Here is a 214,986-nt window from a genome sequence, read left to right on the forward strand (position 1 = left end):
CGCCAAGGCGGTGGACGCCGGTGTCCGCAATTTTGATGTCGCCATTACCGCGTTGCGGCACATCGCTGAATTGGTAGCGGCCGCTGACCATGCGACACGCGAGATCGAGCTGTCGACGCAGCAGCAGAGCACCGCGGTCGAGCAGGTCAACATCGCGGCCTCGGATACGGCCAGGGTCACCCGTGAGACGGAGTCCAGCGTTGTCCAGACGAGGCAATCGGCGAATCACCTGTCAGCGTTGTCGGACGATCTTCAGGAGCTGATCGGCTCCGGCAAACGGTGAGTGGGCTTGTTAAGCCGGCGCCGATGGCGTGGTGGTGGGGCGCAGAAGCTGCATCAGTACCTCGGCCAGCGTCTTGGCGGAGGCTTGCGGCGATGCGGAAGGAAGGACGATGTGGCTGACGGTCAGCCGCACGATCGACTCGGCTGCCAGCGCGGCAGAGACGTCGTTCAGCTCAGGCGCGACGGCCGCGATCCAATCGCTGACAACCTGCCCAGCCATGTCCAGGACGGCTGAGCGAGTCGTCAGGAAGGGCAGAAGTTCATCGGCTTCTTTGCCGGGGCTGCTGAGAATACTTCGTACCAGCGGGTTGGCGGAGGCGTCGGTCAGTACAGCCGTGATAGTGGCTTGGGCTGCTGCTCGAAGGTCGGCCCCATGAGCGTAGAGCTCTTTGCGGACGACATCGACGAAGCGCTCAATTTCCGAGATGGCGATCGACTCGGCGAGGCCGGCGCGGTTGCCGAATTCGTTGTAGACGGTCTGCCGGCTGACGCCGACAGCGTCTGCCACATCAACCACCCGGACTGCGCCCCACCCTTGAGTAACGGCCAGTTCGCGGGCGGCCGCGATTAAAGACGCACGCAGCCGACCATGGTTGGCCTCACGATAGTCCAGCGGGGTGTTTCCCATGATTTTCAGAGCTTAGCGGCACTGTGGTGGACGGCCGGCGCGCATTACCTTGGGCGGCATCTGGGGCGACGCGCCGACCGCCTGCCCGATCGCGACGATCGGGCAGCTCCTCGCCAGATCGGGGGCGGTGATCCGTCGAGCAGGTCCGCGCTCGATGCGTCAGCCGGTGCCACGGGAGCTTTACACCGAGCGCTTACCCGTCAAGCATGTTTACACATCTCCGCTCTATGTCAAGCTGCTCACCTAGTGCTCTGCTGCTGCCCACGGGCCAGCGGTTGCCCATCGAACCTGTTCGCGTAAGGCTTGGCGGCGTACATATGCAGGTCTGCCTCCCTCATCAGCATGTCCAGCCCGGCGTCCGGGCTGACAGTCCCGACCGCGTGACCGATGGTCGCACCAACCACCGCTACGTCGTCGCCGATGGTGATCGGCCTGCCAATCACCTCCTGAATGCGAGACATCGCAGAGGGAGCGGCGTCGGCGTCGGCGCCCGGCAGGAGAACCAAGAATTCGTCGCCTCCCAGCCGCATTGCCATGTCACCGTCGCGCATGCAGGCGTGCAGTCGCCGGCCTACTTCCTGCAGCACAGTGTCACCGGCGGCGTGTCCCAGCGTGTCGTTGACGTTCTTGAAGCCGTTGAGGTCGATCAGCAGGACCGCGAGGGCCTGGCCCACGTGCCGCTGGGCGAACTCGGCCAGCTGGGCACGGTTGGGCAGGCCGGTGAGACTGTCGTGTGTGAGCTGCTCGTACAACAGTCGCCGCGTCATGTGCAGCTCTGTCAGCTGACGAGCGAACGCACTGGACTGGGTACCGGTCACCAGCGCGACCATCAGGTGGACACTGAGCGCGAAGACCGTGTCAGCCGGCGTTGCCGCCGGGTCCGTCGCCAGAAGTATCCAGGCATAACCAGCTGAATTGATGACCCAGACGGCGAGCGCGCCGGCCAGACCGTGCCGAATGGCCGCAACAACCAGGGGAACGACAAGTGCGGGCCATGAACCCTGGTCTCCGTGCACAACGAGCAGCCCGACGACCGTCATGACCACCGCCGAGTCGAGCACTACCTGCGCGGCGCTCCACCACGGGTACCAGCGGCTCGACGGGCGCGACCAGTTGATCGCAGAAAGCGCACAAGCAACTATCATCACCGGGATAGCGGCAGCACATACCGGCCTGAGATGGGCGGGAAGAACCTCAGCGGCCGGAAAGGCCCACCCCAGCAGGTAACACGCGGTGCCGACAACACCGAGCCCACGCGCCAGGAGAGCACACAGCTCGATCGCCCGGCGCCGACGTCGCAGCGATGCATCTCCGAGCCCGACCCCCAGTACCGCCACGGTGTCCCGACGACGCATCGATCTGCTCACTCCTGCCACATCAGCGCACTAACGACCTGCCATGTTGCGCTTACCGACACGCCATTGATCGGTGTACCGTGCAGCCCCGTTCGCTGGTGCCGGCGCTGCCAGCACCGCCAAGTCGGGCATCCCGTCCCGCCGAACCCTGTCTCCACCCGGCGAGCGGTATGCCTTCTAAGTGGCGCTGCTGCCACATACTTTCTTCTCTTCGGGCGGTTGGCCGGCCTGCTGAACGTCAGGATATGTACAGGCGCGCGCCGGCGTGGTCAGCCCGCGCATCTTTGTGCAGCTCGCTGTACCGTTACGAAGCGAACTGCTTTCCTTCGGGCGTGCCGTTACGACTCAATACAGCTGTCGGTGCGAGGAGGAAATGATATGCCGGACGGGAATGCTCGCGCCGTCGACATCAGTTTCCTCGAATCGATCCTGTTGCACCTTCCGGTGGCGGTCAGTGTCTTCGATCGCGACCTACGCTACGTACTGGCCAACAGCCGGGCAGCGCTACTCGACGGGGTCGCCGTCGCTGCTCATCTGGGGCGGCACTTGGTGGATGTGCTACCCGACCTGCCCGCGTCACTGCCAGTTGCCCATCGCGAGGTGATCGCTACCTGCGTCCCGCTTCTCGACCTCGATGTCGTTACGGCGACACCTGGGCGAGCGCACCCACGCCGTTTCCTGGGTAACTACTATCCGGTCTTCGACGGCGCCGCGGCGTTGCCGACCGGCATCGTCACGATGTTTGATGAGGTCACTGATCCGGCAAGCCCTGCAGGTCTGGAGGAGCTGACCGCGGAACGTGCGGCCCCGTCTGCAGCTGCTCGAAATTTTGAGTCCGGTTTAAGGCTGCGGGACGTCGCCACATCAGCAGTGCACGGGTATCGGGGCGGGTCTCCTCCGCGTCAGACGCGCTGAGGGCCGCGGTTGTGCTCTCCGGGCGACCCTCAGCGCGGGCCTGAACAAGATCATAATCTAAGTTGTCTGTACGAGCGACGACTTCGCAAAAAAGCAGCAGGCTGATCTACTTCTCCTGATTGCGAATGTTGCATCGATCAGCAGCTCGCTTCTTCGTCGCTGTCGCCTTTGAGTTCGCCGTAGCCGATCGATCGATGCAGAAAGCATGTCCTGGGACCGTTCGCTAGCAATGGGTACGGACAGTACACCAATTCCGACGGCGTCAGGGCCGCCGCCGAGTGCGGTCCGTTGATCGACAACGATGAGCTCCCCGGCTGGTCGCACGCCGCCGTCTCGCCGCGCGACACGGCCGAGGGCCGGGTGCGGGGCAATCACCTGCACCACAACCGCCAGACCGGTCTCGACTACGGCATTGAGCTCGAGCGTGACACAAGCGCGGTCATCGAGGACAACCGATTCGAGCACGCCATCGCCGCCACGGGCATCAGGACCCAGCAGTACGACGCTCGCCTCAACACCGTGAGCAGCAACCCCGCCCGGCATAGCTTCGACATGCACGGTGAGCACGAGGCACTGGCGAACAATCAGCCGTACGCCGGCGCCGTTATCCACATCGACCACAACGCTTCCGGCGACACCACACAGAAAGCTGTCGTCATCCGTGGCCAGCCGGCCACGGTCGCGACGGTGACCGGCAAACTGCTTCGCCCGCGCCACCCCGGCTCTCTCGGTCGAGCAAAATCAGCCCTATCCGGACGCACCGCTGGGCAACTGGTCGTTTCGGCGAACACCTACAGCACCGCACCGGCCAACTGCTCCCCTGGCAGCCGTCACGTCAGCTGGTAATGTCGTCCGACGGCACCACAGCATGGACGGCGTTGGCGTCGTACACGTTCGACGTCTCCGAGGTCGGCTTCGGCGACCTCAACTGCGACGATCGCACCGACGTTTCTTGAACCACCGGGCATCGGTGGTACTCCTCACCCGGAGGCACGGGACCGCTCGTGCCCGGCGCACAATCCGGTGAACAGCTGGCGCAGCTGCGATTCAGTGACTTCGACGGCGACGGGCGGACCGACGTCTTCAGTTCCCCCAACGGCCGCTGGCGATACTCATCCGCCGGCGCGGCCGGCTGGGCGGACCTCGCCTCAGCTTCAGAGCAACTGACTGCCCTGCATTTCGGCGATTTCGACGGCCGGACCGATGTCTTCAGTGTCGCCGAACACCAGTGGCCTTACTCGTCCGGCAGACGGACCGCGTGGCAGAACTTGGCCAGCTCCGGTTGCCCCCGTCCGGTCTGTATGTGGCCGGCGACTTCACCGGTGACGGCAGGTCCAACGTATTAGACAGCCGATGCGGGACGTGGCGCCGACGATTCAGCCTACCTAGGACGACGCAGCGCGTCCTTGTCTTCGGGAAGCCGTTGTCCGTCGCAGGTGACCGCCTCTGGTGTCGGCGGCCCCGCCTGCCCCAGAGTGGAAGCACGAAGCCCACTAGCCGAGGAGCGCCCATGCCTTTGATCGTCCCTGGTCCGCGAACGGCCGCGGTCACCGGCCGCCCGGCGACGCGAGTCGCCCGGTGATCGCCCGGATCTGGCGCGGCGTGGTGCGCGCCGACACGCTCGCCGCGTACGCGCAGTATGTCGACGAGACCGGCGTCTCCCAGTACCGGCGCACCCGGGGCAACCGCAGCGCTGCACATCCTCACCCGTGAGCTGGACGACGGCACGGCCGAGATCTTGGCGTTGAGCACCTGGGACGGCTGGGCTGAGCTGCGCCGCTTCACCGGCGACGACGTGGACGCCATGGTGCTCTACCCGCAGGACGAGAAGTATCTGGTCGGCGAGCCGCAGCTGAACCACTACGACGTCACGCCGGGCCCCGGCTCGGTGCGTGCGGCGGCGGCGGCGGCGGCGGCATTCTCGGCCCATCGGTTCGCCGACGCGTACCCGGCGCTGGCTACAGACGTCACCTGGGTGGTCCAGGGTTCCGAGACCCGGCACGGCCGCGACGCGGTGCGGGCCTTGTGTGAGCAGACGCTGGCCGACCTCGCCGGCACCCGCACCGAGTTCCTGAGATTCGTCACGATCGCCGACGGCGACCGCGTCGCCGTGGACACCCTGGTCCGCTACACCGACCCCGACGGCGGCGTGACGGACGTGGCGTCGTGCGATGTGTACGAGTTCCGCGACGGCGCCCTGGCCACCATCACCTCCTATTTCGCCGAGCGCCCGCCGGCCTGATCTCTGCGCGCTCGTAGGGCAAACTGGACCGCGACACTTTCGCCGTCTTTCCGGACGTGGGCGTTCATGGTCGAGCCCCTCATCACCTCCGTGTCGCCTGCCGACGTCACCGCCACCGTCGCCGCCGTGGACATGGCGCTGCGCCGGCGCGCCATCACGGTGTTCGCCACCATCGATCACGCGGCCGGCGCCCGCGCGGCCGGACTGGCCCTGGCCGACGAGGTGGTGATCGTCTTCGGCAATGCGGCGGTAGGCACCCCTCTGATGCGCCGGGACCCCCGTATCGGCATCGAGCTGCCCCTGCGGCTGCTGGTCTGGGACGACGCCGGCGCCACCCGGATCGGCTACCTCGACCCGGTCCGGATGGCCGGTCCGTACGCGACCGACGGCGTGACCGAGACGCTGGAGCGCATGCGAGGCATCCTCGCCGCCGTGGTGACGGAGGCCGTTGCCGCTCTGACCGCCACGCCCTGAATCTTGGCCTCAGTTCCGGCGGCCGGGAACCGATAGCAGTGACGTGGCGACCTACGCTGTCCGCAAGGTGTGGATCGGTTACAGCGCTATCGGCATCGTGCTGACGGTTGTGCGGACCATCGTCCCCGAAGGGTCGCTCGGCGCGGGGTTGGTGACCTACTGCTATCCGGTGCTGACCGTCGCCGCCATCGGGCTCGGTGTCCGGTTCCACCGACCCGCGTGGACGCTGCCGTGGATCCTGCTGCTGGTCATGAGCGTCGCCGGCGGCGCCGGCAACATGGTCATGTGCGCTGTTTGCTCTCGCCTGCTCCAGGGCCACAGCTGAGATGTCCACCCCGACCAAGCGTGCACCAGTACGTTGAGCGACACCGATGCCGTACCCGCCACGCCCACAGGCGACGTCGAACAGCAGGCCGTCCGGTGCCAGACGCAGCCCTTCAGCCACTTCGGCCAGGCCTTGCCAGACCAGGGCGCCGGCATCTCCCAGCTCGGCCGGTATCCCATGGCGCGGGCCATGATCGCGTCACGAGTAGGCGAGGCAATCACGTCCGCGTACCACTGGTCGAAATACTCGCTGTCGAGCTCTACCGGCGCAGCTGGCTTCTCTGCTGGCATGGCGACACCGTATAGGTTGGATTCATGACTCCCCTCGGCGTGTTTCTGCGGGCTCGCCGTGAGCTGACCAGCCCCGAGGCGGCCGGGGTGAAGTCGGCGGGGCGGCGGCGGACGCCGGGGCTGCGTCGTGAGGAGGTCGCGCGGCTGGCCGGGGTCAGCACCGACTACTACACGCGGCTCGAGCAGGGGCGGGAAAGGCATCCCTCCCGCCAGGTCTTGGACGCGATTGCTCGTACGTTGGGACTAGATCCGGAGGAGGCGGCGCACCTGCATCGGTTGGCTCGCGACGATCGTGAGAGTGCCCGGCGGGCGATCCGCGAGACGGTGCGGCCGAGCCTGCTGCGGCTGATGGACGGCTGGCCGCACACTCCTGCCCTGATAGTCGACCGCCGCATGGACATGCTGGCCGGCAACCGGCCGGGGCGCGCCCTGTTCGCGCCCGTGTTCGAGCTGGACGAGCCCAATCTGGTGACGTTCGTGTTCCTCGAGCCGGACGCCCGTTCCTTCTATCCGGATTGGGACGAGGTCGCCCGCTCCAGTCTGGGGGCGTTGCGCGCGGCGGCGGGCGAGCTGCCCGGCGACGAGCGGCTGGAAGAGCTGATCGGCGAGCTCTCCGCCAGCGCGGAGTTCGGGCGTCTGTGGGGCCGTCACGACGTACGCGGGAAATCTCACGAGGCGAAGCGGCTGCACCACCCCGAGGCCGGCGAGCTGGCCCTCACCTACGACTCGTTCACCGTCGACGGCGCGGCGGGCCAGCAGCTCATCGTCTATCAGGCCGAGCCGGCCAGCGCCTCGGCCGAAGCGCTGGCCCGCCTGGGATCCGCTCAGGGCCGCAAAGCCAGCTTGCCGACGGAGGCGCGCGATTCCATCTCGGCCAGCACCTTGGGACCGTCGGCCAGCGAGTGAACGGCCGGCCGAGCCGGGGACAATACGCCGGCCGCGATGAGCCCAAACATCTCGCCCATGAGCTCGCCGAAGAGGTGCGGCGCGGCCTGGATCAGGACGCCGATGTTAAGGCCGATGACGTGGATCTGGTGCTGGTACACGAGTTCCTGGTTGGTGATCGCGGCCTCGCCGCCGGCCAGGCCGTAGACGACGACGCGGCCGGTGACCCGCTTGGCCGCGGCCAGACTCCCCGCCAGACCGGCGCCGCCGGCCGACTCCAGCACCAGGTCGGCGCCGGCGCCGCCGGTCAGCAGCAGCACTTCGGCAGCCAGACCGGGCGCCTGAGAGTCGAGGACGTGGTCCGCGCCCGCGTCCCGCACCACGTCGTGCTTCTCGGGCGACGCGGCAGCGATCATCGTGGCGCCGTAGTGCTTGGCCATCCGTACCGCCGGCTGGCCGGTCCCGCCCGCGGCCGCCTGGATCAGCACCGTCTGCCCGGCGCGGATCTCGCCCAGCGGTCTGAGCGCGGCCAGCGCGGTCGGCCAGTTCACGACCAGGCCCAGCGCCTGCTCGTCGGTCCAGCCGGGCGGCACGGGAACGGCGGCCGCCGCGGGCAGCAGCATGTAATCGGCGAACGCTCCCCCGGCGACCCGGGCGCCGATGACATGAGCGCCGGGACGCGGTTCGCTGACTCCGGCGCCGACGGCGACGACCTCGCCGGCGCCCTCGATGCCGGCCACGTACGGCGGTTGCGGGCCGCCGGCGAACAGGCCGCGCGACTGGGAGATGTCGACGAAGTTGACCCCGGCCGCGACGACCCGGGTCAGCACCTCCCCCCGGCCCGGGCTCGGCTCGGGGGCGTCGTTGACCAGGCGCAGGTCGCGCGGTCCGTTCAGGGATGTCTGTCGCAGGGCACGCATCGGCGCTCGCTTCCTCGGCTGGATGGTCGCGGGTCGACCACCTACAACCGGGCAGACCCTCCGATGCCGGCAAAGGGAGCGGTCAGCAGCGACGGATCTCCGAACGAGGTGATCCGGCTGATGCCGGCCTCGGTGACGGTCAGGACGCAAACGCCGTACGGCTGATAGGTCCCCTGCTCGTCCCGGAGGTACACCGCCGCCGCGGGCTGCCCGTTCGCGCTGGTGGCCGACAGGCGCCAGTCCCCCGGCGAACCCAGAAGATGATCGCGCAGGAACGGTACGCAGACCTCGCGGCCGCGGAACCAGGTGCGCAGCGGCGTCGCCTCCAACGTGACGTCGGTCAGCAGCAGGCGTTCCAGCGCAGCCGCGTCAGCGTTCTCGAACGCCGCGATGTACTGGTCGAGCAGCGCCCGGGCCTGCGGCGCGCTCGGTTCGGTGATCTCGCCGTCGGCCAGGGCCAGCTCGTCGAACCGGGCCCGGGCCCGCCGCAGCGCGCTCTTGACCGACGCCGTCGTCGTGCCGAGCATGTCCGCGACCTCGGCGGCCGGGAAGGCCAGCACCTCCCGCAGCAGCAACACCGCTCGCTGCCGCGGCGGGAGGTATTGCAAGCTGGCCACGAGAGCCAGTCGCACGCCCTCCCGCGCGGCCACGACGGCCGCGGGATCGGCCGGCACCAACGCGTCCGGCACGGGTTGCAGCCAGCGCACCTCGGGGCCGGCCGGTCTCAGCGGCGCGCCGGGATCCGGCTCGGGATCGCCGAGATCGGACGGCAGGACGCGACGGCTCCGCTTGCCGAGCTCGGTCAGGCACCGGTTGGTGGCGATCCGGTACAGCCACGTGCGCACCGACGAACGGCCTTCGAATCCGTCGTACGACTGCCAAGCCCGCAGATAGGTCTCTTGCACCACGTCCTCGGCGTCGTGGACCGAGCCGAGCATGCGATAGCAGTGCGCCAGCAGCTCACGCCGGAACGGCTCGGTGGCCGCCCCGAATCCCCCGTCGTCGGACACCCGTCCAGAGTGCCATCAATGCCAATTACTGATCTGTACGTCGTCAGGGGCGGGCGCGCCGCGGCCGGTCTCCACGAGTGACTTGAGGCTGAGCAGGTAGGAAGCCCACTTCGTGGAGCAGTGGTTCATGAATTCGACGGGCTCCTTCCAGCCCTGGTGCTCGAACAGGACGATCGTGTAGTCGCCGTCCTGGCGCAGCCTGAAGTCGATGGTGGTGCCGATCCACTCCTCGGGGCCCTCGGCCACGCGCCAGCGCACGTGTTCGCCCGGGCGCGTCTCCAGGACTTCCATGTCGAAGCCGCCGACGGGTGGGAAACGGAATTGGAGTACCCCGTCGGCCTCCTTCGTGTCTTTCGTCCACCAGGCAGCCAGGCCGTCCACAGTGGTCAAAGCGTCGTAGACCTGCTGCGGGGTCGCGTCCTTGACGCCGATGCGGTGCAGGATGTCAGGCATTGTTGTTCCTTTCGGTCTGGATGGTTTCGGCGATGCGCTTGATGCGGCGCAGGCGGGCGTCCCACTCGGCGCCGACCGCGGCCAGCTGGGTCACGGCGCGTTCGAGCTGGGTGTCGTCGACCTGGTAGCGCTTCTCGCGGCCGGTGGGGGCGGCGCGGATCAGGCCGACGCGGTCGAGCACGGTCAGGTGCTTGGCGATCGCCTGACGGGTCACGGGCAGGTGCCGGCTCAGCGTGGTGGCGGTGCCGGGGCCGCCGGACAGCAGCAGGTCGAGCATCCGGCGGCGGGTCGGGTCGCCGATGGCCGACCACAGGTCGTCGTCGACGGCGGTGGTCACGGCCGGACCCGCAGGGTGGCGACGTAGGGTGCGATGCGCGGCAGGAAGTAGTTCCAGCCGTTGACGTGGTCGCGGCGCGTCTCCTCCTCGCGGAATCCGGTCTCGGTGAGCTTGAGGACGGTGCCGGCGCCGGACGGGGTCAGCTCGAAGGTGACGAACAGCGAGTTGCCGGGGGTGGCGGCCTCGCCGGCGGGGTGCGTCCAGCGGAACGAGAACGTGCGTGGGGGCTGCGCCTCGACGACGGTGAAGGCCTCCACCTTCGTACCGCCGAAGGAAATTTCGCCGGTCGACCCGGGGACCGGTTCGTAGTGCGCCTCGTCGGGCCACCACCGGCTCACGTGCTTGGGGTCGCTGACGACCTCGAACACCACCTCGGGCGAGGCCTCGATGTACAGCTCACGCTCTATCGACCCGATCTCCATGCCCGCTCCTCCAAGTGCAACCTTTGGTTGCGTACGACACTAGCGGCCGCCGCGGATGCGCGCAACCAAAGGTTGCTTGACTGTGTTCCGGGAACACGGGTTGCACTGGGGGAAAGACGCGACAGGAGAACGACATGAGCGTGGAATTCCTGCACCCCGAAGGCATGCTGAAGCAGACCGACTACTCGCCGGTCGCCGTGGGAACCGGGACTCGGCTGATCCTGCTGGCCGGGCAGGCCGGCGTCACCCCCGACTTCCAGCCCGCCGCGCCCGATCTGGCCGGCCAGGTCGAGGCCGCGCTGCGCAACATCGTCGTCGGGGTGCGCGGCGCGGGCGGAAACGCCGGCGATCTGGCCCGGCTGACCTTCTACATCGTGGACTGGTCGGTCGAGATGTGGGACGACGTGCTGACCGGCATCGCCCGCGTTCAGCAGGAGGAGGGGCTGCCCAAGCCGGCCCCACCCATCACGATCATCGGCGTCCAGGCCCTGTTCACTCCGGACTTCGTGGTGGAGATCGAGGCTACCGCCGTCCTCAACTGAGTCCACACGGATGGAAGCGTCAGGCCGGGAGCCCGGGATCGTCGAGGACCGCGGGCAACGCCACGGTCAGCATCTTGGCCCGCACCGACCGCAGGAGCCGGCCCATGAAGAAGCCGCCGACGCCGGTGAATCCGGTGTGCTCCCAGGTGAAGCGGGTGCCGCCGGCAATGGTCCGGAGGCGGTAGGCGACGAAGCTCGGCGCGGCTCCCTCGTCGCCGACCCAGGAGTAGCGCAGCAGCGCCGGCGCGTCGACCTCGAGGACCTCGCAGTCGACGATTCCGCGCCAGCCCGCGACCGGCTTGGCGATGAAACGGAACTTCGTGCCCACGACCGGCGCGAAGCCCTCGGGGCGGCCGCCCTGGCCGGTCGTGGTCCAGCGCGGGACCAGCTCGGGGTCGGTCAGCACGCGCCAGACGCGCTCGATGGGATGCGGGTAGTCGCGGGTGATCCGGAACTCGCTCATCGCTGTCTCCTATTTACTGTCACTGTAAAAATACTGTAGCAGTAAGGTTGACCCGTGAGCCTGCGCGAGGACAAGAAGCGGCAGATGCGGCAGCACCTGTCCGACACGGCGACCCGGATGTTCCTGGAGCTCGGGTTCGACGGCGTACGGGTGGCCGAGGTGGCGCGGGCCTGCGGGGTGTCGGAGAAGACGGTGTTCAACTACTTCCCGACCAAAGAGGCGCTGCTGCTCGACCGGCTCGAAGGCACGGCCAAGGCCCTGCGAGAAGCGCTCGCGTCGACCGCGAACACGCCGATCGAGGCCGCGCTGCGTCTGCTCGACGCCGAGCTCGACGGGTTCGCCGGCGACCCGGAGGGCTACCGGCGCTTCGGCGAGCGGCTGCAGGCGGCGCCGTCGCTGCGGGCCTACCGCAACGACATGATGGACCGGTTCGTCGCCGTGGCGGCCGAGGCGCTGGCGACCCGCGACGGCGCCGACCCGGCCGATCCGGAACCGCAGATCATGGCGGCCGCCCTGCTCGGCCTGTGGCGCGTGCAGTACGAGAGCCTGCGCCGCCATCCCGGCGAACCGGCGACGGTGCGCGCGCAGGTGCGGCGGGCCGCGGACGTGCTGCGTAACGGGCTGGAGAAACCGGGCTAGGGGGCCGACACGAAGGTCACGCAGTGGCGGATCAGGCCGGCGCGCACGGTGAAGACCTGCAGCGAATGCGGCTTTCCGCCGACCGAGGCGGACAGCGCCGGGCTGCCATTGGCCGATGTGGGCGTCATGCGCCAGCCGGTTCCGCGCAGGGCGAAGACACGGCGCAGGAACTCGGCGTAGTGCTCGCGCCCGGCCAGCCACAGGTTCACCGGCGGCATCTCCAGCGCGACGTCCTCGGCCAGCAACCGGGCCAGCGCCGGCACGTCGGCCGCCTCGAACGCCTTCAGGTAGCGCTCGACGACCATTCGCTCATCCGGGTCGACAGGTTCGCGCAATTCGCTCAGTACGGGGCCGGCTTCGCTCAATGTCGCGCGGGCCCGTTGCAGGCTGCTGTTCACCGACGCCACGCTGCTGTCCAGAATCTGCGCGACCTCGGCCGCCGAGAACTGCAGCACCTCGCGCAGCACGAGCGCGGCCCGCTGCCGGGCCGGCAGCAACTGCAGCGCCGCCACGAACGCCAGCCTCAGCCCGGCCCGCTGTTGCGCGGCGTCGGCCGGATCACCCAGCCGCACATCGGGGAACGGCTGCAGCCAGGGCACCTCGCGGCTGGGTGTGAGCGGCGCGTACGGGTCGTCGCCGGCCGCCCCGAGCCCGCTCGGCAACGGCCGGCGCGCCCGCCCTTCCAGCGCGGTCAGGCACACATTCGTGGCGATGCGGTGCAACCACGTACGCAAGGACGCCTTCTCCGCGTCGTAGCGGTCAGCCGACCGCCAAGCACGCAGCAACGTCTCTTGCACCAGGTCTTCCGCCTCGTCGACGGAGCCGACCATCCGGTAGCAGTGCGCGAGCAACTCGCCGCGAAAACCGTCGAGCATCACGCCGATGAGTCTGCCGCCGCCCGCCGGTAAGTAACAGACGACAAGCCACCACGAGAAGGGACACCTCCCATGGGCGAGGTCATCGTCATCCAGTTCGCCACGCTCGACGGCGTCGTCTCCGACCCCGACGGACGCTGGGGCACCGGGCATGGCGGCTGGGCGTTCAAGCACGGCGCGGGGCCGGTCAGCGGCGACAAGTTCCGCCTCGGTGAGCGAATGGACAAGGGTGTGCAACTTTACGGCCGGCGCACCTGGGAACACTTCGCGCAACTATGGCCAACACGCGACACCGACTATGCGCGTTTGATGAACGGCGTGGAAAAGCGAATTGCGACGCGTACGAAGGTGGACACCACCGCCTGGGCCAACTCGGCCGCCATCGCGGGCGACCCGCTGGCCTGGGTGGCCGACGAGCGGACCCGGCGCGACATCGTCGTGATCGGCAGCCTGAGCCTGGTGCGGGCGCTGGCCGGCGCAGACCTGATCGACGAGTACCGCCTGGTCACGTTCCCAACCGTGGCCGGCGAAGGTGATCGGCTGCCGCTGACCGGCGATTTCCGGTTCACCGCCGCCGAAACAGCCGGCCCGACCACCTTCACTGTGCTGAGCCGCCATTGAGCCTTCGACCCGGCCTTCAGCGTGCTGGGCCGCCGTTGAGCTGCGGCAGGCGCTCGAGGACGGGGCGGCCGTCGGTCAGCACATCGCGAACGTGCAGCGCGTCGTCCAGGACGACCACGTCGGCGGCCTTGCCCGGGGTGAGGCTGCCGGTGCGGTCGGCCAGGCCGAGCAGGGCGGCCGGTGTGGTGGCGGCGGACCGCGCCACGCCGGCGACTGGCAGGCCGACGACCTGGATGGCGTGCCGCACCGCGGCGTCCATGGTGAGGGTGCTGCCGGCCAGGGTGCCGTCGGTCAGGCGGACGTCCCCGCCATCAGCGATGACCGGCACCGGGCCCAGGAAGTAGCGGCCGTCGGTCATCCCGGCGGCGGGCGTCGCGTCGGTGATGAAGGCGATGCGATCGGGACCGGCGGCGTCCACCGCGATGCGGACGGCGTCGTCGTGGACGTGCACCCCGTCGTTGATGATTTCGCAGGTCACCGCCGGGTTGGCCAGGGCCGCGCCGGCCGGCCCGGGATCGCGGTGGTGGAACTGGCGCATGGCGTTGAACAGGTGGGTGGCCAGCCGCGCGCCGCCGTCGAAGGCGTCCCGGGCTTGCACGTACGTCGCCTCGGTGTGCCCGACGGCGACGATGGCGCCGGCGCCGACCACTTGGTCGAGCAGTTCCATGCCGCCGGGCAGTTCGGGCGCGAGCGTTACGACGCGGATGTGCCCGCGACCGGCGTCGAGCAGGCGCCGCAGCGCGTCCGGATCCGGCGGGAGCAGGAACTCGCTGTGATGCGAGCCGCGCTTGGCCGGGTTGAGAAACGGCCCCTCCAAATGGATGCCGGCGATGCCCGGCTCCCCGGCGTCGATCAGGGTGGCGATGGTGCGTACGGCGGCGACCATCCGGTCCAGCCGGTCGGTGACGAGGCTGGCCAGCGTACGGGTGGTGCCGTGCCGCCGGTGGAAGGCCACCGCCCGCCGGATCTCGTCGGGGTCGTCGGTGGTGATCTGCGCTCCCCCGCCGCCGTGCATGTGCAGGTCGACGAAGCCGGGAAACAGCCAGCCGCCCGCCAGGTCGACCACCCGCCCACCGGCCGGCGGGCGCCCGCGACCGACCGCCCTGATCATCCCGTCGGCCATGCTCACCCACCCCGGTTCAAGGACGTCCGTGGGCGTGACGACGCGGCAGCCGGTCAGGGTGAGCACCGAGGCATTCATGATTGCCACCATACGTACTAGTAGGTATGGTCGCAATCATGACAACCGCCAACGACGCCCGTACCCGGCTGGTCGAAAGCATGGCCGACCTGCTGTGGGAACGCGGTTACGTGGGCACCAGCCCGTCCGCCGTGCTCAACCGCGCGGGCGTCGGGCAGGGCAGCCTCTACCACCACTTCACCGGCAAGGCGGATCTGGCCGTGGCCGGCATCCACCGCAACGCCGACACACTCACGCAGGCCGCACGCGAGGCGCTCGACGGCCCCGGCACCGCGTACGAACGACTCGAGCGGTTCCTGCTGCGCGACCGCGACGTGCTCCGCGGCTGCCGCATCGGCCGCATGACGCAGGATCCCGACGTGTTCACCGACGACCTTCTGCGCCAGCCGGTCGCCGAGGCGCTGGCCGGCGTCCGCAAGACGATCGCCGCCGTGATCGAGCAGGGGCAGGCCCGGGGCGAGTTCGTACGCGGTCTCGCCCCCGATGATCTGGCCGCGACCATTCTCTCCACCCTTCAGGGCGGGTATGTGCTCGCGCGGGCCGAACTCGACGAGCAGCAGTTCCACGCGGCCGTCCGCGGTCTGCTGGCCCTGCTGCGGGGATCGGTGACCGCTCCGTGATCGTCACCCGGCAGCACCCGTCGAAGCCGGCGCCGGCCTCGATCATCGACGGGCCCGCACACTACGAGGCCCTGGCCGCCCCGTCGGCGCCTTCCCGCGTCGAGGCGCTGCACGTGCACTTCGCGGCGGGCAGCCGGACCCGCTGGCACACCCATCCGTACGGGCAGCTGCTGATCGTCACGTCCGGCGCGGGCTGGGTGCAGAGCCGCGGCCACGCCGCCGAACCCATCGCGGTGGGCGACGTCGTCCGCATCGGGGCCGGCGAGGAGCACTGGCACGGCGCCGCCGCCGGATCCGAGTTGTCCCATCTGGCCATCCAGGAGCAGGAGAACTGAGGAGCTTTCATGCTCGCGATGCAGTACGAGATCACGCTTCCCGCCGACTACGACATGCGCATCATCCGCGATCGCGTCGCCGCGTCCGGTCATCGGCTCGACGACTACCCCGGGCTCGGTGTGAAGGCGTTCCTGATCCGGGAGCGTGGCGTCGACGGGGCCACCGCGAACCAGTACGCGCCGTTCTATCTCTGGGCTGACGCGGCTGGCGCGGCTTCCTTCCTCTGGTCGGGCGCCGGGTTCACCGCGATCCTGCGCGACTTCGGCCGGCCGGTCGTGCAGACCTGGATCGGAGGCACCGCCCATCAGGCGCCCGATGGGGCGGCGCCTGCTTATGCCGTACGACGGAAGACCTCGCTGCCCGGCGACGGTGACCCGGCCGAGATCGCCCGCACTGCTGACACCCGGCTCGCCCAGGCCGTGAGCACCGGCCAGGCTCAGCTGGGGGCGTACGGCATCGACCCGCGCACATGGGAACTCGTCACCTTTACCCTCCACCCGGAACATCCCGGCCCGGTTCCGGACGGGTCCGAGCTGTTCCAGGTGCTGCACGTCGCCGCGCCCGAACGCCGGCATCTGCCCGAACGTGTCGAGAAACGCCTGTCCAACAAGGAGCACGCTGATGTCTGACAGCTTGCTGATCCTGATCGCCGGCCCGTACGCGTCCGGAACCGGCGGCGACCCCGAGCTCATGCGGCAGAACCTCCGCCGGCTCGAGACCGCGGCCTGGCCCCTGTTCCGGGCCGGCCACCTGCCCATGATCGGCGAATGGGTCGCCCTGCCCGTGCTCGACAGCGCCGGCGCGACCGGCCCCACCGATCCGCTCGTCGAGCAGGTGCTCTATCCCACCGCCGCCCGCCTGCTGCAACGCTGCGACGCGGTCCTGCGCCTACCCGGCGAATCCCGCGGCGCCGACCAGGACGTGGCCATCGCCCGCGAGCGCGGCATCCCCGTCTACTACGCCCTTACCGACGTCCCCGGCGTTTCCGAAGTCTCTGGCGTTTCCGACGCCGCCCGCCACTCCGATCACTCCGGCTTTCTCAGCGCCGCCGGCCACTCTGACCGCCCCGGCGTTCCCGACGCCGCCAGCCACTCCGGCGTTCCCGGCGCCGCCAGCCACTCCGGCGTTCCCGGCGCCGCCAGCCACTCCGGCGTTCCCGGCGCCGCCAGCCACTCCGGCGATCCCGACGCCGCCAGCCACTCCGGCCGCCTCGGCGATCCCGACGCCGCCAGCCATTCCGGCCACGCCGAGGGTTATTCCGTCGGCGAAGGCTCGGCCGCGGGCTGACCATCGAGCAGCTTGAGTCGCGACTCGAGCGATGCCCGGATTCCGGCGACCGCGTCGGCGCCGACCGCCAGGCGAAGTGGCGGTTCCGGCATGGACACCACCTCGAGAACGGCGTCGGCCACCCGGTTCGCGTCGCCGAAGGCGGAGGCGGGCAGCTGCGAGAAGTCGCTCAGGAACTGGCCGACCGTCGGCTCGTACACCTCGTCGGGCGCCACCACGTGCAGCGAGGTGGCGAACTCGGTGGCGAACACGCCCGGCTCGACGATGGTGACGCGCGCTCCGGTGGGGGCGAGTTCCTGCGCGAGGGCCTCGCTGAACAGTTCGACGGCGGCCTTCGAGGCGGAGTAGAGGCCGGACGACGCCCACGCGAACTGACCGTTCAACGACGACATCTGCACGATTCGCCCTTTCGATGCGCGCAAGGCGGGCAGGGCCGCGCGCAAGACGCTCAAGTTCGCCAGCACATTGGTGTCGAACAACTTGCGAGCTTGCGCATCGCTGATCTGCTCGACCGCCCCGAACAGCCCATAGCCGGCGTTGTTGACCAGCACGTCCAGCCCGCCCGCGGCATTGATCACCTCGCTCAGAACCGCCTGCGCGTCCGGCGCCGTAACGTCCAGAACGACCGGAGTCAGGCGAGCGCCGCCGACGTAGTCCGCACCGCGCCGCTCCGCCTGAGCGTCGTTGTCCACCGCGCTCAACATGTTGGCGTTCTGCGCGATGTTGTCCGCCGCGCTCAACCCGTGCACGTTCCGCGCGATGCTGTCCGCCACGCTCAATGTGTGCGCGTTCTGCGCGATGTTGTCCACCGCGCTCAACACTTGCGCGTTCCGCGCGATGCTGTCCGCCACGCTCAATGTGTGCGCGTTCTGCGCGATGTTGTCCACCGCGCTCAACACTTGCGCGTTCTGCGCGATGTTGTCTGTCCCGCTCGACTCCTGCGCGTTCTGCGCGATGTTGTCTATCGCGCTCGACTCCTGCGCGTTCTGCGCGATGTTGTCTATCGCGCTCGACTCCTGCGCGTTCTGCGCGATGTTGTCCGCCGCGCTCAACTCGTGCACGTTCTGCGCGATGTTGTCCGCCGCGCTCAACTCGTGCACGTTCTGCGCGATGTTGTCCGCCGCGCTCAACCCGTGCGCGTTGTGCGCGATGTTGTCTGTCGCGCTCAACTCCTGCGCGTTCTGCGCGATGTTGTTCGGCTGGGCGGGGATCGTGCGGGCGAAGTCGGCCACGTCGGCCAGGCGGTCGGCGCGGCGGGCGACGGCGATGACGTGGGCGCCGCGGGCCAGGGCGCGCTCGGCGACCAGGCGGCCGAACCCTGAAGTGGCGCCGGTGATGAGCCAGGTCTCTGACATGGGTTTCTCCTTGCTTCGGATGTCGCTTCCATCCAGCCACGACGGGAAGCCGTCAGATGGCCTGGAAGTGGCCCTCTGAGGGCCACCCGATCCGTCGCCCCGGGCGGCGCGGGCGGGCACCATGAAGAGGTGGCGCACAACGACGAACTGAGCAAGTTCCTGCGGGTACGGCGGGCCGCCCTCACACCCGAGGCGGCCGGTCTGCCGGCGCCGGGTGGGCGTCGCGTGCCGGGGCTGCGCCGCGACGAGCTGGCGCTGCTGGCCGGGGTGAGCGTCGACTACTACACGCGGCTCGAGCAGGGACGGCCGATCACGCCGTCCGAGGAAGTGCTGGACGCTCTCGCGACCGCGTTGCAGCTCGACCCGGCCGAGCGCGCCTACCTGCACACCGTCGGCCGGGCCTCACCGGCCCGGCGCCGGGCCACGTCCAGGGCGCAGTCGGTGCGGCCCGGGCTGCTCGCCCTGATCGAGCAGCTGGGCGACACCCCGGCGTTCGTGCTGGGCCGGCGCACCGACGTGCTCGCGGCCAACGTGACCGCCCGGCGGCTGCTGGCCGACTTCGCCGCCATGCCGGCCCGGGAGCGCAACGCGGCCCGATGGCTGGTGCTCGACGAGGGCGCCCGGTCGCTGTTCGGCGACGACTGGGAACGGGTCGCGTCCGACATCACCGGAGTGCTGCGCATGGACGCCGCCCGGCACCCCGACGATCCCCGGACCGCCGATCTGGTCGGCGAGCTGTCGATCAAGAGCCCGCACTTCCGCCGCTGGTGGGCCGGCCGCAAGGTCGTCGAGTTCGGCCAAGGCCACAAGACACTGCATCACCCGCTGGTCGGCGACCTGTCCCTGCGTACGGAGGCGATGACCTTCCCGGGCGACCCCGACCAGATGCTGATCGTCTTCCTGGCCGAGCCCGCGTCCCCCTCACGGCACGCCCTCGACCTGCTCACGGCCTGGACCGCCACGGCCTCACCGCAGGCCGGCTCACGCGAGGCAGGCCGTCCGCACCGGAAGTGACGAATGGACCATGCATGCTGGCGCCGATCCGCGACCTCTGCGGCGGCACAAACGGTCGGGATTGCACAGCAGCGGACGCGGCCTCTATCGCGGTTCGGGTTTGGCCTTCTGCGGATAGAACGACTCGTGGCGGGCCAGCATGGCGACGAACTCGGTGATCTTGCGTTCGCGGGTCTCGGCGCGCTTGACGGCGTTGAGGCGGTAGATCAGCGCGAAGCGGTTGCCCTTGGTCAGGACGTCGAACATGGCCTGCGCGGCCGGTTCGGCGGCGATGGCGGCCAACAGGTCAGCGGGCACCTCGGCCTCGGAGGGCGGAGCGTAGGCGGCCGCCCATCGCCCGTCCGCCTTCGCGGCCTCGACTGCGGCCCGGCCCGCGGGCAGCATCCGGCCCTGCTCCTCCAGCCGGCCCACATGGGAGACGTTGCGCTGCGACCACGCGCCGCGGGGCCGGCGGGGCGTCAGGCGGATCCACGAGATCGACTCGTCGCCCTTGCGGGCCTGGCCGTCGATCCAGCCGACGCACAGCGCCTCTTCGACCGCCTGCTGCCAGGTCAGCGTGGTGACCGTGCCGCCCTTGCGGCCCAGCGCGAGCCACACCCCGGACGAACTGCCATGGTTTTCCAGCAGCCACACCCGCAGCGCCTCGGCGTCGGCCACGACCAGTTCTTCCAACTCGCGATCCGCCATGCCCGGCAGGCTAACGCCACCCTCCGACACTTTTGCGGTCCCGGCCGCCGCCCGGACCAGAATTGCGGTCGCTCGATATCGCGAGGAGCCGAGGGCCAGGCGATCGCCGGCCCGGCCAGGTCAACTCCCTCGCCGGGGTGGCGAGGCGGCGACGTGGCCGAGGTGGCGAGGCGGCGAGATGGCGACGTGGCCGAGGCCGAGGTGGCGACGTGGCGAGGCGGCGAGATGGCGACGTGACCAAGGCCGAGGTGGCGAGGCGGCGAAATCGCGACGTGGCCAAGGCCGAGGTGGCGACGTGGCCGAGGGCGTAGGACAGAGATGCGTACGGCGGAACCGACTTTCGCTTGTGGATTGTCAGGTATAGCCTGACAAACGTCAGGAGTGACCTGACGAAGCGCCAGCGCAAGGAGGCACCGTGACGACCACACTTTGTTGTTCGTTCTGCGCCAAGCCGAGTCAGGACGTCGAGAAGGTGATCGCCGGGCCCGGCGTCTACATCTGCAATGAGTGCGTCGGCCTGTGCAACGAAATCCTTCGCTCCCCCGAGGAAGATCCGCTTGAATCGGGTGCCCGCCTGTCGGTCTGGGAGCAGCGGATGACCGACGAGCAGATCCTCGATCAGCTGCCCCGCGTCGCGGCCGTTGCGGCTCAGACCGAGGCCAGCCTGCAACGGCTGGTGACCATCTTGCGGGAGCGCAAGGTGACGTGGGCGCGCATCGGCACCGCCCTCCGGATCACCCGGCAGTCCGCCTGGGAGCGGTTCTCCGGCGAGGAGTAGCCGTCAGGCCGCGCCGGACGTGGCGGTGCGGACGTCGACCAGGTCGCCCAGGTGGACGCCGGCCTCTTCGAGCAGGCGCTGGACGGTGGCGATGACCAGGCCGTCGATCACGTTGTCGCCGTGAATCAGGCGGTAGAAATCCTGGCGATTGCGGCGTACGGCTTCCACGCGCCAGCGGCCGTCGGGGGTTTGCATCGCGCCGATCACCGTGCCCTGTGACGGCGGCGGGATGGGCTCCGGCGCGCGGCGGATCGAGGACGGGGCGCGGTCGGTGCGCAGGCCGCGCCAGGACGGGTGGCGCAGGCGGCCGTCGGGGGTCCAGTTGCGGAAGGCGACCTCGCCGATCAGGCACGGCTCGACCCAGTGCGCGTGCCGGGCGTGTTCGCGCGGCACGCCTTCGACCGGCGGGGTCGCCCGCTTCAGCGCGGTCAGCTCCTTCTGCAGGTGGGTCAGGGCGGCGTCGCTGAAGCCGGTGCCCACGTGGCCGGCGAAGACCAGGCGGTCGCGCTCGTCGTGGACGGCCAGCAGCAGCGAGCCGATCGTGCCCGAGCGGCGGCCGGCGCCGGGCTTCCACCCGATGACCAGCACCTCTTGGGTCTTGATGAGCGGGACCTTGGTCCAGTCGGCCGAGCGTTTGCCGGGGCGGTATGGGGAGGCCAGCCGCTTGGCGACCACGCCTTCCATGCCGGCCAGCTCGGCCGCCTGCAGCACGGTGCGGCCGTCGACGTCGAGGAAGCGGACCGGCACCCGGACGTGTTCGCTGGCCAGGTCGAGGCCCGCCAGAATGTCGCGCCTGGTCGCGTACGGCTGGGAAGTCAGGTCTTGATCGTCGAGCTCGAGCAGGTCGAAGACGTAGAAGAGCACCGGCACGCTGGCCACCAGGGCCGGGCTGGGCAGCGACACGTGCATGCGTTGCTGCAGACGCGCGAACGACGGCCGATCGGTTTCGAGCGCGACCACCTCGCCGTCCAGCACCGCGCTGCGACCCGCCAGCAGCCCGGCCAGTTCGCCCAGCTCGGGATAGGTGCCGCTGATGTCGTTCAAATTGCGTGAGTACGCCTCCACGCGCCCGTCGCGGACGTCGGTGATCGCGCGAACCCCGTCGTACTTGAACTCGAACGCCCAGCCCGGACCGGCCGGCAGAGCACCGGCGGCCGCGAGCATCGGGCTGATCATGCTTCCAGTCATGCGCACAAATCGCGCCGCGGCAACCGGTACGCGGAAAGATCACCTAACTACATCACTGTAGTTTTCCCAGTTCAGGGGCCCAGCCTGGCCGTGGGATGAGGCAGAACGGGTGGCCGGCGGGGTCGGCGAACACGTAGTCGCCCGGCAACGAGGTGGCGCCGAGCGCGAGCACTTCCGAGGCCGCGGCGGCCTGATCGTCGACCATCACGTCGTAGTGCATCTGCTGCGGGACGGCCGGATCGGGCCAGGTCGGCCGCGGCTGGCCGGGCGACCGTTGAAAGGCCAGCCCCGAGGTCGTGTCGTTGTCGGCGACGACCACGAAGTCGTCGTCCTGGTAGGTGATCGGCTTACCGAGCAGAGCGCTCCAGAAACGCGCGGAAACCGCCGGCTCCGCACAGTCGAAGATCAGGTGGTGCAGCCGCCCGATGGACACCGTAGTCACCCCGTATCGGGTTGATTGACATCTCAGCTGCGGGAACCGCTCGACCAGCAGCGCGCCGGTCGAGCGGATCCCGCCTTGGTTGACGTGCAGGCATCGGTGATCAGGCTAAAGAATTTTGGTGATCGGCGACGCTCGCCCGGGACGTCGCACCGGGCCTGGGCCCCCGTTCGAGCGCTGTCCGGCGGGCTCCGGCTCGCCGAGGCTACCCGGACGAGAAGCGCCGCTGGTCAGAGGAGGCGCGGTCCGACCCGGTCAACAGAGCTTGACGTACCAGACCGCCGCGAAGTTGTAGACGGCGTTGTACTGGTCCGGCACGGAATCAAGCACGACCCGGCGGTTGCGGTCGAGGAACCTGGCATGCGCGCCACCGGTCTGGTTGTTCAGCCACGAGCCGACGCCGTTCCACTGGGTCAAGCTGTAGGTTCCGCAGCGGTACAGCTGGAACTGTTTGCCTGACCAGTAGGAGCCGGTCCAGAGGCAGACGTAGCCGTCGTTGCAGAAGTAGCCGGCGGGCACGCCGGCCACTCCGACGATGCCGGCGGCGTTGTTGTCGTTGGGGCCGGCCTGCGCGGCGGCCGGTGCGGCGACGGCGGCGATCGCGGCCGCGCACACCGCGGCCAAGGCGATGCGTAACTTCATGTGTTTCCTTCTTTCACGGCTTGCCTGATGGGGCTTGGCGGCGCGCGCGACCAGCAACACGACCCTGTCACCGGGGCCGGAAAGGTCACCAGGAAAAAGGCAGGCAATCCTTCGACGATGTCGGCCCGGGGAGGGGTAGCTTGCCCTTCTCCCCCGTCCGGGCCCGGACGCCATTGACCGACCTCAGTTAGTTTGGCGAGGTGACATCGACGGACATGGACGGCCTCGATGAAGATTTCCCATCATGGCTTCGACGCACCCGGGACACCCTGTTCATCACCCAGGAAGCCCTGGCCGACGCCGCTGGGCTGTCGGTACGGACAATCCGTTACCTCGAAGCCGGCCGGACCCGACCGCGCCCGCACACCCGCCACGCCATCAACACGGCATTCGCGCGGCTCACCGCACCGAACGCGGTCGCCGGGCCCGACGGCATCCCGGCGCCGGCCCAGCTACCACTCGGGCATGGTGGATTCGTCGGACGCGAGCCCGTCCTGCACACCCTCGACGAGATCGTTACCGCGGCGCAGCACAGGCCCGCCGTCGCGGTGGTCACCGGCGGTCCGGGCATCGGCAAGACGGCTCTGGCCGTGCACTGGGCGCACCAGGCACGGCCACGATTCCCCGACGGCCAGCTCTTCGCCGACCTGCAGGGGTTCAACGCGGCCGCGGCCCGAGCCGAACCGGACGAGCTGGTGCGGGGCTTCCTCGAAGCGCTCGGAACGTCGGTCGAACGCATCCCCCGTAACACGACCGACTGCTACAACCTGTACCGGACAATGCTGGCTGGTCGACGGGTGCTGATCCTGCTGGACAACGCGGCCGAGGCCGGCCAGGTGCGTCCGCTGCTGCCCACCACGGGCGGCTCGATGGCCGTGGTGACGAGCCGTCACCACCTCACCGAATTGGTCGCCGGTGACGGTGCGGCACCCGTGCCGATAGGCCCGTGCACACCGGCCGAGGCCCGAGCGCTGCTGACGGCCCGGCTCGGCGCCGCCCGCCTGGCCACCGATCCACAGGCCGCCGCCGAGATCGTCCGGCTGTGCGCCGGCATGCCGCTGGCTCTCAGTGTGGTCGCCGCGCGAGCCGCCACCTATCCCGACATCGCGTTGGCCGAGGTGGTGGCCGACCTCAAGGACAGTGCCGCGGTGAACGTCACCGCCGATGTCCAGGCGGCGATGTCCTGGTCGTACGCGGCGCTCAGCGAACCGGCAGCCCGGATGTTCCGGATCCTCGGCCTGCACCCGCATCCCGAGATCACGGCCGAGGTCATGGCGTCGGTCGACCGGTGCGGAATCCGCACCGCGCGGGCGGCCCTCGACGAGCTCGCCGACGCCAACCTGTTGATCGAGCGCCGACCGGCGCGCTTCGTCATGCACGACGTCATCCACGCCTACGCCGGTGACGTGGCCGGCGACAGCGTCGGCCCGGCCACCCGCAACGCGGTGCGACGGCGGCTGCATCAGTACTACGCCGCGGTCGCCGCGGCGGCCGTCGCGCTGATGTGCCCGCATCACCCGCTGGCCGGCCGAGATCACCTCGACGGTGCTGTGCTACCGGTGCTCGGTGATGCCCGCGACGCCGTCGCCGTTCTGTCCGCCGAACAGAATGTGCTGCACGACATCGTCCGCGACGCCGCCCACCGGGACGAGCCGGACATCCTGTGGCGCCTGGCCTCGTCGCTGTTCATCTTCAGCGATCGGCAGGGACGCTGGCGTACGCTACCTGCGCTCGCGCAGCACGCCGGCCGAGCCGCCCAGTTCGGCGACAGTCGCCGGCGTCTCGACGCCGAGCGGCTGTCCGCGCTGGCCCTCAGCCGCAACGGCGACCGGGAGGCAGCACGCCGGCGCCTCGAGACGGCCATCCAGCTCGCCGGCGACGCCGGCGAAGTTGCCGCCGTCGCCGCCTTCCACTTCGACCTGGGCATCCTTTACGACGCCGAGAATCGTCATGGCGAGTCGGCCCATCACTTCGATGAATCCCTCGACGCCTATCGCCGTGCGGGCGATCCGGCCGGCGAGGCAGCCGCGCTCAACTCCACCGGGTGGGCACGGCTGCACCTCGGAGAGCTGGGACTGGCACTCGACCACTGCCGCCGGGCGCTGGTCCTGCACGGCCTCACCGGCAACGTCCACGGAGAGGCCTCGACCCTGGACACGTACGCACTTGCCTTGCACCGCAAAGGTGACGCCGAGCAGGCGGTCGACGCCTACCGGACCGCGCTCGAACTCATGCCCGCGGTCGGCGACCGGCATCTCGAGTCGACAATCCTCGAACACCTCGGCGACGCCTGCGAATCAGCGGGCGATCTGGTCCACGCTCGTGCCGCCCGACACCAGGCATTGGCGATCCTCGACGACATCAACCCGGACGCAGCCCTTCGATTGCGCAGCCGGCTTCGCCAGTCGGCCTTGGAGGGCCGCTGACCGCCTCCGGCACGACCAGATTCGCCGACGCAGTCAACACTCGGCACGTCCGTGAACTGGACACCCGCACCGGCGGCGATGGCCAATCCGGAGAACGGAACTCGAGGAACCGCAAGCAGCAGACTGGGCCGGTCGCGGCGGTGGGGGCTCCATAGGCCCGGTCGCCCTCAACGAAGACGACTCAAAACCGGCGGCGAACGAGCGCACGGATCTGCCGATGAGCGCATGCCTTGAGCATGGTGATGCCCCGCTCCTCCACTAGCACCTCGCCGAGCTTGGCCGGGTACCTGCCGTCGCGGTCCAGGATGAGGTACTAGAGCCAGCGGCTGGCGTCGTCAGAAGAGGCTGTTTTGGCATGCGATTGACAGGGACTAGGAGCCGTTCAAAGATCTGAGGTGCTCTTTGAACGGGTCGAGCTCGACGGCGTAATCATGCCGCCAGCGCGTAAGGTCCTCCTGCGTCACGCGATTTCCCAGGACGTTTGACAAATGTTCGATCAGGAACTGATCCGTTCGTTCAGCTTGGAAGACGACACTTTGCTGCGAGATTTCGAATTTGCGCAGGAATTCCAGTCGGAGAGTCTGATACAGGAAAGAATCGGCTGAGAAGCGGAACGCGGGCGGGAACTCGGCCGCACCGGAGGCTGGGTTGTGCAGCCATGTCAGAAAAAGCGCGTCATCGGTAAATTCGTAGCGATACACCGACGAATAATCGTCGTATACCATCTCGATCGGACAAATGTGTCGGCAGTCGAACAGTGCTGTGATCGCCATCGCCAAATGTGTGCGCACAAGGTCCTGCATCGCGGCGGGACTCAGTCCACTCATATGGGGCTGCGTGGACTGGTCGACCGCTCGCTTCGCCACGGCTCGAGGGTTGGACGGATCCAAGATAATGACTTTGACTTGCTGGGGCTTATGAGCCACCGTCTGTAGCCGGGTGGCAAGGTACCAGGCGCTTGGTCCCCGAAAACCGTACGACATGGTCCTCGTCATGCTCGTGGTCAGGTCTAGGTTGAAGTCACTCTGGAATCGGTGTGCGGCATTCGGGTTCGAGTAGGTGGCCGCAGGAATGAACATCGGCCCCAGCGCCGACACTTGTTGAACTAATGCAGCAGTGGCCTCGTTCATGGACTCGCGAATGTTGTCGTCGATGGAGCGCTGCTGCACTCTTTCCAGAAGAACCGTGAAAACAGTCGCGAATATTACGCTCGCTATCAGATTCAGGCCGATGGACGACAATATCGTTCCAGTACTCAGCTTGTCGTCCGCCAAGACAAGTCCCACGCCGACCAGAATGGTTGTCAATACCGCTGTCGCTGATGCGTAGTTAATCAGCGCTTGCCGGAGCTTCTTCTGATCGGCGATAGTTTCAGTACCCCTTCTCCCCGCATGTCGAGAGATGACTCGACCTCCCTCCATGTGCGTCAGCGGCTCCAGCCTATGGAGCGCACGCTCATTTCTCTAGAGGGGGTGTTCACGCCCCGCCCGTCGACACACCCGGGCCTTGTCCCCGGGTGCTGTTCGAGTCATGCTTCGCGCGCCGGGTCGTGAGGCTCGCGGCCGATTATTGGCTACGCAGGTGTCGCGCGTATGGGACCCGCCCCGTCCGGGCACCGCGGGCATCGCCGAACCGGCGCAGGTCCTTAGCTTCATTCGCAAGCAGGCGAGGGCACCTTCAGATCCCACGATTAGGATCAGTGCGCGGATTTGCCGCCGACAAGGCGCGGTCGGGTGCCCGCCGACGCGATCAAGAGCACGAGGCCGGGAGTCCGGCGCGGACGAGTGCATCCTGATCTGGACGCGTCAATCGGCGCGTCTGCGGTGTCGGCCGCTCGTCACCGCTGTCGTTTCGTCCTGCCAGCCGTGCGACCTGCCGAAGTGCACGTTCACCGACCGGTACGTCGGGAGCCGGGTCGTCGACCGTTACGCGCAGGCCGGGAACTGCGGGGTCGGGTCGGTTGATCAGCCGGTCCGTCAACGGCACCAGGGCTGGAAAACGACACCGTAGGCGCTGCGGGACGCGACGACGTTAGTGGCGGCCAGTGCGACGCCGTGAACTGGGTCCCAGTGACCGGCAGGGCGGGCGTAATCTGGTCGAGCAGGCGTTGCGCTGTACTGGCGTCGATCTCGCGGCCGGCGCTGAGGCGAACGCCGGCCGCGGTCGCCAGGTCCCAGATATCGTCGCTGGTGAAAACATCAGCTGCGAGAGCATTCAGCCGCCGCGCGAACTCCTGGACACTGATCAATTTGCAGTCCCATCGTCGGATTGTTGATCCACCGTAGCCCGCCTCCGGTCGGTGGTCCCCGCGCCCACCGTCCGGGCCGCTGGTGAATTACCGGTGTGCCGTCCCCGGCCACCAATAGACGAAGGTCGTGATCTCCACCAGCCACGCAGCGGACTCGAACTCAACGCCCGGGACGGCCTTTCCGTAGTTCGGGTGCACCGGCCGCTCACGCTGACGCAGGCCGAGTGCCGCCCACGCAGACGCTCAGTCCTGGATCACAGACGGCAGTTCCTCAAAGGGAAGCGTCACGGCAGCGATGATCCTTCCCGCGGCGCCGAGCGCATCCCGATTAACCTGATCCTTGAGGCATGGCGGCCCGAGACGCCCGGACAGCACGCCTCGCGTGACCCGTGGTCTGCCACCGGGCCTATCCATAGCCCTCACCGGACGGACGCCTCCGTGCATCATCCGTCATGCCGGCGGACGGCGCCGACACGCGGACATGCCGATGAGAGCGCGTTCGATGCTGCCGGGTTGGCCTTACCCTCGCGTTCGTGGACAAGCGCATGTGGCAGCAGCGTTCCGACGTCTCTCTGGTCATCCGGATCGACTTCGCCCGCCCGTAGGAATGGACAGAGACCCAAGCCGCGATCGTTGAGCCACAGACGGAAGAAGGCTTCGCTACGATCGTTGAGTTCATCGATGATCGTGCCTACGAAGGGATCACGCCGTCGCAGCTCCTGAAGATGGTGTCCTCAGACTCAGACAATGCCGTAGCCTTCCTCGTCGACGCGAAGGCACTGGCCCACCCTGACCAGCCGATCCTGGTAGTCAACCTCTACGACTACGTTGAAGGCCTGACGGACCAGGGCAAGGGGCCGCAGTACGGCACCACTTTCCGAGTCGTCCCATCCGAAATGTGGCCCCTTTAGAACAACCTGACCATTTCGAACATGGATTGGAAGAATTTGCCGTCAACGCGTTTGGCGACGGCATCTTCCGCGGCTTCGAGTGAACCAAGGTCGTACGTGCCAGATCCCCGGGCAGGGCGGCTGATGTCCGGTCGCGCCGAAAAGGGTGCGTCGACAGGTCGGCGATGCCGCCGAGCGGAATGAGCATCCGGCCCCCGGTGCGGCAAGAGCAGAGCTTATTCGCCCCACCTGAGGGCGGGCTGGACATCGACGCGGCCCATTGCGCCCGTTTTGTGATATTTATATGCGCATGCCTATCGGTTCGATCTCCGATAATCCTTTTGCCTTCTGGTCAACCACGGCACCATCGATGAGTGTCCAGTCGCGAAGGTCGTGAGCAGCAGGCGCCTGTTACCCGCGTCGCCCCTGCGTCATCAGAACTGACTCCGTTGCCAACCAAACGGCTCGGGATACGCATCGGCCGACCCCGACAGAAGACTGCAACGAACAGGTCGCCCGGACACAGAATTCTTAAGATGTTGGTCAGTCCAGGATTCGTCCTTACTGTCTCATCTTTGTCGGTAGCGATCGTCGGCGGTTCGTCCATTTGGTCGATCGTGTCCGAGCGCAACGGCCCACAAAGCCCCATCTCCTATGACGCATCCAACCCCACCGTATTGGTAAGACTGTCACTGGAGGCAATGAAGCCGGATGGTTCGCCGCCGACGGCTGCAGCGGAAATTTCGCTCATCCTAAGCGGTTTCAAGCAGCCTCCCTTGGACTCGACTGAAGAGTCCTCGGCCACGCTATCCGGGATCGGAGACACGAAGACCTTCGATCTGTTATATGACGAAACTAATGACGAATACTATTCAACCGACAGTCAGAGCGATGAATTCAAGCTATCCTTGGGTGTACCCCCCAACTATCCGTTCGATTACTATAGATTCTGGCTGGAACCGGAGGTGCAGCTAGAAGGGCCGATCAGTGAAAATCTTCCGAAGCGGAGACTCTTTCTGCTTTGGGTTACCAATGAAGACATAGGGTCGACTTGGGAAATTGATCGCAGGTCTTTTAGCTTTGAAGAATCCGAAGAATCGATCGTGAGCGACGCTGAATCGACGTATGGGTTGCATGAGCAGATCAATTTGACGTTCGAGCGTCCAGTGCCACACCTCATCTTTATATTCTCCGTGGCCCTATTGCCGCTGCTCATTGCGTTAGTCCTGTTGAGCCGCCGACTCAACCCTTCGGTGGCAGCGAGCGACAATACCAGCCCTTTGGAGTTGGCGTCGGCAGCGTTGGCTTTGTTGGCGCTTCGCCAGGTGCTGGTGCCAAGTGACATCCGCGGCTTTACGCTATTGGACCGCGTTCTAGCCTTTGAGTTGACGCTTGTCATAGCAATTGCTGCTTCTAGCCATCTATGGAAAAAGCTCGACTCGTTGCCACGGACTGCTCACCCACCTGCCCGTAGCGCACCCGCAAGCGCTCGGAACGGCGACGCCGATGCAACAGGACGCTGCGCGTTTAGATACGACAGCAGATCCAACGGCTCGAATGCATCCGATCCTGATCCTAGTGCGGAATGGTGGACGACGACAGATGTCGCGACCTTTCTAAGTGTACGCCCAGCCACTGTGAGCAGATACCGCGGAGAGGGCCGAATGCCATCGCCAGAGAATACGAATGCCGACTCATGGGCATGGAGGCCGGCCACGATCATCGAATGGAACGACGCTCGGCGGCGCTCCCGCGCCAACTCACGCAAGCGCGATGACTGAATCGAGCCGCGCCTTTCGACAGAGACCGCACCTTGCCTTCAGCGCGTAAGATGCGACTCGCGTCAGTTCGGTTTGTTCACTCTTTGGCGGCGACAACAGCTGCAATATTTGCGCCCAGTGACGGCGTCAGAGTAAGCCTCTCATCTCACAAAGCACATATCCAGGATCGGCGTCTAATGACGCCAGATGACTTACTCATCTGCCGCGGTCCGGGCGCTCAGAACGCGGTTACCAGGTTCGACGCACGGTTGCCTTGCTGCCCGTCACCAGACTCGCTGGCGGGACGTCATCGGCGACGATCGAGCCGGCGGCTACAACGGCATCGCGGCCGATGCTGACGCCCGGAAGTATCATCGCGCCGGCGCCGATCCACACGTTGTCGGCCACGTCGATGGGTGCGCCGGTCAGCCATCCCCGTCGGTGTTCCGGATCCACTGGATGGCCGACGGTGATGAACGTGGCCTTGGGGCCGACCATCACCCGGTCGCCTAGCCGGATGCCGGCATAGTCGAGGAACGTGCAGTTCTGGTTGATGAACACGCGCTCACCGAGCTCCAACCGGAGGCCATGGTCGGTGTAGAACGGGGGATAAATCGTGGCCTTGGCCGGCAGCGGTCGGCCGAGGATTTGCTCAAACAACGCAGCTTTGCCGGCTTCGTCGTCGAAGGGCAGGACATTCAGCCGGGACGTAAGCTCGGTCGTTCGCACGACCCGCTCGATCATGGCCTGGTACTCCGTGCTGTGGATACGCATGAGACGGTCCCTGGACATCCCACGATCCTTGCAGGTGTGGCGATGGCCCCATCAGACGCCCTGAGCGTCGGAGGGTGCGGTCTTTCCTCGACCCTGGCGTCAGTCCGACGCACTCTCATGCCACGTCGAGGGCGCTGGCGCTCTTGGCGGCGGTAACGCACCGTGAGTTATGACCGCCTCTTCTGTTTCCGCGTTAGGGCCCGGCCGAGGTTTACCCGGGCGGCGCGTGAATCGCTCGGCGGGTTGCTAGTCCCCGACCGGGCGTTCTCCGGGCTCGGACATGTCAGCGCCCGCGTCGACGCAAGCCTGGCGCATCGTCTCGGCGTTCGGGGCGTTGCGGATGGCTTCGGTCTTGGCTTCGTCGGCCCGCTGCTTGGCGTCTTCAAACCGCCCCATGCCACCGGCCAGGAACGCGTCGAGGAAGCTGCACGCGGTCCCGCCGTAGTGGTCGGCCGCTTGCAGCGCCTTGTCCCGTTCGATAGCGGTGCTATTGCTGGCGCCAGCACCGAACGAGACGATGCCGCCGGCGATCAGGGCGACGATGACGGCAAACAGCACGGCCAGCGCGCCCACAATGGCCAGCACGACGGCGGACAGAGGTACGCGGCGACGGGTGTCAGTGGCGCCCATGTCCCGGACAACGAGCGAGCGCGGCCACCGGGGACGGTGACCGCGCTCTATCTGCCTGTTCGGTCAGTTACTCCCGGCCGCGGCGTCGTACCGATGACGGCCGCCGGGTGAGCTCGCCGCCTCGAGCCGCGGGGCGACGTACAGCAGCGTCGCCCTGACCTGACGGGCAAGACGTCGCCCGGCCCAGGCGGCAATCCGCCTGGACCGGGGCCCAGCTGTCGTCCCTCTCACCAGAGGTCACCTGTGCTCGTCCGTCGCGTCCTTGCCGCCGCTGTGCTCGTCGGCTCGCTCGCCACCTGCGGCTCATGAGACCATCGAAACCGCGATGGTGCTCTCACTCTCCGGCGCCTGTCTCGGCGACCGGGCAGTGGTCGCGAAGGGCGCGGCGATGGCCGACCGCTTGGAACGACCGCACCATGTGTACGCAGCCGGGACATGCGATCCGGCCTGCGAGTTCTCGCCGCTGGCCTCCGCTCTGGGCAACTGGATCAGTCGCACGGCCGATGTCCCGCGCACCTCCTGGCAGCAGGAAGGCCTCTGTCAGGGCTACTTGTGCGCCGGGCCCGGCTCCGACGACGCCGCGCTGCAGGAAATCTACGTCGCGCTCTCCTGCGACCGGCCGGGCTGTGGATCCGAGATTCCCTAGATTCTCTGACGATTTCCTCTCGCGCCGGACGTCAAGCTCATCTCGATCAAGGTCGGCACGGCCCGCTGACGGTCACCGCTCACCTCTGAATTGTGTTGATCCGCGGTTCTACGCTGAGTGGGCAGTTAACACGAAACGGGGATCAATGCGCGTTCAGCGTTACACGGCCGGCGTCATCGCCGGTGTCACCACTCTCACCGTGCTGGGCGGGTGCGCCGCGCAGCAGATCCAGGCCCTCGAGCCCAAGATCGAGCTGCGCAACGCCGCTCAGCAGCTGGCCGACGCCAAGCAGACCGGCGTCACCGTCAAACTCACCGGCAACCCGGCCGACCTGGTCGCCGCGGCCGGCAAGGAAGCCGACGCCGCCACCGTGGCCCAGCTGTTCAACTCGTCGATCACCATGACCACCGACAAGGGCGGCGACGGCGAAGCGGACGACAAGTCGAGCCTCGCGGTCACCGTGGACGGGGTCACCGGCACCGAGATCCGGTTCGTCGACGGCTCGCTGTTCCTGAAGGCGCCCGTAAACGAGCTGGCGGCCAAGTTCGGGGCCACCCCGGCCGACGTCAAGGAGCTCAGCGGCGGTGCGCCCGGCCTCGACGCGCTCACGGCCGGCCAGTGGATCTCGGTCGACACGAAGAAGCTGCCGGGTGCGGCCGCCGCCACGGCCAAGCCGGACGCCGAGCAGCAGAAGATGCTGGCCGAGCTGACCACCAGCGCCACCAACCTGCTCGAGGGGGCCGACGTGGTCCGCGACAGCGCCGACGACAAGCACCTGATCGTGACGTCGTCCACGGCCAAGGGCTACGCCGAGGCCAAGCGCCTGGCCACGGCGGTCGAGCCGTCGCTGGCGTCGGAGTTCCCGGCCGCTCCGAAGAAGGACCAGCCGGTGGTCATCGACCTGTGGCTGGACGGCGGCAAGTTCACCGCGGCCGAGGTCGACGTGCTGCAGTTCGTCGAGGGCGCCCAGGGCCGGGTAGCCGCCCGGCTCGAGTTCACCGACGGCGCTGCGATCGACGCGCCGGCCGGGGCCACGCCGGTGGACCTCTCGGGTCTGCTCAAGTCCGGGGCCGCCATGCCCTATCTGGGCAGCACGCGGCCGTCCAACTGAGTGATCGAGCAGGAGCGGGTAGGGGCGGACTGCCCCTACCCGCTCAAGGCCTGCTCCCGGCTGCACCACCAGCTCGTACGGCCGCCGACCGTGCTTTTGACCATGGGCGCGCCGTCACGGGGGCAGCGGCCGCCGGCCGTGCGGAACGGAATCACCTTCAGCGTGTGGACGCCGCCGTCGCGGATGGCCTCGCGCACGGCCGTACGGGTGGCGCGCAGCAGCCGATTGACGTCATCGGTGGTCAGTTTGTCGACGCGGCGGCCCGGGTTGATGCGCGCCGACCACAGGATCTGATCGGCCAGCAGGTTGCCGATGCCGGCCACCGCCTCCTGATCGAGCAGGCGCGCCTTGACCGGGGCGGTGCCGAAGCCGAGCGCCGCCCGGAACCCGGCCGGGGTGATCGTGGCGGCGTCGGGCCCCAGGGCCTCGACGGGCGGGTCCAGGCGTACGCGACCCAGGCGCCGGGGGTCGACCAGCATCAGCCGGCCCCCGTCGGCGAAGGTCAGGGCGAACCGCGTCCACCGATAGTCACCGGGCAGGCGGCGCCCCTCCCAGTAGTCACCCCCGTCGACCTCGGAACCGTCCGGGTCGCCGATCACGATCTTGCCGGACATGCCGAGGTGGATGCCCAGCTCGGGCCCGTCCTCGCTGGTGTCGCACCACATGCTCTTACCCCGTCGATGGGCCGCGACGAGCGTCCGCCCCATCAGCGCGTCCCTGATCTGCCCGGGAAGGTGCGGACGGCACACGTACGTGTCGGTGTCGTCCACCTCGACGATCTTCCGGCCGAGCCCGGACCGCTCGATCACCGCCCGCGCCGACTCGACTTCCGGCAGCTCCGGCATGGTTCCTCCGTTACCTCTCAGTGCGCTTTGGTGAGCACACGGTTGGTAGTCCTGCCTTGCGGCGGGACGGTCCCGGTCTGACCGGCGGGTGCCGTGCCGGGTTCACGCTTCACTGCCACCTGCCCGCGTACGCGGGTCTTCTGGTCGGCTCCACGTGCTGCCACCGGGCCACTCCCGGCGGTGTCGTACTCGGCCGCGAGCGCGGCCAGGTTCAGGGAGGCGTTGTGGTCGCGGTCGATGACCAGACCGCACGCCTGACACTGGTATTTACGCTCGTGCAGGGCCAGCTTGGCTCTCACCGTGCCGCAGCCCGAGCAGGTTTTTGAGGACGGATACCAGCGGTCGGCGATCAGTAGCCGTCCGCCGTTCCACGAGGTCTTGTACGCCAGTTGGCGGCGGATCTCGGCGAACCCGGCGTCGGCGATGTGCCAAGCCAGTCGCCGGTTGGCGAGCATGCCGGTGACGTTGAGGTCTTCCACCACGACCGTGCCTTGCTCGCGGGCGAGGCGGGTGGTGAGCTTGTGCAGGCTGTCGCGGCGCAGGTTCGCCACCCGCGCGTGCGCGCGGCCGAGGCGGGCCGCTGCTCGTTCCCACCGCTTCGAGGGTCGTCGTCCGGTACGCCGGTCGGGGCCGGTCTTACGAGACAGCGCCCGGCCCAACGCGCGCAGGCGTTGCTGCGCGGCGACCTGGTGGCGGGGATTGTCGACCAGCTCGCCGGTGGACAACACGGCCAGGTGTTTGATTCCGACGTCCACGCCGACTACCGACTGCGGCCGGGTCGGGGTGCGCTCGGCTCGCTCGACCTCGACGGTGAACGACACGTGCCAGCGTCCGCCAGCACGCCGCACAGTCACGGACATGATCCGCGCCGTGCCGTTGTCCAGGCGGCGGCCGAGCTTGCGGGCCGACTCGTGCAACTTCAACCGGCCCAGCCGGGGCAGCACCACGTGCATGCGGTCGGGCTCTACCCGGATCGCCCCGGTCGTGAACCGCACGGATGGTGTGGCGCGGCGGCGGGACTTGAACCGTGGAAAACCCAGCGGCCGCCCCGCCCGGGTGCCTTTGCGGGAGTCGGCCCAGTTCTTCAACCCGCGAGCCAGGGCGTCCAGGCCGGTGTTGAACGCCTCCTTGGACACATCGCTCCACCACGGCGCGACGTCGGGTTTCGCGGTGTTCCACGCCTTGCGCAGCCCGGCGAGGGACCAGGGCAGCGGCGGCGTCAACTGCTCGTCCGGCACACCGTAGGAGCGTTCGGCGGTGCGCTGGTCCATGACGGCCTTGACCTTCGCGAGTGCCCAGTTGTGGGCGACACGGGCTGCTCCGGCATGCGCGAGCACGACGCGTTCCTGGACACAGGTGAGATCGAGGGCGAACCGGTACGCCTGGATCGTCTTCACGCCGAGCCGCTCTCGGTGGCGGCTTCGACGGCGCGGCGGGCACGGTTCGCGGCAGCACTGCGGCCGTACAGGCGGGCACACATCGACGTCAGGATCTCGGTCACATCGCGGACCAGGTCGTCATCGACCTCGGTCGGGTAGACGACGAGTAGACGCCGGCCCTGCGCGGTCAGGGCGGCCTCGACGTACTCGGCACCGAACCGGGCGAACCGGTCCCGGTGCTCGACCACGATGGTCGTCACAGCGGGGTCGCGAAGCAGGGCGAGGAACTTCTTCAGGTTTCCGTCGAGCGCCGATCCGACCTCGGTCACCACCCGGTCCACGCCGAGCTTCTGCCCGGTGGCCCACACAGTCACCCGGGCCACTTGCCGGTCAAGGTCCGTTTTCTGATCGGCTGACGACACCCGGGCGTAGACCACGGTCTGCCCGGATTCCGCCGTCGCGCCAGTGACCGGTTCGCCGACCATGATTAAGCGGCCGATCCGGTAGGTAGGAATGGGCAGCGATCCGGACTCGTAACGCCGACGTGCTGTCGCGTATGAGATCCCGGTAGCCGCTGCCCATTCCTTCAAGTTCACAACGCCGATTATAGCTGACTATTGAGTACTACTGACGACTGGGGCGCCAATAGCTAGCCACCCCGGCGCACCCGCATACCTTGCTCATCGAACATGCCCTGAGCTCAGGCGGAGCAACCTCCGGTGCGCTGGACGGCGACGATCGCGATGTCGTCGGCCTTTTGCTCGTGACCAAACGTCGCCATGACGGTGGCGGCGCACATGTCTACCGATCCGGCCGGGCCGCGACAGCGCTGCCGCCACACAGAACGACGGCCAAGGCGCATGGTGGCCCCGGCGGCGTCACCCGCCCGTAGTCCGGCCGGCCGACGCGCGGGCGGTCGGCAGGGTGGCGACCAGCGTCGTCCCCTGACCGGGTGGGCTGTCGACGGTGAGGCTGCCGCCGAAGGCCTCGACCCGGTCGATGATGCCGACCAGGCCCGACCCGCGCGTACGGTCGGCTCCCCCGGCGCCGTCGTCGGTGATCGTCAAGGTCAGGGAGGTCTCGTGCACCGCCAGGGTGACGTCGGCGGCGGTGGCCCGGGCGTGTTTGGCCACGTTGGTCAGGGCCTCGGCCGCCACGTAGTAGCAGGCGACCTGGACGCTGTCGTCGACGCCCGGCCAGTGCGGCGGCAAGGTCAGCTCGACCGGCACCGGGCTGCGGGCGGAGAGGGCGCGCAGGGCCGCGGGCAGGTCACCCTCAGCGAGCACGGCCGGGTGCAGCCCGCGGGAGAGGTCGCGCAAATCGTCCAGGATCGAGTCGATCTCGTCGGCGGCGGCCGCGAAGTCCGGGGCGCCGAGGCGCAGTTCCAGGGCCAGGGAGACCAGACGCTGCTGGGCGCCGTCGTGCAGGTCGCGTTCGAAGCGGCGGCGGGCCTCGTCGGTGGCGGTCACGATGCGTTCGCGCGAGGCGCGCAGGTTATCCTCGGTCTCGACATTCCGGATGGATGTCGCGATCAAGTCGATGCAGTCGGTGACGGGCTGTACGACCAGGTCGGGCACGCGGCCGGACTGGGCCGAGGTGACGCTGAGCCAGCCCCAGTACCGGCCGCCGGCGAAGATCGGGCAGGCCACGGTGGACCGGGCGCCCGCCTCGCGGACGGCCTGCCCGCTGACACTGACCGCCTCGACGTAACTGTCCACCCGGACCGTACGGCGTTGTTCGCAGACCTGCCCGGCCGCGGTGTCCGGATCGACCCGGCCGCGCAGGCCGACCGGGTGCAGCGCGGCCAGCATGCCCCGCCGGCCCAGGATGACCGCGGTGCCGTCGCCCTCGTACCGGCAGATCACGACGTCCTCGACCGGCAGCAGCGCGATGAGCTCGTCGGTGACCGCCTGGCAGACGTCGGGCACCGGCGCCTGCTGGGCGACCAGGGTGGCGATGCGCCGCACGGTGGCCTGCTCGTCGGCCAGGCGGCGTACCTCGGCCCCCGCGGCGGCGTTGGCCAGGGCCGTGCTGACCAGTTCGGCGAAGGCGACGACCCGCCGCTCGGTGTCCTGGGGCAGCACGATGCCGGTCGGGGAATGCACGACGACACCGCCCCAGATGCCGCCGCCGGTCAGCACCGGAGCCATCACCGACGTGTTGACCGACCACCGTGCCCGGAGCGTTTCGGCCAGTTCGCCGCCCATCCGGGACCAGTCGTCGATGCGTACGACCGGACGCTGACCGTCAATGAGCAGCGAGAGCCCCGATTCCGACAGCGGCCAGCGGGCCGAGATGGACTCGGGCGCGCCGTCGGCGGACCAGCCGGCGACGATCGTGACCACGTCGGGCGGGTCGAACCGGATCATGGCGCTGCGGCTGGCCCGGCACAGCACGCCCAGCTCGGCCAGGACGCTCGCCCAGACGTCCTCGGGCTTGGCGCCGGCGGCGACCAGCGTGGCCACCCGGCGCAGGGCGGACTGCTCGTCGGCCAGCCGCTGCACCTGCTCGCGGTGTTGCGCGCTCGAGATGGCGGTCGCGGCCAGCGCGGCGAAGCCGGCCAGACGGGTCTCGGTGTTCGCCGGCAGCGGCCGCGCCCGCTCGGAGACGACCGTGGCCGAGCCCCAGAGCCGGTCGTCGACGAAGATCGGCACGGCCACCACGGATCGGGCGTCGATCTTGTTCAGGCGTTCGGCGATCGGCCCGACGTCGTCGCGCGGACCGTCCATGCGGGCCGGTCGGCCGGTCTCGTACACCCGGCGGTTGGCGCTGTCGCCGTGCAGCGGCAGGCTGATGCCGATCGGATGCGAGTCGTCGACCACGCGCCCCCACCCGGCGAGCAGGGTCAGGGCGCCGTCCGCCTCGAACCGGCAGACACCGGAGCCCACGGTGAACGTCTCACCCGTCTCGGCGTCGGTGATGTGGGCCAGCTCCTCGGCCATCGCGTCGAACAGGACGTCGATGGATCCGCTGGCCGCGAGCCGGCCCAGCCGGATCAACGCTTCCCGCTCGGCGTCCACCAGCCTGTCCACGACCCTCACTGTGCGCCCTGGCCGTCAGGCGGAGCAACCTCCGGTGCGCTGGACGGCGACGATCGCGATGTCGTCGGCCTTCTGCTCGTGACCGAACGTCGCCATGACGGTCGCGGCGCACACCTCGGGGTCGCCGGCCACCACCGTGTCGGTGAGCCGTTTGAGGCCGACGTCGATGACCTCGCCCCGCCGTTCGACCAGCCCGTCCGTGTACGACAGGAGCAGGCCGTCCGCGGGGAAGCCGATGACCGTGTCCCGGCGCGCCCGCGGGCGGCCGATGCCCAGCGGGGCGTCGATCGGCATCTCGACCAGCTCGCCCGGGCCGCCGGCCACGGCGAGCACCGGGCGCAGGTGGCCGGCCGACGAGATCCGCAACTCCGTCCGATCCGGGGCGATCATCACGTACAGGGCAGTGGTCAGACTGCCCGCCTCGAAATGCTCGACCTTGCGGTCGAGCAGGGCCAGCACCTCGGCCGGATCGTCGCTGATCAGCGAGTACGCGCGCAGGGCGCTGCGGACGCGGCCCATGACGATCGCCGAGGCCAGGCCGTGCCCGGAGACGTCGCCGATGACCATGCCGACCCAGCCGGAGGGCAGCGTGAAGATGTCGTACCAGTCGCCGCCGATGCCGAAGTCGTGCCCCGGCACGTAACGGGCCGCGAACGTGAGCCCGGGCAGCTGCGGCAGCACGGGCGGCAGCAGGCTGCGCTGCAGGGCGAGGGCCGCCGCCTGATCCAGTTTGCGCGACCGGATCTGGCCCGCGACGCTCGCACGGTCGGCCGCCAGCTCGAGCAGCCGGATGTCGTCGCGGGTGAACTGCCGGGGTGTGCAGGCGCCGACGTGCAGGACGCCGACCACCTCACCGGCGGCCAGGATCGGCACGCCGAGCAGGGACCGGACGCCCTTGACCAGCAGCGACGGGCTGACCACGGAGTCCTCGGTGACCTCGCTCAGAACCACCGGCCGGCGCTGCTGAGCCACCCCGCCCGCGAAGCCGTGCCCGACCGGGATGCGCAGGCCCTGGCGTACCTCTTGCTCCAGCCCCTTGGCCGCGGTGGCCACCAGCTGCTGCGAATGGGGGTCGAGCAGCAGGATCGTCGCGGTGTCGGCGTCCAGCAGGTCCCGGACGCGTTCCAGCAGCTCGTCGAGGAGGTCGGACACGTCGAGCCGGGACAGGGCGGCGTCGCTCACGGCTTCGAGCCGGCGAAGTCGCTCGCCGGCCGACAGCACGTCCTCGGACCCCACGAACTTCACCCTAGTGCGCAAAGCCGCCGTTTCGGCGCGCGGTACACCCCCCGCGCGCTGTCGATCAACCCGGCGAGTCCAGGAGCATCGCCGCCATGGTCCGCGCATGGTCGAGCGGTGCGACGTCGTCCAGCACCTGCGAGCGGGCCAGCGCGCCGTCGTGGAGCAGGGCCAGCATCTCACCCAGCCGGGGCGCGTCGGCCACGCCGAGCTCGGCCGCCAGCTCCGTGAAGAGGGACGCGACGCGCAGCTTGCTCTCCCGTGCCTGGTGATGCGGCGGGCTGGCCGGATCCGGGTTCTCGACCGAGGCCGCGATGAACGGGCACGGCGCCACCGCTCCCGTGAAGGCCGGCGCCTCGAAGAAGGCGAGGATCCGCTCACGCGGGCCGGCCGTCGCGCCGGTGGCTAGCAGCCGGGCCTCCCGCTCGGTCAGATAGGCCGCCACCAGCGACGCCTTGTCCGGGAAGTGCTTGTAGAGAGTCCGTTTCGACACCGGAGCACTCGCGGCCACGAGGTCCATGCCGGTCGCGCCGATCCCGTTCGCCCGGAAGAGCGACTCGGCGGCGGCCAGGATCCGCTCGCGAGAGCGCACGGCTTGCGGTCGAAGCGTTTCCACGGCCCCAACTATACGCCAGCGTTTACTTTTCAAAACATACACGCTAGCGTTTACCTTCTACCGAAAGGGTGCAGCCATGCTGAACGTCCTCATCACCGGCACGTCGCGCGGCATCGGGCGGGCCATCGCGAAGGAACTGACCGCCCGCGGCCATCGGGTGATCGCTACCGCCCGCAAACTCGAGACCCTCGACGGGCTCGACGTCGCCGCCAAGGTGCAGCTCGACGTCACCGACCAGGCCTCGGTCGACGCGGCGGTGGCGGCGGCCGGGCCGGTCGACGCCCTCGTCTCCAACGCCGGAACCACCGTGCGCGGCCCGGTCGAGACGGTGCCCCTCGACGCGGTGCGCGACGTGTTCGAACTGAACTACTTCGGCGCGCTGCGCGTGACGCAGGCGTTCCTGCCGGCGATGCGCGAACGCGGATTCGGCCGGCTGATCTACATTTCGAGCCTGCTGGGCCGCATCACCACACCGCTGATGAGCACGTACTCCGGTTCCAAATGGGCCCTCGAGGCGCTGGTCGAGGCGGCCGCGGCGGAGACGGCGCAGTTCGGCGTCCGGGTCACGAGCCTGCAGCCCGGCGGGGTGGAATCCAGCGACTCGGCCGGCGCGGCTTTGGCTGCGGTCTATCTGACGGAGAACGACCCGTACCGGCCTTTGCTCGAGGCGGTGACCCGGGCCCGCAAGGCGCCGGTGACCGCCGAGCAGGTCGCCACGGTTGTCGCCGACACTCTCGTCGACCCGAACCCGCCGCTCCGCATCCCCGTCGGCGCGGCGGCGCTCGAAGCCCTCGGCGCCCCGCGCTAGCCCAACAGGGGCGGGCGCTGCCATTTCTCGCCGCGGACGTGGTGGTCCAGGAAGGCCAGCATCGTCGCGTGCCATACGGCGAGGTTGCCGGGTTTGGACACTATGTGTCCTTCGTCCGGGTAGTAGAGGAACTTGTGGCGGTCGCCGACCCGCGTGATCAGATCGCGCCACAGCCGCAGGCCCTCGCCGATCGGCACCCGGTAGTCGTTGTCGCCGTGAATGACCAGCATGGGCGTGGTGATGGCGCCGGCGGAGCGGTGCGGCGAGTTCGCTTCCAGCCGGTCCGGGGTGAGTTCGCGCAGCCAGTAGAAGGGGTGGTCGGTGGTCGTCATCATCTGATCGAGCGCCCACAACGAAGCGTGACTGACAATCGCGTCGAAGCGCTCTGTGTGACCAGCGATCCAATTCGCCATGTAACCACCGAACGAGGCGCCCACCACCGCCGTACGCGTGGCGTCGAGATCGGGACGGGCCAGGGCGGCGTCGGTGATCGTCATCAGGTCGGTGTACGGCGTCTCGCCCCACGCTCCCCAGCCGCGCTTGATGAAGTCGAGGCCGTAGCCGGTGGACAGCGCCGGGTCAGGCATCAGCACCGCATAACCGTGCGCGACGGCCAGCCACGGGTTCGACTGCCATTTCCAGACATTCCACGACATCATCGGACCGCCATGAACCCACAAAATCAACGGCGCCGGCGTCTCTGACAGGGGCAACGCGAGCCAGGCGCGCAACGGGCTTCCGTCGGCGGCTTGCGCTGTCACTTCTTCAAGCTTTCCCGGTACGAACGTCGGCGCGCACGGACTGGGCAGGAGTTCGATCTCGCCCGTGGGAATTGCCACCCGCACCGGGTGCGGCGCGCTCGCGATCGTGTTGCGCAACGCGTAGACCCACCGCCCATCCGGCGCCACCCGCGGATCGGTGTAGGCGGCGTCATCCCCCGTGAGCCGACTAACCTCACCCGCCGCAACGTCAACCAGCCACAGCGGCGACCGCCCGTGGTCGTCAGCCGCCACAACCAGTGCCGTCCCATCCGGCGTCCACTGCGGGCTGTGCGGCCACCGATCCCACTCCGCGGTCACCGCCTCGACCGGCCCACCGCCCAGCGGCGCCAGCCCCACCCAGATGTCACCCGGGTCATCGACCGATCCCCACCGCCGTACGAGAAAAGCCACCCGAGACCCATCAGGCGACACCCGCGGCGACGTGAAGTCATGGCCTTCCTCGTCCGCAATCATCCGCCGCTCGCCCGTGGCCAGGTCGATCACCGCAAGGGCCGACCGCTGCGCCCCACCCGCCACCCCCACCTGCCATGTCGCGACCACCGCGCGCCCGTCCGGGGTGATCTCCCAGTCCCCTTCGGTATCCAGCGCCCGCCCAACGTGCCCCGTCACGTCCCGCAGCCCACCCTCACCAACCGACCGCAACTCAGGCTCGCCGAGCGCGCCGGCGAACAGCCGCGGCCGCTTCGGTCCGAGGTCGTGATCCCACATCCGCACCGGGAACTCCTCGTGCAGAATCGCCGTGACCTCAGCCGTTTCACCCGAAGGCACCTCTGCCGACACCTCATCCGGCTCTGAATCCGCAGCGGGTAGCCGCCGTTCACTCCTTCCTGAAGGGAGCACCATCGACCCGGCGACAAGCGCTCCCGACGCGCTGACCTGAACCCCGTGCATCCCGCCGGGCAAACTCGCAACGACGTAGGCGTCCCCGCCCGCCGCCGGCAGCAGCCACAACGCCTTGCCTTCGCCGCCACCCTCGGGGTCCGGCCGAGACGAGAGGAACAGCAGGTCACCGTCCGGCGTGAACCCCGCCCCCGACTCGCCCTCATCACTGCGCGTCAGCTGCCGGGCCGCCCGTTCCCCCGCCGGATCAACCTCCCACAGCGCCGTCCGACGCCGCCCGTTGTCGCCCTCCGAAGTCGAAACGCCCACGACCAGCCGCCGCCCATCCGGCGACAGCCACAGCCCCGCCATCCGAGGCAGACGAACGTACGCGAAGGGATCGTGAAAGGCGCCAGGGCTCATCCAAATCTTTCTATCACCGCCGCGCCCTCACCGCCCGCACCCGCATCGCCGCGCCCACACCGCCGGCACGCCGCGCCCGACACCGCCCGCACCTGCACCGCCGCGCCTGCACCGCCCGCACCGCCGCGCCCGAGACCGCGCGCACTCGCACTGCCCGCACCGCCGCGCCCGACACCGCGCGCGCCCGCACCGTCGCGCCCGCAGATCGCGCCCGCACCGCCGTCGCGCACCCACCTGAACCGCGTCGGGTTGGTGCTGGCTGGTTGAGTTGGGTTGGCGCTTCGACGATCTGTGATCCGGCCGGGGTGGAGCAGGGTTTCGCAGGCGCCTGGTGGCAGGTTGGCGCCGCCGCTGTGTAGACGGCGGTGGTTGTACCAGTCGACGTATACCAAGGTGGGAGTCTCGACCTGGTCGCAGATCTTCCACGAGCCTCGCGGTTTGATCAGTTCGATGAGCAGCGTCTCCGCGGCGCCGACGCCCACCTTCTCCACCACCGCGACGATCGCGGCGTACTCCGACTCCTAACTCGGCCATGCCTCGGCGACCATTCGCATCGCCCGCTCACGAGGTTCCGCGGGGTACGGCGAAGGGCTTGACCTAGCTCGATCCTCCAAAGATCGACCGATGCCAGACCCGGGCGGTTAACACCACCGCGCGCTCACCAGCGCATGTCCGCCACCCGCACACCTACCGCCGCGCACCCACCACCGCACGTCCACCACCGCGCACTCAGCACCGCGCGTCCGCTACCGCACGCTCACCGTCGCGCATTACCGCCGCTCCTCCATCACCGCGCACGCACCATGGCTCGCCCAACGCCGCGCACGCACCATCGCTCGCCCAGCGCCGCTCACTCACCGGCGTAACTCCACCACCGCGCACCACCAGCGCTCGTCCACCCGCGCAGCCACCCCCGCACCCTGCCGGTGCTTGACTTCGAGTGCTCTCGAAGGTCGATCATCGCCGGCATGACGGAGATCGTGTTGGGTGCCATGTTGTTCGGTACGCGCATCAATGAACAAGAATCGTTCGCTTTGCTTGACCGCTTTGTTGAGCGTGGCGGCCGTTGGATCGACACCGCCAACAACTACGCGTTCTGGCTGCACCCGTCGGGGCTGGGTGGGCACAGCGAACAAGTGATCGGCCGGTGGCTGGCCGCTCGCCCGGGAATGCGCGACCGTGTCCGTATCAGCACGAAGGTGGGCGCCGAACCGACCGACCCTGCGCGCGGGCTGGACGCCATGGAAGGGCTGTCGGCGCCGGTCATCCGCTCAGCCCTAATCGGCAGCCTGCGCCGGCTCGGCACTGACCATGTGGACATGTACTGGGCGCACGTCGAGGACCGTTCGGTGCCGCTGGCCGAGACGGTGGGCGCCTTCAGCGACCTGGCCGCCGAGGGGCTGACCGCGCGGTTGGGCGCCTCGAACACTCCCGCCTGGCGAGTCGAGCAGGCACGCGCACTAAGCGACAACAAATGGACAGCCTTGCAACTGCGGCACTCCTACCTGCAACCCCGGCCGGGCGCCGCCCTCGAATCGTGGTCGCATCGGCAGGTGTTCCCGGAAACGCTCGACTACGCGCGGACGTGCGGGCTCGACCTGTGGACGTACTCGCCGCTCATCAACGGCGCCTACGGCCGCGCCGACCGGCCGCTCGAGGAGGCGTACGCGCACCCGGGAACCGAACGGCGACTCGCCGCACTCACCGCGACCGCCGACGAGCTCGGCGCCACCCAGAACCAAGTAGTGCTGGCGTGGCTGCTCGGCGGCGACCCCGCGGTGCTACCGATCGTCGGCGCCAGCACCCCGGAACGGCTCGACGAGGTGCTGGCCGCCCGCGACCTGAAACTCGACCCCGAGCAGCGCCGGCGTCTGGACGAGGCGAACTAGCCGAGCGATTCCGGCCGGCGCCACTCTTTGCCGAGCACGTGGTGGTCGAGGAACGCGAACACCGTCTCGTACCAGACCTTGGCGTTGCCGGGCTTGAGCACCCAATGGTTCTCGTCGGGGAAGTACAGGAACTTGTGCTTGCCCTCGGAGCGGGACAGCAGGTCCCACCACAGCCGCAACGCTTCGCCGATCGGCACCCGATAGTCCTTGTCGCCGTGGATCACCAGCATGGGCGTGGTGATGGCGTCGGCGAAGCGGTGCGGCGAGTTGGCCTCCAGCCGGTCGGGGGTCAGCTCGCGCAGCCAGTAGAAGGCCATGTCGGTCGTGCTCATCATCTGGTCGAGCGCCCACAGCGAGGCGTGCGTGACGATCGCGTCGAAGCGGTCGGTGTGCCCGGCCACCCAGTTGGCCATGTAGCCGCCGAACGAGCCACCCATGGCGGCCGTGCGTGTGGCGTCGAGGTCGGGCCGTTCCAGCGCCGCGTCGGTGATCGTCATCAGGTCGGTGTACGGCTTGTCGCCCCAGTTGCCCCAGCCCCGCTTGATGAAGTCGAGGCCGTAGCCGGTCGACAGCGCCGGGTCGGGCATCAGCACCGCGTACCCACGCGCCACCAGGTGCCACGGGTTCCACCGCCATGACCACACGTTGTACGACCCGAGCGGTCCGCCGTGAATCCACAACACCAGCGGCGCCGGCCCGTCGGCGTCGGAGGGCAACGCGAGCCAGGCGCGCAACGGGCTTCCGTCGGCGGCTTGCGCTGTCACTTCTTCGAGCTTTCCCGGTACGAACGTAGGCGCGCACGGACTGGGCAGGAGTTCGATCTCGCCTGTGGGAATTGCCACCCGCACCGGATGCGGCGCGCTCGCGATCGTGTTGCGCAACGCGTAGACCCACCGCCCGTCCGGCGCCACCCGCAGATCGGTGTACGCCGCGTCGTCCGACGTGAGCCGGCTGACCTCACCGGAAGCGACCTCGACCCGCCACAGCGGCGACCGCCCGTTGTCGTCGGCCGCCACGATCAGTGCTGTGCCGTCCGGGGTCCACCGCGGCTCGTGCGGCCACCGGTCCCATGCGGCGGTCACCGGCTCGACCGGGCCGCCCTTCACCGGCGCCACGGCCAGCCACACGTCACCCGGGTCGTCGGGTGAGGAGTTCCGCCGTACGAGAAAAGCCACCCGCGACCCGTCGGGCGACACCCGCGGCGAGTTGTAGTCGTGGCTGTCATCGCCTGCGATCTCGCGGCGTTCACCGGTCGCGAGGTCGATCACGACGATCGTCGAGCGTTCCGAACCGCCGGCCTCGGACACGATCCAGGCGGCGACGGCACTGCGCCCGTCCGGGGTGATCTCCCAGTCCCCTTCGGTGTCCAGAGCCCGTCCGGCATGCCCTGTCACGTCCCGCAGCTCGGGCTCGGGCAGCGAGCCGGTGAACAGCCGCGGCCTGTCCGGCCCGAGGTCGTGGTCCCAGTAGCGCACCGGGTAGCCCTCGTGCAGGACGGCCGAGATGCCGGCCTTCTTGCGCTGCTCGCGCACCGAGTCGTCGCCCGAGGGCAGCACCGCCGACCCGGCGATCACCGTGCCGTCCGGGCTGACCCGCACACCGTGGACGCCGCCGGGCAACTTGGCGATCACCCGCGGCTCCCCGCCGCCCGCCGGCAGCAGCCACAGCGCCGCCTTCGCGTCCTCGTCGTCGTCGGTGTCGTCGGGCGACGGCCGGGACGAGGTGAACAGCAGGTCACCCTCTCCAGTGAAGGCGGCCGCCGATTCGCCCTTCACGCTGCGGGTCAGACGCCGGGCGGGCTGCTCCCCGGCCGGGTCGACCTGCCACAGCGCGGTGGCGTAGCGGGCGTTCTTCTTGTCCGGCGTACCCACGCCGACCACGAGCCGGCGGCCGTCCGGCGACAGCCACAACCCGGCCAGGCGGGGCAGGCGGACGTACGCGTCGAGGTCGGTGAAAGGATCGACACCACTCATCGGCCCTTTCTACCACCGCGCGGCCGCCGGCATGGGGACGCCATTTGTGGGAATGCGGCGCCGATGCTCGTCCACACGTACGCGATCTCCGACGGCTCGGTGCACCTGTCCGTCGTGGGCGAGATCGACATCGCCACCGTCGAGGACTTCGAGGAAGCGCTGGCCCGGGCGATCGCGATCGACGGCGCGCCGCGCGTGGTCGTCGACTTCAGCGAGGTCACGTTCTGCGACTCGTCCGGCCTGGCCGCCCTGGACCGCTGCTGCGAGCAGGCCTCCCACCGCGGCCTGCAGTTGCGGCTGGTCCGCCCCCAGCGCGGAGTCCGCCGCCTGCTCGAGCTGACCGGACTGCTGGAGGCCCTGACCCGCCCGGACATATAGTCACGCTTGGATGCCCGCCGCTGCCGGGAGGACGACCGTGGCCGAACTCAACGTCGACGTGCCGCACACCGCGCGGATCTGGAACTACTGGCTGGGCGGCACCGACAACTACGCCGCCGACCGCGCGGTGGGCGACCAGGTGCGCGATTTTCTGCCCGACATCGTCGCGTCGGCCCGGGCCGACCGGGCGTTCCTGCAACGAGCCGTACGGCATCTGGTGGCCGAAGCCGGCATCCGGCAGTTCCTCGACATCGGCGCCGGCCTGCCGACCGCGCACAACACGCACGAGGTGGCTCAGGCGATCGCGCCCGAGTGCCGGGTGGTCTACGCCGACAACGACCCGCTCGTGCTGGCCCACGCACGCACCCTGCTGACCAGCACCGCCGAGGGCCGGACGGACTACATCGACGCCGACGCCCGGGACACCGGCACGATTCTGCGCCTGGCCCGCCATACGCTCGACTTCGACCGGCCGATCGCGGTGCTCCTGCTCGGCGTGCTCAACTTCATCGGCGATGACGACGAGGCGCAGGGCGTGGTCAGCCGCCTCACCGCCGCCGTGCCGACCGGCAGCTATCTGGCCGTCGCGCATCCGACCATCGAGGTCAAGCCGGAGGAGTCGGCCGCCGCGGCCCGGCAGTGGAACGCCACCGCCACCCCGCCGATCACGTTGCGTCGCCGAGCCGACCTGGAACGCTGGTTCGAGGGTCACGACCTGCTCGAGCCGGGCGTCGTCACCTGCACCAAGTGGCGTCCCGGCCCCGGCGACCCGACCGGCGACGTCTACCAGTTCTGCGGGGTGGCGGCCGTCGCCCATCGGACGAATCGGTAGTCACGCCCGGCTCGGTGACTCAAAGTAAGAAGGGTGTCACCCGACCCACGTCGCCGGTCCCGGCTCAACCCGCTGCTCGCGGTCCTGTTCGCGGGCGTAGCGGTGGTTGTGCTGTTCTTCGCCGGCGTCGCCGCCCAGCAGCTCAACAGCAAGCAACCGGTCGCCGCTGCCGAGCCCACGTCGAAGGCGCCTCCCCCACCGCCCGGACTCGGTGACAAGGTGCGCGACGGCAAGTTCGAGTTCGTGGTCTCCAAGGTCGACTGCGCCCACCGCAGCGTCGGCCCGGAACACCTCCAGCGCACCGCCAAGGGCAAGTTCTGCCTGGTACGCCTGTCGGTGCGCAACATCGCCGACGGCGCCCGCTACTTCCTGGGCCACGCCCAGAAGGCGTACGACGCCGAGGGCACTGCCTACGGCGACGACGCCCTGGCCGGCGTCTACGCCAACCGCGACACCCAGACGTTCCTGGAAAAGCTGGACCCCGGCGAACGCGTGAGCGGCAACCTGGTCTTCGACGTGCCTCGCCAAGTCAAGCTGGTCCGCCTGGAACTGCACGACTCTCCGCTGTCCCGCGGCGCCAAGGTCTCTCTCAAGTCCTAGACGCTGTCGATGGCGTTCTGGGCTCGCACCAACCGCTCCATGAGCACGATCAACGTCTCGACGTCCTCGTCGGGCCAGCCGGCGGTCAGCCGGCCGAGCACGTCGTCCTGCCACGCGTGCGCTTGCCGCAGCAGTTCCTCGCCGGCCGCGGTGGTGCTGACCGCCGACGCCGCCCCGACCCGGCCCGGCACCCTGCGGACGACCAGTCCTCGCTGCTCGGCCCCGGTAACCATCCGGCTCGCCCCGGACTGATCCAGCCCCAGCTCCCGCGCGACGTCGTTGACGGAGGTCGGCTGCCGCTGCCCGGCGAGCGTGTGCACCGCCTCGACCACCATGACGTCGCGTCCCCGTTGCCCGTCCGCCCCGAGCCCGGCGCCGGTCCACCGCCGCGACCAGAACCGTACGAACCCGAACAGGGCCTGTCCCCGCGCCACCCGGCCTCCCCTTGACTCCATCGTATGCGCATCGCATACGCTCGTCGCATGCAAGACGCATACGCAGAGGATGCCACGCTGGAGGACCTGATCAACGCCTGGCACGAGGCCGTCAACCGTCGCGACCTGGATGCCGCGCGAGCCTTGGTGACCGACCCGGTCGAAGTGTCCGGCCCGCGGGGCACGCACAGCATCACGCCGCAGGAGTTCGCTGACTGGATCGTCACTTCCGGGATCCGGCTGCGCCCGCTGTCGGCGCATCCGGTCGACGCCGCCACGATGGTCGTCGAGCAGGCGGCGACCTGGCCCGGCAGCGACGCCGAAACGACGGTGGCCACCCTGTTCCGGGCCCGCAACGGAGCTCTGACGACGATCCGCCGCTTCGTATCGCTGCCCGAGGCCCTGCACGCCGCGTCGCCGCCGGAACCCGGCCGTCCGGGGTGACGTCCAAGCCGGCATGCTCAAACGCCGGATCGTCCTCGTAGTCAGCCTGGCCTTCGTGGTCCTCGCCTCGGTGGTGGCCGTCGCGGTCGCGGCCGGGAGGCCCGAGCCGGCGTGCGCGTGCAGCGTCGAACCCAACTTGCGGGGGCCGGCTCAAGACGCGGCCGTACGTTTCGAGGGCGTGGTCCGGCGGGGCGATGTGCCCGGCGCGTGGACGCTGCTGACCGATGAGGCGCGATCCCGGTACGGCAATCTGGCCCGGTTCCGGCCCGTCTTCGATCGTCTGGGCCGGGCGCTGCGCGAAGCCGATGCGCCTCGGTGGCTCGCGGTGGACGAGGAGGCGCGGTATGACCGGCCGAGCCCGGTCGTGGTGGTCGGCTTCTCGACGGGCCCGGCCCGGCTGGTCTGGCCGCTGCTGGTGCTCACGCCGCTCGGCCGGATCGGCGACGAGCGCATCGATCCGGAGCCGCGGGCCCTGCGGCTGACCGCGGTCCGAGACGGGGACGGCGTACGGGTCAAGCTCGCCGACGGCGACCCGGAGCGGACCACCTTCGTGGCGATCGACAGCGCCGGACGGGACACGCGCCCCGGCCGCCGGCCCGTGGCCGAGGGCGTCGACCGGCTGACCTGGAGCATCCCGCCGACGGGCCCGATCCTTGCCATAGCCATCGAGAGAGGCCCGTCCGGCCCGCGCATCGGGTTCGGATCGACGCCGTAAACTGCTGCGAATGGGGTGGGAAGCGCTCGCGCAGTGGGGTGACGACGCCGTTCGCGTGGAGCCGCTGACCGGTGGTGTGGCCAACGACGTGTGGTGCGTCCGCGTCGGCGGCCAACTGGCGGTCGGTCGTCTCGGCCGCCGCAGCGACGCCGACCTCGCTTGGGAGACTGACCTTCTCGCGTACCTGGACCGGGAAGGCCTGACCGTGCCGGTGCCGATCCCGGCCCGGGACGGCCGACTGTTCGCCGACGGCCTGGTGGTCATGACCTACGTGGAGGGCGGGCCGCCCGAGACCCCGGCCGACTGGCGTCGCGTGGCGGACACACTCCGCGAACTGCACCGCCTGACCCGGGACTACCCGCAGCGCCCGGGCTGGCGTTCGTCGACCGACCTGCTGCACGCCGAGACCGGCACGAAGGTCGACCTGACCGAGATGCCCGCCGAGGGCGTGGCCCGCTGCCGGGCGGCGTGGGCCCGGCTGGCCGGGCGCGAGACCCGCGTCGTGCACGGCGACCCCAACCCCCGCAACATCCGCCTGACCGCGGAGAGGGTCGCGCTGATCGACTGGGACGAGTCCCACGTCGACGTCCCCGACCTCGACCTGGTGCTGCCCGGCAACGCCGCCGGCTTCGACGTCGACGCCTACGACATCGCCGCCCAAGCGTCGGCCGCCTGGGAGGCCGCCGTCTGCTGGGACGACGACTACTCCCGCAAACGCCTGGCCGAGGTCCGGCCCCTTTAAGAAGGCGGCTCTTGGGTGATCTTGCCGTACACGTCCTTGGCGACGATCCGCCCATCGCTCACCCGGTAGAGATCCAGCCCGCGCAGAACCGTGCCGTCCTCGGCCGGCGCCCACTGCCACTCGCACACCACCCGGTCGCCCGCCGCGAACACGGGCCCGAGGACAGGCCCCTCACCGGGACCGATCTGGTCGGCGAAAACGGCTGTCACCTCGTCCCGGCCACTAACGACAACCGCCGGCCCGTCCCAGGCGTTCGGGCAGTACAAGACATCGTCGGCCAGGCACGCCGACACCGCCGCCAGGTCACCCGCGGCCCACGCCGCGTTGAAGCGTTCGATCAGCTCTCGTGCGTCCGTCACGCCGACACCGGCAATACGGCTTTGACGACGTAGTAGGCGGGCAGCGCGCTCGCGGCCTCGCCCAGGCCGGCGTAGAGGGCGGGCTCGGGCGCCTCGAAGAACTCGTCGAGGTGGAGGCCGGCCCGGATCAGCGCCATCACGACGTCGCTCACCGGCCAGACGAAGGTGGTGAAGCGGGGCGCGTCCGGTTCGCCGCGGGCGCCCTCGGGGAGTTTGGCGTCGTCCTGGCCGGTGGCCGGGCGGCCGCGGCCGAAGTAGTCGCCGACCACCGCCAGGCGGTCTTCGGCGCGGACGGACAGCGCCTCCCAGGCCGGGTGGTGGTCGCACAGCAGCAGGGCACCGCCGGGGCGGAGGCGGGCGGCGACCATGGCGGCGAGGGCGTCCAGGTCGGGCACCCAGCAGATGGCGCCCCAGCTCAGGTAGATCAGGTCGAGGTCGACGAGGTCGTCCGGCGGGTGGAGCATGTCGGCCTGGCGGAAGTCAGCCTCGATCCCGGCCTCGGCCGCCCGGGCTATCGCCTTCGCGACGGCCACGTCGGACAGGTCGACACCGGTCGCTCGTGCGCCCAGAATGGCCCAGGACAGCACCTCATCGCCGTACGAGCAAGCCAGCTGAACCACCCGCCGGCCCGCCACGTCGCCGGCCAGCCGCACCTCGAAGTCGGCCAGGACGATTTCGCCCGCCCGCAGCCGCTCGACGGCGACGCCCGAGCGCCGGGGCGCGATGAGGTTCCAGCCGGCGCGGTTGGCCTCGACCCGTTCATCCACAGCGATCAAAATAGCGACCCGTTATCCACAGCGATCAAGGTACCGGGCGAAGCCGTCGTCCTCGACCGACGCCGTCCGGTCGGTGGCGGCCGCCAGGACCTCGGGCGGGGCGTCGGCCATCGCCACCGAACGGCCGACCACCGAGAACATCGCCGTGTCGATCGGCATGTCGCCGAAGGCGATCGCCCGTTCGGGGGCCACCCCGAGCGTCCGCAGGGCGTGCAGCACCCCGCTCGCCTTGTCGACCGAGGCCGCCGTCACCTCCACGAACCGGGATCCGGCGCGGTGCAGGCCCAGCGTCGTCAGGCCGGCCAGCTCGGCCATCAGCTTCACCGCGTCCCAGCCCTCGTGGCCGACGACCATCGCGCACGGCTGCATCTCGCCCAGCGCCTGCACCACCGACACCGGACCTTTGTGGACGGACGGCCGCATCGCCTGGTAGGCCGCCGTCATCCGCCATTCGGAGCCGTCGAAGGCGGCCCAGCCGGCCGTCGGCAGCCGCCGCGCGAGCGTTTCGGTCAGGCCGGTCACCGCGTCGCGGGGCATCGGCTCGCGCCAGGCGATCGTCCGCGTGGCCGGCACGTACCCGAGGGCGCCGCTGCAGCAGACGGCGAAGTCCAAGGTCGGCGCCAGCTCCGACAGGGCCAGCACCCCGTTCGGCGTACGGGCGGTGGCGGCGACCAGCGGCACACCACGCTCGCCGAGAGCCCGGGCGGCCCGCAGCGTGGCCTCGCTGACCGAGCCGTCGCGCCGGACCACCGTACCGTCGAGATCTGTCACGACCGCTTCGAACGCCACCGCCGAAATCTATACATTGCCCGAACATAAAGCTGCCCCGGGAGCGGGCAGAATGGGCCGGTGACACAGAAGGGGCTGGTGCTGGTCGTCGAGGACGAGCGGCCCATCGCCGACCTGTTGCGGCTCTATCTGAGCCGGGACGGGTTCGGGGTGCACGTCGAGCACGACGGGGCGGCCGGGCTGGCTGCGGCCCGCAGGATGCGGCCCGTGGCCTGCGTCCTGGACATCGCCCTGCCCTCGATGGAAGGCACCGAGATCTGCCGCCGGCTGCGCGAGGACGGCGACTGGACGCCAGTGGTGTTCCTGACCGCGCGCGACGACGAGGTCGACCGGATCCTCGGGCTCGAGCTGGGCGGCGACGACTACATGACCAAGCCGTTCAGCCCGCGGGAGCTGGTGGCCCGCGTGCGGGCGCTGCTGCGGCGGGCGGCCGGTCCGGGTGAGGGCGAGCGGGTTCGTACGCTGGGCCCGCTCACCCTCGACCCGGCGCGCCGCTCGGCCGGCGTCGACGGGCGCCCGCTCGTGCTCACCCCCACCGAGTTCGACCTGCTCGGCCACCTGCTGCGCCGCCCGGGCCGGGTCTTCACGCGCGAGGAGCTGCTGGCCGCCGTCTGGGGTTACGCCTCGCACGCGGGCACCCGCACCGTCGACGTGCACGTGGCCCAGCTGCGAGCCAAGCTGGGCGACGCGGCCGGCCTGATCCGCACCGTGCGCGGCGTCGGATACACCGCCGATGCCTAAAACTCTCACCGGCCGGGCCGTCCTGGTCACGGCGGCCACCGCCGTCATCGCCGTCATCGTGACCGCGCTGGTGGCGCTGCCCATCGCCGTACGCTCGGCCAACAACACGGCCCGGGCCGACCTGGCCGACAAGTCGGCGATCGCCGTCGAGCTGCTGACCACCGAGCGGTTCGCGGCCCGGCAGCGGATCGTCGCCCGGCTGCGTGACGACGGCATCTCGGTCTATCTCGTCCGGCGGGGTGTGGCCGACCGGGCCGGGCTGCCGCGGCGGGTCCTCGACCAGATCGCCGCCGGTTCGGCCGTGGACACCCGCGGCGTCGTCGCCGGCGAGTCCGTGTTCATCGCCGGGCGGCCGCTGACCGGCAACGACGCCGGGGTCGTGCTGACCCGGGCCGCCTCGTCGGGGACGGCCGGGCAGGTGCTCGGCGGGGTGTGGGTGGCGCTGCTGGCCGGGCTGCTCGGCGGCATCGGCGCGGGCGCGCTGCTGGCCCGGTTCATCGCGCGGCCGCTGCGGCAGGCGGCCCTGGCGGCGGGCCGGATGTCGGCCGGCGACCGGTCGGTGCGGCTGGCCGTGCGCCCACCGGTCGAGGCGGCCGAGCTGGCGGCCGCCCTCAACCAGCTCGGCGCGGCCCTGCAGCGCAGCGAGGGCCGCGAGCGTGAGTTCCTGCTGTCGGTCTCGCACGAGCTGCGGACGCCCCTGGCCACGATCCGGGGCTACGCCGAGGCCCTGGCCGACGACGTGGTGCCGGCCGAGCAGGCCGGCGAGACCATCCTGCGCGAGTCCGAACGTCTGGACCGGCTCATCTCCGACCTGCTGGCCCTGTCCCGGCTCGAGGCCGACGACCTGCCCGTCACCGTCGTCCCGGTCGACCTGAACGAGCTGGTCGACGCGGCGGCGCAGGCCTGGCTCCCCCGCTACGGCCCGCATCTGCGCACCGAGCTGCCGCCCGATCCGGTCGTCGTCGACACCGATCCCGACCGGATCCGCCAGGTGATCGACGGCTTGTGCGAGAACGCGTTGCGGGTGGTTCCCGACGGTACGCCGCTGGTGCTGGCCGTCCGCGCGGGCGAGCAGGGCGGCGTGGTCGAGGTGCGCGACGGCGGTCCCGGCTTCACCGACGAGGACCTGGAGGTCGCCTTCCAGCGGGGCGCCCTGCGGCAGCGTTATCGGCACGAGCGCAAGACCGGCAGCGGGCTCGGCCTGGCCCTGGCGGCACGGCTGGTGACCCGGCTGGGCGGCACGATCGCGGCCGGGCACGCGCCCGAGGGCGGCGCCATGTTCACGGTCACGCTGCCTTACACAGCCCGAACAAAACCCTGACCCGTTCCGCGTACGCCGGGACGAGGCTTCGACCCATGACACGTACGCGAATGACTTTGACCCTGACCGCTCTGGGCCTCACCGGCGTGGTGGCCGCGGTCGCCGTGGGGGCAGCCGTCGCGACTCCGGCCGACGCCGCCGCCGACGAGAAGCAGGCCCTGGCCGCGATGGACGCCGCCGGCCACAAGCCGGCCCGCGCCTACCTGCGCAAGAACACCCTGCACGGCGAGGTCGCCGTGAAGGGCAAGGACGGCACCCGCACGATCGTCGTCCAGCGCGGCACGGTCACCGCCACCGACGACAAGACCCTGAGCGTCAAGTCCACCGACGGCTTCACCCTCACCTGGACGAAGGGCGACAAGCTCAAGGTCAAGGGCACCCTGAAGACCGGCGCCCAGGTCGGCGTGGCCGGCCGCAAGGACGGCGACGCCACCGTGGCCCGCCTGGTCCGCGTCGCTTCCTGACAGCTCAGCCCAGAACGGGAAACGCCGGAGCCGCCGACCGCTGCGCGGCATCCGGGGTGATCCGTCCCGCGCCGAGCAGCACCGCCAGCTCGTCCGGCCAGCTTCCCGGCACCTCGCCGCCGGCCAGCGCCTCGACCGTCCGGCGGGCCAGGCGCAGGGCCGCCGGCGCGGGCGCACCGATCCGCAGGTCGAGGTGGTGGATCGCCAGTTCGACGGCCCAGGTGGCCAGGAAGTCGCCGGTGGACAGGACATGGCCCTGGAAGCGCACGGCGCCCGCTTCGAGCCGCGTCACCGCCGACCGGACGCCGTCCGCAGTCGGCAGCAGATGCCGCACGGCGCCGGTCGGCCGGCGATAGGCGGCGCCCACGAGCCGGACGAAGCGGATGCCGTCGGTGGGGCCGGCGTCCTCGTCGGTGGCCGGCGGCGTGGCCCGCCAGTAGGACGCGGCGTCGGTGCCGGCCGCTTCGGCGGCCGGGGTCACCAGGCCCAGAAGCATCTCCTGCAGGCCCATGTGCACGTGGACGACCACATCACCGGCGGTCCAGCCGGCACACCGGCTGGCGGCGAGCAGGTCCTGGTCGCTCGCGCCCCGGACGCAGCCGGTGAAGGAGTCGAGCGCGTCCAGGAAGGCCTGCCGCGCCTCGTCGTGGTCGACGTGCATGGCCCCGCTCAGGTCGGCGGCGACGAACGGCTTGCCGGTCATGGATCCTCCCTGTGGTCAGGACATGGTGGCGGTCAGGCTGCCGTCCTCGCCGCCGATTGCCCGTACGGTTCTCCCGTCCGCCAGGATCGCGGTCACACCCCGCGGCGAGGGCTCGGCGCCGGCCGGCTCGCCGGTGACGGCGTGCCAGCGGCGCACCTCGCCGTCGTCGTCGACCGACACCAGAACGCCGGACTCGAACGACAGCCCCATCACCCAATACTCGCCGACCTCCAGCGCGTCGCCGATCTGCTCGCCGGTCACGGCGTTCCACCGGAGGATCCGCCGGTCCTCGCCGCCCGAGGCGAGCAGCACCGTCCCGTCCTCGAGCGTGGTGAGCGCGACCGCGAGCACCTGCGCCTTCGAGACCTTCAACGGCCGCCGCAGCGGCTCGCCGGTCTCGGCGTCGACCACCTGCACCAGCCCGTCGTCGGTGCCGCCGGCGAAGAACGGCCGCCCGTCCGGCCACGTCCCGTTCGCGACGGTCCAGACCAGCGTCTCGTCGTCCGGGTCGAGCGGCTCCAGGTCGCCGGTCAGCGGCTCGAAGCGCAGGATCCCCTCATGGGTGCCGGTGGCCGCCATCAGCCGGCCGTCCGGCAGCCGGGCCGCGGCCAGGCCGTAGCACGTGGGGGCCAGGGCGGACGGATCACCGGCCGGTTCCCCGGTGGCCGCGTCCCAGCAGCGCGCGCCGTCTTGCCCGGCCGAGACGAAAAGGCCGGGCACCGCTATCAGCTTCTGGACCTTCGCCGGGTGGCCGGCCACGTCGCCGCCGACCGGCCGCCCGGCCAGGTCCCATCGGCGTACGGAACCCTGCTCGTCACCGACGACGCAGAGCGGGCCCGACGCGGACGGCACAACGGCCGGCGCGGTGACGCGGGAACGACCGACCAGCAACGCTTCGGCCTGCCACGAGGCCAGATCCCACCGCCAGAGCGTGGCCGACTGGTCGACCGAGAACAGCAGCCGCCCGTCCGGGGACGCCGCGAGACCGCCCTCGTTCATCCCGTGCGACGTCTGCGGCAGCGCTTCCAGAGGCTCGCCGCCGGTCGCGTCCCAGCGCCGGATCGGTCCGTGAAACTCCTGCCCGACCAGCACGTCTTCCTCCGGCAGGTGCAGCAGCGCCACCACCGGCCGCTCGTGCCCGCCGAGCGGCTTCCCCAACGGCTCACCCGACACCGCGTCCCACAGCCGCAGGGTCCCGTCGTTCTCGCTGGTCGCCACGACCGTACGACCGTCGGCCCGCCGCCACGCGGCCAGCGCCAGCAGCCGGCCCAGGCTGCCCGTCCACCACGGCCCGACCGGCTCCCCGGTTGCGATGTCCCACCGGGTCAGCGATCCCGTCGTCTCGGCCACCAGCAGCGGCCCGGCCACCGCCATCACCCCGAGCCCACCGCTGGGCAGGAACGAGGACGGCGCCCGCAACCGCTCGCCCACCTCGGCCCCGGTCCCGCGGTCGAACCGCCGCACGGTCGTGCCGTCCGAGCAGACGACCAGCGAGCCCGCCACCGCGAGGAAGGTGGCCCGATCCGGCCCGGCCACGGCGAAGCCGCCCGGCGCCCCCGAAACGGCGTCCCACGACCGGATCATCCCGTCGCCGCCCGAGGTGAGGATCAGCCCGTCCGCGCCGGCCACCGCCCGTACCGGCGCGCGGTGCGCCACCGGGACCCGCCAGCCCCGCTCAACCGAAATCATGCGAGGAAGCTACGCCAGGATCGCGCGGCAGGGCGTCCCGTAAATGCCGGCGCGAGGTCACGCCGAGTTTGGTGTAGATCTTGCCCAGGTGCCACTCGACCGTGCGGGGGCTCAGGAACAGCCGCTCGCCGACCTCCTGGTTCGAGAAGCCGGATCGTACGAGAACCGCGATCTGCCTTTCCTGAGCGGTCAGCTCGTCGCGGACCGCGGCCGTGACCGTGCGCCGGCGGACGACCTCGCCGGTGGCCGCCAGCTCCCGCCGGGCCCGGCACCGGGCCAGCGTGCCCCGCGCCCAGTCGGTGTCGCACGGCCCGGCCGACTCGGTCAGCCGCTCCAGCGCCTCGCGGGCCACCGCGATCTCGCCCACCCGCACCGCCGCCTCGACGAGCTCGGGCAGCGCCCGGTCGGCCACCCACAGCACGGGCATCCCGGCCGAGATCCGCGCCGCGGTCATCGCCTGCTCGAAGCGGCCCAACCCGTTGTACAGCACCGCGACCGACCACTGCGAGATCGTCACGCCCAGCGCCTCGCCGCTCGCCTCGGCCTGGGCAATCGTGCGCGCCAGCAGTTCCGGCGCCTCCGGATCACGGCCGCGCAGGGCGGTCAGGCGCAACCGCACGTACGGCGAGATCGGCAGCCCCAACGCGGTCGCCATCGCCTCGGCTGCGACGGCCCCGACCGCCGCCAGGTCGCCCGTGAACGAGGCCGACATGCCGGCCGCGGTCAGGTCGAGCGGCAGATGGGCCAGCGCGCCGGCCGGCAGCTCGGCCATCAACTCCGCCGCCTGCCGCAGGATCCGCACGGCGTCCGCCCGGCGGCCGATCACCATCTCGCCGTAGCCCGCGAGCACCAGGTCGAGCGCGCGCGGCGACCCCTCGTCGCCGGCGTCGCGCCGGGCCAGGTCGGCGAAGCGGCGCGCGGTCTCGATGTCGCCCGCCTGCAGGGTGGCCTCGGCCGCGGCCAGCGCGCGCATGATCCGGCGTGGGGCGTCGAGGGTCAGCTGCACCGACCGCTGCAGGAACGCGGCCGCGGCGGCCCGCCCGCCCCGCGCCTGGGCCCGTCCGGCCGAGCGTTCCAGCTCGACCGCCACCTCCTCGTCCGGGCCGGGCGCGGCCGCCGCCCGGTGCCAGGCCCGGCGGTCGGGGTCGGTGAACTCGTCGGTGACCTCGGCCAGGGCCAGGTGCACGGCCCGGCGGTGGCGCGGCTCGGCCGCCGACCGCACGAGGGGGTGCCGGAACGTCACCTGCTCGCGGATCGACAGCAGCCCGTCGGTGCCCTCGGCCAGCGCGGCGGCCGGGGGATGCCGAGCCGCTCGGCCGCCGCCCACACCAGGGCCGGGTCGCCCAGGGGTTCGGCCGCGGCGATCAGCACCAGCAGACGGGTCGGCTCGGGCAGGCCGGCCATCCGCTCCAGGAAGCTCTGCTCGATCCGGCCGGGCCGGGTGTCGCCCGTCCGCAGCAGACCGAGACCGCCGGCCATCTGGGTCAGCGACAGTCCGCGCGGCAGCTCGACCAGGGCGAGCGGGTTGCCGCGGGTCTCGGCCACGATCCGGTCGCGGATGGGCCGCTCGAGCGAGGTGTGGGTCAGCGAGTTCAGCAGCGCGTGGGCGTCGGCGTCGCGCAGCCCGGCGATCTCGAGGCCGGGCAGCACCTCTTCGCGCTCGCGGGTGGCGAACAGCAGGGCGACCGACTCGGCCAGCAGCCGGCGGGCCACAAAGGTCAGGGTCTGGGCGGACGCCTGATCCAGCCACTGGGCGTCGTCGATCACGCACAGCAGCGGCGCCTCCTCGGACGCCTCGGAGAGCCCTAAAGGTCCAGCACGATGTCGCCGTCCGGGCGGGACGAGCAGATCAGCACGTTGCCCTCGGCCGGCGGGTCGACCGGCTCGGTGGTGTAGGCGACCGCGCCCGCCAGCAGGCCCGACTCGCAGTTGTGGCACACGCCGACCCGGCACGACCAGCGGACCGGGACGTCGCACGCCTCGGCCAGGTCGAGCAGGCTGCCCGCGTCGTCCGGCCAGGGCACGCTCAGGTCGCTGCGGGCGAACGACACCGCGGGGCCGGTGCCCGGTTCACCGGCCGGCGGGTGCGGCGGGCGGGCCGGCTGGGCGGCGATGCCGGGGGTCAGGCCGGCCTGGGAGCCGAAGATCTCGGTGTGCACGCGGGTTCCGGCCAGCGCGGCGGTCATGTCGGCGAGGAAGCTGGTGGGACCGCACAGGTAGGCGTCAGCGTCGGTCGGCAGGTTGAGGTCCCGCAACCGGTCCGGGGTCAGGCGATTGCCGAGCTCCGGCGGGGAAGGGTGGCTGTAGAAGACGTACGAGCGGGAATTCGGCAATTGCGCCAGCAGGGCTTGTGCCTCGGCCGCGAACGGCTGCTCGTCGCGGTTACGCGCGGCCTGCAGCCACCACACCTCACGCGCCGACTTCTGATCGGCCAGGGCGTGCAGCATGGCCAGCACGGGAGTCGCCCCGACACCGCCGCTGATCAGCAGCACCGGCCCCTCGCCCGGGGTCAGCACGAACGTCCCCCGGGGCGCGGCCGCGTCGATCAGATCGCCGGTGCGGACGTTCGTGCGCAGGTAGGCGCCGGCCCGGCCGTGCGGCTCCAGCTTCACGCTGATCCGATAGTCCGGCCCGCCGGGCTGACCGGACAGTGAGTAACTGCGGACAAGGCCACTTCCCAGCCGTACGGTGAGAAACTGGCCCGGCTGCGCGGCGGGCAGCCGTGCGCCCTCCGGATCGGCCAGCCGCAGCGACACGATCGTCGAGCTCTCACGCTCGACGGCGGACACCCGCAACGCCCGGAACCCGGCCCAGGCCGGCGGGGGCGAGGCGGCGACCAGGCCCGCGTTGCCGCTCGCGGACGCCGGCTCGTCGAGCATCGCCCGGAACGAGCCCTGCCAGCCCGGGCTGAGGGCGGGGATCCGCAACGCCTGCTCGATCCGCTCGCGCGGGTGCCCGGGCAGGTACAGCAGCGCGTCCACGTCGGCCACGGTCAACGCCTCGGGCCCGTCGGCGACCTTGATGATCTCGTCGCCGGCCCGCACCTCGCCCTCCTCGAGCACCCGGAAGTAGAAGCCGGGCCGGTGGTGCTGCACGAGCAAGGACGGCATCCGCGGCTCGTCCATCCGGATCCCGACCCGGTAGCAGGTGACGCGGGGCTGGGTCACCTCGAACAGCGCGGCGCCGATCCGGTAGCGGTCGCCGACCCGCACCTCGTCGTCGGCCAGCCCGTCGACCGTGAAGTTCTCGCCGAACTGCCCCGGCACGAAGTCGTCCCGGCCGAGAAACTTCTGCCAATACCGGTACGAGTCGAGCTGGTACACGAAGACGGCCCGCATCTCGCCGCCGTGGCCGCCCAGGTCGCCCTGCCCGTCCCCGTCGAGGTTCAGGCGCCGCGCCATCGTGGGCCCGTCGACCGGCGACTTCCAGATTCCGGTGTGCACGGTTCGCCCGCGCCACTGCACGTCCTCGGGCAGGCCGACGTTGACCGACCGAAGCGTGCCCACTCCCCTGTCGTCCACCCGGCTGATAATGTCACGAACGGCGGGGCCCACCGCCCAACCTCCTCGGCCGTCCCCGACGCGCGGCCTGTGACGGAGGCAAAGGGACTTCTTGTCTCGGGTCGCTGTCCGTTGTTCGCTGGTTCCGGACGTCATGGTCGCGCGGGGGATCGACGCACGGGACAGCGGAGGGCCGATGACAGCCAACAGGAACCTCAAACGCCGGGTACGCGCGCGTGCCGCCAAGACCGGCGAGTCCTACACCGCTGCGCTGAGGCATTTCCGCACGGCTTCTCGAGGAGAACCGATGCGACTGTCTGTCGCCCAGACCACCGTCCAGCCCGACCCGGCCGACACCGCCGCGCTCAAGGAGTGCGGCCGCCGGATCCGCGCCCTGATGCGCGAGGCCCGCGAGGCCGGGGCCCGGCTGCTGCACCTGCCCGAGGGGGCACTGAGCTGCCCCGACAAGAGGATCATGTCCACCACCGGCCCCGACGACATCGGCCCGGCCGACTGGGACCGGGCCGACTGGACCACGCTGGCCGAGGAACTGCAGGCCATTGCGCAGCTGGCCGGCGAACTGCGGCTGTGGACGGTAGTGGGCTCGATCCACCCGCTGACCCCGCCCCGCCGCCCGCACCTGAGCCTGTACGTCGTCTCCGACCACGGCGAGGTCGTCACCCGCTACGACGAGCGGCTGCTGTCGAACACCAAGGTCAGCCACATGTACACGCCGGGCTCGGCCCCGATCACCTTCACCGTCGACGGCGTCCGGTTCGGCTGCGCCATGGGCATGGAGGCGGCCTACCCCGAGATCTTCCTGGAGTACGAGCGCCTCGACGTCGACTGCGTGCTGTTCTCGACCCACGGCCCCGGCACGCCGGTCAACAACGGCCCGTTCGCCCTGCAGGCCCAGGCGCTGGCCGCCGCCAACAGCTACTGGGTCAGCTACGCGGGCACGGCCCAGGACGCCCCGAACGCCCCCTCCGGCCTCGTCACCCCCGACGGCGACTGGCTGACCCGCTGCCCGCCCGAACCCACGGCGGCCCTGGCCACCGCCGACCTCGACCTGACCCCCGAGAACCACGCCCGCCGCTGGCGCCGCAGGGCCCGGAGCGGCCTCTACACCCAGTTCCAGGCCCCCGACGACCCCCGCAGCACCGACCGCGCGAGCCGGACAGCATGACCCTGGTCATCTGAGCTGAGGGCGTGTGCCGGCCCGCTGCCACGTTGCGGGCCGGCACAGTCTCAGGCGTCCTCGAGGACGGGCCGGCGGGTGCGCAGGCGGGCGATCAGAGCCGGCGTCACGCCGCGGTAGGCGGAGGGGTCGACCGGGTTGAGCCAGTGCGAGGCCCGTACGCGCCTGCTGATGTTCAGGTCGAGGTCGTCGAGCACCTCGTCCACGTTCTTCAGCGAGAACGGGATGATTTTGGCGCCCCGGCAGTGGTGGCGGTCGGTAGCCTCGTCCATGAAGGCGAGCTGGTCGCGCACCTGGGCCCGCATCGCGTCGGGAGTGGGCAGGGGCACGGCGCCGGCCAGGTGGGCGGTGATCCAGACGGCGGCCATCTCCGCGTTGAGCGGGCTGAAGAACGACGAGTTGTAGCCGTTGAAGTAGAGGCCGTCGACGCCGAGCGGCAGGATCTGCCGGTACAGCTGGAAGTTGCCGCGCTCGTCGAGAAGCTGCCGCTGCACGGTTTCGTCGAGGAACGGCACGCCCTGCTGGAAACCGGTGGCGCACACGATCAGATCGGCGGGCAGCACCGTGCCGTCGGAGAGCTCGGCCCGGCCCGCGCTCAGACGGACGACGGTGGTGTCCCGGCGTACGCGAATGGCGCCTTTTTCCACGCCCTCGAAGAAGCCCTCGGTGGCCAGCCCGATCGCGCCTTTGACGATGCCCTCCATCGTGCCGCGGGGCACCAGATCCAGTTGCTCGAGCTTGAACTGGCGCACGGACACCGAACCGACCGAGTTGAGCATGCTCCGGCGCATGGGGTCGCCCGGCCCGTGCAGGAAACGCTCGGGACCGCGCAACCGGTGGTACTTGAACAGCGCCTCGCCCATGCGGGTCAGCAGCAGCATCTTGAAGTTGACGACCCCGGCGATCTTGCGCGGCACTTTCCACAGCAGTTGCCGGGCGATGACGTCGGTGCTCGCGGCCACCTCGCTCAGCGGCACTGTCACGTCGCACGCCGACTTGCCATAACCAATGACGAGTACGTGTTTTCCGCGCGCCATTTCGGCTTCGTGCACATCGGTTCCGGCCACGATCTGCCCGCCGGCAGCCGTAAATTCGGCGGCGCCCGGGAACGTCGGCATGTTGGGCTCGCAGAAGACGCCGTTGGCCACCACCAACTTGTCGACAGTGGCGGTCTCGCCGGTCGACAACGTGACTGTCCAGCCGTTCTCGCCGCCGGTGGCCGAGGTGACGCGAACGTTCAGGCGCAGGTGCGGCTCGATCTTGAACTCGTGGGCGTAGGCCTCGAGCCAGGACTGCACCTGCGCGCCGGTCGGCCACTCGGGCAGATTCTTCGGCATCGGGAAGTCGGAAAGTCCGTACGTGGCCCGGGCGCTCTGTGTCGTCAGGCCCGGGTAGCGGCGCGTCCGGCTCCACACCCCGCCCACGTCCGGCGCCGAGTCCCAGACGACGACCTCGTGGCCCGCCTGCAGCAACGTCTTCGCGGTGGCCAGCCCGGCCACGCCGGCCCCGATGATGCCGATGCGCATGGTCAGCGACCCCCGCCGGGCGGCAACTGCAGCTCGATCCCGAACTCCTCCATGATCGGCTTGAGCGTGGCCATGTCCTTCGGGCCGGGCGGCAGCTCGCCCAGCGCCTGGTAGTAGGCCTCCAGCCCGGCCGGTGAGACGACCGAGATGACCCGGGCCTCGTCGCCGTACGGGTTGCGGAACGTGTGGACGACGTTGCGGGGCAGGTAGAGGTAGTCACCGAACTCGAGCGTGAACTCCTCGCTCCCGAGCGACACGTCGAGCCGGCCGGCCAGGCAGATGAACGACTCGTCCTCACGGGTGTGGATGTGGGCCGGCGGGCCGTTGGTCTCGGGCGGGATCGCGTACTCGAAAAGCGAATAGGCGTCGCGGGTGGCCGTCCCGTTCGCCTTCATCGTGATGTTCAGGCCGATCGCGGGGATCTGCGTCCCCTTGCGCGAGCTGAGCATGTAACCGCCGCCAAGGCTCACGGCTCCTCCTCCACTTCGCCGGGCTGTGCACTGGGTCACAGCCTGCGGCTCGCGGCGCTCACGGCCCAAACGGCGGTCCCGCTCAGCGGGACGAAAAGCTGCTGTACGCCCGGGAGGTGGCCGCCGCGGCCAGGCGTACGGCCGGTCCGGCCCGGTCGGCCCGCACCAGCGCGACCGGCCCGGTGACCGAGACGGCGGCCACCACGGCCCCCAGCGGACCGAAGATCGGGGCGGCCACGCAGCTGATCCCCACGTTGCCCTCCTCGCGTTCGACGGCCAAGCCGCGGTCCGGGATGGCGGCCAGCTCCCGCCGCAGGGCAGTGGCCGTGGTCATCGTGCGCGGGGTGCGGCGTTCCATCCCGGCGTCGACGACCGCCTGCACGGCTTCCTCGTCGCTGTACGCGAGAATCGCCCGGCCGAGCGCCGAGCAGTGGGCCGGCAGCATCGCCCCGACCTGCGACAGCATCGGCATCGGCCGATGCCCGGTGATCTTCTCGACGAGCAGCACCTGGGTGCCGCTGAGCACGCCCAGCTGCACGGTGAGCCGGGTCGCGTGGTGCAGGTCCTGCAGGTAGGGCAGGGCCGCCTCGCGCAGCTGGTGGCGCACGGGGGCGAGGCCGGAGAGCTCGAAGATGCGGTTGCCGACGCGGTAGCGACCGGCCGGTTTGTCGAGCCAGCCCAGCTTGAGCATCTTGTCGGCCGTGCGGTGGGTGGTCGAGCGGGGCAGGCCGCACCGGGCCACCAGCGCGGCCAGGCTGAGCTCGCGGTGCTGCTCGTCGAAGGCGCCGAGGATGGCGGCGGCCCGGTCGAGCCCGCCCAGCGATCCGGTGTCCCGCTCAGCGGGACTCACGGTAGGGCCTCGGCAGTCATGGCGGTCAGGCTAACCCCGTGCCCCACAGCCGAAGAAGAGCGTTCGTCGGCGGTGGCGGGTCCGGGATCGGGTTCGCCGCCGCCGAGTGCCTGGCCCGTTCCGGTCACGACGTCATCGTGGCCGGCCGCCACCGCGAGAAGCTGGACAAGGCGGCGGCCGCGGTCTCGGGCGCCGCGGTGGTGGCCGACCTGGCCGTCGAGTGCCCGCCGGTCGTGGCCGAGGTGGACGTGCTGGTACTCAACGCCGGCGGGCCGCCGCCGGGCCGCGTCCTCGCGATCGGCGACGACGGCTGGCAGCAGGCGTTCGACCTGCTGCTCCGAGGACCGCTGCGGCTGGCCCGGGCGGCGCTGCCTGCGATGGCGTCGCGCGGTTTCGGCCGGGTCGTCCTCGTGACGTCGACGGCCGTACGCCAGCCGCAGCCCGACCTCGCGGCCAGCGTGGTCCTGCGGGCGGCGGCGACCAGCGCCGCGAAACTGCTTTCCCGCGAGTACGCCGATCGGGGCGTGACGGTCAACTGCGTGGCGCCGGGACCGACGGACACCGAGCGCCGGCGCGAGATCCTCAGCGCCCGCGCCGGCTCACTCGAAGCGGCGCAGGCGGCTTCCGTTGAAGCGGCGCAGGCGGCTTTTCTCGAAGCGGCGCAGGCGGCCGACGTGGCCACCGTGCCGGCCGGGCGAGCGGGCCGGCCGGAGGAGATCGGCGAAGCCATCGCCTTCCTCGCGTCGGACGCCGCAAGCTACGTCAACGGGACCGTGCTCACGGTCGACGGCGGCAGAACGGAGACACCCTGATGTCCTTCGACATGGCAGCGTTCCTGGGCGCGATCTCGGACGTGGTGAAGCCCGGCGCGGTCCGGCCGTTCGTGGTGCACGACCACGAACTCGAGACGCTGCCGGCGAACCAGGTGCACAACCCGACCACTTTGCGGGTGGCCGGGACGCTGCCGACGAGCACGTTCGAGATTTTCCGGCAGACCATCCCGCCCGGCCTCAGCTCGGACATGCAGCGGCACTACCACGAGACCGTGCACTTCGTGATCAGCGGGCGCGGGCACACCGAACTCGAGGACGAGTCGTCGCGGTGGGAGACGGGCGCCTTCGTCTACACGCCGCCGTGGACCTGGCACCGCCACTACAACGACTCTCCCGACGAGCCGGTCGAGTTCCTCACCATCGAGAACTCGCGGCTGCTGAGCCAACTCGGAATCGCCCGCCGGCAGAGCGCGGGCCTGGTGACCGTCGAACAGGCAAGGAAGGCTTATGACGCACATCAGCATCTGGGGTGAGCTGGCGACGCTGGACCACACGCTCCGCCACGTCGATGTGGGCGGCGTGCGCACCCGGGTCCTGCAGGCCGGCAGCGGGCCCGATCTCATTCTGCTGCACGGCACGGGCGGGCACCTGGAGGCGTACGCGCGGGATCTGGCCGGCCTGGCGGAGGACTTCCGCGTCACGGCGTACGACATGGTGGGGCACGGCTGGTCGGCGACGCCGGATCACCCGTACACCATCGATGTTCTGTCGGATCACCTGATCGGTCTGATGGACGCGCTGGGCATCGAACGCGCCCATCTGAGCGGCGAATCGCTCGGCGGCTGGGTGGTGGCGTGGACGGCCGCCTTCCACCCCGCGCGCGTGGATCGGCTGGTGCTGAACACGCCGGGCAACATCGCCAACAAGCCCGAGGTGATGGCCCGGATGCGCGACAGCACGATGGCCGCGGTGCTCGACCCCAGCGACGACACGGTGCGCCGCCGCATCGAGTTCCTGTTCCACCACAAGGAAATGGTGACCGACGAGCTGGTCGGCCTGCGGCAGGCGGTCTACAGCCGGCCGGGTTTCGTGCAGGCCATCACCAACACGCTGGTGCTGCAGGATCCGTTGGTACGTAAGGCGTACGCGTGGGAGGCGGGCTGGGTCGGCAAGATCTCCGCGCCGACGCTTCTGCTGTGGACGGAGCACGATCCGACCGGCGGGCTCGACGAGGCCGAGATGCTGCTGGACTGGCTGCCCGACGCCCGGCTGCACGTCATCGCCGACGCCGGCCACTGGCCGCAATGGGAGAAGGTCGGCGAATACCTGGACACGCACCGGCTGTTCCTGCTCCAGCGGGAGGCCGGCGTATGAGCGAGATCGTGGGCTTCGCCGGCATGTCGCACTCGCCGTTCGCGACGCTGCTGCCCTTCACCGGCGGCCCGGGCGGCCGTTTCCTGAGCGATGCGGCGCGGGTCGCGCGGGCGGTGACCGCGCTGGCGCCGGACGCGGTCGTGGTGATCGGGCCGGACCACTTCCACGCCAACTTCTACGACCAGATGCCGCCGTTCGTGCTCGGCGTCGAGAAGGCCACCGCGTTCGGCGACTTCGGCAGCTTCTCCGGGGAGCTGCCGGTCGCCGCCCCGCTGGCCTGGGCCGTGCGGGACGGGCTGGACGAGGCCGGATTCGACGTGTCGTTGTCGTACGCGCTCACTGTCGATCACGGCGTGGTGCAGAGCTACGAGATGACGACCGGGTTCTCGGTGCCGCTCGTGCCGCTGGTGCTGAACACGGCCGCGCCGCCGCTGCCGTCGCTCGCCCGGTGTGTGGCGCTGGGAAAGGCCCTGGGCGAAGCGATCCGCCGCGCGCCCGGGGACGAGCGGGTGCTGATCGTGGCCAGCGGCGGGCTGTCGCACTGGTTGCCCTCCAACGATCCGCGCGATCCGTCGGTGGCCGGCGAGAGGCGCGACTCGCTCATCCACGGCCGCAAGGACGCGCGCGCCTTCGCAGCTGTGCGGGAGCCGCGCGTACGGGCCATGGCGGGCAATCCCGAAGCGCCGGTCAACGCGTCGTGGGACCAGTGGTTCCTGCGGCAGCTGTACTCCCGGGACCTCAGCCCGATCGTCGCGCTGGGCCACGAGAAGCTGGAGCACGAGGCGGGTAGCGGGGGCCATGAGGTTCGTACGTGGCTGGTGGGGCACGCGGCGGCCGGGCTCCCGCTGGTGTGGGACAGCTACGAACCCGTACCGGAATGGATAACGGGAATGGGCATCGGCACGACGTTCGCGGTCTAGCCGTTGTGGCCGGCTCAGCCGATCGTCAGTCGGGCGCCGTGCAGGGTCACGTACCAGTCGGAGCCGGTGAAGCCGGGGCCGGTCTCGGGGCCGATGTAGGCGTCGATGTGCCGGTTACCGCCCAGCCCGGGCGTGAACTCGTCGGTGATCAGCCAGGACGCGCGCCGCAACGCCGCACAGGTGACGGCGGGCAGAGCCGAGCCGTCGTCCTGGTGACCGCAGGCGGTGATGGCGAAGCGGGTGCCGTGCGGCAGCACGCCGGGGTCGGCGGCCGCCGAGACGAACGGGACGAGCGCCCGGCCGTCGGAACTGCGTGGCTGCGAATCAAGCCAGAAACCGACGTCGTACGACCAATTCAGGTACCGGCCGGAAGCGGTGCGCCCGGTTCCCTCGTCCTGGACGGCTTGGACGAAGTCCTCGGGGTAGGTGCCCAGGCTGTCGTCGCCGTTGGAGCAGTCCAGCTTGCGGCAGCCGGTGACCTCCTCAGGTTCGCCGTCGTGGAACTCCTCCACCGCCGTGTAATAGACGGTGACCTCCCAGCCGTCGCTCACCCGCCCGGTATTGCGGCTAGTCGTGGTGGTGGCAGGCGGCGCCGGGGTCGTTGTGGCACTGGGTACAGGCGACGACGGCAGCTTGAAGGTCGGCCAGTCCAGGGGCGGCCACGAGCGGGCGGGGCTCATCGGGCTCGCCGGGCTTCTTGTCGGGGCTGCCGATGCCTCCCGGGCGGTCCGGTCCGTTCCGCAGCCGGCCGTCACCACCACCATCAACACCGCCGACAAAGTGCGACATATGCGCATTCCACGAGCATCGCAGCTACCAGTGCAAACGTCTCGCCTTCGGGTCGACGCCGCGCCTGGGCTCGACCTGCCGGGAGGTGCGCGCGGCCACCCATCCGACGGCCATCGCCAGGCCTTGCAGCGCCCACAAACCGAATTCCCACCCGGTCTGGTCGCGGAAGACGAAGGCGCGCAACGCGATCGTGCCCAGGGCGACCACCGCGGCAACGCCGGCGATCACCCGTCGAGCCCGCGGGGACAACCGGTCGAGTGTCACGCCCCGGATCCTGACTGCCACAATCACGCCGTACGCCGGGCTAGCGCAAGCCCGCCCGGACCCGCCGGACGACGTCGCGGCTCACCTCGAGCACCTCGTCGGGGTGGGTGAGCTGAGCGTTGTGGTCGGCCCCGGGCCACGACACCAACTGCGCGCCGAGGGCGGTGGCCAGCCGCTGGTGGGCCTGCCGCATGGGCGCTTCGGCCTTGCGGTCCGCGGTGACCACCACGGCCGGCATCCGCGGCAGATCCGCTTCCCGGAACCCGGCGGCGATCACGTCCAGCCCCCGGGCCGCCCGCCCCAGCTGCGGCACGTCGATCTCCCGCATCTTCTCCCAGGCCGCCCGGACGTCCGGCCGGGTCGCCCGCTTCACGTGCTTGTTGACGCCGACCGCGCCGATGAGCGGCCGCACCACCCGCCCGAGCACCGGAAGATTGTGCAGCCGCTCGACCGTACCCATCGTCTGCACCAGCCGCTTGGCCATGGCCACGTCATTGACCGGCGACGGGTCGATGAGCACCAGCCCCGCCACATCCCCCGGAAAGTCCCGGGCCAGCAGCGCCGCCACCGCCGCGCCCAGGCTCTGCCCGATCACCACCACCGGCCCGATCCCCGCCTCGGCCAGCGTGGCATGTAGATCCTTGGTGGCCCGGGCCAGCGACCCGTCGACCGTCGAACTGCCCGTACCCGGCCGCTCGTGCAGGATCACGCGGCACCCCGGATCGGCGATCAGCCCCTCGGCCAGCCCCGGGAAGAACCCTTCGACGGCCGCCGCCCCGCCCGGCAACAGCAGCACGCCCGGGCCGCCCTCACCCCGTATGTCGAGTATCCGCCCAGCCTAGGCAGTACCCGCACCCCACGCACAGCTCACCGCACTGCGCCACCGACTCCCCCGCCAGAACACGGATGTGAGTGATCACCGCACCAATTCGGGTGCCGGTTGCGTGGCGAGGTCGGCTCTTCTCGATGCTTCTCTTGACGCTTTTCTCGACGCGCGCAGGCGCCGGATCACCTCGCCGGCCAGGGTGACGCCCATCGCGATGCCGAGACCGGCCAGCAGACCCATAGCCGGGTTGGCCTCGAAGGCGGCTCCGCCCAGCAAACCGATGATTCCCGAGTACGTCGCCCACAGCGCAGCGGCGACAGCGGTGAACAGTGAGAAACGGGCCAGCGGATAACCGGTCGCTCCGCCGGCCGTCACCACCGCGGTGCGCCCACCCGGAACGAACCGCCCGGCGATGATGAGCGCTCCCCCACGGCGGTGCAGGTGCGGCGCGACCCGAGCCGCGGCCCGAGCCAGCCGCCCGCCGGGCCGGCGACGGCTCAACCACCGCCCGAGCGCATACCCGATGTGGTCACCAACGAATGCCCCCACCGCAGCCAGCACAATGATCAGCGGCAGCGACGGCACACCCGAGACAGCAAAGACAGCAGCCGCGATGACGACAGTCTCCGACGGCACGATCGGCAGAATCGCATCGAGCAGCGCGAGCACGAAAACCACCGGATAGATGGCCGGGGACGCCATCATCCCCGCGATCAGCTCCATCATGGCTCGCCCTCCCAGACCCGCACGCCCGCCGACCCGGCCTCACTCATCACGACCGAAGTCCGCTCCGTCGAGCCGGGCGACATGACGCTGCCCTCGCCGCTCGTCGAGCCGGGCTGGTTCACCCCATCGAGCACCCACGCACACAGCCCGACCACCACCAGGACGAGAGCCAGCAGGATGCGTTCGGCCAATCCCGCGTACGGAAAGAGTTCCGAGCCGAACAACACGGTCGGCCCATGCGCGACGCCGAACGCGACACAGGCAGCCAACGCCGCCAGCCCCGCCGCGCGGAGGCGGCGAACACGCCCCGTCTCCCCCACCCGCCCAGCCTTTTCCGCCACTATCAGCGCGATCAACGGCGGCAGAGCAGCCATCAAACCCGCGCCCACCCGATGCACCACCGCGACCAGGCCCGGTTCCGTCCCCGGCAGATTGGTAGGACAGAACGCCACCGCCACGAGCGACACACACCAGACCGCAAGCATCCAGCTGACCACCCCAGCCCGCGGCAACACCCGCCGAACCCCCGCGAGCAGCCACAACCCACTGACCGCCAACCCAGAAGCCGCCACCATCAACAGCAACGCCCCCGGCAAGGTCTGAATCGCGTCGCTCAACATCTCCTTGACGGGATCGACATCCCCAACGAAGAGCAGCCCCACCCCCGCCACAGCCGACACCCCAAGGCTCAGCCGAGCGTTCCGAAACCACCGCCCCCGTCCCACCTCCAACCGCTCAACACCCGCCCGACCATCGCTCAAACGCCCGGCCCCCGAGCGAGCCGCGCTCAAACGCGCAACCTCCGGGCGACCGTCACCCGAATGCCCAGCCCCCGAGCGAACCCCGCTCAAACGCGCAACCCCCGGGCGACCGTCACCCGAATGCCCAGCCCTCGAGCGAGCCCCGCTCAAACGCGCAACCTCCGGGCGACCGTCACCTGAATGCCCAACACCTGAGCGTTTGAGGTTCGAACGCGCAGCCTCGGCCAGGGCGGCATCCAAGCCGGCCAGCTCACCATGCGCCGCGCCCGAACGAACCGGCTCGAAGTAGGCTGGCTCACCACCAGCAACAATCCCATGAGCTTTGTCTCGATGACCATCGTCCGAGCGCTCCACATCTGAGCGAGCACTGAGCGAAGGTGCAACTTCAGCGCGAGCAACGGACGAGCGCTCACTGCGCGAACGTGCAACTTCTGCGCGAGCATCGTCCGAACGCTCAACGTCCGAGCCAGAACTGCGCGAACGTGCAACCCCTGCGCGAGCGTCGTCCGAACGCTCAACGTCCGAGCCAGAACTGCGCGAACGTGCAACCCCTGCGCGAGCATCGTCCGAACGCTCAACGCCCGAGCCAAAACTGCGCAAACGTGCAACCCCTGCGCGAGCATCGTCCGAACGCTCAACGCCCGAGCCAAAACTGCGCAAACGTGCAACCCCTGCGCGAGCATCGTCTGAACGCTCAATCTCTGACTGAGCACTGCGCGAACATGCAACCCCTGAGCGGGCGTCGTCCGAACGCTCAACGCCCGAGCCGGCACTGCACGAACATGCAATCCCTGAGCGGGCGTCGTCCGAGTGCGCGGCCTCTGAGCGAACGCTGAGCGAACGTGCAACCTCCGCGCGAGCATCATCCAAACGCTCAACGCCCGAGCCGGCACCGTCCGGATACGCAACCTCTGACCGAGCGCTGTGCGAATGTGCAACCTCTGAGCGGTCATCGCCTGAGTGCGCGACTTCTGAGCGAACGTTGCGCGAGTGTGCAGTTTCTGAGCGAACGTTGTCCGAACGTGCAACGCCTGAGCGAGCGGGCTCGGTGCGGTCTTGCGGAGACCCGACGGCTTTCCCCGGCAGCGGGTCTTCGTGGGCGGTTGCGGTCGTCATGCGGGGACCTCGGCGGGTGCGGGGGCGCGGCGGATCGCGTACAGCTGCTCGAAGGCGGCCACCGTTCGGGACTCGTCGTGCTGTTCGGCTACGGCGCGAGCTTTGCGGCCCAAGGCCTGCGCGTGCTGCGGGTCGCCGAGCAGGAGCATCAGGCGGTCGGCCAGGGCGTCGCTGTCGCCGGGCGGGAACAGGTAGCCGGTTCCTCCGTTCTCGACCAGGTGGGGCAGGGCGGCGGCGTCCGCCCCTACCACCGGGCGGCCGCTGGCCATTGCCTCCAGGGTGACCAGGCTTTGCAGTTCGGCGGTGCCGGCGTTCACGAAGACCGTCGTGGCGGCGTACGCGGACGGGAGGTCTTCGTCGGGCACGAAACCGGTGAACGTCACATGCTCGCTTATGTTCATTTCCGCGGCCAATTCGCTCAACTTCGGCCGTTCGGCGCCGGCACCGACGAGCAACAACTGCGCGTCCATGCTCGCGCGCACCTTCGCGAACGCGCGGATGACCACGTCCAGGTTCTTCTCGGCGTCCAGTCGTCCCACGTAGGTGATCGCGGGCTTGTCCGGCACTCCATAACGCAGACGGAACTCGCCGATCTCGGACCGCGAACCAATCTCGGCCCGTGAACCGACCCCAACATGCGAACCGCCTTCAGTCCGCGAGCCGGTTCCGGCCCACGAACCGACTTCAGCCGGCGAAACAAACCCAGGCTGCGAGTCGGTCTCAGCTCGCGAACCGGTTCCCACGCACGAACCGACTCCAGCCGGCGAGCCACTCCCAGCCTGCGAACCGGACTCAGCCCGCGAGCCAGCCTCGGCCCACGAACCGGTCCCGGCCCGTGAGCCGGTCTCAAACGACGCGCTGACACCGGCCTGCGAGCCGCCGTCGACCTGCGAACCGGTCTCGGTGTGGGAACGGAAGCGCGCTAGATCAACCCCGTTCGAGATGGGCAGGACCGGGCCGGGCACCCCGGCCACCGTGGCCAGCGCGGCGGCGTAAGGCGTCGGCGCGGTGACCACGTCGGCCAAGGCGAAGACCCGGGCGGCGTCGCGCCACGCCCAGCCGTGCACGCTCAGCCGGGCCGCCTCGCCGATCGGTAGGTAGTGGACCAGGTTTTCGGGCATGAAGTGGTTGGTCGCGACGATCAGGATTTTGCGCGAACGTGCAGCTTCGATCAGTGCCCGGCACAGGGGGAAGTGGCTCTGCACGTGCAGCACGTCCGGCTGCACCTCGTCGAGGATTCGCCGGGCCTCCGCCCTCAGCCCCAGCGGCGCGCAGAAGCGGAAGCCGGGATGGCCGGGCATCGGCAGCGACCGCACGCGGTGCTCGACCACGCCGTCGCGGGTCATTCCGGTGGAACTGCGATAGCCCGTGGACGGCACGGCGACATGCACCTCGTGCCGCACAGTCAGCGCCACGGCCAGGCGCTGGGCAAAGGCGGCGGCGCCGTTGACGTGAGGGGCGTAGGTGTCGGCTCCGATGAGGATGCGCATGAGGGGTTTCCCTTCCGGAAATAGTGACGAGAGACGAGGTGGAACAGCGCGACCGGCACGGCGACGGCCGCGGTGAGCAGGAAGATGCCGCCGGGCCGGTCGAGCAGCCCGGTCAGACGGCTGCCGAGCAGGGCGCCCAGACCGATCAGCACCAGACCTCGTACGGCCGCAATCGCCCCGACCCAGGCGGCGAACCGCCGATACGGGATCCGGGACAGCCCGGCCGAGACGAAGGCCGGCAGCGCGAAGACGTCGACGAGTTTGGCCGTGACGACCAGCCGGGGCAGCGGCATCTCGGCCAGCCGGTGCACCCGCAGCTTGCGCAGCACTCGCGCCGCCCACGGCCGCCGCGCCCACCGGCCCAGCAGGTAGAGCAGGCTGTCCCCGACCACCTCGGCCAGCACGACGATCGCCCAGATCGGCCAGAACACGGCCAGCCCGGCGCCGACGAGCGTGCCCGCGGCGATGGTCGCGGCCGGGCCCTCGACGAGCACCATCGGCCCGAGCACCAGGTACGGGTGCTGCAGCACGGCCTGTGTCAGATCCATGCCGAGAAGGTTCCGGGGAAGGTTGCGCACCGGGCGTCCGTCCGCGGGGCCCTTCCGCGTAGCTCCGTGGTAGGGGGTCGGATGGTTCGCCGGTGGGACGCCCGCAGCGGTTCCGGGTGGGTAACGTCGCCGGTGTGGAACCGGTGAGACGGCTGTGGGTGCTGGTCGTGGGGGCGGCGGCCGGCGTTTTGCTGATCACGACGTCGCTGCTGATGACCTCGGTCTACGACGTGCCGCTGCTGGTCTCGTACGCCGCCGCCACCGCCCAGTGCGCAGCGCTGCCGCTGGCCCTGCGCCGGCCCTGGCTCGCTCTTGTCCTGCAGCTGGCCGGGGTGGCGACGTTCGCCTGGGTGCAGCCGGACAGCGACGACATGTGGCCCCTGACCCTTCCCGTGATGGTTCTGCTGGTGGCGCACATCGGGCTGATCGCCGCCACCCGGGCGTGGCGCGACGCCGTCGTCACCTGGTGGGCCAGCATCCTGGCCGGCATCCTGCTGGTGCTGGCCGACCCGCGCGGCCGGCTGCTCGACGACGCCGCCGGCCCGTTGGTGCTGTACGCCACCACCTCGGTGCTGGTCGTGTTCGGCGCGATCGCCTGGCGCCAGCGCGACGAGGCCCGCCGCCAGCTGGCCGAGGCCTACCGCGACGTCGAGCTCGAGCACGCGCAGCGGGCCCTGGTCGAGGAGCGCAACCGCATCGCCCGCGAGCTGCACGACGTCGTGGCGCACAGCATGTCGGTCATCCACATGCAGGCCACCTCGGCCGCGTACCGGATTAAGGACCTTGACCCGGAGTCGAAGGCCGAGTTCGGCCGGATCGCCGCGGGCACGCGGGGCGCACTGCGTGAGATGCGGCAGCTGCTGGCGCTGCTGCGCGACGAGGACGCCGACAACGAGCTGCGGCCGATGCCCGACCTCCAGCATCTGGGCGAATTGGCCGATTCCGTACGCCGTGGTGGCATCCCGGTCGAGCTGGAGGTGGCCGACACCGAGCTGCCCGACACCGTGGGGCTGGCCGCGTACCGGATCGTGCAGGAGTCGCTGAGCAACGTCGTGCGGCACGCGCCTGGCGCGCCGACCCGCATCAGGGTCAGCGTGGACGACGGCTCGCTGGTCGTCGTCGTCGAGAACGACCTGCCGACCGAGGTCCCGCGCGCGATCGAGGAATCGCCGGCCGCCGGTCATGGCCTGGTCGGCATGCGCGAGCGGGCCCGGCTGGCCGGCGGCACGCTGCAGGCCGGCCCGCGCCCCGAGGGCGGCTATCGCGTAGAAGCGTCGTTCCCGCTGGAAGAAAAGGAAGAAAAGGAGGACCCCGCATGATCCGCGTGCTCGTGGTCGACGACCAGCCGATGATCCGCGCCGGCATCCACGCGATCCTCGATTCCCAGCCCGATCTGTCGGTGGTCGGCGAGGCCGAGAACGGCCGGGTGGCGATCGACAAGGCCCGTACGCTGCGCCCCGACGTGGTTCTGATGGACGTCCGCATGCCCGAGCTCGACGGCCTGGCCGCCACCCGCGAGCTGCTGGCCGCGCCCGGCGAGAGCCCGAAGGTGCTGATGCTCACGACGTTCGACATCGATGATTACGTGTACGAGGCGTTGCGCGCAGGAGCGAGCGGTTTCCTGCTGAAGGACAGCGAGCCCGAAGAGCTCATGCGGGCCGTGCGCGTGGTGGCCAACAGCGAGTCCCTGCTCTCCCCCAGCATCACCCGCCGCCTGATCGAGAACTTCGTCGACGCCCAGCCCACCCCGCCCACGACGGCCCTGAACGCGCTGACCGACCGGGAACGCGAGGTCCTGCGGCACGTCGCGATGGGCATGTCCAACGCCGAGATCGCCAAGGAGCTGTTCATCGCCGAGCAGACCACCAAGACCCACGTGAGCCGGATCCTGCACAAGCTGAGCCTGCGCGACCGGGTGCACGCCGTGGTCTTCGGCTACGAGAACGGGCTGGTCACCCCGGGCCGCCGGCCGGGCCGGAGCTAGCGCTCGGCGTCGAGCCGGTCGGCCGCCCGCTCCACAGTGTCCGCGAATTCGTCCGGCCGGATCCGGGCCACGAACACCTTGCCCCGATCTTCCGGGAAGGGATGACTCGGCCGCCGGAACTGGAAGACGATCACGAGGTCGCCGTCCAGGTAGGCGTACATCGACACATTGTCGACGATCTCGCTCCACCGCATGAACCAGAACTGCTGCCGGAAACCGGTCTGGTCGGCCCGAAGCAGTTCGAAGATTTCTTCCGGCGTGTTTTCCGGGAACGGGCACGGCTTGATGGCGCGTTGCCGGACCCGTTCCGCGTCCCGACGCATGTAAAGGACCAGCGACGACACGTAAGCCTCGTTGTCGTCCACGGTCAGCCGTTTACCGCCGGCCCACAGGTCGACGACGCGAAGAGTGGGCGACGTGAATTCGCCTATTTCCACACTGAATGTGGCGCGATCGCCGAAGGGCTGCGTCATGACGTCACCAAAATTAGCATCCTGGGAATGGAGAAAGAGAACCGCCCCGCCAGAGCCGGCGGGGCGGTTCGTCAATCACTTCTTGCGCTTGATCTGGATCGGGATGTCTTGTTCCTCGATCGGATCGGGCTGGCCGTTCTTCCGGACGCCGTTACTGGCTCCGCTGAAGTGCCAGTTGCCGTTCTGATCGTTGAAGTACCGGTAGTAGACGGCCTTCTTGCCCTTGCCGATCTTGGCCCAGCGGACGCCCTCGATGTCGATGCTGTTCGCGAACTGCTCTTCCGCGTCGGCCGGCAGAACGCACTTCCGCGGGTTGTACGGCTCCGTTCCGCCGTACGGGTCGTGGTGCCCGTTGTTCTCGTAGACCGGGGGCTTCGGCGGGTCCTCCGGAATCTTGACCGGGCAGTTGTGGACCAGAACCGCCGCGTTGCCGGCCGCCACGTAATAGGTCGGAACCTCGGCGATGCTGAGGTTGTGAACCTGGGTCGTCACGGTGCGTTCGGTGACCGTGGCGACCTGCACCCGATTGCCGTCCAGGCCCAGCAGCGGCATGCCCGCGGCCAGGGCCGAGGCCGGAACCCAGGCGTTCAGCGGCGGAACCCAGAACGGGTGGCTCTGGGTGGCCGAGACGACGACCGGCTCGGTGCTCGGGTTGTTGTCGTCGTCGATGCCGATGTCGATGATCCGCTTGACGCCGACGGACGTCGTGGTGCCCGCCACCGCCTTCGCCGCGACGCCGCCGACCGTCGGCTCGGTCGCCTGGACCTCGTCGTCCTTCTGGACCTGTTCGATAGCGACCCGGCGGCCACTGGCCAGCACGACCAGCGTGCCCGGAACGAAACTGCTTCCCTTGCACCGCTTGAAGAGCTTCTCGAACAGCTCCTTGATGGAGCGCAGCTTGTCCGAGTTCTTGAACGCCTTGATGCCGGTCGCGGCGTACCCCAGCACCGGAATGGCCGAGAAGCCGGACAGGATGCCACCGACGTAGTCGCCGCGACCGAACGAGACCGCCGCGTCGATGCCGTCGCACACCTCACCCGCGCCGGGGATCAGGCCGCAGGCCATAAGGGTGAACTGCAGGACGTCGAGCAGCAGTTCCTGGTTCTCGCCGACCAGTTCCTTGATGTCGCCGAGCATCGCGCAGCCGGAGGTGCCGTTGTTCGCCGGGTTGCTGCACTTGGCCGGGTCGATCAGCGCGCCGGCGAAGTCCTTGTACACCTTGATGCACTCGGACGACACCGCGGACGGATCGAGGACCAGACAGCCCCACGTCTTCTGGTCGTCGGCGGCGGTGCCCTGGCCGTCGGCGCCGCTGCCCGGAGCGGTGCTGCGCTGCTGCGCCTCCCACTCCTTCACCTTCGCCGAGTAGATCGCGGCGGCCTGCTTGGCCGCGACGTCGGCGGCCGCCGCGTCCTTGCCGGCCGCCTGCGCGTCCGCCCGAGCCGACTCCGCGGCCCGGTACGCCGCGGTGGCCGACTGCTGCGCCCGGTGCGACGCGGCCGTGGCGGTCGCGGCGGACTGGGCCGCCCGGCTGGCCGACGCCTGCGCCGAGTTGGCCGCGTTGCGGGCCGTGGTCGCGCTGGCGGCGGCCTGCTCGGCCGACTTCTGCGCGGCGGTGGCCGCGGTGGCGGCGTTCTGCCGGTGCTCTTCCGCCTTTGTGGACGCCGCCCGAGCCGCCGCGGCGAACTTGTCCGCGTCGGCCGAGAGGTTGCGCGCCCGCTGCGCCGCCTCGCCCGCCTTGTTGGCGTCGTAGAGCGCGGTGTTCGCGTACTGCTGGGCCTGCCCGACCAGCGCCCGCATCGAGTTGACGTGGGCCGTCTGCTCGGCGTCGAGCTGCGCGGCGTCGTAGCGGCCGACGGCCAGGAAGTACGACACGTACGAGGCCGGACCGGCCAGCGCGACCTGTCCCGCCGCCTTGACCTCGGGGCATTCGCAGTCCATGGCCCGGTACGCCAGCAGGCGCTCGTCGGCCGCCCGGGCCGCGTGCTGCCCGTCCCGCAGGAACACATGCGCCTCGGTGGCCGTGCCGGCCAGCGCCTTCTGGGCCGCCGCCTTCAGGTTCGGCATGTCGGTCGCGGCCGCGATGATCGCGTAGAGCTTCTGCCGGTCGAGACCGACCTTGCCCGGGTAGGCCCGGGTGCGCAGGAACGCCTCGACTGTCGCGTCGTCACCGTTCAGCGCGGTCTGGACCGCGGTCTTCTCGGCCCCGTCGGGCAGCGTGTCGACCAGCCGCCAGGCCCGGGCCCGGTCGTCCTGGCCCGCCGCGAAGCGCCGGCCCTCGGTCAGCCACGACCGCAGCTCGGTCTCGCCGCCGGTCAGCACGGCCTCGGCGGCTTTCTTCGTCCAGTCGCCCCCGGTCGTGGTCAGCGCGAGGGCCGCCCGCCGCCCGTTGTCGAGCACCACCGCGGTCGAGGCGCCGGACACGCTCGCCTGGTCCAGCAGCTGCCGGGTGCCCGCGTCGATGCGGTCCTGCTCGGCGGTGTCCCAGGCCAGCGTCCGGTTCCACGCCGCGGCCTCGCCGCCGGACGCGGTCACCGCCCGCTCGACGGTCAGCGCCTCCTGCGCGGCCAGCACACCCTGCTGGGTCCACTCGGCCCGTCGCGCCTCGTCCTCCTCGCGGGCCAGCTTCTCGACAGTGGCGGCGTCACCGGCCGCCTGCACGGCCAGGTTGGCCGACTCGACCGCCGCCTGTGCGCGCTCGTACGCCTCCACCGCGGACTTGCGGCCCGCTTCGGCGGCCTCGGCAGCCCGGATGGCCGCCGCGGCCGCGTTGTCGGCGTGCTCGGCCGCCCGCGCCGCGAAGGCGAAGGCCTCCTGCGACGCCTTGGCCGCGGACGCGGCCAGGGCCTCGGCCCGGTCCGCCGCACGGTCGGCGGTGGCCGCCGCGGCGGCGGCCTCACCGGCCGCGTTACGGGCCCGAGCGGCCTGCGCGGCCGAGACGCCGGACTGCCGCCCGGCCTCGTCGGCGGCCAGACCGGCCGCGGCCGCGTTCCCGCTCGCCCGCTTGGCCGCCTGGGAGGCCGCCTTCGCCTGGGCCTGGGCCCGGTCGGACTCGGCCTTGACCTGGGCCAGCTCGCGCGCCTTGGCCGCCGCGTCGCGGGCCGCCTCGGCGGCCTCGCGGGCGAGCCGGGCGTCGCCGGCGTTCAGGTGGGCCGCCGACGCCGCCCGCTGGGCGCGGGCCGCCGCCTGCGCCGTCAGGGATGCCGCCGACTGGGCCCGCCGGGACGCGTCGGCCGCGACCCGGGCCGCCCGCATCGCCGCGTTCGAGGCGCTGATCGCCTCGCGGGCCGCGTTGGCCGCGCCCTGAGCGGCGTCCGCCGCCCGGCCGGCCGCCGCCGACGCCTTCGCCGCGTCCTTGCCGGCCGCCTTGGCCTCGGCCGCCGCGGTCTGGGCGGCGCCCTTGGCCTGCGCGGCCGCCTGCTCGGCCCGCTCCGAGGCCTCCTGAGCGGCCAGCGCCTCGCGTGCCGTGTCCAGCCCGGCGTCGCGGGCCTGCGTGGTCAGCGCGGTGAGCTGGGCCGTCTCTTTGTCCCGGGCCCGGGCCGTGAACTGGCCGCGAGCGAGGAAGTCGTGCAGTTGGTCGGCGGTGCCGGCCAGGGCCTCCTTGGCCGCGGCGTCCAGCACCGGACCGCTGTTGTTGACGGCGCCGGTGAGCATCCGCGTCGCCTCGAGCCGCTCGTCGGCGTACTGGGCCGCGTCCCGCCCCGAGCTCATGAACTCGGTCATGTCGTCGGCCGAGCCCTCGAGCGCCCGCTGAGCGGCCGCCTTCATGGTCGGGCCGCCGCCCTCGATGAGCCGGTAGGCGCGGATCCGCTCGTCCGCTTCGAACGGCTTGTGCCAGCCGTCGTCGATGAACGCCTGCACCTGGGCCCGGGAGCCGGCCAGGGCCTGCTCGGCCGCGCCCCGCACGGTCGGACCGTCCATGGCCGCGAGCACCTGGGCCGCCGAGCGCTCGTCGGCCTCCATGGCCGCGTCGTAGCCGCTGTCCAGATAGGTCTGCAGGTCGGCGTCCGAGCCGGTCAGCGCGGCCTCGGCCGCCCGCCGCACCGACGGGCCGCCGGCCGAGAGGTCCCAGACCGCCTCCTGGCGGTCCATGTCCACGTCCTCGGCGGCCGCGGCGGGCGAACCCGCGGACAGCAGCGAGGCGAACAGGACCAGGACGAGAACGGTGGCCAAGGATCTGAGGCCGGAAAGGAAAGGCCCTGATCTGATCAGGGCAGCATGATTGGACCGCACTGTGACGGCACCCCCCGTGGAAGCTGTACAAGGCGCCCGGAGGATATCGAAGATCGCCGTTGGCCAACAACTCTGCGCACAGAGTCACACCGGGTTGCGGGCATTGATCACCGCGGATAGGGTTCCAGCCGCCGGCTCTCGCCACGGGGGTGAGTGAGCGGCCACATTCTCAACGGGGGAAACAAACATGAAGGGTGCCAAGGCGCTCTCGGCTCTTGCTGTCCTCGCGGTCGCCGGCGGTATCGGCGTGGCCGTCTCGGGCGTCACCGCGGCCCAAGCCGATGACACACCGCCGTCGCTGGTCGAGGACTACACCCACCCGGGCGCCGCAGCCATCCTGGCCGAGCACGACCTGAAACTGTTCAAGGGTGACGGGCACATCCTGTTCGACTCCAAGCGCACCCTCGACGACGGCCAATGCCCGGTCGGGCTCATCCAGGTCGAGAAATCCACCGCCGGCCTGCCACCGTTCGGCTACTACTACTGCTTCAAGAGCATCGGCACCAAGGGCTTCCTCACCCTCGAGGTCCCCGGCACCTTCGGCGTCCGCGGCGGCACCGAAGACCTGATCGTCAAGGCCAAAGTCTCCGGCGACCCCAACGCCGAAACCAAGGAGTTCGAGGTCGAGCCCAACGAGCCCGTCGCGATCGACCCCGGCGCGGGCAACGACTTCCCCAAGGCCGTCCTGGTCGAGATCCGCATGAGCTGACCACCCGCGACGACCTAGCGGCGCGGCTCCAGCATGTCCTCGAAGGGCAGCTCGGCGGCCGGCCGCTGGGTCAGGGTGGTGGCAGTGACGCCGGCCCAGCGGCGCAGCGTGGCGGTGGCCTCGGCGGCGTCGGCCGGGTTCAGGCGTGAGATGTTCGCGCCGTGGTTGGCGCCGGGCGCGACGTAGAGCGCGGAATCCCGCCGGCTCGGCGTGAAGCGCTCGGCGCCCCACGGGTCGTTCTCGCCGTAGACGAACATCATGCGCTGCGACAACGTGCGCACCCAGAGGTCGACGTCGATCATCGGCAGCGGGTTGTGCGGACGGCGCAGCTCGGCCGGCAGCGACGAGTTCGCCGTGTAGAGGCCGGGGTAGCGCCGCAGGCCGCGCAGGTGCTCGAAGCCCAGCGACGGCCAGCCGAGCTGGGTGGCCGCCTGGTAGTAGTACGGGAAATAGGGTTCGAGGCCCTGGTCGGTGTAGAACGACCAGCCGGCCACGCCGTCGATCCAGTCGAACAGCTCGTCGTCGGTGGCGGTGGCGGGCGGCACGTCCGCGCAGTCGGCGGCCAGGCTGTACTGCCAGAACGCCCACACCGTGTCGAGCACGGTCATCTCGAACGCCCGGTCGGCCGTCCCGAGCGTCCGCGCGTACGACAAACCCGACGCTTCCAGGCGGGGCACGAGCCGATCCCGCCGCTTCAACGCCTCTTTCTGCACGGTGTCGAGCGCGCTGCGGCAGGCGGGGTCGCCCACCGTACGGAAGAACCGGTCGTACGCCCCGTCTAGGTCGTTCAGCGAGTCGTTGGGCGCCACATAGGCCACCACGCCGTCGATGTCGTTCGGATAGAACCGCCGGTGGTAGACCGACGTCATGCCGCCCTTGCTGGCTCCCGTCTGGATCCACTTGGCCGAGTAGATGGTCTTGAGCGCCTGCACGATCCGGTGCTCGTCGCTCGCCTCCTGCCAGATGGTCAGGTCCGACCAGTCGGCCGGCGCCGGCCGTGACGGCGTGAAGAAGCGGTGCTCCACCGACACCTGGTTGGCGTCCAGCAGCCGGGTCGGCTCGGTGCGCCCGGCCGTCGGGTTGGCCGCCAGCCCGTACCCACCGGTCGCCAGCACCACCGGAGCGTCGACCGACCGGTGCAGCAGCGTGAGTCGTTGCTCGTACGTGCCCTGACCCGGATGCCGATGGTCGGCCGGCTGGCGATAGGTGAGCACGAAGAACCGGTAGCCGGTGGGCGCGCTCTCCGAGACGACGGTCAGCCCGGGGATCGCCTTCAGGCGGTCGAGCAGATCGTCGGCCGCGGCCCGGGCCGGCGACGCGACCACGAAGGACGGCAGGAGGAGCGCGAGCACGGCAAGCAAGCGACGCATTGACACATACTAATGAGCGGTCAAGAGGTCAGGTCGAGAGCGATGTCCACGATCAGGTCCTCCTGACCGCCGACCAGACCCCGCTTGCCCACCTCGACCAGCAGGTCGCGCACGTCCACGCCGTACCGCTCGGCCGCCACCTCGGCGTGCCGCAGGAACGAGCTGTAGACGCCCGCGTAGCCGAGGGTCAGCGTCTCGCGGTCGACCCGCACCGGGCGGTCCTGCAGCGGGCGCACGAGGTCCTCGGCCGCGTCCTGCAGCGCGAACAGGTCGCAGTTGTGCTCCCAGCCCTTGAGGTTGGCCACGGCCACGAACGGCTCGATCGGGCAGTTGCCGGCGCCCGCGCCCTGACCCGCAAGGGAGGCGTCGACCCGGTACACACCTTCCTCGACGGCGACCATCGAGTTGGCCACCGACAGTGACAGGTTCTCGTGGGCGTGGATGCCGATCTCGGTGGCCGGGTCGAGCACGTCGCGGTAGGCCCGGATCCGGTCCCGTACGCCGTCCATCATCAGCCGGCCGCCGGAGTCGGTGACGTAGACGCAGTGGGCGCCGTACGACTCCATCAGCTTGGCCTGCTCGGCCAGAAGAGAAGGGGGCGCCATGTGGCTCATCATCAGGAAGCCGCTGACGTCCATGCCCAGTTCGCGCGCGGTGGCGATGTGCTGCGCGGAGACGTCGGCCTCGGTGCAGTGGGTGGCGATCCGGACCGAGCGGACCCCCAGCGCGTACGCCTGCTTGAGCTCGGCGATCGTGCCGATGCCGGGCAGCAGCAGCGTGGTCAGGCGGGCCCGCGAGATGTTGGCCGCCGCCACCTCCAGCCACTCCCAGTCGGTGTGCGAGCCCGGCCCGTACGTCAGGCTGCTGCCGGCCAGGCCGTCGCCGTGCGACACCTCGATGCCGTCCACGCCGGCCGCATCGAGCGCCCCGACGATCTTGGCCACCGAGTCGAGTTCCATCCGGTGCCGGACGGCGTGCATCCCGTCCCGCAACGTCACGTCCTGCACAAAGATCTTCGTCATGCCGCAAGCCTCTCCGCCGCGGCGATGGCCGCCGAAGTCATGATGTCGAGATTTCCCGCGTACGCCGGCAGGTAGTGGGCGGCGCCTTCGACCTCGAGGAAGACCGACACCTGATGGGTCACGGCGGCCGCACCGACGAGAGTGTGCACCGGTTGCCCGTCCGGAATGGGGTTGATCTGCACCTGCTGCTTGAGCCGGTAGCCGGGCACGTACCCCGCCACCACCTTGACCATCTGCTCCACCGAGTCCTTGATCGCCTCGCGCGTCTCGGCCTCGGGCGCGTCGACCAGGCACAGCACCGTGTCTCGCATGATCAGCGGCGGCTCGGCCGGGTTCAGCACGATCAGCGCCTTGCCCCGGCCCGCTCCCCCGACCTTCTCGATGGCCTGCGCGGTCGTCTCGGTGAACTCGTCGATGTTGGCGCGGGTGCCCGGCCCGGCGGACTTCGACGCGATCGACGCGACAATTTCCGCGTACGGAACGGGCGCGACCTTCGAAACGGCGGCCACGATCGGAATCGTGGCCTGACCGCCGCAGGTGACCATGTTGATGTTCCGCGCCCCGGCTTCGAGGTCGAGGTTGACCGCCGGCACCACGAACGGCCCGATGGCGGCCGGGGTCAGATCGACAAGAATTTTCCCGTACGGCTCGAGCTTGGCCGCATTGGCGACATAGGCCCCGGCCGAGGTGGCGTCGAAGACGATTTTGATGTCCTCGAAGCCGGGCATGGCGATCAGCCCGTCCACGCCCTCGGCCGTGGTGGGCACGCCCAGCCGTCCGGCCCGCGCCAGCCCGTCCGAGGCGGGGTCGATGCCGACCATCGCCACGATCTCCAGCGTCTCCGAGAGGCGCAGAATTTTGATCATCAGGTCGGTGCCGATGTTGCCCGACCCGATGACGGCCACCTTCACCTTCGTACGCATCAGTTCTCCCCGAAGTTGGCCGAGACCGTGCCCAGCCCGCTCAGCGTGGCCGTGACCTGCATGCCCGGCGTCACCGGAACCATCGGCCCGAGCGCGCCGGACAGCACGACCTGACCCTCGCGCAGCGGCTCACCGTGGTCCCGGGCCGCCGCCGCCAGCCAGGCCAGCGCCGCGAGCGGGTCGCCCAGGCAGGCCGCGCCCGAGCCCTTGGAGACGACGGCGCCGTCGACGCTCATCTCCATCTGGATGTCGACCGGCCGCAGCGCGCCCAGCCCCACCCGCTGGTCGCCCAGCACGAACAGGGCGCTGGAGGCGTTGTCGGCGATCGTGTCGGCGATGCTGATGTCCCACCCGGCGATCCGGCTGTCCACGATCTCGAGCGCGGGCGCCATCACCTCGACCGCGGCGGCGACGTCGGCCGGCGTGAAGTCGCCGGTCAGGTCGGCCCGCAGCAGGAACGCCACCTCGGCCTCGACCCGCGGCTGCAGCAGGCTGCCCACCGGCACCGGGTCGTCCGCGCTGACGTCCATGTCGTCGAAGAGCACGCCGAAGTCGGGCTGGTCGACCCCGAGCTGCTTCTGCACGGCGGGCGAGGTCAGGCCGATCTTGTGCCCGACGATCCGGGCCGTGCGCAGCCGCAGCTCGGTCAGTTCCCGCTGGACGGCGTACGCGGCCTCGACGTCGTCGGAGCCGATCAGGTCGCGGACGGGCGGGCACGGGGTCTTCGTGCGCTGCGCGTCGAGCAGGCGTTGCGCCGCGGGCGTAGTCATGGGCCGACCATGCCTGATTTCCGGCCGCCCCGGGAACGAAAGAGTTCCGCTAGGCGGAACTTTTCCGCCGGGCGAGGGTGGCGGCGATGCCCGCGGCGGCCGCCTTGACCGAGCCCGCGTGCTGCTGGGGACGGAAGCGGGTCGCCGGGCCGGCCACGCTGACGGCGGCCACGGCCAGGTCGTCCGGGTCGAGCACGGGCGCCCCGACACAGACGATGCCGACCGCCGACTCCTCCGCCTCGAAGGTCACCCGCGTCTCGGCCGCCTCGTCCAGTTGCTTGCGCAGGATCAGCGCCGAGGTGACGGTGCGGGGCGCCAGCCGGGCCAGCGGGGCTGCCAGCACCTCAGCTCGTACGGGATCGGGCGCGAAAGCGAGAAGTGCCTTGCCGATCGCCGTCGCGTGCAGCGGCATCCGCCCGCCCAGCCGCGAGGGGGCCCGGGCCTGCCGGTGGCCGCCGATCTTGGCGACGTAGACAACCTCCGTGCCCTCCCGCAAGCCGAGGTGCACGGTTTCATGCGTACGTTCGTAAAGATCCTCGAGAAACGGGGTCGCCACCTCGAGCAGGCTCCGCTCGACCGACGCCCGCATGCCCAGCGCGAACAGCCGCCCGCTGAGGTGGAACTTGCCGTCGGCCGCCCGGTCGAGCAGCCGGGCGTCGACCATCTCGGCGGTCAGCCGGTGCAGGGTGGCCTTGGCCAGGCCCGTACGCCGTTGCAGCTCGGCGAACCCCAGGCCGCGGTCGTCGGCGGTGAAGGCGTCGAGGATGGCCGACACCTTCGCGATCACCGTCATGAGGCAAAGCCTAGGCTGCTGGCATGTCTACGACTCCCATGCCGCAGCCGGTCATCGACATGTTGCGCCTGCCCAACCCAGCCGTGATGGCCACCGTGGCCAAGGACGGCCGCCCGGTCAGCGTGGCCACCTGGTACCTGCTCGAGGACGACGGCCGCATCCTGCTCGGCCTCGACGCCAAGCGCGCCCGCATCAAGCACATGGAGCGTGACCCGCGCATCTCGCTCACGGTTCTGGCCCAGGACGACTGGTACACCCACGTGAGCCTGCAGGGCAAGGTAGTCTCCATCGTCCCCGACGAGGGCCTGCGCGACATCGACCGCCTCTCCCGCCACTACGGCGGCGGGCCCTACGCCAACCGCGAGAGCCCCCGGGTGAGCGCCCAGGTCGAGATCACGCACTGGCACGTCTGGGGCAAGCTCCGCAACCAGTAGGTCTTGGGCGAGGGGGGAACCATGCGGGTCACCGTGCTGGGCGCGGGTTCGTGGGGCACGACCGTCGCGTCGGTGCTCACCCGGCGCGACCACGAGTCGCTGATCTGGGCCCGCGACCCGGCCGCCGCGGACGAGATCAACGCCAAGCACACCAACGAGCGTTACCTCGCGGGTTTCCCCCTGCCGGAGCGGCTGCGGGCCACGGCCGACCTGGCCGAGGCCGCGGCGCACGCCGAACTGCTGGTCGTCGGCGTGCCCACCGGGGCGTTCCGCGCCACCCTGGAAAAGGTGCGGCCCGACCTGCACCCGTGGATCCCGGTGGTCAGCCTCAGCAAGGGCCTGGAACGCGACTCCCTGCTCCGGATGACCGAAGTGATCAAGGACGTGCTGCCGGGCCACCCGGCGGCCGCCCTCACCGGCCCCAACCTGGCCAAAGAAATCATGGCCGGCATGGCGGCGGCGACGGTGATCGCCACCGAGGACCTGGCCGTCGCCGCCGAACTGCAGCGGGTGTTCCGCCGCGGCCTGCTGCGCGTCTACACCAATCACGACGTGATCGGCTGCGAGATCGGCGGCGCGCTGAAGAACGTCGTGGCCATAGCCACCGGCATCGCCCAGGGCCTGGGAGTAGGCGACAACACCCGGGCCGGCGTGATCTCCCGCGGCCTGGCCGAACTGACCACGCTGGCCGTAGCCATGGGCGGCGAACCCAGCACGCTGTCCGGCCTGGCCGGCATGGGCGACCTGGTGGCCACGTGCATAAGCCCGCACAGCCGCAACCGCTACGTCGGCGAACAGCTGGGCCGGGGCCGCAGCCTCGACGACATCCTGGCCGAGATGGGCCAGGTAGCCGAGGGCGTCAAGACTGTGCACGCCGCGGTCCAGCTGGCCGACCGCCACAACCTGCCCATGCCCATCACCCGCACGATCCACCGAGTAATCACCGGCGACATGACAGCCGAACACGCCTACGACGGCCTGCTGCGCTCCCACCCGGCCGGCCACGAGTCCGAACCCGGCTGACGGCCTACCGGCTCGGTCCGTACGCGCCACGAACAGGGCCATCGCCGCGCAGGCTCCAGACCTCTTCCCGGTGGCCTACGCGGCATCGCGGGAAGCGCTCGCTCTTCCGCAGAAATCGTGCCGCCTGCTGCTTGCACTGCGGCTGCCAGTAGCCGGCACACGGAGCCTCGTCGCCGGTGCCGGGAAGTTTCGCGGGTCGCGCCTCGGACGCCATCGCCAGCCCCTGTCTGTGTACGTTTGCGAAGGTGAATGTGGGCAGCGTAGGACGGCCAGGGTCTCGTCGTCCGGTGGTTGCTCAGGCACACACCCGTGCGGGGTCAGGTACGGCGAGCGCGGTCGCCGAGGCCAGCGCGCCCGACCGGTCGGCGCCCGGCGGCAGATGCTTGATCCGGCCGAGATAGGTCGCCAGGCGGGCGCCGCTGACGTCGGCGTCCGTGAGGTCGGCGTCGTCCAGCCGGGCCCGCGTGAGATCGGCGCCGGTCAGGTCGGCCCCCGCCAGCTTCGCCTCGGCCAGTTCGGCCTCGCGCAGCCGGGCGCCGGTCAGGTCGGTGCGCCCGTACGTGTTGACGTTGGTGAAGTCGGCGCCGAAGGCGACCGCCCGGGTCAGATCGGCCCCGATGAGGCTGCTCCCGGCGAACGACACATACTCCAACGAGGCGTCGACCAGCTTCGCATTGTCGAAGACCGCGGACCGGATGACCGACTGGTCCAGGCGTACGCAGGTCAGGTCGGCGCCCGGCATCTCGACGCCGACGAGGCAGACCCGGCGCAGATCGATCCGCTTGTCGCCGGGTTCCCGGCCGATCCGGAAGAACAGCACCCGCAGGGCCGCCACGACGTCCGGGGCCGGAGCGCTGCGGGTGTGACACACCGCGGGGTCGGCGTTGCCCAGCCCGGTCTTCTGCTTCACGTAGTCGGTCAGCATGTCGATGATGATCGACCGGTCGTCGGACGACTCGACGGCCAGCCGCCCGAGCAGATAGATGCCGCCGGTCCGGGTGAGCTCGTTGCCGTTGCCGAACTGTTCGACCGCGCTGGTGTACCGGGTCGAGAACTGCGCGTCCCGATTCATCCTGAGGGTGAGCCACGAGATCACGATGGCCAGCACCGCCGTGATCGCCGTCAGAACGGACACGGTCTGCGGCAGGAACGACCTCTTCTCGGCAGTGACCGGCGGTTGCGCGGACCCCGGGAGGCGCAGCTTTCGTCGCGGAGAACCGGAACGGAGCACGAGGCTCACGCTACCGTCTGGCCGGACAAATCGGACAGTCGCCGGCGGGGGATCACCCCCTTGGTGGTCCCGCGCGAACGGGCCTAGGCTCGCGCTGACTGCCGGGCGCGCGCGGAGGGACGCTGCGATGGATGCCGATGCGAAGATCAGGGCGGCGATCGAGGAGCACTGGCGGGCCTCGGAGGCGGGTGACACCGTAGCCGAGCATGCCGTCTACGCCGAGGATGCCGTGCTCGAGTATCCGCAGTCGGGCGAGCGGTTCCGGGGCCGGGCCACCATCGCCGCCCAGCGGGGCGGGCACCCGGCCACCCGGCACTTCACCGTCGAACGCATCGTCGGCGGCGGGAGCCTGTGGGTCAGCGAATGCATCATCACCTACGACGGCGCGCCGTCCTACTCGGTGAGCATCATGGAGTTCGCCGACGGGCACGTCGTGCGCGAGCGCCAGTACTTCGCCGATCCGTTCCCCGCCCCGGCGTCGCGGGCGGCGCTGGCCGAACGGATAACGTGACCGGTATTGCCCACAGTGGCGGCATCGATCATCATGGCCGCCGTGACATCGACGACCTTGGAGCCGTCGTGCCCTGAGTGCGGCACGCAGCTCGCCACCGCGCCCGACGAGGCGCCGTGGTGCTCGGCCTGCGAGTGGAACCTCGACCACTTCCCGGGCGAGCCCCGCTACAGCTGGTTCTGGAACCGGATGGCGGCCGCCGACCGCCGGGCCGGTTACCGCTCGGACCGCCTGCTCGCCGAGTCCACCGACCCGGAACCGGTCGGCCGCAACGACTATCGCGTCCTGGTGGGGATCTCGGCCGTGGTCATGGCCGCGATGGTCGCCGCGATCGCCGGCGGGCTGTGGCTGATCGTCGCCGGCGGCCCGTTCTGGCCGATCGTCATCGGCCTGCTTCTGCTCGGCTTCGCGGCCGTGCTGCGTCCGCGGTTCCAGCGATTCAAGCCGTTGCTGACGACGAGCTATCAGGTCGAGCCGGCGCAGGCGCCGACCCTGTACGAGGTGATGGAGCGCATCGCCGACCGGCTCGAGACGCCGCGACCCGACGCTGTGCTGATCACCTTCGGCTGGAACGCCGGCGTGCTCACCACAGGACCGCGCCCGCGCCGGGTGCTGATCCTCGGCGTCCAGCTTCTGCTGGCGTTGCGCCCGGCCGAGGTGGTCGCGCTGCTCGGCCACGAGCTGGGTCACCTCAAGTACGCCGACACCCGCCGCGGACTGCTCACGGCGCCGGCCCGGGACTCGTTCGGCCGCCTGTCCGAGCTGATCCGGCCGCCGGCCGTCTCGCCCTGGGAGCTGGGCCCCAGCATTCAGCTGGCCGGCCTGCTGATCTGGCAGCTCACCGGCGGCGTGGTCTCCTGGCTGCTGTTCGCCGTCCACGTGGCGATCAACCGATTGTCCGCTCGTGATCAGCGTACGGTCGAGTTGCGGGCCGACGACCTGGCCGCCCGGGCCGCCGGCACCGAGGCCGCGCTCCGCCTGGTCGACGTGCTGGCCGCGGTGCCGGTTCTCACCGGCTTCGTTCAGCATCACGTGCCCAAGGGCGAGGCCGCCCTGCGCTGGCGGCGGATGCTGCACGCGGTGCGGGAGCGTGAATCGGCCGGCGCCCCGGCCCGGCGCCAGCTCTCCATCCGTACGGAAGCCTCGCTCTTCGCCACTCACCCGGCCCCTGGCCGCCGTCACCAGTGGCTGTCGGCCCGACCACCCCAGGTTTCCGCCGTACACCTGACCGAGTCCGAGGCCTCCGCTCTGGAGCAGGAATTCAAGCCGTACGCCGAAGCCCTGCACCGGACGATGCTGAAGGAAATCGTCCACGACTGAGAACTGCCCGGCCCGGTCCGGGATCGGCAGTCTCTCCCGCTCACCGCGCCGGTCTGGTTGAGTGAGCGGGAGATCCCTCAGCGAGGAGGCTGTCATGACCAATCACGTGTATCGGCTCAGCGAGGTCGTCGGGAGCAGTCCGACCAGCATCGACGACGCGATCCGCACGGCTGTCGCCAAGGCGTCGCAGACCGTGCGGAACATCGAGTGGTTCGAGGCGCAAGAGATCCGTGGTCAGGTCGTGGACGGCGACGTCGCGCACTTCCAGGTCAGGCTGAAGATCGGCTTCCGAGTGGAGGACTGACCTTCTCGCGGCCGCGCATCAGCCACGCCTGCTGGGCCAGCGCGAACACGTTCTGGGTGGTCCAGTAGAGCAGCACGCCCACCGGGAAGATGACGCCCGAGACGAGCAGCGAGAGCGGAACCCCGTACGTCATCAGCAGCCGCATCAGGCGCTGGGTGGGGTCGTCGCCGGGCGTGCTGTTCCTCATCGACAGCCGGGTGGTGAGGAACGTGGTCACGACCATGGCCGCGATCAGCACGGCGGCCACGATCATGGTGACGCCGCCGCTGCTGAAGCTCGAGGCGAGCGGGGCACCCAGCAGCAGCGCGTGCGAGGCGTCGTGGAACTGGGTGGCCGTCCAGCCGTAGAGCGTCTGGGTGGCCGGGTCGGTGATGCTCGGACGCAGGTGGCGCAGCACGTGGAACAGCGCCAGAAACACGGGGATCTGAACAAGCAAAGGCACAAAACTTGCGTACGGGCTGACTCGCTCACGTTTGTAAAGGGCTGACACTTCGGTGCCCAGCGCCATGGCGTCGCCCTTGTGTTTCTGCTGCAGTTCGCGGATCTCGGGCTGAAGGCGCTGCATCGCCTGCTGCGAGCGGTATTGGCGCACATAGAGGGGCAGCAGCGCCGCCCGGACGGTGACGACGAGGAAGACGATGCCCAGCACCCACGACCAGTCGGAGACGCCCAGCAGGGCTTCCCAGACGGAGTGCCAGAAGATCAGAAGTGCGGAGATACCGGAATAGAAAATGGACACGACGGAACGACCCTTCGATGCGGTGGATGGGCATCTTGGGGCGGCCGAACGTCAGTTCAGAGGCGCTTCTTCGAGGAGCGCCTTGATCACACGGCCGCCGAGGGCCGTGCGGTGGGTCCTCTCGGGCGCGTGCGGCCCGCGGCATCAGGATCTCGGTAGCGCGGCACACCTGCGCGCGCGGCCCTGATGCGCAAGGCACGGCCGGCGTGAGCACCCCGCTCGGCAGCGCCGCCGCGGAACAGCAGCACCAGGCCGGTCGCCAGCGCGGCGAGCAGCAGCAGCCCAGCCAGCCCGGACGGCCCGGCCTCGGTCAGCATGCTGACCAGGAACCAGATCGCGTCCAGCCATGTCATGCCGAGAAAGGTACACCCGTATGACAAGACCGATATGGCGGCGATTCACCGACGGCTCCCCATACTGAGCTCATGTATCGACGTGTTGCGATATCTTCCGTCGCGCTGCTGGCGCTGGCGATCACGCTCGTGCAGGTGCCGGCCAGTCTGGCCGCCGCCACGCTGACGGCGCGCAGGCGATCAGCAGCCAGAGCGGCACCGGCACGGTCCGCGGCTATGTCGTGGGCGAACCGACCGCCACCAGCACCGTCCGCACGAGCGGCTTCACCGGGGACACGGCCATCGCGCTGGCCGACAGCAGCGGCGAGACCGCAACCGCCCGCATGCTCTACGTGCAGGTGACCAGCTCGTACCGCTCGTCGTTCGGGCTGCGCACGAACCCCGGCCTGCTCGGCGATCCCATCACGGTGACGGGCACTCTCACCGCGTACTTCTCGCACCCGGGTCTCAAGTCGCCGACCGCGATGACCGCCGGCGGCGGCACCACGCCACCGACGACGCCGACCACCCCGCCCCCGACCGGCTCCTACTACGCGGCGGCGGAGGGCAAGAGCGGCGAGCAGCTCAAGACCGCGCTGCACACGATCATCTCGCGGGGCGTGACCACTCTCTCGTACGACGCGGTCTGGAACGCCCTCAAGGCCACCGACCAGGATCCGGCCAATGCGAACAACGTGATCCTGCTGTACTCGGGGACCAGCCGGGCCAAGTCGCTCAACGGCGGCAACAGCGGCAACTGGAACCGCGAGCACGTCTGGGCCAAGTCCCACGGCGACTTCGGCACCGCCGCCGGACCGGGCACCGATCTGCATCACCTGCGCCCCGAGGACGTCGGCGTCAACTCGCTGCGCGACAACAAGGACTTCGACAACGGCGGCTCGGCGGTGGCGAGCGCCCCCGGCAACTTCACCGACGGTGACTCCTGGGAGCCCCGCAACGCCGTCAAGGGCGACGTGGCCCGCATGATCTTCTACATGGCCGTCCGCTACGAGGGCGGCGACTCGTGGCCCGATCTCGAGGTCGACAACGCCACCGGCAGCGGCACGGCGCCCCGGATCGGTCGTGTCTCGGCCCTGCTGCAGTGGAACGCGCAGGATCCGCCGGATGCCTTCGAGCGCAACCGCAACCAGATCATCTACGCGTCGTACCAGCACAACCGCAACCCGTTCATCGACCACCCGGAATGGGCGTCGTCGATCTTCAGTTGAGGCTGCCGAAATTCATCCGCCCGGGATGAGGCGCGGACGCGCAGTTCGTGTCCTCATCATCGGTCGGGAGGACACTATGCAGCCATTCACCCTGGTCACACCGGAAGAGAAGATCGCCGACCTGCACCGCCGGATCGCCGCCACCCGCTGGCCGGGCCGCGAGCTGGTCACCGACCGTTCGCAGGGGGTGCAGCTCGCGACCGTTCAGGAGCTGGCCCGCTACTGGACCAACGATCACGACTGGCGCGCGTTCGAGGCCCGGCTGAACGCCCTGCCCCAGTTCACGACCGAGATCGACGGCGTCGGCCTGCACTACGTCCACGTACGGTCGCCGCACGAGAACGCCCTGCCCCTGATCATGACCCACGGCTGGCCCGGCTCGATCGTCGAGCTGCTGGGCACGGTCGGCCCGCTCACCGACCCGACGGCGCACGGCGGCTCGGCCGATGACGCGTTCCACCTGGTGCTGCCGTCCTTGCCCGGGTACGGCTTCTCGGGCACACCGGCCGAGCTGGGCTGGGAGAACGGCCGGATCGCGCAGGCCTGGGCCCGGCTCATGAACGAGCTCGGCTACACCCGCTACGTGGCTCAGGGCGGTGATGTCGGCGCCGCCGTGACCGACGCCATGGGCCGTCAGGGTCCCGACGGCCTGCTCGGCATCCACGTCAACCTGCTGGCCGGCGCCCTCGGCATCAAGGATCTGCTGCCGGCTCAGTCCGAGCCGGAGAAGAAGGCGCACGAGAAGCTGGCCGCCTTCATGACCGACGGCTTCGGCTACTTCCTGGAGCAGTCGACCCGCCCGCAGACGATCGGCTACTCCCTGCTCGACTCGCCCATCGGGCTGGCCGCCTGGATGCTCGACCACGACACCGACAGCTACTACAAGATGTCCCAGGCCTTCGTCGACAAGCAGCCGACCGGCGGCCTGACCCGCGACACCATCCTCGACAACATCACCCTGTACTGGCTGACCGGCACCGGCGCCTCGGCCGCCCGCTGGTACTGGGAGTTCGGGCGCTTCCTGGCCGCGGCGGCAGGCCACGCGCCACCGCCGACCCGGGTGCCGGTCGCCTTCACCACGTTCCCCGACGAGATCTGGGCCGCCCCGCGCAGCTGGGTCGAGACGGTCTACCCCGGCGTCGCGTACTTCCATGAGGCGGCCCGCGGCGGCCACTTCGCCGCGTGGGAGGAGCCCGTCCTGTTCACCGAGGAGCTGCGAGCCGCCTTCCGTCCCCTGCGCTAGCCGGTCGTCCAGGGAATCTGCGGGGACGGATAGAAGTCGACGCCGCGGGCGGTCCAGCGGGGGCCGTAGGCGCCGAGCCTCGTACGGAAGGATTCCCAGTCGCGCGTCGGGGACCAGCCGAGTTCGGCCACGGCGGCCAGGCGGGGGAACGCCATGAACTCGATGTCCTCGATGCTGCGCAGGGTCTCGGACCACAGCGGGGCCTCGATGCCCAGCACCGCGCTTTCGGGCACCCCGGTCACGTGGGTGCCGGGGTCCCAGTCGTACGCGGTGCGGACCTCGATGTAGCCGGCCCAGCTCAGGCCGAGCCGGGTCGACGGGTCGTACTTCATGTCGAGGTACGTCCGGTTGGCCGGGGACATGATCACCTTGGTGCCGGCCGCGACCGCCGCGGCCACGGTCGGGTTGGTGGTGCTGGTGTCCCAGTACTGCGCGATCGCGGTGTGGCTGGCCGGCGCCTGGGTGATCTCGTTCCATCCGTACGCGGTCTTGCCGTACTTCTTGACCAGCGGGAGCACCCGCTCCTGGAACGCGATGTAGTCGGCCTGGGGCGTGGCGTGCGCCTCGTCGCCGCCGATGTGGATCAGCGGGCCGGGCGTCATCGCGGCCAGCTCGCGGATCACGTCCTCGACGAAGCGGTAGGTGATCTCTTTGCCGATGCACAGCGAGCTGTACCCGACGGCCGTGTCCGTGCGCGGCGGCGGCGCGACGCCGTCACAGGTGAGCTCGGGGTAGGCGACCTGGGCCGCGTTGACGTGCCCGGGCATGTCGATCTCGGGCACGATCGTCACGTGGCGAGAGGCCGCATACCGTACGAGGTCACGGTATTGCGCCTTGGTCAGGTAACCGCCGCCGACACCATCGACGCCGGTGCCCGCCGCCCCGCCCACGGTGGTCAGCCGCGGCCACGAGTCGATCTGGATGCGCCACCCCTGGTCGTCCGACAGGTGCAGGTGCAGGTAATTGACCTTGAACTGGCTGATCTCGTCGATGTACCGCTTCACCTCATCCGGCGTGTGGAAGTGCCGGGCCAGGTCAAGGTGGACGCCGCGGTAGGCGAACCGCGGCTTGTCCACGATCTCCCCACCCGCGATGGCGTACGGCGCCCGCAGCGGCAGCAGTTGCCGCAGCGTCTGCACCCCGTTGAACAGCCCCGCGTTGCCACCCGACCGGATCGAGACGCCGTCGCGGCCGACGCTCAGCTCGTACCCCTCGCCCCCGGTCCGCCCCGGCGCCAGCCGGATCGCCGCCGCGTGCCGGGGCGCGTGCCCGACGACGGCCAGCCGATACCCGGTCGCCTCACGCACGGCCTCGGCCAGCCGGTCGGCCACCGGCCGGGCCGACCGCGGCGCCTCGATCACCGTGCGCCCGGTCAGCCGGAACCCCGGCCCGTGCGGGTTCACCGCGACGGGCGCCGGGATCACACTGGTGAGCGCGACGGCCGGAGGCGCCGCCACGGCCGGCGCCGACGCGAGACTCAGCGGCAGCGCACAGGCAAGAAGCACAGCAAGTCGGTTCCGCATCCCCCGACCGTACATAGCCTCACATCGATCTGTGAAGACTGCTTACGGTGACCACGTGCAAACTCGCTGCTCGGCTCGGTGTGCAGTCGCCGCCCTTTACTGGCATGTGCCCAACAAGGCGGCGCTGGTCACCGCCCATGGCCACCTTCACCGTCGACCACCCGACCGCGGTCGCCGCCATCGCCGAGTACTTCGAACCCGGCCGCACGGTGGACGACCTGTTCCGCGACTGCCTGGAGGTGGTCATCCAGGGCGCCGCCGTCAAGGCCGGGAACCGTGAGGTCGCGGGCGGTGTCGGTGAGGCATGAGAACTGTCGTCGCTGTTGTGGCGGTGCTGGTGCTGGGCGGCTGCAGCGCCCCGGAAGAGCCGGCCCCGCAGAACAAGGCGTGCGGCTCGCCCGTACGCAATGACGCCCTTCCCGAGTGGGCTCGGGCCGGCTTCAGCGGTGACGGCGCCGGGCCGCCGCACGTCTACGGGGCCGCGGGCGACATCCTGGCCGTGGTCTTCGGGGCGCCGCTGAGCAGCCCGCCCGAGAACGGCCGCAACAACAAGATCCTGTGGGTCTCGCGCCCGCCTATCACCGGTGATCCCCTGCTCGTCACGGCGCAGCTCGACGGTTCCACCCGGACGGTCGAGCAGCAGGTCGGCGGCGGTCCCGGGCCGTCCGTCATCGACGTGCCGGAGGCCGGGTGCTGGCGGTTCACCCTGCGCTGGTCGGGCTTCACCGACACCATGGAGCTCGTCTATCAGAAACCTACGGCAGGAACACCGAGCGCACGCAGCCGTCCTCCCTCGTCCTGAACAGGCGGTAGCCCTCGGGCGCCTGGGTCAGCGGCAGCACGTGGGTGGCCAGGTGCTCGGTGGTGAGCTCGCCCTTGGCCATGCGCTGCAGCAGCATCGGGATGTAGCGCTGGCCGTGCATCCGGGCACTTCGGACGGTCAGGCCGTTGCTCGTCACCGAGCCGAGCGGGAACTTGTCCATGGCGCCGGCGAACAGGCCCAGCACGAAGACCGACCCGCCTTTCCGGCACAACTGCACGGCTTCGCGGACGGCGGTGAGCTCCCCGGCCGCCTCGAGGCACACGTCGGGACCGCGGCCGCCGCTCCGGTCGAGCAGTTCCGCCCCGACGTCCGTACGGTCGCAATTGATCGTCTCGGCCCCGATGTGCTTCTCCGCCTGGTGCAGGCGGTTCTCGTGCCGGTCGATGACCATTACCCGGTCCGCGCCCAGCAGGATCGCCGCCCGCGCCGCCAGCTGGCCGACCGCGCCCGCGCCCCACACCGCGACCACGTCGCCCACCTTCACGCCGGCCATGTCGGCGCCCATCCAGCCGGTCGCGGCCGAGTCCGACGCGAACAGCGCCCGCTCGTCGGTGATCTCGTCGGGCACGGTGAACGCCCCCACGTCGGCGAACGGCACCCGCACGTACTCGGCGTGGCTGCCCGCGTGCGAGAAGCCGAAGCAGCCGCCGTTGTCGCACAGCGAGTACTCGCGCTGCGAGCAGAACCAGCACCGGCCGCAGGCAATGAACGACGCCACCACCACCCGGTCGCCCTTGCGGTGCCGCTGCACGTCCGGCCCGTGCTCGACGACCTCGCCGACGAACTCGTGCCCGAGAACGTCACCCTTTTCCACGTACGGGTTGGAGCCGCCCAGCACGTGCAGGTCCGAGCCGCAGGTGACCGACTGGCGCACCCTGACGACGATGTCCCCGCGGGTGCGGATCCGGGGATCCGGCACCTCGCCGACGGCCAGCTGGTTCGGGCCCTGCCACTGAAGAGCTCTCACCTCAGCACCTCGCCCACCTCGAGCAGCGACCGGCTCAGCCGCAGGATCCGCTCCACCTCGCCGGCGGGCAGCCCGGCGCCGGCCGCCCGCACCCGCAGTTCGGTGCCGCGGCCGCCCGGCGCCGACCTGAGCTGCACCTCGAGCGTGCGCAGACGGTCCGGCAGATTGGCGCTCACCTCGTCGAGCGTCCGATACACGGTCAAGGAGTGCCAGCGCCGGTCGGCGGCGGGCGCGACGGCACGCCGCCGCCTGGCCAGCCGCCGGGCCACCACCAGACCACCCGCCACGACCACCGCCGCGGCCAGGATGCGTGTCATCCGGGCCGAGTACCGGACGGGAGGACCTCTCAAACGTTTATCCGGCCCGTTCCTGGGGACACCTCGACGGTGACGGCCGACCAGCACTATCAGCGTGACCTTGTTCTGCTCGGCGGTTCGGCCGGCGCCCTCGAGGTGTTGCAGCAGATTCTCGGCGGCCTCCCGGCCGAACTGCCCGCGGCTGTCCTGATCGTCCTGCACACGTCGGCCCACGACCCGAGCGGTCTTGTGCGGGTGCTGGGCCGGTACGGACCGCTGCCGGTGTCCGCCGCCGAGAACGAGGCGCCGCTCGAGGCCGGCCGGATCTACGTGGCCCGGCCCGGGCGGCATCTGCTCGTCCGCGACGGGTCGATGCTGACCAGCGCCGCCCCGAAGCAGAACCGGTCCCGGCCGTCCGTTGACGCACTGTTCCGCAGCGCGGCCCGCTGGCGGGGGCCGCGCGCGGTTGCCGTGCAGTTGTCGGGCAGTCTGGACGACGGCGCCGTCGGATTCGCGGCCATCGACGCGGCCGGGGGCGCCTGCATCGTGCAGGACCCGGCCGACGCCATTCACCCGAGCATGCCGCGAGCGGCCCTGGCCGTCGTCCCGGGCGCCGAGGTTCTGCCCGGCAAGGACATCGCTTACGGGATTCAGAACCTGCTGGCCGAGCGGATCGAGCCGATCCCGTTCCGCCCGGACACCGACCTCATCACGGAAACCGACATGGCCGAGAAATACGCCGAAGGCGGCCCCGACCGGCGGCCCGGCCGCCCGGCCGCGCTGAGCTGTCCCGACTGCACGGGCGGCATGAACGTCGTCGAATCCCGGGGCGTCGTCCACTACACGTGCCACACCGGGCACATCTGGTCGCCGCAGAGCCTGCTGGCCGCCCAGCAGGACAAGGTGGAGGAAGCGCTGTGGACGGCGCTGAGCATCCTGGACGAGCAGGCGCGGGTCTACGACGTCCTCGCCGGCAGCAACCACGACCTGGCCACCGGGCTGGCCGGGCACCACCAGCGGGCCGCGGCCGGCGAGATCCGCCAGGCGGCCGAGGTGATCCGCAAACACTTCCCGGACATCGTGCTCGACCGGTGAGGCGCGCCGGGCCGCAGGCGGCCCGGCGCGCGCCGGGTCACGCCTTGGGCGGGGTGACCTTGACCGTCATCACCGGGATGAGGCCCGTGATCTGCGTCTTGACCTCGATCTTGACGCCGGCCCCGGCCACCTTGACCGAGTTCTGCGGGTTGGCCGCATTCCAGTAGGCCAGCGGGTCGGAGTCGTCGAACACCGGCTTGGCCGGCTGCTGGGGCACCGACACCGGGACGCCGTTGCGGTGGAAGGTCACCGGGTCGGTCTTCTGCAGGCCGAACGTGGCGTCGAAGGGCTGGCGGCGGTTGGTGAGCAGGGTGCCGTCGGGGAAGACGACCGGCGTGGGCCGCGCGTCGACCGGCAGCGTCAGGCCCGTGCCGGGGTGGCGGCTCGTGTTGTTGTTCCCGGCGGCCGGGTTGACGTACCAGACCAGCAGGCCGTCTTGGTACGGGAAGCGCTCCACCCGCTTGGGCTCGGTGTTCTGCCAGCCGAAGAGGTACGGGCCGGTCTTGAGCGTCTCGTCGTAGCCGGTGTACGACCGGTACTCAGCCGCGTAGTACGAGCCGTCGGCCAGCGGCACCACGACCGCCTCGGGCAGCAGGCTGGTCTCCGCGTTGGCGGCCGAGCCCAGGGTCACCAGCTTGCTCTTGCCCGGCTTGACGGTCACGAAGTTGGACCAGCCGAGGAACATCTTCTCCCAGGCGCCCATGTAGCCCGGCGTCGAGCCGATGGTCGTGCCGCCGCGGTTGAGCCACGAGCCGCCCGACATCAGCGTCCAGAAGCCGGTGCCGTTGTCGCCGCCGGCCGTGTCGTACAGGTCGGGCAGGCCCAGGTCGTGGCCGTACTCGTGGGCGAAGACGCCGAGGCCGCCGTTCTCGGGCTCGGTGGTGTAGTCACCGATCCAGAAGCCGGTGTCGCCGATCGGCACGCCGCCCGCGAGGTTGCCCTCGGGCCCGGTGGTGCCGGCGTCGTCGGAGTACGCGTACCAGCGGTGCGACCAGATCGCGTCCGCGCCCTGGGCGCCGCCGCCCGCCTCCTCGCCCTCACCGGCGTGGATGGCCTGGAAGTGGTCGATGTAGCCGTCCGGCTCGTTGAAGTCGCCGTCGTTGTCGAAGTCGTCGCGGTCCCACACGTCGAACGTCTTGAGGTACGCCTTGATCTGCTCCGGCGTCTTGCCGGCGGCCACCTGTGACTCGTACCAGGCAGTGGCACTGTCTTTGATGTAGTTCCAGTAGCCGTCGTCCTCGCCGATCTCGTTGCTGCCGTAGCGGGCCTCGTTGTACGGCAGCTTCACCCAGTCGCTGACGTCGCCGCCCACCGTGTACCGGCCGCCGGACTGCTTGTAGTAGAAGTTCGCCATCGACTCCTTGTTCTTGGCGAACAGCAGGTCCTTGTAGTAGGCCGGGCTGAAGTCGCTCCGCCAGATCGTGGAATTGTCGGTCGTACGGTCGGGGGCCGCGATCTGATTGCGCAGCGGGCCCGGCGTGCCGCCCGTCGCCGGGTAGGTCGCATCACCGAACTCGACCAGGAACGTGAGCACCGGGTCGGTCTTGGTCTCTTTCTTCCGGAACTCGACGAACTTGCCCGGCCGCAGCTTGACAACTTCCGATCCCGTACGTTTCTCGGTCGTCACTTTGCCGGCGATCAGCTTGGCCAGGGCTTCGGTGCGCTCGGCCTCGCGCTGCTCACCGAGGGGGTGGGGCAGATTGTCCTCGCCGAGCGACGCGGTTGGTTCGGCGTCGGCCGAGCGGGGCGCGACGTCGCCGGGTGCGGCGGCCGCGGGCGTGGTCGTGAGGCCCGCCACCAGCGCGAACGCGGAGAAGGCGGCCAGCACGACGGTGCTCTGTTTCCTCAAAGACGTGCTCCTTCAGCAGAGATGTCCCCCCTATCTCATACATCTCGATGTTTCGATTCAAGACTTCTCACGGACTGGCACCGTTCTTTTACCCTGGGTGTCCATTCAGTACGGAGAGGGATGTCGATGCGGTCGAGGCTGCTGCGCTCGCTCCTGAGCTCTGATGTTCTGCTGCGGGTGGCCGCCGTCGGGCTGGCCGCGGCCATCCTGGGGCGGGCCGTGCTGTCCGGCACGTCCGGCTGGCAGGCGGTCGTGGTCGTGGTGGCCGGGGCGGCCGCGCTGTGGGGCGTGCTGTGGATCTTCGGCCGGGTGCGGGCGCTGATGACCCAGCCCGCCCCCGAGGCGCCGGCGCCCGCCTCGCCCGCCGACGCCGCACCGTCCGCCGACGCCGCGCCGCCCGCTTCCGCGCCGGAGTCTGCGGCGCCGGCTTCCGCGCCCGACGCTGCACCAGCTGCCGCGGCGGACGCGCTGCCCGAGACGCGGAAAGCGCGCCTGACCAGGCATCTGACCGCTTTCCTGACGGTGAGCAACCGGCCCGGGCAGGTGGCCGTGCTCGCCCTGCTGGTGCTGGTCGTGCACGCCGCGATCACCGGCTACATCGGGGTCGGCACCATCCTGGTCGCGATCGGTCTGGCCGTCGTGGCCGTGCCGCTGACCGCCGACTTCAAGCTGGTCGGGCTGCTCGGCGGCATCGCAGTCGTGTTCGCCCTGGCCACCGTCGTGATCGCCGACATCTTCTCGGGCAGCTCCGAGGCGCGGGCGCTGGGCATCTCGGTGGCCGCCATCGTGCTGCCCATCGTCATCTCCGACAAGCTGGTCGGCCTGGTCAAGCAGCCGGCCCTCAAGCCGGCCCACCACGCCGTGCTGGCCGTGCTGACCCTGTTCCTGAGCTTCCTCGGCTGGACCCGCGACGAGTGGCTGCCCGGCGTGGTCAACGACTGCTACACGCTGCCCACCTCGAACGGCATCACCACGCTGCGGGCCACCGCCGACGGCCGCTGCTACGGCCTGATCGACAGCGCCGACGCCGGTGTGTTCGCGGCGTCCGCCTTCGGCAAGGACCCGGTCACCACCAAACTGCAGCGCAGCATCCTCGACGAGAACGAGCCGCTGAAGCCGGGCGACCTGACCGTGGTGTGGCTGGGCGCGCTCTCGTGCGAACCGCTGAAGTCCGATCCGGCCCGCTGCGCCGACGGCCGCGACTACCCTTCCGAACGCGACCAGCTGCGCGCCTTCCTGTACGCCCAGACGCACATCGCCGAGACCACGAAGCACAAGGTGCACGTGGTCATCGCCGACGCCGGCCCGGACGTCGCCCACGCCGACGACGTCGCCTCGATGATCGTCGACCGGCGGCCCGCCCTGGGCGACCGGGTGGTCGTGATCGGCGGCGGCGACAGCCGGGACGTCACCCAGCGCGCGATCAACAAGCTGCTCACGGCGGGCATCCCGTTCATCGCGCCCAACCTGCTGGCCGACCTGGGCGCGCCCGGCGAGAAGTTCGTCAACAAGGCGGGCTATCTGCAGCTGGCACCCTGGAACCTGGAGTACGCGGAGGACGCGGCCAAGCGGCTGGCCCACGCGTTCAAGGGCGGCTTCCGGCTGGACATCTATCAGCAGCCCAACCCGACCGACCAGTACACGACGTCGCTGGTCAACGACCTGCTGGCGGCGGTGAAGAAGAAGCCGGGCTCGACCGCGAGGCACGTGCCCGCCCTGGAGCGGATCGACGACTCCATCTGCGAGTCGGACAAAACCCAGCCGCCGGCCGTGCTCTACTTCGCCGACCGGTGGACCCGCTTCGGCGAATTCGTGCAGCGGGTCAACGAGGTGTGCGGGCACTCCCGGCCGCGCATGGTGATCGCCGACGTGTCGGTGAGCCGCTTCATGGCCAATTACCAGCTACGGGCGGTCAGCAACGCGGACTGGGCGGTCAACTACAACGTGGGTGGGCCCGGCTGCGCCGACCTGACCGAGCAGGCGTACGGAATTCTGACCCGCGAGATCGAGCGGCACGGCGGCCTCATCGGGCTGAAAGGCCCGTTCGCCTGCGCCGACCGCGCGGACAACGTCTCGGACGGGAAGCTGCCGAACGCGTGCCCGCTGGACGCCGCGGCCAAGCTGACCAGCCAGCCGTGCGACGCCAACGACCTGGGCACCTATCTGATCCCGGCCTGGGACGCGGCGCTGCTGGCCGACGCCCTGCTGCCGGCCGAGCCCGGCGAGGGCGACTACCTGACCAGCCTCAGCCTGCCCGAGTTCACCCTGGCCAACGGCAAGCCGGCCAAGGTCGTCCGCGGCGATCTGCAGCAGCCGACCATCGAGGTCCGCATGTGGCACGGCAACCCCCTCAACGACCCCGGCGTCATCTGGGAGCTCCCGACCGACCCGCTGCGGCTGCCCGACGACCCGAAGCCCGGCGCCGCCGGCGGCCCGCCCGGCGACTGACCGGAGGATTGCCTGGGAGCGCTCCCGGGTAAGGGTGGCGCCGTGCTGATGGCTTTGTTGCTCGACCTCGCGAACATAGTGGGCGGTTTCCTGCTCGCCATCACCCTGCTGCGCCGCGTCCCCCGCGCCGGTGACGGCATGGGCCGGGCCGCCGACCGCCTGGCCCCGTTCGGCTGGGTGGTCGGCGTGGTGGCGCTGGTGGCCGGCGGCTACTACCTGCTGGTCCACCTGTTCGACGGCCCGCGCGTCTTCCACTACGAGATCGTCGGCATCCTGGTCGGCGTGGCCCTGCTGTGGGACCGCCTGACCCGCCGCAGCGCCCCGCCCGCCCTGTTGCTGGCCGTCTTCGGCCTGATCGCCATCGTCGTCGGCATCCAAGGTCTCTTCACTCCCGACGGATGATCCTTGAATCCGGAGAATGAGCGTCTTCGATGCGAACGTCCCGCACCCGGCCCGGCGCGACGACACCGAGGCCCTCCCCCGCCCACCGGCCGAGGAGGTCTCGATGTACGCGGGCGTGGCCCGGAAGCCCTGACCGTCCGGCGTACGCTTCCCCGATGGATGCGCTCGTGCCGTGGCTGGCGTTCGCCGCCGTGCTGGCGGCGATCCTGGCCGGCCTCACGTGGCTCGCGTCCCGCACCCGGCGGCGCGGTGTGGGCCGAGAGGTCATGGGCCCGGTGGACCTGATCTATCGGCCGCACACCCATCAGATCAACCACGAGATCGCGGCCCACGAGGAACGCGGGGCCGAGACGCCGTCGCCGGGTGATCCGTTGAAGCGCGGGCGCTAGCGCGAGGCGTCCAGTGCGGCGCGGTTCCAGGTCGCCAGGTCGGCTGCGGCGGCGTAGGTCGTCCGCAGGAAATCGATGAGCGTCGCGTCGGGGTCGGCCGAGTCGGCCACCGTCTCGTAGGGCAGCACGCACTCCTTCATCGACTCGTTGTAGAAGGGCGCGGTGCGCTCGGCGTAGCCGGCGGGCTCCGGATAGGCGTACGCGTAAAAAGCGCCCTCCTCGCCGCCGCCGGGCCAGAAACCGAAGCTGGCCAGCTCGTGCGAATAGCCCTCGTGCATCACCCACGGCGGGCAGTTGGGCGCGCCGCCCGGATGCTGCGGCGCGACGGCGCCCGAGAAGCGGGTGTAGGCCAGGTCCATGGCGCCCCAGAAGAAGTGGACCGGGCTGGCCTTGCCGACGAACTCGGAGCGGAACCGGCCCAGAACGCGCTCGGCCTGCAGCAACTGCCGCCAGAACAGCTGCGCGGCCGCCCCGTCGTACGACTTGTGCTCGTGGTCCTCGGCGAAGGGAACCGCCCGCTCGACCTCGTTGGGCACCGGCCGGATCCGCGGCTCGAGGCCGAGGGCGGCCAACGCCTCGAACGTCTCGCCGTAGAAGGTCGCCACCGACTTCGGTTCCAGGGCGACCTCGCGCGAGCCGCCGTCGCTGGTGCGCAGGCGCAGCCGGTGGTCGAGAAAGTCGAACTCGATGTCGAACACGCCGGTGCCGTGCGGCACGGCCGAGGTGGTCAGCCCGCGTGCGGTCGGATAGAGCGTGACGTGCCACCAGTGGTTGACGGGCGGTGCGTACGCCATCCGGACCTTGCCGACGATCTGCGTCCACATGTGCAGCGTGTCGCGGGTGTCGGTCCAGTCGGCCACACGGAGCCGGGGCCAGGGCTGGGTCTTCGCGTTCTCCATGGTCCAAGCGTGCCAGGCCCGCGCCGTCAGCCGTCGAGCAGCGTCTTGATCCCGTGCCGTCGCCGGAGCTCAGCCAGGGGCTGCTCGAGGCGCCGGCGTCCCGGGCCCCAGATGCGCGCCACGCCGGCCGCCGAGTTCGGCCCCGGCACGTCGTACGGGCCGCCGCGCGGATACACCTGCAGCACCGCTCCCCCGATGCTGTTCGGCAGCCACCCCATGCGCTCGATGTCCGCCCACGCATAGGACCGGCTCGTGCCCCGGCGTTCCCGGATCAGAAGCCCGACGTCGTCCGCCAGGACAGCGCTGCCGCGGCGCGTGACCGCGACGACCAGGGAGGCGCCGACCACGATGAGCGGGTACCAGGGGACGTAACGCAACGCCACCGCAACGACGATCAACGCCGCCGCCGCGACGCCGGGGATGGCGACGGCGGGCCAGATCCGGGACCGGCCAAGCACCTGAACGTCACCGACCGGCTGCTCAGAGGTCCCCATCCCCTGCAGAGTAGTAGCCAGCGATCATGCTCGCCGATACGGTGCCGGCGGCTCACCAAAAAGCGTTTGGCATTCATCGCGAGTGAGTGACGGCCGTCAGATCTACGACATTAACGTAGGAATCCGCTTCAGCAGGATATGAAATTCCGAGTAGCTTCGCCGCCGGATATCACCGCGCGCCGGAGTGCGATCCACGTTCGAGCAGAATATTGCCGTGTGCCAACCATTGCGTCAGGTCGACCATAACCCCGACCCTCCGCCAGGCCACCTTGATCGAGAATGCATGTCCGCATCACCCTAACGCCTCTTCGGACGGAGATGGACGACATGGACAGACCTCGAGTGTTCATCGGGTCCTCCACGGAAGGCTTGGACGTCGCTGACGCCGTCTTCCAACACCTGGACCAGAAGGCGACGGCCAAACTCTGGAAGCATCAGCTTTTCATGCCCGGCCGCTACCCACTCGACGTGCTGATGCAAGAAATACGAAGAAACGACTTCGCCATCCTTGTAGCCACCCCTGACGACGAGGTCGTCAAGCGTGGAATCACCTCGCCGGAAATGCGGGACAACCTCATTTTTGAATTCGGTCTCTTCTCCGGAGCACTAGGCAGCGGACGCGTCTTCTTCGTCTGCCCCGACAGCCCTCGCGTGGACCTCCCGTCGGATCTGCTTGGAATTGTCAGCGCAACGTACAACGCCGATCGGATCACCGCCGACGCAAGTGAGCGGACATCAGCGGTACACACCGCATGCAGCAGCATCCTCGAGGTCATCCGTCAGGAATGGGATCGCAGGACCGAGCAGATCGGCCGGCTTCGCAACCACGGAAACGCACAGGCGGCCCGCCGGTTGCATACAGTGGCGGCCACCCTCAGAGACACGCTTTTCGTTCTTCAAAGAGACGCATTCACGGCTTTCTCCGACCGTGCTCAATTCGAGCAGGTGAAGAAGAGAGCGACGGGCGAGTTGGATCGAGTCGCCGAATCCTTCGGTCTGGATGCACGAACAGTGGGAGTCGAGGCACACCTCGATCACCTTCGCGCAGTAACGGTCGCGGCCGTTCTCGACCTCCCATTCCCGGAAGAACTTTCAGCCGGCCGCGAACGAGTCGCGGGATTAGGTATGAAGGCGCTCGACGGCCTGCTTCAAGGGGGCGACCCGCTGCGCCGGGCCAGGCAGGAAGCTGAACGACAGGTCAATGACACGCTCTCGGATCTCGGGCGGCGTTATGCCGAGTGGTGGGGACGTCACCGTGATCCTGTTCAGGCAGCCACCTCCGAGATGAGTGACGCCCTCTTCAATATGATGTCGAGGGAGTTGACGTAAGGCTCAGCTCAGGGCTATTTCTTGCGCGAACCGGTTTCCGTGATGCAACCCAATAGCCTGCTCGGGCAATCAATGTTTCGCTCGGTGGGCGAACGGCGGCGTCAACCCCTGTACTGACGACTCATGACGGACGCGGCGTGGGGTGGTTGCGTTCGAGGGCGGCGCCTTCCACGTCGACGTTGGGGAGCAGGCGGTCCAGCCAGCGTGGGAGCCACCAGGCCGAGCGGCCGAGCAGATGCATGACCGCGGGGATCAGCAGCATGCGTACGAGGAAAGCGTCGGCCAGCACGCCGAAGGCCAGACCGAAGCCGAGCGATCGGATGATCGCCGAGTTCGAGAAGATGAAGCCGCCGAAGACCGAGATCATGATGATGGCGGCCGCGATGACCACCGTACGACCGGCTCGCAGGCCCTGGCGGACGGCGAGCCGGGCCGGGGCGCCATGGGCGTACGCCTCGCGCATGCCCGACACCAGGAAGAGCTGGTAGTCCATGGCCAGCCCGAACAGGATGCCGATGAGGATCGTGGGCAGGAAGCTGAGCACCGGGCCGGGGTCGTGCACGCCGAAGATCGCGCCCAGCCAGCCCCACTGGAAGATCGCGGTGAGCCCGCCGAACGTGGCGAACAGCGACAGGATGAAGCCGAGCGTGGCCGTGAGCGGCACCAGGATCGACCGGAAGACGAAGATCATGATGATCAGCGACAGGCCGATGACCAGCCCGAGATAGCCGGGCAGCGCGTCCGACAGCTGCTCGGAGATGTCGATGTTGCCGCTGGCGCTGCCGGCCACACCCAAATCAAGATCCCTGAGGTCCCGTACGAGTTGTTCCGTCGACGCGCTCGACGGGCCCTCATTCGGCACGACCTGGAAGGCCAGCAGTGTGCCGTCAGTGGATTGCCCGATCGGCGCGACCGCGGTGACGTCGTTCTGGCCGAGGATCTGCGTGCCGATGCGCACCTGCTCGGCGACCAGCTTGTCCTCGGTGACCGGCGCGGGCAGGGTCGCCACCGCCAGCAGCGGCCCGTTGACGCCCGCCCCGAACTTCTGCTCGATCAGCTTGTACGCCTGGTACTGGGTCGAATCCTCGGCCTCGGTGGAGCCGTCGGGCAGCCCCAGCCGCATCGACAGGGCGGGGATCGCGATGACGACCAGCGCGGCCAGCCCGGCGACCACTGTCAGCACGGCGCGCCCGTTGCTCATCTCGGTGGCGGCCGGCCGGGGCTTCGGCTTCCGGCGGCCCAGGATGCGCGTACCCAGCAATGACAACAACGCCGGCGTGAGCGTCACGGCGATGATCACCGCCACGGCGACGCAGATCGCGCCGACCGTGCCCATCATGCCGAGGAACCCGATCCCGGTGACGTTGAGCGCCAGCAGGGCCACCAGCACCGTCGACCCGGCGAAGACCACCGCGTTGCCCGACGTGCCGTTGGCCAGCCCGATCGACTCGTGCAGCTCCACCCCTTCGAGCAGCTGCCGCCGGTGCCGGTTGAGGATGAACAGGCAGTAGTCGATGCCGACTGCGAGCCCGAGCATGACACCCAGAACCGGCGTGATCGAAAGCATGTCGACGACGCCGGAGAGCGCCAGCGACGCCGTGACACCGATCCCGACCCCGGCCAGCGCGCTGATGATCGGCAGCGAGGCGGCGATCAGCGTGCCCAGCATGACCATCAGCGTGATGCCCGCGATGATCACGCCGACCACCTCGCCCACACCGAGAATCTCGGGGACGCTCTGGGTGATCTCGTTGGAGAAGTCGACCTCGACGCCGTCGGGCACGCCGGCGCTGACGTGGTCGACGACGCCCTCCTTGGTCTCGGGGGTGACGTCGAGCTGAGCCTCTTTGAAGATGACTGGCGCGATGGCCGTGGTGCCGTCCTTCGAGACCGTACGGATCTCGGCCGACATCGCCAGCAGCTGCTTCGACAGATCCAGCTGCGCGGCTTGCGCCTCGAGCTGGGTTTCCTGGGCATCCAGCGCCGCCTGCCGGGCCGCACGCTGGGTCGCCGGGAGGGCCGCGAGCTGCTGCCGCGCCTGGGCCAGCTGCGCACGACCGGCGGCGAGCTGCTTCTCGCCGGCCTGCAGCCGGGCGGTCTGCTCGGCGAGCTGCTGCTGCGTGGCGAACGGGTCGTTGATGCCGGCCACCCCGTCGAGCTGCTTGGTCGACTCGAGCAGGCGCCCGATCGCCGTACGCTGCTCGGCCGTGAACCCCGACCCGCCGGCGGTGTGGAAGACCAGCGAGCCGGTGCCGCCGCTGGCGCTCGGAAACTTGCCGGCCAGCTGGTCGGTGACCTTGGCGGTGGCCGTGCCGGGGATGGTGACCTGCGACGAGAGGGTGCCCCCGAAGGCAAGGTAGGCCCCGACGGACAGCCCCAGGACCACGATCCAGGCGACGACCACGGTCCAGGCGCGCCGGGCGCAGGCGCGTCCCAGGCGGTACAGCAACTCGGCCATGCTTCCCGTTCTCTCGTTGACCGGCCGGTCAGTGGCCGGTGCGGATGGTCTTTCTGTTGCCGGATCTCTGGGCGGCCGGATCTCGGTGGCCGGTGCGGTCTCAGTAGCCGGGTGTTCTAGTAGCCGGGCGTTCTAGTAGCCGGGCGTTCTAGTAGCCGGTGCGGATGGTCTCGATGAGCCGGTCGAGCAGCTCGTGCCAGAGGGCGCGGGCCGCCTCGTCGGTGGCGGCGCCGGTCGCCGCCAGCCAGTGCTGGGCGATCACCTCGGTGCCGTGCATGAGCGAGCTGACGAGCAGCTCGGCTTCCAGCGGGTCGCGGTCGGCGTTGCGCTCGGCCAATTCCCGGGCCAGATCGGCCGTCGTACGCGAGAACGTGGCCTGAAAGATCTGCTGGGGCCGCGGGTCGTCGGCCCCGAAGCCGCCCAGCGCCTGCCACAGGAAAGCGATCGTGCTCGGCACGTCGGTGGCCCGCAGCGCCGCCACGACAGCCTCGAACATGGACGTACGGCTGCCGGGCCCGACAGGCGTGGCCGACACCAGCTCGCGAAAGTTATCGATGACCACACCCAACATCTCGGTGCAGGCCGTGGTGACAACGTCATCGATAGAGGCAAAGTGATTGAAGATCGTCCGCCGCGACACATCGGCCCGGGCGACCAGCTGATCGACGCTGAACCGAGCCGCGCCACCCTCATCGATGAGAGCCCGGGCCGCATCCAGGATCGCCCGCCGGTGCCGAGCCTTGAGCGCAGCCCGCCGATCCGGTTGATCAGTGTTGATCACCACAGTAGTTACACTAAATGCATCGTTGCACTAAGTGCAAACTCAACCGAACGCGTCACAGGGCCCCTCACGTAACTGGTCCGCCGCCATCGCCTACAGCACGGCCCGGCTCACGCAGGTGCCGTCAGGCGATGGCCCGATCTAGGCGGGCGCCGGCGAAACAACGCGGACGACTCGCTTCGATCGTGAGAGCGGTGCCGGATGGGCGGCCCTCTTGAGCCTGGCCCGAACGTCGGAGCTCGATCAATGTGCGTGAGTTCGGTGCTCGCCCCGTTGACGTTGACAGGTGGGCGCGAGCACGTCGCTCAACCAGCCGGGCCCGCCGGTGATCTCCTCACCACGCCGACAGGCGGTTCGCCTATGCGGGCCGGCACCTCATTGCCGCCGTTGTTGTCAAGAGACGACCACCAACGGACCAACCACAGCCGCGCCATCTCGTTGACGAGTGCCGCTACGGCGTCGTCGCCCGCGGATCCGAACGCCATGACCAGCGAACGACAGGTCGAGAGAGAGACCCAGAACCGCGGCCAGGCGGGCCCGACACTGACGCTCGAAGCCAAACGACCAAGCAAGGCGCGCAACCATGCAACAGACGACGCTCGCAACCGAGCGAACGCGCAACAACGAACACTCGGTCCCGCAACGAACGACGCGCGCAACCAACTGCACGCGCGAACAACACGGGCGATCGCAACCGCTACCGCTACCGCTACCGCTACCGCTACGGTGCTCACGGCCGAGCGAAGGCGCCAACATCGCGCAACCGTGCAACCGTGCAACCGTGCAACCGTGCAACCGTGCAACCGTGCAACCGTGCAACAACGACACTCGCAACCGAGCGAACGCGCAACAACGAGCAGTTGGTCGCGCAACGAACGACGCGCGCGACTACCTGCACGCGCGAACAAGGCGGCTGGCAACTCAACCGCTACCGCAACGGTGTTCGCGACCGAGCGAAGGCGCCAACATCGCGCAACCGTGCAAAGAACGACAATCGCTATTGAGCAAACGCACGACAACGCGCACCTGGTCGCATAACTTCGAGTGCACGAACAACACGGGCAACCGCAACCGCTACCCCAACGGTGCTCGCTGTCGAGCCAAGGCACCAACATCGCGCAACCGTGCAACAAACGACGCTCGCAACTGAGCGAACGCGCGACAATGCGCACTTAGTCGCGCAACGCCAAGTGCATGCGCGACCGACACGGGCAACCGCACGCCTGAGGCAACGGTGCTCGCGATCGAGCGAAGGCGCCAACATCGCGCAACCGTGCAACAAACGACGCTCGCGATCGAGCGAACGCGCCAACATCGCGCAACCGTGCAGCTGATGCCGCTCGCAACTGAGCGAACGCGCGACCGCGCGACCGCGCGAAGCGAAGTTCGGCGAGACGCGCATCCGGCCAGGCGCGGGGACTACGCAGCCCCTCGTGAGACCGGCAAGGTCTACTTGACTGCCTCGCGCAGCCAGGCGGCCAGCGCCTCCGAGGCCGGGGCTGCTAGGCCGTGGCCGACCGGATCGCGGCGGGCTACGACGTCTGCGCCGGACTCTTCTCGTAGGTAGTGCCACGTGCGGTCGAGCAGTTCGCGAGGGATGACTGTGTCGTGCTCGCCCTGGGCAACCATGACCTGCACGCCGGTCAGGCGGCCGGGGTCGACGGGGACGCCGGCGTCGAACGGGAGGGTGCCGTAGAGGATTGCGGCGCCGGCGTAGCGGGACGGGTCGTCCAGCAGCAGGCCGCCGGCAAAGGCGGCGCCGCCGCTGAAACCGATGAGGAACACCGGGCGGCCGCTGGGCGCGATGCCGTCGAGCCACGTGCGGAACCAGTCCATGGTGGTGCGCAGTGAGGACGCCACGGGGCGGCCGATACCGCGGTTCTGGAACCAGGCGAAGCCTGCGCCCTCGGCTATGGGTGCGCGTACCGCCACGTACGCGCAATCGGGAATGAGCGAATCGCTCAGGGTGAGAATCTCGCGTTCGTGCGAGCCGCGGCCGTGCAGCAGGACGACCAGCGGCGCCGACGGATCCGCCGAACCGGCCGTGGCGACGACGGGGGCGCTCACGCCACGACCTCGCCAGCCACAGCAAGCACGGCGGCGCTCACGCGACGACCGCCACGACTATCCGACGCGCTCACGCGACGATCTCGCCGGCTGTGCGGACGCCGGCCCAGCGGGACACCTCGGCGGCCAGGTCCAGGCGTTCGATCGGGGCCGAATCCTCGTAGACGCCCCAATCGGCGCGCGGGAGCATCCACATGATCTCGAACTCGTTGCCGTCGGGGTCGGCGCCGTAGACGCTCTTGGTGGCGCCGTGGCTGGACTCGCCCGTGTAGGCGCCCGCGTCGATCAGGGCTTGGCGGGCCTGCGCCAGCTCGTCGATCGTGTCGACCTGCCAGGCCAGGTGGTACAGGCCGATGCCGCCGCGCTGCTTGGGCGGGGCGGACGGGCCGACGCCGAACAGGCCCAGGTCGTGGTGGTTGCCCGAGCGCGGTAGGCGCAGGAAGGCGGCGTTGGCGCGCGGCTCGCGGGCGGCGACGACCATGCCGAAGACGTCGGTGTAGAAGCGCTCGGCGCGTTCCAGGTCGGCGACGAAGAGTACGGCGTGGTTGAGCCGCACCGGTCCGATGCTCATGGCGATCTCTTCCGTTAGTTGTAGGTACAACTATGACACGAAAGAGTGGCCCGGCACCATCGTTACGGCGGTCACTCCGAGCGGATCAGCGCCCAGACGATCTTGCCGTCGAGCAGCGGAGTGGCGCCCCAATGAGTGGCGGACGCGGCCACGATGCGCAAGCCCCGCCCCGAGCCCGGCCGCATCACCGTGCTGGTGGCCGGCGGACCTTCCGGGCATTTGGGCATGGTCGTGCTGCCGTCCTGCACGGCGATGCGCAGATAGCGGCCGGTGTGCACCACCGTCAGGTCGAACTCGCCGCCGGAGTGCACGATCGCGTTGGCCGCCAGCTCGTTGGCGACCAGCCGGGCCGGCCCGTGCAGCTTGCCCAGCCCCCAGGTGAGGCAGGCCTCGCCGGTCACACCCCGGGCGACGGCGGCGCTGTGCACCTCGGGCAGCAGGTGCCGGCGCACCCAGCGCGGAACGTACGCCTCGACCGCCAGCGACGCCTGCGCCCGGTCCTCGTACAGCGCGACATAGGTTCGAAAAGCGTCAAGCCCGTCCCGTACGCCGGTCGCCGCCGCACACAGCAGCACGGGCACACCCCAGTGCAGTTGCGCGTCGTGCGTCATCGTGGCGAACACGCTCAGCACCGCGTCCTCGTCGTGGCCCAGCCCGGCCAGATCGACGATCACGGCCGGCGGGCACTCGGCCGCGGCCTTGGCGATCACCGTGCCGACCTCGGGAACGGTGGCGAGCGACAGCTCACCCTCCAGGTGAACCGTCGTGACCCCGGTGTCGAGATTCCGATCGATCACTGTCTTCACCATCGCAGCCCTCTGCTCGCACCTCCCCGTCGGTAGCGCCCTCCACAAAACGCCCACCACCCACCCGGCGCAATCCCTGGTCGTACGCCTATCGCCCGTTAGGTTCGTCTGGTCCTGTTCTTCACCGGCGGTTCCGGTGCCCGTCAGGACGACCCCATAGCGTCATGGCCGTCGATGAGTGACGGGAGATGACGCATGATTCGCCGAGTACTGAGTGTGGTCGCCGCCGTGTCCGCGACGCTGGCCTTCGCGCCGGCCGTGGCGCAGGCGAACGGTCACCACGGGGTGCGGCCGCTGGCCCGCGCGCACGCCCACAACGACTACGAGCACGAGCGCCCCCTGGCCGACGCGCTGTCGCACGGCTTCACCAGCGTCGAGGCCGACATCTACCTGGTCGACGGCGAGCTGCTCGTCGCCCACGATCCGGAAGACGTGGTTCCCGGCCGTACGCTGCAAAGCCTCTACCTCGACCCGCTGCTCCAGCGGGTGCGCGCCAACCACGGCCGCGTCTACCGGGGCAGCCCGACCTCGCTGCAGCTGCTGGTCGACATCAAGAACACCGGCGCCGCCACCTACACGGAACTCGACCGTGTGCTCCGGCAGTATCGGAGCATCCTCACGACGTACGCGAAGGGAAAGGTCTTCAAAGACGCCGTCACTGTCGTCGTCAGCGGCGACCGCCCGCGCGACCTCATGGCCGCCCAGAAGGTGCGTTACGCCTTCTACGACGGCCGCGCGGCCGACCTGAACTCGGGCGCCCGCGCGTCGTTCATCCCGCTGATCAGCGACAACTGGACGAACCTGTTCACGTGGCAGGGCGCAGGCCCCATCCCGGCCGCCGAACGCACCAAGCTGCGCCGGTTCGTCCGCGACGCCCACCGCAACGGCCAGCGGGTCCGCTTCTGGGCCACCCCGGACGTCGCCGGCCCCGAACGAGACGCCGTCTGGCGCGAGCTCGTAGCCGCCGACGTAGACCACATCAACACCGACGACTTGGCCGGCCTGGAAGCCTTCCTCCGCGGCCGGGTCCCGGCCCACGCCGCCTAGTACGTGGCGCGGCCGCCGGTTATGTCGTAGACGGCGCCGGTGGAGAAGGTGAGGTGGTCGGACGTGAGCCAGGCGATCAGTTCGGCCACCTCTTCCGGGCGGCCCACCCGCTTCATCGGGATGAGGCTGGTGATGTGGGCCAGCGCCTCGGGGTCGGTGGCGGCGTTCATCGGGGTGGCGATCACGGCCGGGGCGATGGCGTTGACCAGGACGCCGGTGGTGGCCAGCTCTTTGCCCAGGGACTTCGTCAGGGCGATCACGGCCGCCTTGCTGGCCGAGTAGGGGCTCATGTTCGGGTTGCCGTCCTTGCCGGCGATGCTGGCCAGGTTGACGATGCGGCCCCAGCCCCGCGCGCGCATGTGCGGGACGAAAGCGCGGCACATGTTGAACGTGCCGCGCACGTTGACGGCGAAGACCTTGTCCCAGTCGGCGGGGTCGATCTGCCACAGGGGTGCGTTGGGGCCGACGATGCCGGCCGAGTTGACCAGGATGTCGGCCGGGCCCAGCTCGGCCGCCGCCGCCTCGACGGCCGCCGGGTCGGAGACGTCGGCCTGCACGTCGGCGCCGGGGGCCAGGTCGATGGTGTGGACGGTGATGCCGTCGGCGCGCAGGCGGGTGGCGGCCGCGGCGCCGAGACCGCTCATCCCGCCCGTGATCACCGCCGTACGCGAATCATTTGACTGCGACACCGCACACCACGTCCAGAGGGCGCGGATCGGACTCTGCCGGGCGCCACAGCGGGGCCGACGTCACGCCGGGCTCGATCAGCGTCAGCCCGTCGAAGAAGCGGCCGAATTGGGCGTGACTTCTCAACACGTACGGTGGGTTGGCCTGTTCGTTCCAGATTTTCTCGGCCTCGCCGTGCTCGATGCTGTGCGAGCCGTCGAGCGCGATGAAGTAGCTGCCGGGGGCGAGCGCTTGCAGGTACGCGTGGACCATCTCGAGGGCCGCGTCGTCGTCGGTCATGTGGCCCAGTAAACCCGACATGATCAGGGCGACCGGCTGGGAGAAGTCGAGCCCGGCCGCTCCCAGCACCCACGCGGTGTCACGACCGTCGGCTTCAACGAACTGCGTGTTACCGGTCAGCAGTCGCTGAGCGTGGGCGAGCACGAGCGGGTCGCTGTCGACGTAGACGACGCGTGACTCGGGCGCGATGCGCTGCGCCACCTCGTGTGTGTTGTCGGCGGCCGGCAGCCCGGCGCCGACATCCAGGAACTGCCGGATGCCGGCCGTGTCAGCCACATGGGTGACGGCTCGGACGAGAAAGGCACGAGACGCTCGAGCGTTGTCGACGATGTCGGGAAATGCCTGGCGAATCTGGTCGCCGACCTCGCGATCGACGGCGAAATTGTCCGTTCCGCCGAGCCAGTAGTTCCAGATGCGCGCGGTCTGCGGCACGCCGGTGTCGAGTTCATCCATATTTCCATTGTGGACCGCCGGGACACGCCTGGGGAACGGGAGCTATTGTTCCGCTGTGGATCACACGAGCGCAGCCTCGGCGGGCCTGGACCCGACCGTGCCGCACCCGGCCCGGCGCTACAACTACTGGCTCGGCGGTAAGGACAACTTCGCCGCCGACCGCGCCTCGGGCGACGAACTGCAAAAACACTTCCCCAAGGTACGGCTGGGGGCGCTGGCCAATCGGGCGCTGCTGCAGCGGGCTGCGCGTTTCCTGGCCGCCGAGGCCGGCATCCGCCAGTTCCTCGACATCGGCACCGGCCTGCCCACCGCCGACAACACGCACGAGGTGGCGCAGCGGGTCGCGCCCGAGGCCCGCATCGTTTACGTCGACAACGATCCGCTCGTCATGGTGCACGCCCGGGCGCTGCTCAACAGCAGCCCCGAGGGTCGCACGGCGTACATCGAGGCCGACCTGAACCACCCGGCCGACATCCTCGGCCACCCCGCGCTGCGCGAGACGCTCGACCTCGACCGGCCGGTCGGCCTCATGCTGATCGCCGTGCTGCACTTCATCCACGGCGACGGCGCGGCCCAGCCGATCGTGCGCGAGCTGATCGACGCCCTGCCCTCGGGCAGCTACCTGGTCGCCACGCACGCCACTTCGGACTTCGGCACGCCGGAACAGCAGGCGCTCTATCAGCAGCTCATCGCGCAGGGCAAGTCCGACGTCTGGACCCGTTCGAAGGAAGAGTTCACCGCGTTGTTCGACGGCCTCGAGCTGGTCGAGCCGGGTGTCGTGCCGGCCAGCGAGTGGCGGCCCGAGCCGGGCGCCGAGATCCCGGCCCGCTCCGACATCAACGTGTGGACGGCGGTCGGCCGCAAGCCGTAGTCACCAGGCGACGCGGCCCTCGTCGTCGAAGAAGCCGCCGGTCGGGCCGTCGCCGGGCAGGGTGGCCAGGTGGATGGCGATCGCCGCGCCCTGCGTCGGCGTGCGGTAGCCGCTGAAGTGGTTGAGGTCGGTCGCCACATAGCCCGGGCAACCCAGGTTGATCAGGATGTTCGTGCCGGCCAGTTCCTTGGCGTACTGCACGGTGACCGCGTTCAGAAAGGTCTTCGAGGGCGCGTACGCCGCGGAGATCGGACCGGTCGCGTCGGTGCTCCCGCTCTGCAGGGTCAGCGAGCCCACGCTGCTCGACATGTTGACGATGCGCGGCGCGGACGACTGCCGCAGCAACGGCAGCATCGCGTTGGTGACCCGGATGACGCCGAGCACGTTGGTGTCGATCACGGTCCGGATCATCGCCGGGTCGACCACCGTGGGTTCTTGCGGCATCCCGCCGGTGATCGCCGCGTTGTTGACCAGTACGTCAAGTCCGCGCTCGCGCAGCAGGTCAGCGGCGGCGGCCACGCTCGCGTCGTCGGTGACGTCCAGCGGTACGCCGAACGCGTCGACGCCGGCGGCCCGCAACTTCTCGACTGCCGTGTCCCGCCGTTCCTGGGAGCGGGCGCCGACGCCGACGGTCCAGCCGAGCGCGCCCAGACCCGCCGCGATCTCGTACCCGATGCCTTTGTTCGCGCCGGTGACCAGCGCAATTGTCTTCTCGCTCATGAATCGATCCTGTCCGCGGGGCCGGATCCGGGCCAACACCATCTGGGTCGGCGGCGATACCGTGGGGGTATGGAAACCCGGGAGCTGCGCTACTTCGTCGCCGTGGCCGAGGAGCTGCACTTCGGCCGGGCGGCGGCGCGGCTCGGCATGGCTCAGCCGCCGCTGTCCCGGGCGATCAGCCAGCTCGAACGGCGGCTCGGTGTCGATCTGCTGCGGCGGACCAGTCGGTCGGTGACTCTGACTGAGGCCGGCACGGTGCTGCTGCGCGAGGGGCGGGCGGCGCTGGGGGCGGTCGAGGCGGCCGAACGCCGTACGCGCCGAGCCTCGCAAAGCCAGGGGCTGGTGCTCGTCTCCAAGGCCGGCGCGGCGGGCGAGCTGCTGCCCAAGATGCTCGATGCGTACGCCGCCGAGCCGCACGCGGTGCCGGTCGAGGTCGTGCTGTGCGGGGCCGGTCAGCAAGAGGCGCTTCTGCGCGACGGCCGGGCCGACGTGGCGCTGCTGCACCTGCCGTTCGACTCGACGGCCGGGCTCGACACCGAGGAGCTCACCACCGAGAGCCAGGTGCTGGTGATGCCGGCCGGCCACGAGTTCAGCACGCGCGCCAGCGTGCGGATGTCCGACCTGGCCGAGCTGCCGATGCCGCGCTGGCCGGAACTCGACGGCACCTACCTTCCGGGCCCCGGGCCCGAGGTGCACGACGCCACCCAGCTGCTGCAGCTGATCGCGCTCGGCCGCGCCGTGACCGTGCTGCCGGAATCCGTCCGCACCTCGTTGCACGGCGGGCTGACCACCGTCCCCGTGCTCGACGCGCCGCTGGTCACGACGGTGATCGCATGGCCGCCGCACAGCCGGTCACTGGCGCTGGCGGGCCTCATCCAGGCGGCGACCCGCCTCTGAGAGCACGGCCTCCAGCGGGCTCGGTTTCGCGTACAGGAAACCCTGGCCCGTCCGGCAACCCAGCGTGAGCAGCTCGCGGGCCTGGTCCTCGGTCTCGATGCCCTCGGCGATGGTGCGCAGGCGCAGCACCTGAGCCAGCCGGATGATCGCGTCGGCGATGGCCGAACCGGTCGCGGTGCCGTCGAGCTGAGCCACGAAGCTGCGGTCGATCTTGAGGATGTCGACCGGCAGCCGGGTCAGGTAGTGCAGCGACGAGTAGCCGGTGCCGAAGTCGTCGACCGCGATCCGGATACCGTATCCGCGGAGTTCGTGCAGCGTGACGATGCTCTTCTCGTCGACGATGGCCGACTCGGTCACCTCGAGCACCAACCGCTCCAGCGGCATCCCGGCCCGTTTCACCGCGGCGAGCACGTCGTGCACAAGCGTCGGCGTCTGCAGCTGTCGCGGTGACAAATTGACTGACACGTACGGTTTCCCGGGCGCGGCCGCCATGTCGGTGCAGGCCTGGGAAAGGACGTGCAGGCCGATGTCGTAGATGAGGCCGGTCCGCTCGGCGACCGGGATGAAGTCGAGCGGCGGCACGAGCCCGCGGGCCGGGTGCTGCCAGCGCACCAGAGCCTCGTAGCCGGTCGGCCCGCCGGTGTCCAGGTCGACGATCGGCTGGTAGAGCACGATCAGCTCGCCCCGGCCGGCCGCTCCCGTCAGATCCTCAGCCAGCAGCGCGTCCATGGCCCGGCGGTCGACCATCGACGGGTCGTGCCGCATCCACGAGTGCGCGCCGGCTCGCTTAGCGGCGTACATGGCCAGGTCGGCCCGGCGCATAATCTTTTTGCTCGTGTCGCCCGGCCGGCTGTCGGTGAGGCCGATGCTGGCGTGCACGACCACCGTGTCCTCGCCGAGGCGAACCGGATGAGCCGCGATAGCCGCCAGGATGCGCTGAGCCACCAGATCGGGCACGACGCCGCCCAGCAGCAGCACGGCGAACTCGTCGCCGCCGATCCGCGCACACGTGTCCGGGCCCCGGACGACAGCTCTCAGATGGTGGCCGAATTCGGCGAGCACGGTGTCACCGGCCGCGTGCCCGTAGGCGTCGTTGATCAGCTTGAAGTCGTCGAGGTCGATGAGCAGCAGGGCCACCGGCTCGCCCCGGCGGGCGGCCGCCGTCATGGCGTCGTCCAGGCCCGTACGGTTGGCCAGCCCCGTCAGCGGGTCGGTGATCACCAGGTCGCGAGCGCTGCGCAGCGACATGTTCATGTGCACGACGACGGCCGACACCATCAACAGCAGGCAGCCGACCAGGCCGCCCCACGGGAACATGTCGTCCTCGGCGACCGTCACCGCGATCATCATGACGACCCCGGTCAGCAGCGACAGCATGACCAGCCGCTGCGACCAGGCCAGACTTCGCTTCTCCCGGAACGGGGCGATCGGAGCGAGCGTGAGCAGCAGGCTCGCGCCGACCATGCCCAGACCGATCAGCCAGATGTCGGCCTGGGCGTCGCTGTGCAGGTCGGTGGCGTTCCAGGCGATGTCGGTGATCATCAGCAGGGCCAGGCCGCCGACCAGCGGGTGCGACGGGCGGGCGCCGCCGAGCAGCAGCGAGCAGACGGCAGTGAGCACGAGCAGGTCGCCGATGACATAGCCCAGGATGCGGGTGAGCTCGGGCCCGGCCAGGTCCTGGGTGAAGGCGCGGTCGATGACGAAATACCAGGCCATCATCGCGCCCGCCGACACCACGATGACGACCTCGGAGACGAAGGACCAGCGGTTGCGGCCGCGAATCTCCGCCAGCCGGGAGAGGAACGTGGCCGCGGCCAGCAGCACGAACATGAGCCCGCGCAAGCCGATGCCGGCCCAGTAGGCGAAGGCGTTGCCGGTGGTGGCGAACCAGAGCAGCACGAAGAAAGCGGCAACGGCGCTGCTCCGGGCGAGCCCGATAAGCCGCCATCCCCAGGGATAAACATCGCGGCCGGCGGCCCGAAAACTTAAGAAGGCGCCGATCGCGTCGAGCAGCAGAACCGAGCTGTACAAGACGGGCCGGCGCAGCCCCGGCTCGGCCAGCGAAGCGATCTGACTGACCGCGACCAGCACCACCAGCCCCGCCGCAACCCGTGACGCCGGCCGCCAGCTGGTCACCCGGGACAGTACGGCCACGCCTCTCCGATCGGACGGAAGAGCGGTGCGCTGAGCGCCAGACACTTTCAGATACTCACGTCATTCAAATGATGGGAGTATCCTGATGACGTGAGAATCTCGCGCACCGAGCAACAGGCCCGCAACCGCCAGGCCGTGCTGACGGCGGCGCGAGCCGAATTCGCCGAGCGCGGCTACACCGAGGCCAAGATCGAGCGCATAGCCGAGCGGGCCGACCTGACCCGGGGCGCGGTCTATTCGAACTTCCCAAGCAAGCGGTCGCTCTACCTGGCGGTGCTGCTGGCCGCCGCCAACCAGGACGCAGCTGCCGCCCGTGACGCCCCACCCCCGTGGGAGGCGCCCTACCCCCGCAACACGGCTGTGCCACCCGATACCTCGCCCGACGACGCAACCAGCAGCGACGAACTGCCGGGTGCTGCTGGGCCGAACGACGCATCCGGCAGCGGCGATTCACCGCGTGCTGCAGGGCGAACTAACGCAACCGACGGCGAGGAACTGCTGAGCGCTGCCGAGTGGGACGGCCTGACCGGCGAGCACCACTCGCATCCGCCAATGGACTGGGCGAACGGCTTGGCTGTCGACCGCGACGCGAATCTGCGCCCTGCGAGTCACGGCGATTCGGTGGGAGGCAGGAACGCTGGTTCGTCCGCGGCGGGCGGCGGGTTGGAGGCGCTGGATGTGGCCAGTGCGGCCGAGACGTTCGCGCGGGTGTGGCTCGAGCGGTTGCCGCTGGCCTACGGCGACGCCACGGTCGGGCGGCTCAAGGCTCGATCGTTGACCGGAGTCTTCGACGACGAGCGGGGGCGAGCCGCCCTGGCCCAGATCACGTGGCTCGAGGCACTGCTGCTGGCTGTCGCGCTCGAGTCGTGCCGGGCTCGGGACGCCGGGCGACGGGTGCGGCTGGCCGAGCTGATCCTCACGATGCTGCACGGAGCGGCCGGGCTGGGCGAGACGGCCCCCGGCTTCGGCGACGCGTTCGATGTGGCGCGGGCGTGCCGGCACCTGGCCGGGCTCGACATCGCCGACGAGTGGAATCCGCCCTACCTTCCTTACGTGCCACTGGCTAAGGAGGTCCGTTCGGCCTGGGCTGCTCCGGGCGAGGTGGTCGACGAACTCAGCGGCCGCCCGTTCGAGCTCGGCGACGGTGTCGTGGTGGCCCTCGGCCCCGGCCGGCTGGGCGGCGCCGAGGACGCCGTCCGCGCGGCTCGGGCCGGTGAGGTCGTCACCATCGTCGCCGTCACCGACGACCCGGCCGAGACGGGCGCCCTCGTGCGACTGCGGCTGACCGACCTCACCACGGTCCTGCGGCGCATCTTCGGCCCGGCCTTCCGCCCGTCGCTACGCCTGGTTCTGGACGACAACGGCACACTCGCCTCAGCCATAGGCGTCACGCCCACCTTCGACACCGAAACGTCCGTGCGCATCCAGCGCGGCGAGATCACCTTCCGAGCCGACAACCGCGGCGCCGCCTACGCCGCAACGATCGCCGGAAGAACGCAATGACCAACCAGCGCGCACATCCACCGGCCTCCGTTCACGCAGCGCCGACCAAAACGCGCACCATCGAGCAACCGCGTCCACCACGCGGCTCAACCCGAGCGACCTCGTCCAGGGATGCGCAACAAACGAACACTTGCGCGCTCAGCATCGCTCGTGGCTCGGCCAAGCCGCCTGCAGCACGCAACCAGAAAAACGCACGACAAACGCGAAACTGTGCACCCGCACCGCTCACTGACCGGTCAAGCCGCCGACAGCGCGCACCAGAGAAAACGTGCAACAACGCGCAACTGTGCACGACACATTGCTCGAAGGCGGCCGTTGTTGGCGGAACGCCCCAACGACGTGCATGTGGCGCGCGGCCGGTGTGTGAGAGACGTGGTGGCGGCGTGGGCGGAGCTAGGAGGAGACACCGTGACTGAGGTGCTGCATGTGTTGCGGTGCATGGGGTTTGCTGAGTTGAGTCGGGTGGCTGACGCGGCGGGGGTGGACGAGGCTGAGGTGGAGTCGGCTCTGATCGACCTGGCGGTCGACGGCTGGGTCACCCGCGAGATGGGGGCCTGGGGGCTGACCGCGGCGGGGCGGGCGGAAGACCTGCGGCGCACCGCGGCCGAGGTTGAGGCGGCCGGGGCCAAAGGGGTGGTCGAATCGGCGTACGAGCGGTTTCTTGTGCTCAATCCGGAGCTGTTGGACCTTTGCTCGGCGTGGCAGCTGCGCGCCGTCGAGGGGGTGGCCGTGCCGAACGATCATCGCGACATCGCTTACGACGAAAGGGTTTTGGAGCTTTTCGGGGATCTTGACGGGCGCGTCAACATAGTGCTCGACGAGCTGGCCAAGGCGCTCCCCCGGTTCGGCCGGTATCAGGTTCGATTGCGGGGAGCGCTCGACCGGGCCAGAGGCGGCGCCCTCGAGGAGCTGGCCGACAGCCTCACCTCGTACCACGTGGTGTGGTTTCAGCTGCACGAGGATCTGCTGGTCACGCTGGGCCAGTCGCGCACATGATCTGGCGGCTCGAGGCGGCCGTCGACGCGCCGGCCGACGTCATCGGCGGGAAGGCGGCCGGCCTTGTCACGTTGATGCGGCTGGGATTGCCGGTTCCGGACGGCTTCGTCGTGAGTGTTGACGCATGCCGCGCGTTTCTGCGCGACGGAAACATGCCGGCGGGGCTGGAAGGCGCTCGGGCCGGCTTGCCAACGGAAGCCGTCTCGGTGCGATCCGGGGCCGCGGTATCGATGCCGGGCATGATGGCCACGCTCCTCGACGTTCGCGGGTCGGTGGCTCCCGCCGTACGGGAAATCTTCGGGTCTTGGAACACGGACCGCGCCCGCACTTACCGCACCCTGCACGGAATTCCGCACGATCTCGGCACCGCCGTCGTCGTTCAGGCCATGGTGTACGGCGATCGGGACGAGCACAGCGGAAGCGGTGTCGCCTTCAGCCGCGACCCCACCACTGGCGCCCCGGAACCGTACGGTGATGTGCTTTTCGGCCATCGCGGCGACGACGTCGTCTCGGGCCGCTCGGCGACCCTGCCGCTCACGGCGCTGGCCGATCAGGAACCGACCGTCTGGTCCGCACTGACTGATGCGCTTTCGTTGCTGGAGAAGCATTTCCGGGAAGCGTGCCACGTCGAGTTCACCGTGGAGTCCGGCCGTCTGTGGCTGCTGCAGGTGCGGCCGGGCGGGCTGACTGCGCGCGCCGCCGTCCGGGTGGCCGTCGACCTGGCCGACGACGGTCTGATCGACCGGCGCGAGGCCGTACGCCGCATCACCTCACAATGTCTGCGGGCCGCCGCCGTCCCGCGCATGCTCGGCGGGGAACGGCTGGCCCGCGGCCGCGGCGCCTCCCCCGGCGTGGCGACCGGCCGGGTGGCGCTCAGCGCGGACCGGGCTGTGCGCATGGCTTCGGACGGGCCCGTCATCCTCGTACGGCCGGAAACTTCGCCTTCGGATCTGCACGGGTTCGCCGCGGCGACCGGCATCGTGACGAACCGCGGCGGACTGGCCAGCCACGCCGCCGTCGTCGCACGCTCGATGGGCCGTCCCGCCGTCGTCGGCGCCGCCGATCTGCGGCCGGCCGAGGGCACGCTCATCACCATCGACGGCACCAGCGGCGAGGTCGCGCCGGGCAACCCGGGCCTGACCCCGGCCGTCGCCGACCCGCACCTGCACCGCCTGCTGTCGTGGGCCGACGACATCTCGGGCGACCGCTCACCGCGCCCGGGCGAGCAACGCCTGACGGCCGCCCGGGCCCAGCTCCAGCGGCAGGCGAACAACGACTGACAGCCGCCCGGGTCAAGCTCCAACGGAGGACGAGCAACAGCTGACAGCCGCCCGAGCCAACCTCTAGCGACGAGCCAGCCGGCGCACTCCGGGCGCGCTCGTCTGGTACGGCAGGTTGTAGTGCGCGAAAACCTTGGGCTCCTCGGCGGCCTCGAGCTCGCCGTCGAGGTCGATCGTCGGCGCGTCGCCCACCGTCTTCTTGTCGTAGCGCACCCGCACCGCGCTCGGCAGCACGGTCGCGCCGTCCAGGGGGACGAAGGCCAGCTTGTGCCGGCCGATGATGCCGATCTTGACGGTGGCGAAGGCCGGCTGGTCGGTGGCGGTGTCGACGTAGACCGCCTCCAGGTCGCCGATCTTGGAGCCGTCCGGGTCGAGGACCTTCTCACCGCGCCAGTCGCGCAGGTTCTCAGCGGGGAACATGCACGTGAGGTGCCCTGGGACGGGTGGGTCGAAACGGCCTCAGCCGAAGACGACCCGCGCCGCCAGGCCGCCGCCGGCCGGGCTGGTGAAGGACAGGTCGGCGCCCTGGGCCCGGATGATCCGCTGCGTCACGGCCAGCCCCAGGCCCATGCCGGGCGTCTCCCTGTGCTGGGCCTCGGCGCCGCGGAAGAACGGCGTGCCGAGCATGTTCAGCTCGTCGGCGCACAGGCCCGGGCCGTGGTCGCGGATCTCCAGGGTCGGGCGCACGCCGTCGACGACCGACACGGTCACCGGCTGGTCCGCGCCGCTGAAGCCCAGGGCGTTACTCAGCAGGTGCCCGATCGCCACCTCGAGCAGGGCGGGGTCGGCCAGCACGGGCACGGGTCCGGCCGGCCGGCGCACCTCGATCCGGGAGCCCAGCTTCGCCGCCAGAGCCGACGTCAGACAGGCCAGATCGACCGTGCGGCGGTCCCCCACCGGCTCGTTGCGGTGCTGGTGGGCAGCGCGCAGCAGGGTGTCCACGGTGCGGCACAGGCGGCCGGCGTTGCGGCTGATGGCTTCCAACTGCCGCGCGTACGCCGGTGGCAGCGCCCCGGGAATGCCGGTGAGCAGCTCGACGTACCCCTGAATCGCGGTCAGCGGCGTCCGGAACTCGTGCGACACCGTGGCCAGCAGGTCGTCGCGGGCCGCCAGCTCGTACGGGGAACGGTTCTCGAGCAGGTGCCGTAGCCCGGTCTCGGAGTCGACGCGGCGGGCCAGGCGCTCGAGGTAGCGGCGGGTGGTGTCGGCGTCGATGCTGCGCTGCCCGTTGTCGAAGACGCAGAGCGCGCCCACGATGTGCCCGTCGTGGCGCAGCGGGGCGGCCGCGATGAAGTTGACGTGCGCGGCCCCGGCCACCAGCGGGTGGTCGGCCAGGCGGGGGTCGTGCGGGGCGTCGTCGACGACCATGGCGTCGTTGCGGCCGGCCACGATGTCGCACAGCGAGCGCGACTTGGGCACGTCGACCGCCATCGGCATGCCGAGTGTCGCCGCGAAGTGCGCGTGCGCCTCGTCGGCTACTTTGAGCGCGACCATGGGCGCCTGGCACACGTCGGCCACCAGCTCCAGCACCTCGGGCACGTCGGCGACCGCCGCCCGGTAGCTTCCGGCCGCGAGGTGGCGCGGCTCGATGCTCAACGACTCCATCTCTCCCCCTCACTGGACGCCGGATGATCCGGACAGGGGAATTCATCGGCATCCCGGCGCGGGGGTTGCGCGGGCGACCTGGTGCAGTGCGGGAGTTAACGCAGTACCGCCACGGTGTGCAGCACATGGCGGCGCAGCAGCCCGGCCGCGCGGTCGGCGTCGCGGGCCAGGGCGGCCTCCTCGATCGCGCGATGCTCGGCCGCGGCGTCGCGGGTCGGGTCGGCCTGGTACGACCATCGGCGGGCCAGTTCGCCGGCCGTCCAGAGGCGGTCGAACGTTTCCAGTACGACGTCGTTGCCGCAGCCCTGAAGCAGGGCCCGGTGGAAGAGGCGGTGCGCCTCGGCCCAGGCGCCACCGGCCGAGAACGGGGTGCCGGCCAGGCGGTGGTAGGCGGCGCGGACGGCGGCCTCCCACTCCAGGTCCCCGCGTTCCACGGCCAGGCTCAGGGCGGCCGGTTCGAGCAGCGAGCGGGCCTCGGCGATCTGCTGCCAGCGCTCGGCGCCGGTGGCCGGCACGGCGAAGCCCCGATTGGGCCGGCGGTCGGCCAGCCCCTCGCCGACCAGGCGCAGCAGCACCTCGCGGGCCACGGCCAGGCTCACGCCGTGACGGGTGGCCAGCTCTTGCGGCTTCAGCGCCTGACGCGGCTCGAACTCGCCGTCGAGGACGGCGGCCCGGAGCGAGGCGTACATCTTCTCGGACGCTGTCATGGCGATCACCCTACCGAAAATAATCGATTATCTGTAGGTTAGTCGATCGTGGGGCATGACCTCAGCAAGGATCTGATCTCAGCAAGGAGACGACCATGAACGATCCGTTCGCCCGGCTGCCCGAGGTGCCGAGCTTCACCGTCACCAGCGACACCGTGAAGGACGGCGAGGTGTTCGGCGCCGCGCAGATGTCCGGCCTGTTCGGCGTCCCCGGCGGGCAGGACGCCTCGCCCCAGCTGAGCTGGAGCGGCGCCCCCGAGGGCACGAAGAGCTACGCCGTGACGGTGTACGACCCGGACGCCCCGACCGGTTCCGGCTTCTGGCACTGGGCCGTGGCCGACATCCCGGCCTCGGTGACGTCCCTGCCCGAGGGTGCGGGCGACGACACCGGCTCCGGCCTGCCCGAGGGCGCGTTCCAGCTGCCCACCGACGGCGGCGCGGCCCGCTTCGTCGGCGCCGCCCCGCCGGCCGGCCACGGCGCGCACCGCTACTTCATCACCGTGCACGCGCTCGACGTCGAGAAGATCGGCGTGCCGGCCACGGCCACGCCGGCCTTCCTCGGCTTCAACTTCCTCGGCCACATCCTGGGCCGCGCCACCATCGTCGCCACCGCCGAGACCCCGGCCGCCTGACGGGATGCCTCGCCGTGCCCGCAAGTGGGTAAGTTGCGGGCATGGCGAGGTACGAGGTCAACGACAAAGCGGTCGAGCAGGCGTCCCGTCTCATCGCGTCCCGTCAGTACGTGCTGGACAGCGACTGGGGCCAGGTGCAGCCCCGCGCCGACGACGAGAACACCTATCTCGGCAAGCACTCCTGGGACGACTACGCCGCCTGGCACCTGGGCCTGACCGACGGCGCCACCGACGAGACCAAGGCCCGCTACGCCTTCGTCTACGGCGACCTGCGCCGTGTGCACCGCAGCGCCCTGATCGCCTGCGTCTACCGCGCCTCCGAGTGGCGTCACAAGGGCATCGAGCTGGCCGCCCACAACCTCCTGCAAGAGCTGGACGCCGCGGCCGGCATCACTTCGTGAGGGCCTTCAAAGCCGCCACGTAGATCTCGGAGAACGTGGGGAACGGCTGGATCGTGTCGCGCAGGACGTCGAGCGGGATGCGCGCCCGGATCGCCAGGGTGGCCTGCTGCAGCCATTCGCCGGCTTCGGGGCCCAACGCGTACGCACCAACGAGCACTTCGCCGTCGCTGAGCAGCGTCAGGAAGCCGGGCGATTCCGCGTACGCCCGTGAGTACGTCTCCATCTTGGCCACCTCGGTGATCGGCACCGTGGCGCTGAACGGGGCCTCCGTCGCGCCCACGGCCGCCGCCTGCGGATCGGTGAAGACGGCCCGCGGCACCGCCCGGTAGTCGGCCTTCCGCGGCCGCCCGAGCAGGTTGTCGGCCACCACCTCGCCCTGGTACTTGCCGACGTGGGTGAGCATGTGCAGGCCGGTGATGTCGCCGACCGCCCACAGCCGCTCGGCCACGCGCAGCCGGCTGTCGGTGGGAACACCGCTGTCGACGGCCGAAACCCCGACCGTTTCGAGCCCGATGTCGTGCACGCGCGGCCGCCGCCCGGTGGCCACGAGCAGCCGGTCGCCGCGCAGCTCCCGCCCGTCGTCCAGGGTCAGCACGTAGTCGTCGCCGTCCCGCCGGGCGCTGACGGCGGCCGGCCCCAGCACCAGTTCCACGCCGTCGCGGCGCAACATCTCACCGAGCGCTTCGCCCAGCGGCGCCGGCTCACGCGGCAGGACGCGGTCGCCGTGTGCGGTCAGCACGACTTCGCCACCCAACCGCCGTACGGCCTGGGCCATCTCGACCCCCACCGGGCCGGCGCCGAGCACGATCAGCCGCCGCGGCACCTCGCGCATGCCGGTCACCTCGCGGTTGGTCCAGACGCCGTCGAGCTCGCGCAGCCCGGCGATCGGCGGAATGATCGGCGCCGCCCCGTTGGCCAGCACGACGTTGTCCGCCGTGTATCGGGTCCCGTTCACTTCCACGGTCCCCACCCCGGCCAGCCGGCCGGCGCCCCGCAGCAGGTCGATCCCGTTGTCCGCCAGCCACTTCTGCTGTCCCGCGTCCGAATAGTTGGACACCATGAAGTCGCGCCACTCCAGCGCCCGCCGCACGTCCACCTCGGCCGTCGACTCCGCCTCGCGGGCCGCGTGCACCGCCTCTCCCGGCCGCAGCAGCGTCTTCGACGGGATGCACGCGAAGTAGGAACACTCCCCGCCCACGAGTTCCCGCTCGACGATCGCCACGCGCAGGCCGCCGTCGGCCAGGTACCCGGCGCAGTGCTCGCCGGGCGACCCGCCCCCGACGACTATCACGTCGTAGTCGTTGCTCATCAGTAACCTCCTGGTGGTGATGACATTGCGCCGCGCGCTGGAAGTCTCGGGTCCGCGGGACGCGGACGACGTCTGGGACCGGTACGCCCGGCCCCAGCGGTGGCCGGAGTGGTCGCCGCAGATCCGCGCGGTCGACTACTCGTGGCCGACGCTGCGGCCCGGCACGCCGGGCACGGTGCGCGGACCGTTCGGCCTTCCGGTTCGCTTCCGCGTGTTGCGGGTGACGCCGCCGCGGGCTTGGTCGTGGGTGGTGTCCGCGGCCGGCGTCCGGTTGACGCTGTGGCACACCGTCGAGGCGACCCCGGGCGGAAGCCGCACGGTGCTGGCGATCGAAGGCTTCGCACCGGCGGTGCTCCTGTATCTGCCGCTGGCCCGGCTGGCCCTGCGACGGCTGGTCAGCGTGTGAGCTGCTGACCGCCGTCGACGTCGTAGACGGCCCCGGTCAGGGCGGTGTTGTTCATCAGGTGCAGAACCAGATCGGCGACGTCGGACGCGGTCACAACCCGGTGGACGGGCAGGGTGTCACGCAGCTCCTGACGGCGGGCCTCCAGATCGTCGCCCAGGATGCGGGCCGACAGCGGCGTGTCCACGAAGCCGGCCGCGACCGCGTTGACCCGGACCGGCCCGATCTCGAGGGCGGCGTTGGCCGTCAGGGCGGTGGTGGCCGCGGTGGCGATCGCGGCGATGCTGATGCCGACGGCCGCGTGCCGGGCGCCGGTGCCGCTGATGAACGTGAGCGAGCCGCCGGGCCGGACCCGGGTCGCGCATTCGCGGACTATGCGCAGCCCGCCGACCAGATGTTCGTCGAAGAACGCGCCGGCCCGGCCGAGGTCCATGTCGGCGATCGGGGCGTAGAACGGGCCGCCCCCGCTGACCAGCACGTGATCGACCGGCGCGGGCAGGCCGGCGAAGAACGCGGTCACGGCGGCCGCGTCACCCAGGTCGAGCGGCGCCGCCGTGGCGCCCAGTTCGTCGCGGGCCGCTTGGAGCCGGTCCGGGTCGCGGCCGGTGAGGATGACGTCGGCGTCGGCCGCGCGGGCCATCCGGGCCGTCTCCAGGCCGATTCCCGAGGTGCCGCCGAGGACGACGACGATGGTTCCCTTCATGGTCAATTTCCTTTCATGGGTACGGCGCAGGCGTGCACGCGAGGGGCTGGCGCGGCAACCGGGGCGGTGACCCGGCGGCTCGGCACGAGCAGGGCGGTCAGCACGGCGGCGGCCAAAGTCACGACGGCCAGCACGACCATGGCGAACCGGTAGCGGTCGGCCAGCGGCCCGGCGAAGTCGGTCGCGCCGCTCACCCCGAGCAGCAGCGGCACGAGGGCGATCAGCACGACCCCGCCGACCCGGGAGGCGGCGTCGTTGATGGCCGAGGCTTCGCCCAGATCCCCGTCCGGCACGGCGGCCAGCACGCCCGCGGTGAGCGGCGCGACGGCCAGGCCGAGCCCCAGACCCCAGAGGATGGCCCCGGGCAGGATCGATGCGACGTACGACTGACCGGGTTGCGCCGCCGCCAGCCAGACGAAACCGACGGCCACCAGCAGGATCCCGGCCGCCATGGGCCAGCGCGTGCCGATCCGGGCCACCAGCGCGCCGGCCAGCGGCGACACGATCAGGAAGACGGCCGACTCCGGGATCAGCGCCGCCCCCGCCTCGGTCGCGGTGTAGCCCAGCCGCAGCTGGCAGAGCAGCACCACCAGGTACGAGGCGGCCGAGATCGCGCCGTAGAAGAGCACGGTGGCCACGTTGATCGCGTCGAACGGCCGCGACGTGAACAGCGACGTCCGCAGCATCGGGCGCTTCAGCCGCCGCTCCACCAGCACCAGCGCGGCCAGGCAGGCCGCGCCGACCATCCCCGGCCACCACGACGACACCGTCAGCGCGTAGATCAGCCCGCTCAGCCCGACCACCGCGAGCAGCGCGCCCACCACGTCGACCGACAGCGGCCGCCGCTCCTCGGTGTCGGCCGGCACCCGGGCCAGCACCAGCAGCGCCAGCGCGATCAGCGGCAGGTTGACCAGGAAGACCCAGCGCCACGAGGCGTGGTCGACGAGCCAGCCCCCGCCGTACGGTCCGAGCGTCGTGCCCAGCGTCGAGATCCCGGCCCAGATGCCGATGCCCCGCGCCCGGTCCTGCGTCCGCAACGACCCGTTGAGCAACGCCAGGCTGCTCGGCACGACCAGCGCCCCGCCCGCGCCCTGCACGAGCCGGGCCGCGATCAGCGCCCCCGGGTTGGGCGCGACGGCGCACGCGACCGAGGCCACCAGCATCACCAGCAGCCCGGCGATCAGCACCCGCTTGCGTCCGAAGTGGTCGGCCAGCGCCCCGGCCAGCAGCAACAGCGAGGCGACCGTGATCAGGTAACCGGTCAGCACCCACTGCAGCTGATTCACGCTCGCGGGCAGGTCCCGGCCGATCGCCGGCACGGCCACGTTGATCATGTACGCGTCGACGAACCCGACCATCGACGCCAGCACGGTCGCCGTCACGAGGGCCGCCCCGCCCGGCGAGCGCAGCTTGACTGTCATGCCGTTCAGCCTCGTGCGCCCGGGCCCTGGTTCGCGCCCGTGGCATTCCCTGGTGCCCGGGCAACCAGTGTGTCCCCCTGGCGCGACCAGGGTCGGTCAGGCGCGAGATTCGACGTGTCGAGTTTTCCCGTACGAATCAGGAGCGCAGCCATGGACATGAAGCTCGAAGTCGTCGTGATCCCCGTTTCGGACGTCGACCGGGCCAAGGACTTCTACACGAGGCTGGGTTGGCGGCTGGACGCGGACTTCGCCGCCCCCGACGGTTTCCGGGTCGTGCAGGTGACCCCGCCCGGCTCGCCCGCCTCGGTCATCTTCGGCGCCTCGGTCACCCAGCAGGAGCCGGGCAGCGCCCAGGGCCTGCACCTGATCGTGACCGACATCGACGCCGCCCACGACGAGCTCAAGCGGATGGGCGCCGAGCCCAGCGAGGTGTTCCACGACGCCGGCGGGGTCTTCCACCACGGCGGCGCCGACAACCGAGTGACCGGGCCCGCTCCCGACCACGGCAGCTACGGCTCGTTCCTGTCGTTCAGCGACCCCGACGGCAACGGCTGGCTGCTGCAAGAGATCACCACCCGCCTGCCCGGCCGCGTCGACCCCAGCACCACGGCCTTCGCCACCACGGCCGACCTGGCCGCCGCCCTGCGCCGGGCCGCCGCCGCCCATGGCGAGCACGAGAAGCGGATCGGCGCCGAGGACCCGGACTGGCCCGACTGGTACGCCGACTACATGGTCAAGGAGCAGTCCGGAGCCGAGCTGCCGCTATGAAGGCGCTGACCGGGGCCGTGGCCGTGGTGACCGGGGCCAGCAGCGGGATCGGGGCGGCCACGGCCCGCCGCCTGACCTCCGAGGGTGCGGCGGTGGCCCTGGTGGCGCGCCGCCGCGACCGGCTGGCCGGGGTGGTGGCCGAGATCGAGGTCAACGGCGGTTCCGCGTACGCCGTGGAGGCCGACATAACCGAGCCGGATCGCGCGGAGGAGGCGGTGGCCGAGGTGCTGGACCGCCTCGGCCGGCTCGACGTCCTGGTCAACAACGCCGGCATCATGCTGCTCGGTCCGGCCCTGCACACCACGGTGGCCGAGTGGGACCGCATGGTCGCGCTCAACGTGGCCGGCCTGCTGCACGTCACCCACGCCGCCGTGCCGCACCTGATCAGCGCGGCCGCCACCTCCGGGCGCGAGGTGGCCGACCTGGTCAACGTCAGCTCCACGGCGGGCCGGGTGGCCCGTCCCGGCAGCAGCGTCTACAACTTCACCAAGTTCGGGCTCAACGGCTTCACCGAGTCGCTGCGGCAGGAGCTGCTGGCCGAGCACGTCCGGGTCAGCGTGATCGAGCCCGGAACCGTCGACACCGAGCTGGCCGACCACCTGACCGGCCCGGTCGGCGAGGCGGCCCGCAAGCAGGTCAACAGCATCGAGGCCCTGCGCGCCGACGACGTCGCCGACGCCATCGCGTACGTCGTCACCCGCGACCGCCGGGTGGCCGTGAACGAGATGCTGGTGCGCGCGGGCGAGCAGACGTGGTGACGCCGCGGGCCGAGTGCCCGCGGCGTCAGCGTCTCTATCTGTTGCCGTTCCCGCCGCCGTTGCCCGGGAAGCCGGTGTTCGGGTCGTTGATGATGGGCGGGGTCTGGCCGCCGGGGTTGTTCGGGTCGACGCCGCCCGGGTTGTTGGGGTCGACGCCGGGCGGGCAGACCGTGCCGTTCAGGATGCAGCCGTTGTTCTCGGGCGGCGGGGGCAGCGGGTCGAGGCCGTTGCCCTTCTTGCTCGGGTCGCCGACCTTCACGTCCGGCGGGAAGTCGGTCTTCTCGGCGTCCAGGGCCTTGTTGGCCAGGTCCATGAAGACCTTCCACGTGTCGCCGGGGGTCGAGCCGCCGGTCATGCCCTTCTTGGTGCCCGGCTTGTAGATCGGCAGCAGCTGCATCTGGGTCTTGACCTGCTTCTCGCGGCCGATCCAGACCGAGGCGGCCAGGTTCGGGGTGCCGCCGACCCACCAGGCGTCGCCGTTCTCGCCGGTCTTGCCGTCCTTGTACTCCCAGGTGCCGGACTTGCCGATGGCGTCGTAGCCGCTGCGCAGGTTCTGCCCGTTCTTGCCGGGGATCTTCTCGAGCACGTGGTCGATGGCCGCCACCACGTTCGGGTCGAAGGCCTGGACGGCCCGCAGGCGCTCGGTGTGGAAGGCCTTGAACTTGCCGGTCTTCTCGTCGCGCTTCTGCACCGACTTCACGAAGTGGGCCTTGTTGTAGAGCCCGTTGTTGGCCAGCGTGGCCACGCCGTTCGCGTGGTCGAGGGCGGTGATCGCGTACTGGCCGTAGCCGATCTCGTTGCCGTACTGCTTGAGCGCGTCGTCCTTGGCCCTGGCCAGCTCGACCCGGGCGCCGATCTTGGTGGGGCTGGAGATGTACGCGACGCCGGCCTTGCGGGCGGCCTCGGCCACCTTGTCCGGGCCGAGCGCCGCGGCCAGGTGGTAGAAGGGGAAGTTGTACGACTGGACGGTCGCCTCGTCGAGCGGGCAGCGCCGCTTGTCGCAGGTGAACTTCGTCCGGCTGGAGTTGTTGATCGCGTCGCCGCCGACCTTCTTGGCGTCGGCATCCCAGGTGGTGTCGAGGCCGTACCCGTCGCTCAGCGCGGCCAGCAGCGTGTAGACCTTGAACGACGATCCCGGCGGGCGCCCGCCGCCGATGAAGTCGCCGCTGACGTTGTAGTTGGGGCCCGCGTAGTCCCAGCCCACGCCGTCGCCGTTCGGACCGCCGTAGTAGGCCAGCACGTGCCCGGTCTTCGGGTCGACCGCGACCAGCGCCGTCTTGTACGTGGCGTCGAGCTTGCGCAGCGGCGACTTCGAGCTGGTGCGCATGGCGGCGGTCTCGGCCGCCTTCTGCACGGCCGGGTTGATCGTCGTGGTGATCCGCAGACCACCCTTCTTCTGCTCGGCGTCGCTGATGCCGATCGCCCGCAGCTCCTGCTTCACGTACTTGACGATCTTGCCGGTCGGGTTGTTGGCGCCGCACGAGGTGCGGCACGCGTCCGGGTCGAACTTCTGGACCTTGGGGTACGCGGTGGGCAGCTGCTTGATCCAGCCCTTCGACAGCATGTTGTCGAGGGTGTACTTCCAGCGGATCTCGGCGTCCTTGCGGTTGTTCTGCGGGTCGTAGCCCTGGTGCGTCTTGGACGGCTCGGGCTGCTTGATCACCGAGGCGATCACGGCGGCCTCGGACGCGGTGATGGCGCCCTTCTGGCCGGGCTTGGTGAGCGACGAGCGCCCGGAGCCGAAGTACGCCTTGACGGCTGCCTCGATGCCGTAGGCGCCCCGCCCGAAGTACACCGAGTTGAGATAGCGGCCGAGGATCTCGTCCTTGGAGTAGTGGTCCTCCATCTTGCGGGCGATCACGGCCTCGCGCAGCTTGCGGTTGTAGCTGATCTCTTTCAGCTCGGCCGCGTGCCGCGCGTACTGCTGGGTGATCGTCGACGCGCCCTGCTGGTCGCCGCCGGTGAAGTTGTTCCAGGCGGCGCGGGCGATGCCCTTCATGTCGATGCCGTTGTGGTCGTAGAAGTTCTTGTCCTCGGCGGCCATGACGGCTTCGCCGATGATCGGGTTGATGCTCTGGTAGGGCACCAGCGAGCGGTTCGAGTTGCCGATGGTGGCCACGACCGTCTTGTTGTCGGCCGCGAAGATCTGGCTGACCTGGTCCTCGACCTTGGGCTCGGTGAACTGCACGTCGTCGAAGAAGTAGGCGCCGCCGACCACGCCGGCGCCCAGCACGATCACCAGCACGGCGGCGGCGACGGTGAGCAGGTTGGTGCGGCGGCGCTTCTTGGCCGCCTTCTTCTGGTCCTTGACCCGGGGCGGGACCGAGCCGGGCTCACCGGGAGGCGACGGGCGGACGGCGGCCCGGGCGACGGCGGCCGAGGCGCCGACCCTGGCCGCGCCGACAGGCGCCGCGCCGGCGAGCGGCGCACCGACTGGCGGCGCACCGACTGGCGGCGCACCGACGGGCGGAGCGCCGACGGAAGCGGACCCGACCGAGGCGCGCGCGCCGACGGATGCGGACCCTACGGAAGCACGGCCGCCGACCGAGGCGGAGCCGACCGAAGCGCGCCCACCCGCGGGAGCGGGGGGCACAGAGGCGGAGCCGGCGCCCGGCACACGGGCCCGGGCGCTCGAAGACTGCGGTTCGCCGTAGGGGTTCATCTATCCTCGTCGTCGCCGGAGTGGATCTCCTATTTACACGACTCTGCCAAGACCGGACAACGCGTCCGGCATCGCCGCGTACTTTCTGAAGCCGAGTTCGGGAAGACATGATAGAGCCCCGGGCCGCTTCCGCGGGGACTCGGATTCCGCCCGGCCTGCGGCCGGACGACTCTGAGCGGCCCGAAAACTCAATGAACGGCTCTGCCTGCCGAAGTGATCCGCGACACCGTACGCACACTTCCCCGGACGGAGACCCCCGGTGACCGCCGAACCGCGAACGAGCCGAGCCTGGCTCAGCTCCGCCCCGCCGGCGCCTGCCGGCCCGCAGAAGAACCAGGTCAGGCAGCAGGCCGGCGGGCTCGGCGAGCGCTTCCTGTCGGCCCCGGCCCCGGCCCGGCCGTTCGGCGCCCCGCCCTCCTCGGCCTACCCCGAGCAGCGCAAGGGGCCGGTGCCGCGCAGCCTGCCGCCGTCGGCCCAGCGCCCGCCCGGCATCGGCACGATCATCATCGTGACCCTCATCTTCGGCCTGGTCGGACTGATCCCGACCATGGTCCGGGCGCGCAAGGCGGCTCTGCTGGGCGCCTCCACCACGCCGTACTGGATGTCCTTCGGCTGCACGATGGCATTGGGTTACGCGCTGGGCCTCGCGCTCGCCCTGTACTCGGTCATGAGCCTCGGCCTGCAGGTGCCGTGACCCGCGGGGGCGAGCGGTGGATGGACGTGGCCGTGGCCGGCTGCGGGGCCTTCCTCGGCGCCTTCTTCGTCTTCTACGTCGGCGGGTGGGGCAGCGACCAGCTGCGTCAGTTGGTGACCGACGGCGCCTACCTGCCGCCGGCGTTGCTGGCCGTGGTGGCCGGGGTACACCTGGTGCGCCGCGGCGGCCTCGACGCGCGGGCCAGCCGGGCCTGGTGGTTCATCACCGGCGCGTACGTATGTCAGCTTTTCGCCCACGGCGCCTGGTTCGTCGAGGACAACTTCCTCGACGGCCCACCGGCCTATCCGGCCGTCGCCGACTACTGGTTCCTGGCTTTTGTGCCGTTCATGCTGACCGGGCTGCTCCTGCTGCCCGGCGTACGCCGGACCCGCTCCGAACGCACCAAGCTGGCCATCGACTCGCTGATCGTCGGCACCGGCACCTTCATGGTGCTGTGGTACCTGGTGATCGGCCCCGCGATCCGCGCCGCCGACGCCACCGGCCTGCAGGTCTTCATGTCGTCCGCGCTGCCGGTGGGCGACCTGCTGCTGGTTCTCGCCCTCGCCTCGATGCTGCTGCGCCGCCGCGAGCGCAGCGACGCCACCCTGTTGCTGGCGGGCGCGGTGGCGCTCTACATCGTGGCCGACGTCGCGTACAGCTGGATCACGCTGAACCACCAGTTCACCGGGGGCAGCTGGCCCGACCTGTTCTGGCTGGCCGGCCTGCACCTGCTGATCCTGGCCACCCGCCGGCGGCACCGCGAGGGCCAGGCCGAGCCGGGCGGGCGCTCCGGACGGGCCCGGCTCACTCTTCTGCCGTACGGGGCCAGCGCGATCGCCTACGGCCTGCTCGGCTATCTGGCCCGGGAGCAGGACCTCTACCCGCTCGGCGGCATGATCATCGGCGCCATCGTGCTGACCTCGCTGGTCGTGGCCCGGCAGATGTACGCCCTGCGCGAGAACCGCAACCTGGCCGTCACCGACCCGCTGACCGGGCTGGCCAACCGCACCCTGGTCGGCGAGCGCCTGGCCCAGCTGGCCGCCGACCCGCCGCGCGACGGCCGGGTGGGCGTGGTCATGCTGATCGACCTCGACCGGTTCAAGCCGATCAACGACGCCTACGGGCACGAGGCCGGCGACGCCGTGCTGACCGCCGTGGCCACCGCACTGCGGTCGGTGCTGCGTTCCGGCGACACCGCGGGCCGGCTCGGCGGCGACGAGTTCGCCGTCGTCTTCCCCCAGCTGCCCGACCGCGCCGCCGCCGAGCGGATCGCGGGCCGGCTGGTGGAGGCCCTGAGCACGCCGGTGATCTTCGGCAACCTGGTGCTGACCGTGGCCGCCAGCATCGGCGTGGCGTTCCGCGACGACAGCACCCGCGACGCCGAGGAGCTGCTGGCGCACGCCGACACCGCCATGTACGCGGCCAAGCGCTCCGGTCGGGGCCAGTTCCAGATCTACACGCCCGAGCTGGACACCCGCGCCCGCGACGCCGAGCTGCGCGACGCGGTCGAGCGGGGCGAGTTCGTCGTGCACTTCCAGCCCGTGGTCGACCTGGCCACCGGGGCCGTCTCGGCCGCCGAGGCGCTGGTGCGGTGGAACCATCCCGAGCGGGGCCTGGTGATGCCGGGGGATTTCATCGACGTGGCCGAGGAGACCGGCGCGATCGTCCCGCTCGGCGAGTGGGTGCTGCGCGAGGCCTGCCGGCAGGCGGCCGCGTGGCGGGCCGACATTCCCAGCGCCGAAGGCCTCTGGCTGACCGTGAACGTCTCTCCGCAACAGGTCAAGAAGGGCAACCTGGTCGAGGTGGTGACCGGCATCCTCACCGAGACCGGCTTCCCGGCCGACCGGCTGGTCCTCGAGCTGACCGAGCACGAGGTGCTGGAGCCGGACGAGGTGACCGTGGCCCGCCTGGAGGCGCTGTGCGCGACCGGGGTCTCGTTCGCGGTCGACGACTTCGGCACCGGGCACGCCGCGATCAACTACCTGCGCCGGCTGCCGGTCCAGGTGCTCAAGATCGACCGGTCGTTCGTCGCCGGGATCGACGAGAGCCCCCAGCAGTACGCGATCGCCGACGCGGTGGTGGCCCTGGGCGCCGCGTTCGGTCTGCATGTGGTCGCCGAGGGCATCGAACGCCCCGAGCAGGCCCGGCAGTTGCTGGCCATGGGCTGCCGCTACGGGCAGGGCTTCCACTTCCACCGCCCGCAGCCCCCGGAGCAGGTCGCCGCCCTGCTGCGCGGGGCCGATATCCTGATCGGCCGCTAGGCGTGGGGCGCGGCTGGAAGGTGTACGTCGTCGCGATGATCGCCGCGATCGTCGTCGGCACCGCGCTGCCCGAGGGCACCACCTTCGAGATCGTCTTCAACCTGTGCGTGGGCCTGTCGCTGGTCGTGGCGATCCTGGTCGGCCTGAGGCGGGTGCCCCACGGCGAGCGGGCGCCGTGGCGGTTGTTCGCGGTGGGCCTGCTGCTGACGGCGCTGGCCGCGGTGGCCGACGGCCAGGGCGCCGATCTGCTGCCGGGCGACGGCCCGGACATCGCCGACGCGCTCTATCTGGCCTTCTATCCCGCCATCGGCACCGGCCTGGCGTTGATGATCAGGCTGTCCCGCCGCCGGACCGACTGGGCCGCCCTGGTCGACGCGGCCACCGTCACCGCCGGCCTCGGCCTGCTGGCCTGGGTGTACGCGATCGGCCCGGCCCTGTGGGACGACTCCGTCGGGCTCGCGAGCCGGCTGGTCACCATCGCGTACCCGATCGCCGATCTTGTCCTGCTGGCCATCACGATCCGCCTTCTGCGCAGCAACGGGCGGGAGGGCCGCCGCGCGCCGACGCTGGTCGCGCTGGCCGTCGTCGGCTACCTCGCCGGTGACTGGGTGTGGATGGTGCTGCCCCACGTGAACGAGGCGTGGGCCGGCAACCGCTGGGTGGGCCAGGTGATCAGCGCCGACTACGAGCTCTCGGTGCTGGTGCTGACGACGGCCATCGCCTGGCCGCAGGTACGCGGGGACGGGCTCGGCGCCTCAGCGGTCTCCCAGCTCACCCGGCCTCAGCTGGCCGTGCTCACCGCGGCCGTCATGATCTCCCCCGCCCTGCTGATCGCGCAGCAGCTCAGCGGCGACGTCACCAACGGCCTGGCCATCGCGGTCGGCTCGGCGATCATGTTCTCGCTGGTCATGGCCCGCTTCACCCAGCTGCTGAAACAGGCCGAACGGCAGGCCCGCACGGTCAGCGCGCTCTCGCGGACCGACGAGCTCACCGGCCTGCCCAACCGGCGGGCCTGGAACGACGAGCTGCCGCGCCTGCTCGAGCAGGCGCGGTCGGCGCGCGCGCCGGTTGTGGTCAGCATGATCGACCTCGACCACTTCAAGCGATTCAACGACACGTACGGGCATCCCGCCGGCGACCGGTTGCTGAGCGCGGCCGCCGACGCCTGGTCGGCCGAGCTGCGCGACGGCGACGTGCTGGCCCGCTACGGCGGCGAGGAGTTCATCGTGGTGCTGCCCGGGGCCAGCCTGCCCAGGGCGACCGCCGCCCTGGAGCGCCTGCGCATGGTGACGCCGGCCGGCCAGACCTTCTCGGCCGGCCAGGCGCAGTGGGACGGCACCGAGACCTCGGAGGCCCTCATCGCGCGAGCCGACGTCGCCCTGTACGCGGCCAAGGCGGCCGGACGCGACCGGATCTGCACCGCCGAGCCCGCCGGGGAGAGCTACGCCGTCTCGTGATCGGGGCAGGTGACCCGCAGCTCGGCGTCGCCGAACGCCGCATCGACGAAGTTGCAGTGATGCGGGTGCCCCGGGCTCTCCGGGTGCGCTTCGGGCACGAAGAAGCGGCAGGTCAGGCACATCCGCGAGACCGGAATGGCCCGTCGCGCTCAACACGTTCACCAACTACTTCAACTCGGTCGGCCAGACCACGCTGGACTTCCCGGCCGTCAGGTGATCAGGTGCGGCGCAGCACCGAGACGACCTTGCCGAGCACGGTGGCCCGGTCGCCGTCGATGTTCTCGTAGGCTCGGTTGCGCGGTTCGAGGACAACGTGGCCGCCCCGGCGGCGGTAGACCTTCACGGTCGCCTCGTCGTCGATCATGGCGGCCACGATGTCCCCGTTGTACGCCTCGTGCTGCTGCTTCACCACCACGATGTCACCGTCACAGATGGCGGCGTCGATCATCGAGTCCCCGCGTACGCGCAACCCGAACAGGCTTCCCCGGCCGACCAGGTCGCGGGGCAGGGCCAGCACCTCGTCGGAGTTCTGCTCGGCCAGGATGGGCGTGCCGGCCGCGATGTCACCGAGCAACGGCACCCCCACGGTGGCGGGCTGCTGTGCGGCCTGCCTTTGCTCCGGCAGCAGGAACATCCGTACGTCAATGGGCCTGGTCGCCCGACCACGCCGCAGAAAGCCGAGGTCCTCCAGCGCCCGCAGGTGCCGCCCGACCGTCGAGGTGGAGGCCAGCCCGAGCGAGTCGGCGATCTCCCGCGACGACGGCGAGTAGCCGTGGCGCTGGGCCCAGGTCTGAATGACGGTGAGGATCTGGCGTTGCCGCTCGGTCAGCCTCGACGTGTCGTAGTAGTCCTCATCCGTCAGCACTCCAAGATCTTGCCAGCCGTTCCCTCACCGCCCGCGGAGGCGCGCCGACAGCTCCCCCGCCGCTTCCAGCAGCTCAGCGACGTTCGCGGCGGCCGACGGCAGCGTCACATAGGCGTGCCCCACACCGGCTCGCTCCAAGGCGCCAAGGTCGTCCACGACGCGCCCCAGCTCCCCGAGATCCGTGATGCCCACCTGAAAGACACAATTGATTTCGTACGGATCCCGGCCCCGCTTCTCGGCCATCTGCCGCAACCGCGTGAGCGTCTCCTGCACCGCCGCAGCCGGCATCCCCGTCGGCAGCCACCCGTCGGCCCGCCGGGCAATCCGCTCCAGCGCCGCCTCGCCGCGCCCACCCAGCACAATCGGAATCCGCCGCACCGGCTTCGGATTGAACCGCGACGGCGACACCCGATACCGCCCGTTGTCGAAGCTGACCGGATCCGGCCCCCACACGGCCGCCGCCACATCCAGAAACTCGTCGAGCGCAGCCCCCCGCTCCCCGATCGGCCGAGGCGCCGCCGCCTCGAACTCGTCCACCGACCAGCCCGCCCCAAGCCCCGCGATGACCCGCCCACCACTGGCCGCATCGAGCGCAGCCAACGACTTCGCCAGCCGCACAGGACCATAAAGCGGAGCCACCAAAATCCCGGTGCCCAGCTCAACCCGCTCGGTAACCGCAGCCGCCAAGGCCAACGTAATCAACGGATCCGTCGTATACCCGTACCGCTCAGGCCAAGGCACATCAGCCATCCCGTACAACCCGTGGCGCCCACTCTGGTCCTCCGGAGTCAGCAGCCGGTCGTACGCCCAGAGACTGTCGAACCCCAGCCCCTCAGCCGCCTTCGCAAAGACAGTGACGTCAGCGGCCAGGTCGTACGAGGTGGTCTGAGGCAAATTGATCCCGATCTTCACCGTCCACACCCTACGGAAGACCGAGCCCGACCACGATCGTCGCACCGCCTGATGGCCATCGGCCGGACCTCGCCGCGTACGCTCTCAGGACATTCGCCGATCCCAGGGAGCGAGCTGGTGAATTCCCCGGCGTCCGGATGGCTCGGCGTCGGCTACGCGCTGATAGAGGCCGCTGTTCTGGTGCTGGGCAGCGCATTCGCCTTGGGCGCCTGGATCAAGACTGTCGTCTGGTGGAAGTCGCTGAAGTGGGCGCTCAGCCGTGGCCATGATTACGCCGAAGCTGTCCAGAAATTCAAGGGAGAAGTGACACGCGAGGACCGCGTACGGCAAATTCGAGAATTCGAGGGCGACTTCATTCCGTGCGGGGCCAAGAGCGTCAACCTGTGGAGCCCGCATCCCACAATTCCGCAGCGGATCCTCGATCTGTTGTTCGTGAAGACTCCGATCTTCCTCCTCGAAGGGTCTCTCCTGGCGCTCTTCGCCAGCCTGATGCACGAGTCGAACCCGGCCCGCCTCGTAGCTGTCGCTATCGCGACCTGGGTGTGCGTCTACTCCTTGATGCTGATCGCCGAGGCCGTGGTCTGGTATGTCATCGCCAAGGACTATGCCCGCGTCTGGGGTGATCTCAAGTTCTCCAACCGGTCTCGGAACTCTTCCGGGCGCACATTAGGAGACTTCCGGGGACTGGGCGCAGTCACGGTAACCGCCGTATTCGCCTGCAGCGTGCTCATCTCGGTGACCGCCCAAGGTGCCGATCAATACGAAAATCTCGACCCGTCAGCGCCCGAGACGCTGGGCATCCCCACCTTGATCTCCAGCACCTACTACGTGCTGGCCACGATGACCACGGTCGGCGATGACTACATCGCGCCGAAGACGGCTTTGGCTCGGATGGCTGCTGGGCTGTTGCATCTCATGGTGGTTCTGACCATCAGCTTCGCCATCTCGGCGATCGCGGCTCGCGTGCAGGATCGCGAATGAACCGGTCCGCGGTCATCATTCCGGCTCGTGATGAGGTCCGATCCATCGCCGGAGTGATCGATGACGTTCTCAACACCATCAGGCCGGATCTGGTCGTGGTCGTCGACGACCGCAGCTGCGACTCGACTGCCGATGAAGCCCGCCGAGCAGGCGCCCTCGTCGTTTCGACGGACTCCGACCATACCGGTCTGGGCTCGGCCATGAACCTCGGAGTACGGACGGGCCGGCGGGCCGGCTGCGACACCTTCCTGACGATCGACGCGGACGGCCAGTACCGTGCGGCCGACCTCTTGCGGCTCTGGAACTTTCAGCGCGTAGGGGGCTTCGACATGGTGGTCGGCGACCGATTGGCGGATGGGCGTCCGGAAAGCATGCGCCGAGTCCGCTATTCGGCCAATCAGGTCTTCTCCACGGTCTTCTCAGCAGCGCTTGATCTCGAGCAAAGAACCGACTCGCAGAGTGGGATGCGCGTCTTCAACAGCGCTGTGGCCGACACCTGCGCCGTGACGAACTCCTTCACCTACACACAGGAACAGCTCCTGCGCGCAAGGATCCAGGGTTTGCGAACGGCCACAACGCCGGTCTCGTTCGAAAGACGTGTCCATGGCCGCAGCCGCCTGGTTCGGTCGACCCTCGACTACGCCTACCGCACTGTCCCCCACCTGATCCGGGTCTATCTCGAGCACGCCGGCGGCAACGCTCATCAGGCGCGGGGGCGGCTCCTCGACCAACTGGCCACGCTGGACGCTCCGTCCCTCACCAGCACTGCCGCAGCCGCATCACTAGCCGATCACTCCGGGTGGGCTTCGCCGGGAAAGGCAGCCGGGCTTCCGGACTTCTCGCGTCAGTAGCGGGCGTTGTATCGCTCCACGCCGCGCGCCGCCGTGACCGGGCCGATGATGAGGAAGGCGATCCAGGTGAGCGGGTACGTCACCACGCCGATGAAGACGAAGGTCAGCATGAAGTTGATCCAGAACAGGGCCCAGAAGCTGACCATCAGCGCGATGCCCAGCCCGACACGGCCGGCGTAGAGATTGCCGACGCCGAAGATCCCGAAGATGCCGAGGACGATCTCCAGGGCGACAGCCGTACCGGCCGAGCGCTGCGGTCGGGTGACCACCGGACCATAGGCGACGGGCGGCCCGTATCCGTAGGGCGCCGGCGGCGCGGCGGGCGGGTAGCCGTACGGCTGTTGGTAGCCGGCATTGATCTGGTGCGGGTCTCCGCCTTGGGGATAAGTCACGGATACGACCTTTCTCGAAGCGGGGTGTGCGGACTGTCCTCCGATCGGCCGGATTGCGTTGTCCCGTCAGCCACGGGTGACACTGAGTGCGGTCGCGGCCGGAACGCTGTGGTGGATGCGGTTGCGGCCGTTGTGTTTGGCGGCGTACATGGCCTGGTCGGCTCGGCGTAGTTCGGTGTCGGGGGTGGCTCCGGGGGTTGCCGTGATGACGCCGATGCTGACTCCGATGCGGATGCCGTTGTCGAACGGGTCGGCGAGGGAGTCGAGGATGCGTTCGGCGACCGTCTGGGCCGTGGCGTCGTCGGTCTGGGGCAGGATCACGGCGAACTCGTCGCCGCCCAGGCGGGCTACCACGTCGGTCAGGCGGACGGCTGCGTTGATGCGGTTGGCCACCTCGACCAGGACCGCGTCGCCGGCCTCGTGGCCGTGGCTGTCGTTCACCGGCTTGAAGCCGTCCAGGTCGAGGTAGAGCAGGGCGGTGGGGCCGGTGTCGGCACTCAGTGCCGTGGCCCAGCGGTCGTGGAAGCGGCGGCGGTTGGCCAGGCCGGTGAGCTGGTCGGTGCTGGCTTGGCGTTCCACCGCGCGCAGCGCCCCGGCCAGTTGGCGGACCAGGCCGTCGAGGCGGGCGATGACCAGCAGGAACAGGATCGTGCTGCCGGCCACGATGACGGGGACGTCGATCGGCATGCCGCGCAGCCATTCGATGGCCAGGACGGCCGGTGCGGTGAGGCTGGCGGCGGCCAAGGCTACGACCCGGCGGCGAGGTGCGGTCGCGGTCGCTGTGGTGGGGACGCTTCGGCTCGACAGCTTGGTCACCGACGGGTGCAGCGCCGCGGCGCCGCCCAGTGCCTGCATGGCCAGCCAGCCCAGGTCGACGATGTTGCCGGCCGTGTAGCCGATGCTGAGTTCGAGCAGGGCGTAGCCGACGTCGGCGATCAGCAGGGAGAAAACGCCGGCGACGAAGAGCCAGTACGCCGGTGGGCGATCGCCTCGGCCGGTGACCAGCCGCGAAAGAACGGCGAGGACGAGCAGATCGGAGACGGGGTACGCCAGCGACACTGCTCTCCCGAGGGCGCTCATGTCCTCGGCTCGTACGTACGGAACCAAGAGAAAGACCCAGGCGAGCATGGCCGCGCCGGTGGAGAGCACCAGTGCGTCGATCAGGCCCGGCAGGTCTTTGCCGGGGCGGCGGGCGCGGACCAGGCCGACCACCGCGACCGCCAGCATGACCGCGAAGGCCAGGTACAACCAGTCGGCGTACCCGGGAAAGACGTCACCCCCGGCGGACATGTGCTGCAGCCAGTAGACGACCTCGGCCGACGCGAAACAGGCGCGCGCCGCCGCCAGTAGGTACCAGGGCCAGCGTACGGCGGGTTTGTTCAGCCTGACGCCGGCCACGATGGCGGCCGCCGCCGACATGCCGAGCACGCCGACGACGACCGACTGCACGATCTCGTCCGGGAACGAGTAGTAGACGACGCACGCCAGCGCGCACAGGGTCAGGTAGACCTGCCAGGCCGCCGGACGACGCCATCTACCCACCGCGTACCCCCTGCCGGATGCCTTGACCCGTGCCAGATCGGCGTACGCGGACCCGGGTTTAGAAGTCGCCGTTGGTGTTGCACTTCGCTTTCTGGACGAGGCAGTTCTTCACGCGTTCGCCGAGCGCCCGGTTGTCCCAGGCCATGAACGCGTCCCCGTGCATCGACGACGCCATACCGGATGCGAGTTTGTAACCGTTAGCGCTTCCGCTCGTGGGATAGGCGATGAGGAACGACAGGTTGGGGATGGCGACCGGATAGTCGCCTCGGCACGTGCCGTCGTAGCTGTACGCGACGTGTGCCTTGTGGGTGGGGCTGTCCAGGTTGCGGCCGTCCCAGCAGTCCTGGAAGACCAGGTGGAACATCAGGACGGCGGTGGGCGCGCAGATCGGCCAGTTGCCGTCGGCGCTGCGCCCGATCTCGCCCCCGGGCCCGGCGCAGTAGAACGCGTTGACCGAGCCGGCCGGCGTCGGCGCCTGCAGCTTGGCGTCCCCGGCGATCATGCGGAAGCCCTGCGGGAACGGCACGGTCGCGGACGGGTCGGTCAGGCGCGAGCCGTAGTAGACGACCACGTCCTTGGGCTCGATGGCGCGGTCGTTCTCGTACAGCGTCGGGATCCAGTAGGCCGACAGGTCCGGCGCCGGGCGGCAGGTGGTTCCGGCGTTGGCGAGAAGGGTCCGGGTCGTGCTGTACGCGTTGGTGCTGTTGTTGCCGAGGAAGGTGTGCATGTGCGAGGCGCCCGGCAGCCCCGGGAAGATGATGGGATCATCCGGATGCGAGTGGCTGTAAGCGCAGGTCGCGTTGAACTCGGGCACGCGTACGGCGTTGGCCGGCACCGGCCTTGTGGATAACGCACGGAACTCGGCCAGTTGGGCGTTCCAGGCGGCGTTGTCCACAGGCACCCAGCCGTCCTGAGCGGGCGGCTTCGTGCCGTCGCTGAAGGTGAACCAGTTCAGGTTGACGAAGTCGCCGCCGGCGCTGGTGCGTAGCACCGCGAACACCTGTTGCGAACCAACCGGATGGTTGGAAGCGGCTGCCGCGGTCAAGGTGCTCCACGTCTGCCAGCCGCCGGTCGGGCTGATGGCGAACTGGGCCAGCAGAGGGCCGGTCGTCGAGCCGGTGCGCAGCTCGATCCGTCCGCTGCCGACCGCCGAAGCGACCCGCGCCGTAATACTTGACACACCCGTCAAGTTGACGCCGTCGTACCGGAGCCAATCGCCTTCGCCCAGGTAGGCGACGTTCTGGCCGCCGCCCGTGTCGGCGGTGGCCTCCAGCTGGCTTCCTGATTGGGCCGCGTACGCCTCGGCCTGCACCGTCACGGTCGCGGCGCTGGCGGGGGCGGAGGCGACCAGGACTGTCGCGGCGGCGAGCAGCACCGCCGCCAAGAGTCTGCGCATCGGGGATTCCCTTCGGGGCAGGGATGGGGATGCCGCGCAGTATTCGCCGCCGGGAAGCGCTCTCTCAATATTGACGGGCGACGATACGCGCCATGTGCATCTTTGCCCGGGAAGCGCTTCCTCAGCGGCGCCGATCATGACGCGGGCGGTTAGGTTAGCCTTACCGGCATGACGTCCGCCCCGGTCGAGCAGACCGCCGCCCGGCTCGCGGCGCTCGATGAATGGGCGGGTTTCTCCGTACGGCCGGGAGCGGGCTGGGTCCCGCTGGACGCCGCCGAGGGATTCTTTGGCGGCTGGCTCGAGCTGCTGATCGCCGAGCACGGCGGCCGCACCGTCGCCGGCAGCACCCTCGGCTCCTCCCTGGCCGGCGCGGTGGTCGGCCCCACAGTCGGCGCGATCCTGCTCGACCGGCGCTGCCCCGACCCGTCGATGGCCAACCTGATCGCCCGCCCCGGCGACACCGGCGAATTCGAGGCGCGCGGTGTGCGTACGTTGGCTTTGGCGGTCCTGCCCGACGACCCGGCGGCCGGCCACCCGGACAGTGTCGTGCTGCCCGACGAGGACGCCCTCGATGACTGGTGGGCCTCGCGAGCCGCCGCCACGCTGAACCCGCTCTTCGAGGCCGTGCGCACCCGAGCCCCGTTCGGCCTGCGCAACCTGTGGGGCCTGACCATCGACGACGTCACCGCCACCGCCCTGTGGCTGGCCGAGCTGGCCGGCCGCGACCAGCAGGCCGCTTGGGCGCGAGCTCAGCGTCTGCTCGACGCCCTTTCCCCGTACGCGCCGGTCCGCTTCACCCGCAGCCGGCCGTTCCCGGTGGCCGGCCGCCTGCACCAGGTACGCGGCACCTGTTGTCTGTACTACCGCAGCAAGGCCGAGCCCGGCCCGCCCGACGAGATTCGCTGCGACACCTGCCCCTTGCGGGACGACGAATCCCGTCACGCCCGCCTGCTCGCGTACCCGTCCTGAATCCCCGTCGCGGTCGCGGCCCGCACTGCACTACCGTGCGCGAGATATGAGAACGATCATCGATCTGTTGCGGCAGGGGCGCTTCGCCGAGATCGAGGCGCAGTTCGCGCCGCGGCTGCGCGCGGCCGTCTCGGCCGACGCGGTCGAGAGCGCCTGGTCGCTGGAGACGGCTCGGATCGGCCCGATCGTGGCCGTCGGCGATCCGGTGCGGGAGCCCGGCGCGGAGGAGGGCTTGACGCGCCTGCGCATCCCGGTGACCGGCGAACGCGGCAGCCTGGAAGTCGTCATGTCGGTCGACAACACCGGCTTGCTCCACGGCCTGCGGCTGGCTGCACTGTCCGACGTGGAGTGGTCGGCCCCTCGATACGCCCGGCGATGGCGGTTCCGCGAACAAAATCTCGGAAGCAGCACTCTCACGTTGCCTCGGTGGCGCCGCCCACGGGCCGGCGTCGTGCTGCTGGCCGGCGCCGGCCCGTTCGACCGTGACGGCGCCGCCGGCCCGCTCAAGCCGATGAAAGACCTCGCCTGGGGCCTCGCGAGCCGCGGGATCGCCGTGCTCCGCTTCGACAAGGCGACCACCCAGGCGGCGACAATGATTGACGAGTACGTGGAACCGGCGCTGGCCGCGGTCGGTGTGCTGCGCCGGCACACCGGCCAGATCTTCGTCGTCGGCCACAGCGGCGGCGGCAAGGCAGCCCCGCGGGTGGCCGCCGCCGACCCGTCGATCGCCGGCATCGCGATTCTGGCCGGTGACGCGGCGCCGTTGAGCCAGGCCGCCGTCCGCGTGGCCCGCCACCTCGGCGCGGACGAGGCCCTCACCCAGCAGGCGGCCCGGGTCGACGATCCGGATCTCTCCCCGTCCACGCCCGCGGCCGACCTGCTGTTCGGCTGGCCCGCCACATACTGGCTCGACCTGCGAACGTACGACCAGATTGCCACCGCCGCCGCGCTGAGCTGCCCCGTCCTGATCCTGCAGGGCGGCCGCGACCACCAGGTGACCGTCGCCGACGACCTGACCCTGTGGCGCGACGGCCTGGCCCGCCGCCCCGACGTCACGTTCCGCATTCACGAGGCCGACGACCACATGTTCATCCCCGAGGACGGCCCGCAGAACGTCGACCGCGCCGTCGTGGACGACATCGCCCGCTTCGTCGCGGAAGTTACTGGACGGCGCCGCGGTCGACGAAGCTGAAGGTGCCGCGGCTGCCGCCGTCGCCGACCTCCTGGATGTAGAGCGCCGAGCCGTCGTTGCGGACCTGCACGGTGCCGAACTTCTCGTTGCTGAGCCAGTGGGTGGGGCGGCCCTTGTCGTCGGACTTGCCGGTCGGGCTGACCCGGAACAGGGTGTTCTCGTTCTCGGCGCACTTGACGGTGCCCAGGCTGACCGGCTCGTCGCGGACGTCGGCGTTCACGCACCAGCGGCCGCCCTCCTCGCGCGCCCGCAGCGCTTCGATCAGGTACTGGTCGTCCCCGGCCGGTACGAGCCGGAAGCGGGCGCCGTCGTCGGTCCCGGTGCCGATGGCGATCGGCCCCTCGTAGGTGGCGCTCCAGTCCTTGTCGTCCTCGGTGATGTGGATCAGGGCCTGCCGCTTGCCGGCGAGAATCTGCTTGGTGGCCTCCCCGGCGTCCAGGGCCGGCGCAGCCGAGGTGGCCGCCGCCGCGGGCGACGACGTGGCCGGAGCGGGCCCAGCAGCCTGAGCCGGCGATTCAACACCGGCCGGCGACGTCGCACCGGCGGCCGGCTGCTCATCGGAAGTGCCGCACGCCGACAGGGCCAGCACAAAGCCGGCCAGGGCGGTGCCGGTGGTCAGGGTTGCGAAGCGGCGCACGGAAGAACCTCCAGAAGTGGTGATCTCTGTGCTCCGATCGTCTACCCGCGCCCCTATGCCCTGAATCACCAGTTAGTGCCAGGTGCCTCGTCCGCGCCCCGGGAGCGGGACGGACATATCGATGAAGGTGACAGTAAAGTCCTTCGAGGTCCACGGTGGGCCGGTAACGGGGGAAGCGAGACAACGTGAGATCTCACGGGCGGATTCGTGCTGCGCTGGTGACGGCGCCGGCGCTCGTTCTGGCTCTGGCCGCCGCGGCGCCGGCCTTCGCGGTCGCCGGCGGCGATGACCCGGCTGAGGGGACGCTGTCGTTCGCGGCGCAGCTCGATCTCGGCGACACCCAGCGCTCATGCAGTGGAGTGCTGGTGAGCCCGCAATTGGTGCTGACCGCCAAGTCCTGCTTCGCGGGAGCCGACGGCATGGCCACGACCGGGGTGCCGCCGCTGGCCACCAAGGTCACTGTCGGCGGTGTGGTGTCCGAGGCGAGCCAGGTGGTGGTGCATCCGGAGCGGGATCTGGCGCTGGCTCGCCTGGAGAAGCCGGTGACCACGGTCGCGCCGGTCGCGGTCGCGTCGACGGCTCCCGTCGAAGGCGACGAGCTGGTTCTGGCCGGTTTCGGCCGCACCGGGAGCGACTGGATCACCGATCGCCTCAAGGCGGCCGCTTTCACGGTGGACAGCGTCACGGCGGCCGGCCTGGCCGTGACGCCGGTCGGCTCCGGCAGCATCTGCAAGGGCGACGCGGGCGGTCCGGCGCTCCGCCGGACCGGTGACGCCTACCAACTGGTGGGGCTGCACTGGAAGTCGAACCAGGCCGGCTGCCTCGGCGAGGCGACCGGCGCGCCGTCGGTGACCGAAACCCGCGTGGACGACCTGCGTGGTTGGATCACAGCCAATCTGCCCGGCTTCACCACCGGATTCGAAACAGGCGACGCGCGTACGAACTGGGTGAGCGCGGCCGACTCCGGGACCAACGGTCACGGCGGCCTGACCGGCGTGGTCGGCATCATCTCGACGGTGGCCGGCCCTGAGCTGGCCACCCGGGCCGAGAAGGCGCACAGCGGCACGACCGCCCTGATGTACTCGGGCAAGGACAACAGCGCGACCAAGTCGTACGCGTACATGAAGGCCTTCAGCCTGCGGAACCTCAAGCTCCGCGCGACCTCGACGCTGTCGTACTGGATCTTCCCGGAGAGCGTGACCTCCAACAAGAATGTGACCGGTGGCAACAGCACCTGCGTCGCGGTCGACCTGAGCTTCACCGACGGCACCAACCTGCGGGGCTCGGGGGCCACCGACCAGCGGGGCAACCGGGCGCATCCGGCGAACCAGTGCGGCCGGCTGACTTTGGACACCTGGAACGAGGTGATCGTCCCGCTCGGGGCGGTCGCCAACGGCAAGACGGTCGACACCGTGGCCGTCGCCTACGACCAGCCGGCCGGCACCGGCGGATACCGCGGCTACGTCGACGACCTGGCGATCTCGGACGTGCTGGCGTCGAACCCGTTCGCCTCCGGCCTCGAGACCGGCGAGACGGCCCTGGGCTTCACCAGCACGCCCGACTCCGGCACATCACCGCACGGCGGCCTGCTGAACGTGGGCGGCATCATCACCTCGGTCAGTGGGCCCGAACTGGCCACCCGGACGGAGAAGGCGTACACCGGCACGACCGCGCTCATGTACTCGGGCAAGGACAACAACGCCACCAAGTCGTACGCGTACCTGAAGGCGTTCGCCCCGGGCAACGTCTTCGTCCGGCCCGGCACCCGGCTCACCTACCGGATCTTCCCGCAGAGCGTGACCGCCAACAAGAACGTGACCGGCGGCAACAGCAGCTGCGTGGGCCTCGACCTGATCTTCCTCGACCAGCAGACCAACACCCAGGCGAACCTGCGTGACACCGCGGCGGCGGTCGACCAGAAGGGCGTCCGCGCGCACCCCGGTTCCCAGTGCGGCAAGCTGACCCCGGACACCTGGAACGACATCACCGTCGACCTGGGCGCCGCCTTCAACGGCAAGCAGGTGACGCTGATCGACATCGGCTACGACCAGGCAACCGCCACCGGCGGCTACCGCGGCTACATCGACGACATCCGGATCACCGACGCCGGCGTCCCGGCATCATGAGCACCGCGGGCGGCCGGAGTCTCCCGGCCGCCCGCCCTGACGCCGCTTCCACAAGGTGTGGACGGCGAAGCGCTCGGCCGGCGTGCTCGCCTCGGCTGACCACCGGCGCGCCGGCTAGCGGGATTCCTGCAGCAGCCGCAGCTGGGTGATGACGTTCTGCGCGGCATAGAAGATGGGAGCCTGTGGATGACCGCCCCGGCCCAGGTCTTTCTCGGCCGCTTGGACCGCGTGCTCACCGCTGTCCCCACACCCGGGGCAGGTCCGGCGCCGGGGCGATGCCGGCCTCGGCCGGGTCGGTCCCCAGAATCATGCGCCGCAGCTGAACGTAGTTGCCGTCGGGCTGCTGGGCGCCGCCGCGCCGAAATCTCTCGAACACGGCTCACATTCTGGCGACACCATGTGACGTACGTAAATGTCTACTTGCCGACCTCAGAGTCGTCGGCCAGGTCGAGGCGGTCCTCCGTTCCGGGCCAGGCCAGCAACACTCCCGCGTTGCCGGTGATCTCGTTCCATCGGTGGCAGTCGGCGGGTTCGCGCTCCAGATAGATCGCGGGCTGCACGGTGATGCCGGGACGCTGAAGGGCATGGCTGTAGTCCAGGACTTGACCGAGCGCGGCGCGCAACTGCCGTACCTCGTTCTTGGTTGTGGCGCTCTTGACCTCGACGACAGTCAGCGTCCGATCAGTCATCCAGGCCAGGTCGAAACTGGGTTCGCTCGGCTGAGGCGAACGCGGCTCCAAGTCGTGGGCCTCGACGAGCTGTGCCAGGAAATTCTGCAACCGTCGGTGCGCCCGCAAGCCGTTGCCGTAGCTGTCGGGATCGGTGGCGACCGACGGTTCGGGCGGCGCCACGTCGACGTCTTCCGCTTCCGGACGGTATTTCGTTCCGAGCCCCGTCGCGGTGTCGCTCGGCTCGTAGGTGATGACCGGAGGGCTGCCTGCGTCGACGCGAGTCCCGGGCAGGGTTTTCAGCACTGCCCCGATGAAGGAGCTGCGGTGGCCGACCTCGTCCACGCTGATCGGAACAGCACCGTCGGAGCGCAGCCGGGTGAGTGCGGCCTCGACCCATGTGATCGGCACAGGCTGACCTTCCGGTGACCTGCTCGTGGCCACCAGGACCTGTGTGGGCCCGACTTCCAGGATCCGATTGACGCTTCCCGTCAAGGTGGTCAGTTCCACACCGGCGAGTGACCGAAGCAAGTCGACCGCGTCGGACGCGGATTCGACCGGCACTCCGTCCCGCAAAGCGGCTTCCAGGGTGCGGTCGTCATAGCCGGGCACGCTCAGGCGGAGCCGGATCCGCTTGGTGGTGTTGCCAGGCATGCGAGCGTCCGACCTCTGACCGACGGTCGCCTGCGCGCGAGTGAGGCGCCGGCGAAGATCCGTCACGTCCTCGACGTCCGTCAGCCGCAGTGGGCCGTCGAGCAGGCTTCGTTCGGACTCCGGCATCTGGCGCCGCTGCGTGACCTGGGAATCGACGACGGCCGCCTCGATGACACCGCCGAGCGTCTTCAGCCGTTGCAACGTCAGGTCAAGGGCCTCGCGGTAGTCGGTGTTGCGCGGCTCTCTGCCCGCCGCGCGGCCGCTCATGCTTTCCAGAACGAAGGCGAGATGGTCGCCGTCGGGCTCGACGGCGCACTCGGCGTCCAGCGGAGTGCCGTCGTCCTTGATCAGTTGCACGTCGGTCACCGTCACACACCGGGCAGGATGGACGGCACGGAGCAAGGGCCGGGGACCTCATGTGACGTAAGCAACTGTTTACTTATGGGTGGAGAGGGCCATAATAAGTCAGCGGGTGTTTACTTCTAGGTGTTGGGAAGACCATGACGGAAACCATGGAAGCGGGCAAGAAGGCCGGCGGCTCGCTGCTGGTGCTTTATCTGGCGCTGGGCGGGCTGGCCTTCGCGGTGCTGCAGTCGCTGGTGTCGCCGGCCCTGTCGACCATCGGGCGTGAGCTCGAAGTGTCGACCGGCGACGTCAGTTGGGTCGTCACCGCGTACCTGCTGTCGGCCTCGGTTCTCACCCCGATCCTCGGGCGGCTCGGCGACATGCGGGGCAAGCGCAAGGTCCTCATCGGCGTGCTGGCCGTCCTCGCGGTGGGCACCATCGTCTCGGCTCTCGCGCCGAACCTGGCCGTGCTGATCGTGGGCCGGGTGCTGCAGGGCGCGGCCGGTGCGATTCTTCCTCTCTCGATCGGCATGGTTCGCGATGAGCTGCCGCGGGAGCGGGTCGCCACGACCGTCGGCCTGATCTCGGCCATCTTCGGTGTCGGCGCCGGTGTGGGCATCGTGGCGGCGGGGCCGATCGTCGAGCACCTGTCGTGGCACTGGCTGTTCTGGCTGCCGCTGGTTCTTGTCGTGATCGCGCTGCTCGGGGCGATCTTCGGCATGAAGGAGTCGGCCGTTCGCACGCCGGGCAAGCTGGACGTCCTCGGCGCGACCATCCTCTCGATCTCGCTCGTCGCTCTGCTACTGGCCATCAGCAAGGGCCAGGCCTGGGGCTGGGACGACGGCAAGACCATCGGACTGCTCGCCCTCGGCGTCGTCGGGCTGATCGGTTTCGTCTTCGCCGAGCTGCGGGTCAAGGAGCCGCTGATCGACATGCGGCTCATGAAGATCCGCGGCGTGTGGGCCACCGACCTGGTCGCGCTGATCCTCGGCTTCGCCATGTTCGGCACGTTCCTGCTGGTGCCGACCCTGCTGCAGCTGCCGGCGGTCACCGGGTACGGCTTCGGCAAGTCGGTCTCGCAGGCAGGACTCTTCCTGCTGCCGACCGTCGTCATGATGGTCGTCTTCGGTCCGCTGGCGGGCATTCTGAACCGCAAGTACGGGCCCAAGCTGCCGATGTTCCTCGGTGCGCTCTTCGTGGTGGCCGCCTTCACCCTGCCCGCCGTCGCGCACGGCCAGATCTGGCAGGTTCTCGCGTCCGGCATCCTGACCGGCGCCGGCATCGGCTTCGCGTTCGCGGCCATGTCCAACGCGATCATCGAAAGCGTGCCCGCCGCGCAGACCGGTGAGGCCACAAGCGTCAACACCATTGCCCGTACGATCGGCAGCAGCATCGGCACGGCCGTCGTCGCCGCCGTGATCACCTCCCACACCACGCCGCAGGGCCTGCCCACCGACGCCGCGTTCACCAACGGCTTCTGGGTCTGCGCCGGCGTGGCCGTGCTCGCCGTCGTCGCCGCGCTCGCCCTCCCCCGCGCCCACCGGCGCCACGAGGAAGCGGTCGAGGCCGGCGTGGACGACCTGCCGCCGGAGCCCGACGAGTTGCACCTGCTGCACCGCACGAACGCCTGATCACGGTGGATGTCCCGGACCGGAAGCGGCGTGACGCGGCCCAGACCCGGCAGAACCTGCTCGACGTTGCGCGGAACAGGTTCGCCCGGCACGGCTACGCGGCCACCACGGTCCGGGACATCGCCGATGAGGCCGGCGTCAACGTCGCGTTGATCAGCCGGTATTTCGAGTCGAAAGAGGGCCTGTTCCGGGCCTGCCTGACCCACGCCGCCTCCGACGTCCGCGAGGAGCCGACGGCCGCCACCCCGGCCGAGATCGCGGCCCGTCTCGCGCAACGGCTGAGCGGCCCGCCCGGCGATCGGCGGCAGCTGGACGCTTTCCTGCTGCTGATCCGGTCGTCCGGCGACGAACGCATCGACGACCTGCGCCGCTCGATCCTGCTCGGCCTGAGCGAGAAGCTCGGCGGCGACTTGCTCCGCGCGCAACTCGTCCTGGCCGCGGCGGTGGGGATCAGCCTGCTGCGGGCCGCGCTCGATCTAGAACCGCTCGCCTCGGCCACCGAGGACGACCTCCGGAAGCCGCTGGAAGACGTGATCCACGCTCTTATGGGCTGACCCCCAGGAACTCGACGGTGTGGCGGAGCAGGTCGCTGGAGCCGGTGAACCACAGGGCGTCGGTGCCGGGGGTCAGCTGCAGTCGGGCGTTCGGCAGGTGGGCGGCCAAGTAGGTGGCGTGGCCGGCGTCGACGTTCAGGCAGTTGCGGCGGTGCAGGACGAGTGTCGGGGCGCCGATGGCGGGCAGGCGATCACGCAGGTCGGTGCTCGTGGCCACCGTACGCACGGCAAGCGCGACCGACGGGCCTGCCGCGCGCCGGCCGAGGCCGTTCCACCAGCGCCGGAAGTCCTCGTCGGCGGCGACGCTGGGCGCGGCCTGGGCGACGGAGTCGACGCCGTGAGCGGGGTCGGCCGGGGAGATGGTGTCGCGGATCAGCGTCTCGGTTGTCGCGCGGTCCAGTCCGTACGGGTAATCGGGGCCCCGCGTGTAGCGGGGATAGCACTGTGCCAGCACCAACGAGCGCACGCGCTCCGGATGGCGAGCGGCGAACTCGAGTGCCACCAGCCCGGTGTCGAAGTTGGCGAACAGGTCGGCCCGCTCCACAGCGAGCGCGTCGAGCACCCGGCCCACGTCGCCCACCCACTGGTCGAGCGGATCTCGGGACGGGTCCAGCGGGTCCGACAGGCCGATCCCCCGCCGATCCAGGCAGATTACGGAAGCGCGCCGCGATAGAGCGGTCAGCGCGGCCCGGGCGTGAGTGCCGTCGAGCAGGCCGTCGATCGTGAGCATCCCGGGGTTGAGCACGAGCAGGTCGCGGCCGCCCTCGGACAGGCGGGTAAAGGCAGTCGAGCCATCGGGCCCGGTGGCGTAGCGAACGGCCAGCGGGGTCAGCAAGGCCGGCGACGTAAGTGAGGCCGGCGAGCCCGGCGGCGCAGGCGAGCCCGGCGACCTTTGCGAAGCCGGAGGGGGCGGGCGCAGCGCCTCGGCTTGGGCATCTCGCAGTGCTGGGGACGGGTCGAGGCCGACCTCGACCAGTGCAGCCCGGGCGGCGGCCGCGGCCCGCAACGCCTCCGTCGGCCGGCCGGCCCGGTGCAGGGCCCGCACGTAGTGCACCCACAGCGGCTCGTCGAGGGGGTCGGCGGTGGTCAACTGCTCGAGTTCGGGCAGGGCTGCGGCCGGGTCGCTGCCGGCCACCAGATAGCCGAGGTGTTCCTGCACGAGCAGGCGGCGTTCCCGGCGCCAGCCCTGGCGCAGCGCCTCGGCGGCGGTCGTGCCGGGCAGTTCGGGGTCGGCCCGCCACAGGTCGCGCGCCTCGGCCAGCACGGCGGCCGCGTCGTCGGGCGGCAGGCGGCGGGCCCGGGCGCGGGCGGCGGCTATCCGGCCGACGTCGGTGAGTTCGGGGTCGAGGGCGAGCCGGTAGCCGTCGCGGCCGGTCCGTTCTATGTGGGCTCCGGGTTCGGTGGCGCGCAGGGACGCCCGTACGCGGGAAAGGTGTGCTCGCAAGGTTTTGACGGCCGACGGCGGCGGGTCGTCCCAGAGCAGGCGCGCGAACTCGTCCAGGGTGACGGCGGACGGCGCGCGCAGGGTGAGGATGCTCAGCAGCTCCCGCGCCTTGCGGTCGAGCCGCGCGTCACCCACCCTGGCCGTTCCTAGGACCCGCACCACCACACGTTGAACCTAGGACCGCATCCGAACCACATCCAGAGCACAAGGGGCTGTTCCTAGGTTCGGCCCATGACAATGTTCAAGCCCGGCGATCCGGGTTACGACGAACACCGGCTGGGCTGGAACCGAAGTTTCGAATCGCACCCCGCCCTCATCGCCACGGCCGGGACGACCGATGACGTGCGGGCGGCCGTGCGCGCCGCCCGGGAGCAGGACCTGCCGCTGGCGGTGCAGTCGACCGGGCACGGGCTCGTCGCCCCGGTCGACGGCGCGCTGCTGCTCAAGACGACAGCGCTCACCGACGTCGAGATCGACCCGCGACGGCGTACGGCCCGGGTCGGACCGGGCGCGGTGTGGGCCGACGTGAATCGGGCGGCCGCCCGCTACGACCTGGCCGGGCTCGCGGGGCGCTGCAGCAGCGTCGGGGTGACCGGCTACACGCTAGGGGGCGGGCAGTCGTGGCTGTCGCGGACGTTCGGGTTCGCCGCCGACAGCGTCATCAGCGCGGATGTCGTCACAGCGGACGGCGCCGCGGTGACCGTGAGTGCGCGCGAGCATCCCGACCTGTTCTGGGCACTGCGCGGTGGCGGCGGCAACTTCGGCATCGTCACGTCGCTGGAGTTCGCCCTGTACCCGGTCGAGCGTGTCTTCAGTGGCATGTCGCTGTATCCGATCGAGCGAGCGTTCGACGTGCTCGACGCGTACCGGAAATGGGCCTTGACCGAACCCGAGGCGATGAATACGGCGATCCTGCTCGCGCAGATCGGCGGCCGGCGCATGCTGGCCATCCGCGCGTTCCACCTCGGCGACGACGGCGCGCGAGTGCTCGCGCCGCTGCTCGAGGTGGCCGGGCCGCCGCTGGCCGACGCGTTCGCGATGCGCTCGTTCCCGGACGCGAGCGACGCCACCAACGGGCCCGACGTGCCGCCGATCCCGATCCGGCAGGAGATCGAACTGTTCCGCACGCTGCCGGACGAGGTGCTGAACGCGATCGTCGAGGCCGGAGCGCCTGATTCGCCGCTCGCATTCGTCGAGGTCCGGCACTGGGGTGGCGCGATGGCCGCCGCGGGCGGTCCGGCCGGGCATCGCGATGTGCCGTTCTCGGTGATGGCGGTCGAGCCGTTCCCGAGCGCCACCGACGTGACCCTCGACCGTCTGGTGCGGCGAGTTCGCCCGTACGCGACGGGTGGCTCTTTCCTGACGCTGCTGACCGATCCCACGCGCACCCGGTCCGCCTTCACCGCGCCCAACTACGCCCGGCTGACCCAGGTCAAGCGCTCCTGGGATCCCACCAATTTCTTCCGTACGGGACACAACATCCCACCAGCCCGAAAGGCAGTCCTATGAACACCGTCCTGGTAACCGGCGCGACCGGAAACGTCGGCGCCCTCGTCGTCCGCGAACTGCAGGCCCGCAACGCGACCGTCCGAACCCTGGGTCGCGATTTCGCCTTGCCGGAGAACGTCATCGACGGCGTCGACCGGGTCTATCTGTGCGCCCCCGACGGTCCGGACAAGGTCCGGCGCGAGAAGGCGGTCATCGACGCCGCCGCCTCGCATGGGGTCGAACGCATCGTGAAGCTCTCGGCCATGCACGCCGACCCCGCGTCGGCCCTGCCCACGTACCGCTGGCACGGTGAGATCGAGGCCCACCTGCGCCGGTCCGGCCTGCCGTCGGTGATCCTGCGGCCCGCGTTCTTCATGACCAACCTGCTGATGGTCACCGGCTCGGGCACCCTGCCCTCCCCCACCGCCGGCCGCCGGGTCGCCATGATCGACATCCGCGACGTGGCCGCCGTCGCCGCCGCCACCCTGCTCGACGACGGCCACATCGGAAAGACGTACGAGCTGACCGGCCCCGCCGCGGTCACTTTTGCCGAGGTCGCCGAGGCTTTGTCCGTACGCTTCCTCGACCTCACCGAGGAACAGGCACGCCCACGGTTCGAGGGCGCCGGCCTGCCCGACTGGATGGCCGCCCAGTTCGCCGGCGTCTTCGCCCTCATCCGGGCCGGCGGCTTCGAACACGTCACCGACCACGTCCGGGCGATCACCGGCCGCCCGGCCCGCGACATCAACGACTTCGCCGCGGCCTTTGCCCACCCCGTTACCTCGTCCGCCTGAGCTCCTGCCGGGCCAGGCTCATGCCGCGCTCGCAGCCGGCGATCAGGCGGCCGGGCCCGGCGGCCAGCTCCAGCAGGAGGCCGGCCGCGAAGACGTCCCCGGCCCCGGTGGCGTCGACTATCTCTTCCGGCGGGAGCGGCACTTGCGGCAGGAACGTGCCGGCCACCTCGGTGCCGTGCGGGTGCTTCACGATCCCGTGCGGGAACGAGCCGGCCAGTTCCTGCCGCTCGCGCCGGTTGAGCAGCAGATAGTCGCTGAGCCGCAGGATGCCGTCGATGTCGCTCGTGCGGTTGGCGCACCACACGTGGCCGGGGTCGCACGAGATCAGCGCGCGCGGGTTCGCGGCCTTCACGGCGGTCAGCACGGCCAGCAGACGACCGGGCGTGCGATCGTCCAGAAACGAGGTGACGTGGATCAGGCGGGCCCCGGCGAGATAGGCGACGACCTCGTCGAAGTGCGCGTCCAGATGATCGGCAAAGGCGGTGTTGGCCCCGGCGTGGGTGAACAAGGTGCGGTCGCCGTCGTGCATCACCGAGAAACAGACACCGCCCAGGCGCTCGTCGGCAAAGACAAAACGGCGATCAATTCCGTACGCGTCCATAGCGTCCACCACTGACGGCGCCCGCAGGGGAATGCGCCCGGCGACGCCCACGTAGCCGAGGCGCAACCCGGCGTCTTCAAGAGCCATCGCGTGGATCGTGTTGAACGCCGAACCGCCGAGCGTCACCCGGTAGTCGGCCTGACCCAGCAACGCCTCGATCGTCGCGGCGTCGACGCTGTGCTCGACCCCGTGCTCCCAGCCCCGCGGCATCCGGATGCGCGAGAGGTAGTCGAGGTTGAGCGCCCCGACCCCGACGACGTCCAACCCGGTCATGCCGTCAATCCTGCCGCGAAGCCCGGCCGGGGCCCGCCGAGGCGCTGCGGGCGCCGGTTTCCTCGGGCTGGGGAAGTAGGCTTCGGATCATGCGCATACCGACGGCGGCGATCACTGCGGGTTCCCTCATCGGCGGCTGGCAGCTCGCCCGGAGCACCGGCATCCGTCCCCTGGGCGGCGCGGTGCTGGCCGCGGGCGGCGTCCTGGCCGGCCGCGAGTGGTCCCGCCGGACGAGCCCCGTCGTCACCGGCGCGCTCGTGACCACGTACGTCGGCGCCTTCGGACTCTCCCACCCGCTGGCCAAGCGCATCGGCTCGTGGCCGGCGGTGCTGGCCGTCTCCGCCCTCACGGCCGCGGCCTCCTACCTCGCCGCCGACCGCCGCGGGTAGATCCGCATGGTCCGGCTCCGGGTGGCGCTCATCGTGCTGCTGGTGCTGGCCCTGATCCTGGCCGCGGTGTGGCTGCTGCAGCGCCGGTTGATCTACTTCCCCGATCGGGCGACACCGCCGCTGGCCCCCGGGGCCGAGCCGGTCACCCTGCACACCAGCGACGACCTGCAGCTCGGCGCCTGGCTATTCCGACCCCTTTCCGGTACGCCGAACCGGCGCACGGCCGTGCTGGTGGCCCCCGGCAATGCCGGCAACCGGTTGGGCCGGACCCCGCTCGCCGCCGCGCTGGCCGCCGAGGGCTTCACCGTCCTGCTGCTCGACTACCGCGGCTACGGCGGCAACCCCGGCTCACCGAGCGAAGAGGGCCTGGCTCGCGACGCCGACGCCGCGCGCGCCTTCCTGGCCGACCGGTTCGGCCCCCACCTGATCTACTTCGGCGAAAGCCTGGGCGCCGCGGTGGTGACCGGCCTGGCCACGCGGCACCCGCCGCAAGCCCTGGTCCTGCGCTCACCGTTCACCGACCTGGCCTCAGCGGGCCGGGAGCACTACCCGTACCTGCCAGTGCGAATAATGCTGCGTGACAACTTCCCGGTAGTCCGCCCGATCCGCACGATCACCGTCCCCACGCTGATCATCTACGGCACCGCCGACACAATCGTCCCGCCGGAGCAAAGCCGGACGGTAGCCGACAACGCCGCCGGCCCGGTCCGCGTGCTCCCCGTCGAGGGCGCCGGCCACAACGACGACTACAGCGCCCTCGTCGCCGACCTGACCCGGCAGATCCCTCAGTAGAGTGGCCCAGCCGCTGGAAGCCGCGGGCCCGGCGAAGCTCGCGTCAACCCGCCGGCCACAGGCGCAGGACTCAGGCGAAGCTGGTGGTGGCGAGGGCGGCCGCCACCAGCAGCCCCAAGCCGTTGGTGGCCCAGTGCAGCGCGGCCGCGGCCAGCAAGCTTCCGCTGCGCCGGCGCAGCTCGCACAACAGCACCCCGGCCAGCGCGGTGAACGCGACCGCGCCCAGCACGGCCAGGATCCGGCCGGTCGCGCCCGAGCCGAAGACCGAGCCGACGGCCGCGTTGGCGCTGTTCAACCGCAGGGACGGCAGGATGTGCCACAGCCCGAACAGCACCGACGACGTGATGCTGGCCCAGACGGCGCCGCGGTGCCGGTTGACCAGGCCGAGCAGGACGCCGCGGAAGGCGATCTCTTCCAGCAGCACCGTGCCCAGCGGCACGATGATGAACGCGGTGAGCAGGGCCGCCCCGGGGTGCAGGTGGTAGCGGACGTCGTGGAACGCCGGGCGCGTCCAGGGCAGGGCCACCCCGATCGCGTAGACGACCGCGACAGCCAGGATGGCGCCGATCGCGTACTTGAGGCCCGGCACGAACGTACGGCGGGAAAGCCCGAGATCGTGCCAGCTGAGACCGGACCGGCGGGCCAGCAGCACGAGACCGATCGCGACCAGCGGGCCGACCACGAGGCCGGTGTGGTGCGGGCCGTACTTGTCGGCCACGTTCACCGCGGCCAGGATCATCACGACGGCGCCGAGCAGCAGGAACAACCGGCGGCGGGACTGGGGTTTGACGACGACTGAAGGCATGACCCGGCGAAGCGTACCCGCGTGGACGCGTCTCATACCCCGGCGGGGAACTCCTGGAGACCGAGCACACGCAGCAGGTCGAACCGCTCGCGGGTCTCGTCGCCGGCCGGGGTGAGCACCAGCAGCAGCTGGCCCAGATCGGGCGTGACCAGGGTTTCGCAGTCCATCAGCAGGGGCCCGACCCGCGAGTTCAGGAAGGTCTTGCGGTCGAATCGGCGGACCGCCACCTCGTGCTCGGCCCAGAGCTTGCGGAACATGTCACTCTCGTCATTCAGCTTTGCGACCAGGCGGGTGATCTCCGGGTCGTCGTGCCGGCGGCCGGCCACCGCCCGCAGGTCGGCCACGATCACCCGGGAGTGGCGTTCCTCGTCCTCGGCCGGGTGGATCGCACGGGCGACCGGGTCGGTGAACCAGCGGTAGGCGTGGTAGCGCCGGTCACCCTCGATGCCGACCTGGTCGCCGGAGAGCAGCAGGGCGCCCCGGTTCTGCGCCAGGGTCTCGCCGAGATCGGAAAGGACGATGGCCGGGGTGTCCCCGAGCAGGTCGAGCATGCGGAGCAGACCGGCCCGGGCCAGCTGGGCCGTGCCGGTGGCCGGCGGCGGCTGGTGGCCGGCCAGGTGGAACAGGTGGTCGCGCTCGTCGTCGGAGAGCCGCAGCGCCCGCGCCAGCGCGGCCAGCAGCTGGGTCGACGGCTGGCTGCTGCGGCCCTGCTCGAGGCGGACGACGTAGTCGACCGACATGCCGGCGAGCATCGCCACCTCTTCGCGCCGCAGGCCCGCGGTGCGACGGCGCCGCCCGTCGGCCAGGCCCACCTCGGCCGGGCGGACGGCCTCGCGGCGGCGGCGGAGGAAGTCGGCGAGCTCGTCACGTTGCATGGCTCAATGCTCCCCTCGGGCGGGCGGCTCAGCCAGGGACTCCCGCTCCCACGATAAGCGCTCCGCTGCCGTGACTGAGGCCGGCGGCGCAGGGTAGGTGACGACACGACGACAAGGAGACACCGTGATGCAGTCAGTCACCCTGGGCCGCACCGGCCCGGCAGTCAGCAAGCTGGGCCTCGGCGCGATGGGCATGTCCCACGGCGTCTACGGCCCCACCGACCGGGCCGAGAGCATCGCCACCGTGCACGCCGCTCTGGACGCGGGCGTCACTCTGATCGACACCGGCGACTTCTACGGCATGGGCCACAACGAGCTGCTGCTGGCCGAGGCCCTGCGCGGCCGCCCGCGCGACAGCTACCAGCTGAGCGTCAAGTTCGGCGGCCTGCGCGGGCCCGACATGTCGTGGAACGGGCAGGACGGCCGGCCCGAGGCGGTCAAGAACTTCCTGGCCTATTCGCTGACCCGGCTCGACACCGACCACATCGACATCTACCGCCCGGCCCGGCTCGACCCGGCCGTCCCGATCGAGGAGACGGTCGGCGCGATCAAAGAGATGATCGACGCCGGCTTCGTCCGCCACATCGGCCTGTCCGAGGTCGACGCGGCCACGATCCGCCGGGCCCACGCGGTCCACCCGATCGCCGACCTGCAGATCGAGTACTCGCTGATCTCCCGCGCGATCGAGGCCGAGGTGCTGCCCACCCTGCGTGAGCTGGGCATCGGCCTGACCGCGTACGGCGTCCTGAGCCGCGGCCTCATCTCGGGCCACTGGAACGCCGGCAGCGGCGGCGACCCGGGCGACTTCCGCGGCCACACGCCGCGCTTCTCCGGCGACAACCTCGACCACAACCTGTCGCTGGTTGAGGCCCTGCGCCGCGTGGCCGAGGCCAAGGGCTGCACGGTCGCCCAGCTGGCCATCGCCTGGGTGGCCGCCCAGGGCGCCGACATCGTCCCCCTGATCGGCGCCCGCACCCGCGAACGCCTCGCCGAGGCCCTGCCCGCCCTCGACGTCACCCTGACCGCCGACGACCTGGCCGAGATCGAAAAGGCCGTCCCCGCCGGCGCCGCCAGGGGCGACCGCTACCCCACCGCCATGATGAGCACCCTGGGCGCCGGCAACTGATCCCCGCCACGCCCGACTGGCCGAACCTGCCGGCGCGTCCGCAAGCGTGGGTTCGGCCAGTCGCCGTCATCGATGGTGTTGTGCCTGGTGCACGAACGGGCCATCCGATCACACGATCATCCGACACGGTCGGGCGGCTATTGTGCATCCCCTTGCGAGGTGGCCTCCACAGTGCACATACTCGGGCATGACCCGCCTTTTCGTGCAACTTGCAAGAATGCGGATGGCGGCGCGGTGGGAAACTCTTTTGCACAGTCGGCACCTACCTGGTTTCGGCCTTGGTCACAGACCCAGTAGGCTGCCAATCTATTCATTGAGCCCGGCAAAGGATTGAAGCACGTCGTCCCACGTCACCCGCGGCATTGGGGGCCCCTTACGTTGACGCACTCAAAAAGAGATCCGGCGGCAGCGCTCCGAAACGGGCTGGTGGCCGCGCTGGTCGACGACGTCCCCATCATCAATAACCTGCCCGACCGGCGACTTCTCATCAACTTGGTGCGGCGCGATGTCCGCACCTTCCCCGACGTGCCCGAACGCGAGCAGGCCCGCTCGCACGTCATCGAGATCGTCCTGGCCTGCATCAGCACGCGGGGCGGATTGCGGGCACTGAAAGAGGCACTGGTCGTCATGGCGCCCGAGGCGCCCGGAACGAGGATCGCGTCCTCACTCGTCGAGTCGGCTTCCCTGTCGAGCCTGCTCCTGCAGGGCGAGAACCAACGCGCTCACGAGCTCCTGCACCAAGCCGAGGCTGAAGCCGCCGACCCGGCCTGGTGGCGTGCCATCGTCGTGCAGACAGTCCCGGGCCTGAACCATCCGCCAGCCGATCTTGTAAAGGCCTTCGAGACCGCGGCCGGTCGCGGCAGCGGCAGCCACGACGCCGCCGCCGCACTCACCTTCATCCGGCGCGTCGCTGCTGATCTTGAGAATCCGGTGGGCGTCGCCCTGAGAACGTGGGCCGACGAGGTCGGTCACCGGCTCGAACTCCCCGACGGCACGCCTGCCGACCCCGCGCCCGAGGAGCCTCATCGCGACCCCGGCGAACCGTCCGCCTCGCCGCCACTGCCCGCACCAACTTCGAGTCTTTCGCCCCACGGCGCCCCCGATGGTCAGGTTGACGGCAATGGTGACGAAAATGGTGATATGAGCCAGCACGAGACGCGAACTGAACTCAGAAATAGAGACGTTGCGCCCACCCCTGGGGGCGATGCCGAGGCCGCGCCGGCGACCCATGGCGACCAAGGCGACACGAGCGCAGGGATTGGAGATGATATGGCTCCCGTCGCCGACCGGAAGCTCAAGGAAGAAAAGCTACCTCAGGTATGGGGAGACGTTCCGCAGCGGAATCCGGATTTCACCGGCCGGGAGGATTTTCTGGAAATTCTGCACAACGAACTCAGTGAACGAAGGCAAACCGCCGTCCTTCCTCAGGCGATTCACGGAATGGGTGGCGTCGGAAAGTCTCAGATCGCCATTGAATATGTTCACCGGCACAGTCAGGAATTCGATTTGGTCTGGTGGATCCCGGCCGAGGAGACCGGCCAGATTCTGACGTCGCTGACCAAACTCGCACAGCGTTTGAGACTCGACGTGACTCCTGAGGCGAATGCGGCAGTTCCGGCCGTGCAAGAGGCGTTGAGCACCGGCGCCACCGGCTATCGCGACTGGCTGCTGGTCTTCGACAACGCCGAAGACCCCACAGAGGCCAGAAAATACTTCCCGACCGGCGGCGCCGGGCGAATTCTGGTCACTTCGCGGAACCCGGACTGGGAAAGGGGCACCCGCGCGCTGGAGGTCGACGTCTTCACGCGCGAGGAGAGCATCACCCTGCTGCAGAACCGCAACAGCGACCTCAGCGACCGGGACGCCGACAGCCTCGCCAAGGCGCTGGGCGACCTTCCCCTCGCCATCGAGGCCGCGTCCGCCTGGCGTGCCACCACCGGCATGGACACCAGCGAATATCTGCGCCTGCTCAACGACAAACGGCTCGACCTGCTCGATGTCGAGCCCCCGCCGGACTACCGGCTCACCGTTCGCGCGGCGTGGAAGCTGTCGCTCGAGAAGCTCGCGGTCGACAATCTGGCCGCGCTCCAGCTGCTGCAGGTCTGTTCGTTCTTTGCGCCGGAACCCATTCCCCGCAGCCTCTTCACCGGTTCGAACGCCGACATCACGCCCGAGCTGGACGCCATGCTGCGCGACACCTACAGCATCGGCCGCGCGATCCGCGACATCCTGAAGCTGGCTCTGGCCAAGTACGACCACCAGAACAACACGATGCAGATCCACCGGCTGATCCGGCTGGTGCTGACCGACAGCATGGACGCCGAGCAGCAGACCCGCATGCGTCACGGCGCGCACATGTTGCTGGTCAATGCCGACCCCAACGACCCGGGCCGGCGCGACCAGTGGGAAAGGTACGGAGCACTGCGGGCGCACGTCGAGGCCTCGGATGCCGTGGCTTCCGACAACCCCCGCGTGCACGACCTGGTCTTCAGCGTCGTGCAGTACCTCTACTACTTCGGCGACCACCAGGGCAGCCAGTCGCTGGCCGAACAGGCATTCCGCCACCGCACCCTCGACCGCGGCCCGACCGACGGGCACACGCTGCGCCTCGCGAAGTGGCTCGGGTGGATGTATTTCGTCAACGGCAAGTACGCCGCGGCCAGGGAATTGAACCGCAAGACTCTGGAGCACTACCGCGACGTGTTCGGCGACGAGGACGAGGGAACCCTCGACGCCATGAAGGTGGTCGGCGTCGACCTGCGGGCCAGCGGCGACTTCAAGGCCGGGCTCGACCTCGACCAGCGAGCCGTCGCGGCCGCGCGGCGCGCGTTCGGCCCGGATGATCCGATCACCCTGAACGGCACGAACAATCTCGGCGTGAATCTGCGTCTGCTCGGCCTGTTCCAGCAGGCCGAGAAACTCGACGCGGACAACTATGAACGACTTCAGAAAGTGCTCGGCTCCAACAGCGACGCGTCGATGCTCGCGCTCTACAACCTTCTTATCGATCGCCGTGAATTGGGCGACTACGTGGCGGCCCGCAACGAGCACGAGGCCGCCTATGTGCGAAGCGTCGAGACCTTCGGCCGTGACGCACCAGCCACATTGCGCATGGCCCGGGCTTTGGCCGTGGCGCGACGCAAAGCCGGCGATCACCCGGGGGCGTTGCGGATGTCGAAAGACACTTTCGACAGATATCAGCGCCGCTACGGCAAGGACTATCCCGACACCATCGCGACCGCCCAGAACCTCGCGGTCGACCTGCGGCACGGCCGGGATCTGCCGGAAGCCCGAAAGCTGGGAGAGGACACGCTCGAGCGCTATCTGCGGCTCTTCGGTCCCAAGCACGTCTATTCACTCTCCGCGCGAACGAACCTCGCGGTGGTCCTTCGCCTCGACGGCGACTTCGACACGGCGCTCGGGCACGACCGGGAATCGCTCGCCGTGCTGACCGAAACGCTGGGACCGGACCACCCGGTGACGCTCACCTGCGCCACCAACTTCGGCAGCGACCTGTTCGCGCTCGGCGAGATCAGCGCCGCCTACGAGAAAGACATTGATACCCTGGCCAGCTCGGAACGGGCTTTGGGCACCGACCACCCGTCGACGCTCGCCTGCAGCGTCAACCTCGCCCTCGACCTCAGGGCCCTCGGCCGCGAGGCCGAGGCGGACAAGATCCTGTCCGACACGCTGGCGCGGCTGCGCAAGGCGCTGGGCGAGCGTCACCCGGCCACGCTCAATGCGCTGAACAATTACCGGGCCGACTGCGATGTCGACCCCATGCCGCTCTGATCCGGCCGCGATCGTGGATGGTGGCGGCACGACCCGCCACCATCCGGGCGGCTCAGTCGACGCGGCCGGGCGGGCCGCTGCCGAGGTTGCCGCGGCTGTGCTCCAGCTGACTGAACAGCGCGCCCGTCGACGGTTCCAACAGTCGCGGGTCGGTCTCACCGAGATCGTGAAGAGAAGTAGCCGTAAGGTCGATCAATTCAGTTTCGATCTCCGGGGGATCGAGATCCACAGCGCAGATTCCCTTCTCAAGGCCGGCCGTGCCAAGGCTGAGTGAACGGTCGCGTGGACGGTGAAGCGCGAAGCTATTCGTCATTCAGCCCCGTCAGTCCCTCATACCGGCCCGGCAACCAGAGCGAGTTCGGTGACCGGGCGACTCCGGCCCCGCACGTGGCGGCGATGATCATCGAAATAGGCGCGGGCGGCAGAAATTCGGTAGCGAAACGGTAGGAGGCCGCGCGAATGCCGGCGGAAGTCACCATCGGGATCGTCACGGCCGTGCCGGTTGAGCACGCCGCTCTGCGAGAGGCGCTGGATCACGCCCACGACCATCGGGCGGCAGGTGATCCGAAGACGTACCGCGTCGGGGACATTCCGAGCTCGGTCCGCGGCCGGCCGCACCGCGTGGTGACCACTCTGCAGACCCGGGACGGCACCCGCGACGCGGCGGCCAGCGTCACCAATCTCATCCGGTCCTTCCCGTCCTTGCGCACGATCCTCATGTGCGGGATAGCGGCCGGGGTGCCGGCGGGCGGGGTACGTCTCGGCGACATCGTCAGCGCCACCGACGGCATTGTCGACTACGCGCACCTGAGGGCCACCGACGAAGGCCTGTCCCTGCGGCGGGCGCCGGGTGACGTCTCGGCGAGCTTCCTTGACGCCGACCACAAGCTCGCGCAAGAGGAGTTGCACGAGCGCCGCCCCTGGACGACCGTGCTGACCGAGCTCGAGCGAGAGCACGCCGCCTTCCGCCGCCCACCCGGGGCAGGGACGCCGACCGTGCACCGGGGCGCGTTCGGCAGCTCGGACGTGCTACTCCGCGACGCGAAGCTGCGGGACGATCTGGCCCGCAGACATCGGGTCGTCGCCTTCGAGATGGAGGCGTCCGGTCTCGCCGCGGCCGCCCGCATGCATGGCCGCGAGTGGTATCTGGTCAAGGGAGTGTCCGACCTGGCCGATCGGAACAAAGATGATCGATATCATGGCTTCGCCGCGGCCGCATCGGCCGCCTACCTGCACGCGCTGCTCGGCGTGATGACGCCGGAGCCGAGCCGGACGGGCCGGCCCGGTGGTACGGCTTCATTGTCGCGCGTCCTCGAGGTGATGCTGGACATTGCCACCATTCAAGCCGAGCACGACCGGCAGCGCCTCATTCACGAGTTGCCCTCCCATCTGCGGGCCGGCATCCCGTACAGCCCGACGCCGCGCATCCATTTCCTGTCGATCATCCGGGCCTGCCAGGACTATCCGGAGGGTCGCGACGCGCTGCTGGATGCTTTGGGCATGATGCTCGGCCCGGGCTCTCCTGCGTTCGACAGGGTGAGCCAAGTGATCGAGGAGAACTGGGCGGCCTAAAGCAAGGCCGGCCCAAGCCACGTGGCGAAAGCGACCGGGTCCGGCGCCGAGCCGCGCACTCCTGCGTAGACGGCCCGCACCATCGCGGGATGTTCTCCCAGCACTGCGGCCGCCGGGCCCTCGACGGTCAGCCCCAGGCCGGTCCAGGCGTCGAGGTCGTCCGGGTCGGCTCGGATCCGATGGGCGAAAGAGGTGCCGGCGGCCGCGTTCTCACCCCGGAGCAGCTCGGCGTCGGCCTCGTCGACACCGAGCGCCCGCAGCCGGGCGGTGACGGCGGTCGTACCGCGTTCGAACCGGCGCCGGGCCAGCGCAAGCCTTCCCTGCGACCATGTCTTCGCGCCGGGCACCACGCGGTAGCCCGGGTCGGCCGGTGGCGCCTGCTCGCCCCGCGCCCATGCGATGACTAGCCGGTCCACCGTCTCTTTGGCCGGGCGCAGGTGCCGGAGCCGCCAACCGGCCCGATGACCGGCGGCGATCAGGGCAGCCACCCGGGCCGGTTCGGAATCCTCCGGGAGAGGTGCCCATCCGGCCACCCGTTCGCCGAGTCCGGCGATGAGGCGCCGTCCGAGCGGGGTGAGCGCCGCCGAGCCGGCCGCTACTCCCAGGGCTTGCCGGGCCTGCTCACGGGACAGGGCGTACTCGAATTCGCCGCCCGGCCCGGGCTGGGCGGCGTTGTGCATACGCCAGAAGTCGCAGATGTTCACGAAAGCGAAGATTCCTTGTATCAGGCCGGGCAGCGGTCGTGGATCGTCCCGCCACGGCGCGTACAGGATCTCCTCCTCACCGCCGGACGTGACCGGCAGCAGGTGCAGCAGGCCACCCAGCCGGATGTGAGCGAATTCGTGGATCAGGGCGACGGCCAGGGACAGGGAATCGCCCGGTTCGGAGACCAGGACGCTGCCGAACGCCTCGCCGGTCGACGCGCTGCGGGCCTCGGCTCCGTCCCGGTCGGACAACGGCACCAGCGAGACGATGCCGGGCGCCATGGCCTCGGCCGACGGCGGGTGCCGATCCACGATGAGATCCCAGGCCCCGGCCAGCAGCGCGGTCCAGCGTTCGGCGTCCGCCGCCGGCAGTCGCTGCGCCGGCACCGGGTCGCCGAGGTCACGGTACGGGTCGATGTCGTCGAGCGTCACGGCCAACGCCGGCGGCCCGCCCACGCGCAACCGGCGCAGCTCCCACCATTCCGGGCCGCCCGCTCGCGGCGCGCCCGCGACCGGCACCCGCAGCACTGAAGCGCCGTCCGCCCGCGCCGCGCCCGCGACCGGCACCCGCAGCACCTGAGCGCCGTGGCGCAACGTCAACACCCCTGCCGCCACCTCGGCCTCGACCGCGTCCCACGGTTCGGCCCCGGGGAACACCGCCATACCCAGGCCCGGCAGCATCGCCCGGCCGTCCCGGGCGGGCACAACCGTGCTCCAGTCGAGCCCTCGCCGGGCCGCGGCCACGAGAGCCACGGCGTGCAGCCCGCCCGCGTCGACCCACCTCGGAGCCGAGGCCGACACATGACCTTTCTCGCGTCGGACTACGTACGCGGCCCAACTGCCGACCTGCGGGTGCATGAGCACTTGCCGGAACGTCGCGCGGTCGACCCGATCCACTTCCTCCAGCAGGTCGATGGAGGCCGACGCCGGTGGCAGGGGGCCCATGGGGTCCGGCCGCGTGGCGAACAGGCGGCGAACGGCGTCAAGCAGGAGCAGCCGACGGCTGAATTCGGACTTCCACAGCGTTTCGGTCAGCTCCGCGCTGCCGTACCCGTGACATAACAGGTCGAGATGCGACTCCTTGATGCGGTGTTTCTTGAACGGCATCCAGGCCCCCGGCGTCGACTGAGCGGACAGTTCCGTCACGGCTACTCTAAGCGTTGCCGTGCGAACCGTTCGATCTATCGAGATGAATGCAACTGCCTCCTATTTGGCCGGGGCGACGATGCCGTACTCGTGGATCTTGCGGTAGATCGTGGCTCGGGACATGCCCAGGGCGGCGGCCGCCTTGACCTTGTTGCCCTCCCAGTCGAGCAGGCTGCGGACGATGGCGTCGCGTTCCATCGCTTCCAAAGGGCTCAGCAGTCGGCGCGAGACCGTGCGGCACTCCGGGGGCAGGTCGCGCGGCTGGATGGCTCCGCTTCGGCGGTGCTGGACGATGTTGCGCAGCACCTGCCACAGCTGTTCGACGTTGCCGGGCCAGCTTGATCGGCTGAGCATCTGCAGCGCCGGGGGCGAGCATTCGAGGCGGCCGTCGGGCACCAGGCGGGCCAGGAAGAACGGCACCAGGGCCTGCACGTCCTCGGGGTGGTAGCGCAGCGGCGGCAGTTCGACCGTGCTGGCGAAGAAGCGCAGCAGGCCGGCCAGCTCGCCGGCGTCGTGGCGGGGGCTGAGGGTGAGCGCGACCCACGGCGCGCTCTCCGCGGCCCGGGCCTGTTCGAGCAGGTGGCACAGCACTTCCAGCAGGGCGCCGGCGGCCCGGTCGGCGTGCTGGACGACCAGGACGCCACCGCCGGCGCTCAGTTCCCGGCGGACGTCGTCGAGCCAGGCCCGGCCGGGGGCGGCGGCGTCGGCCACGGCGAAGTGGGCGCCGGGGTGGTCGTGCTGGTGGATCGCTCGCAGCACGGCCAGCTTGCCCACCCCGGCCTCGCCCTCGAGCACCAGCCACTCGCCGGACGCGTAGGCCGCCTTCGCCTGCTGGCAGCCGCGCAGCCACAGGCCGCCCGATCCGACCAGGCCGGGCAGGAAGGCCCGCGGCGCCGGTGCGGGATCCATCCGTACGCCCAATCGGGGTTCTTCGAGGCGCACGTGCACCACTCCCCCGGTGGGGCCACCCTCGCCTCGCACCGGGCGGCAGAACATCCGCGCCTCGACGCCGCTCGGCAGTTCCACCGTCAGCGTCGCCGTCGGATTGCGCCCGGCCAGCGCCTCGGCCGCCTGCGCGAGCAGGATCGACTGCTCGGCCGGGTCGAGCACGTGGCGCGCATGGTCGTTCATCATCACGACGTCGTTGTTCAAAGCGAAGACAATTCCCGCCGTACGCCGGCAGGTGCGCAGGTATTCCTGCAGGAGCTCGAGTTCACGGATGCCGCTGTCGGCCAGCATCGCCTGCTGGATCTGCCCGGCCGTGGTCTTGGCCAGCGCCAGCAGCAGCGGGTCGGCGTCCTTGCGCCAGCAGGTCAGGTCGACCGCGCCCACCGTCTTGCCCGAGATCGGATGGTGGATCGGCACCCCGGCGCAGGCCAGATCCTCCAGATGTTCCGCGTAGTGCTCGTGGCCGAACACGTGCATCGGCCGGCCACCCTCCAGCGCGGTGCCGATGCCGTTGGTGCCGACGAACTCCTCGGCGTAGCTGAAGCCGGGGGCCAGATTCACCCGGTCGAGGTGGGCGTCGAGGTCGCGCCCGGCGTCGAGCCGGGTCAGCACGAGCCCGGTCGGGTCGGTCAGGATGATGCTGACCGCCTGACCTTCCAGGTGCTCGCGCAGATGCCGCAGCACCGGCAATGCACTGCGGGTCAGTGGTGTGTCGAGGTCGGGGTCACGCAGATACGACAGGTCGACGCGGTCGGCGGCCACGTTCCAGCGGCGGGAACGCCACCACGAGGCCAGGATCGCGTCGCGCACCTGGTCGGGATCGATCTCTTCGGCGGTGAGGAACTGCTCCCGCGTCTTGGCTAAACGCTCGTTGTCACCGGGCGGCACAGGGCACCCCCTGTTACAGGCTGGTTACACGCTACGCGCCCCGTCCAGTCACCTTGTCTCAAGTTGAGACCGGCGCATCCACGCGTCCGGGGTGGACTCGGCTCATGGATGCGGCGCCCGAGACCTACAACCCGTGGACCGTCGTCAATGTGGTCTTCCACCACTTGGCTGCTCAGGGCCTGCATCCGGTGCTGGGCGGCGCGGATCCGGGCGCGCCCGCGGCCGAACTGCTGCGGGCGCTGGGGATCGAGCCGGCCGCCGAAGGTGACCGCCAGGTCGGGGAAAGAGTCAAAAAGCATCTGGCCGACATCCGCGCGGCCGTCTTCGAGGGTCCTGACTCAATGTGAGACCGCCGCTCACCGGCCGGTGGGTTCTGATGCGTCGGGTAGGACGCAGTCAAGGATGAGGAGTGACTCATGAGTCGGCAGAGCGTGGCCAAGGCTCATCAGAAGATCCAGGAGCTGTCCTGGGAACCGATGTACCACCAGCCGGTCTCGCACTACGGAACCGACTACACGTTCCGCAAGGCGCAGAAGAAGGACCCGCTCAAGCAGGTGCTGCGGTCGTACTTCCCGATGCAGGAGGAGAAGGACCACCGGGTGTACGGCGCGTCGGACGGCGCGATCCGCGGCAACATGTTCCGCCAGGTGCAGGAGCGCTGGCTGGAGTGGCAGAAGCTGTTCCTGTCGATCATCCCGCTGCCGGAGATCTCGGCCGCCCGCGCCATGCCGCTGCTGTTCCGCAACGTGCCCAACCCGGAACTGCACAACGGCCAGGCCATCCAGATGATCGACGAGGTCCGGCACTCGACGATCCAGCAGAACCTCAAGCGCCTGTACATGAACAACTACATCGACCCGGCCGGCTTCAACTCGAGCCTGCGCAACTTCCAGAACGACTACTGCGGCACGATCGGCCGCCAGTTCGCCGAGGGTTTCATCACCGGTGACGCGATCACCGCGGCCAGCATCTATCTGACGATCGTGGCCGAGACGGCGTTCACCAACACCCTGTTCGTCGCGATGCCGGCCGAGGCCGCCGCGAACGGCGACTACCTGCTGCCGACGGTGTTCCACTCGGTGCAGTCGGACGAGTCCCGGCACATCTCCAACGGCTACGCGACGCTGCTGATGGCGCTGGCCGACGAGGGCAACCACCAGCTGCTCGAGCGCGACCTGCGCTATGCCTGGTGGAACAACCACCGCGTGGTCGACGCCGCGATCGGCACGTTCATCGAGTACGGCACCAAGGACCGCCGCAAGGACCGTGAGTCGTACGCGGAAATGTGGCGCCGCTGGATCTACGACGACTACTACCGCTCGTACCTGGTGCCGTTGGAGAAGTACGGCCTGGTCATCCCGCACGACCTGATCGAGGAGTCGTGGAACCAGATCTGGCACAAGGGCTACGTGCACGAGGTGGCGCAGTTCTTCGCGACCGGCTGGCTGGCCAACTACTGGCGGATCGACCCGATGACCGACAAGGACTTCGAGTGGTTCGAGTCGAAGTACCCGGGCTGGTACGACCGGTACGGCAAGTGGTGGGAGAACTACAACCGCTTGAGTACGCCCAACGGGCACCACCCGATCGTGGCCGAGGACGTCGACTACCAGTACCCGCACCGCTGCTGGACCTGCATGGTGCCGTGCCTGGTGCGCGAGGACATGGTGATGGCCGAGGTCGACGGCCAGTGGCGCACGTACTGCCACGAGGCCTGCCGCTGGACCGACGTCGAGGCGTTCCGCCCGGTCTACCAGGGCCGGCAGACGCCGAACATGGGCCAGCTGATCGGCGCCCGCGAGTGGGAGACGCTGTACCACGGCTGGAACTGGGCCGACGTGGTCTCCGACATGGGCTTCGTCCGCGACGACGGCAAGACGATGGTCGCGCAGCCGCACCTGAACCTGGACGACCCGAAGAAGATGTGGACGCTGGACCACCTGCGCCGCATGCCCAACCTGCAGAGCCCGAACGTGCTGCTCAACCAGATGACGGAGGAGGAGCGGGCGGCGTTCCACGCGAACTACATCAAGGGCGGTCCAGCCGGAAGGCCGGCACGGGACTGATGGGAGAGAAGCACCGGGTCCGATTCGAGCCCGTCGGGATCGAGATCGAGGTCGACGAGGAGCAGACCGTGCTGCGTTCCGCGTCCGAGCAGGGGCTGATGCTCATGCACGGGTGCAAGGAGGGCCAGTGCGCCGCCTGCAAGTCGTTCGTCCTCGACGGTGACGACATCGAGCTCGACCGTTACTCCACGTTCGCGCTGCCCGACTACGAGAAGGAGGAAGGCTTCACGCTGCTGTGCCGGGCGCACGTGTACGAGGACGTGACGATCGAACTGCTCAACTTCGACGAGGAGATGATCCGCTCGGGGCTGCCCATCCAGAACGCGGTGGCCGAGGTCGTGGCGATCAACCACGTGACCCACGACCTTCGGCACCTCGTGCTGCGGCTCATCGAGCCGGCCGAGATCACGTTCTTCCCGGGGCAGTACATGGACATTCAAGTTCCCGGTACGGACGTCACGCGCTCGTTCTCGATGGCGAGCACGAACGGCCGGCAACTCGAATTCGTCATCAAGGTCTACCCGGATGGGATCTTCTCGTCCTATCTCGACACCAAGCTGAAGGTCGGGGACCGCCTCGACCTGACCGGCCCGTTCGGCGTCTTCACGCTGCGCGACGCCCCCGATCGCGACCTGATCTTCATCGGTGGCGGGGCCGGGCTGGCGCCGATCCTGGCGTTGCTGCGGTCGATGGCGGAGCGCGGCATCGACCGCAAGGCCGTGTTCTATTACGGAGCCCGTACGGCGCAAGATCTTTGCTTTGTCGAGGAGATCGAGGCGCTGCGCGACAAGCTCCCGGGCTTCAAGTTCATCCCCGCGCTCAGTGAGCCGGTCGAGGGCGCGGACTGGGCCGGCGAGACAGGCTTCATCACCGACGTGCTGCGGCGGCACGGGCTCGACCTGAAGAAGGCCCACGCGTACCTGTGCGGCCCGCCGCCGATGGTCGAGGCGGCCATGCCGCTGCTGGCCCAGCTCGGCACGCCCGAGAAGCACATCTACTACGACAAGTTCACGACGACAGGTGGGGAGGATTGATGACGACCGCGACGGAACGCAGCGTTCCCAAGCCCGTCTTCACCGACGCCGAGGCCGGCGCCAAGGAGTTCCCGGACTCCCGGGCTCGGCGGTTCAACTACTTCGTACCGCAGAAGCGCAAGCAGACCCACTACGAGGACGTCACCGTCGAGGTGCAGCCCGACCCGCGGCACTACCTCGCGCAGGGCTGGCTGTACGGGTTCTCCGACGGCAAGGGCGGCTACCCGCTCGACTGGACCGTGCTCAAGGCCTGGGGCAGCGACCGCCCCGAGCCGGAACGAGGACCGGGCACGGGCGGCCAGGGCTACGAGTGGCCGGCCCACGGCTGGCACGAGTTCCGTGACCCCAATGAGGAGTGGGAACTCTCGCTGTACCGCTACAACGCCAATGTCGTCCGCCAGTTGCAGGCCAACGTCGACGCGGCCAAGCAGGCCAAGGCGTTCGCCCAGTGGAACCCGAACTGGGTGCGCTTCGTGCAGCAGCACGTGGGCGCGTGGATGCACGTCGACCACGGCCTCGGCCTCTACCTGTTCGCCAACGCCAACCGGCGCGGCCCGACCAACATGCACAACACCGCCATCGCCGTGAACAGCATGCACCTGATCCGCGCCGCCCAAGATTTGGCTCTCTATCAACTCACCCTGAGCGAAGAGGTGGAAGGCTTCGACGGTACGGCTCACCTGGAGACGTGGAACTCGGACCCCGCCTGGCAGGGCGTCCGCGAGATGGCCGAGCGGCTGACCGCCACCGGCGACTGGGCCGAGGCGGTCTTCGCGGCCAACGTGGTCTTCCAGCCCCTGGTCGGCGAGCTGTTCCGCAGCCAGCTGGTGATGCAGGCGGCGCCGCGCAACGGCGATTTCGTCACCCCGACCGTCGTGGGCGCCGAGGAGTACGACTTCTCCGAGCGCGACCTGCGCTACACGCGGGCGATCTTCGAACTGCTGACCAACGACCGTGAGTTCGCCGAGCACAACAGCCGGATCCTCAACACGTGGCTGGCCGATTGGACCGGGCAGGCCATAGGCGCCGCACGCGCGATGCAACCGCTCTGGTCGCAGCCGGACGCCAAGCCGGCCCGCTTCGAGGACGCGCTCGACCGGGTCAAGAGCCGCTTCGCCGGCGTCGTCGAGGACCTCAGCCTGGACCTTCCGAAGGAGCTGGAGCGGTGACACAGCAGTTCAAGACGGCCGAGAGCCCCTTCAAGAGCGACAACACGCCGTCCAACATGTGCGGCTTCACGCTGATGAACAACCAGATCGGCGTCGTCGTGGCCGAGGTGATGAAGACCAAGGACGGCGTACGCGTGACGCCGTTGCCCTCGATGATCCGGGTCGATGCCACGAACCGGATGGACGTCGTCTACGACGAGGTGTCCGAGGCGCTCGGCGAGGAGCCCGGCTTCTTCGACATGGCCCAGTTCGAGGAGAGCATGTCGACCCACTACGGCCGCATGATCCACGAGGACGACCGGACGATCATGTTCGCCAACCCCGAGGACGCCGCGGAGTACATCGGTTTCGACCTCAAAGCTGAATCGAGGTAAGGCATGTACGAAAAGGACGGAGAGAAGTACTTCGTCGTCGACAGCCACATGCACTACTGGAACGCCGGGCCCGACAACTGGGTGCCGGGGGCCGAGCAGTACGCCAAGGGCTGGATCGAGTGCTTCCACGCCTACCAGGGCCTCGGCCCGCCGGAGACGCACTGGCCGATCGAGAAGTTCATGTCGTACACCGAGGACGACCTGATGAAGGACGTCTTCCAGGACGGGTACGTCGACGTGGCGATCTTCCAGCCGACGTACCTGACCGAGTGGTACCGCGAGGGCTTCAACACCACCGAGAAGAACGCCGCCCTCGGCGCCAAGCACCCCGGCAAGTTCATCGCCAACACCCGGTTCGACCCGCGCGACGGCGACGACGGCCTCAAGAAGCTGGAGGAGAACGTCGCCCGGTACGGCAGCATCGGGCTCAAGCTCTACACGGCCGAGTGGAACAACGGCTCGCGCGGCTGGACGCTGAAGGACCCGGCCGCCTACCGCTACCTCGAGAAGGCCCAGGAACTCGGCATCAAGAACGTCCACGTGCACAAGGGCCCGACGATCTGGCCGCTCGACAAGGACGCGTTCGACGTCTCCGACGTGGACCACGCCGCGACCGACTTCCCGCAGCTCAACTTCATCGTCGAGCACGTCGGCCTGCCCCGCATCGAGGACTTCTGCTTCATGGCCACGCAGGAGCCCAACGTGTACGCGGGTCTGTCAGTGGTCATCGGCGGTCTGATGCACGCCCGGCCCAAGTTCTTCGCCAAGGTGATGGGCGAGCTGCTGTTCTGGGTCGGCGAGGACAAGATGACCTTCGGCAGCGACTACGGCATCTGGGAGCCGAAGTGGCAGATCGAGGGCTTCGTCGACTGGGACTACCCGAGCGACGAGTTCAGCGACTACCCCCGGGTGACGACCGCGACCAAGAAGAAGATCCTCGGGCTCAACGCGGCCAAGCTGTACGGCATCGAGGTGCCCCAGGAATTCCAGCTCGATCAGGGCGAGGGTGAGCCGGCGGCCCGGGACGACTCGGTCGGCGTCAGCTCGGCGTCGCCGGCAGCCTCGCTCGGATGACCGCCACGACCACGGGTTCGCGCATCTTGGCCGCTCTGGCCGAGGTGCGCGACCCGGAGCTGGACGAGCCCATCACCACGCTCGGCTTCGTCGCGTCGGCCGTGGTGACCGAGGACGGCGCGGCCGAGGTGCATCTGCGGCTGCCGACCTACTTCTGTGCGCCCAATTTCGCGTACCTCATGGTGGCCGACGCCTACGACCAGGTGGCCGCTCTGGGTTATCGGACCCACGTCGTTCTCGATGATCACTTCGCGTCGGAGGCCATCAACGAGGGTGTGGCGGCTCGGGCCGGGTTCGTGAAGTCGTTCGACGGGGAGGCCGTCGACGAGCTGGACTCGCTTCGCGCGGACTTCCTGCGCAAGGCCGTGCTGGCCGGGACTGACGCGGTGTGCCGGCCCCTCGCCGGCTTCCCGCTGGCGACCATGACGCTCGGCGACGTGCCCGCTTCCCCCGCGCTGAGCCGTTTGAAAAGGCGGCGGCGGGATCTCGGGCTCCCCTGCACCGACGACACGCCCCTGCTCATCGACCCGAAGACCGGCGCCGCGGTCGGCGCCGACGAGGTTCCGCTGCATCTGCGCAAGGCGCGTCTGACCCGCACTTCGCTGGATGCCAACACCGGAATCTGCCGCGGCATGCTGCGGCACCGCTACGACACCGACGGTCAGGGCGAAGTGGCCCTTTAAGGAGACCCCGATGGCCAAGGAACTTCGTTACGGCACGGACGCGCGCGTCCTGCTGCAGACCGGCGTCGACAAGCTGGCCGAGGCGGTCAAGTCGACGCTCGGGCCCAAGGGCCGCAACGTCATCATCGAGAAGATCACCGGCTCGCCCGTGGTCACCAACGACGGCGTCACCATCGCGCGCGAGATCCACCTCAAGGACCAGTTCGAGAACATGGGCGCACAGCTGGTCAAGGAAGCCGCGATCAAGACCAACGACATCGTCGGCGACGGCACCACCACCGCCACCGTGATCGCCCAGGCCATCGTCCGTGAGGGGATGTCGGCCATCGGCGCCGGGGCCAACCCCGTACTCGTGAAACGCGGGGTCGACCTGGCCGTCGACCGCCTGGTCGAGCGCCTGCAGACGACCGCCCACCGGGCGAGCACCGAACAGGAACTGACGCGGGTGGCGGCCATCTCGGCCAACGACGACGACGTGGTCGGCGCGGTGATCGCCAAGGCGCTGCACACGGTGGGCGACGGCGGCATCGTGACCGTCGAGGAGTCGCAGCGGCACGGGATGAGCGTCGACTTCGTCGAGGGCTTCGAGTTCGACAACGGCTACCTGTCGCCCTACATGGTCACCGACCCGGGACGGCTGCAGGCGATCGTCGACGACCCGTACATCCTGCTGTGCAGCGAGAAGATCACCAAGGTGCAACAGCTCATGCCGCTGCTCGACAAGATCATGCGGGCCCCGCGGCCGCTGATCATCATCGCCGAGAACGTGGAGGGCACCGCCCTGTCGATGCTCACCCACAACCACGTCAACGGCATCTTCCAGTGCGTCGCCGTACGGGCTCCCGGTTTCGGCGACCGCCGGCTGCACAAGCTCGAGGACATCGCCGCGATCACCGGCGGCGCCGTCTTCAGCCGGCATTCCGGCTTCACGCTCGAGACGATGACCCTCGACCAGCTCGGCCGGGCCGGTCAGGTGCGGGTCGAGTCCGAGCGGACCGCGATCATCGACGGCGGCGGCTCCCCCGACGACATCGAGTTCCGCGTCACCCAGCTGCGGGCCGAGCTGGAACGGGCCACCTTCGGCGCCGACGAGGACGTGCTGACCGAGCGCATCGGCGCCCTGACCGGCAAGGTCGCGGTGATCCACGTCGGGGCGCCGACCCCGGCCGAGCTCAAGGAGCTGCAGCACCGGGTCGAGGACGCGTTGTCGGCCACCCGCGCCGCCATGGCCGAGGGGATCGTGGCCGGCGGCGGCGCGGCCCTGCTGCACGCAGCGGACGCGCTCGACGGCCTGGAGATCAAGGATGAGGACTACACCACCGGGGTCGAGATCGTGCGGCGCGCGCTGCCCGAACCCACCTTCCTGATCGCCACCAACGCCGGCTTCGCGGGCCAGGAGGTCGTCGCCCGGGTCTCGCAGCTGGGGCCGGACGAGGGCTTCGACGCGCTGCAGGGCCGGTTCGGCAACATGATCGAGATGGGCATCGTCGACCCGCTGCGGGTGGCCCGCTCGGCTCTGCAGAACGGCGCCTCGGTGGCCGGGCTGCTGCTGACCACCAACACGCTGGTCGCCGAGGAGCAGACGCCGTGGGGCGGCAGTCCCGCCCTGATGAGCGAGATCGGCGAGCTGGACGAGGGCCTGCGCCAGCCGTCGCCCGACTCCAGCACCCCGCAGTCGCTGGGCCTGGGCCCGTCGGTCGCCTAGATGGCCGTCGCTCCGCCTTTCCAGCAGATCCGGGCACGCGGCCGACTGCGGGGATCGGTCGCGTTGCTCGGCCCGGCGTTCGTCGCCGCCGTGGCCTACATCGACCCCGGCAACTTCGCCACCAACTTCACCGCCGGCGCCCAGTTCGGCTACACGCTGGCCTGGGTCATCGTGGTAGCCAATCTCAGCGCCATGCTCGTGCAGTACCTGTCGGCCAAGGCCGGCGTGGCGACCGGCCGTGACCTGCCCGAACTCTGCCGCGAGCACTTCCCCAAGCCCGTCTCGCGGGGTCTGTGGGTGCAGGCCGAGGTCATCGCGATGGCGACCGACCTGGCCGAGTTCCTGGGCGCCGCCGTCGGCCTGTACCTGCTGTTCCACGTACCGCTGTTCCCGGCCGGCCTGATCACGGCGGTCGTCGCGTTCGGCATCCTCGCGCTCGAACAGCGCGGCTACCGCCGTTTCGAGCTCGCCATAGCGGGCCTGCTCGGCATCGTCTTCCTTGGTTTCCTGTACGACTTACTGGTGGTCGGCGCCGACGCCGGGAGTCTCGCCTCGGGGCTGATCCCGCGCCTGGCCGGCGGCGACAGCCTGCTGCTGGTGTGCGGCATCATCGGCGCCACGGTCATGCCCCACGTCGTCTATCTGCACTCGGCGCTGACCAAGTCGCGGGTCGCCTGCCGGGACGACGGGGAGAAACGCGAACTGCTGAGGTTCCAGCGGCTCGACGTCCTGATCGGGCTCGGCGCGGCCGGCCTGATCAACCTGTCGATGCTGGTCATCGCCGCGTCGCTGTTCCACGGCACCCCGTTCGGCGACGGCGACGCGATCCAGTCCGCCCACGACGGCCTGGGCCGGCTGGTCGGCGGCGGCGCGGCCCTCGCCTTCGCGGTCGCCCTGCTGGCCAGCGGCCTGTCGTCGTCCAGCGTCGGCACGTACGCCGGTCAGGTCGTCATGCAGGGATTCATCCGCCGCCGCATCCCGCTGTTCGTGCGCCGGGCGGTGACCATGACGCCCGCCCTGGTCGTGCTCGCGCTCGGCCTGCCGCTGACCGACAGCCTGGTCGTCTCGCAAGTCGTGCTCTCGTTCGGGATCCCGTTCGCCCTGGTGCCGCTGCTGCTGCTCACCCGCCGCCGCGACATCATGGGCACCTTCGTCAACAAGCCCCTCACCACCGCCGTCGCCGCAGGCATAGCCACATTGATCATCGGCCTCAACGCTTTCCTGCTGTACGACACGTTTCTGAGCTGAGGTCAATCTGCTCCCGGTTGGCAACCCGAACGGGGTCAACCGGGAACCCGCACGTCCGATGCTCGCATCAGTGGGTAACTGCGCCCGCGACGACGGACGGGGAGGCTGCGGTGTCGGTCCTGCGAGCGCCTCGCGTCCTGACGGTTGTACTGGCCTTTTTGTTCGCCCTCCTCTCGGGCTACGCCGTGGTCGCCAACTGGCAGCAGGCCCAGCTCCTGCGTCAGGTCGCCGCCTCGGCCGGCGACGCCGACGCCTACCAGCAGGCCGCCTTCGCGCTGACCACCGAGATGGCGACGGTCCAGGCCACCGTGCTCGAACCCGTGGCCTTTGAGCGGCACCGCCTGCTGGCCGTGAACGAGCAGGCCGCCCAGGCCATGGAGCGGATGGCCGCCATCGACGGCGAGCACCGCGCCCACGCGACGGCCCTGGCCAAGCAGCACGGCAACCTGCACATGGTGATCGTCGGTTTCCTGGCCGAACTCGACCGGGGCGACCGCGGCGCCGCCCGCACGACCGTCGACATCCTGCTCGAGCCGGCCTACGAGTCGATGCTCAGCCACCTGCTCGAGGAGCAGACCGAGCACCTGGCCGAGTACGACCGCATGCAGACGGCCGCCCTGCACGACTCCCGCAACTCGGTGATCACCGTGCTCGTGGTGTTCCTGCTCGGCCTGATCGTGCTGGGCGGCTTCGGCCTGTCCCGCCGGGCGCACCGCCGCCAGGTCGAGCGGATGACCGCCACCGACTCGCTGACCGGCCTGCCCAACCGCACCGCGTTCACCACCCGGCTGGCCGAGACGCTGCCCGGCTCTCCGACGGTCCTGGTCATCAACGTCGACGGCTTCCGCGACGTCAACGAGCAGCTCGGCCACCGCATCGGCGACCTGCTGCTGATCGAGGCCGGCCGGCGGCTGTCGACGCTGGTGCGCCAGGGCAACGACCTGATCGCCCGGCTCGGCGGCGACGAGTTCGCCGTCCTGCTGCTCGACGACGATCCACGCGTCGGCGAGACCATCGCGGCCCGGCTCACCGAGGCCTTCGACCGCTCGTTCGTGCTCGACGAGGTGACCGTCGACCTCGAGGTGAGCATCGGCGCGCACACCACCCGCGAGGGCGAGGACGTGGCCACCGTGCTGCGGCACGCCGACGCGGCCATGCACGAGGCGAAGCAGCAGCGCTCCGGCTTCCAGCGGTTCCGCACCGAGCAGCGGCTCGACGTGGCCGCGCGGCTCTCGCTGCTCGGCGACCTGCGCCGGGCCATCGACGACCCGGACCAGGTCACCCTGAACTACCAGCCGAAGGTCGCGGTCGACACCGGCGCCCTGGTCGGCGTCGAGGCCCTGGCCCGCTGGACCCACCCCGAGCGCGGGCCGATCTCGCCGGCCGAGTTCATCCCGGTTCTCGAGGTCACCAACCTCATGCACCGCTTCACCGAGCGCGTGCTGACAACGGCGCTGCGGCAGACCCGGACCTGGCTCGACGCCGGCCACCGGGTGCCGGTCGCGGTCAACGTGTCGGCCCGCAGCCTGCTCGACCCGCAGTTCCCGGCCACGGTGGCGGCGCTGCTGGCCGAGACGGGCGTGCCCGGCGACCTGCTGTCGATTGAGGTCACCGAGTACGCGCTGATGAGCGACCCCGACACGGCCATCCGAGCGCTGCAGCACCTGCGCGAGGCCGGCGTGAAGGCCTCCATCGACGACTACGGCACCGGCTACTCGTCGATGACATACCTGAAGGTGTTGCCGATCGCCGAGCTGAAAATCGACCGCTCGTTCGTGCAGGACCTGGCCCACGACCAGAGCAGCCGGGCCCTGGTCGCCTCGACGGTCGAACTGGGCCACCGCCTGGGCCTGACGGTCGTGGCCGAGGGCGTCGAGGACGAGGAGGCCGCGGAAGCACTGCGCGAGATCGGCTGCGACACGGCCCAGGGCTACCACTTCGCCCGGCCGCTGACGGCCGAGGCGCTGACCGCCCGCCTCGAGGAGACCCTGCAGACCGCCTGACCGCCCGGTGCCGTTGCTGAGCGCCTGGGCCTGGGCCTGGCTCGAAGCCCCGCTAAGCGCCTGGCGGCCTGGCTCGAGGAGACTCTGCGACCGCCTGACGGCCCGGCCCGCTCCGCCCGCGGCGCGGCGCGGCGCGGCGCGGCGCGGCGCGGCGCGGCGCGGCGCGGCGCGGCGGGGACATGTTGATGTGTTGACGCGAATGTTGACGTATTGACGTGTTGATTCAACACGTCAATACGTCAACATGACGGCGTCAACTCGTCATGGCCGGCGGCGAGCGCCGTCCGGCCCCGGCGAGTGGATCAGGCGCGCGTCCACTTCTGGTTGGGCTGGCCGGAGCAGTCCCACAGCTGCAGCTGGGCGCCGTTGGCCGTGTTGCGGTCCTTCACGTCGACGCACTTGTTGGCCGAGACGTTCACCAGGTCGCCCGCGGCCGACAGGGTGAACCGCTGGACCGGGTTGCCGTTGCAAGTTACCAGCTGGATCGGGGTGCCGTTGGCGAGCGCGCCGCCGGCCGGGTCCATGCACTTGCCGAGCGCCCGCAGCGTGCCGTCGCCGTTGGCCGCCCACTGCTGGGCGCCGGTGCCGTTGCAGTCGTAGGTCTGCAGCCGGGCCCCGTCGACCGGGTTGGCGCCCGGGATGTCGATGCAGCGGCCGCTCAGGCTCGACTTGAGCGCGTTGCCGCCCCCGCTCGGCGGCGGCGTGGTGGTCGACGTGCTCACGTGCACGTAGTCGATCAGCATCTTGCTCTCGGCGGGCAGCCCGGCCGGGTTGCCCTGACCGAAGTTACCGCCCACGGCCAGGTTCAGGATGATGAAGAACCCGTGGTTGAACACCCAGTTGACGTTGCCCTTGGCCGCGCGCAGCGAGTCCGGGGTGGCCCGGAAGAACTCCCGGCCGTCCACGGTCCAGACGACCAGGTTGGGCGACCAGTCCACGGCGTAGTTGTGGAAGGCCTGGTACCACGGCGTGCTCGAGGTCGTGATGCCGCCGTACGAGTTGCCGCCCGAGTAGCCGGGGCCGTGCAGCGTGCCGAACAGCTGGTTGGGCTCGCGGCCGACGACCTCCATGATGTCGATCTCGCCGTCGGTCGGCCAGTTGCCGCCGCCGAGCATCCAGAACGCGGGCCACAGACCCGAGCCGTTGGGGACCTGGATGCGGGCTTCGATGTGCCCGTACTGCTGGGTGAACTTGCCCGAGGTCTGGATGCGGCCCGAGGTGAACTGGCAGGCGCCGTTCCAGCAGCTGTTGCCGCCGCTGCCCTTGCGGGCCGTGATGACCAGCTGGCCCTGCCCGTTCATGGCCACGTTGCTGGTGCCGTTGGTGTAGTACTGCAGCTCCTGGTTGCCCCAGCCGCTGCCGCCGGTGTCGAAGTTCCACTTCGACGTGTCGACGCCGCTGCCGGCCGGACCGTTGAAGTCCTCGTTCCAGACGACGGCCGCCTCGGCCGTGTCACTGCGGGAGCCGACGGCGAGGCCGGCTCCGAGGGCGACCAGCATGACCGTCGCCGCGATGAAAAACCTGGACTTGCGCATGGGGATGTCCTCCGGGGAGAGGATAGGGGGTAATACGCAACAGTCTTAAAAATTGACAGCGGCGAGTCAAGAGGAAGCCGGTCGTAACGGAAATAGTCGGCCCCTTCAGGCAATGCTCAGAGCGGCCAGGCCCCCCACCGCGACCACCGTGCTGGCGATCAGAAACGCGACGTTGTGCGCATTCCACCAGCGGATGCGGCCTCGCACGTAGGCCGGGCACTCGTCGGGGCGGACGACCTTGAGGGCGACCACGGTCAGCGACGCCAGGACCATGCCGGCCACCCCGAGCACGGCGACCATGGTGGCCAGCTCGGCGTACGTGGTCGGTTCCATGCCGTCATCCCACCGCGCGCGGGCGGCGTGGGGTGTCTCAGCTTGAGACGCCGCGGGTCAGTCCCGGCGGCGCCGCCGCTCGATGTCGGCCTGGATCTCGGGGTCCCAGGCCGAGGCGTCCCAGTCCCGCGGCTGAACCTCGACCGGCGGCAACAGCGGCGCCGTCCGCGGAAACGTCGGCACGGCCGACCGCGGCGGAGCGACCGGCGGCAGCGGCTCCGAAGCGGGTTCGACGAGCCAGCGCTGGAGCTTGCTCCGGCTGATCAGCAGCCCGGCCACCAGCAGCAGACCGGCCACGGCCCGGCCCAGGTGGAACGCCGCCGGGGTCTTGGCCGGTAGCACGTACGACAGAAAAATGACGAGCGTCGGCACGCTGATGGCCCAGTTCTGGACCACCTGCACCACGCCGCCCAGGCCCTCGACGACGCTGCGGGTGACGTTCGCCCAGACCACGAAGGCCACGAACAACGCAAGCGGCACGGCGTACGACAGGGCGGTGACCGGCAACCCCGCCGGCGGCGTGAACACGTCGGCCGCGATCGCCGCCCGCACCAGCGAATGCACGGCGAACAGCACAGCCGCCCCCGCCACCACCCACATGGCAACCAGCCACCGCCGCGGCGGCGGCACCGCGGCCACCGCCCCACCACGGCACGTGTGACCCTGACCCGCGTGATCCAGTGGGGTGCCGCAAACCGCGCAGTTCATGGTCGGGCACGCTATCAGGATCATCGATCGAGCGTGTGCCCCGCGGCCGGGCGACGGGAGGTCGCCCGGCCGGTCAGGGCGGGGTCAGGCCGGGCGGAGCCAGTCGCGGACGGTGTTCAGCAGGTCGTCCACGTCGGGCGGGCCGGACAGCAGGCGGGACTGGGTTCGCACCTCGCCGGTTTCGCTGTCGGCCAGGTCGGTCTCGGACTGGCCGTCCTCCCACAGGACGACCTGGGCCATCCGGTTCGCGTCCTCGACGACCCAGCTCAGGGTGCGCGGGACGTGACCGGCCGGGGACTCCCGCAGGTCCGACGTGGCGTCCCAGGCCGGGTTCTCGGCCCGGCCGCCGGCGATCCACTGCCGGGCGTGCGCGAGCAGGTCGGCGTCCATCAGCACATCTCCAGGTTGCCCGCGTCCGGCAGTTCGAGCGGCAGGCCGCCGCGCTGCACGTTCAGCCGCGAGAAAATCGTAGTGGAGTCGGCCATCTTGTAGTCGCCGGGCCGGCCGCCCTTGATCAGGGAGGACTTGGGCACGTCGAACTCGGCGTAGACGGAGCCCGGCCGGGCCGACCGGTAAGCCTCCTTGTCGGCCGGATAGACGACGTACGACATGCCGCTTCCGTAGCCGGGCTGCACCTTGCCGGTGGCCTGCATCTTGTCGAACTCCTCCTGGGACATCCACCGGCCCACGCGCACGATCTCCTCGTCGTTGTGCACGAGGACGGGCACGGCGCCGGCCAGCACGTAGTACGTGTGGGTGTCGGCGACGGTCAGGTTGTACACCGTCGTGGTCTCGGTGCGCTGGGCCACCGCGGTGACCGCGACCGGCCGGCCGCCGTACGCCTGCACGGCCGTGCCCGTGGCCAGTTCCTTGGCCGGCAGCCACGCGTTGCGGGCGGGCACCCAGAAGGGGTGCTCGTCGGTGGCGGTGATGACCGCGGATGCGGTCGACGGGTCGGCGTCCTCGTCGAGCGAGATGTCGACCAGGTGCTTGACGCCCTGGCCGGTGATCAGCGCGGTGACCGGCTTGACCGCGGTGCGGCCGGTGAGCGGATCGGTCGCCTCGACGCTGGTGACGCCGGGCGTGACGTCCTCGATGTTCGCGGTGGTGTCGTCCTCGGGGTCGTCACCGCTGCGGATCAGCACCTTGGTGCCGGCCACGAAGCTGTTGCGGGGCGCGAGGCCGGGGCACTTGCCCTTCTTGAGCTTGAGCTTCTCGACGAGTTTGAGGACGTCGCGGATCTTGTCGGAGTTCTTCCAGGCCTTGCCCGCGGTGGCGAGGTAGCCCACGAGGGGCACGGCCGCGCCCGCCGAGAGCAGGCCGCCGACCCAGTCGCCACGGCTGAACGACACCGCGGCGTCGATGCCGTCGCAGACCTCGCCCGCCGCCGGCACCAGGCCGCAGGCCATCAGCGTGAGCTGAAGCAGGTCCAGCAGCAGGTCGCCGTTCTCGCCGATGAACTCCTTGACGTCGCCCAGCATCGTGCAGCCGGCCGACGCCGCGGTGGCCGGCGACTTGCACCGTTCCTGGTGCAGCATCTTGTCGGCGAAGTCGGTCAGGACGTCGAGGCACTCCCGCGACGCGGACGACGCCTCCAGCGACAGGCAGCCCCACGTCTTGTGGTCGTCGGCCGCGGTGCCCTGCCCGCCCGGCCCGCTGCCGGGCTCCGTGCTGCGCCGGTCGAGCTCGGCCTGCTTCACGCGGTTGGTGTAGATCTGCGCGGCCTCGGTGGCCGCCTTGGCCGCCGCCTCCGCGTCCTTGCCGGCCGCCTCGGCCGACGCCCGCGCGTCCCGCTTAGCCGCCTGCGCGCTCGCCGCGTCGGCTGCCGCTCGCCGGGAGGCGGCGGTGGCGGTGGCCGCCGAACGGGCCGCCTGGCTGGCGCTCGCGGCCGCGTTGTTGGCCGCGGTCCGGGCCGTCTGGGCCGAACGGGCCGCGTCTTCGGCGGACTTGCGCGCGGCCTCGGCCGAGGCCGCGGCCTGGTTGGCGAACGTGGTCGCGTCACTGGCCGCCTTGTCGGCGCGGGACTTGGCCGCGTCGGCTTCCTTGGTGTGCTGCTGGGCACGCTCGGCCGCCTCGACCGCGCGGCCCGCGTCCTCCAGCGACTTCTGCGCGTACTGGGCGGCCTCGGCGAGCAGCTTCTTCACCGTCGCCACGTGCGCGGCCTGCTCCAGGTCGCGCTGCTGGGCCTCGTACTGGCCGGTGGTCAGGAAGAACGCCAGCTGCGAGGCCGTGCCGGCCAGCGCGACCTTGGCCGCGGCCTTGACCTCGGGGCCTCCACCGTCGAGCACTGCGGTCGCGGTGATCCGGTCGTCGGCGGCCCGGGCCGCGTACTGACCCGTGCGCAGGAATTCGTGCAGCTCGGCCGCCGTGCCGGCCAGGGCCCGATTGGCGGCCGCCTTGAGGTTGGCGCCCGCGCTCGGCAGCATCGCGTACGCGGTCTGGCGGTCCTTGGCCACCTTGCCGGGGTAGTTCCGCGTACGCAGGAACTGCTCGACCACCGCGTCGTCGCCACCGAGTGCCGCCTGGGCGGCGGTCTTCTCGGCGCCGTCGGGCAACGTGTCCACCAGGCGCCACACCCGCGCCCGGTCGTCCTGACCGGCCGCGTCCCGGCGGCCCGTGGCCAGCCACTCCCGCAGGTCGGCGTCGGTTCCGCCCAGCGCGTCCTGCGCCGCCTGCTTGGTCCAGTCGCCACCGGTGTAGGTCAGGGCGAGCGCGACCCGCCGGCCCCGGTCCAGCACCACGGCCGGGTCGGCGCCGGTCGCGGTCGCCTCGGTCAGCAACGCCTTCGTCGCGGCGTCGATGCGGTCCTGCTCGGCGGTGTCCCACAGCAGCGACCGGTTCCAGGCGGCGAGCTCGCCACCGGCCGCGGCGGTCTCCCGCTCGGCCTCGACCGCCGCCTGGGCGTCGGCGACGCCCTGCTCGGTCCACTCGGCCAGTCGCGTCGCGTCGTCCTGACGGGCCAGGGCCTCCAGCTTGGTGGCCTCGGTGGCCGCGGCGACCGCCGTCTGGGCGGCCGCGTCGGCCGCCTTGGCGTGCTTGACCGCCTCGATCGCCGAGTACTCGGCCCGGTCGGCGGCGTCGGCGGCGGCGTTGGCCTGCGTCACCGCCGTGCTGGCATGGTTCGCGGCGGACTCGGCCAGCGCGAACGCCTCGTTCGAGGCCTGCTGCGCCTGCCGGGCCAGCGACTCGGCCCGATCCGCGGCCCGGTCGGCGGTCCGGGCCGCCGAACGCGCCTGCGCGGCCGCGTTGCGGGCCCGCTGCGCCTGCTGTGCGGACACACCCGACTGGGCCGACGCCTCGTCGGCGGCGGACGCGGCCGCGTCCGCGTTGGCTCCGGCCCTGCCGGCGGCGACCGCCGACGCCAGGGCCTGCGCCTGCGCCCGGTCCCGCTGCGCCTTGACCTGCTCCAGCTCCTTGGCCAGGGCGGCCGCGTCGCGGGCAGCCTCGGCCGCCTCGCGGGCCAGCCGGGCGTCGCCCGCGTTCAGCCGCGCCGCCGTCGCCGCCCGCTGCGCCCGCGACGCCGCCTGAGCGGTCAGCGAGGCGGCCGCCGTGGCCTTGCGCGCCGCGTCGGCCGCGGTCCGGGCGGCCCGCATGGCCGCGTTCGACGCCTCGACCGCTTCCCGGGCCGCCGCGGCAGCGCCGTCGGCGGCGTCCGCGGCCCGGCCGGCTGCGGCCGACGCCTTCTTCGCGTCCCCGCCGGCCGCCTTGGCCTCCGCGACAGCCGCCTGCGCGGCCGCCTTGGCCTCGGCGGCCGCGTTGCCGGCCTGGGTCGACGATTCCTCGGCGGCCAGCGCCTCGCGCGCGGTGGCCGCACCGGCCTGCTTGGCCTGTTCGGTCAGGCTCCGGATGGAGGCCAGCTCGGCGTCGCGGGCCCGGGCCACGTACTGGCCCCACCGCAGGAACTCGGCCAGCTCCTCCGGGGTGCCCGACAACGCCTTCTGCGCGGCCTCGTTGAGCTTCGCGCCGCTGTTGTTGGCCGCGCCCGTCAGCATGCGGGTCGCCGCCAGACGGTCGTCCGCGTGCTCGGCCGCGCGGCGGCCCGACGTCAGGAAGTCGTTGAGGTCGGCGGGCGAGCCGTTGACCGCCCGCTGGGCGGCCGCCTGCACCGTCGGGCCACCGGCGTCGAGGATCCGGAACGCCCGCACCCGCTCGTCCGCGGCCCACGCGGCCTTCCAGCCGCCGTCGACGAACGCCCGCAGCTCGGCCGGCGACTTGTCCAGAGCGGACAGTGCGGCTGCGGTCAGGGCGGGACCGTCGGTGCCGGCCAGGGCCTGCGCGGCCAGCCGCTCGTCGGCCGCGCGGGCCTGCACGAAGCCGGCCTCGCTGTAAGTCCGCAGGTCCTGCTCCGAACCGACCAGTGCCGCCTCGGCCGCCCGCTTGACCGACGGCCCGCCGCCCAGCACGTCGGACGCCGCGGCCTCGCGCAGCTCGTCGATGGTGAATTGCGGCGCCTCGGCGAAGGCGGGCTGCACTCCCGCGCCGGCGAGTTGCGCGCCCAGGGCGAGCACCAGGCCCGCGCCGACGGCGCGCATCGCCCGCATCGCTCTCGGGCCCGGCCTTCGGGCGTACGTCGGAAAGACTGCCATGGAAAACCCCCGTTGTGACACGACAGCACGAAGGGACGCCTGCCGTGGCGGCAGGCGTCGACGCGTAATGGGAAAGGGCTGGACCGGGCGGGCGGTCAGCTCATGCGGATCTCGACCAGGACGGCCTTGGGGAAGTCGTTGCCCGCGCCGGGGTCGATCGCGACGGGCTCGTTGGGCTCGACCTCGAACTCTTTGGTCTCGGCGTTGGGGTCGCCGGAGACTTTGGCCTTGACGATCAGGTCTTCGGTGCCGCCGCGCACGCCGAAGGTGCCGGGGACCTCGAGGGTGAGGAAGCCCTTGGTGCCGATGCTCTTGAAGCAGTAGTAGTAGCCGAACGGCGGCAGGCCGGCGGTGGACTTCTCGACCTGGATCAGCCCGACCGGGCATTGCCCGTCGTCGAGGGTGCGCTTGGAGTCGAACAGGATGTGCCCGTCGCCCTTGAACAGTTTCAGGTCGTGCTCGGCCAGGATGGCTGCGGCGCCCGGGTGGGTGTAGTCCTCGACCAGCGACGGCGGTGTGTCATCGGCCTGCGCGGCGGTGACGCCCGAGACGGCCACGCCGATACCGCCGGCGACCGCGAGGACAGCAAGAGCCGAGAGTGCCTTGGCACCCTTCATGGTGGTTCCCCCGTTGAAGATGTGTGGCTGCCGGTCGGTGACAGGGTCAGCGGCTGGACCATATCGGCGGTCGCCGATGTTCCGCAAGCCCGCCCCGCCCTTGACGTCGATGAACGCCGATGTTTGACTTTGGGCGTTCATGCTCGTTCGGGTGACAGGGGCGTGCGATGATGCTGGGTCAGTGGGCGGTCGGGGCCGCGGCGATGCTGGCGCTACTGGCACCCCCCGTCTATCCCCCGATCGGAACGACGACTCAGGTGCTCGATCACCGAGCGCTACTGGGCAACACGCCCGAGCCGGAGTGGTACGAGGCCAACATTCCGTTCGTCGACCTGCCCGACGACGAGATCGAGAAGACGTACTACTACCGGTGGCGCACCTTCAAGGAAGCGCTCAAGTACACCGGGCCCAAGGACGGCTGGATCGTCTCGGAGTTCCTGGGGCCGGTCGGCTACTCGGCGCCGTTCGGGGGGATCAACGCGGCCGCCGGGCACCACCTCTACGAGGGGCGCTGGCTGCGGGATCGGCGTTACCTCGACGACTATCTGGACTACTGGCTCACCGGTTCAGGCTCGGAGGCCAAGCCGGCCACCGAGGACCTGAACAAGAACACCACCGACTGGGCCCACCAGTACTCGTTCTGGGCGGTGGACGCGGCGGTGGCGCGGGCCGAGGTCAGCGGGGACTGGCGGTTCCTCACCGAGCGGATGCCGGCGCTCGAGCGGCAGTACGAGGGGTGGAAGCGCACCAACTTCGACGCGGCCCGCGGTGTCTACTGGCAGACGCCGGTGTGGGACGCCATGGAGTTCACCGCCAGTTCGTACCAGAGCAGCGACCCCTACCACGGCGGCGACGGGTACCGGCCGACGCTGAACGCTTACCAGTACGGCGACGCCCGCGCCCTGGCCCTGCTGAAGCGCAAGGCGGGCGACCCGGCGGCGGCGCGGCGCCTGGAAGCCGAGGCGGCGCAACTGAAAGCGGCCACCGAACGCGTGCTGTGGGACGGCTCCTTCTACAAGCACGTCATGAAGGATCAGAGCACCCGCATCGCCGATCGGGAGCTGATGGGGTACGTGCCGTGGTACTTCCACATGCCCTCGGCCTCCTCGGCGAAAGCGTGGGAGCAGCTGACCGATCCGCAGGGCTTCGCGGCCGCGTACGGGCCGACCACCACCGAGCGCCGCAGCCGGTGGTTCATGCACGAGGCGCTGAACGGCTGCTGCCGGTGGGACGGGCCGAGCTGGCCGTTCGCCACCAGCCAGACGCTGACGGCACTGGCGAACCAGTTGCTCGACTATCCCGCGCAGTCTTTTGTGGACACCGACGACTACGTTCAACTGCTTCGTTCGTACGCGTTGACCCAGCGCAAGAACGGCCAGCCGTACGTGGCCGAGGCGCACCATCCGGACGAGGACCGCTGGATCTACGACGGGCGCGGGCACAGCGAGGACTACAACCACTCGACGTTCACCGACCTGGTGCTGTCCGGGCTGCTCGGCATCCGGCCCCAGTCCGACGACACGGTGCGCATCGCGCCTCTCGCGCCGGCGAGCTGGACGCACTTCGCGGTCGAGAACGTGCCGTACCACGGGCACAACCTGACGGTGGTGTGGGACAAGGACGGCAGCGTCTACGGTCGCGGTTCGGGCATGCGCGTCTGGATCGACGGGGTGCAGAAGCTTTCCCGTACGACCCTGGGCGACATCCGGTTGCCGGTGCCGCCCGCGGCGCCCCCGGCCGGGCAGCCCGAGCTGGTGGACGACGCGGCCAACGTACGGGAAACAGGTTTTCCGGCCGCCAGTGCCTCCTACACCTGGTCGGGCGACACCGCGGCCAACGCCATCGACGGGCAGGACTTCCACCTCGACGTGCCGACGACGCGCTGGACGTCGTACGGGACGCCGAACACGAGCGACTGGCTGGCGGTCGATCTGGGTGCGCCGACAGTGGTTTCCGACGTGCGCGTCGACTTCTATGACGACGGCGGCGGTGTGCGCACTCCCCCGTCGTACACGCTGCAATTCCAGACACCTGGCGGCGCCTGGCAGGACGTTCCGGGCCAGCACCGTACGCCCGAAGCGCCGGCCGGTCGGGCCATCAACCGGATCGTGGTGGATCCGCCGCTGACCACCGACCGGCTGCGCGTCGTGGCGCCGGGATCGTTCGGCATCACGGCGCTGCAGGTGTGGCGGCAGCCGGATCCGCGGCTGAAGGCTTCGTTTTCGGTGCCCTCACTGGCGATCGACGCCGGCCGGACCGTGACCGTGCAGACCCGGGTGACCGCCGCCCAGCGCACCACCGGCGTGCAGGCGTCGCTGCAGGTGCCGCGCGGCTGGACCGCGACCGCTCGCAACGCCGCGCAGGCCTCGGTGCTGAACGCCGGCGCCACCCTGACGACAACGTGGGATGTCACCGTTCCCGCATCGGCCGATCCGGTGGCCGGCCTGCCGATCCGGCTGCTGGCCCAGGCGGGCGCGGGGGTGAGCGGCGCCCTGCTGCCGACGCGTTACCAGTTCGACCCGGCCGACTATCCCGTGACGGTGTGGGACGACGACTTCTCCACCGACCGGCTCGCCCAGTACCGCGTCGACCATCCGGCGGCCGAACCGTCGCCACAACTGACCGTCGCCGGCGGCACGCTGACGGCCGCGGCCGGCGCGCGCTCGTTCGCCGTACTGGCCGCGCCCGTCACCACCGGATCGGCGGTCATCGTCGAACCCGCGAAGTTCGCCGGCTCCTCCCCCGAGGACAGCTTATTCGTCGGCTATTCGGCGGGCGACAGCACGAACGCGCTGGCCTGGTACAACAACCACTTCGGCACGTCCGGGGCCGACGTACGGGTCAACGGCGCCGCCCAGCCCGACGGCGGCTGCTGCGCCAACGTCAAGTGGCAGGCCGGCGACCGCTTCGCCGTCGTGGCCCGCTCGGGCACGTTGACGACGTGGCACGAACACGCCGGCGCCTGGACGCTGATCCATACCGCGCCGCTGGCCGCGACGACCGGCTCCCCTGCCTTCGGCCTGCGCCTCGATGCGGGCACGCTGGCGATCAGCCGGTTCACCGTGCTCAGCCGTCCTTCCGCGGTCAACTGAGCGGGAACACCGACTGCGCCCAGGCCGGCCGCGACGACGGCTGGATCGAGGCCACCCACTTGACCCACCAGAAGCCCCGTCGGCCGGGGGCGGCGATGCGGGCCGGGTAGCCATGCCCGTACGTCAGGGGGCTGCCGTTGATCGCGGTCACCAGCCAGACGTCGTCCAGGGTGCCGGCGCCGAACCAGCGGGCGTAACCGGTGGTGGACCGCACCTCGAGGCTGCGCCAGCCGCCCGCGCGGACACCGGCCGCCTCGAGCAGGGCGCTCAGGCGCACACCATCCCAGGTCTGCTCGCTGTACCAGCCGCTGGTGCAGTCGAGGACGGCGTCGAACCGCTCGTGCGGCAACGCCAGAAGTGCGGCCAGGTCGAAGGTGGCGTCCCCCACGCGTACGGACCAATCGGTTTGCCTTATCCGCTGGATGCCGTCGTCGAACCAGGATGTGACCAGTAGCTTCTCTTGCGGGACGGATCCACTGAAGCGGCGCTCGGTCGCACCCCAGGTGTCCCACGCCGCGGTGGTGACGGCCGCGCCCGCCCCCAGCACCCCGAGCCGCAGCAACGCCCGCCGATCAACATCGGTCCGCCGCGGCCGCACGTAATGCCCCACGAAGTGCAGAGCCACCGCCAGCAGCGCCCCGATCGCCGCCCCCACATGAATCTGCATGAGCGTCAACGGCCCGACCCGCTCGACCCGCCCCGTCGAATGCAGCAGCCCGCTGCCGATGGTCACCAGCACAAACACGAGCAGCGCGAGCGACAACGCCTTCTTCCCGCTCCCGCGCCGCTTGTTCCCCAGCCCCCGCCGAATGACGACGTATTTCCACGGCGCCACCAGCAGAATGGCCAGCGCCGCCCCGGCATGCAGCTGAATCAGGTCAAGCGGCCAGTTCACGCCGATGGTGTTGGCCGCCGTCCCGGTCAGCACTCCAACCGCCACGAGCAGCCCGAGCACGAGGTCGACGCGCCGCCCACCTTGCCGAGCCCGGAAACTCACCCGCATGCCCGAACGCTAGCCGCCTGCGCTCACCGCAACCAGACGACACCGTCCGGACCGGGCAGGCCACCCGCCACCAGCAGCTCGTCGAGCGCCTTGGCGATGCGTTGGAGTCCGGACCCGGTTCGCGGAAATCGCCGCGCGGACACGAAGACGATTCCGTGGTGTCCGAAGCCCTGCTGAGCCAGGCGAGCGAAGTCGCTGATGTTCTCGATGACCACGCACCGGCTGTTCCGGCCTGCCCAGGCCAAAACATCCTCGTCAGTCTTGGCAGCAAGACCGACGTCGACCTCCAATACGGCGACTGCGTCGTGGCCGGCGGCTCGCAGCTGTTGTGCGAGCGCCGGCGGATACATCTCGTCGAGCAGGAGGCCCGTCAAGGCTTCCGCTTCTCGAGAAGCTTCTGCTGGGCTTCCCACAACTGCTCCTCCCGGTCCGCAACCTCGTTGTTGAGGACTATCCGTTCATCAATCTCGCCGGGATAAGCCGCGTAGTAACGCAACGCGATGCCGACTTGTGCCGGTGACAGGCCCGTCACCTCGCTGAGCTGACGGAGAAGGGAGGCGGAGTCGATCTCAGGGTCTTCATCACGGATGGCATTCAACGCCGCGACGACTTCCCATACATCGGGGCCGCCCGAGAGCGCCGCCCTCCGGCCAGTCGGGCCGGGACGGAAGATGATGCCAGGATGCTCGTGCGCCCTCAGTGCCTCGTCGATGAACATGTTGGCGACCGACGAAGAGGATGAGCCCGGATGTTCCCTCACATAGCGATCCAACCGGGACAAAACCTCCGCATCGAATCGCACCGAGCGCGGAGCCGTCATGGCTACATCGTGGTCGTTTGCCGTCGCCCTGTCGCGGTCTTAACCGGCCAGACGAATCGCCGACCACGAGACCGGCGGGAGGGTCAGGCGGAGCGTGTTGTCGGTGAGGGTGGGCTCGGCTGGGCGGGGGACAACCCGGTCCGGATTTTCCTGGGTGTTGGTGGCTTTTAGGTCGCTGTCGGTGAGGAGCCAGGACTCGGCGACTTGCGTCGAGGCGGGGAGCGGGATTGTCAGGTCGACTGGGTCGGTTTGGTGGCGGTTGACGGCGAAGACGGTGAGGTCGCCGGTGGCCGGGTCGTGGGTGGCCACGGCGTCGAGCACTGGGACGGCGCCGAAGCGGGGGGTCTCGTACGCGGGGGACGTGATTTTGACGTCGAGCACGTTGCCCTGGGCCAGGCGGGACGTGAGGGCGAAAGGGTGGAATGTGGTCTGGCGCCAGGCCGTGCCTGTGGGTTCGGCTCGGATGGGGGCTATGACATTGACCAACTGGGCCTGGCAGGCGGCGGTCACGCGGTCGCTGTGGCGCAGCAGGGAGATCAGCAGGCTGCCGACCACCACGGCGTCGGCGACGTTGTAGGAATCCTCGATGACGCGCGGGGCCACCTGCCAGTCGACGGGGGTGGGGCGGGACTGGAACTTCGAGAGGTACCAGACGTTCCATTCGTCGAACGAGATGCTGATGCGTTTCTTCGATTTGCGGCGGGCTCCGACGCTGTCCGCGGTGGCCGTCACGCTGTCAATGAAATGGTCCATGTCGACGGCCGAGGCCAGGAAACTGGCCAGGTCGCCGTCGATCGGCTCGTAGTAGGCGTGGGCGGAAATGGCGTCGACCTCGTCGTAGGCCAGCTCGAGAACCGTCGCCTCCCAGGCGCCGAACGTGGGCATCGACGAATGCGAGCTGCCGCAGGCGATGAGTTCGAGCGACGGGTCGGCCGAGCGCAGCGCCCGGGCGGTTTCGGCGGCCAGCCGGCCGTACTCGTGGGCGGTTTTGTGGCCGGTCTGCCACGGGCCGTCCATCTCGTTGCCGAGGCAGAAAGACCTTATTCCGTACGGCTTGTCGGCCCCGTGTGAACGCCGGAGCTCCGACAGATGGGTGCCGCTTTCGAACGTCAGGTACTCGTGGACGTCCAACGCCTCCTGAACGCCTCGGGTGCCCAGATTCAGCGCGTACATGACGTCCAGATTCGCCTTGGTCGCCCACCGCATGAACTCGTCGATGCCGACCTCGTTGGTCTCCAGGCTGTGCCAGGCCAGATCCCGCCGCACCGGCCGCTGATAGGCCGGCCCGATCCCGTCCTCCCACCGGTACCCGGACACGAAATTGCCGCCCGGATACCGCACGAGTGAGACACCCATTTCCCGTACGAGATCAAGCACGTCCCGCCGGAAGCCGTCCGCATCGGCGGCCGGGTGCGACGGCTCGTAGATGCCGCCGTACACACCTCGCCCCATGTGTTCGACGAAAGAGCCGAAGGTGCGCCGCGACACGGGAGCGACCACCCGTTCCGTGTCGAGGCCGAGCCGGGCGGACAACGTCATTTGAGACTCCCAACGGCCAGCCCGCCCTGCCAGTACTTCTGCAGCGTCAGGAAGGCGACGACGAGCGGGACGATCGAGACGAGCGAGCCCACGATGATGAGGTTCCACAGCGATTGGCCGCCGGCGTTGTTGGAGCTGGCCAATTGCGTCCACAATCCGATGCCGACGGGCAGCGGGAACAGTTTCGAGCTCGACAGCATGGTCAGCGGCAGGAAGAAGTTGTTCCACGTCGACACGACCGACAACAGCAGCACGGTGATCACCCCGGGCCGCATGAGGGGCAGGGCCACGCGTACGAAGGTCCGCAGCTCACCGGCCCCGTCGATGCGCGCCGCGTCGAGCAGTTCGTCGGGCACCGAGGCGGCCGCGTAGACCCGCATCAGATAGACCGCGAACGGGCTCAGCAGCGACGGCAGGATCACCGCCCAAATGGTGTCGGTCAGCCCCACATTCGACATCAGGACGAACGTCGGGATCACCAGCGCCGTCAACGGCACCATCACCGAGCCCAGCACGAGCGCGAAGACCGCGTTCCGTCCGCGGAAGGTGAACTTGGCGAACCCGTACCCGGCCAGCACCGAGATGACCGTGCACCCGACCCCGCCCGCGAACGCGTACAACACCGAATTGCCGAGCCAGCGCACGAACTCGCCGTTGTTGAAAGTGAACAGGTCGCCCAGATTTTCGAACAGGTGGAAGCCGTTGAACCACAACGCCCCCGAGCCCGAGAACAGCCCTTCGGCATTCTTCGTGCTGGCCACCAGCAGCCACCACACCGGCACCAGGAAATAGCAGCACAGCGCGAGGAGCAACAGTTTCGCCCCGACGTGTCGAGGTCTCATGTGAAGATGCTCCCCCGCTTGCGGGTGGCGACCATGAAGATGGCGACGGCCAGGAACACCACGAAGCCGAGCGAGAACGAGATGGCCGACGCGTAATTGAACTGGGCGTAGCGGAAGGCCAGGTTGAACGCGTAGATGTTGGGCGTGAAGTCCGGCGTGACCGAGCCGTTGGCGATCGGCCCGAGGATCTGCGGCTCGGTGAAGAACTGCAGCGTGCCGATCAGCGAAAAGATGAGGATCAGCACGAGCGCCGACGACACCATCGGCACCTTGATGCGGAAGGCGATCTGCCGGCCGCTCGCGCCGTCGATCCGGGCCGCCTCGTAGATGGACGAGTCGATGCTGCGCAACGCGGCATAGATGATGATCATGTAGTAGCCCGACCATTGCCAGGTCACCACATTGAGCAGCCCGTAGAAGATGTTGCCCTGGCTGAGCAGGAACGGCGCCCGTACGTCGAAAGCGGTCGCGATCTGCTCGACCGGCCCGAAACTCGCGCTGTACAGAAAGCCCCACATCAGCGCACCCAGAACGACCGGAACGGCGTACGGAAGGAAAATGACCAGCCGCGAGAAACGGGCCAGCCGCCCGGTCACCTCGTCGAGCACCAGCGCCGCCACCAGCGCCACCACGATCTGCAGCGGAATGACGACGAGGCTGAACTTCAGGACGAACCACAGGCCTTTACGGAACGACGGGTCGCCGAAAGCGCGGGTGTAGTTGTCGAACCCGGCGAACGTGGTTCCGGTCGCCAGGCCCTTCGTCCACAGGCTCAGGTAGCCGGCGTAGATCAGCGGCGCGAGCAGGAACGCCGCGAACACGATCAGGAACGGCAGGATGAAGAGCCAACCAGTTGGTCGGGTGGCGCGGCGGCGGCGCGTCCGCACCGTCGTCGCGGACGGCGCTTCCCGGAGTGTGTCGATCATGATCACCGCACCGTGAAGCCCTGGCTCCGGGCGTACTCGGTAATTTGCTTCTGCAGGTCGACGGCCGCCTGCTCCCCGGTCGTCTTGCCCGCGTTGATCTTCACGATCTGCGCCTGCAACTGGGCGTAGTAGTAAACAGTGAACGGGCTGTAGACCGCGCCCTTGTACGCGTTCTCGGCCGGGATGTAGACGTCTTTGTTCGCCGTCTGCCCGCCGAAGAAGTCGACCTTCGCGTTGACGAACTCGTCCGACTTCAGCACGCCCTGGTTCAGCGGGAAGATCGTCTGCGTCTTCCAGCCGTCCTCGAGCGACGCCTCGTCGGCGTAGATGCCCATCGCCACCTTGGCCGCCAGCGCCTTGTCGGCCGCCTGGCTGGTCACCGCGAACGCCGAACCACCCCAGTTCACCGACACCGGGCTGGCCGGATCCCACTGCGGCAGCGGCGCCACGGCGAACTTGCCCTTGTCCTTGCCGGCGCCCACACCCGACCCGGTCAGATAGCCCGGGGCCCAGGCGGCCGACACGTACGTCGCGTACTTGCCGCCCACCATGCCCGCGATGTAGTCGGTGGTGAACTGGTCCTCCTTGCCGACCAGGCCCTTCTTCACCAGCTCGCCCCAGTACGTAAGCACGTCCTTGGTGGCCTGGTCGTCGAGCTTGACGGTGATGTTCTGCTTGTCCGCCAGGTCGTAGACGAACGGCACCGCGCCCTTCTGGATCATCAGGGCCGTGGTCACGGCGGGCACGTTGCTGCCGAAGTCGCCGAACACGGGACCGCCAGCCGCCTTCACCTTGGCCGCCTGCTGGGCGTACTCGTCCCAGGTCTTCGGAGGCGACGTGATCCCGTACTTCTTGAAGACGTCGGTGCGATAGATCAACGCCATCGGGCCGCCGTCGACCGGGATCGCGTAGACCGCCTCACCCTGCGAGACGTCCTTCCAGGCACCCTCGCTGAAGTTCTTCTTCACGTCGTTGGCGCCGAACGGGGCCAGGTCGACCAGCGCGTCCTGAATCTCGAACCCGACCAGTTGGTCGGCCTCGAGCATGATGACGTCGGGCGCGCCCTTCTTGGCCGAGATGGCGGTCTGGAACTTCTCGTACTCGGGCTGGCCCTGACCGGCGTTCGTCCAGCACACCTGGACGTCGGTGTGCTGATTGTTGAAGTTGTCGACGACCTTGGCCATGTTCGGGTACCACGCCCACACCAGCACGCGGGGCGCGTCCTCTTTGACGATCTTGTTCGTGCAGTTGGTGGGCTTGGCGGCAGTTCCACCACTGCCGCCGCCGTCGTCATCGCTCCCGCAGGCGGACAACCCGAGGGCGAGGGTGAAGGTGGCAAGAAGGGCGACGGGGATTCTGCGCATGAGTTTCCTGGCCTCCTGAAGCGCGCCTCTCTACGCAGCGTCACCTTCCTAGGGATGACGCCGGCCGCGGGCACGCTATGGGTGGATGCCGAGGAGGGTGAGGGGAGAGCACCGCTCGCCGGGTGACAAGGGGGTTAAAGTCTGATTGCAGCGCTGCAAAAGACTATGCGCCCACCGGCCCGGCCGTGGCAAGAGGACATTCATGATCGGGAGTGATCGATGCGGGAAACTACGCTGCGCGACGTCGCCGAGCTGGCCGGCGTCTCGCCGCGCACCGTCTCCAACGTGGTCAACGGCTACGCCCGGGTCACCGACACCACCCGCGAGAAGGTCGAGCGGGCCATCGCCCAGCTCGGCTACCGCCCCAACGTGCTGGCCCGCAACCTGGCCACCGGCCGCTCCGGACAGATCGTCGTCGTGGTGCCCTATCTGGACACGCCCTACTTCTCGGAGCTGCTGCAGGCGATCATCCCGGCCGCCCGTGAGGCCGGCTACAACGTGCTGGTCGACCAGACCGACGGCGACCCGGCGCACGAGGCGTCACTGATCTCGCAGGGGGCAAGGCGGCTCCTGTTCGACGGCATGATCTTCAGTCCGCTCGGTCTCTCCCAACAAGACCTTTCCGTACGAGACCAAGCCCTCCCGCTGGTCGTGCTGGGCGAACGCACCTCGGACGGCACGTTCGACCACGTCGGCATCGACGACATTGCAGCCTCCTCCGCCGCCGTGTCGCACCTGATCGAAATCGGCCGTACGCGCATCGCCGCCATCGGCGATCAGCCGTACCCCACCGGCGAGGCGGCCCAGCTGCGCACCCGCGGCTTCCGGGCCGCCCACGCCGCCGCCGGCCGCCCGGTCGACGAGTCGCTGATCATCGGCACGGCCCGCTTCAACCGCGTCGACGGGGCGACCGCGATGGCCGCGCTGCTGGACCGGGCCGACCCGCCCGACGCCGTCTTCTGCTACAGCGACCTGGTCGCCTCGGGTGCCATCCACACGCTGCTGCAACGCGGCCTGCGGGTGCCCGAGGACGTGGCGATCATCGGCTACGACGACATCGAGGACGGGCGGTACGGGCGGCCGACCATCAGCACGATCTCGCCTGACAAGAAGGCCATCGCCCGGACCGCCGTTGACCGGCTCATGCTGCGCATCGGCAGCCCCGAGCCGGTGCCCGGCGTGGAACTGCGGGCCGCGCACCGGCTCATCCCCCGCGAAAGCACTCTCGGCCGGTCGTAGCCGCCGTCGCGTTGGTGTCGCCGTCCGGCACCATCGCTAAAGCATCCTAGGAACCTAGGTTCACATGTCTTGGGCGGAGCGGCACGGCCGACTCGGCTTGGCTCTGCACGTGCTGCCACGTCCTGGTTCGGCACGCGTCGGTTCGGCATGCGTCGGTTCGGCACGCATTGGCTTGGCTTGGCCTCACGGTTCTTTGTGCCTGGCCGCGCCGATCAGGAGGGGCCACATCGCGCTGTGGTCGCCGTAGACGCGGGCCGCAGTATCGATTTCGGACAGCCAGGCGTCTCGCTTCTCCTCGGTGGTCAGGCCCTGCGCGATGGCCAGCGGCGCGATGCTGCGGAAGGTGGCGGCCAGCATCCCGGCCGAGTCGGCGGTCGTCCCGAGGCGGCCGGTCACGTCGGTGGCGTCGGGTGCGCCGATCCCCGCCTCGGCGAACAGCGCCGGCAGCCGCATCCCCAGCCCCACGTCGCGGCCCGCCGCCGCGTACGCGCCCAGGAACACGCGCCGCCACTCGTCCAGCACCGACGACGGCGGGTAGCTGTCGACCACCCGCATGTCGTAGTCCTGCACCACCAGCACGCCGCCCGGCGCCACCCACCGCCACATGCGGCGCAGCACCGCGGCCGGGTCGCTCACGTGCAGCAGGATCAGCCGCCCGTACACGAGCTCGAACCCGCCGGCCGGCACCGCGTCGTCGTCCTTCTCGACGTCGGCCTGCACGAACGTGCCGGGGACGAGCGCGCCCAGCGTCGCGTCGACGTCGATCCCGGTGACCACTCCCCCGCGCGCTGCCATCAGCTCCATGGCCGCGCCGGTGCCGCAGCCCACGTCGAGGCACCGGTCGCCCGGCGACAGCCCGGCCCGATCCAGCAGGTGCGCCGTGGCCGGCGCCCAGACCTCGGCCTGACGGCGCAACCGCTCGTACTCCTCGGCGGTCCGCCCCATCACGTAGTTGCTCATGACTTCCCCTCAGGTGTCTCGGTGTGCCCGCGCCCCCGCGCGAGCCTCAGATGCCGGAATGCGCCCGCGCAGCCCCGCGGGAGCCTCAGGTGTCGGAATGCGCACGCGCGGCCCTGCGCGAGCGTCGGGTTTCGGGATGCGCCCGCGCAGCTCCGCGGGGGCATCAGGTGTCGGGCATGTGCCCTCAGGCTGGCCCCTGGGGTCCGGCGGGAGCATCGTGGAGGCGTTACCGAGATTTGGACGCCGCGACGATGACCGAGCTGTGCGGACGGGATGCGGAACTGGCCGAGCTGGCCGGTCGGATCGCTGTGGGCGCCGTCGCCTCGGGGCGACTGGTGATGATCGAGGGGGACGCCGGGATCGGGAAGACCGCGCTGGCCGAGGCTGCTCTCGCCGGGGCGGCCAACGCCGGCTTAACTGTGCTGCGGGCCCGCGGCAATCCGCTCGATCAGCAGTTTCCGTTCGCCGTGGCGCGGCAGGCGTTCGCGCCCTTGCAGTCGGCTCCGGGCTGGCGCCGGCTCTGCCGGGGGCCGGCCGGGCTGGCGGCCCGCGTGCTGACCACTGGTGACCCACCGCCGGCTAGCAACCCCGATGCCATGTACGCGGCCACGCACGGCCTGTTCTGCCTGACCACCGCCGTGGCTGCGCGCACCCCAGCCGTGCTGTTCGTCGACGACGCGCACTGGGCCGATCTGCCGTCGCAGCGCTGGCTGGCCGGGGTGGCCCGCCGGATCGACGGGCTGCCGCTGGCTCTGGTGCTCACCATGCGTACTGGGGAAAGGGTTCTCGGCGACCTGCTGGCCGGGGACGTCGTGACGCTCGGGCCGCTGGACGAGGCGGCGGCGGCCGACCTGATCCACGAGCGACTGCCGCACGCGACACCGGAGTTCACCGCCGCCTGCCACCGGGCCAGCGGCGGTAACCCGTTCCTGCTGTGCCACACGGACGGCTTGTGCCACACGGACGGCTTGTGCCACACGGACGGCGCTCGGGAGGTGGCGCGCTGGCTGGCGTTGCGGCTGGATCGGATGCCGGACGGCTGCGCCGCGTTCGCCACCGCCCTGGCCGTTCTGGGCTCGGCGGCCCGGCTGCGGGATGCCGCCGACCTCGCCTGCCTGGGGCTGGAACGGGCCGTCGCCTGCGCCGACGCTCTGCGCATCGCGGGGCTGGTGGCGCCGGACGAGTGGGAGCCGGCCAACCCGATGATCGCCACGGCCCTGCTGCACAACCTGGGCGGCGCCGAGCGGGCCGTCTGGCACGCCCGCGCGGCCGATCTGCTGGCCGCGCGCGGGGAGGACCCGGAACGTACGGCGGTGCACCTGCTGCGGGCCGAACCGGCCGGGCGGCCCGAGGTGGTGCGGGCGTTGCGCTCGGCGGCGGCCCGGGCCACCGGTCGCGGCGCGCCCGAGATCGCCGCCACCTATCTGAGCCGCGCGCTCGACGAGGACCCGCATCCCGACCCGGCGATCCGCCTCGAGCTGGCGCTGGCCCTGGCCGCCGTCCGCCGGGAGGGCGCCACCGCCCTCGCGCACGAGGCCGTCGCCCGCATCACCGACCCCGCGGCTCGGGCCGAGGCCGCTCTGCGCTGCGGCCGGGCCCTGGCCATCGCCGCCCACGGCGCGGCCGCCATCGCCGTGCTCCGCCTGGCGCCCGAGGACACGCCGCCGGTCACCCGGGCCCGGGTCGAGGCCGAGATCGCCGCCGCGGCCGGCCTGGACAGCCGCACCATGCCGCTGACCCACGAGTACGCCGCCCGGCAGCGCACGCAACCGTCCCCGTTGCCGTTGTGGCGAGTGATCGACGCCATCAACAACACGTTCGACGCCCAGCCGGCCGCGCGAAATCTGGACGGGTTGCGGCCCCTGCTCGAAGACGGCACCCTGGCCGCCGAGACCCGATTCCCTGCTGCCCACGCTGGCCGGCCTGACGCTGATCCTGAACGGCGAACTGGATACGGCTCGGGCCATGAGCGAGGCCGTGGCCCGCGACGCCGGGCCGCGTGGCTGGTTGAGCACGGTGGCGCACGGCCGGTTCCTGCGCTCGCTGGCCGTGCTGCCCGCCGGTCTCGTGTCCGAGGCGGTAGCCGACGGCCGGGCCGCCGTCGACTTCAAGTTGAGCTGCGACACCCCGCCCGGCGGCCTGCTGTTCGCGCTGTGCCCGCTGCTCGACGCGCTGCTCGAGGCGAACCGGCCGGACGACGCGGAAGCGTTGCTGCGCAACGATTTCCCGGGCGAGCCACCGCCGTACGCGCTCAGCAGCCCGATGTTCCTGCAGAGCCGGGCCCGGCTGCGCCAGGTTCAGGGCCGCACGAGCGATGCGGTCGCCGATCTGCGGGCGGCCGGGGCGATGTGGCGCGAGATGGGCGTACGGCATCCGGCCCTGGCCACCTGGCGGGCCGACCTGGTCGCGACCGGCACCCCGACCGGCGATCTGGCCGATGAGAACCTGCGGCTGGCCGAGTCGGCCGAGGCGCCCGGTCCACTCAGTACGGCCCTGCGTGTGAAGGCGCTGGTGGCCCCGCGCGAGCAGCGGCTTCCCCTGCTGGAGCACGCGGTCAAGGTCAGCGACGGCACGGCCGACCGGCTCGCCCACGCGCACGCGTTGATCGCCCTCGGGAGCGCGCTGCGGCGGGCCGGTCACCGCGAGGCGGCTCGCGATCCCTTGCGTACGGCGTTGAGCCTCACCGCCCCCGCCGGCGCTCACCGCGCGGCCGCCCTGGCCACCGCGGAACTGCACGCGGCCGGCGCCCGCCCCCGCCGCCCGGCCACCCACGGCCCCGAGTCGCTGACCACCGCCGAGCATCAGGTGGCCGGCCTGGCCGCGAGCGGGCTGACCAACCGCGAGATCGCCGCCCGCCTGATCCTGAGCCGCCGCACGGTCGAGACCCACCTGGCCCACGCCTACGCCAAGCTGGGCATCACCTCACGCCACGACCTGGATGCGGCGCTAGTGCGGCGAGGATGACTTCTTGCGCCGCGCCGACGGTGTCCGCGTAGGACGCCGGGTCGCGCCCGATCCGCTCGGCGCCCGCCCGCATGGCCCCGGAGAGCAGCTCCACCGTGAGCGGCACGTCCCCGGCGTCGCGGAACTCCCCGCCCGCGATGCCGTCCCGCACGACGTTCTCGACCTCGGCCACCACGGCGTTGAACGGGTTGTCCGGGCCCTTGGGCACGTCGGCCACCAGCGAGCCCGCGCCGGGGCGGAACATCGGCTGCAGGGCCTGGTCGGTCGAGGCCTTCAACACGGCTTCGACGATTGCGCGCAGACGGTCGGCGGCCGGAGCGGACCGGCGCGCGATCTCGGTGACGCCGGCCAGCATCGGGCGGCCGGCCCGCTCGGTCAGCGCCAGCACCAGCGCGCTTTTGTCCGGTGCGTAGTTGTAGAGCGTGTTGCGGGCCAGCCCGGCCCGGGCCGCGATGTGCCCCATGGTGATCGACTCGTAGTCGCGTTCGAGCAGCAACTCGCGCATCGCCTCGGCCAGACCGGCCCACACCATCTCGTGGTGCTGCTCGATGCTGGCTCCCCGGATCCGCGGCATGCCGTCATCCTGCCTGAGGCGCCAGGTGCGCGTTCTCCTGGTGGGCGACGGTGAGCTTCACGGTGCTCAAGCGCCACCCCTGCGGCGTGCGGACGGCCTCGTTGTCGTAGAAGCCGACCACCAGCCAGCGATCCGGGCTGTCCGCCGGCCAGTGCTCGGCCCGGACGTGCGCGTGGATCCGCGCCCGGTCGCCGTCGATCTCGACCGCGTGCCCCGTGATGGCGTGGTGGGTGGCGGTGAAGGGCGCGAACGAGGCGCGGAGTATTCCCACGTACTCGGGAAGCGGCAGGGTCATCGGCGGAATGTCGCCGACCGAGGAGAAGTCGAGCGTCACCGGGTCGGTCAGCACGCGCCCCGGCAAATCGGTGAATTCCTTGAGGTCGGCGATGTCGGCGTAGCGGGCGAACAACTCGATGATCTCGGCACGATCGTCCATGGCTGGATCCTCTCTTGGCGACAACCTGTCGCAAAGATTACGACGGGTTGTCGTCAAAATCCAGGAGAGAACGGCGCCGAGCTGTTCGTGGACGGCGGCTACATCGCCTGCTGAGCCGCTACGGCGTCAGCAGCGCCTCGTTGGCCAGGAACAACGGGATGGCCCGGGCGGGTTGGGGCACCGCGTAGTGGAAGCCCATCCCCTGCCGGTAGCCGAGATCGTGCAGCATGGCCGCCTGCGGGGCGCCCTCCACGGCCTTGGCCACCGCGGTGATGCCCAGCTCGGCCGCCAGCCCGGCGATGGCCCGGGCCACGGCGGCCTGCCGGGGCGAGGTGATGATCTGCTCGGTGATCGAGCCGTGCAGCTTGATGACGTCGATCGGCGCCGAGGCCAGGGCCCGCAGCGAGGCCGGTCCGGCGCCGAAGTCGTCCAGCGACACCCGTACGCCGGAATCGCGCACGGCCCGCAACGTGCGCACGACCGCCTCCTCGGCCAGGGCCTGCTCGGTCACCTCGATGATCAGCCGGTCGGGCGCGGTGACCGTGCGGGCCACCTCCTCGGCAAAGCCGGGCTCGCGCAGCTGATGGGCCGAGACATTGACGTACGTCTCGGGCCAGTCAGCCTCCTGCTGGCGGCACGCCTCGGCCAGCATCCAGCGCCCCAGCGGGACGATGAGCCCGCTGCGCTCGGCGATCGGGATGAAGTCGCCCGGCATGATCGGCCCCCGGGCCGGGTGCTGCCAGCGGGCCAGCGCCTCCAGACCGGTCAGCGACCCCTCGCCGAGCCGGACGATCGGCTGGTAGACCAGTTCGAGCTGCCCGCCGGCGACCGCGTCGTGCAGGCCCTCGAGCAGCGTCGCCTGGTCGAGGAAGCGGGCCTTCATGCCCGACTCGTAGGGCACGGGCCGCCCGTGACCGCGGGACTTGGCCGTGCGCAACGCCATCTCGGCCTTGCTCAGCAAGGCGGAACCGTTGTCGCCGGGGGCGCCGTGGGCGACGCCGAGGCTGGCCCGCGCCGAGACGGGACGCCCGCCGGAGTCGATCGGGCCGGCCAGGGCCACCCGGACCCGCTCGGCCAGCTCCTGCAGTTCAGGCGCCGAGATCTCCGGCGCCAGCACGGCGTACCGGTCCCCGCCGAGCCGCCCGACGATGCCGGTGTCACCCACGGCTTTGCGCAGTTCGACGGCCACGGCGGCCAGGATGCGGTCGCCCGCCTCGTAGCCGAGCACGTCGTTGACGCTGGCGAAGTCGTCCAGGTCGACGGCCAGCACGCCCGGTGGGGTGCCTCGCTGGAGCCCTTCGGCGGCCTCGTCGAGCCGGCGCAGGAACGCCGCCCGGTCCGCCAGATCGGTGCCGGTCACAAAGCTCCGATCGGCACCCGGCCCGGCCGGCTTAGCGGGCGGCCGCGGTGAGCAGGCCGGACTCGATCTCCTCGGCGGTGACCGGGCGCCCGAACAGGAACCCCTGGGCCAGCGAGTAGCCGGCCTCGTGCAGGCGCTGCGCCTGGTCCTCGGTCTCGACGCCCTCGGCCACCGCCTCCATGCGCAGACCGTTGGTGAACCCGATCAGGTGCTCGACGATGACCGCGCCCGCCTGGCCGGCGGCCTCGCCGCTCACGAACGACTTGTCCACCTTGAGCACGTCGACCGGCACGGTGAGCAGCAGCGACAGCGAGCTCTGCCCGGTGCCGAAGTCGTCCAGGGCGACCCGCAGCCCCCGCTCACGCAGCTCCCGCACCGCCTCCAGGGGCGCGCCGGCCCCGAGAACGGCCGTCTCGGTGACCTCCAGCAGCAGGCGGTCGCGGTCGACCCCCGTACGGGCGAGAATGTCCTCGACCTCGGCCACGAACCCCGGCTCGGCGAGCTGGCGGGCCGACACGTTGATGCTCACCTTGGCCGGGGCCCGCTCGCCGTAGCGGTGCTGCCACAGCGCGGCCTGGCGGGACGCGTTCTCGAGCACCCAGCGGCCGATGTCGACGATCCGGCCGGTGCGCTCGGCCAGCGGCACGAAGACGTCCGGCGGCACCAGCCCCAGCGTCGGGTGGCGCCAGCGCAGCAGCACCTCGACCCCCGTCGGACGGCCCGAGGGCAGCTCGACGATGGGCTGGAAGAGCAGGAACATCTCGTCCCGGAGCAGGGCCAGGTCGAGGTCGTCGCCGAGCCGGGCCTCCTCCTGCGCCTGCTCGTCGTGGGCGGCGTCGAACCACTGCCACCGGTCGCCGCCGGCCGCCTTCGCCGCGTACATCGCCACGTCGGCCCGCCGCAGCAGGTCGCCGGGGGTGTCGCCGGGCCGGGCGGTGGTCACGCCGATGCTGGCCACGCCGCGCACGGGCGCGCCGGCCAGGCCGGGCGGCTCGCGCAGGGCGGCCAGCACCCGGTTCAGGATCTCCTCGACGTGCACGGGCTCCAGGTCGCGCAGCACGATCGCGAACTCGTCGCCGCCGAGGCGGGCCACGATGCCCTGCGGGCCGGCGACCGCGCGCAGCCGGCGGCTGACCAGCACCAGCAGCTCGTCGCCGGTGTGGTGGCCGTGCCGGTCGTTGACGTTCTTGAAGTCGTCCATGTCGAGCAGGGCCACGTGCACCGGGGCCCGGCCGCCGATCAGCAGGCCGGTCGCCTCCTCGAACAGGGCGCGGTTGCCGACGCCGGTGAGCGGGTCGTGGGTGGCCTGGTGCGAGAGGCGGTCCTGGTAGTCGCGCAGCTGCGTGAGGTTAGCGTCAACCGTGGTCAGCAGGCGGCGGTTCTCTATCAACGCGTACACCTGGCGGGCCATGACCATAACGGTGAGCAGGGCGGTGGCGATGCGCACGGCCGGGTCGCCACCGCCGGTGGACAGCAGCAGGCCGATCATGGCCAGCACGGCGAGGTACGGGACGACGCTGAGGCGCTGGTGCGACCGGGGCAGAGAGGCGCGCCCGCCGCCGCGCAGCTGCTGTCCGGCGGCCAGGATCATGCCGAGCGAGCCGATCGGCACGGCGGCGAAGCTCGAGGACAGGTACGGGTGCTCGCCCAGGAACGGGGTCAGGCCGCCGAACAAGGCGCTGAGCGCGGCGCCGCCCGCCAGCAGGTGCAGGGCCCGGCGGTCGATCCGGCCGGCGCCGGCCAGGGCGACCTTGAGGAACGTGACGACGGCGACGAAGCCGACGGCCACCATCACGAGCACCGCGCCCGTCGAACCGGACGCCGTCACCCACTCCTGGTTGCCACGGATCGAGAACTGCCAGACGAAGGCGGCCCCGGCCACCAGCACCACCCACGCGTCGAGGGTGAACCGCACCCAGTCGCCGCGGGTGCGCTGCCACGACGGCAGCCGCAGAAGGGCCCAGATGACCACGCCCATGACGGACAGGTAGAGCACCATCGAGACGGAGCCGATCCGCTGCGACGGCTGGGGGCCACCGAGCGCGTCGAAGGCGTTCGAGACCGTGCCCGCGCCGAACAGCGCAGCGGCCAGGGCCAGGCTGCGCCAGAACCGCCGCGTCGCCGGGTCGAGTTTCCGCGACCGTGCGGCCGACAGGCACGCGTACCCGGCCAGGGCCGCCCCGGCCGGGAGCGGGAGCCAACCCAGGACGGGATACGACCACTCGTGGCCGAGCCCGATCAGAAGCCACACCGCGTCGGCCACGACGAGCGCCGCCCCGCCGAGCGCGAGGGCGTTCCGCTTCGCCTGCTCCATCGTCCTGCCTCCGGTCGGTCACGGCCCTTTGCGGGACCTCCCATCGGCGGCGCTTGCGCGGTCTCAAGGCAATGCGCCGGAAAACTCGAGAACCCTTACCTGGTCCCGGCCGGTGCCGATCTGCCCGGTTGTGGAATCAAGGCGCCGGCTGACCCCGGACCCCGTGCTGGCCGGCCTGACCGTCTTCAGCCTGGCCCTGGTCTGGTGGTTCCTGGCCGGCCCGGGCGGGGCTCGGGTCTCGTGGGCGGTGCAGACCGGCCTCGACGTGACCATCGCCGTCGCCTCGTGGCGGCTGGTCCGGCAGAACGCCGGTAAAAGGCACGCCCGGCGGTTCTGGCTGGCCGTCTTCGTCACCGGCGTGTGCTGCGCGCTCGGCGACGGCTACCAGACGGTTCTCACCCTCCTCGACAGCTCGGCCGGGCACCGCCCGAGCGTCGTCCAGACCGCTTTCGTCGTGGCCGGAATGCTGACCGTGGTGCTGGCCATGGTGTTCCACCCGCTCGGCGGCACCGGCCGGCAGCGGCTGCGGCTGTGGCTGGACGCGGCGACCGTGCTGGCCGGCGTGGCCGTCTTCCTCTGGTACTTCCTGCTGGCCGGCGCCGTCACCGAAGGCAACCGGGCCGAGGTGTTCGGCGCCGCCGCCACCTCGGCCGTCATGCTGCTGATCACGGTCGGCCTGCTCAAGCTCATGCTGGGCGGCACCGCGCCCTTCGCCCGCCTGCCCGGGATCGTGGCCAGCATCGGTGTGACCGGCACGGCCGTGGCCGCCTCGACCGTGACCCTGGTGACGGGCAACGACGACCCCGGCGTCATCTACGTGTCCCAGCTGCTGCCGTGCCTGCTCATGCCGGTCGGCCTGCGCCTGCAGTACCTGCACATGCGGCGGGCCGCCCCCCCGCCCCCCGCGCCGGCCCCCGCC

Annotated in this window: 208 protein-coding genes and 4 pseudogenes; 98 read left to right on the forward strand and 114 right to left on the reverse strand. The window is 70.2% G+C overall.

The features are described 5' to 3' along the window. Positions 1-283: pseudogene (locus tag OWR29_RS39800) on the forward strand (methyl-accepting chemotaxis protein); the annotation flags it as partial. A gap of 9 nt (positions 284-292) precedes the next feature. Here the strand turns inward: OWR29_RS39800 and OWR29_RS39805 are convergent. Further along, on the reverse strand, positions 293-910 hold the full coding sequence (locus tag OWR29_RS39805; protein WP_267568740.1) for a TetR family transcriptional regulator: 618 nt from the start codon (positions 908-910) through the stop codon (positions 293-295). Between the two features lie 239 nt (positions 911-1,149). Then, entirely contained in the window at positions 1,150-2,265 is a 1,116-nt protein-coding gene (locus tag OWR29_RS48100; protein ID WP_324291305.1) for a diguanylate cyclase domain-containing protein, read from the reverse strand. A gap of 378 nt (positions 2,266-2,643) precedes the next feature. Between OWR29_RS48100 and OWR29_RS39815 the strand changes: the two genes are divergently transcribed. From OWR29_RS39815 to OWR29_RS39840, 6 genes are all read left to right on the forward strand, one after another. Continuing rightward, on the forward strand, positions 2,644-3,180 hold the full coding sequence (locus OWR29_RS39815; protein ID WP_267568741.1) for a PAS domain-containing protein: 537 nt from the start codon (positions 2,644-2,646) through the stop codon (positions 3,178-3,180). A gap of 288 nt (positions 3,181-3,468) precedes the next feature. Beyond that, positions 3,469-4,026 carry a hypothetical protein gene (locus tag OWR29_RS39820; RefSeq protein WP_267568742.1) on the forward strand — a complete coding sequence of 186 codons (558 nt, stop codon included), beginning with the start codon at positions 3,469-3,471 and terminating at the stop codon, positions 4,024-4,026. Between the two features lie 732 nt (positions 4,027-4,758). Further along, the gene (locus OWR29_RS39825; RefSeq protein ID WP_267568743.1) at positions 4,759-4,893 is read left to right on the forward strand and encodes a hypothetical protein; all 135 of its coding nucleotides are present in this window, start codon (positions 4,759-4,761) and stop codon (positions 4,891-4,893) included. A 31-nt stretch (positions 4,894-4,924) separates the two neighbouring features. Continuing rightward, the gene (locus OWR29_RS39830) at positions 4,925-5,422 is read left to right on the forward strand and encodes a nuclear transport factor 2 family protein (protein ID WP_267568744.1); all 498 of its coding nucleotides are present in this window, start codon (positions 4,925-4,927) and stop codon (positions 5,420-5,422) included. 66 nt (positions 5,423-5,488) lie between these two features. Then, positions 5,489-5,896, forward strand: coding sequence for a DUF302 domain-containing protein (locus OWR29_RS39835; RefSeq protein WP_267568745.1), 408 nt, complete (start codon positions 5,489-5,491; stop codon positions 5,894-5,896). A 43-nt stretch (positions 5,897-5,939) separates the two neighbouring features. Continuing rightward, the gene (locus OWR29_RS39840; RefSeq protein ID WP_267568746.1) at positions 5,940-6,221 is read left to right on the forward strand and encodes a hypothetical protein; all 282 of its coding nucleotides are present in this window, start codon (positions 5,940-5,942) and stop codon (positions 6,219-6,221) included. Here the strand turns inward: OWR29_RS39840 and OWR29_RS48190 are convergent. Continuing rightward, positions 6,204-6,341: pseudogene (locus OWR29_RS48190) on the reverse strand (hypothetical protein); the annotation flags it as partial. The gene OWR29_RS39840 and the pseudogene OWR29_RS48190 overlap by 18 nt on opposite strands. 194 nt (positions 6,342-6,535) lie before the next feature. Between OWR29_RS48190 and OWR29_RS39845 the strand changes: the two are divergent. Next, positions 6,536-7,417, forward strand: a complete 882-nt coding sequence (locus OWR29_RS39845) for a helix-turn-helix transcriptional regulator (protein ID WP_267568748.1) — start codon at positions 6,536-6,538, stop codon at positions 7,415-7,417. Here OWR29_RS39845 and OWR29_RS39850 read toward each other — a convergent pair. From OWR29_RS39850 to OWR29_RS39870, 5 genes are read right to left on the reverse strand one after another with little or no spacing between them, the layout of a single operon-like run. Next, entirely contained in the window at positions 7,336-8,316 is a 981-nt protein-coding gene (locus OWR29_RS39850; RefSeq protein ID WP_267568749.1) for a zinc-binding dehydrogenase, read from the reverse strand. The two genes, OWR29_RS39845 and OWR29_RS39850, sit on opposite strands and share 82 nt — an antisense overlap. Before the next feature lie 41 nt (positions 8,317-8,357). Beyond that, the gene (locus OWR29_RS39855) at positions 8,358-9,326 is read right to left on the reverse strand and encodes an RNA polymerase subunit sigma-70 (protein WP_267568750.1); all 969 of its coding nucleotides are present in this window, start codon (positions 9,324-9,326) and stop codon (positions 8,358-8,360) included. Positions 9,327-9,341: 15 nt separating this feature from the next. Further along, entirely contained in the window at positions 9,342-9,779 is a 438-nt protein-coding gene (locus OWR29_RS39860; protein WP_267568752.1) for an SRPBCC family protein, read from the reverse strand. Next, the gene (locus OWR29_RS39865) at positions 9,772-10,116 is read right to left on the reverse strand and encodes an ArsR/SmtB family transcription factor (protein WP_267568753.1); all 345 of its coding nucleotides are present in this window, start codon (positions 10,114-10,116) and stop codon (positions 9,772-9,774) included. The genes OWR29_RS39860 and OWR29_RS39865 overlap by 8 nt, the downstream gene beginning before the upstream one ends. Next, a complete protein-coding gene (locus OWR29_RS39870) occupies positions 10,113-10,538 on the reverse strand; it encodes an SRPBCC family protein (protein ID WP_267568755.1) in 426 nt (141 codons plus the stop codon). Before OWR29_RS39870 ends, OWR29_RS39865 begins: the two co-directional genes overlap by 4 nt. A 134-nt stretch (positions 10,539-10,672) precedes the next feature. Here OWR29_RS39870 and OWR29_RS39875 point away from each other — a divergent pair, with 134 nt between their 5' ends. Beyond that, a complete protein-coding gene (locus OWR29_RS39875; protein ID WP_267568756.1) occupies positions 10,673-11,080 on the forward strand; it encodes a RidA family protein in 408 nt (135 codons plus the stop codon). Between the two features lie 19 nt (positions 11,081-11,099). Here the strand turns inward: OWR29_RS39875 and OWR29_RS39880 are convergent, their stop codons facing one another. Further along, the gene (locus tag OWR29_RS39880) at positions 11,100-11,543 is read right to left on the reverse strand and encodes an SRPBCC family protein (protein ID WP_267568757.1); all 444 of its coding nucleotides are present in this window, start codon (positions 11,541-11,543) and stop codon (positions 11,100-11,102) included. A 54-nt stretch (positions 11,544-11,597) separates the two neighbouring features. Here OWR29_RS39880 and OWR29_RS39885 point away from each other — a divergent pair, with 54 nt between their 5' ends. Continuing rightward, on the forward strand, positions 11,598-12,182 hold the full coding sequence (locus OWR29_RS39885; protein ID WP_267568758.1) for a TetR/AcrR family transcriptional regulator: 585 nt from the start codon (positions 11,598-11,600) through the stop codon (positions 12,180-12,182). On the opposite strand, the gene OWR29_RS39890 is transcribed toward OWR29_RS39885, so the two are convergent. Next, positions 12,179-13,057, reverse strand: a complete 879-nt coding sequence (locus OWR29_RS39890) for an RNA polymerase subunit sigma-70 (RefSeq protein ID WP_267568961.1) — start codon at positions 13,055-13,057, stop codon at positions 12,179-12,181. The genes OWR29_RS39885 and OWR29_RS39890 overlap by 4 nt on opposite strands. A gap of 72 nt (positions 13,058-13,129) precedes the next feature. Here OWR29_RS39890 and OWR29_RS39895 point away from each other — a divergent pair, with 72 nt between their 5' ends. Continuing rightward, complete coding sequence (locus OWR29_RS39895) at positions 13,130-13,678, forward strand: dihydrofolate reductase family protein (RefSeq protein WP_267568759.1); 549 nt, start codon at positions 13,130-13,132, stop codon at positions 13,676-13,678. 16 nt (positions 13,679-13,694) lie between these two features. Here OWR29_RS39895 and nagA read toward each other — a convergent pair whose 3' ends face one another. Continuing rightward, positions 13,695-14,879, reverse strand: a complete 1,185-nt coding sequence (gene nagA, locus OWR29_RS39900) for an N-acetylglucosamine-6-phosphate deacetylase (RefSeq protein WP_267568760.1) — start codon at positions 14,877-14,879, stop codon at positions 13,695-13,697. A 38-nt stretch (positions 14,880-14,917) separates the two neighbouring features. On the opposite strand from nagA, the gene OWR29_RS39905 reads away from it, so the two are divergent. Genes OWR29_RS39905 through OWR29_RS39920 form a run of 4 tightly spaced genes read left to right on the forward strand, consistent with a single transcriptional unit; the run spans position 14,918 to position 17,122 of the window. Continuing rightward, the gene (locus tag OWR29_RS39905; RefSeq protein WP_267568761.1) at positions 14,918-15,499 is read left to right on the forward strand and encodes a TetR/AcrR family transcriptional regulator; all 582 of its coding nucleotides are present in this window, start codon (positions 14,918-14,920) and stop codon (positions 15,497-15,499) included. Next, positions 15,496-15,834 carry a cupin domain-containing protein gene (locus tag OWR29_RS39910; RefSeq protein WP_267568762.1) on the forward strand — a complete coding sequence of 113 codons (339 nt, stop codon included), beginning with the start codon at positions 15,496-15,498 and terminating at the stop codon, positions 15,832-15,834. Before OWR29_RS39905 ends, OWR29_RS39910 begins: the two co-directional genes overlap by 4 nt. Before the next feature lie 9 nt (positions 15,835-15,843). Next, entirely contained in the window at positions 15,844-16,464 is a 621-nt protein-coding gene (locus OWR29_RS39915; protein ID WP_267568763.1) for a DUF4865 family protein, read from the forward strand. Further along, the gene (locus OWR29_RS39920; RefSeq protein ID WP_267568764.1) at positions 16,457-17,122 is read left to right on the forward strand and encodes a TIR domain-containing protein; all 666 of its coding nucleotides are present in this window, start codon (positions 16,457-16,459) and stop codon (positions 17,120-17,122) included. The genes OWR29_RS39915 and OWR29_RS39920 overlap by 8 nt, the downstream gene beginning before the upstream one ends. On the opposite strand, the gene OWR29_RS39925 is transcribed toward OWR29_RS39920, so the two are convergent. Then, entirely contained in the window at positions 17,089-18,615 is a 1,527-nt protein-coding gene (locus tag OWR29_RS39925; protein WP_267568765.1) for an SDR family NAD(P)-dependent oxidoreductase, read from the reverse strand. The two genes, OWR29_RS39920 and OWR29_RS39925, sit on opposite strands and share 34 nt — an antisense overlap. Between OWR29_RS39925 and OWR29_RS39930 the strand changes: the two genes are divergently transcribed. Further along, positions 18,607-19,491, forward strand: coding sequence for a helix-turn-helix transcriptional regulator (locus OWR29_RS39930; protein ID WP_267568766.1), 885 nt, complete (start codon positions 18,607-18,609; stop codon positions 19,489-19,491). The genes OWR29_RS39925 and OWR29_RS39930 overlap by 9 nt on opposite strands. Positions 19,492-19,575: 84 nt before the next feature. Here the strand turns inward: OWR29_RS39930 and OWR29_RS39935 are convergent, their stop codons facing one another. Beyond that, a complete protein-coding gene (locus OWR29_RS39935; protein ID WP_267568767.1) occupies positions 19,576-20,178 on the reverse strand; it encodes a YdeI/OmpD-associated family protein in 603 nt (200 codons plus the stop codon). A gap of 415 nt (positions 20,179-20,593) precedes the next feature. On the opposite strand from OWR29_RS39935, the gene OWR29_RS48355 reads away from it, so the two are divergent. Further along, positions 20,594-20,956, forward strand: coding sequence for a ClpX C4-type zinc finger protein (locus tag OWR29_RS48355; RefSeq protein WP_438872716.1), 363 nt, complete (start codon positions 20,594-20,596; stop codon positions 20,954-20,956). Between the two features lie 3 nt (positions 20,957-20,959). On the opposite strand, the gene ligD is transcribed toward OWR29_RS48355, so the two are convergent. From ligD to OWR29_RS39955, 3 genes are all read right to left on the reverse strand, one after another. Further along, on the reverse strand, positions 20,960-22,144 hold the full coding sequence (gene ligD / locus OWR29_RS39945) for a non-homologous end-joining DNA ligase (protein ID WP_267568768.1): 1,185 nt from the start codon (positions 22,142-22,144) through the stop codon (positions 20,960-20,962). A gap of 52 nt (positions 22,145-22,196) precedes the next feature. After that, a complete protein-coding gene (locus tag OWR29_RS39950; RefSeq protein ID WP_324291306.1) occupies positions 22,197-22,577 on the reverse strand; it encodes a VOC family protein in 381 nt (126 codons plus the stop codon). A 261-nt stretch (positions 22,578-22,838) separates the two neighbouring features. Then, positions 22,839-23,225 (reverse strand): hypothetical protein, encoded by a 387-nt coding sequence (locus OWR29_RS39955; protein ID WP_267568770.1) that lies wholly within the window; start codon positions 23,223-23,225, stop codon positions 22,839-22,841. Positions 23,226-23,425: 200 nt separating this feature from the next. Between OWR29_RS39955 and OWR29_RS39960 the strand changes: the two genes are divergently transcribed. Further along, positions 23,426-25,651 carry an ATP-binding protein gene (locus OWR29_RS39960; RefSeq protein ID WP_267568771.1) on the forward strand — a complete coding sequence of 742 codons (2,226 nt, stop codon included), beginning with the start codon at positions 23,426-23,428 and terminating at the stop codon, positions 25,649-25,651. Positions 25,652-26,022: 371 nt separating this feature from the next. On the opposite strand, the gene OWR29_RS39965 is transcribed toward OWR29_RS39960, so the two are convergent. Next, the gene (locus tag OWR29_RS39965; RefSeq protein ID WP_267568772.1) at positions 26,023-26,958 is read right to left on the reverse strand and encodes a hypothetical protein; all 936 of its coding nucleotides are present in this window, start codon (positions 26,956-26,958) and stop codon (positions 26,023-26,025) included. Between the two features lie 1,558 nt (positions 26,959-28,516). Here OWR29_RS39965 and OWR29_RS48360 point away from each other — a divergent pair. Both OWR29_RS48360 and OWR29_RS39970 read left to right on the forward strand, forming a co-directional pair. Next, positions 28,517-28,810 (forward strand): annotated as a pseudogene (locus OWR29_RS48360) (DUF6924 domain-containing protein); the annotation flags it as partial. A 554-nt stretch (positions 28,811-29,364) separates the two neighbouring features. After that, positions 29,365-30,570, forward strand: a complete 1,206-nt coding sequence (locus tag OWR29_RS39970) for a helix-turn-helix transcriptional regulator (protein ID WP_267568773.1) — start codon at positions 29,365-29,367, stop codon at positions 30,568-30,570. A 228-nt stretch (positions 30,571-30,798) separates the two neighbouring features. Here the strand turns inward: OWR29_RS39970 and OWR29_RS39975 are convergent, their stop codons facing one another. Next, positions 30,799-31,323, reverse strand: a complete 525-nt coding sequence (locus OWR29_RS39975; RefSeq protein ID WP_267568775.1) for a sugar O-acetyltransferase — start codon at positions 31,321-31,323, stop codon at positions 30,799-30,801. Positions 31,324-31,569: 246 nt separating this feature from the next. Then, a complete protein-coding gene (locus OWR29_RS39980; RefSeq protein WP_267568776.1) occupies positions 31,570-31,953 on the reverse strand; it encodes a hypothetical protein in 384 nt (127 codons plus the stop codon). Between the two features lie 325 nt (positions 31,954-32,278). Between OWR29_RS39980 and OWR29_RS39985 the strand changes: the two genes are divergently transcribed. Continuing rightward, on the forward strand, positions 32,279-32,599 hold the full coding sequence (locus OWR29_RS39985) for a hypothetical protein (protein WP_267568777.1): 321 nt from the start codon (positions 32,279-32,281) through the stop codon (positions 32,597-32,599). A gap of 145 nt (positions 32,600-32,744) precedes the next feature. Continuing rightward, positions 32,745-33,710 carry a hypothetical protein gene (locus tag OWR29_RS39990; protein ID WP_267568778.1) on the forward strand — a complete coding sequence of 322 codons (966 nt, stop codon included), beginning with the start codon at positions 32,745-32,747 and terminating at the stop codon, positions 33,708-33,710. A gap of 35 nt (positions 33,711-33,745) precedes the next feature. On the opposite strand, the gene OWR29_RS39995 is transcribed toward OWR29_RS39990, so the two are convergent. The 6 genes from OWR29_RS39995 to OWR29_RS40020 form a co-directional block, all read right to left on the reverse strand. Continuing rightward, entirely contained in the window at positions 33,746-34,555 is an 810-nt protein-coding gene (locus OWR29_RS39995) for an Fpg/Nei family DNA glycosylase (protein WP_267568779.1), read from the reverse strand. 17 nt (positions 34,556-34,572) lie between these two features. Continuing rightward, entirely contained in the window at positions 34,573-35,952 is a 1,380-nt protein-coding gene (gene tnpB / locus OWR29_RS40000; RefSeq protein WP_267568781.1) for an IS607 family element RNA-guided endonuclease TnpB, read from the reverse strand. Beyond that, positions 35,949-36,530, reverse strand: coding sequence for an IS607 family transposase (locus OWR29_RS40005; protein ID WP_267568782.1), 582 nt, complete (start codon positions 36,528-36,530; stop codon positions 35,949-35,951). The genes tnpB and OWR29_RS40005 overlap by 4 nt, the downstream gene beginning before the upstream one ends. Before the next feature lie 282 nt (positions 36,531-36,812). After that, complete coding sequence (locus OWR29_RS40010) at positions 36,813-38,966, reverse strand: sensor histidine kinase (protein ID WP_267568783.1); 2,154 nt, start codon at positions 38,964-38,966, stop codon at positions 36,813-36,815. A 24-nt stretch (positions 38,967-38,990) separates the two neighbouring features. After that, the gene (locus OWR29_RS40015) at positions 38,991-40,211 is read right to left on the reverse strand and encodes a PP2C family protein-serine/threonine phosphatase (RefSeq protein ID WP_267568784.1); all 1,221 of its coding nucleotides are present in this window, start codon (positions 40,209-40,211) and stop codon (positions 38,991-38,993) included. A gap of 64 nt (positions 40,212-40,275) precedes the next feature. Continuing rightward, positions 40,276-40,827, reverse strand: a complete 552-nt coding sequence (locus tag OWR29_RS40020; protein WP_267568785.1) for a TetR/AcrR family transcriptional regulator — start codon at positions 40,825-40,827, stop codon at positions 40,276-40,278. A gap of 76 nt (positions 40,828-40,903) precedes the next feature. Here OWR29_RS40020 and OWR29_RS40025 point away from each other — a divergent pair, with 76 nt between their 5' ends. After that, positions 40,904-41,635, forward strand: a complete 732-nt coding sequence (locus OWR29_RS40025) for an SDR family NAD(P)-dependent oxidoreductase (protein WP_267568786.1) — start codon at positions 40,904-40,906, stop codon at positions 41,633-41,635. Here OWR29_RS40025 and OWR29_RS40030 read toward each other — a convergent pair. Next, positions 41,632-43,659 carry a S9 family peptidase gene (locus OWR29_RS40030; protein ID WP_267568787.1) on the reverse strand — a complete coding sequence of 676 codons (2,028 nt, stop codon included), beginning with the start codon at positions 43,657-43,659 and terminating at the stop codon, positions 41,632-41,634. The two genes, OWR29_RS40025 and OWR29_RS40030, sit on opposite strands and share 4 nt — an antisense overlap. Continuing rightward, entirely contained in the window at positions 43,656-44,150 is a 495-nt protein-coding gene (locus tag OWR29_RS40035) for a hypothetical protein (protein ID WP_267568965.1), read from the reverse strand. The genes OWR29_RS40030 and OWR29_RS40035 overlap by 4 nt, the downstream gene beginning before the upstream one ends. A 477-nt stretch (positions 44,151-44,627) precedes the next feature. Here OWR29_RS40035 and OWR29_RS40040 point away from each other — a divergent pair, with 477 nt between their 5' ends. Beyond that, entirely contained in the window at positions 44,628-45,548 is a 921-nt protein-coding gene (locus tag OWR29_RS40040) for an aldo/keto reductase (protein ID WP_267568788.1), read from the forward strand. Here OWR29_RS40040 and OWR29_RS40045 read toward each other — a convergent pair. Continuing rightward, a complete protein-coding gene (locus OWR29_RS40045) occupies positions 45,545-47,521 on the reverse strand; it encodes a S9 family peptidase (protein WP_267568789.1) in 1,977 nt (658 codons plus the stop codon). The genes OWR29_RS40040 and OWR29_RS40045 overlap by 4 nt on opposite strands. Positions 47,522-47,584: 63 nt before the next feature. On the opposite strand from OWR29_RS40045, the gene OWR29_RS40050 reads away from it, so the two are divergent. The 3 genes from OWR29_RS40050 to OWR29_RS40060 are packed head-to-tail and all read left to right on the forward strand — an operon-like array spanning position 47,585 to position 49,331. After that, on the forward strand, positions 47,585-47,899 hold the full coding sequence (locus tag OWR29_RS40050) for an STAS domain-containing protein (RefSeq protein ID WP_267568790.1): 315 nt from the start codon (positions 47,585-47,587) through the stop codon (positions 47,897-47,899). A 10-nt stretch (positions 47,900-47,909) separates the two neighbouring features. Continuing rightward, positions 47,910-48,731, forward strand: coding sequence for an SAM-dependent methyltransferase (locus OWR29_RS40055; protein WP_267568791.1), 822 nt, complete (start codon positions 47,910-47,912; stop codon positions 48,729-48,731). 33 nt (positions 48,732-48,764) lie between these two features. Then, on the forward strand, positions 48,765-49,331 hold the full coding sequence (locus OWR29_RS40060; protein ID WP_267568792.1) for a DUF4352 domain-containing protein: 567 nt from the start codon (positions 48,765-48,767) through the stop codon (positions 49,329-49,331). Here OWR29_RS40060 and OWR29_RS40065 read toward each other — a convergent pair. Beyond that, positions 49,328-49,765: a MarR family winged helix-turn-helix transcriptional regulator gene (locus OWR29_RS40065; RefSeq protein ID WP_267568794.1), complete on the reverse strand. Its 438-nt coding sequence runs from the start codon at positions 49,763-49,765 to the stop codon at positions 49,328-49,330. The genes OWR29_RS40060 and OWR29_RS40065 overlap by 4 nt on opposite strands. A gap of 48 nt (positions 49,766-49,813) precedes the next feature. Here OWR29_RS40065 and OWR29_RS40070 point away from each other — a divergent pair, with 48 nt between their 5' ends. The 3 genes from OWR29_RS40070 to OWR29_RS40080 are packed head-to-tail and all read left to right on the forward strand — an operon-like array spanning position 49,814 to position 51,666. Continuing rightward, a complete protein-coding gene (locus OWR29_RS40070; protein WP_267568795.1) occupies positions 49,814-50,209 on the forward strand; it encodes a nuclear transport factor 2-like protein in 396 nt (131 codons plus the stop codon). 13 nt (positions 50,210-50,222) lie between these two features. After that, positions 50,223-50,924 carry a hypothetical protein gene (locus tag OWR29_RS40075; RefSeq protein ID WP_267568796.1) on the forward strand — a complete coding sequence of 234 codons (702 nt, stop codon included), beginning with the start codon at positions 50,223-50,225 and terminating at the stop codon, positions 50,922-50,924. 10 nt (positions 50,925-50,934) lie between these two features. Continuing rightward, positions 50,935-51,666, forward strand: a complete 732-nt coding sequence (locus OWR29_RS40080; RefSeq protein ID WP_267568797.1) for a phosphotransferase enzyme family protein — start codon at positions 50,935-50,937, stop codon at positions 51,664-51,666. On the opposite strand, the gene OWR29_RS40085 is transcribed toward OWR29_RS40080, so the two are convergent. From OWR29_RS40085 to OWR29_RS40095, 3 genes are read right to left on the reverse strand one after another with little or no spacing between them, the layout of a single operon-like run. Further along, complete coding sequence (locus OWR29_RS40085) at positions 51,663-52,025, reverse strand: nuclear transport factor 2 family protein (protein ID WP_267568798.1); 363 nt, start codon at positions 52,023-52,025, stop codon at positions 51,663-51,665. The genes OWR29_RS40080 and OWR29_RS40085 overlap by 4 nt on opposite strands. Then, positions 52,022-52,792, reverse strand: coding sequence for a class I SAM-dependent methyltransferase (locus OWR29_RS40090; RefSeq protein WP_267568799.1), 771 nt, complete (start codon positions 52,790-52,792; stop codon positions 52,022-52,024). The genes OWR29_RS40085 and OWR29_RS40090 overlap by 4 nt, the downstream gene beginning before the upstream one ends. A gap of 21 nt (positions 52,793-52,813) precedes the next feature. Continuing rightward, positions 52,814-53,590, reverse strand: a complete 777-nt coding sequence (locus tag OWR29_RS40095; protein ID WP_267568800.1) for an HAD family hydrolase — start codon at positions 53,588-53,590, stop codon at positions 52,814-52,816. 60 nt (positions 53,591-53,650) lie between these two features. On the opposite strand from OWR29_RS40095, the gene OWR29_RS40100 reads away from it, so the two are divergent. From OWR29_RS40100 to OWR29_RS40110, 3 genes are read left to right on the forward strand one after another with little or no spacing between them, the layout of a single operon-like run. Beyond that, positions 53,651-54,331 carry a response regulator transcription factor gene (locus tag OWR29_RS40100; RefSeq protein WP_267568801.1) on the forward strand — a complete coding sequence of 227 codons (681 nt, stop codon included), beginning with the start codon at positions 53,651-53,653 and terminating at the stop codon, positions 54,329-54,331. Beyond that, a complete protein-coding gene (locus tag OWR29_RS40105; protein WP_267568802.1) occupies positions 54,324-55,652 on the forward strand; it encodes a sensor histidine kinase in 1,329 nt (442 codons plus the stop codon). The genes OWR29_RS40100 and OWR29_RS40105 overlap by 8 nt, the downstream gene beginning before the upstream one ends. 35 nt (positions 55,653-55,687) lie before the next feature. Beyond that, positions 55,688-56,116 carry a hypothetical protein gene (locus OWR29_RS40110; RefSeq protein WP_267568803.1) on the forward strand — a complete coding sequence of 143 codons (429 nt, stop codon included), beginning with the start codon at positions 55,688-55,690 and terminating at the stop codon, positions 56,114-56,116. A gap of 4 nt (positions 56,117-56,120) precedes the next feature. On the opposite strand, the gene OWR29_RS40115 is transcribed toward OWR29_RS40110, so the two are convergent. The 5 genes from OWR29_RS40115 to OWR29_RS40135 are packed head-to-tail and all read right to left on the reverse strand — an operon-like array spanning position 56,121 to position 62,029. Further along, positions 56,121-56,819, reverse strand: coding sequence for a maleylpyruvate isomerase N-terminal domain-containing protein (locus OWR29_RS40115; protein ID WP_267568805.1), 699 nt, complete (start codon positions 56,817-56,819; stop codon positions 56,121-56,123). Positions 56,820-56,834: 15 nt separating this feature from the next. Continuing rightward, positions 56,835-58,508 (reverse strand): WD40 repeat domain-containing protein, encoded by a 1,674-nt coding sequence (locus tag OWR29_RS40120; RefSeq protein WP_267568807.1) that lies wholly within the window; start codon positions 58,506-58,508, stop codon positions 56,835-56,837. Then, entirely contained in the window at positions 58,495-59,835 is a 1,341-nt protein-coding gene (locus OWR29_RS40125) for a helix-turn-helix transcriptional regulator (RefSeq protein ID WP_267568808.1), read from the reverse strand. Before OWR29_RS40125 ends, OWR29_RS40120 begins: the two co-directional genes overlap by 14 nt. Beyond that, positions 59,748-60,275 (reverse strand): hypothetical protein, encoded by a 528-nt coding sequence (locus tag OWR29_RS40130; protein ID WP_267568809.1) that lies wholly within the window; start codon positions 60,273-60,275, stop codon positions 59,748-59,750. Before OWR29_RS40130 ends, OWR29_RS40125 begins: the two co-directional genes overlap by 88 nt. Positions 60,276-60,313: 38 nt before the next feature. Continuing rightward, the gene (locus tag OWR29_RS40135) at positions 60,314-62,029 is read right to left on the reverse strand and encodes an MOSC and FAD-binding oxidoreductase domain-containing protein (RefSeq protein ID WP_267568810.1); all 1,716 of its coding nucleotides are present in this window, start codon (positions 62,027-62,029) and stop codon (positions 60,314-60,316) included. A gap of 286 nt (positions 62,030-62,315) precedes the next feature. On the opposite strand from OWR29_RS40135, the gene OWR29_RS40140 reads away from it, so the two are divergent. Continuing rightward, complete coding sequence (locus OWR29_RS40140) at positions 62,316-63,194, forward strand: carbon-nitrogen hydrolase family protein (RefSeq protein WP_267568811.1); 879 nt, start codon at positions 62,316-62,318, stop codon at positions 63,192-63,194. A gap of 62 nt (positions 63,195-63,256) precedes the next feature. On the opposite strand, the gene OWR29_RS40145 is transcribed toward OWR29_RS40140, so the two are convergent. From OWR29_RS40145 to OWR29_RS40155, 3 genes are all read right to left on the reverse strand, one after another. Next, the gene (locus OWR29_RS40145) at positions 63,257-64,732 is read right to left on the reverse strand and encodes a flavin-containing monooxygenase (protein WP_267568812.1); all 1,476 of its coding nucleotides are present in this window, start codon (positions 64,730-64,732) and stop codon (positions 63,257-63,259) included. Between the two features lie 2 nt (positions 64,733-64,734). Next, complete coding sequence (locus OWR29_RS40150; protein WP_267568813.1) at positions 64,735-65,202, reverse strand: cupin domain-containing protein; 468 nt, start codon at positions 65,200-65,202, stop codon at positions 64,735-64,737. An 82-nt stretch (positions 65,203-65,284) separates the two neighbouring features. After that, positions 65,285-66,052, reverse strand: coding sequence for an IclR family transcriptional regulator (locus OWR29_RS40155; RefSeq protein WP_267568814.1), 768 nt, complete (start codon positions 66,050-66,052; stop codon positions 65,285-65,287). 38 nt (positions 66,053-66,090) lie between these two features. Between OWR29_RS40155 and OWR29_RS40160 the strand changes: the two genes are divergently transcribed. The 4 genes from OWR29_RS40160 to OWR29_RS40175 are packed head-to-tail and all read left to right on the forward strand — an operon-like array spanning position 66,091 to position 69,119. Beyond that, positions 66,091-66,864 carry an SDR family oxidoreductase gene (locus OWR29_RS40160; RefSeq protein WP_267568815.1) on the forward strand — a complete coding sequence of 258 codons (774 nt, stop codon included), beginning with the start codon at positions 66,091-66,093 and terminating at the stop codon, positions 66,862-66,864. Then, positions 66,864-67,358 (forward strand): cupin domain-containing protein, encoded by a 495-nt coding sequence (locus tag OWR29_RS40165; RefSeq protein WP_267568816.1) that lies wholly within the window; start codon positions 66,864-66,866, stop codon positions 67,356-67,358. The genes OWR29_RS40160 and OWR29_RS40165 overlap by 1 nt, the downstream gene beginning before the upstream one ends. Next, positions 67,333-68,199, forward strand: a complete 867-nt coding sequence (locus OWR29_RS40170) for an alpha/beta fold hydrolase (RefSeq protein WP_267568817.1) — start codon at positions 67,333-67,335, stop codon at positions 68,197-68,199. The genes OWR29_RS40165 and OWR29_RS40170 overlap by 26 nt, the downstream gene beginning before the upstream one ends. Continuing rightward, on the forward strand, positions 68,196-69,119 hold the full coding sequence (locus tag OWR29_RS40175; protein WP_267568818.1) for a DODA-type extradiol aromatic ring-opening family dioxygenase: 924 nt from the start codon (positions 68,196-68,198) through the stop codon (positions 69,117-69,119). Before OWR29_RS40170 ends, OWR29_RS40175 begins: the two co-directional genes overlap by 4 nt. A 14-nt stretch (positions 69,120-69,133) precedes the next feature. Here the strand turns inward: OWR29_RS40175 and OWR29_RS40180 are convergent, their stop codons facing one another. The 8 genes from OWR29_RS40180 to OWR29_RS40215 form a co-directional block, all read right to left on the reverse strand. Then, positions 69,134-69,670, reverse strand: coding sequence for an RlpA-like double-psi beta-barrel domain-containing protein (locus OWR29_RS40180; RefSeq protein ID WP_267568819.1), 537 nt, complete (start codon positions 69,668-69,670; stop codon positions 69,134-69,136). Between the two features lie 16 nt (positions 69,671-69,686). Continuing rightward, positions 69,687-69,908, reverse strand: a complete 222-nt coding sequence (locus tag OWR29_RS40185; protein ID WP_267568820.1) for a hypothetical protein — start codon at positions 69,906-69,908, stop codon at positions 69,687-69,689. A 24-nt stretch (positions 69,909-69,932) separates the two neighbouring features. Continuing rightward, positions 69,933-70,172, reverse strand: a complete 240-nt coding sequence (locus tag OWR29_RS40190) for a hypothetical protein (protein WP_267568821.1) — start codon at positions 70,170-70,172, stop codon at positions 69,933-69,935. Positions 70,173-70,212: 40 nt separating this feature from the next. After that, on the reverse strand, positions 70,213-70,968 hold the full coding sequence (locus OWR29_RS40195; RefSeq protein ID WP_267568822.1) for an alpha/beta fold hydrolase: 756 nt from the start codon (positions 70,966-70,968) through the stop codon (positions 70,213-70,215). A 120-nt stretch (positions 70,969-71,088) separates the two neighbouring features. After that, positions 71,089-71,724, reverse strand: coding sequence for a DedA family protein (locus tag OWR29_RS40200; RefSeq protein WP_267568823.1), 636 nt, complete (start codon positions 71,722-71,724; stop codon positions 71,089-71,091). After that, a complete protein-coding gene (locus tag OWR29_RS40205) occupies positions 71,721-72,395 on the reverse strand; it encodes a DUF998 domain-containing protein (protein WP_267568824.1) in 675 nt (224 codons plus the stop codon). The genes OWR29_RS40200 and OWR29_RS40205 overlap by 4 nt, the downstream gene beginning before the upstream one ends. Positions 72,396-73,597: 1,202 nt before the next feature. Beyond that, entirely contained in the window at positions 73,598-75,091 is a 1,494-nt protein-coding gene (locus tag OWR29_RS40210) for a glycosyltransferase (protein ID WP_267568825.1), read from the reverse strand. Then, positions 75,007-75,639, reverse strand: a complete 633-nt coding sequence (locus tag OWR29_RS40215; protein ID WP_267568826.1) for a DedA family protein — start codon at positions 75,637-75,639, stop codon at positions 75,007-75,009. The genes OWR29_RS40210 and OWR29_RS40215 overlap by 85 nt, the downstream gene beginning before the upstream one ends. A gap of 134 nt (positions 75,640-75,773) precedes the next feature. Between OWR29_RS40215 and OWR29_RS40220 the strand changes: the two genes are divergently transcribed. Both OWR29_RS40220 and OWR29_RS40225 read left to right on the forward strand, forming a co-directional pair. After that, on the forward strand, positions 75,774-76,958 hold the full coding sequence (locus OWR29_RS40220) for a sensor histidine kinase (protein ID WP_267568827.1): 1,185 nt from the start codon (positions 75,774-75,776) through the stop codon (positions 76,956-76,958). Further along, positions 76,955-77,623: a response regulator gene (locus OWR29_RS40225; protein ID WP_267568829.1), complete on the forward strand. Its 669-nt coding sequence runs from the start codon at positions 76,955-76,957 to the stop codon at positions 77,621-77,623. The genes OWR29_RS40220 and OWR29_RS40225 overlap by 4 nt, the downstream gene beginning before the upstream one ends. Here the strand turns inward: OWR29_RS40225 and OWR29_RS40230 are convergent. Beyond that, positions 77,620-78,096, reverse strand: coding sequence for a hypothetical protein (locus tag OWR29_RS40230; RefSeq protein ID WP_267568830.1), 477 nt, complete (start codon positions 78,094-78,096; stop codon positions 77,620-77,622). The genes OWR29_RS40225 and OWR29_RS40230 overlap by 4 nt on opposite strands. Positions 78,097-78,171: 75 nt before the next feature. Beyond that, positions 78,172-82,269, reverse strand: a complete 4,098-nt coding sequence (locus OWR29_RS40235) for an ALF repeat-containing protein (RefSeq protein WP_267568831.1) — start codon at positions 82,267-82,269, stop codon at positions 78,172-78,174. Between the two features lie 247 nt (positions 82,270-82,516). Between OWR29_RS40235 and OWR29_RS40240 the strand changes: the two genes are divergently transcribed. Beyond that, positions 82,517-83,038 carry a hypothetical protein gene (locus OWR29_RS40240; protein ID WP_267568832.1) on the forward strand — a complete coding sequence of 174 codons (522 nt, stop codon included), beginning with the start codon at positions 82,517-82,519 and terminating at the stop codon, positions 83,036-83,038. Positions 83,039-83,052: 14 nt separating this feature from the next. Here the strand turns inward: OWR29_RS40240 and OWR29_RS40245 are convergent, their stop codons facing one another. The 5 genes from OWR29_RS40245 to OWR29_RS40265 are packed head-to-tail and all read right to left on the reverse strand — an operon-like array spanning position 83,053 to position 87,916. Further along, positions 83,053-84,408 carry a S28 family serine protease gene (locus OWR29_RS40245; protein WP_267568833.1) on the reverse strand — a complete coding sequence of 452 codons (1,356 nt, stop codon included), beginning with the start codon at positions 84,406-84,408 and terminating at the stop codon, positions 83,053-83,055. Positions 84,409-84,428: 20 nt separating this feature from the next. After that, complete coding sequence (dmpG, locus tag OWR29_RS40250; protein ID WP_267568834.1) at positions 84,429-85,430, reverse strand: 4-hydroxy-2-oxovalerate aldolase; 1,002 nt, start codon at positions 85,428-85,430, stop codon at positions 84,429-84,431. Then, positions 85,427-86,353, reverse strand: a complete 927-nt coding sequence (locus OWR29_RS40255; protein ID WP_267568835.1) for an acetaldehyde dehydrogenase (acetylating) — start codon at positions 86,351-86,353, stop codon at positions 85,427-85,429. The genes dmpG and OWR29_RS40255 overlap by 4 nt, the downstream gene beginning before the upstream one ends. Next, positions 86,353-87,123: a 2-keto-4-pentenoate hydratase gene (locus OWR29_RS40260; protein WP_267568836.1), complete on the reverse strand. Its 771-nt coding sequence runs from the start codon at positions 87,121-87,123 to the stop codon at positions 86,353-86,355. The genes OWR29_RS40255 and OWR29_RS40260 overlap by 1 nt, the downstream gene beginning before the upstream one ends. A 49-nt stretch (positions 87,124-87,172) precedes the next feature. Next, positions 87,173-87,916 carry an IclR family transcriptional regulator gene (locus tag OWR29_RS40265; protein ID WP_267568837.1) on the reverse strand — a complete coding sequence of 248 codons (744 nt, stop codon included), beginning with the start codon at positions 87,914-87,916 and terminating at the stop codon, positions 87,173-87,175. 23 nt (positions 87,917-87,939) lie between these two features. Here OWR29_RS40265 and OWR29_RS40270 point away from each other — a divergent pair, with 23 nt between their 5' ends. Continuing rightward, entirely contained in the window at positions 87,940-88,350 is a 411-nt protein-coding gene (locus OWR29_RS40270) for a TIGR03618 family F420-dependent PPOX class oxidoreductase (protein WP_267568838.1), read from the forward strand. Between the two features lie 21 nt (positions 88,351-88,371). Next, positions 88,372-89,373, forward strand: coding sequence for an NAD(P)H-dependent glycerol-3-phosphate dehydrogenase (locus OWR29_RS40275; RefSeq protein WP_267568839.1), 1,002 nt, complete (start codon positions 88,372-88,374; stop codon positions 89,371-89,373). Positions 89,374-89,668: 295 nt separating this feature from the next. On the opposite strand, the gene OWR29_RS40280 is transcribed toward OWR29_RS40275, so the two are convergent. Then, positions 89,669-90,604: a pentapeptide repeat-containing protein gene (locus OWR29_RS40280; RefSeq protein ID WP_267568840.1), complete on the reverse strand. Its 936-nt coding sequence runs from the start codon at positions 90,602-90,604 to the stop codon at positions 89,669-89,671. 127 nt (positions 90,605-90,731) lie between these two features. On the opposite strand from OWR29_RS40280, the gene OWR29_RS40285 reads away from it, so the two are divergent. The 3 genes from OWR29_RS40285 to OWR29_RS40295 all read left to right on the forward strand — a co-directional run bounded on the left by OWR29_RS40285 (position 90,732) and on the right by OWR29_RS40295 (position 92,739). Next, a complete protein-coding gene (locus OWR29_RS40285; RefSeq protein WP_267568841.1) occupies positions 90,732-91,115 on the forward strand; it encodes a nuclear transport factor 2 family protein in 384 nt (127 codons plus the stop codon). 42 nt (positions 91,116-91,157) lie between these two features. Further along, positions 91,158-92,435, forward strand: coding sequence for a M48 family metallopeptidase (locus OWR29_RS40290; RefSeq protein ID WP_267568842.1), 1,278 nt, complete (start codon positions 91,158-91,160; stop codon positions 92,433-92,435). A gap of 94 nt (positions 92,436-92,529) precedes the next feature. Next, complete coding sequence (locus OWR29_RS40295) at positions 92,530-92,739, forward strand: dodecin (RefSeq protein ID WP_267568843.1); 210 nt, start codon at positions 92,530-92,532, stop codon at positions 92,737-92,739. Here the strand turns inward: OWR29_RS40295 and yidC are convergent. Continuing rightward, positions 92,705-93,478: a membrane protein insertase YidC gene (gene yidC, locus OWR29_RS40300; protein WP_267568844.1), complete on the reverse strand. Its 774-nt coding sequence runs from the start codon at positions 93,476-93,478 to the stop codon at positions 92,705-92,707. The two genes, OWR29_RS40295 and yidC, sit on opposite strands and share 35 nt — an antisense overlap. A gap of 86 nt (positions 93,479-93,564) precedes the next feature. Next, a complete protein-coding gene (locus OWR29_RS40305) occupies positions 93,565-93,831 on the reverse strand; it encodes a DUF6412 domain-containing protein (protein ID WP_267568845.1) in 267 nt (88 codons plus the stop codon). A gap of 221 nt (positions 93,832-94,052) precedes the next feature. Here OWR29_RS40305 and OWR29_RS40310 point away from each other — a divergent pair, with 221 nt between their 5' ends. Both OWR29_RS40310 and OWR29_RS40315 read left to right on the forward strand, forming a co-directional pair. Next, positions 94,053-95,039, forward strand: coding sequence for an endonuclease (locus OWR29_RS40310; RefSeq protein ID WP_267568846.1), 987 nt, complete (start codon positions 94,053-94,055; stop codon positions 95,037-95,039). A gap of 76 nt (positions 95,040-95,115) precedes the next feature. After that, positions 95,116-96,282 carry an epoxide hydrolase family protein gene (locus tag OWR29_RS40315; protein WP_267568847.1) on the forward strand — a complete coding sequence of 389 codons (1,167 nt, stop codon included), beginning with the start codon at positions 95,116-95,118 and terminating at the stop codon, positions 96,280-96,282. Here the strand turns inward: OWR29_RS40315 and OWR29_RS40320 are convergent. After that, on the reverse strand, positions 96,279-97,805 hold the full coding sequence (locus OWR29_RS40320; protein WP_267568848.1) for a beta-N-acetylhexosaminidase: 1,527 nt from the start codon (positions 97,803-97,805) through the stop codon (positions 96,279-96,281). The two genes, OWR29_RS40315 and OWR29_RS40320, sit on opposite strands and share 4 nt — an antisense overlap. Positions 97,806-97,942: 137 nt before the next feature. Here OWR29_RS40320 and OWR29_RS40325 point away from each other — a divergent pair, with 137 nt between their 5' ends. Both OWR29_RS40325 and OWR29_RS40330 read left to right on the forward strand, forming a co-directional pair. Further along, entirely contained in the window at positions 97,943-98,113 is a 171-nt protein-coding gene (locus OWR29_RS40325; protein WP_267568849.1) for a hypothetical protein, read from the forward strand. After that, positions 98,110-98,607, forward strand: a complete 498-nt coding sequence (locus OWR29_RS40330; RefSeq protein WP_267568850.1) for a hypothetical protein — start codon at positions 98,110-98,112, stop codon at positions 98,605-98,607. Before OWR29_RS40325 ends, OWR29_RS40330 begins: the two co-directional genes overlap by 4 nt. Here OWR29_RS40330 and OWR29_RS40335 read toward each other — a convergent pair. After that, positions 98,561-99,595: an alcohol dehydrogenase catalytic domain-containing protein gene (locus OWR29_RS40335; RefSeq protein ID WP_267568851.1), complete on the reverse strand. Its 1,035-nt coding sequence runs from the start codon at positions 99,593-99,595 to the stop codon at positions 98,561-98,563. The two genes, OWR29_RS40330 and OWR29_RS40335, sit on opposite strands and share 47 nt — an antisense overlap. Beyond that, positions 99,592-99,912 carry a hypothetical protein gene (locus OWR29_RS40340; RefSeq protein WP_267568852.1) on the reverse strand — a complete coding sequence of 107 codons (321 nt, stop codon included), beginning with the start codon at positions 99,910-99,912 and terminating at the stop codon, positions 99,592-99,594. Before OWR29_RS40340 ends, OWR29_RS40335 begins: the two co-directional genes overlap by 4 nt. Positions 99,913-99,981: 69 nt before the next feature. Between OWR29_RS40340 and OWR29_RS40345 the strand changes: the two genes are divergently transcribed. Continuing rightward, on the forward strand, positions 99,982-100,986 hold the full coding sequence (locus tag OWR29_RS40345; RefSeq protein WP_267568853.1) for a chemotaxis protein CheB: 1,005 nt from the start codon (positions 99,982-99,984) through the stop codon (positions 100,984-100,986). A 37-nt stretch (positions 100,987-101,023) separates the two neighbouring features. On the opposite strand, the gene OWR29_RS40350 is transcribed toward OWR29_RS40345, so the two are convergent. Continuing rightward, a complete protein-coding gene (locus OWR29_RS40350; RefSeq protein WP_267568855.1) occupies positions 101,024-102,835 on the reverse strand; it encodes an immune inhibitor A domain-containing protein in 1,812 nt (603 codons plus the stop codon). A 126-nt stretch (positions 102,836-102,961) separates the two neighbouring features. Between OWR29_RS40350 and OWR29_RS40355 the strand changes: the two genes are divergently transcribed. The 3 genes from OWR29_RS40355 (at position 102,962) to OWR29_RS40365 (ending at position 106,074) form a co-directional block, all read left to right on the forward strand. After that, the gene (locus OWR29_RS40355) at positions 102,962-105,283 is read left to right on the forward strand and encodes a hypothetical protein (protein WP_267568856.1); all 2,322 of its coding nucleotides are present in this window, start codon (positions 102,962-102,964) and stop codon (positions 105,281-105,283) included. Positions 105,284-105,331: 48 nt separating this feature from the next. Next, positions 105,332-105,685: a hypothetical protein gene (locus OWR29_RS40360; protein WP_267568962.1), complete on the forward strand. Its 354-nt coding sequence runs from the start codon at positions 105,332-105,334 to the stop codon at positions 105,683-105,685. Between the two features lie 155 nt (positions 105,686-105,840). Next, positions 105,841-106,074, forward strand: coding sequence for a hypothetical protein (locus OWR29_RS40365; RefSeq protein WP_267568857.1), 234 nt, complete (start codon positions 105,841-105,843; stop codon positions 106,072-106,074). Here the strand turns inward: OWR29_RS40365 and OWR29_RS40370 are convergent. Further along, positions 106,071-106,973 carry a DUF5996 family protein gene (locus OWR29_RS40370; protein ID WP_267568858.1) on the reverse strand — a complete coding sequence of 301 codons (903 nt, stop codon included), beginning with the start codon at positions 106,971-106,973 and terminating at the stop codon, positions 106,071-106,073. The two genes, OWR29_RS40365 and OWR29_RS40370, sit on opposite strands and share 4 nt — an antisense overlap. A gap of 26 nt (positions 106,974-106,999) precedes the next feature. Beyond that, positions 107,000-107,467: a hypothetical protein gene (locus OWR29_RS40375; protein ID WP_267568859.1), complete on the reverse strand. Its 468-nt coding sequence runs from the start codon at positions 107,465-107,467 to the stop codon at positions 107,000-107,002. A 327-nt stretch (positions 107,468-107,794) separates the two neighbouring features. Between OWR29_RS40375 and OWR29_RS40380 the strand changes: the two genes are divergently transcribed. Next, a complete protein-coding gene (locus tag OWR29_RS40380; RefSeq protein WP_267568860.1) occupies positions 107,795-108,796 on the forward strand; it encodes a TIR domain-containing protein in 1,002 nt (333 codons plus the stop codon). Positions 108,797-108,917: 121 nt separating this feature from the next. On the opposite strand, the gene OWR29_RS40385 is transcribed toward OWR29_RS40380, so the two are convergent. The 5 genes from OWR29_RS40385 to OWR29_RS40405 form a co-directional block, all read right to left on the reverse strand. Continuing rightward, positions 108,918-111,254, reverse strand: a complete 2,337-nt coding sequence (locus OWR29_RS40385) for an MMPL family transporter (RefSeq protein ID WP_267568861.1) — start codon at positions 111,252-111,254, stop codon at positions 108,918-108,920. A gap of 148 nt (positions 111,255-111,402) precedes the next feature. Then, positions 111,403-112,038 carry a TetR/AcrR family transcriptional regulator gene (locus OWR29_RS40390; protein ID WP_267568862.1) on the reverse strand — a complete coding sequence of 212 codons (636 nt, stop codon included), beginning with the start codon at positions 112,036-112,038 and terminating at the stop codon, positions 111,403-111,405. 1,446 nt (positions 112,039-113,484) lie between these two features. Then, the gene (locus OWR29_RS40395; protein ID WP_267568863.1) at positions 113,485-114,102 is read right to left on the reverse strand and encodes an alpha/beta hydrolase; all 618 of its coding nucleotides are present in this window, start codon (positions 114,100-114,102) and stop codon (positions 113,485-113,487) included. 70 nt (positions 114,103-114,172) lie between these two features. Further along, positions 114,173-114,673: a VOC family protein gene (locus tag OWR29_RS40400; RefSeq protein ID WP_267568864.1), complete on the reverse strand. Its 501-nt coding sequence runs from the start codon at positions 114,671-114,673 to the stop codon at positions 114,173-114,175. 71 nt (positions 114,674-114,744) lie between these two features. Next, on the reverse strand, positions 114,745-115,470 hold the full coding sequence (locus OWR29_RS40405; protein ID WP_267568865.1) for a hypothetical protein: 726 nt from the start codon (positions 115,468-115,470) through the stop codon (positions 114,745-114,747). Between the two features lie 204 nt (positions 115,471-115,674). Here OWR29_RS40405 and OWR29_RS40410 point away from each other — a divergent pair, with 204 nt between their 5' ends. Next, a complete protein-coding gene (locus OWR29_RS40410; RefSeq protein WP_267568866.1) occupies positions 115,675-116,526 on the forward strand; it encodes a phosphatidylinositol-specific phospholipase C/glycerophosphodiester phosphodiesterase family protein in 852 nt (283 codons plus the stop codon). Here OWR29_RS40410 and OWR29_RS40415 read toward each other — a convergent pair. Both OWR29_RS40415 and OWR29_RS40420 read right to left on the reverse strand, forming a co-directional pair. Beyond that, positions 116,523-117,215, reverse strand: a complete 693-nt coding sequence (locus OWR29_RS40415) for an SDR family NAD(P)-dependent oxidoreductase (RefSeq protein ID WP_267568867.1) — start codon at positions 117,213-117,215, stop codon at positions 116,523-116,525. The two genes, OWR29_RS40410 and OWR29_RS40415, sit on opposite strands and share 4 nt — an antisense overlap. Next, the gene (locus OWR29_RS40420) at positions 117,199-117,945 is read right to left on the reverse strand and encodes an SAM-dependent methyltransferase (RefSeq protein WP_267568868.1); all 747 of its coding nucleotides are present in this window, start codon (positions 117,943-117,945) and stop codon (positions 117,199-117,201) included. The genes OWR29_RS40415 and OWR29_RS40420 overlap by 17 nt, the downstream gene beginning before the upstream one ends. Before the next feature lie 55 nt (positions 117,946-118,000). Here OWR29_RS40420 and OWR29_RS40425 point away from each other — a divergent pair, with 55 nt between their 5' ends. After that, positions 118,001-118,816 (forward strand): SAM-dependent methyltransferase, encoded by an 816-nt coding sequence (locus OWR29_RS40425; RefSeq protein WP_267568869.1) that lies wholly within the window; start codon positions 118,001-118,003, stop codon positions 118,814-118,816. On the opposite strand, the gene OWR29_RS40430 is transcribed toward OWR29_RS40425, so the two are convergent. Then, positions 118,817-119,536: an SDR family NAD(P)-dependent oxidoreductase gene (locus OWR29_RS40430; RefSeq protein WP_267568870.1), complete on the reverse strand. Its 720-nt coding sequence runs from the start codon at positions 119,534-119,536 to the stop codon at positions 118,817-118,819. Between the two features lie 69 nt (positions 119,537-119,605). On the opposite strand from OWR29_RS40430, the gene OWR29_RS40435 reads away from it, so the two are divergent. After that, positions 119,606-120,433 carry a LysR family transcriptional regulator gene (locus OWR29_RS40435; protein ID WP_267568872.1) on the forward strand — a complete coding sequence of 276 codons (828 nt, stop codon included), beginning with the start codon at positions 119,606-119,608 and terminating at the stop codon, positions 120,431-120,433. On the opposite strand, the gene OWR29_RS40440 is transcribed toward OWR29_RS40435, so the two are convergent. Beyond that, positions 120,389-122,587 carry a putative bifunctional diguanylate cyclase/phosphodiesterase gene (locus OWR29_RS40440; RefSeq protein WP_267568873.1) on the reverse strand — a complete coding sequence of 733 codons (2,199 nt, stop codon included), beginning with the start codon at positions 122,585-122,587 and terminating at the stop codon, positions 120,389-120,391. The genes OWR29_RS40435 and OWR29_RS40440 overlap by 45 nt on opposite strands. Positions 122,588-122,677: 90 nt before the next feature. Here OWR29_RS40440 and OWR29_RS40445 point away from each other — a divergent pair, with 90 nt between their 5' ends. From OWR29_RS40445 to OWR29_RS40455, 3 genes are all read left to right on the forward strand, one after another. After that, the gene (locus OWR29_RS40445) at positions 122,678-124,090 is read left to right on the forward strand and encodes a TetR family transcriptional regulator (protein WP_267568874.1); all 1,413 of its coding nucleotides are present in this window, start codon (positions 122,678-122,680) and stop codon (positions 124,088-124,090) included. 408 nt (positions 124,091-124,498) lie between these two features. Continuing rightward, complete coding sequence (locus tag OWR29_RS40450) at positions 124,499-125,086, forward strand: transcriptional regulator (RefSeq protein WP_267568875.1); 588 nt, start codon at positions 124,499-124,501, stop codon at positions 125,084-125,086. Continuing rightward, positions 125,083-126,366 carry a PEP/pyruvate-binding domain-containing protein gene (locus OWR29_RS40455; protein WP_267568877.1) on the forward strand — a complete coding sequence of 428 codons (1,284 nt, stop codon included), beginning with the start codon at positions 125,083-125,085 and terminating at the stop codon, positions 126,364-126,366. The genes OWR29_RS40450 and OWR29_RS40455 overlap by 4 nt, the downstream gene beginning before the upstream one ends. A 63-nt stretch (positions 126,367-126,429) precedes the next feature. On the opposite strand, the gene OWR29_RS40460 is transcribed toward OWR29_RS40455, so the two are convergent. The 3 genes from OWR29_RS40460 to OWR29_RS40470 form a co-directional block, all read right to left on the reverse strand. After that, positions 126,430-126,786: a PRC-barrel domain-containing protein gene (locus OWR29_RS40460; RefSeq protein WP_267568878.1), complete on the reverse strand. Its 357-nt coding sequence runs from the start codon at positions 126,784-126,786 to the stop codon at positions 126,430-126,432. A 39-nt stretch (positions 126,787-126,825) separates the two neighbouring features. Next, positions 126,826-127,971 (reverse strand): GAF domain-containing sensor histidine kinase, encoded by a 1,146-nt coding sequence (locus OWR29_RS40465; RefSeq protein WP_267568879.1) that lies wholly within the window; start codon positions 127,969-127,971, stop codon positions 126,826-126,828. Positions 127,972-128,066: 95 nt separating this feature from the next. Continuing rightward, positions 128,067-128,678, reverse strand: coding sequence for a GntR family transcriptional regulator (locus tag OWR29_RS40470; protein WP_267568881.1), 612 nt, complete (start codon positions 128,676-128,678; stop codon positions 128,067-128,069). Positions 128,679-128,773: 95 nt separating this feature from the next. On the opposite strand from OWR29_RS40470, the gene OWR29_RS40475 reads away from it, so the two are divergent. Next, complete coding sequence (locus OWR29_RS40475; RefSeq protein ID WP_267568882.1) at positions 128,774-129,310, forward strand: YbhB/YbcL family Raf kinase inhibitor-like protein; 537 nt, start codon at positions 128,774-128,776, stop codon at positions 129,308-129,310. A gap of 41 nt (positions 129,311-129,351) precedes the next feature. After that, positions 129,352-129,711: a hypothetical protein gene (locus OWR29_RS40480; RefSeq protein ID WP_267568883.1), complete on the forward strand. Its 360-nt coding sequence runs from the start codon at positions 129,352-129,354 to the stop codon at positions 129,709-129,711. Here OWR29_RS40480 and OWR29_RS40485 read toward each other — a convergent pair. Then, positions 129,701-131,020 (reverse strand): dihydrolipoyl dehydrogenase family protein, encoded by a 1,320-nt coding sequence (locus OWR29_RS40485; RefSeq protein ID WP_267568884.1) that lies wholly within the window; start codon positions 131,018-131,020, stop codon positions 129,701-129,703. The two genes, OWR29_RS40480 and OWR29_RS40485, sit on opposite strands and share 11 nt — an antisense overlap. 19 nt (positions 131,021-131,039) lie before the next feature. On the opposite strand from OWR29_RS40485, the gene OWR29_RS40490 reads away from it, so the two are divergent. Beyond that, positions 131,040-131,426, forward strand: a complete 387-nt coding sequence (locus tag OWR29_RS40490) for an SRPBCC family protein (protein WP_267568963.1) — start codon at positions 131,040-131,042, stop codon at positions 131,424-131,426. Here the strand turns inward: OWR29_RS40490 and OWR29_RS40495 are convergent. Continuing rightward, positions 131,416-132,126, reverse strand: coding sequence for an SDR family oxidoreductase (locus OWR29_RS40495; RefSeq protein ID WP_267568885.1), 711 nt, complete (start codon positions 132,124-132,126; stop codon positions 131,416-131,418). The genes OWR29_RS40490 and OWR29_RS40495 overlap by 11 nt on opposite strands. A gap of 2 nt (positions 132,127-132,128) precedes the next feature. After that, positions 132,129-133,547 (reverse strand): MFS transporter, encoded by a 1,419-nt coding sequence (locus OWR29_RS40500; RefSeq protein WP_267568886.1) that lies wholly within the window; start codon positions 133,545-133,547, stop codon positions 132,129-132,131. A gap of 150 nt (positions 133,548-133,697) precedes the next feature. Here OWR29_RS40500 and OWR29_RS40505 point away from each other — a divergent pair, with 150 nt between their 5' ends. After that, positions 133,698-134,315: a VOC family protein gene (locus OWR29_RS40505; protein ID WP_267568887.1), complete on the forward strand. Its 618-nt coding sequence runs from the start codon at positions 133,698-133,700 to the stop codon at positions 134,313-134,315. Further along, positions 134,312-135,073, forward strand: a complete 762-nt coding sequence (locus tag OWR29_RS40510) for an SDR family NAD(P)-dependent oxidoreductase (RefSeq protein ID WP_267568888.1) — start codon at positions 134,312-134,314, stop codon at positions 135,071-135,073. The genes OWR29_RS40505 and OWR29_RS40510 overlap by 4 nt, the downstream gene beginning before the upstream one ends. Before the next feature lie 34 nt (positions 135,074-135,107). Here OWR29_RS40510 and OWR29_RS40515 read toward each other — a convergent pair whose 3' ends face one another. Beyond that, a complete protein-coding gene (locus OWR29_RS40515; RefSeq protein WP_267568889.1) occupies positions 135,108-137,735 on the reverse strand; it encodes a transglycosylase domain-containing protein in 2,628 nt (875 codons plus the stop codon). A gap of 259 nt (positions 137,736-137,994) precedes the next feature. Here OWR29_RS40515 and OWR29_RS40520 point away from each other — a divergent pair, with 259 nt between their 5' ends. Genes OWR29_RS40520 through OWR29_RS40530 form a run of 3 tightly spaced genes read left to right on the forward strand, consistent with a single transcriptional unit; the run spans position 137,995 to position 142,147 of the window. Further along, a complete protein-coding gene (locus tag OWR29_RS40520; protein WP_267568890.1) occupies positions 137,995-138,429 on the forward strand; it encodes a hypothetical protein in 435 nt (144 codons plus the stop codon). Beyond that, complete coding sequence (locus tag OWR29_RS40525) at positions 138,426-140,690, forward strand: putative bifunctional diguanylate cyclase/phosphodiesterase (protein WP_267568891.1); 2,265 nt, start codon at positions 138,426-138,428, stop codon at positions 140,688-140,690. Before OWR29_RS40520 ends, OWR29_RS40525 begins: the two co-directional genes overlap by 4 nt. Positions 140,691-140,725: 35 nt before the next feature. Then, complete coding sequence (locus tag OWR29_RS40530; protein ID WP_267568892.1) at positions 140,726-142,147, forward strand: GGDEF domain-containing protein; 1,422 nt, start codon at positions 140,726-140,728, stop codon at positions 142,145-142,147. Here OWR29_RS40530 and OWR29_RS40535 read toward each other — a convergent pair. From OWR29_RS40535 to OWR29_RS40545, 3 genes are all read right to left on the reverse strand, one after another. Further along, a complete protein-coding gene (locus OWR29_RS40535; protein ID WP_267568893.1) occupies positions 142,132-142,269 on the reverse strand; it encodes a hypothetical protein in 138 nt (45 codons plus the stop codon). The two genes, OWR29_RS40530 and OWR29_RS40535, sit on opposite strands and share 16 nt — an antisense overlap. A gap of 95 nt (positions 142,270-142,364) precedes the next feature. Then, positions 142,365-143,012 (reverse strand): transcriptional repressor LexA, encoded by a 648-nt coding sequence (gene lexA / locus OWR29_RS40540; protein WP_267568895.1) that lies wholly within the window; start codon positions 143,010-143,012, stop codon positions 142,365-142,367. A 24-nt stretch (positions 143,013-143,036) separates the two neighbouring features. After that, positions 143,037-143,924, reverse strand: a complete 888-nt coding sequence (locus tag OWR29_RS40545; protein WP_267568896.1) for a TIGR03619 family F420-dependent LLM class oxidoreductase — start codon at positions 143,922-143,924, stop codon at positions 143,037-143,039. 117 nt (positions 143,925-144,041) lie between these two features. Between OWR29_RS40545 and OWR29_RS40550 the strand changes: the two genes are divergently transcribed. Continuing rightward, the gene (locus tag OWR29_RS40550) at positions 144,042-144,905 is read left to right on the forward strand and encodes an ion channel (RefSeq protein WP_267568897.1); all 864 of its coding nucleotides are present in this window, start codon (positions 144,042-144,044) and stop codon (positions 144,903-144,905) included. Then, entirely contained in the window at positions 144,902-145,756 is an 855-nt protein-coding gene (locus tag OWR29_RS40555) for a glycosyltransferase family 2 protein (RefSeq protein ID WP_267568898.1), read from the forward strand. The genes OWR29_RS40550 and OWR29_RS40555 overlap by 4 nt, the downstream gene beginning before the upstream one ends. Here OWR29_RS40555 and OWR29_RS40560 read toward each other — a convergent pair. The 3 genes from OWR29_RS40560 to OWR29_RS40570 all read right to left on the reverse strand — a co-directional run bounded on the left by OWR29_RS40560 (position 145,750) and on the right by OWR29_RS40570 (position 149,086). Next, entirely contained in the window at positions 145,750-146,148 is a 399-nt protein-coding gene (locus OWR29_RS40560; RefSeq protein ID WP_267568899.1) for a hypothetical protein, read from the reverse strand. The genes OWR29_RS40555 and OWR29_RS40560 overlap by 7 nt on opposite strands. 66 nt (positions 146,149-146,214) lie before the next feature. Further along, the gene (locus OWR29_RS40565) at positions 146,215-147,690 is read right to left on the reverse strand and encodes a GGDEF domain-containing protein (RefSeq protein WP_267568901.1); all 1,476 of its coding nucleotides are present in this window, start codon (positions 147,688-147,690) and stop codon (positions 146,215-146,217) included. Between the two features lie 58 nt (positions 147,691-147,748). Then, positions 147,749-149,086 carry a DUF1996 domain-containing protein gene (locus OWR29_RS40570; protein ID WP_267568902.1) on the reverse strand — a complete coding sequence of 446 codons (1,338 nt, stop codon included), beginning with the start codon at positions 149,084-149,086 and terminating at the stop codon, positions 147,749-147,751. 168 nt (positions 149,087-149,254) lie between these two features. Here OWR29_RS40570 and OWR29_RS40575 point away from each other — a divergent pair, with 168 nt between their 5' ends. After that, entirely contained in the window at positions 149,255-150,055 is an 801-nt protein-coding gene (locus tag OWR29_RS40575) for a (2Fe-2S)-binding protein (protein WP_267568903.1), read from the forward strand. Between the two features lie 46 nt (positions 150,056-150,101). Then, positions 150,102-151,247: an alpha/beta hydrolase gene (locus OWR29_RS40580; protein ID WP_267568904.1), complete on the forward strand. Its 1,146-nt coding sequence runs from the start codon at positions 150,102-150,104 to the stop codon at positions 151,245-151,247. Here OWR29_RS40580 and OWR29_RS40585 read toward each other — a convergent pair. After that, the gene (locus OWR29_RS40585) at positions 151,216-151,884 is read right to left on the reverse strand and encodes a hypothetical protein (protein ID WP_267568905.1); all 669 of its coding nucleotides are present in this window, start codon (positions 151,882-151,884) and stop codon (positions 151,216-151,218) included. The genes OWR29_RS40580 and OWR29_RS40585 overlap by 32 nt on opposite strands. Before the next feature lie 185 nt (positions 151,885-152,069). On the opposite strand from OWR29_RS40585, the gene OWR29_RS40590 reads away from it, so the two are divergent. After that, complete coding sequence (locus tag OWR29_RS40590; protein WP_267568906.1) at positions 152,070-154,010, forward strand: S1 family peptidase; 1,941 nt, start codon at positions 152,070-152,072, stop codon at positions 154,008-154,010. 232 nt (positions 154,011-154,242) lie between these two features. Here OWR29_RS40590 and OWR29_RS40595 read toward each other — a convergent pair whose 3' ends face one another. Next, complete coding sequence (locus OWR29_RS40595; protein WP_267568907.1) at positions 154,243-154,386, reverse strand: hypothetical protein; 144 nt, start codon at positions 154,384-154,386, stop codon at positions 154,243-154,245. 40 nt (positions 154,387-154,426) lie between these two features. Then, positions 154,427-155,698 (reverse strand): hypothetical protein, encoded by a 1,272-nt coding sequence (locus OWR29_RS40600; protein WP_267568908.1) that lies wholly within the window; start codon positions 155,696-155,698, stop codon positions 154,427-154,429. 134 nt (positions 155,699-155,832) lie between these two features. Between OWR29_RS40600 and OWR29_RS40605 the strand changes: the two genes are divergently transcribed. Together OWR29_RS40605 and OWR29_RS40610 are read left to right on the forward strand one after the other, a co-directional pair. Next, on the forward strand, positions 155,833-157,308 hold the full coding sequence (locus tag OWR29_RS40605) for an MFS transporter (protein WP_267568909.1): 1,476 nt from the start codon (positions 155,833-155,835) through the stop codon (positions 157,306-157,308). A 5-nt stretch (positions 157,309-157,313) separates the two neighbouring features. Further along, positions 157,314-157,862, forward strand: a complete 549-nt coding sequence (locus OWR29_RS40610) for a TetR/AcrR family transcriptional regulator (protein WP_267568910.1) — start codon at positions 157,314-157,316, stop codon at positions 157,860-157,862. Here OWR29_RS40610 and OWR29_RS40615 read toward each other — a convergent pair. Then, complete coding sequence (locus tag OWR29_RS40615) at positions 157,852-159,441, reverse strand: bifunctional AfsR/SARP family transcriptional regulator/alpha/beta hydrolase (RefSeq protein WP_267568912.1); 1,590 nt, start codon at positions 159,439-159,441, stop codon at positions 157,852-157,854. The two genes, OWR29_RS40610 and OWR29_RS40615, sit on opposite strands and share 11 nt — an antisense overlap. 96 nt (positions 159,442-159,537) lie before the next feature. On the opposite strand from OWR29_RS40615, the gene OWR29_RS40620 reads away from it, so the two are divergent. Both OWR29_RS40620 and OWR29_RS40625 read left to right on the forward strand, forming a co-directional pair. Next, on the forward strand, positions 159,538-160,815 hold the full coding sequence (locus OWR29_RS40620; RefSeq protein WP_267568913.1) for an FAD-binding oxidoreductase: 1,278 nt from the start codon (positions 159,538-159,540) through the stop codon (positions 160,813-160,815). After that, on the forward strand, positions 160,812-161,588 hold the full coding sequence (locus tag OWR29_RS40625; RefSeq protein WP_267568914.1) for an NmrA family NAD(P)-binding protein: 777 nt from the start codon (positions 160,812-160,814) through the stop codon (positions 161,586-161,588). The genes OWR29_RS40620 and OWR29_RS40625 overlap by 4 nt, the downstream gene beginning before the upstream one ends. Here the strand turns inward: OWR29_RS40625 and OWR29_RS40630 are convergent. Next, positions 161,572-162,462, reverse strand: coding sequence for a carbohydrate kinase family protein (locus OWR29_RS40630; protein ID WP_267568915.1), 891 nt, complete (start codon positions 162,460-162,462; stop codon positions 161,572-161,574). The two genes, OWR29_RS40625 and OWR29_RS40630, sit on opposite strands and share 17 nt — an antisense overlap. Positions 162,463-162,551: 89 nt before the next feature. On the opposite strand from OWR29_RS40630, the gene OWR29_RS40635 reads away from it, so the two are divergent. Together OWR29_RS40635 and OWR29_RS40640 are read left to right on the forward strand one after the other, a co-directional pair. Then, positions 162,552-162,851 carry a hypothetical protein gene (locus OWR29_RS40635; protein ID WP_267568916.1) on the forward strand — a complete coding sequence of 100 codons (300 nt, stop codon included), beginning with the start codon at positions 162,552-162,554 and terminating at the stop codon, positions 162,849-162,851. Positions 162,852-162,857: 6 nt separating this feature from the next. Beyond that, positions 162,858-163,643: an alpha/beta hydrolase gene (locus OWR29_RS40640; RefSeq protein WP_267568917.1), complete on the forward strand. Its 786-nt coding sequence runs from the start codon at positions 162,858-162,860 to the stop codon at positions 163,641-163,643. Positions 163,644-163,713: 70 nt separating this feature from the next. Here the strand turns inward: OWR29_RS40640 and OWR29_RS40645 are convergent, their stop codons facing one another. After that, a complete protein-coding gene (locus OWR29_RS40645) occupies positions 163,714-164,448 on the reverse strand; it encodes a CPBP family intramembrane glutamic endopeptidase (protein ID WP_267568918.1) in 735 nt (244 codons plus the stop codon). Between the two features lie 32 nt (positions 164,449-164,480). Next, a complete protein-coding gene (locus tag OWR29_RS40650) occupies positions 164,481-165,323 on the reverse strand; it encodes an MmyB family transcriptional regulator (protein ID WP_267568919.1) in 843 nt (280 codons plus the stop codon). A gap of 127 nt (positions 165,324-165,450) precedes the next feature. Here OWR29_RS40650 and OWR29_RS40655 point away from each other — a divergent pair, with 127 nt between their 5' ends. Together OWR29_RS40655 and fxsT are read left to right on the forward strand one after the other, a co-directional pair. Next, positions 165,451-166,449, forward strand: coding sequence for an aldo/keto reductase (locus tag OWR29_RS40655; RefSeq protein WP_267568964.1), 999 nt, complete (start codon positions 165,451-165,453; stop codon positions 166,447-166,449). 426 nt (positions 166,450-166,875) lie between these two features. Next, entirely contained in the window at positions 166,876-170,241 is a 3,366-nt protein-coding gene (fxsT, locus tag OWR29_RS40660) for an FxSxx-COOH system tetratricopeptide repeat protein (RefSeq protein WP_267568920.1), read from the forward strand. Between the two features lie 52 nt (positions 170,242-170,293). Here the strand turns inward: fxsT and OWR29_RS40665 are convergent, their stop codons facing one another. Next, positions 170,294-170,470, reverse strand: coding sequence for a hypothetical protein (locus OWR29_RS40665; RefSeq protein WP_267568921.1), 177 nt, complete (start codon positions 170,468-170,470; stop codon positions 170,294-170,296). A gap of 230 nt (positions 170,471-170,700) precedes the next feature. Here OWR29_RS40665 and OWR29_RS40670 point away from each other — a divergent pair, with 230 nt between their 5' ends. Then, on the forward strand, positions 170,701-171,813 hold the full coding sequence (locus OWR29_RS40670) for an effector-associated domain 2-containing protein (RefSeq protein ID WP_267568922.1): 1,113 nt from the start codon (positions 170,701-170,703) through the stop codon (positions 171,811-171,813). Here the strand turns inward: OWR29_RS40670 and OWR29_RS40675 are convergent. Further along, positions 171,810-173,663: an HEXXH motif domain-containing protein gene (locus OWR29_RS40675; RefSeq protein WP_267568923.1), complete on the reverse strand. Its 1,854-nt coding sequence runs from the start codon at positions 173,661-173,663 to the stop codon at positions 171,810-171,812. The genes OWR29_RS40670 and OWR29_RS40675 overlap by 4 nt on opposite strands. 60 nt (positions 173,664-173,723) lie before the next feature. Beyond that, entirely contained in the window at positions 173,724-175,499 is a 1,776-nt protein-coding gene (locus tag OWR29_RS40680; protein ID WP_267568925.1) for a sigma-54-dependent Fis family transcriptional regulator, read from the reverse strand. A gap of 104 nt (positions 175,500-175,603) precedes the next feature. Between OWR29_RS40680 and OWR29_RS40685 the strand changes: the two genes are divergently transcribed. From OWR29_RS40685 to OWR29_RS40730, 10 genes are all read left to right on the forward strand, one after another. Beyond that, the gene (locus tag OWR29_RS40685; RefSeq protein ID WP_267568926.1) at positions 175,604-175,846 is read left to right on the forward strand and encodes a hypothetical protein; all 243 of its coding nucleotides are present in this window, start codon (positions 175,604-175,606) and stop codon (positions 175,844-175,846) included. Between the two features lie 69 nt (positions 175,847-175,915). Further along, complete coding sequence (locus OWR29_RS40690; protein ID WP_267568928.1) at positions 175,916-177,565, forward strand: ferritin family protein; 1,650 nt, start codon at positions 175,916-175,918, stop codon at positions 177,563-177,565. Continuing rightward, the gene (locus tag OWR29_RS40695) at positions 177,565-178,599 is read left to right on the forward strand and encodes an NADH:ubiquinone reductase (Na(+)-transporting) subunit F (RefSeq protein ID WP_267568929.1); all 1,035 of its coding nucleotides are present in this window, start codon (positions 177,565-177,567) and stop codon (positions 178,597-178,599) included. Before OWR29_RS40690 ends, OWR29_RS40695 begins: the two co-directional genes overlap by 1 nt. After that, the gene (locus OWR29_RS40700) at positions 178,599-179,768 is read left to right on the forward strand and encodes a ferritin family protein (RefSeq protein WP_267568931.1); all 1,170 of its coding nucleotides are present in this window, start codon (positions 178,599-178,601) and stop codon (positions 179,766-179,768) included. Before OWR29_RS40695 ends, OWR29_RS40700 begins: the two co-directional genes overlap by 1 nt. After that, a complete protein-coding gene (gene mimD, locus OWR29_RS40705; protein ID WP_267568932.1) occupies positions 179,765-180,142 on the forward strand; it encodes a propane 2-monooxygenase effector subunit MimD in 378 nt (125 codons plus the stop codon). The genes OWR29_RS40700 and mimD overlap by 4 nt, the downstream gene beginning before the upstream one ends. A 3-nt stretch (positions 180,143-180,145) precedes the next feature. Further along, the gene (locus tag OWR29_RS40710) at positions 180,146-181,216 is read left to right on the forward strand and encodes an amidohydrolase family protein (protein ID WP_267568933.1); all 1,071 of its coding nucleotides are present in this window, start codon (positions 180,146-180,148) and stop codon (positions 181,214-181,216) included. Beyond that, positions 181,213-181,899: an iron-sulfur cluster assembly protein gene (locus OWR29_RS40715; protein WP_267568934.1), complete on the forward strand. Its 687-nt coding sequence runs from the start codon at positions 181,213-181,215 to the stop codon at positions 181,897-181,899. Before OWR29_RS40710 ends, OWR29_RS40715 begins: the two co-directional genes overlap by 4 nt. Before the next feature lie 10 nt (positions 181,900-181,909). Beyond that, positions 181,910-183,604 carry a chaperonin GroEL gene (gene groL, locus OWR29_RS40720; protein WP_267568935.1) on the forward strand — a complete coding sequence of 565 codons (1,695 nt, stop codon included), beginning with the start codon at positions 181,910-181,912 and terminating at the stop codon, positions 183,602-183,604. Then, positions 183,605-184,852 (forward strand): Nramp family divalent metal transporter, encoded by a 1,248-nt coding sequence (locus OWR29_RS40725; protein WP_267568936.1) that lies wholly within the window; start codon positions 183,605-183,607, stop codon positions 184,850-184,852. It begins immediately after the preceding gene. A 110-nt stretch (positions 184,853-184,962) separates the two neighbouring features. Continuing rightward, complete coding sequence (locus OWR29_RS40730; protein ID WP_267568937.1) at positions 184,963-186,855, forward strand: putative bifunctional diguanylate cyclase/phosphodiesterase; 1,893 nt, start codon at positions 184,963-184,965, stop codon at positions 186,853-186,855. A 302-nt stretch (positions 186,856-187,157) separates the two neighbouring features. On the opposite strand, the gene OWR29_RS40735 is transcribed toward OWR29_RS40730, so the two are convergent. From OWR29_RS40735 to OWR29_RS40760, 6 genes are all read right to left on the reverse strand, one after another. Further along, entirely contained in the window at positions 187,158-188,390 is a 1,233-nt protein-coding gene (locus OWR29_RS40735) for a ricin-type beta-trefoil lectin domain protein (protein WP_267568939.1), read from the reverse strand. A 105-nt stretch (positions 188,391-188,495) separates the two neighbouring features. Then, the gene (locus OWR29_RS40740) at positions 188,496-188,723 is read right to left on the reverse strand and encodes a hypothetical protein (protein WP_267568940.1); all 228 of its coding nucleotides are present in this window, start codon (positions 188,721-188,723) and stop codon (positions 188,496-188,498) included. Between the two features lie 57 nt (positions 188,724-188,780). Next, positions 188,781-189,362, reverse strand: a complete 582-nt coding sequence (locus OWR29_RS40745) for a hypothetical protein (RefSeq protein WP_267568941.1) — start codon at positions 189,360-189,362, stop codon at positions 188,781-188,783. 153 nt (positions 189,363-189,515) lie between these two features. Continuing rightward, positions 189,516-189,821 (reverse strand): immunity protein TriTu family protein, encoded by a 306-nt coding sequence (locus tag OWR29_RS40750; protein WP_267568943.1) that lies wholly within the window; start codon positions 189,819-189,821, stop codon positions 189,516-189,518. Then, positions 189,821-193,963, reverse strand: coding sequence for a TreTu family toxin (locus OWR29_RS40755; RefSeq protein WP_267568944.1), 4,143 nt, complete (start codon positions 193,961-193,963; stop codon positions 189,821-189,823). Before OWR29_RS40755 ends, OWR29_RS40750 begins: the two co-directional genes overlap by 1 nt. Before the next feature lie 149 nt (positions 193,964-194,112). Next, positions 194,113-194,634, reverse strand: coding sequence for a hypothetical protein (locus tag OWR29_RS40760; RefSeq protein ID WP_267568832.1), 522 nt, complete (start codon positions 194,632-194,634; stop codon positions 194,113-194,115). Between the two features lie 167 nt (positions 194,635-194,801). Between OWR29_RS40760 and OWR29_RS40765 the strand changes: the two genes are divergently transcribed. Beyond that, entirely contained in the window at positions 194,802-197,726 is a 2,925-nt protein-coding gene (locus OWR29_RS40765) for an MGH1-like glycoside hydrolase domain-containing protein (RefSeq protein ID WP_267568945.1), read from the forward strand. Here the strand turns inward: OWR29_RS40765 and OWR29_RS40770 are convergent. Genes OWR29_RS40770 through OWR29_RS40800 form a run of 7 tightly spaced genes read right to left on the reverse strand, consistent with a single transcriptional unit; the run spans position 197,719 to position 204,220 of the window. Further along, complete coding sequence (locus OWR29_RS40770; protein ID WP_267568946.1) at positions 197,719-198,729, reverse strand: molybdopterin-dependent oxidoreductase; 1,011 nt, start codon at positions 198,727-198,729, stop codon at positions 197,719-197,721. The genes OWR29_RS40765 and OWR29_RS40770 overlap by 8 nt on opposite strands. 23 nt (positions 198,730-198,752) lie before the next feature. Next, a complete protein-coding gene (locus tag OWR29_RS40775; protein ID WP_267568947.1) occupies positions 198,753-199,103 on the reverse strand; it encodes a DUF5615 family PIN-like protein in 351 nt (116 codons plus the stop codon). Further along, entirely contained in the window at positions 199,100-199,549 is a 450-nt protein-coding gene (locus tag OWR29_RS40780) for a hypothetical protein (RefSeq protein WP_267568948.1), read from the reverse strand. Before OWR29_RS40780 ends, OWR29_RS40775 begins: the two co-directional genes overlap by 4 nt. Before the next feature lie 39 nt (positions 199,550-199,588). Then, the gene (gene arfA, locus OWR29_RS40785; RefSeq protein ID WP_267568949.1) at positions 199,589-201,088 is read right to left on the reverse strand and encodes an arabinosylfuranosidase ArfA; all 1,500 of its coding nucleotides are present in this window, start codon (positions 201,086-201,088) and stop codon (positions 199,589-199,591) included. Then, positions 201,085-201,930: a carbohydrate ABC transporter permease gene (locus tag OWR29_RS40790; RefSeq protein WP_267568950.1), complete on the reverse strand. Its 846-nt coding sequence runs from the start codon at positions 201,928-201,930 to the stop codon at positions 201,085-201,087. Before OWR29_RS40790 ends, arfA begins: the two co-directional genes overlap by 4 nt. Further along, on the reverse strand, positions 201,927-202,856 hold the full coding sequence (locus OWR29_RS40795; RefSeq protein ID WP_267568951.1) for a carbohydrate ABC transporter permease: 930 nt from the start codon (positions 202,854-202,856) through the stop codon (positions 201,927-201,929). Before OWR29_RS40795 ends, OWR29_RS40790 begins: the two co-directional genes overlap by 4 nt. A 2-nt stretch (positions 202,857-202,858) precedes the next feature. Then, a complete protein-coding gene (locus OWR29_RS40800) occupies positions 202,859-204,220 on the reverse strand; it encodes an extracellular solute-binding protein (protein ID WP_267568952.1) in 1,362 nt (453 codons plus the stop codon). Between the two features lie 219 nt (positions 204,221-204,439). Between OWR29_RS40800 and OWR29_RS40805 the strand changes: the two genes are divergently transcribed. After that, complete coding sequence (locus OWR29_RS40805) at positions 204,440-205,459, forward strand: LacI family DNA-binding transcriptional regulator (protein ID WP_267568953.1); 1,020 nt, start codon at positions 204,440-204,442, stop codon at positions 205,457-205,459. Positions 205,460-205,642: 183 nt separating this feature from the next. Here OWR29_RS40805 and OWR29_RS40810 read toward each other — a convergent pair whose 3' ends face one another. Then, complete coding sequence (locus OWR29_RS40810) at positions 205,643-206,419, reverse strand: class I SAM-dependent methyltransferase (protein ID WP_267568954.1); 777 nt, start codon at positions 206,417-206,419, stop codon at positions 205,643-205,645. Between the two features lie 251 nt (positions 206,420-206,670). Here OWR29_RS40810 and OWR29_RS40815 point away from each other — a divergent pair, with 251 nt between their 5' ends. Continuing rightward, positions 206,671-208,860 (forward strand): AAA family ATPase, encoded by a 2,190-nt coding sequence (locus OWR29_RS40815; protein WP_267568955.1) that lies wholly within the window; start codon positions 206,671-206,673, stop codon positions 208,858-208,860. Then, entirely contained in the window at positions 208,778-209,383 is a 606-nt protein-coding gene (locus tag OWR29_RS40820; protein ID WP_267568956.1) for a helix-turn-helix transcriptional regulator, read from the forward strand. Before OWR29_RS40815 ends, OWR29_RS40820 begins: the two co-directional genes overlap by 83 nt. Here the strand turns inward: OWR29_RS40820 and OWR29_RS40825 are convergent. The 4 genes from OWR29_RS40825 to OWR29_RS40840 form a co-directional block, all read right to left on the reverse strand. Further along, a complete protein-coding gene (locus tag OWR29_RS40825; RefSeq protein ID WP_267568957.1) occupies positions 209,337-209,957 on the reverse strand; it encodes a TetR/AcrR family transcriptional regulator in 621 nt (206 codons plus the stop codon). The two genes, OWR29_RS40820 and OWR29_RS40825, sit on opposite strands and share 47 nt — an antisense overlap. Positions 209,958-209,961: 4 nt before the next feature. Beyond that, on the reverse strand, positions 209,962-210,393 hold the full coding sequence (locus tag OWR29_RS40830; RefSeq protein WP_267568958.1) for a nuclear transport factor 2 family protein: 432 nt from the start codon (positions 210,391-210,393) through the stop codon (positions 209,962-209,964). 118 nt (positions 210,394-210,511) lie between these two features. Continuing rightward, positions 210,512-211,753, reverse strand: coding sequence for a putative bifunctional diguanylate cyclase/phosphodiesterase (locus OWR29_RS40835; protein ID WP_267568959.1), 1,242 nt, complete (start codon positions 211,751-211,753; stop codon positions 210,512-210,514). A 31-nt stretch (positions 211,754-211,784) separates the two neighbouring features. Beyond that, positions 211,785-214,067, reverse strand: a complete 2,283-nt coding sequence (locus OWR29_RS40840) for a putative bifunctional diguanylate cyclase/phosphodiesterase (RefSeq protein ID WP_267568960.1) — start codon at positions 214,065-214,067, stop codon at positions 211,785-211,787. 130 nt (positions 214,068-214,197) lie between these two features. Here OWR29_RS40840 and OWR29_RS40845 point away from each other — a divergent pair. Beyond that, positions 214,198-214,986 (forward strand): annotated as a pseudogene (locus OWR29_RS40845) (hypothetical protein); the annotation flags it as partial.

It is taken from the genome of Paractinoplanes pyxinae, assembly GCF_026626335.1.
Taxonomy (GTDB): Bacteria; Actinomycetota; Actinomycetes; order Mycobacteriales; family Micromonosporaceae; genus Actinoplanes; species Actinoplanes pyxinae.

Bases quoted from the DNA above. Each gene is read 5' to 3' on its own strand.
- OWR29_RS48100 (WP_324291305.1), bottom strand. From the start codon at position 2,265: ATGCGTCGTCGGGACACCGTGGCGGTACTGGGGGTCGGGCTCGGAGAT.
- OWR29_RS40490 (WP_267568963.1), top strand. From the start codon at position 131,040: ATGACATTGCGCCGCGCGCTGGAAGTCTCGGGTCCGCGGGACGCGGAC.
- OWR29_RS39880 (WP_267568757.1), bottom strand. From the start codon at position 11,543: ATGAGCGAGTTCCGGATCACCCGCGACTACCCGCATCCCATCGAGCGC.
- OWR29_RS40410 (WP_267568866.1), top strand. From the start codon at position 115,675: ATGATTCGCCGAGTACTGAGTGTGGTCGCCGCCGTGTCCGCGACGCTG.
- OWR29_RS40780 (WP_267568948.1), bottom strand. From the start codon at position 199,549: ATGACGGCTCCGCGCTCGGTGCGATTCGATGCGGAGGTTTTGTCCCGG.
- OWR29_RS40185 (WP_267568820.1), bottom strand. From the start codon at position 69,908: ATGTCGCACTTTGTCGGCGGTGTTGATGGTGGTGGTGACGGCCGGCTG.
- OWR29_RS40830 (WP_267568958.1), bottom strand. From the start codon at position 210,393: ATGGACGATCGTGCCGAGATCATCGAGTTGTTCGCCCGCTACGCCGAC.
- OWR29_RS40465 (WP_267568879.1), bottom strand. From the start codon at position 127,971: ATGGAGTCGTTGAGCATCGAGCCGCGCCACCTCGCGGCCGGAAGCTAC.
- OWR29_RS40725 (WP_267568936.1), top strand. From the start codon at position 183,605: ATGGCCGTCGCTCCGCCTTTCCAGCAGATCCGGGCACGCGGCCGACTG.
- OWR29_RS39895 (WP_267568759.1), top strand. From the start codon at position 13,130: ATGGGCGAGGTCATCGTCATCCAGTTCGCCACGCTCGACGGCGTCGTC.
- OWR29_RS40535 (WP_267568893.1), bottom strand. From the start codon at position 142,269: ATGTGCCTGACCTGCCGCTTCTTCGTGCCCGAAGCGCACCCGGAGAGC.
- OWR29_RS40760 (WP_267568832.1), bottom strand. From the start codon at position 194,634: ATGAAGGGTGCCAAGGCACTCTCGGCTCTTGCTGTCCTCGCGGTCGCC.
- OWR29_RS40635 (WP_267568916.1), top strand. From the start codon at position 162,552: ATGCGCATACCGACGGCGGCGATCACTGCGGGTTCCCTCATCGGCGGC.
- OWR29_RS40655 (WP_267568964.1), top strand. From the start codon at position 165,451: ATGCAGTCAGTCACCCTGGGCCGCACCGGCCCGGCAGTCAGCAAGCTG.
- OWR29_RS40200 (WP_267568823.1), bottom strand. From the start codon at position 71,724: ATGATGGAGCTGATCGCGGGGATGATGGCGTCCCCGGCCATCTATCCG.
- OWR29_RS40080 (WP_267568797.1), top strand. From the start codon at position 50,935: ATGGGGTGGGAAGCGCTCGCGCAGTGGGGTGACGACGCCGTTCGCGTG.
- OWR29_RS40475 (WP_267568882.1), top strand. From the start codon at position 128,774: ATGAACGATCCGTTCGCCCGGCTGCCCGAGGTGCCGAGCTTCACCGTC.
- OWR29_RS39985 (WP_267568777.1), top strand. From the start codon at position 32,279: ATGGTGCTCTCACTCTCCGGCGCCTGTCTCGGCGACCGGGCAGTGGTC.
- OWR29_RS40670 (WP_267568922.1), top strand. From the start codon at position 170,701: ATGCCGGCGGAAGTCACCATCGGGATCGTCACGGCCGTGCCGGTTGAG.
- OWR29_RS40650 (WP_267568919.1), bottom strand. From the start codon at position 165,323: ATGCAACGTGACGAGCTCGCCGACTTCCTCCGCCGCCGCCGCGAGGCC.
- OWR29_RS40435 (WP_267568872.1), top strand. From the start codon at position 119,606: ATGGAAACCCGGGAGCTGCGCTACTTCGTCGCCGTGGCCGAGGAGCTG.
- OWR29_RS40430 (WP_267568870.1), bottom strand. From the start codon at position 119,536: ATGAGCGAGAAGACAATTGCGCTGGTCACCGGCGCGAACAAAGGCATC.
- OWR29_RS40245 (WP_267568833.1), bottom strand. From the start codon at position 84,408: ATGCGTCGCTTGCTTGCCGTGCTCGCGCTCCTCCTGCCGTCCTTCGTG.
- OWR29_RS40240 (WP_267568832.1), top strand. From the start codon at position 82,517: ATGAAGGGTGCCAAGGCGCTCTCGGCTCTTGCTGTCCTCGCGGTCGCC.
- OWR29_RS40175 (WP_267568818.1), top strand. From the start codon at position 68,196: ATGAGCGAGATCGTGGGCTTCGCCGGCATGTCGCACTCGCCGTTCGCG.
- OWR29_RS40825 (WP_267568957.1), bottom strand. From the start codon at position 209,957: ATGCCGCGGATCCGGGGAGCCAGCATCGAGCAGCACCACGAGATGGTG.
- OWR29_RS40800 (WP_267568952.1), bottom strand. From the start codon at position 204,220: ATGCGCAGAATCCCCGTCGCCCTTCTTGCCACCTTCACCCTCGCCCTC.
- OWR29_RS40230 (WP_267568830.1), bottom strand. From the start codon at position 78,096: ATGACGCAGCCCTTCGGCGATCGCGCCACATTCAGTGTGGAAATAGGC.
- OWR29_RS40110 (WP_267568803.1), top strand. From the start codon at position 55,688: ATGACACGTACGCGAATGACTTTGACCCTGACCGCTCTGGGCCTCACC.
- OWR29_RS40030 (WP_267568787.1), bottom strand. From the start codon at position 43,659: ATGAGCCCTGGCGCCTTTCACGATCCCTTCGCGTACGTTCGTCTGCCT.
- OWR29_RS39870 (WP_267568755.1), bottom strand. From the start codon at position 10,538: ATGGAGATCGGGTCGATAGAGCGTGAGCTGTACATCGAGGCCTCGCCC.
- OWR29_RS40765 (WP_267568945.1), top strand. From the start codon at position 194,802: ATGATGCTGGGTCAGTGGGCGGTCGGGGCCGCGGCGATGCTGGCGCTA.
- OWR29_RS40320 (WP_267568848.1), bottom strand. From the start codon at position 97,805: ATGCGGAACCGACTTGCTGTGCTTCTTGCCTGTGCGCTGCCGCTGAGT.
- OWR29_RS40620 (WP_267568913.1), top strand. From the start codon at position 159,538: ATGACAATGTTCAAGCCCGGCGATCCGGGTTACGACGAACACCGGCTG.
- OWR29_RS40105 (WP_267568802.1), top strand. From the start codon at position 54,324: ATGCCTAAAACTCTCACCGGCCGGGCCGTCCTGGTCACGGCGGCCACC.
- OWR29_RS40685 (WP_267568926.1), top strand. From the start codon at position 175,604: ATGGATGCGGCGCCCGAGACCTACAACCCGTGGACCGTCGTCAATGTG.
- OWR29_RS40365 (WP_267568857.1), top strand. From the start codon at position 105,841: ATGGATGCGCTCGTGCCGTGGCTGGCGTTCGCCGCCGTGCTGGCGGCG.
- OWR29_RS40360 (WP_267568962.1), top strand. From the start codon at position 105,332: ATGGCTTTGTTGCTCGACCTCGCGAACATAGTGGGCGGTTTCCTGCTC.
- OWR29_RS40045 (WP_267568789.1), bottom strand. From the start codon at position 47,521: ATGAGTGGTGTCGATCCTTTCACCGACCTCGACGCGTACGTCCGCCTG.
- OWR29_RS40420 (WP_267568868.1), bottom strand. From the start codon at position 117,945: ATGGATGAACTCGACACCGGCGTGCCGCAGACCGCGCGCATCTGGAAC.
- OWR29_RS40840 (WP_267568960.1), bottom strand. From the start codon at position 214,067: ATGGAGCAGGCGAAGCGGAACGCCCTCGCGCTCGGCGGGGCGGCGCTC.
- OWR29_RS40630 (WP_267568915.1), bottom strand. From the start codon at position 162,462: ATGACCGGGTTGGACGTCGTCGGGGTCGGGGCGCTCAACCTCGACTAC.
- OWR29_RS40460 (WP_267568878.1), bottom strand. From the start codon at position 126,786: ATGTTCCCCGCTGAGAACCTGCGCGACTGGCGCGGTGAGAAGGTCCTC.
- OWR29_RS39875 (WP_267568756.1), top strand. From the start codon at position 10,673: ATGAGCGTGGAATTCCTGCACCCCGAAGGCATGCTGAAGCAGACCGAC.
- OWR29_RS40070 (WP_267568795.1), top strand. From the start codon at position 49,814: ATGCAAGACGCATACGCAGAGGATGCCACGCTGGAGGACCTGATCAAC.
- OWR29_RS40170 (WP_267568817.1), top strand. From the start codon at position 67,333: ATGACGCACATCAGCATCTGGGGTGAGCTGGCGACGCTGGACCACACG.
- OWR29_RS40555 (WP_267568898.1), top strand. From the start codon at position 144,902: ATGAACCGGTCCGCGGTCATCATTCCGGCTCGTGATGAGGTCCGATCC.
- OWR29_RS40495 (WP_267568885.1), bottom strand. From the start codon at position 132,126: ATGAAGGGAACCATCGTCGTCGTCCTCGGCGGCACCTCGGGAATCGGC.
- OWR29_RS40510 (WP_267568888.1), top strand. From the start codon at position 134,312: ATGAAGGCGCTGACCGGGGCCGTGGCCGTGGTGACCGGGGCCAGCAGC.
- OWR29_RS40695 (WP_267568929.1), top strand. From the start codon at position 177,565: ATGGGAGAGAAGCACCGGGTCCGATTCGAGCCCGTCGGGATCGAGATC.
- OWR29_RS40315 (WP_267568847.1), top strand. From the start codon at position 95,116: ATGCAGCCATTCACCCTGGTCACACCGGAAGAGAAGATCGCCGACCTG.
- OWR29_RS40755 (WP_267568944.1), bottom strand. From the start codon at position 193,963: ATGCGCGCCGTCGGCGCGGGCCTGGTGCTCGCCCTGGGCGCGCAACTC.
- OWR29_RS40400 (WP_267568864.1), bottom strand. From the start codon at position 114,673: ATGAGCATCGGACCGGTGCGGCTCAACCACGCCGTACTCTTCGTCGCC.
- OWR29_RS40275 (WP_267568839.1), top strand. From the start codon at position 88,372: ATGCGGGTCACCGTGCTGGGCGCGGGTTCGTGGGGCACGACCGTCGCG.
- OWR29_RS40055 (WP_267568791.1), top strand. From the start codon at position 47,910: ATGCCCGCCGCTGCCGGGAGGACGACCGTGGCCGAACTCAACGTCGAC.
- OWR29_RS40820 (WP_267568956.1), top strand. From the start codon at position 208,778: ATGGGCGTACGGCATCCGGCCCTGGCCACCTGGCGGGCCGACCTGGTC.
- OWR29_RS40700 (WP_267568931.1), top strand. From the start codon at position 178,599: ATGACGACCGCGACGGAACGCAGCGTTCCCAAGCCCGTCTTCACCGAC.
- OWR29_RS39995 (WP_267568779.1), bottom strand. From the start codon at position 34,555: ATGCCGGAGCTGCCGGAAGTCGAGTCGGCGCGGGCGGTGATCGAGCGG.
- OWR29_RS40140 (WP_267568811.1), top strand. From the start codon at position 62,316: ATGCGACTGTCTGTCGCCCAGACCACCGTCCAGCCCGACCCGGCCGAC.
- OWR29_RS40715 (WP_267568934.1), top strand. From the start codon at position 181,213: ATGACCGCCACGACCACGGGTTCGCGCATCTTGGCCGCTCTGGCCGAG.
- OWR29_RS39850 (WP_267568749.1), bottom strand. From the start codon at position 8,316: ATGCGTGCCCTGCGACAGACATCCCTGAACGGACCGCGCGACCTGCGC.
- OWR29_RS40770 (WP_267568946.1), bottom strand. From the start codon at position 198,729: ATGCGGGTGAGTTTCCGGGCTCGGCAAGGTGGGCGGCGCGTCGACCTC.
- OWR29_RS39835 (WP_267568745.1), top strand. From the start codon at position 5,489: ATGGTCGAGCCCCTCATCACCTCCGTGTCGCCTGCCGACGTCACCGCC.
- OWR29_RS40480 (WP_267568883.1), top strand. From the start codon at position 129,352: ATGGCGAGGTACGAGGTCAACGACAAAGCGGTCGAGCAGGCGTCCCGT.
- dmpG (WP_267568834.1), bottom strand. From the start codon at position 85,430: ATGACGAAGATCTTTGTGCAGGACGTGACGTTGCGGGACGGGATGCAC.
- OWR29_RS39975 (WP_267568775.1), bottom strand. From the start codon at position 31,323: ATGCGTATCCACAGCACGGAGTACCAGGCCATGATCGAGCGGGTCGTG.
- OWR29_RS40355 (WP_267568856.1), top strand. From the start codon at position 102,962: ATGCGGTCGAGGCTGCTGCGCTCGCTCCTGAGCTCTGATGTTCTGCTG.
- OWR29_RS40380 (WP_267568860.1), top strand. From the start codon at position 107,795: ATGGACAGACCTCGAGTGTTCATCGGGTCCTCCACGGAAGGCTTGGAC.
- OWR29_RS39915 (WP_267568763.1), top strand. From the start codon at position 15,844: ATGCTCGCGATGCAGTACGAGATCACGCTTCCCGCCGACTACGACATG.
- OWR29_RS40485 (WP_267568884.1), bottom strand. From the start codon at position 131,020: ATGAGCAACGACTACGACGTGATAGTCGTCGGGGGCGGGTCGCCCGGC.
- OWR29_RS39920 (WP_267568764.1), top strand. From the start codon at position 16,457: ATGTCTGACAGCTTGCTGATCCTGATCGCCGGCCCGTACGCGTCCGGA.
- OWR29_RS40575 (WP_267568903.1), top strand. From the start codon at position 149,255: ATGACGTCCGCCCCGGTCGAGCAGACCGCCGCCCGGCTCGCGGCGCTC.
- OWR29_RS40225 (WP_267568829.1), top strand. From the start codon at position 76,955: ATGATCCGCGTGCTCGTGGTCGACGACCAGCCGATGATCCGCGCCGGC.
- arfA (WP_267568949.1), bottom strand. From the start codon at position 201,088: ATGACGTTGTCCGCCCGGCTCGGCCTCGACACGGAACGGGTGGTCGCT.
- OWR29_RS40305 (WP_267568845.1), bottom strand. From the start codon at position 93,831: ATGACATGGCTGGACGCGATCTGGTTCCTGGTCAGCATGCTGACCGAG.
- OWR29_RS39815 (WP_267568741.1), top strand. From the start codon at position 2,644: ATGCCGGACGGGAATGCTCGCGCCGTCGACATCAGTTTCCTCGAATCG.
- ligD (WP_267568768.1), bottom strand. From the start codon at position 22,144: ATGACTGGAAGCATGATCAGCCCGATGCTCGCGGCCGCCGGTGCTCTG.
- groL (WP_267568935.1), top strand. From the start codon at position 181,910: ATGGCCAAGGAACTTCGTTACGGCACGGACGCGCGCGTCCTGCTGCAG.
- OWR29_RS40075 (WP_267568796.1), top strand. From the start codon at position 50,223: ATGCTCAAACGCCGGATCGTCCTCGTAGTCAGCCTGGCCTTCGTGGTC.
- OWR29_RS39860 (WP_267568752.1), bottom strand. From the start codon at position 9,779: ATGCCTGACATCCTGCACCGCATCGGCGTCAAGGACGCGACCCCGCAG.
- OWR29_RS40580 (WP_267568904.1), top strand. From the start codon at position 150,102: ATGAGAACGATCATCGATCTGTTGCGGCAGGGGCGCTTCGCCGAGATC.
- OWR29_RS40515 (WP_267568889.1), bottom strand. From the start codon at position 137,735: ATGAACCCCTACGGCGAACCGCAGTCTTCGAGCGCCCGGGCCCGTGTG.
- OWR29_RS40790 (WP_267568950.1), bottom strand. From the start codon at position 201,930: ATGAGACCTCGACACGTCGGGGCGAAACTGTTGCTCCTCGCGCTGTGC.
- OWR29_RS39990 (WP_267568778.1), top strand. From the start codon at position 32,745: ATGCGCGTTCAGCGTTACACGGCCGGCGTCATCGCCGGTGTCACCACT.
- OWR29_RS40255 (WP_267568835.1), bottom strand. From the start codon at position 86,353: ATGCGTACGAAGGTGAAGGTGGCCGTCATCGGGTCGGGCAACATCGGC.
- OWR29_RS40260 (WP_267568836.1), bottom strand. From the start codon at position 87,123: ATGACTACGCCCGCGGCGCAACGCCTGCTCGACGCGCAGCGCACGAAG.
- OWR29_RS40455 (WP_267568877.1), top strand. From the start codon at position 125,083: ATGATCTGGCGGCTCGAGGCGGCCGTCGACGCGCCGGCCGACGTCATC.
- OWR29_RS40570 (WP_267568902.1), bottom strand. From the start codon at position 149,086: ATGCGCAGACTCTTGGCGGCGGTGCTGCTCGCCGCCGCGACAGTCCTG.
- OWR29_RS40270 (WP_267568838.1), top strand. From the start codon at position 87,940: ATGTCTACGACTCCCATGCCGCAGCCGGTCATCGACATGTTGCGCCTG.
- OWR29_RS40530 (WP_267568892.1), top strand. From the start codon at position 140,726: ATGATCGCCGCGATCGTCGTCGGCACCGCGCTGCCCGAGGGCACCACC.
- OWR29_RS40645 (WP_267568918.1), bottom strand. From the start codon at position 164,448: ATGCCTTCAGTCGTCGTCAAACCCCAGTCCCGCCGCCGGTTGTTCCTG.
- OWR29_RS40025 (WP_267568786.1), top strand. From the start codon at position 40,904: ATGCTGAACGTCCTCATCACCGGCACGTCGCGCGGCATCGGGCGGGCC.
- OWR29_RS40385 (WP_267568861.1), bottom strand. From the start codon at position 111,254: ATGGCCGAGTTGCTGTACCGCCTGGGACGCGCCTGCGCCCGGCGCGCC.
- OWR29_RS40145 (WP_267568812.1), bottom strand. From the start codon at position 64,732: ATGCGCATCGGCATCATCGGGGCCGGCGTGGCCGGGCTGGCCACCGCG.
- OWR29_RS40330 (WP_267568850.1), top strand. From the start codon at position 98,110: ATGAGAACTGTCGTCGCTGTTGTGGCGGTGCTGGTGCTGGGCGGCTGC.
- OWR29_RS40625 (WP_267568914.1), top strand. From the start codon at position 160,812: ATGAACACCGTCCTGGTAACCGGCGCGACCGGAAACGTCGGCGCCCTC.
- OWR29_RS40500 (WP_267568886.1), bottom strand. From the start codon at position 133,547: ATGACAGTCAAGCTGCGCTCGCCGGGCGGGGCGGCCCTCGTGACGGCG.
- OWR29_RS40340 (WP_267568852.1), bottom strand. From the start codon at position 99,912: ATGACACGCATCCTGGCCGCGGCGGTGGTCGTGGCGGGTGGTCTGGTG.
- OWR29_RS40470 (WP_267568881.1), bottom strand. From the start codon at position 128,678: ATGACAGCGTCCGAGAAGATGTACGCCTCGCTCCGGGCCGCCGTCCTC.
- OWR29_RS40735 (WP_267568939.1), bottom strand. From the start codon at position 188,390: ATGCGCAAGTCCAGGTTTTTCATCGCGGCGACGGTCATGCTGGTCGCC.
- OWR29_RS39845 (WP_267568748.1), top strand. From the start codon at position 6,536: ATGACTCCCCTCGGCGTGTTTCTGCGGGCTCGCCGTGAGCTGACCAGC.
- OWR29_RS40740 (WP_267568940.1), bottom strand. From the start codon at position 188,723: ATGGAACCGACCACGTACGCCGAGCTGGCCACCATGGTCGCCGTGCTC.
- OWR29_RS40295 (WP_267568843.1), top strand. From the start codon at position 92,530: ATGACCAATCACGTGTATCGGCTCAGCGAGGTCGTCGGGAGCAGTCCG.
- OWR29_RS40605 (WP_267568909.1), top strand. From the start codon at position 155,833: ATGACGGAAACCATGGAAGCGGGCAAGAAGGCCGGCGGCTCGCTGCTG.
- OWR29_RS39955 (WP_267568770.1), bottom strand. From the start codon at position 23,225: ATGAAGTTACGCATCGCCTTGGCCGCGGTGTGCGCGGCCGCGATCGCC.
- OWR29_RS40165 (WP_267568816.1), top strand. From the start codon at position 66,864: ATGTCCTTCGACATGGCAGCGTTCCTGGGCGCGATCTCGGACGTGGTG.
- OWR29_RS40375 (WP_267568859.1), bottom strand. From the start codon at position 107,467: ATGGGGACCTCTGAGCAGCCGGTCGGTGACGTTCAGGTGCTTGGCCGG.
- OWR29_RS40710 (WP_267568933.1), top strand. From the start codon at position 180,146: ATGTACGAAAAGGACGGAGAGAAGTACTTCGTCGTCGACAGCCACATG.
- OWR29_RS39805 (WP_267568740.1), bottom strand. From the start codon at position 910: ATGGGAAACACCCCGCTGGACTATCGTGAGGCCAACCATGGTCGGCTG.
- OWR29_RS39905 (WP_267568761.1), top strand. From the start codon at position 14,918: ATGACAACCGCCAACGACGCCCGTACCCGGCTGGTCGAAAGCATGGCC.
- OWR29_RS40265 (WP_267568837.1), bottom strand. From the start codon at position 87,916: ATGACGGTGATCGCGAAGGTGTCGGCCATCCTCGACGCCTTCACCGCC.
- OWR29_RS40120 (WP_267568807.1), bottom strand. From the start codon at position 58,508: ATGATTTCGGTTGAGCGGGGCTGGCGGGTCCCGGTGGCGCACCGCGCG.
- OWR29_RS40050 (WP_267568790.1), top strand. From the start codon at position 47,585: ATGCTCGTCCACACGTACGCGATCTCCGACGGCTCGGTGCACCTGTCC.
- OWR29_RS39890 (WP_267568961.1), bottom strand. From the start codon at position 13,057: ATGCTCGACGGTTTTCGCGGCGAGTTGCTCGCGCACTGCTACCGGATG.
- OWR29_RS40040 (WP_267568788.1), top strand. From the start codon at position 44,628: ATGACGGAGATCGTGTTGGGTGCCATGTTGTTCGGTACGCGCATCAAT.
- OWR29_RS40115 (WP_267568805.1), bottom strand. From the start codon at position 56,819: ATGACCGGCAAGCCGTTCGTCGCCGCCGACCTGAGCGGGGCCATGCAC.
- OWR29_RS39980 (WP_267568776.1), bottom strand. From the start codon at position 31,953: ATGGGCGCCACTGACACCCGTCGCCGCGTACCTCTGTCCGCCGTCGTG.
- OWR29_RS39935 (WP_267568767.1), bottom strand. From the start codon at position 20,178: ATGGCGGATCGCGAGTTGGAAGAACTGGTCGTGGCCGACGCCGAGGCG.
- OWR29_RS40505 (WP_267568887.1), top strand. From the start codon at position 133,698: ATGGACATGAAGCTCGAAGTCGTCGTGATCCCCGTTTCGGACGTCGAC.
- OWR29_RS40795 (WP_267568951.1), bottom strand. From the start codon at position 202,856: ATGATCGACACACTCCGGGAAGCGCCGTCCGCGACGACGGTGCGGACG.
- OWR29_RS40285 (WP_267568841.1), top strand. From the start codon at position 90,732: ATGGATGCCGATGCGAAGATCAGGGCGGCGATCGAGGAGCACTGGCGG.
- OWR29_RS40640 (WP_267568917.1), top strand. From the start codon at position 162,858: ATGGTCCGGCTCCGGGTGGCGCTCATCGTGCTGCTGGTGCTGGCCCTG.
- OWR29_RS40370 (WP_267568858.1), bottom strand. From the start codon at position 106,973: ATGGAGAACGCGAAGACCCAGCCCTGGCCCCGGCTCCGTGTGGCCGAC.
- OWR29_RS40810 (WP_267568954.1), bottom strand. From the start codon at position 206,419: ATGAGCAACTACGTGATGGGGCGGACCGCCGAGGAGTACGAGCGGTTG.
- OWR29_RS40215 (WP_267568826.1), bottom strand. From the start codon at position 75,639: ATGGATCTGACACAGGCCGTGCTGCAGCACCCGTACCTGGTGCTCGGG.
- OWR29_RS40815 (WP_267568955.1), top strand. From the start codon at position 206,671: ATGACCGAGCTGTGCGGACGGGATGCGGAACTGGCCGAGCTGGCCGGT.
- OWR29_RS40690 (WP_267568928.1), top strand. From the start codon at position 175,916: ATGAGTCGGCAGAGCGTGGCCAAGGCTCATCAGAAGATCCAGGAGCTG.
- OWR29_RS40210 (WP_267568825.1), bottom strand. From the start codon at position 75,091: ATGCGCATCCTCATCGGAGCCGACACCTACGCCCCTCACGTCAACGGC.
- OWR29_RS40805 (WP_267568953.1), top strand. From the start codon at position 204,440: ATGCGGGAAACTACGCTGCGCGACGTCGCCGAGCTGGCCGGCGTCTCG.
- nagA (WP_267568760.1), bottom strand. From the start codon at position 14,879: ATGAATGCCTCGGTGCTCACCCTGACCGGCTGCCGCGTCGTCACGCCC.
- OWR29_RS40750 (WP_267568943.1), bottom strand. From the start codon at position 189,821: ATGGACGCCGACCTGCTCGCGCACGCCCGGCAGTGGATCGCCGGCGGC.
- OWR29_RS40325 (WP_267568849.1), top strand. From the start codon at position 97,943: ATGGCCACCTTCACCGTCGACCACCCGACCGCGGTCGCCGCCATCGCC.